General features: G+C 55.7%; 204 protein-coding genes, 6 pseudogenes and 1 riboswitch (2 of these 211 cut by a window edge). Of the genes and pseudogenes, 76 read left to right on the top strand and 134 right to left on the bottom strand.

Going from position 1 to position 230,686, the window contains the following annotated elements:
• The 10 genes from BJ917_RS01005 to BJ917_RS01050 all read right to left on the bottom strand — a co-directional run.
• A protein-coding gene (locus tag BJ917_RS01005) for an aconitase family protein (RefSeq protein ID WP_008018042.1) crosses the window boundary here: on the bottom strand, nucleotides 1–529 show its 5' portion. It extends 728 nt beyond the left edge of the window; 529 of the gene's 1,257 nt are visible here — the first part of the coding sequence; its start codon is at nucleotides 527–529; its stop codon lies off the left edge, out of view.
• A 190-nt stretch (nucleotides 530–719) separates the two neighbouring features.
• The gene (locus BJ917_RS01010; RefSeq protein ID WP_008018041.1) at nucleotides 720–2,027 is read right to left on the bottom strand and encodes an MFS transporter; all 1,308 of its coding nucleotides are present in this window, start codon (nucleotides 2,025–2,027) and stop codon (nucleotides 720–722) included.
• A gap of 230 nt (nucleotides 2,028–2,257) precedes the next feature.
• Nucleotides 2,258–3,019, bottom strand: coding sequence for an SDR family NAD(P)-dependent oxidoreductase (locus BJ917_RS01015; protein ID WP_121101109.1), 762 nt, complete (start codon nucleotides 3,017–3,019; stop codon nucleotides 2,258–2,260).
• Nucleotides 3,020–3,039: 20 nt separating this feature from the next.
• A complete protein-coding gene (locus tag BJ917_RS01020) occupies nucleotides 3,040–3,753 on the bottom strand; it encodes a nitroreductase (protein ID WP_008018039.1) in 714 nt (237 codons plus the stop codon).
• 7 nt (nucleotides 3,754–3,760) lie between these two features.
• Nucleotides 3,761–4,516: a FadR/GntR family transcriptional regulator gene (locus BJ917_RS01025; RefSeq protein WP_052037649.1), complete on the bottom strand. Its 756-nt coding sequence runs from the start codon at nucleotides 4,514–4,516 to the stop codon at nucleotides 3,761–3,763.
• Nucleotides 4,482–6,128 (bottom strand): acyl-CoA synthetase, encoded by a 1,647-nt coding sequence (locus BJ917_RS01030; RefSeq protein WP_121101112.1) that lies wholly within the window; start codon nucleotides 6,126–6,128, stop codon nucleotides 4,482–4,484. Before BJ917_RS01030 ends, BJ917_RS01025 begins: the two co-directional genes overlap by 35 nt.
• 53 nt (nucleotides 6,129–6,181) lie before the next feature.
• Nucleotides 6,182–7,369 carry a CaiB/BaiF CoA-transferase family protein gene (locus BJ917_RS01035; RefSeq protein WP_121101115.1) on the bottom strand — a complete coding sequence of 396 codons (1,188 nt, stop codon included), beginning with the start codon at nucleotides 7,367–7,369 and terminating at the stop codon, nucleotides 6,182–6,184.
• Between the two features lie 14 nt (nucleotides 7,370–7,383).
• Nucleotides 7,384–8,172, bottom strand: a complete 789-nt coding sequence (locus BJ917_RS01040) for an SDR family NAD(P)-dependent oxidoreductase (protein WP_008018033.1) — start codon at nucleotides 8,170–8,172, stop codon at nucleotides 7,384–7,386.
• A complete protein-coding gene (locus BJ917_RS01045; protein ID WP_008018032.1) occupies nucleotides 8,169–9,344 on the bottom strand; it encodes an acyl-CoA dehydrogenase family protein in 1,176 nt (391 codons plus the stop codon). The genes BJ917_RS01040 and BJ917_RS01045 overlap by 4 nt, the downstream gene beginning before the upstream one ends.
• A gap of 10 nt (nucleotides 9,345–9,354) precedes the next feature.
• Nucleotides 9,355–10,392 carry a phosphotransferase family protein gene (locus tag BJ917_RS01050; RefSeq protein WP_256658479.1) on the bottom strand — a complete coding sequence of 346 codons (1,038 nt, stop codon included), beginning with the start codon at nucleotides 10,390–10,392 and terminating at the stop codon, nucleotides 9,355–9,357.
• 216 nt (nucleotides 10,393–10,608) lie between these two features.
• Here BJ917_RS01050 and BJ917_RS01055 point away from each other — a divergent pair, with 216 nt between their 5' ends.
• The 3 genes from BJ917_RS01055 (at nucleotide 10,609) to BJ917_RS01065 (ending at nucleotide 14,020) form a co-directional block, all read left to right on the top strand.
• Nucleotides 10,609–11,778: an acetyl-CoA acetyltransferase gene (locus BJ917_RS01055; RefSeq protein ID WP_008018030.1), complete on the top strand. Its 1,170-nt coding sequence runs from the start codon at nucleotides 10,609–10,611 to the stop codon at nucleotides 11,776–11,778.
• Between the two features lie 37 nt (nucleotides 11,779–11,815).
• Nucleotides 11,816–12,610, top strand: coding sequence for an enoyl-CoA hydratase-related protein (locus tag BJ917_RS01060; protein ID WP_121101118.1), 795 nt, complete (start codon nucleotides 11,816–11,818; stop codon nucleotides 12,608–12,610).
• Nucleotides 12,611–12,742: 132 nt separating this feature from the next.
• A complete protein-coding gene (locus BJ917_RS01065; RefSeq protein ID WP_008018028.1) occupies nucleotides 12,743–14,020 on the top strand; it encodes an OprD family porin in 1,278 nt (425 codons plus the stop codon).
• A 62-nt stretch (nucleotides 14,021–14,082) separates the two neighbouring features.
• On the opposite strand, the gene BJ917_RS01070 is transcribed toward BJ917_RS01065, so the two are convergent.
• Together BJ917_RS01070 and BJ917_RS01075 are read right to left on the bottom strand one after the other, a co-directional pair.
• Nucleotides 14,083–14,979 carry an N-acyl homoserine lactonase family protein gene (locus BJ917_RS01070; RefSeq protein ID WP_121101121.1) on the bottom strand — a complete coding sequence of 299 codons (897 nt, stop codon included), beginning with the start codon at nucleotides 14,977–14,979 and terminating at the stop codon, nucleotides 14,083–14,085.
• 37 nt (nucleotides 14,980–15,016) lie between these two features.
• Nucleotides 15,017–15,526: a hypothetical protein gene (locus BJ917_RS01075; RefSeq protein ID WP_256658480.1), complete on the bottom strand. Its 510-nt coding sequence runs from the start codon at nucleotides 15,524–15,526 to the stop codon at nucleotides 15,017–15,019.
• A 324-nt stretch (nucleotides 15,527–15,850) separates the two neighbouring features.
• Here BJ917_RS01075 and BJ917_RS01080 point away from each other — a divergent pair, with 324 nt between their 5' ends.
• The 3 genes from BJ917_RS01080 (at nucleotide 15,851) to BJ917_RS01090 (ending at nucleotide 19,031) form a co-directional block, all read left to right on the top strand.
• Complete coding sequence (locus tag BJ917_RS01080; protein WP_077183555.1) at nucleotides 15,851–16,738, top strand: LysR family transcriptional regulator; 888 nt, start codon at nucleotides 15,851–15,853, stop codon at nucleotides 16,736–16,738.
• A 160-nt stretch (nucleotides 16,739–16,898) separates the two neighbouring features.
• Nucleotides 16,899–17,465 (top strand): 2,4'-dihydroxyacetophenone dioxygenase family protein, encoded by a 567-nt coding sequence (locus tag BJ917_RS01085; RefSeq protein ID WP_008018021.1) that lies wholly within the window; start codon nucleotides 16,899–16,901, stop codon nucleotides 17,463–17,465.
• Nucleotides 17,466–17,693: 228 nt separating this feature from the next.
• Nucleotides 17,694–19,031, top strand: a complete 1,338-nt coding sequence (locus BJ917_RS01090; protein ID WP_121101126.1) for an MFS transporter — start codon at nucleotides 17,694–17,696, stop codon at nucleotides 19,029–19,031.
• A gap of 188 nt (nucleotides 19,032–19,219) precedes the next feature.
• Here BJ917_RS01090 and BJ917_RS01095 read toward each other — a convergent pair whose 3' ends face one another.
• Both BJ917_RS01095 and BJ917_RS01100 read right to left on the bottom strand, forming a co-directional pair.
• Nucleotides 19,220–19,501, bottom strand: coding sequence for a DUF2790 domain-containing protein (locus tag BJ917_RS01095; protein ID WP_008018019.1), 282 nt, complete (start codon nucleotides 19,499–19,501; stop codon nucleotides 19,220–19,222).
• A gap of 69 nt (nucleotides 19,502–19,570) precedes the next feature.
• Nucleotides 19,571–19,984, bottom strand: coding sequence for an ester cyclase (locus tag BJ917_RS01100; protein ID WP_008018018.1), 414 nt, complete (start codon nucleotides 19,982–19,984; stop codon nucleotides 19,571–19,573).
• Nucleotides 19,985–20,146: 162 nt separating this feature from the next.
• On the opposite strand from BJ917_RS01100, the gene BJ917_RS01105 reads away from it, so the two are divergent.
• Nucleotides 20,147–21,025, top strand: coding sequence for a LysR substrate-binding domain-containing protein (locus BJ917_RS01105; protein ID WP_121101129.1), 879 nt, complete (start codon nucleotides 20,147–20,149; stop codon nucleotides 21,023–21,025).
• A gap of 45 nt (nucleotides 21,026–21,070) precedes the next feature.
• Here the strand turns inward: BJ917_RS01105 and BJ917_RS01110 are convergent, their stop codons facing one another.
• Entirely contained in the window at nucleotides 21,071–21,958 is an 888-nt protein-coding gene (locus tag BJ917_RS01110) for a LysR substrate-binding domain-containing protein (RefSeq protein WP_008018016.1), read from the bottom strand.
• Nucleotides 21,959–22,089: 131 nt separating this feature from the next.
• Between BJ917_RS01110 and BJ917_RS01115 the strand changes: the two genes are divergently transcribed.
• The 6 genes from BJ917_RS01115 to BJ917_RS01140 all read left to right on the top strand — a co-directional run bounded on the left by BJ917_RS01115 (nucleotide 22,090) and on the right by BJ917_RS01140 (nucleotide 28,211).
• Nucleotides 22,090–22,917, top strand: a complete 828-nt coding sequence (locus BJ917_RS01115) for a MaoC family dehydratase N-terminal domain-containing protein (RefSeq protein ID WP_121101132.1) — start codon at nucleotides 22,090–22,092, stop codon at nucleotides 22,915–22,917.
• Nucleotides 22,918–22,957: 40 nt separating this feature from the next.
• Nucleotides 22,958–24,118 carry an acyl-CoA dehydrogenase family protein gene (locus BJ917_RS01120; RefSeq protein WP_121101135.1) on the top strand — a complete coding sequence of 387 codons (1,161 nt, stop codon included), beginning with the start codon at nucleotides 22,958–22,960 and terminating at the stop codon, nucleotides 24,116–24,118.
• A gap of 12 nt (nucleotides 24,119–24,130) precedes the next feature.
• The gene (locus BJ917_RS01125) at nucleotides 24,131–25,483 is read left to right on the top strand and encodes an MmgE/PrpD family protein (protein ID WP_121101138.1); all 1,353 of its coding nucleotides are present in this window, start codon (nucleotides 24,131–24,133) and stop codon (nucleotides 25,481–25,483) included.
• Nucleotides 25,484–25,489: 6 nt separating this feature from the next.
• Nucleotides 25,490–26,695, top strand: a complete 1,206-nt coding sequence (locus BJ917_RS01130) for a CaiB/BaiF CoA-transferase family protein (RefSeq protein WP_008018011.1) — start codon at nucleotides 25,490–25,492, stop codon at nucleotides 26,693–26,695.
• Entirely contained in the window at nucleotides 26,692–27,513 is an 822-nt protein-coding gene (locus BJ917_RS01135; RefSeq protein WP_008018010.1) for a CoA ester lyase, read from the top strand. Before BJ917_RS01130 ends, BJ917_RS01135 begins: the two co-directional genes overlap by 4 nt.
• A gap of 104 nt (nucleotides 27,514–27,617) precedes the next feature.
• On the top strand, nucleotides 27,618–28,211 hold the full coding sequence (locus tag BJ917_RS01140) for a TetR/AcrR family transcriptional regulator (protein ID WP_121101141.1): 594 nt from the start codon (nucleotides 27,618–27,620) through the stop codon (nucleotides 28,209–28,211).
• Between the two features lie 76 nt (nucleotides 28,212–28,287).
• Here BJ917_RS01140 and BJ917_RS01145 read toward each other — a convergent pair whose 3' ends face one another.
• From BJ917_RS01145 to BJ917_RS01155, 3 genes are all read right to left on the bottom strand, one after another.
• Nucleotides 28,288–29,550 carry a cytochrome c gene (locus BJ917_RS01145; protein WP_121101144.1) on the bottom strand — a complete coding sequence of 421 codons (1,263 nt, stop codon included), beginning with the start codon at nucleotides 29,548–29,550 and terminating at the stop codon, nucleotides 28,288–28,290.
• 113 nt (nucleotides 29,551–29,663) lie between these two features.
• On the bottom strand, nucleotides 29,664–29,942 hold the full coding sequence (locus tag BJ917_RS01150) for a muconolactone Delta-isomerase (RefSeq protein ID WP_008018005.1): 279 nt from the start codon (nucleotides 29,940–29,942) through the stop codon (nucleotides 29,664–29,666).
• A gap of 44 nt (nucleotides 29,943–29,986) precedes the next feature.
• Nucleotides 29,987–31,423 (bottom strand): aldehyde dehydrogenase, encoded by a 1,437-nt coding sequence (locus BJ917_RS01155; RefSeq protein ID WP_008018004.1) that lies wholly within the window; start codon nucleotides 31,421–31,423, stop codon nucleotides 29,987–29,989.
• 439 nt (nucleotides 31,424–31,862) lie between these two features.
• Here BJ917_RS01155 and BJ917_RS01160 point away from each other — a divergent pair, with 439 nt between their 5' ends.
• From BJ917_RS01160 to BJ917_RS01175, 4 genes are all read left to right on the top strand, one after another.
• Nucleotides 31,863–33,044, top strand: coding sequence for an MFS transporter (locus tag BJ917_RS01160; RefSeq protein WP_008018003.1), 1,182 nt, complete (start codon nucleotides 31,863–31,865; stop codon nucleotides 33,042–33,044).
• 301 nt (nucleotides 33,045–33,345) lie between these two features.
• On the top strand, nucleotides 33,346–33,831 hold the full coding sequence (locus BJ917_RS01165; RefSeq protein ID WP_008018002.1) for a (2Fe-2S)-binding protein: 486 nt from the start codon (nucleotides 33,346–33,348) through the stop codon (nucleotides 33,829–33,831).
• A complete protein-coding gene (locus BJ917_RS01170; RefSeq protein WP_121101147.1) occupies nucleotides 33,824–36,052 on the top strand; it encodes a molybdopterin cofactor-binding domain-containing protein in 2,229 nt (742 codons plus the stop codon). The genes BJ917_RS01165 and BJ917_RS01170 overlap by 8 nt, the downstream gene beginning before the upstream one ends.
• Before the next feature lie 136 nt (nucleotides 36,053–36,188).
• A complete protein-coding gene (locus BJ917_RS01175) occupies nucleotides 36,189–37,199 on the top strand; it encodes an XdhC family protein (RefSeq protein ID WP_008018000.1) in 1,011 nt (336 codons plus the stop codon).
• Nucleotides 37,200–37,654: 455 nt separating this feature from the next.
• On the opposite strand, the gene BJ917_RS01180 is transcribed toward BJ917_RS01175, so the two are convergent.
• Entirely contained in the window at nucleotides 37,655–38,782 is a 1,128-nt protein-coding gene (locus BJ917_RS01180; protein WP_008017999.1) for an alkene reductase, read from the bottom strand.
• 93 nt (nucleotides 38,783–38,875) lie between these two features.
• On the opposite strand from BJ917_RS01180, the gene BJ917_RS01185 reads away from it, so the two are divergent.
• The 3 genes from BJ917_RS01185 to BJ917_RS01195 all read left to right on the top strand — a co-directional run bounded on the left by BJ917_RS01185 (nucleotide 38,876) and on the right by BJ917_RS01195 (nucleotide 40,429).
• Nucleotides 38,876–39,259: a helix-turn-helix domain-containing protein gene (locus BJ917_RS01185; RefSeq protein ID WP_043302331.1), complete on the top strand. Its 384-nt coding sequence runs from the start codon at nucleotides 38,876–38,878 to the stop codon at nucleotides 39,257–39,259.
• A 72-nt stretch (nucleotides 39,260–39,331) separates the two neighbouring features.
• Nucleotides 39,332–39,622 carry a muconolactone Delta-isomerase gene (catC, locus tag BJ917_RS01190; protein ID WP_121101150.1) on the top strand — a complete coding sequence of 97 codons (291 nt, stop codon included), beginning with the start codon at nucleotides 39,332–39,334 and terminating at the stop codon, nucleotides 39,620–39,622.
• Between the two features lie 51 nt (nucleotides 39,623–39,673).
• Entirely contained in the window at nucleotides 39,674–40,429 is a 756-nt protein-coding gene (locus BJ917_RS01195) for an SDR family oxidoreductase (RefSeq protein ID WP_008017997.1), read from the top strand.
• Between the two features lie 85 nt (nucleotides 40,430–40,514).
• Here the strand turns inward: BJ917_RS01195 and BJ917_RS01200 are convergent, their stop codons facing one another.
• Entirely contained in the window at nucleotides 40,515–41,690 is a 1,176-nt protein-coding gene (locus BJ917_RS01200; RefSeq protein WP_052037650.1) for an MFS transporter, read from the bottom strand.
• A gap of 544 nt (nucleotides 41,691–42,234) precedes the next feature.
• On the opposite strand from BJ917_RS01200, the gene BJ917_RS01205 reads away from it, so the two are divergent.
• Both BJ917_RS01205 and BJ917_RS01210 read left to right on the top strand, forming a co-directional pair.
• Nucleotides 42,235–43,908, top strand: coding sequence for a nitrite/sulfite reductase (locus BJ917_RS01205; RefSeq protein WP_121101153.1), 1,674 nt, complete (start codon nucleotides 42,235–42,237; stop codon nucleotides 43,906–43,908).
• Nucleotides 43,905–44,408 (top strand): DUF934 domain-containing protein, encoded by a 504-nt coding sequence (locus BJ917_RS01210; RefSeq protein WP_008017994.1) that lies wholly within the window; start codon nucleotides 43,905–43,907, stop codon nucleotides 44,406–44,408. The genes BJ917_RS01205 and BJ917_RS01210 overlap by 4 nt, the downstream gene beginning before the upstream one ends.
• 109 nt (nucleotides 44,409–44,517) lie before the next feature.
• On the opposite strand, the gene BJ917_RS01215 is transcribed toward BJ917_RS01210, so the two are convergent.
• The 10 genes from BJ917_RS01215 to gcvA all read right to left on the bottom strand — a co-directional run bounded on the left by BJ917_RS01215 (nucleotide 44,518) and on the right by gcvA (nucleotide 52,715).
• Nucleotides 44,518–44,865, bottom strand: a complete 348-nt coding sequence (locus BJ917_RS01215; protein WP_121101155.1) for a cobalamin B12-binding domain-containing protein — start codon at nucleotides 44,863–44,865, stop codon at nucleotides 44,518–44,520.
• A 100-nt stretch (nucleotides 44,866–44,965) separates the two neighbouring features.
• On the bottom strand, nucleotides 44,966–46,171 hold the full coding sequence (locus BJ917_RS01220) for a CaiB/BaiF CoA-transferase family protein (protein WP_008017992.1): 1,206 nt from the start codon (nucleotides 46,169–46,171) through the stop codon (nucleotides 44,966–44,968).
• On the bottom strand, nucleotides 46,161–46,571 hold the full coding sequence (locus BJ917_RS01225) for a PaaI family thioesterase (RefSeq protein ID WP_007980444.1): 411 nt from the start codon (nucleotides 46,569–46,571) through the stop codon (nucleotides 46,161–46,163). Before BJ917_RS01225 ends, BJ917_RS01220 begins: the two co-directional genes overlap by 11 nt.
• 18 nt (nucleotides 46,572–46,589) lie before the next feature.
• Nucleotides 46,590–47,396, bottom strand: a complete 807-nt coding sequence (locus BJ917_RS01230) for an enoyl-CoA hydratase/isomerase family protein (RefSeq protein WP_121101158.1) — start codon at nucleotides 47,394–47,396, stop codon at nucleotides 46,590–46,592.
• A gap of 10 nt (nucleotides 47,397–47,406) precedes the next feature.
• Complete coding sequence (locus BJ917_RS01235) at nucleotides 47,407–48,171, bottom strand: SDR family NAD(P)-dependent oxidoreductase (RefSeq protein WP_121101160.1); 765 nt, start codon at nucleotides 48,169–48,171, stop codon at nucleotides 47,407–47,409.
• 1 nt (nucleotide 48,172) lies between these two features.
• Nucleotides 48,173–49,318, bottom strand: a complete 1,146-nt coding sequence (locus BJ917_RS01240; protein ID WP_008017988.1) for a thiolase family protein — start codon at nucleotides 49,316–49,318, stop codon at nucleotides 48,173–48,175.
• Nucleotides 49,315–49,674: an OB-fold domain-containing protein gene (locus tag BJ917_RS01245; protein WP_008017987.1), complete on the bottom strand. Its 360-nt coding sequence runs from the start codon at nucleotides 49,672–49,674 to the stop codon at nucleotides 49,315–49,317. Before BJ917_RS01245 ends, BJ917_RS01240 begins: the two co-directional genes overlap by 4 nt.
• A 183-nt stretch (nucleotides 49,675–49,857) precedes the next feature.
• On the bottom strand, nucleotides 49,858–50,688 hold the full coding sequence (locus BJ917_RS01250) for an oxidoreductase (RefSeq protein WP_008017986.1): 831 nt from the start codon (nucleotides 50,686–50,688) through the stop codon (nucleotides 49,858–49,860).
• Between the two features lie 88 nt (nucleotides 50,689–50,776).
• Nucleotides 50,777–51,715, bottom strand: coding sequence for an NAD(P)-dependent oxidoreductase (locus BJ917_RS01255; RefSeq protein ID WP_008017985.1), 939 nt, complete (start codon nucleotides 51,713–51,715; stop codon nucleotides 50,777–50,779).
• A gap of 94 nt (nucleotides 51,716–51,809) precedes the next feature.
• On the bottom strand, nucleotides 51,810–52,715 hold the full coding sequence (gene gcvA, locus BJ917_RS01260; protein WP_008017984.1) for a transcriptional regulator GcvA: 906 nt from the start codon (nucleotides 52,713–52,715) through the stop codon (nucleotides 51,810–51,812).
• Between the two features lie 224 nt (nucleotides 52,716–52,939).
• On the opposite strand from gcvA, the gene BJ917_RS01265 reads away from it, so the two are divergent.
• Nucleotides 52,940–54,220: an OprD family porin gene (locus BJ917_RS01265; RefSeq protein ID WP_121101163.1), complete on the top strand. Its 1,281-nt coding sequence runs from the start codon at nucleotides 52,940–52,942 to the stop codon at nucleotides 54,218–54,220.
• Between the two features lie 57 nt (nucleotides 54,221–54,277).
• Here BJ917_RS01265 and BJ917_RS01270 read toward each other — a convergent pair whose 3' ends face one another.
• Nucleotides 54,278–55,711, bottom strand: coding sequence for an aldehyde dehydrogenase (locus tag BJ917_RS01270; protein ID WP_008017981.1), 1,434 nt, complete (start codon nucleotides 55,709–55,711; stop codon nucleotides 54,278–54,280).
• Between the two features lie 301 nt (nucleotides 55,712–56,012).
• Between BJ917_RS01270 and BJ917_RS01275 the strand changes: the two genes are divergently transcribed.
• Nucleotides 56,013–57,356 (top strand): MFS transporter, encoded by a 1,344-nt coding sequence (locus tag BJ917_RS01275; RefSeq protein ID WP_008017979.1) that lies wholly within the window; start codon nucleotides 56,013–56,015, stop codon nucleotides 57,354–57,356.
• Nucleotides 57,357–59,524: 2,168 nt separating this feature from the next.
• Nucleotides 59,525–60,229, top strand: coding sequence for a hypothetical protein (locus tag BJ917_RS31670; RefSeq protein ID WP_147432531.1), 705 nt, complete (start codon nucleotides 59,525–59,527; stop codon nucleotides 60,227–60,229).
• 115 nt (nucleotides 60,230–60,344) lie between these two features.
• Here the strand turns inward: BJ917_RS31670 and BJ917_RS32110 are convergent, their stop codons facing one another.
• The 4 genes from BJ917_RS32110 to BJ917_RS31845 form a co-directional block, all read right to left on the bottom strand.
• On the bottom strand, nucleotides 60,345–60,674 hold the full coding sequence (locus BJ917_RS32110) for a hypothetical protein (RefSeq protein WP_256658481.1): 330 nt from the start codon (nucleotides 60,672–60,674) through the stop codon (nucleotides 60,345–60,347).
• 146 nt (nucleotides 60,675–60,820) lie between these two features.
• Nucleotides 60,821–61,096, bottom strand: a complete 276-nt coding sequence (locus tag BJ917_RS32115; RefSeq protein WP_256658482.1) for a UvrD-helicase domain-containing protein — start codon at nucleotides 61,094–61,096, stop codon at nucleotides 60,821–60,823.
• 125 nt (nucleotides 61,097–61,221) lie between these two features.
• The gene (locus BJ917_RS01290; RefSeq protein WP_121101169.1) at nucleotides 61,222–61,725 is read right to left on the bottom strand and encodes a hypothetical protein; all 504 of its coding nucleotides are present in this window, start codon (nucleotides 61,723–61,725) and stop codon (nucleotides 61,222–61,224) included.
• A gap of 614 nt (nucleotides 61,726–62,339) precedes the next feature.
• Entirely contained in the window at nucleotides 62,340–63,488 is a 1,149-nt protein-coding gene (locus BJ917_RS31845) for a hypothetical protein (protein ID WP_158602459.1), read from the bottom strand.
• A 201-nt stretch (nucleotides 63,489–63,689) separates the two neighbouring features.
• Between BJ917_RS31845 and BJ917_RS01305 the strand changes: the two genes are divergently transcribed.
• Entirely contained in the window at nucleotides 63,690–64,433 is a 744-nt protein-coding gene (locus tag BJ917_RS01305; RefSeq protein ID WP_372237697.1) for an NAD-dependent deacetylase, read from the top strand.
• A gap of 940 nt (nucleotides 64,434–65,373) precedes the next feature.
• On the opposite strand, the gene BJ917_RS01310 is transcribed toward BJ917_RS01305, so the two are convergent.
• Nucleotides 65,374–66,444, bottom strand: a complete 1,071-nt coding sequence (locus tag BJ917_RS01310; RefSeq protein WP_121101177.1) for a DNA-binding protein — start codon at nucleotides 66,442–66,444, stop codon at nucleotides 65,374–65,376.
• Between the two features lie 196 nt (nucleotides 66,445–66,640).
• Between BJ917_RS01310 and BJ917_RS01315 the strand changes: the two genes are divergently transcribed.
• Nucleotides 66,641–67,597, top strand: coding sequence for a site-specific integrase (locus BJ917_RS01315; protein WP_121101180.1), 957 nt, complete (start codon nucleotides 66,641–66,643; stop codon nucleotides 67,595–67,597).
• A 599-nt stretch (nucleotides 67,598–68,196) separates the two neighbouring features.
• On the opposite strand, the gene BJ917_RS01325 is transcribed toward BJ917_RS01315, so the two are convergent.
• The gene (locus tag BJ917_RS01325) at nucleotides 68,197–72,072 is read right to left on the bottom strand and encodes a hypothetical protein (RefSeq protein ID WP_121101183.1); all 3,876 of its coding nucleotides are present in this window, start codon (nucleotides 72,070–72,072) and stop codon (nucleotides 68,197–68,199) included.
• 180 nt (nucleotides 72,073–72,252) lie between these two features.
• Here BJ917_RS01325 and BJ917_RS01330 point away from each other — a divergent pair, with 180 nt between their 5' ends.
• Together BJ917_RS01330 and BJ917_RS32120 are read left to right on the top strand one after the other, a co-directional pair.
• Nucleotides 72,253–72,552, top strand: a complete 300-nt coding sequence (locus BJ917_RS01330; RefSeq protein ID WP_121101186.1) for a lecithin retinol acyltransferase family protein — start codon at nucleotides 72,253–72,255, stop codon at nucleotides 72,550–72,552.
• Nucleotides 72,527–72,724, top strand: a pseudogene (locus BJ917_RS32120) (AbrB/MazE/SpoVT family DNA-binding domain-containing protein). The gene BJ917_RS01330 and the pseudogene BJ917_RS32120 overlap by 26 nt, the downstream one beginning before the upstream one ends.
• A 132-nt stretch (nucleotides 72,725–72,856) precedes the next feature.
• Here BJ917_RS32120 and BJ917_RS01340 read toward each other — a convergent pair.
• Nucleotides 72,857–73,087 carry an AbrB/MazE/SpoVT family DNA-binding domain-containing protein gene (locus BJ917_RS01340; RefSeq protein WP_121101188.1) on the bottom strand — a complete coding sequence of 77 codons (231 nt, stop codon included), beginning with the start codon at nucleotides 73,085–73,087 and terminating at the stop codon, nucleotides 72,857–72,859.
• Nucleotides 73,088–74,356: 1,269 nt separating this feature from the next.
• On the opposite strand from BJ917_RS01340, the gene BJ917_RS01350 reads away from it, so the two are divergent.
• A complete protein-coding gene (locus tag BJ917_RS01350) occupies nucleotides 74,357–74,812 on the top strand; it encodes a VOC family protein (RefSeq protein ID WP_121101191.1) in 456 nt (151 codons plus the stop codon).
• Between the two features lie 67 nt (nucleotides 74,813–74,879).
• Nucleotides 74,880–75,848 (top strand): endonuclease, encoded by a 969-nt coding sequence (locus tag BJ917_RS01355; protein ID WP_121101194.1) that lies wholly within the window; start codon nucleotides 74,880–74,882, stop codon nucleotides 75,846–75,848.
• Nucleotides 75,849–76,064: 216 nt separating this feature from the next.
• Here the strand turns inward: BJ917_RS01355 and BJ917_RS01360 are convergent, their stop codons facing one another.
• From BJ917_RS01360 to BJ917_RS01380, 4 genes are all read right to left on the bottom strand, one after another.
• Nucleotides 76,065–76,280, bottom strand: a complete 216-nt coding sequence (locus BJ917_RS01360) for a hypothetical protein (protein ID WP_121103067.1) — start codon at nucleotides 76,278–76,280, stop codon at nucleotides 76,065–76,067.
• A 517-nt stretch (nucleotides 76,281–76,797) separates the two neighbouring features.
• Nucleotides 76,798–78,381 (bottom strand): diguanylate cyclase, encoded by a 1,584-nt coding sequence (locus tag BJ917_RS01370; RefSeq protein WP_158602460.1) that lies wholly within the window; start codon nucleotides 78,379–78,381, stop codon nucleotides 76,798–76,800.
• A 461-nt stretch (nucleotides 78,382–78,842) separates the two neighbouring features.
• Nucleotides 78,843–79,124, bottom strand: coding sequence for a hypothetical protein (locus tag BJ917_RS01375; RefSeq protein WP_121101202.1), 282 nt, complete (start codon nucleotides 79,122–79,124; stop codon nucleotides 78,843–78,845).
• A gap of 107 nt (nucleotides 79,125–79,231) precedes the next feature.
• Nucleotides 79,232–79,477 (bottom strand): DUF1652 domain-containing protein, encoded by a 246-nt coding sequence (locus BJ917_RS01380; protein WP_121101205.1) that lies wholly within the window; start codon nucleotides 79,475–79,477, stop codon nucleotides 79,232–79,234.
• A gap of 264 nt (nucleotides 79,478–79,741) precedes the next feature.
• Between BJ917_RS01380 and BJ917_RS01385 the strand changes: the two genes are divergently transcribed.
• Complete coding sequence (locus BJ917_RS01385) at nucleotides 79,742–80,185, top strand: hypothetical protein (protein WP_256658483.1); 444 nt, start codon at nucleotides 79,742–79,744, stop codon at nucleotides 80,183–80,185.
• Between the two features lie 795 nt (nucleotides 80,186–80,980).
• Here the strand turns inward: BJ917_RS01385 and BJ917_RS01395 are convergent.
• Nucleotides 80,981–81,220: a hypothetical protein gene (locus BJ917_RS01395; RefSeq protein WP_121103069.1), complete on the bottom strand. Its 240-nt coding sequence runs from the start codon at nucleotides 81,218–81,220 to the stop codon at nucleotides 80,981–80,983.
• Nucleotides 81,221–81,442: 222 nt separating this feature from the next.
• On the opposite strand from BJ917_RS01395, the gene BJ917_RS32125 reads away from it, so the two are divergent.
• The gene (locus tag BJ917_RS32125; protein WP_121103070.1) at nucleotides 81,443–81,679 is read left to right on the top strand and encodes a hypothetical protein; all 237 of its coding nucleotides are present in this window, start codon (nucleotides 81,443–81,445) and stop codon (nucleotides 81,677–81,679) included.
• A 565-nt stretch (nucleotides 81,680–82,244) separates the two neighbouring features.
• On the opposite strand, the gene BJ917_RS01415 is transcribed toward BJ917_RS32125, so the two are convergent.
• The 3 genes from BJ917_RS01415 to BJ917_RS01425 all read right to left on the bottom strand — a co-directional run bounded on the left by BJ917_RS01415 (nucleotide 82,245) and on the right by BJ917_RS01425 (nucleotide 84,905).
• The gene (locus tag BJ917_RS01415) at nucleotides 82,245–82,556 is read right to left on the bottom strand and encodes a hypothetical protein (protein ID WP_121101211.1); all 312 of its coding nucleotides are present in this window, start codon (nucleotides 82,554–82,556) and stop codon (nucleotides 82,245–82,247) included.
• Nucleotides 82,557–82,606: 50 nt separating this feature from the next.
• Complete coding sequence (locus tag BJ917_RS01420) at nucleotides 82,607–83,038, bottom strand: DNA methylase (protein ID WP_121101213.1); 432 nt, start codon at nucleotides 83,036–83,038, stop codon at nucleotides 82,607–82,609.
• A 79-nt stretch (nucleotides 83,039–83,117) separates the two neighbouring features.
• On the bottom strand, nucleotides 83,118–84,905 hold the full coding sequence (locus BJ917_RS01425; RefSeq protein WP_121103071.1) for a thiamine pyrophosphate-requiring protein: 1,788 nt from the start codon (nucleotides 84,903–84,905) through the stop codon (nucleotides 83,118–83,120).
• A gap of 296 nt (nucleotides 84,906–85,201) precedes the next feature.
• Here BJ917_RS01425 and BJ917_RS01430 point away from each other — a divergent pair, with 296 nt between their 5' ends.
• Nucleotides 85,202–85,678, top strand: a complete 477-nt coding sequence (locus BJ917_RS01430; RefSeq protein ID WP_121101215.1) for a hemerythrin domain-containing protein — start codon at nucleotides 85,202–85,204, stop codon at nucleotides 85,676–85,678.
• Nucleotides 85,679–85,751: 73 nt separating this feature from the next.
• On the opposite strand, the gene cydB is transcribed toward BJ917_RS01430, so the two are convergent.
• From cydB to BJ917_RS32135, 12 genes and pseudogenes are all read right to left on the bottom strand, one after another.
• Nucleotides 85,752–86,753: a cytochrome d ubiquinol oxidase subunit II gene (gene cydB / locus BJ917_RS01435; RefSeq protein WP_121101218.1), complete on the bottom strand. Its 1,002-nt coding sequence runs from the start codon at nucleotides 86,751–86,753 to the stop codon at nucleotides 85,752–85,754.
• A 12-nt stretch (nucleotides 86,754–86,765) separates the two neighbouring features.
• The gene (locus BJ917_RS01440; protein ID WP_121101221.1) at nucleotides 86,766–88,142 is read right to left on the bottom strand and encodes a cytochrome ubiquinol oxidase subunit I; all 1,377 of its coding nucleotides are present in this window, start codon (nucleotides 88,140–88,142) and stop codon (nucleotides 86,766–86,768) included.
• Between the two features lie 2 nt (nucleotides 88,143–88,144).
• Nucleotides 88,145–88,591: a DUF421 domain-containing protein gene (locus tag BJ917_RS01445; RefSeq protein ID WP_121101224.1), complete on the bottom strand. Its 447-nt coding sequence runs from the start codon at nucleotides 88,589–88,591 to the stop codon at nucleotides 88,145–88,147.
• A gap of 7 nt (nucleotides 88,592–88,598) precedes the next feature.
• Entirely contained in the window at nucleotides 88,599–89,117 is a 519-nt protein-coding gene (locus BJ917_RS01450; RefSeq protein ID WP_121101227.1) for a hypothetical protein, read from the bottom strand.
• Nucleotides 89,118–89,125: 8 nt separating this feature from the next.
• Entirely contained in the window at nucleotides 89,126–89,626 is a 501-nt protein-coding gene (locus BJ917_RS01455) for a CinA family protein (RefSeq protein ID WP_121101228.1), read from the bottom strand.
• A 1,065-nt stretch (nucleotides 89,627–90,691) separates the two neighbouring features.
• The gene (locus tag BJ917_RS01465) at nucleotides 90,692–91,456 is read right to left on the bottom strand and encodes a DUF72 domain-containing protein (RefSeq protein ID WP_121101234.1); all 765 of its coding nucleotides are present in this window, start codon (nucleotides 91,454–91,456) and stop codon (nucleotides 90,692–90,694) included.
• 30 nt (nucleotides 91,457–91,486) lie between these two features.
• Nucleotides 91,487–92,728: a zinc-dependent alcohol dehydrogenase gene (locus tag BJ917_RS01470; protein ID WP_121101237.1), complete on the bottom strand. Its 1,242-nt coding sequence runs from the start codon at nucleotides 92,726–92,728 to the stop codon at nucleotides 91,487–91,489.
• A gap of 186 nt (nucleotides 92,729–92,914) precedes the next feature.
• Complete coding sequence (locus BJ917_RS01475) at nucleotides 92,915–93,739, bottom strand: DUF3618 domain-containing protein (protein ID WP_121101242.1); 825 nt, start codon at nucleotides 93,737–93,739, stop codon at nucleotides 92,915–92,917.
• Nucleotides 93,736–94,164: a phage holin family protein gene (locus tag BJ917_RS01480; protein ID WP_121101244.1), complete on the bottom strand. Its 429-nt coding sequence runs from the start codon at nucleotides 94,162–94,164 to the stop codon at nucleotides 93,736–93,738. Before BJ917_RS01480 ends, BJ917_RS01475 begins: the two co-directional genes overlap by 4 nt.
• Complete coding sequence (locus BJ917_RS01485; RefSeq protein ID WP_121101246.1) at nucleotides 94,164–94,811, bottom strand: hypothetical protein; 648 nt, start codon at nucleotides 94,809–94,811, stop codon at nucleotides 94,164–94,166. Before BJ917_RS01485 ends, BJ917_RS01480 begins: the two co-directional genes overlap by 1 nt.
• A gap of 201 nt (nucleotides 94,812–95,012) precedes the next feature.
• Nucleotides 95,013–96,131 (bottom strand): carboxylate-amine ligase, encoded by a 1,119-nt coding sequence (locus tag BJ917_RS01490; RefSeq protein ID WP_121101248.1) that lies wholly within the window; start codon nucleotides 96,129–96,131, stop codon nucleotides 95,013–95,015.
• 12 nt (nucleotides 96,132–96,143) lie between these two features.
• A pseudogene (locus BJ917_RS32135) lies at nucleotides 96,144–96,454 on the bottom strand (hypothetical protein).
• A 362-nt stretch (nucleotides 96,455–96,816) separates the two neighbouring features.
• Between BJ917_RS32135 and BJ917_RS01500 the strand changes: the two are divergent.
• From BJ917_RS01500 to BJ917_RS01510, 3 genes are all read left to right on the top strand, one after another.
• Entirely contained in the window at nucleotides 96,817–98,190 is a 1,374-nt protein-coding gene (locus tag BJ917_RS01500) for an iron-containing redox enzyme family protein (RefSeq protein ID WP_121101251.1), read from the top strand.
• 1 nt (nucleotide 98,191) lies between these two features.
• The gene (locus tag BJ917_RS01505; RefSeq protein ID WP_121101253.1) at nucleotides 98,192–99,157 is read left to right on the top strand and encodes a class I SAM-dependent methyltransferase; all 966 of its coding nucleotides are present in this window, start codon (nucleotides 98,192–98,194) and stop codon (nucleotides 99,155–99,157) included.
• Nucleotides 99,158–99,345: 188 nt separating this feature from the next.
• On the top strand, nucleotides 99,346–99,597 hold the full coding sequence (locus tag BJ917_RS01510; RefSeq protein WP_121101256.1) for a DUF6555 family protein: 252 nt from the start codon (nucleotides 99,346–99,348) through the stop codon (nucleotides 99,595–99,597).
• Between the two features lie 383 nt (nucleotides 99,598–99,980).
• Here the strand turns inward: BJ917_RS01510 and BJ917_RS01515 are convergent, their stop codons facing one another.
• Both BJ917_RS01515 and BJ917_RS01520 read right to left on the bottom strand, forming a co-directional pair.
• Nucleotides 99,981–101,144 (bottom strand): zinc-dependent alcohol dehydrogenase, encoded by a 1,164-nt coding sequence (locus tag BJ917_RS01515; protein WP_121101258.1) that lies wholly within the window; start codon nucleotides 101,142–101,144, stop codon nucleotides 99,981–99,983.
• Between the two features lie 219 nt (nucleotides 101,145–101,363).
• Entirely contained in the window at nucleotides 101,364–101,609 is a 246-nt protein-coding gene (locus tag BJ917_RS01520; protein ID WP_121101262.1) for a PLD nuclease N-terminal domain-containing protein, read from the bottom strand.
• A gap of 192 nt (nucleotides 101,610–101,801) precedes the next feature.
• Here BJ917_RS01520 and BJ917_RS01525 point away from each other — a divergent pair, with 192 nt between their 5' ends.
• Nucleotides 101,802–103,964: an ATP-binding protein gene (locus BJ917_RS01525; protein ID WP_121101265.1), complete on the top strand. Its 2,163-nt coding sequence runs from the start codon at nucleotides 101,802–101,804 to the stop codon at nucleotides 103,962–103,964.
• Between the two features lie 61 nt (nucleotides 103,965–104,025).
• On the opposite strand, the gene BJ917_RS01530 is transcribed toward BJ917_RS01525, so the two are convergent.
• Nucleotides 104,026–104,250 (bottom strand): hypothetical protein, encoded by a 225-nt coding sequence (locus BJ917_RS01530; protein ID WP_121101268.1) that lies wholly within the window; start codon nucleotides 104,248–104,250, stop codon nucleotides 104,026–104,028.
• Between the two features lie 1,739 nt (nucleotides 104,251–105,989).
• Here BJ917_RS01530 and BJ917_RS01540 point away from each other — a divergent pair.
• From BJ917_RS01540 to BJ917_RS01565, 4 genes are all read left to right on the top strand, one after another.
• Nucleotides 105,990–106,445 carry an Hsp20 family protein gene (locus BJ917_RS01540; RefSeq protein ID WP_121101273.1) on the top strand — a complete coding sequence of 152 codons (456 nt, stop codon included), beginning with the start codon at nucleotides 105,990–105,992 and terminating at the stop codon, nucleotides 106,443–106,445.
• Nucleotides 106,446–107,324: 879 nt separating this feature from the next.
• Entirely contained in the window at nucleotides 107,325–108,353 is a 1,029-nt protein-coding gene (locus tag BJ917_RS01545) for a glycosyltransferase family 4 protein (protein ID WP_121101276.1), read from the top strand.
• Nucleotides 108,354–108,437: 84 nt separating this feature from the next.
• On the top strand, nucleotides 108,438–110,546 hold the full coding sequence (locus BJ917_RS01550; protein WP_256658484.1) for an amylo-alpha-1,6-glucosidase: 2,109 nt from the start codon (nucleotides 108,438–108,440) through the stop codon (nucleotides 110,544–110,546).
• Between the two features lie 807 nt (nucleotides 110,547–111,353).
• On the top strand, nucleotides 111,354–111,788 hold the full coding sequence (locus tag BJ917_RS01565) for a PRC-barrel domain-containing protein (protein WP_121101282.1): 435 nt from the start codon (nucleotides 111,354–111,356) through the stop codon (nucleotides 111,786–111,788).
• Between the two features lie 339 nt (nucleotides 111,789–112,127).
• Here BJ917_RS01565 and crcB read toward each other — a convergent pair.
• Nucleotides 112,128–112,533: pseudogene (crcB, locus tag BJ917_RS32140) on the bottom strand (fluoride efflux transporter CrcB).
• A 66-nt stretch (nucleotides 112,534–112,599) separates the two neighbouring features.
• A riboswitch (Fluoride riboswitch) is annotated at nucleotides 112,600–112,662 on the bottom strand.
• A 202-nt stretch (nucleotides 112,663–112,864) separates the two neighbouring features.
• The gene (locus BJ917_RS01575) at nucleotides 112,865–113,833 is read right to left on the bottom strand and encodes an AraC family transcriptional regulator (protein ID WP_121101284.1); all 969 of its coding nucleotides are present in this window, start codon (nucleotides 113,831–113,833) and stop codon (nucleotides 112,865–112,867) included.
• Between the two features lie 165 nt (nucleotides 113,834–113,998).
• On the opposite strand from BJ917_RS01575, the gene BJ917_RS01580 reads away from it, so the two are divergent.
• From BJ917_RS01580 to BJ917_RS01595, 4 genes are all read left to right on the top strand, one after another.
• Nucleotides 113,999–115,048, top strand: coding sequence for an NAD(P)-dependent alcohol dehydrogenase (locus tag BJ917_RS01580; protein WP_121101287.1), 1,050 nt, complete (start codon nucleotides 113,999–114,001; stop codon nucleotides 115,046–115,048).
• A 53-nt stretch (nucleotides 115,049–115,101) separates the two neighbouring features.
• Nucleotides 115,102–116,124: an alpha/beta hydrolase gene (locus tag BJ917_RS01585; protein WP_121101290.1), complete on the top strand. Its 1,023-nt coding sequence runs from the start codon at nucleotides 115,102–115,104 to the stop codon at nucleotides 116,122–116,124.
• An 86-nt stretch (nucleotides 116,125–116,210) separates the two neighbouring features.
• Nucleotides 116,211–117,410, top strand: a complete 1,200-nt coding sequence (locus BJ917_RS01590) for an MFS transporter (protein ID WP_121101293.1) — start codon at nucleotides 116,211–116,213, stop codon at nucleotides 117,408–117,410.
• A gap of 362 nt (nucleotides 117,411–117,772) precedes the next feature.
• Nucleotides 117,773–118,444: an ABC transporter substrate-binding protein gene (locus BJ917_RS01595; protein WP_158602461.1), complete on the top strand. Its 672-nt coding sequence runs from the start codon at nucleotides 117,773–117,775 to the stop codon at nucleotides 118,442–118,444.
• 350 nt (nucleotides 118,445–118,794) lie between these two features.
• Here BJ917_RS01595 and BJ917_RS01605 read toward each other — a convergent pair whose 3' ends face one another.
• From BJ917_RS01605 to yddG, 7 genes are all read right to left on the bottom strand, one after another.
• Nucleotides 118,795–120,177, bottom strand: a complete 1,383-nt coding sequence (locus BJ917_RS01605) for an LLM class flavin-dependent oxidoreductase (RefSeq protein ID WP_121101299.1) — start codon at nucleotides 120,175–120,177, stop codon at nucleotides 118,795–118,797.
• A 35-nt stretch (nucleotides 120,178–120,212) separates the two neighbouring features.
• On the bottom strand, nucleotides 120,213–121,058 hold the full coding sequence (locus BJ917_RS01610; protein WP_121101302.1) for an amino acid ABC transporter permease: 846 nt from the start codon (nucleotides 121,056–121,058) through the stop codon (nucleotides 120,213–120,215).
• Nucleotides 121,055–121,876 carry a transporter substrate-binding domain-containing protein gene (locus BJ917_RS01615; protein WP_121101305.1) on the bottom strand — a complete coding sequence of 274 codons (822 nt, stop codon included), beginning with the start codon at nucleotides 121,874–121,876 and terminating at the stop codon, nucleotides 121,055–121,057. Before BJ917_RS01615 ends, BJ917_RS01610 begins: the two co-directional genes overlap by 4 nt.
• A 418-nt stretch (nucleotides 121,877–122,294) precedes the next feature.
• Nucleotides 122,295–123,239, bottom strand: a complete 945-nt coding sequence (locus BJ917_RS01620) for a GCN5 family acetyltransferase (protein ID WP_121101308.1) — start codon at nucleotides 123,237–123,239, stop codon at nucleotides 122,295–122,297.
• A gap of 190 nt (nucleotides 123,240–123,429) precedes the next feature.
• The gene (locus BJ917_RS01625; protein ID WP_121103072.1) at nucleotides 123,430–123,732 is read right to left on the bottom strand and encodes a Dabb family protein; all 303 of its coding nucleotides are present in this window, start codon (nucleotides 123,730–123,732) and stop codon (nucleotides 123,430–123,432) included.
• A 161-nt stretch (nucleotides 123,733–123,893) separates the two neighbouring features.
• The gene (locus BJ917_RS01630) at nucleotides 123,894–124,259 is read right to left on the bottom strand and encodes a histone-like nucleoid-structuring protein, MvaT/MvaU family (RefSeq protein WP_121101311.1); all 366 of its coding nucleotides are present in this window, start codon (nucleotides 124,257–124,259) and stop codon (nucleotides 123,894–123,896) included.
• Nucleotides 124,260–124,480: 221 nt separating this feature from the next.
• Nucleotides 124,481–125,380, bottom strand: coding sequence for an aromatic amino acid DMT transporter YddG (gene yddG, locus BJ917_RS01635; protein WP_121101313.1), 900 nt, complete (start codon nucleotides 125,378–125,380; stop codon nucleotides 124,481–124,483).
• A 254-nt stretch (nucleotides 125,381–125,634) separates the two neighbouring features.
• On the opposite strand from yddG, the gene ycaC reads away from it, so the two are divergent.
• A complete protein-coding gene (gene ycaC / locus BJ917_RS01640) occupies nucleotides 125,635–126,267 on the top strand; it encodes an isochorismate family cysteine hydrolase YcaC (RefSeq protein ID WP_121101317.1) in 633 nt (210 codons plus the stop codon).
• A gap of 97 nt (nucleotides 126,268–126,364) precedes the next feature.
• Here the strand turns inward: ycaC and umuC are convergent, their stop codons facing one another.
• Nucleotides 126,365–127,645 carry a translesion error-prone DNA polymerase V subunit UmuC gene (umuC, locus tag BJ917_RS01645; protein ID WP_121103073.1) on the bottom strand — a complete coding sequence of 427 codons (1,281 nt, stop codon included), beginning with the start codon at nucleotides 127,643–127,645 and terminating at the stop codon, nucleotides 126,365–126,367.
• Entirely contained in the window at nucleotides 127,632–128,066 is a 435-nt protein-coding gene (locus BJ917_RS01650) for a LexA family transcriptional regulator (protein WP_121101320.1), read from the bottom strand. Before BJ917_RS01650 ends, umuC begins: the two co-directional genes overlap by 14 nt.
• A gap of 581 nt (nucleotides 128,067–128,647) precedes the next feature.
• Here BJ917_RS01650 and BJ917_RS01655 point away from each other — a divergent pair.
• Both BJ917_RS01655 and BJ917_RS01660 read left to right on the top strand, forming a co-directional pair.
• Complete coding sequence (locus tag BJ917_RS01655; RefSeq protein ID WP_218570197.1) at nucleotides 128,648–129,520, top strand: TauD/TfdA family dioxygenase; 873 nt, start codon at nucleotides 128,648–128,650, stop codon at nucleotides 129,518–129,520.
• 108 nt (nucleotides 129,521–129,628) lie between these two features.
• On the top strand, nucleotides 129,629–130,108 hold the full coding sequence (locus BJ917_RS01660) for a 2,4'-dihydroxyacetophenone dioxygenase family protein (protein WP_121101326.1): 480 nt from the start codon (nucleotides 129,629–129,631) through the stop codon (nucleotides 130,106–130,108).
• A 139-nt stretch (nucleotides 130,109–130,247) separates the two neighbouring features.
• Here BJ917_RS01660 and BJ917_RS01665 read toward each other — a convergent pair whose 3' ends face one another.
• Complete coding sequence (locus tag BJ917_RS01665; protein WP_218570188.1) at nucleotides 130,248–131,291, bottom strand: alpha/beta fold hydrolase; 1,044 nt, start codon at nucleotides 131,289–131,291, stop codon at nucleotides 130,248–130,250.
• A 110-nt stretch (nucleotides 131,292–131,401) separates the two neighbouring features.
• Between BJ917_RS01665 and BJ917_RS01670 the strand changes: the two genes are divergently transcribed.
• A complete protein-coding gene (locus BJ917_RS01670) occupies nucleotides 131,402–132,427 on the top strand; it encodes an AraC family transcriptional regulator (RefSeq protein ID WP_121101329.1) in 1,026 nt (341 codons plus the stop codon).
• A gap of 355 nt (nucleotides 132,428–132,782) precedes the next feature.
• Nucleotides 132,783–133,640 (top strand): TauD/TfdA family dioxygenase, encoded by an 858-nt coding sequence (locus BJ917_RS01675; protein WP_121101331.1) that lies wholly within the window; start codon nucleotides 132,783–132,785, stop codon nucleotides 133,638–133,640.
• A 167-nt stretch (nucleotides 133,641–133,807) separates the two neighbouring features.
• On the opposite strand, the gene BJ917_RS01680 is transcribed toward BJ917_RS01675, so the two are convergent.
• The gene (locus tag BJ917_RS01680) at nucleotides 133,808–134,104 is read right to left on the bottom strand and encodes a hypothetical protein (RefSeq protein ID WP_121103075.1); all 297 of its coding nucleotides are present in this window, start codon (nucleotides 134,102–134,104) and stop codon (nucleotides 133,808–133,810) included.
• Nucleotides 134,105–134,303: 199 nt separating this feature from the next.
• Between BJ917_RS01680 and BJ917_RS01685 the strand changes: the two genes are divergently transcribed.
• Nucleotides 134,304–134,603: a hypothetical protein gene (locus BJ917_RS01685; RefSeq protein ID WP_121101334.1), complete on the top strand. Its 300-nt coding sequence runs from the start codon at nucleotides 134,304–134,306 to the stop codon at nucleotides 134,601–134,603.
• A 365-nt stretch (nucleotides 134,604–134,968) separates the two neighbouring features.
• On the opposite strand, the gene BJ917_RS01695 is transcribed toward BJ917_RS01685, so the two are convergent.
• The 4 genes from BJ917_RS01695 to BJ917_RS01710 form a co-directional block, all read right to left on the bottom strand.
• On the bottom strand, nucleotides 134,969–135,325 hold the full coding sequence (locus tag BJ917_RS01695) for a hypothetical protein (protein ID WP_121101340.1): 357 nt from the start codon (nucleotides 135,323–135,325) through the stop codon (nucleotides 134,969–134,971).
• Between the two features lie 49 nt (nucleotides 135,326–135,374).
• Nucleotides 135,375–135,779 (bottom strand): hypothetical protein, encoded by a 405-nt coding sequence (locus tag BJ917_RS01700; RefSeq protein ID WP_121101343.1) that lies wholly within the window; start codon nucleotides 135,777–135,779, stop codon nucleotides 135,375–135,377.
• A 67-nt stretch (nucleotides 135,780–135,846) separates the two neighbouring features.
• Nucleotides 135,847–136,575 carry a metallophosphoesterase family protein gene (locus BJ917_RS01705; protein WP_121101346.1) on the bottom strand — a complete coding sequence of 243 codons (729 nt, stop codon included), beginning with the start codon at nucleotides 136,573–136,575 and terminating at the stop codon, nucleotides 135,847–135,849.
• Between the two features lie 3 nt (nucleotides 136,576–136,578).
• Nucleotides 136,579–137,091 (bottom strand): hypothetical protein, encoded by a 513-nt coding sequence (locus tag BJ917_RS01710; protein ID WP_121101348.1) that lies wholly within the window; start codon nucleotides 137,089–137,091, stop codon nucleotides 136,579–136,581.
• A gap of 316 nt (nucleotides 137,092–137,407) precedes the next feature.
• On the opposite strand from BJ917_RS01710, the gene BJ917_RS01715 reads away from it, so the two are divergent.
• A complete protein-coding gene (locus tag BJ917_RS01715; protein WP_121101351.1) occupies nucleotides 137,408–137,866 on the top strand; it encodes a helix-turn-helix domain-containing protein in 459 nt (152 codons plus the stop codon).
• 1,107 nt (nucleotides 137,867–138,973) lie between these two features.
• On the opposite strand, the gene BJ917_RS32595 is transcribed toward BJ917_RS01715, so the two are convergent.
• The 7 genes and pseudogenes from BJ917_RS32595 to BJ917_RS01740 form a co-directional block, all read right to left on the bottom strand.
• The gene (locus BJ917_RS32595) at nucleotides 138,974–139,345 is read right to left on the bottom strand and encodes a hypothetical protein (protein WP_372237698.1); all 372 of its coding nucleotides are present in this window, start codon (nucleotides 139,343–139,345) and stop codon (nucleotides 138,974–138,976) included.
• A gap of 155 nt (nucleotides 139,346–139,500) precedes the next feature.
• Nucleotides 139,501–139,887 (bottom strand): hypothetical protein, encoded by a 387-nt coding sequence (locus tag BJ917_RS01720; RefSeq protein ID WP_121101354.1) that lies wholly within the window; start codon nucleotides 139,885–139,887, stop codon nucleotides 139,501–139,503.
• 237 nt (nucleotides 139,888–140,124) lie between these two features.
• Nucleotides 140,125–140,793 carry a hypothetical protein gene (locus BJ917_RS01725; RefSeq protein WP_256658485.1) on the bottom strand — a complete coding sequence of 223 codons (669 nt, stop codon included), beginning with the start codon at nucleotides 140,791–140,793 and terminating at the stop codon, nucleotides 140,125–140,127.
• Between the two features lie 9 nt (nucleotides 140,794–140,802).
• Nucleotides 140,803–140,985, bottom strand: a pseudogene (locus tag BJ917_RS32600) (hypothetical protein); the annotation flags it as partial.
• A 92-nt stretch (nucleotides 140,986–141,077) separates the two neighbouring features.
• A complete protein-coding gene (locus tag BJ917_RS01730) occupies nucleotides 141,078–142,094 on the bottom strand; it encodes a hypothetical protein (protein ID WP_147432532.1) in 1,017 nt (338 codons plus the stop codon).
• A 67-nt stretch (nucleotides 142,095–142,161) separates the two neighbouring features.
• Nucleotides 142,162–143,184, bottom strand: a complete 1,023-nt coding sequence (locus tag BJ917_RS01735; RefSeq protein WP_121101363.1) for a TniB family NTP-binding protein — start codon at nucleotides 143,182–143,184, stop codon at nucleotides 142,162–142,164.
• A complete protein-coding gene (locus tag BJ917_RS01740; protein ID WP_121101365.1) occupies nucleotides 143,185–145,005 on the bottom strand; it encodes a DDE-type integrase/transposase/recombinase in 1,821 nt (606 codons plus the stop codon).
• Between the two features lie 413 nt (nucleotides 145,006–145,418).
• Between BJ917_RS01740 and BJ917_RS32150 the strand changes: the two genes are divergently transcribed.
• Entirely contained in the window at nucleotides 145,419–145,613 is a 195-nt protein-coding gene (locus tag BJ917_RS32150) for a hypothetical protein (RefSeq protein WP_121101369.1), read from the top strand.
• A gap of 111 nt (nucleotides 145,614–145,724) precedes the next feature.
• Here the strand turns inward: BJ917_RS32150 and BJ917_RS01750 are convergent, their stop codons facing one another.
• The 5 genes from BJ917_RS01750 to BJ917_RS01770 all read right to left on the bottom strand — a co-directional run bounded on the left by BJ917_RS01750 (nucleotide 145,725) and on the right by BJ917_RS01770 (nucleotide 152,143).
• A complete protein-coding gene (locus BJ917_RS01750) occupies nucleotides 145,725–146,714 on the bottom strand; it encodes a zinc-dependent alcohol dehydrogenase family protein (protein ID WP_121101372.1) in 990 nt (329 codons plus the stop codon).
• Between the two features lie 105 nt (nucleotides 146,715–146,819).
• Entirely contained in the window at nucleotides 146,820–147,722 is a 903-nt protein-coding gene (locus tag BJ917_RS01755; RefSeq protein ID WP_121101375.1) for a LysR family transcriptional regulator, read from the bottom strand.
• Between the two features lie 159 nt (nucleotides 147,723–147,881).
• Nucleotides 147,882–149,300 (bottom strand): aldehyde dehydrogenase family protein, encoded by a 1,419-nt coding sequence (locus tag BJ917_RS01760; RefSeq protein ID WP_096511537.1) that lies wholly within the window; start codon nucleotides 149,298–149,300, stop codon nucleotides 147,882–147,884.
• A gap of 12 nt (nucleotides 149,301–149,312) precedes the next feature.
• Nucleotides 149,313–150,353 (bottom strand): homoserine dehydrogenase, encoded by a 1,041-nt coding sequence (locus BJ917_RS01765; protein ID WP_121101377.1) that lies wholly within the window; start codon nucleotides 150,351–150,353, stop codon nucleotides 149,313–149,315.
• A 416-nt stretch (nucleotides 150,354–150,769) separates the two neighbouring features.
• Nucleotides 150,770–152,143 carry a transposase gene (locus tag BJ917_RS01770; protein ID WP_121101380.1) on the bottom strand — a complete coding sequence of 458 codons (1,374 nt, stop codon included), beginning with the start codon at nucleotides 152,141–152,143 and terminating at the stop codon, nucleotides 150,770–150,772.
• A gap of 149 nt (nucleotides 152,144–152,292) precedes the next feature.
• On the opposite strand from BJ917_RS01770, the gene BJ917_RS01775 reads away from it, so the two are divergent.
• A complete protein-coding gene (locus BJ917_RS01775; RefSeq protein WP_256658486.1) occupies nucleotides 152,293–152,439 on the top strand; it encodes a hypothetical protein in 147 nt (48 codons plus the stop codon).
• Nucleotides 152,440–152,499: 60 nt separating this feature from the next.
• Here the strand turns inward: BJ917_RS01775 and BJ917_RS01780 are convergent, their stop codons facing one another.
• The 11 genes from BJ917_RS01780 to BJ917_RS01830 form a co-directional block, all read right to left on the bottom strand.
• Nucleotides 152,500–152,937, bottom strand: coding sequence for an Lrp/AsnC family transcriptional regulator (locus tag BJ917_RS01780; protein ID WP_018925939.1), 438 nt, complete (start codon nucleotides 152,935–152,937; stop codon nucleotides 152,500–152,502).
• Nucleotides 152,934–154,322, bottom strand: coding sequence for a threonine synthase (thrC, locus tag BJ917_RS01785; RefSeq protein WP_121101383.1), 1,389 nt, complete (start codon nucleotides 154,320–154,322; stop codon nucleotides 152,934–152,936). Before thrC ends, BJ917_RS01780 begins: the two co-directional genes overlap by 4 nt.
• An 18-nt stretch (nucleotides 154,323–154,340) precedes the next feature.
• A complete protein-coding gene (locus BJ917_RS01790; protein WP_121101387.1) occupies nucleotides 154,341–155,231 on the bottom strand; it encodes a LysR substrate-binding domain-containing protein in 891 nt (296 codons plus the stop codon).
• Between the two features lie 51 nt (nucleotides 155,232–155,282).
• On the bottom strand, nucleotides 155,283–156,719 hold the full coding sequence (locus BJ917_RS01795; RefSeq protein WP_121101390.1) for an amino acid permease: 1,437 nt from the start codon (nucleotides 156,717–156,719) through the stop codon (nucleotides 155,283–155,285).
• Between the two features lie 137 nt (nucleotides 156,720–156,856).
• Entirely contained in the window at nucleotides 156,857–158,125 is a 1,269-nt protein-coding gene (locus tag BJ917_RS01800; protein ID WP_121101393.1) for a cystathionine gamma-synthase family protein, read from the bottom strand.
• Between the two features lie 214 nt (nucleotides 158,126–158,339).
• The gene (locus BJ917_RS01805) at nucleotides 158,340–158,987 is read right to left on the bottom strand and encodes a dTMP kinase (protein ID WP_121101396.1); all 648 of its coding nucleotides are present in this window, start codon (nucleotides 158,985–158,987) and stop codon (nucleotides 158,340–158,342) included.
• Between the two features lie 220 nt (nucleotides 158,988–159,207).
• Nucleotides 159,208–159,423, bottom strand: a complete 216-nt coding sequence (locus tag BJ917_RS01810) for a hypothetical protein (RefSeq protein ID WP_121101399.1) — start codon at nucleotides 159,421–159,423, stop codon at nucleotides 159,208–159,210.
• 137 nt (nucleotides 159,424–159,560) lie between these two features.
• Nucleotides 159,561–160,946, bottom strand: coding sequence for an APC family permease (locus tag BJ917_RS01815; RefSeq protein ID WP_121101402.1), 1,386 nt, complete (start codon nucleotides 160,944–160,946; stop codon nucleotides 159,561–159,563).
• Between the two features lie 266 nt (nucleotides 160,947–161,212).
• Nucleotides 161,213–162,595: an aspartate aminotransferase family protein gene (locus BJ917_RS01820; protein ID WP_096511517.1), complete on the bottom strand. Its 1,383-nt coding sequence runs from the start codon at nucleotides 162,593–162,595 to the stop codon at nucleotides 161,213–161,215.
• A gap of 1 nt (nucleotide 162,596) precedes the next feature.
• Complete coding sequence (locus BJ917_RS01825; RefSeq protein ID WP_096515391.1) at nucleotides 162,597–163,445, bottom strand: response regulator transcription factor; 849 nt, start codon at nucleotides 163,443–163,445, stop codon at nucleotides 162,597–162,599.
• A gap of 209 nt (nucleotides 163,446–163,654) precedes the next feature.
• Nucleotides 163,655–165,157, bottom strand: a complete 1,503-nt coding sequence (locus tag BJ917_RS01830; protein ID WP_372237658.1) for an aldehyde dehydrogenase — start codon at nucleotides 165,155–165,157, stop codon at nucleotides 163,655–163,657.
• 298 nt (nucleotides 165,158–165,455) lie between these two features.
• On the opposite strand from BJ917_RS01830, the gene BJ917_RS32155 reads away from it, so the two are divergent.
• The 3 genes from BJ917_RS32155 (at nucleotide 165,456) to BJ917_RS01840 (ending at nucleotide 169,234) form a co-directional block, all read left to right on the top strand.
• Nucleotides 165,456–165,587: a helix-turn-helix transcriptional regulator gene (locus BJ917_RS32155; protein WP_256658487.1), complete on the top strand. Its 132-nt coding sequence runs from the start codon at nucleotides 165,456–165,458 to the stop codon at nucleotides 165,585–165,587.
• Nucleotides 165,588–166,018: 431 nt separating this feature from the next.
• Nucleotides 166,019–168,619, top strand: coding sequence for a bifunctional aconitate hydratase 2/2-methylisocitrate dehydratase (gene acnB, locus BJ917_RS01835; protein ID WP_121101405.1), 2,601 nt, complete (start codon nucleotides 166,019–166,021; stop codon nucleotides 168,617–168,619).
• Between the two features lie 258 nt (nucleotides 168,620–168,877).
• Nucleotides 168,878–169,234, top strand: a complete 357-nt coding sequence (locus tag BJ917_RS01840; protein WP_256658488.1) for a hypothetical protein — start codon at nucleotides 168,878–168,880, stop codon at nucleotides 169,232–169,234.
• Between the two features lie 152 nt (nucleotides 169,235–169,386).
• On the opposite strand, the gene BJ917_RS01845 is transcribed toward BJ917_RS01840, so the two are convergent.
• Complete coding sequence (locus tag BJ917_RS01845; RefSeq protein WP_121101408.1) at nucleotides 169,387–171,246, bottom strand: ABC transporter ATP-binding protein; 1,860 nt, start codon at nucleotides 171,244–171,246, stop codon at nucleotides 169,387–169,389.
• A gap of 188 nt (nucleotides 171,247–171,434) precedes the next feature.
• On the opposite strand from BJ917_RS01845, the gene BJ917_RS01850 reads away from it, so the two are divergent.
• From BJ917_RS01850 to BJ917_RS01860, 3 genes are all read left to right on the top strand, one after another.
• Nucleotides 171,435–172,301 (top strand): patatin-like phospholipase family protein, encoded by an 867-nt coding sequence (locus tag BJ917_RS01850; protein WP_096511511.1) that lies wholly within the window; start codon nucleotides 171,435–171,437, stop codon nucleotides 172,299–172,301.
• A gap of 127 nt (nucleotides 172,302–172,428) precedes the next feature.
• A complete protein-coding gene (locus BJ917_RS01855) occupies nucleotides 172,429–172,800 on the top strand; it encodes a hypothetical protein (protein WP_121101411.1) in 372 nt (123 codons plus the stop codon).
• 2 nt (nucleotides 172,801–172,802) lie between these two features.
• The gene (locus tag BJ917_RS01860) at nucleotides 172,803–172,982 is read left to right on the top strand and encodes a DUF1289 domain-containing protein (protein WP_096511483.1); all 180 of its coding nucleotides are present in this window, start codon (nucleotides 172,803–172,805) and stop codon (nucleotides 172,980–172,982) included.
• Nucleotides 172,983–173,002: 20 nt separating this feature from the next.
• Here BJ917_RS01860 and BJ917_RS01865 read toward each other — a convergent pair whose 3' ends face one another.
• Nucleotides 173,003–174,292, bottom strand: a complete 1,290-nt coding sequence (locus tag BJ917_RS01865; RefSeq protein ID WP_096511481.1) for an FAD-binding oxidoreductase — start codon at nucleotides 174,290–174,292, stop codon at nucleotides 173,003–173,005.
• An 87-nt stretch (nucleotides 174,293–174,379) separates the two neighbouring features.
• Nucleotides 174,380–175,219 (bottom strand): alpha/beta fold hydrolase, encoded by an 840-nt coding sequence (locus BJ917_RS01870; protein WP_121101414.1) that lies wholly within the window; start codon nucleotides 175,217–175,219, stop codon nucleotides 174,380–174,382.
• 107 nt (nucleotides 175,220–175,326) lie between these two features.
• Between BJ917_RS01870 and BJ917_RS01875 the strand changes: the two genes are divergently transcribed.
• Entirely contained in the window at nucleotides 175,327–175,947 is a 621-nt protein-coding gene (locus tag BJ917_RS01875) for a GntR family transcriptional regulator (RefSeq protein ID WP_246218899.1), read from the top strand.
• A 3-nt stretch (nucleotides 175,948–175,950) separates the two neighbouring features.
• On the opposite strand, the gene BJ917_RS01880 is transcribed toward BJ917_RS01875, so the two are convergent.
• The 5 genes from BJ917_RS01880 to BJ917_RS01900 form a co-directional block, all read right to left on the bottom strand.
• Nucleotides 175,951–177,504: an ABC transporter substrate-binding protein gene (locus tag BJ917_RS01880; RefSeq protein ID WP_121101420.1), complete on the bottom strand. Its 1,554-nt coding sequence runs from the start codon at nucleotides 177,502–177,504 to the stop codon at nucleotides 175,951–175,953.
• A 67-nt stretch (nucleotides 177,505–177,571) separates the two neighbouring features.
• Complete coding sequence (locus BJ917_RS01885; protein WP_121101423.1) at nucleotides 177,572–179,203, bottom strand: ABC transporter ATP-binding protein; 1,632 nt, start codon at nucleotides 179,201–179,203, stop codon at nucleotides 177,572–177,574.
• Nucleotides 179,203–180,075: an ABC transporter permease gene (locus BJ917_RS01890; protein ID WP_096511470.1), complete on the bottom strand. Its 873-nt coding sequence runs from the start codon at nucleotides 180,073–180,075 to the stop codon at nucleotides 179,203–179,205. Before BJ917_RS01890 ends, BJ917_RS01885 begins: the two co-directional genes overlap by 1 nt.
• A complete protein-coding gene (locus tag BJ917_RS01895; RefSeq protein ID WP_096511468.1) occupies nucleotides 180,072–181,013 on the bottom strand; it encodes an ABC transporter permease in 942 nt (313 codons plus the stop codon). Before BJ917_RS01895 ends, BJ917_RS01890 begins: the two co-directional genes overlap by 4 nt.
• 65 nt (nucleotides 181,014–181,078) lie before the next feature.
• Nucleotides 181,079–182,212 (bottom strand): C45 family peptidase, encoded by a 1,134-nt coding sequence (locus BJ917_RS01900; RefSeq protein WP_121101426.1) that lies wholly within the window; start codon nucleotides 182,210–182,212, stop codon nucleotides 181,079–181,081.
• Between the two features lie 307 nt (nucleotides 182,213–182,519).
• Here BJ917_RS01900 and BJ917_RS01905 point away from each other — a divergent pair, with 307 nt between their 5' ends.
• The gene (locus tag BJ917_RS01905; protein ID WP_121101429.1) at nucleotides 182,520–183,044 is read left to right on the top strand and encodes a cupin; all 525 of its coding nucleotides are present in this window, start codon (nucleotides 182,520–182,522) and stop codon (nucleotides 183,042–183,044) included.
• Nucleotides 183,045–183,068: 24 nt separating this feature from the next.
• On the opposite strand, the gene BJ917_RS01910 is transcribed toward BJ917_RS01905, so the two are convergent.
• Genes BJ917_RS01910 through BJ917_RS01925 form a run of 4 tightly spaced genes read right to left on the bottom strand, consistent with a single transcriptional unit; the run spans nucleotide 183,069 to nucleotide 187,062 of the window.
• Nucleotides 183,069–184,157 (bottom strand): ABC transporter ATP-binding protein, encoded by a 1,089-nt coding sequence (locus BJ917_RS01910; RefSeq protein WP_096511462.1) that lies wholly within the window; start codon nucleotides 184,155–184,157, stop codon nucleotides 183,069–183,071.
• 39 nt (nucleotides 184,158–184,196) lie between these two features.
• Entirely contained in the window at nucleotides 184,197–184,994 is a 798-nt protein-coding gene (locus tag BJ917_RS01915; protein ID WP_121101432.1) for an ABC transporter permease, read from the bottom strand.
• A complete protein-coding gene (locus tag BJ917_RS01920) occupies nucleotides 184,991–185,911 on the bottom strand; it encodes an ABC transporter permease (protein ID WP_177435558.1) in 921 nt (306 codons plus the stop codon). Before BJ917_RS01920 ends, BJ917_RS01915 begins: the two co-directional genes overlap by 4 nt.
• Nucleotides 185,912–185,934: 23 nt before the next feature.
• The gene (locus tag BJ917_RS01925) at nucleotides 185,935–187,062 is read right to left on the bottom strand and encodes an extracellular solute-binding protein (protein ID WP_121101435.1); all 1,128 of its coding nucleotides are present in this window, start codon (nucleotides 187,060–187,062) and stop codon (nucleotides 185,935–185,937) included.
• A gap of 352 nt (nucleotides 187,063–187,414) precedes the next feature.
• Between BJ917_RS01925 and BJ917_RS01930 the strand changes: the two are divergent.
• From BJ917_RS01930 to BJ917_RS01945, 3 genes and pseudogenes are all read left to right on the top strand, one after another.
• A pseudogene (locus BJ917_RS01930) lies at nucleotides 187,415–188,188 on the top strand (creatininase).
• A gap of 159 nt (nucleotides 188,189–188,347) precedes the next feature.
• Nucleotides 188,348–189,742 (top strand): GABA permease, encoded by a 1,395-nt coding sequence (gene gabP / locus BJ917_RS01935; protein WP_121101438.1) that lies wholly within the window; start codon nucleotides 188,348–188,350, stop codon nucleotides 189,740–189,742.
• A gap of 314 nt (nucleotides 189,743–190,056) precedes the next feature.
• Complete coding sequence (locus tag BJ917_RS01945) at nucleotides 190,057–191,073, top strand: GlxA family transcriptional regulator (protein WP_096511452.1); 1,017 nt, start codon at nucleotides 190,057–190,059, stop codon at nucleotides 191,071–191,073.
• A 138-nt stretch (nucleotides 191,074–191,211) separates the two neighbouring features.
• On the opposite strand, the gene BJ917_RS01950 is transcribed toward BJ917_RS01945, so the two are convergent.
• The 7 genes and pseudogenes from BJ917_RS01950 to BJ917_RS32160 all read right to left on the bottom strand — a co-directional run bounded on the left by BJ917_RS01950 (nucleotide 191,212) and on the right by BJ917_RS32160 (nucleotide 199,256).
• Complete coding sequence (locus tag BJ917_RS01950) at nucleotides 191,212–192,552, bottom strand: MFS transporter (protein WP_096511450.1); 1,341 nt, start codon at nucleotides 192,550–192,552, stop codon at nucleotides 191,212–191,214.
• A 162-nt stretch (nucleotides 192,553–192,714) separates the two neighbouring features.
• Nucleotides 192,715–193,926 (bottom strand): M24 family metallopeptidase, encoded by a 1,212-nt coding sequence (locus tag BJ917_RS01955; protein WP_096511448.1) that lies wholly within the window; start codon nucleotides 193,924–193,926, stop codon nucleotides 192,715–192,717.
• Nucleotides 193,927–194,221: 295 nt separating this feature from the next.
• Nucleotides 194,222–195,232 (bottom strand): GlxA family transcriptional regulator, encoded by a 1,011-nt coding sequence (locus tag BJ917_RS01960; protein WP_121101441.1) that lies wholly within the window; start codon nucleotides 195,230–195,232, stop codon nucleotides 194,222–194,224.
• Nucleotides 195,233–195,393: 161 nt separating this feature from the next.
• A complete protein-coding gene (locus tag BJ917_RS01965; RefSeq protein ID WP_121101444.1) occupies nucleotides 195,394–197,589 on the bottom strand; it encodes an OsmC domain/YcaO domain-containing protein in 2,196 nt (731 codons plus the stop codon).
• Nucleotides 197,590–197,696: 107 nt separating this feature from the next.
• Entirely contained in the window at nucleotides 197,697–198,533 is an 837-nt protein-coding gene (locus BJ917_RS01970; protein WP_372237699.1) for a GGDEF domain-containing protein, read from the bottom strand.
• A 207-nt stretch (nucleotides 198,534–198,740) separates the two neighbouring features.
• Nucleotides 198,741–198,944 (bottom strand): annotated as a pseudogene (locus BJ917_RS32605) (PDC sensor domain-containing protein); the annotation flags it as partial.
• Between the two features lie 21 nt (nucleotides 198,945–198,965).
• Nucleotides 198,966–199,256, bottom strand: coding sequence for a hypothetical protein (locus tag BJ917_RS32160; protein ID WP_256658490.1), 291 nt, complete (start codon nucleotides 199,254–199,256; stop codon nucleotides 198,966–198,968).
• Between the two features lie 176 nt (nucleotides 199,257–199,432).
• Between BJ917_RS32160 and BJ917_RS01975 the strand changes: the two genes are divergently transcribed.
• From BJ917_RS01975 to BJ917_RS01990, 4 genes are all read left to right on the top strand, one after another.
• The gene (locus tag BJ917_RS01975; protein ID WP_121101447.1) at nucleotides 199,433–201,187 is read left to right on the top strand and encodes a monovalent cation:proton antiporter-2 (CPA2) family protein; all 1,755 of its coding nucleotides are present in this window, start codon (nucleotides 199,433–199,435) and stop codon (nucleotides 201,185–201,187) included.
• 186 nt (nucleotides 201,188–201,373) lie between these two features.
• Nucleotides 201,374–202,594 carry an efflux RND transporter periplasmic adaptor subunit gene (locus BJ917_RS01980; protein WP_121101450.1) on the top strand — a complete coding sequence of 407 codons (1,221 nt, stop codon included), beginning with the start codon at nucleotides 201,374–201,376 and terminating at the stop codon, nucleotides 202,592–202,594.
• On the top strand, nucleotides 202,591–205,788 hold the full coding sequence (locus BJ917_RS01985; protein ID WP_096511436.1) for an efflux RND transporter permease subunit: 3,198 nt from the start codon (nucleotides 202,591–202,593) through the stop codon (nucleotides 205,786–205,788). Before BJ917_RS01980 ends, BJ917_RS01985 begins: the two co-directional genes overlap by 4 nt.
• Before the next feature lies 1 nt (nucleotide 205,789).
• A complete protein-coding gene (locus BJ917_RS01990) occupies nucleotides 205,790–207,220 on the top strand; it encodes an efflux transporter outer membrane subunit (RefSeq protein WP_096511434.1) in 1,431 nt (476 codons plus the stop codon).
• A gap of 199 nt (nucleotides 207,221–207,419) precedes the next feature.
• Here the strand turns inward: BJ917_RS01990 and BJ917_RS02000 are convergent, their stop codons facing one another.
• From BJ917_RS02000 to BJ917_RS02010, 3 genes are all read right to left on the bottom strand, one after another.
• A complete protein-coding gene (locus tag BJ917_RS02000) occupies nucleotides 207,420–209,201 on the bottom strand; it encodes a SulP family inorganic anion transporter (protein ID WP_121101452.1) in 1,782 nt (593 codons plus the stop codon).
• A 50-nt stretch (nucleotides 209,202–209,251) separates the two neighbouring features.
• Entirely contained in the window at nucleotides 209,252–210,073 is an 822-nt protein-coding gene (ppk2, locus tag BJ917_RS02005) for a polyphosphate kinase 2 (protein WP_096511430.1), read from the bottom strand.
• An 86-nt stretch (nucleotides 210,074–210,159) separates the two neighbouring features.
• Complete coding sequence (locus BJ917_RS02010; protein ID WP_121101454.1) at nucleotides 210,160–210,819, bottom strand: hypothetical protein; 660 nt, start codon at nucleotides 210,817–210,819, stop codon at nucleotides 210,160–210,162.
• Nucleotides 210,820–211,170: 351 nt separating this feature from the next.
• On the opposite strand from BJ917_RS02010, the gene BJ917_RS02015 reads away from it, so the two are divergent.
• Nucleotides 211,171–211,533 (top strand): DUF5064 family protein, encoded by a 363-nt coding sequence (locus BJ917_RS02015; protein ID WP_096511426.1) that lies wholly within the window; start codon nucleotides 211,171–211,173, stop codon nucleotides 211,531–211,533.
• Nucleotides 211,534–211,639: 106 nt separating this feature from the next.
• Here the strand turns inward: BJ917_RS02015 and BJ917_RS02020 are convergent, their stop codons facing one another.
• The 7 genes from BJ917_RS02020 to BJ917_RS02050 form a co-directional block, all read right to left on the bottom strand.
• Nucleotides 211,640–213,286 carry a fatty acid--CoA ligase gene (locus BJ917_RS02020; RefSeq protein ID WP_121101456.1) on the bottom strand — a complete coding sequence of 549 codons (1,647 nt, stop codon included), beginning with the start codon at nucleotides 213,284–213,286 and terminating at the stop codon, nucleotides 211,640–211,642.
• A gap of 28 nt (nucleotides 213,287–213,314) precedes the next feature.
• Nucleotides 213,315–215,093 (bottom strand): acyl-CoA dehydrogenase C-terminal domain-containing protein, encoded by a 1,779-nt coding sequence (locus tag BJ917_RS02025; protein ID WP_121101458.1) that lies wholly within the window; start codon nucleotides 215,091–215,093, stop codon nucleotides 213,315–213,317.
• A gap of 63 nt (nucleotides 215,094–215,156) precedes the next feature.
• On the bottom strand, nucleotides 215,157–217,640 hold the full coding sequence (locus BJ917_RS02030) for an RND family transporter (RefSeq protein ID WP_096511422.1): 2,484 nt from the start codon (nucleotides 217,638–217,640) through the stop codon (nucleotides 215,157–215,159).
• Nucleotides 217,641–217,671: 31 nt separating this feature from the next.
• Nucleotides 217,672–218,745: a YCF48-related protein gene (locus BJ917_RS02035; RefSeq protein WP_121101460.1), complete on the bottom strand. Its 1,074-nt coding sequence runs from the start codon at nucleotides 218,743–218,745 to the stop codon at nucleotides 217,672–217,674.
• Nucleotides 218,746–218,807: 62 nt separating this feature from the next.
• Nucleotides 218,808–220,166 carry a DUF1329 domain-containing protein gene (locus BJ917_RS02040; RefSeq protein ID WP_096511418.1) on the bottom strand — a complete coding sequence of 453 codons (1,359 nt, stop codon included), beginning with the start codon at nucleotides 220,164–220,166 and terminating at the stop codon, nucleotides 218,808–218,810.
• Nucleotides 220,167–220,204: 38 nt separating this feature from the next.
• Nucleotides 220,205–222,220 (bottom strand): DUF1302 domain-containing protein, encoded by a 2,016-nt coding sequence (locus tag BJ917_RS02045; RefSeq protein ID WP_121101462.1) that lies wholly within the window; start codon nucleotides 222,218–222,220, stop codon nucleotides 220,205–220,207.
• Between the two features lie 110 nt (nucleotides 222,221–222,330).
• Nucleotides 222,331–222,897 carry an alpha/beta hydrolase gene (locus tag BJ917_RS02050; protein WP_121101465.1) on the bottom strand — a complete coding sequence of 189 codons (567 nt, stop codon included), beginning with the start codon at nucleotides 222,895–222,897 and terminating at the stop codon, nucleotides 222,331–222,333.
• Between the two features lie 255 nt (nucleotides 222,898–223,152).
• Between BJ917_RS02050 and BJ917_RS02055 the strand changes: the two genes are divergently transcribed.
• From BJ917_RS02055 to BJ917_RS02075, 5 genes are all read left to right on the top strand, one after another.
• Nucleotides 223,153–224,223: an AraC family transcriptional regulator gene (locus BJ917_RS02055; protein WP_121101469.1), complete on the top strand. Its 1,071-nt coding sequence runs from the start codon at nucleotides 223,153–223,155 to the stop codon at nucleotides 224,221–224,223.
• Nucleotides 224,224–224,760: 537 nt separating this feature from the next.
• Nucleotides 224,761–226,374, top strand: a complete 1,614-nt coding sequence (locus tag BJ917_RS02060; RefSeq protein ID WP_121101472.1) for a DUF2235 domain-containing protein — start codon at nucleotides 224,761–224,763, stop codon at nucleotides 226,372–226,374.
• 2 nt (nucleotides 226,375–226,376) lie between these two features.
• Nucleotides 226,377–227,030, top strand: a complete 654-nt coding sequence (locus BJ917_RS02065) for a DUF2931 family protein (protein WP_121103077.1) — start codon at nucleotides 226,377–226,379, stop codon at nucleotides 227,028–227,030.
• Nucleotides 227,031–227,066: 36 nt separating this feature from the next.
• Entirely contained in the window at nucleotides 227,067–227,720 is a 654-nt protein-coding gene (locus BJ917_RS02070; protein ID WP_121103078.1) for a DUF2931 family protein, read from the top strand.
• A 36-nt stretch (nucleotides 227,721–227,756) separates the two neighbouring features.
• Nucleotides 227,757–228,410 (top strand): DUF2931 family protein, encoded by a 654-nt coding sequence (locus BJ917_RS02075; RefSeq protein ID WP_121101475.1) that lies wholly within the window; start codon nucleotides 227,757–227,759, stop codon nucleotides 228,408–228,410.
• 159 nt (nucleotides 228,411–228,569) lie between these two features.
• On the opposite strand, the gene BJ917_RS02080 is transcribed toward BJ917_RS02075, so the two are convergent.
• The 4 genes in view from BJ917_RS02080 to BJ917_RS02095 are tightly spaced (each overlapping or abutting the next) and all read right to left on the bottom strand, a layout consistent with a single transcriptional unit that may run on beyond the window.
• Nucleotides 228,570–229,580, bottom strand: a complete 1,011-nt coding sequence (locus tag BJ917_RS02080; RefSeq protein WP_096511404.1) for a YeiH family protein — start codon at nucleotides 229,578–229,580, stop codon at nucleotides 228,570–228,572.
• Nucleotides 229,577–229,903, bottom strand: coding sequence for a Rieske 2Fe-2S domain-containing protein (locus tag BJ917_RS02085; RefSeq protein ID WP_096511403.1), 327 nt, complete (start codon nucleotides 229,901–229,903; stop codon nucleotides 229,577–229,579). Before BJ917_RS02085 ends, BJ917_RS02080 begins: the two co-directional genes overlap by 4 nt.
• Entirely contained in the window at nucleotides 229,900–230,562 is a 663-nt protein-coding gene (locus tag BJ917_RS02090; RefSeq protein WP_121101478.1) for a DsbA family oxidoreductase, read from the bottom strand. The genes BJ917_RS02085 and BJ917_RS02090 overlap by 4 nt, the downstream gene beginning before the upstream one ends.
• Nucleotides 230,559–230,686, bottom strand: partial view of an MFS transporter gene (locus tag BJ917_RS02095; protein WP_121101481.1) — the 3' end only. The gene runs 1,195 nt beyond the window's last position; only the last 128 of its 1,323 coding nucleotides appear in the window; the start codon falls outside the window, past its right edge; its stop codon occupies nucleotides 230,559–230,561. The genes BJ917_RS02090 and BJ917_RS02095 overlap by 4 nt, the downstream gene beginning before the upstream one ends.

A 230,686-nucleotide genomic window follows, 5' to 3' on the forward strand; every position in this document is an offset into this window, starting at 1 on the left:
CATCGCGAGCCATCACGCCTGCCTGCAATTGGCCATTGAAGTCGATACGTACCGTCTCGGGCACACGCAGGGAAACGGTGTCCTGAACATAGGCTTCCAGCATGTTGCGGTGAATACCCAGGGCGAGTGTGCCGAAGGTGCCCAGTTGTGAAATATGCGGGTCGAAATGCACCGCCAATGCGCCCGGTACGGCATAGCCGACTTCCGCCGCGACCTGATGGCCGATACCCCGACGCTCGAACACTTCAACTCCATTACGAGTCGCCCAGTCGCGGGTTTCTTTGTGGAATTGTTCTTCGCCCGGCGTAATAGCGGGAATCATATGGTCGATAAAAACACCAAAGCGCGCAGGTTCTTTTACTTGTATGACCTGGAACTCGCTTTCCATTTCCTTGAAGTAGCGATCAGTGTAACCCGGGAAGTCGTATGCCAGTACGAAGTCTGGTTTTACTTGAACTTCATCACCAGCATTGACTGTTGCCAGGCCCGCAGTTCGGGCCAGTATTTTCTCTGTCATGGTGTAGCCCATCGGAATACTCCTGCACGAGCATAAAATATAAGGGATTAAATGAAGTATTTGATTTTTGGCCCGGGCAGACAAACGCATAATTCTTATTGCAGCTAGTCACCGGGCTGATTGATAAATTAAAGACCGGAGTTTAAACGTGACAACTGCATCCTTCGATGCAGTTGTCTTTTCGCAGAATTCAGCGAAGTTCTCAGGCCACCACGGCGGTGATCCGCGGTTCAAGACGTACAAAACCCACCAATAACACGGCGCCAATCAGGAGCATCGCAGCGATGACGAACAGACCGTTATCCAGGCTGCCGGTGTTGGTTTTGATCAGGCCAAGCATGTACGGACTCACCACGCCGCCGAGCAGGCCGATGGTGTTGACGAATGCGATGCCGCCCGGCGCAGCTTTGCTGGATAAATAGCACATGGGCATTGCCAATGTGATCGGCATGGCCGAAAACACCGCGGTGCTGGCGAGGGTCAACGACAACATCGTCAACAGAAAGCTGCCATGGACGATTGGCAATAGAGCCAGCCCTACTGCTCCTAACAAAGCGCAGGCAGCCGCATGCCAACGACGCTCCATGGTTTTGTCCGAGTGTCGCGAAACGAGCACCATGCCGATGGCCGTAGCTCCGTAAGGAATGATCGACCACAGTCCGATTTCGGTTGAGGTCTTGATACCGGCGTCCTGCATGAGCATCGGCATCCAGAACGACACCGAATAAATCCCGCAGATAACGGTAAACCACGCGATAGCGATGTAATAGATCACGGGATCGCGAAGCGCGTCGATGAAGTCGTGGCTCGCTTTCGATGTCGGCGTAGCAAGCCTGGCGGTAACCTGAGCTTTTTCTTCATGCGAGAGCCAGGTTGCGGCCGAAGGACGATCAGGTAACAACAACAGTGCCAACGCACCGAGCAGCACCGAAGGCACGCCTTCCATCATGAACAGCCATTGCCAGCCGTGCAGGCCGCCGGCTTCGTCCATCGCGTCGAGGATCCATCCGGAAATCGGTGCCCCAACAACGCCTGCAATGGCGGCGCCGCTGAGGAAAATAGCAGCCATTTGCGCCCGGCGGGCAGGCGGATACCAGAGCGTCAGATACAGCAGGACCCCTGGCGCGAACCCGGCCTCGAAGATCCCGAGTAGCAATCGCACCAGGTAAAACGATGTCGAACTGGTCACCAGCATTGTGCAGCAGGACACCAGTCCCCAACAGATCATGATTCGGGCAATGGTCAAACGTGCGCCTATTTTGTTCATCAACAGATTACTGGGTATCTCACACATGAAATAACCGACGAAGAACATTCCCGCGCCCAAGCCATATACCGCATCCGAGAAGTTAAGGTCGGCCTTCATCTGTACGGCGGCGAATCCTATATTGACCCGGTCAAGGTAGGCAAATACGTAGCTGACAAACAGATAGGGAAGTAAGCGCCAGGTTATTTTTCGATAAGTGGCATCTAGTAGGTCGGCGTGTCCGATGGCGTTTTCAGGGTGCATTAGTTTGTCTCCGACAATTATTATTGGAAGAACGAGAGAGCATTAACGCTGGTTTAATAATGATTTAAATCAATGGCTGCTTTTTTCGGGTGTACGAACTCCTTCGCTAGTTAAAGCGTCAAACTCTCAAGTTCACGGCCTTGTGAGTATTTAAAGGTGTCTATCGAATAACTGATTAATGCGATGTTTAAGCGCCATCCGAATCGGGTGATGACGTTGCGTGCGAGGGCTTACTGCGCTTGCATGCGCAATGCCGCATCCAGCCGTATCACCGAGCCGTTCAGCATCGGATTTTCGATAATTGCCTGTACCATCGCGGAGTATTCGGTGGGCTTTCCGAAGCGATGAGGAAACGGAATGTCAGCGATGAGTCGATCTTTGATTTCTTCATCAATCGATTCAAGCATCGCCGTGCCAAACAAACCTGGGGCAATGGCAGTTACCCGAATGCCATATCGGGCGAGCTCCCTGGCCGCCGGGAGGGTCAGGGACACCACACCTCCTTTGGATGCGGCGTAAGCACTTTGGCCGATCTGGCCTTCGTAGGCAGCAATCGAGGCGGTATTGATGATGACGCCGCGTGCGCCGTCAGAGTCGGGGATGTTGTCTTTCATCGCATCCGCCGCCAGACGTAACCAGTTAAAGGTGCCCAGGAGGTTAATGCGGATGACGCGCTCGAAATCACTCAACGATGCCGGACCTTTTTTGGAGATGATCCGCGCAGACGGCGCAACACCCGCGCAATTGACCAGCACCGCGGGCAGTCCCACCGTATCTATGATTCGTTGCATGGCGGCACGGGAAGCGTCGTCATCGGCCACATCACAAGCGACCGCCATGCCATCGACGGCGTGAGCCACTTGGTTTACGGCTTGTTCGTTGAGGTCCACGATCACCACTTTGGCTCCACGTTCGGCCAAGTCCATGGACGTGGCTTGGCCAAGGCCTGAGCCGCCACCCGCGACAATCACTACTTTATTGACGATATCCATCCACTCGCTCCCGGGTTGGTTTAGTACAAGGTGTCGACGAATTGCGTGAATGCCTGCAACGGTGCACGCTCGGCAACAAATGTGTTTTCCGCGGCAGTCAAATCGCCGTAGCCGAGCGCCATGCCGCAGACCAGTTTCTGACTGTCGGCGAGGCCCAGGCGACGGGCGATAACGGCCTCGTATTTTACAAAGGCCTGCTGGGCGCAGGTGTCCAGCCCGTAGGCTTTTGCCGCGAGCATGATGTTCTGTAAAAACATGCCGTAATCGAGCCAGCGGTTGCTATCTAGGTCTCGATCAATGGTGAAAAACAGACCGACCGGGGCGTCGAAAAAAATGAAATTTCGCGACGTTTGCCTGAGCATTCCCTGTGTGTCATCTCGGGTGATGTCGAGTGATTCGTACAGATCCCGCGCGACTTTTCGCCGCCGGGAGCGATAGGGCTCACGGACGTGATGGGTTTGTGGTTGTTCCTTTTGATCGGAGCTGCCGGCAAGTGCCAACGCCTGTAGCTCAAGACCGAGATTGATCAACGGCGCATCGGTCAGCACCCACACCTGCCACGGCTGGACGTTCGAACCACTCGGTGCGCGCGCGGCGAGTTCCAGCACCTGCTCGACTGTTTCCCGTCGTACCGGGGTTCGCAAAAACGCGCGCACGGAGCGACGGGACGTAATGACCTGCCGGGCACTGAGTTCCGCGTCGTGCGCCTTCAGGGGCGGCTGCTTTGTATCCATGGTGACCTCATCGTTCTGGCATCAGCACCGGGCTGGCCATGTTCAGATTCGCCAGTTCGTACCCACGCTCGAAATCCTGGATATGCTTTTCCATCCACTCCCGGGCGTTCGCTGCGTCATGGGCACGAATCGCCTTGTATATCTGCTCATGTGCGGTCAAAAGCCGCTGGCCCGCATTAAGACGTGACATCACCGCGTAAAAAGGCGGATAGAACAGTGTGCTCAACGGTGCACGGGCCATTTGAATGGCACGATTGCGAGTGGCCGTGGCGACCAATTCGTGAAACTCGATGTCCAACTCCACCAGGCTGGCGCTGTCCTCCAACGCCTGGCGTGTCGCGGCGAGATTGGCTTCGATGGCGGCGAAGTCCTCGTCGTTGCCGCGTACCGCCGCGGCGGCTGCGGCGGCAGGCTCCAGGGCGTACATCGCTTCCCACAATTCCTCAAACGTCACCTGGTTCAGCACCATGGTCGCGGTGAGGCGCTGGGAAATATCTCCCGAATGGGGAATCGAGGTAATCAGCTTGCGTCGTCCCGGTTCCCTTTTGACGAACCCGTTCTGTTCCAGCACGCGGATGGCTTCGCGAATGGTCGAACGATTGACGCCCAGCTGTTCCGCAAGCCTGGATTCTGCCGGCAGGATGTCCCCGGGCGTAATTTCCCCGGAGATAATCCGCTGCTCGATCGTTCGAGCCACCATGCGGAAGCTGGACTCTGTCGGGTCGCTATTAACTGGACGTGCCATGGATGGACTGTTCTTCAAGGGTGAGTCTCTTTTTTTCAAGTGCCCTGAGTGCGCTGCGCTGGATCTTGCCTGTCTGGGTCTTGGGCAGCGCGTCGACGAACTCAATGGCGCGTGGATATTTATAGGGAGCGGTCATCTGTTTGACGTGTTCTTTCAGATGTCGGACCAGTTCCTCACTCGGCTTTGTACCCGGACGCAGTATTACGAAAGCCTTGACGATTTCACCCCGTTCCACATGTGGCGTTCCAATGACCGCACATTCAAGGACACTCAGGTGAGAGAGCAGGGCATTTTCAACTTCGGTTGGGCCGATGCGGTAACCCGCTGAATTGATGACATCATCGCGCCGGCCACTGTAGAAGAAGTATCCGTCCGCGTCTCGGCTTCCGATGTCTCCCGTGATAAACCAACGCTCGCCGTCCGCCTCGATATACGACTCGCGGGTACGCGCTTCGTCCTTGTAATAGCCAAGCATCAGCAGCGGATTGGGGACGCGCACCGCGATATCGCCTTCACTGCCCCGAGGCAGTCGTCGCCCTTGCGCGTCAATGATATCGACATCGCTGCCCGGCAAAGGCAAGCCCATCGAACCTTCACGGGTCGGAATGCAGGCATAGTTAGCCAGGGTCATGAGCGTTTCGGTCTGGCCGAACGCTTCCATGACTTGGATGCCGGTTTTTTTGTGCCACTTTTCGGCCACAAAGGCGTTGAGTCGCTCGCCGGCCGATACGGTGTGGCGCAGCCGCGATAGGTCGAAGCTAGCCACATCTTCATCCACCACCCGAAACAGCTCGGTGCCGGGCGCGCAATAGACGCTGACGTTGTACTTGGCCAGTAACGCCAGGCGCTGCGCGGGATCAAACGGGCCGTCGTAGAAAAAGGTGCAGGCCCCGGCGCTCCATGGGCCGAACAGGATAGACGTACCGGCCTTGCTCCAACCGACGTCGGCGGTGCACCAGATCACATCGCTGCGATCCAGGTCGAGCCAGTATTTCGCAGCTTCGCGCCAGGCATACAGACTGCGCGCGGGGTGCAATACGCCTTTGGGCTCTCCGGTGGAGCCACTGGTGTAATACAGAATGGCAGGATCGTCCAAAGACAACGCGGCGGGTTCGAAGGCGCCGTCGGCTTCGATCATCGCGTTCTCACAGGATTCGAAACCTGCGGCGATTCCCAGCGATAACCTGACCGGTACTTCATTCAGCACATCGACGAACTTTTCCGCATGTTCGGCCCGGACCACCACGGCGCGCACCTCGGCGTGACGGACGCGGTAATTGATGTCCTTGCGGGTGAGCATTTCAACGGAAGGGATCGGGATCGCGCCCAACTTCAGGCAGCCGACCATCGCCACCTGCCAGTCCGGAATGCGCGGGAGCATGATCAACACCCGATCGCCTCGGCGTATGCCGCGTTTGGCCAGCACCGAAGCGAACCTGTCGGTGAGGCGTGACATGTCGGAATAGGAGAGGTGGATTTCCTCGCCTGCAGCATTCGCCCAGATCAGTGCGGGACCATCGGCTTCACGCGCGTAGCGGTCGACAACGTCTGTGCCGAAGTTAAAAGTCGACGGCAGCGCCCATTGAAAGTCCCGGTAGGTCTGGGTGTAATGAACCATATTGCGGGCCATGATTGTTCTCCTCGAGCTTCATTATTCTTGTTCTTCAGCATCATTGAGCGGGATCAGATCACCTGCGTTCGTCGCCACTCATCAAGTTGCGCGCTGCTGTAGCCAAGCGCACCAAGTACCCGTTCATTGTGTTCACCGAGCAGTGGCGGCGGACTCCTCAGGGAGCAGGGTGTCATCGAGTACTTGACCGGAAATCCCAGCTGCGGGATCAAGCCTTCTACAGGGTGTTCAATGTGCTGAAGCATGTGTCTATGACGTGCCTGCGGTGCGTCGAGGGCTTCGGCGACATCGAGCACCGGCCCGACAGGCAGGTCGATACCCTTGAAAGTGTCTACCCAGGCATCACGAGACCGGGTGGCGAACAAAGTGGCCAGTACTTGCTTTTGCAACAAGCAGCGGTCGCCGGTTGGCCATTGTTCATCCTTGAGTTGATCCAGTTGCAGATGCTCGCAAAAACGCAGCCAGAAATGCTGCTCTATCAGCCCCAGCGCGAGATACTTGCCATCGGCACAGAGGTAGACGTTGTAGCAAGGGGCCTGGCCGATAAAAGGGCGCTCGCCACCTCTGGGTTCGATGTCAGCGAACAATAGGTCGGCCGCATGCAGGGCCAGCCAGGAAATCGCCCCGTCATGCATCGACACATCCACCATTTGGCCCTTCCCTGTACGGTGACGGGCGTGCAGTGCCGCAAGAATGCCAGTGGTGGCCATCAGTGAACCGCCGCCTACATCAGCGATCGACAACCCTGGCACAATGGGCCCTTCACCGGCCCTACCGAATAGCTGCAATGCACCGGCCTCAGCCATGTAGTTGAGATCATGCCCGGCTTTCAGATGGTCGGGACCATCCTGGCCGTAGCCGGAAATGGCGCAATAGACCAGACGTGGATTGATCTCACTTAATGTCTCGTAGGACAGTCCCAGGCGTCGCATCACCCCGGGACGGAAACCCTCGATCAAAACGTCCGACTCACGCACCAGGTCGAGGAGGATCTGTTTGCCCGGTTCGCTTTTCAAGTTGAGCGTGACGCTTAGCTTGTTGCGGTTGAGCAGCAGAAAGGAACCGGATTCCACTTTGTTCAGTGGCGTAAACGCACGGTTGTAGTCCCCGGTCAGCGGCTGTTCGACCTTGATCACATCGGCGCCAAGATCGGCCAGCATCTGCGTGCAGAACGCTCCCGGCAACAAACGGGTCAGGTCCAGAATCTTCAACCCTTCAAGGGCCATACCTTCAGGTTTCATCGTCGATTCCTCGCTCAGCACGCCGTCCAGCCGCCATCAACGGCCAGTGAATGACCGGTGACATAGGCGGCTGCCGAAGAGGCCAGAAACAGACTGGCGCCCACAATTTCCTGTGGCTCGCCGAAACGTCCCATGGGGGTGCGATCCAACACCCGGCGCCCAAGCACCGGATGGGTGCGCAGGCCTTCAGTCAGGTCAGTGGCGAAATAGCCGGGTGCAACGGCATTCACTCGTATGCCTTTAGGTGCCCACTCTAGGGCCAATTGGCGGGTCAACATTTCGACGCCGCCCTTGGCAGCGCAATAGGCGGTGGTTTTAGCCAAGCCGACACGACCCGCCACTGAGGTGATGTTTATGATCGAACCCTGGCCTGCGTCGAGCATGAATTGCCCGACGTGCTTGCACGTAAGAAACACACCCGTGAGGTTGACGTCGAGAATCTGTCGCCACTCCTGCAGGGTGGTTTTTTCTGCAGACTTGTACCAAGGGTTGATACCCGCGTTGTTCACCAGAACGTCGATCCTGCCGTAGGTTTCATGCACTGATTTGCTCAGGGTCGACACGCTGTCTTCATCGGCGATGTCAGCCACAAAAGCAACGGCTTTGCCACCGGCCTCAACAATTTCGCTGGCGGCGATATTCAATTGCTCGAGATTGCGACCCACCAGAATCACGGTGGCACCCTGCTTCGCGAACCCATCGGCAATTGAGCGCCCCAGTCCGCGGCCACCGCCGGTGACGATCACCACTTTATCCGCGAGGTCTGTGAACACGGTCGCAGGGGTAAGAAGGGCCTGGTTCATTGGGCAGTCCTCCCCAGACGACGAGCGATACTCCAGCGATGCACCTCGGACGGACCGTCATAGATCCGGAATGCGCGGACATCACGAAAGATCCGCTCAACTTCGGTATCGGCGGTGACACCCATACCGCCGAGCACTTGTACGCAACGATCGACGATTCGCCAGATGGCCTCCGAAGCATGCACTTTGACCATGCTGCTTTGCGCGCTGGCGCGTTCGCCGGTATCGAGTAACCAGGCTGTGTGCCAGATGCTCAAGCGGGTGGTGTGCAAGTCGATCTCGTTATCGGCCAGCATGAAGCCGATACCCTCGTGAGCGACGATAGGATGACCAAAGGCCTCGCGTTTCTGCGCATAGGCCACAGCGATATCGTGGGCCCTTTGCGCAGCTCCCAGCCAACGCATGCAGTGGGTCAGGCGCGCCGGAACGAGGCGTACCTGTGCGTAGCGAAACCCTTCACCGATTTCGCCAAGCACGTCCGCTTTGGACACCCGCATGTTCTCCAGCCTGACTTCAGCGTGGCCGCCGGTGAACGATGAATCGAGCGTGTCCAGCGCGCGTTCGATGCGAAAACCCGGATTGGGCAGGTCAGCCAGGAACATGGTGGCACCGACATCCACGTCGTCCACGATCGTGCGGGCCATGATGATGGTGAACGCCGCACCGTCCGCACCGGTGATCAGCCATTTACGACCATTGATGACGAAATCGTCGCCGTCGTTGATTGCCGTGGTCTTGAGCAGTGTCGGATCAGAGCCAGCCCCCGGTGAAGGTTCGGTCATACAAAAGCAAGAACGTGTTTTGCCTTCTGCCAAAGGCTTTAGCCAGCGCTCCTTTTGCTCAGTGGATGCGACCGCTTGCATCAAATGCATGTTGCCCTCATCGGGCGCGGCACAGTTCAACGCCACGGGCCCCAGCATCGAGTAACCCGCCGCTTCGAAAATCACGGCGCGGCCAATGTGCGGCAAACCAAGGCCACCCAAAGAAGTGTCAACATGGGGGCTCAGCAAGCCTGTTTCGCGGGCATGCGCGATCAGCTCACTGCGCAACTCGTCGCTGGGCCCATGGGCAGTGCGCCGCGGGTCTTTCTCGTAGGGGATGACCACCTCTCGAATGAAAGTGAGGGTCTTGTCTCGCAACTGTACGAGTGAGTCGGGCAGCGTGAAGTCCATAGCAACGTCCTCAGAGAATTTTATCGTTAGCGATAGTAAGGGTGAATTCGAAGAGGTCTTCGGCCAGTTGGCCGAAGTCGGCGTAACGCGGATCTTTGGTTTCACCGAGCAGGTGGCGGCGGTGCAATTGTTGAAACACTACGGCCAGTTTGAACATCGTCAGGACCCGGTAGGGCTTCAAGTCTTCCAGGCCGCGTCCGGTCAGCGCGCTGTAGGTATTAGCGACTGCTTCGCGATTGGCAAAGCCCGGTTGCAGCGTCGGCATTTGCGCCAGACGGTGCATGCAGGAAGGATCGTCCGGTTCGCTCCAATAGCTCAGGAGCGTGGCCAGGTCGAACAACGCATCGCCCTGGGTGCCCATGTCCCAGTCAACGATGGCGCGGGGTTGCAGGGTTTGCGGGTCAATCAGAATGTTGTCCAGCTTGAAATCGTTGTGCAGCAAAACCGGTTTGCCCGCTGCAGGGTCGGGGACATCGGTCAGCCATTGAGCGAGGGTTTGGGCAGGGCAGCTCAAGCTGCCATTGGCAATCAATTGCGCGCGCTTGATCCAGCCAAGTGTATTACGCCTGAAGAAGCCTTGCGGGTGACCGAGCGCTTCCAGCCCAACACTGGCGAGGTCGACCGCATGCAATTGCGCGAGCGTTTCCACCAGCATATTTGACAGTTGATGGCCTGTGTTTTCGGTCGCAGGCAGTGGCTGGATGCTGTCCCCGCGCAAAGAAAGTCCGGCGCGATAGTCGATCAAAAGAAACGGCGCACCGGCGATGGCGGCATCAGAACAGAAGTGATGGCTGCGCGGAGCCAATGCGAATGTTCTCCAGAGTCGAAAAAGGATCCGGTGCTCACGCTGCATGTCGTTAGCGCCCGGCGGTAACGGACCGGCTGGAGGGCGACGCAGCACCATCCAGTTGTGGTTGATGCGTACCAGGAAATTCAGGTTCGCCAGGCCGCCCGACAATTGTCGAGGGGCGACCCCGGGATCCATCTGCAAACGATGGCCAGCGAGATAACGCTCTATGGTTGGCCAGTCCAGCGCCTGGCTTGCCAACTCTGACCTCAGTGCAACGCCCTCGGGATATTGACGCCGGACAGTGGGAGTAAATCCGATCTCGACCATAACTGCTGTCTTCCAGATGTTGAGCTTTGGAGGATTATTGTCGGACCGAAAAATGATCGTCAAGCGATATAATCACCTGTTGCGCATATTCACGATACCGATTAAGAATATTGTCGGACTGAAATGACGATTGACGGAGAACCTGAAATGGTTGGCAATATCATAGGTTGGGCTCACACCCCCTTCGGCAAGCTAGCGAATGACACGCTTGAATCGCTGATTACGCGGGTTACTGTGGACGCTTTGGCACATGCGGGTCTTGAAGCTCTGGATGTGGATGAGATTGTCATCGGGCACTTCAACCAGGGGCTGGATCCTCAGGGATCTCCGGCGTCCCTGGTTCTGCAGGCCGACCCCGGCTTGCGCTACAAGCCTTCGACACGAGTGGAAAATGCCTGCGCCACGGGTTCCGCAGCGGTAAGACAGGCATCCAGCCTGATCATGTCCGGCCAGGCGAAGGTGGTTCTGGTGGTTGGCGTCGAGAAAATGACTGCGGTCGCTGAAGACGTCGTGCGCAAGGCGCTGGTTTCGGCCAGTTACGTAGCCCAGGAGGGCGGCCCCGAGGCATCGTTCGTCGGGTTGTTCGCGGGTATCGCCCAGCAGTATTTCGCCCGCTATGGCAATCAATCCCTGGCACTTGCCCACATCGCGGCAAAAAACCATCGCAATGGCAGTCTCAATCCATTGGCTCACTTGCGTAAAAACCTGGACGTGGATTTCTGTCACCAGGTGTCCACCGGCAACCCTTATGTCGTTGCTCCGTTGCGTCGCACGGACTGCTCGCTTGTGTCTGACGGGGCTGCGGCGTTGGTGCTCGTCAGCGACGACATGGCGGCACGAACAGAGCGGGTGATCAGCATTCGTGCGCTGGCACAAGTCAATGATTACCTGCCGATCAGTCGCCGAGACATTACCCGCTTCGAGGGTGCTGCCAAGGCCTGGCAAGCTGCGCTGGGCATGGCCGGGCTGGCACTCGACGACCTCGATTTCGTTGAAACCCATGACTGTTTCACGATTGCCGAACTGATCGAATATGAGGCGATGGGGCTCACCCCTCCAGGTCAGGGCGCCCGGGCCATTCTGGAAGGATGGACAGAGCCGGGTGGGCGATTACCGGTGAATCTGTCCGGTGGCTTGAAAGCCAAAGGGCATCCGATCGGCGCGACCGGGGTGTCCATGCACGTCATGACCGCCATGCAGCTGGCCGGCGAATCACCGGGCCTGCAACTGGCCGATACACCGCGGCTGGGCGGAATTTTCAACATGGGCGGAGCCGCCGTGGTCAATTACGTCAGCATTCTCGAACGTACCCGATAAGCACGGCTGACGCAGCCGATCAACGCAGGAGACTGGAATGGGAGACATGGCGGCCTTAGGCCTTTTGAATTACGTGCGCGTAAAACGGAGCGAACGGGTCGGATGGATCACGTTCGACCGTCCCGAGGCAATGAATGCATTGAACACCCAGATGATTCTGGAAATTTCCCAGGCGCTGGATTGTTTTGAAGAAGACGAAAGCATCGGCTGCATTGTCTTGACCGGCAGCAACAAGGCTTTCGCTGCGGGGGCAGATATTCTGGAAGCGCTCGATCAGGAATTCCCGCAAACCAGCGTCAATAATTTTCTCGGCGAATGGGACCGAATTGCCCGCTGCCGTAAGCCCATGATCGCTGCGGTGGCCGGTTATGCGCTGGGCGGAGGCTGCGAAGTGGCGATGATGTGCGACTTGATCGTGGCCGCAGACAACGCCAGTTTCGCGTTGCCGGAGATATCTCTGGGGTTGATACCCGGTGCGGGCGGAACTCAGCGTCTATCGCGCTGGGTCGGTAAAGCAAAAGCCATGGATCTGTGCCTGACGGGCCGTCGGATCGGTGCCGAAGAAGCCGAGGCTATCGGACTGGTATCGAGAGTGGTGCCCACGGGGCAGTTGCTGGACGAAGTCAGTGCGATTGCGAAGAAAATTGCCGAGCGTTCATTACCGAGTTTGTTGCTCCTTAAAGAGTGTGTGAATCGAGCGTATGAAACCGGATTGAGCGAAGGGCTCGGTTTCGAACGTCGCACGTTTCACTCGTTGTTCGCGACCCAGGATCAGAAAGAGGGTGCCCGCGCATTCGTTGAGAAACGATTGCCAGTCTTTCGGCATCGCTGATAGGCAATAAGACCTCTGTTAAAGCGAACAGGCCGGATCTTCAGATCTGGCCTGACGGTTTCGCACGTCTGAAAACCGAGTGTGTTTATTCATATACGACGTACCCATAACAATAAAACAGGTATACAAAACATGACTCCGAGAATGAATGTTGTCTGCTTGACGGGCATAGTGGCCGCGGTTCCGGCCCTGGCCCAAGCCGACTTTCTCAAAGACAGCCGCTTGAATTTCAGTACCAAAAACTACTATTTCAATCGCGATTACCGAGACGGCACTGGGCCCTCCAAGGCCGAGGAGTGGGCACAAGGTTTTGTTATGAAATACCAATCCGGTTATACCGATGGGCCGCTCGGGTTCGGACTGGACGCAATCGGCATGCTCGGCATCAAGCTTGACTCTGCGCCTGAGCGTTCGGGTACCGGCATACTGGCGCGCCAGGCTGTGTCCGATGATCCAGGTAAGCCCTACGCCAAACGCGCTGCTGATGACTACTCGAAGTTGGGATTGACGGCCAAGGCGCGCCTCTTTGACAGCAACGAACTATTCGTCGGTAGCCTCCAACCCGCAGGCATCGCGGTGATACAGCCAAACATCAGTCGTCTATTCCCCCAGACTTTTGAAGGCCAGCAACTGACCAGCAAGGCCATCGGAAACCTGACGTTGAACCTGGGCCATATCAGTCAAGTGAAGCAACGCGACTCTACCGATTTTGAAAAAATGGGAATCACCAGCCAATCCGGACAGTACTCCAGCGCGGCGCGCTCTGACGATTTCAAGTTTGCCGCGGCCGACTATCAAATCACCCGGGATCTGCTGGCGAGTTTGCATTTCGGCCGACTCCAGGACATCTACCAACAAGGTTTCGTGGGCCTCAAATACAACACGCCATTGGGCCCTGGTCGTCTATTGGGAGAGCTACGCTACTTTGATGGCAGCGACGCTGGTGCGGCACTGGGAGGCCATGTAGATAACCAGGCGCTCAGCACCAATATCGGGTATTCCATCGACGGTCATACCGTCAGTGGCGGGTATCAGAAACAGTGGGGCGATACAGCCTATCCGTTGATTGACGGCACGGTCAGTTACCTGTTCACCGAGTTGCAGGTCAGTAACTTCTCCCGCGCCAGGGAACGCTCCTGGCGCGCGCGTTATGACTACAACTTTGCCGCTGCGGGAATGCCTGGGCTGACGTTCACCACGGTCTATGTGCAGGGTGACCAAGCCAGGGTGGTGAACATGAATCAGGAAGGCCAGGAGTGGGAACGCGACACCTACATAACCTATGTCGTGCAGGACGGTCCGCTGAAGAATGTCGGAGTGCAATGGCTGAACGCGACTCAGCGCTCCAATTACACGCGCAACACCGATGAAAATCGCTTGATTTTCAGCTACAGCCTGGCGTTGAAATAGCGCTACACACATAAAAAAGCCGTCTTTTTAGACGGCTTTTGTCTGTAATGAGGCCGGCGTGATCAGACGCGAGATTGTTCACCCTCTGCCAGACAGACTTGCATGATCCGCAGGTTTTTGTCCGTCACGCGGGTAGGGAAAACCTCACTCAAACGGTCTTCGTGTACAGGGATGACTCGCTTGACTTCATAGTCGACCGCTTTGAGCATTTCCTCGGTCGCCAGCACCAAGTTGGTGTTGCTGTTTTGCGCCAGGCCAACGGGACGGTAGTCTAGCGTTCCAGTGATATCACTGTTGATGATCTGCGGATTGGCCACCATGTTGTCGTAGACGTACACAAGGTCTCCGGCCAACACCCAGCTGTTATGAGCGACCGTTGCCAGATCGTTGCGCACATGTACCCACATGCAGCCGAAGGTGTGGCTGTCGAACGCAACGCGTAGATCAATGCCAGGCGCTACATCTTCCATTTCGCCATCTACGCAAATCAGCCGTCCTTGGCGGGCCAGTTCCACTGCACGGAGAATGTCCGAGGGATCAAGCCCCGTGCGCGTCCAGCTCAGTCGATCCGGCAGGGCCATGGCCCAGATCCATTTCGACAGTTCTCGTTCCTGAAGGTAGAACCGCGCATTGGGGAAAGCATCGGTGTTACCGAAATGGTCAAAGTGAGCGTGTGTGACAAACACGGTATCGATGTCTTCGGGGGTCACATCGCACTGAGCCAGAACCTCTCGCGCGGAATGCCAGTTAGTCACGCCAAACTGCCCAGCCAGGGCCTGGCCATAGTCACGATGGTTGTAACCGACGTCCACCATAATGGTCCGGCCATTTCCCTTTATCAGCACGTAGCAGTACGGCAACTTTCGAACACCTTCGTTATGGATGCCGTATTTGATACCGCTGACTGGAAAGTCAGGGATGTGGGCGTATTCGAGAATCCAGATCGAGTAGGGGGACATGACAGCCTCTTTTATTGGTCTTTGATTGACTGTGGTTTCACTGCTGGGAACAACAAAAACAGGTGTTTTGCAGGTCCACCGGCATAAGCCCTGAGTGCGGGATGGCGATGCAGCGCAAGAGTGCGTTGGCCTTGTTGAGTTCGCTCAGCCATCCGGGGGCGCGCGTTTTGAAAACAGCAGCGTTATTGATGTTGCGATGCAAGGCCCGAGAGAGGTCAAGCAGGTTTCTGGCCGCGAGTGAAAGGTGTTTGAAATGCGTTAACCCCATAGGCGGAACCTTGAGTTGGCTCAGCAAATCCAGGGTCTCGATCAGCGCCTGTTCCGGGGTTTTGGCTAATTGCGCGTAGGTGGAAAAGCCATTGCGGGCATGCCCGAGAATTAGCAAGCCAGCCATTTGCGCAATGACCCGATTGAGCTGCCCATAAGGATGTTCGATCAAGGCGACGTAACGATTGAGCTCATCGGTGACATGCACCAACGAGCGGTCTGACGGGACGGGTATAGGCTGAACCGCTTCATCGCCGAAGGGGGCCAGGCGACCCTCCATACAGTCCTGACTGAACGACAATGAGTAAGGCGAGTCTTGCGAACGCATAGCATCAAACATGTGGGGGCTCTCTTATTGTAATCCGCTTGAGTATTTGAGCGGCCCGGCCCCTTGGCAAACGCATAAAACTGATCACAGCTAATCGACTGGCTGATGGATATCCCTGGGTTTTTCCTGTGAACAAAATTCACATCCGGTGTGAATAACCGGGCGTATCCACGGATTCAGAGATGTAATAGTTTAAGCCCATGTGCTCCCAAAGCCGCCGGCACCGCCGTCGAAACTAATAAGAGAAGGAGGAGAGATCTGGACAACTATTCCCAAATGCTCGCCTTCATCCGAGCGGCCGAACATGGCAGTTTTTCCGCGGCGGCCCGTGCCGGCCATCTGACCCCCTCGGCCGTCAGCAAGCTGATTTCACGACTGGAAGATCGCTTGCAGGTGCGATTGTTTGTGCGAAGTTCTCGGGCACTGCTGCTGACGGAGGAGGGCGCGGCGTACCTCAAAAGCGCACTGGCCGTCGTCGATGCCATGAGCGAGGCGGACTCACTGGCCGAGCGATTGCCCACCAGGGTCAGTGGCATGCTGCGCGTGCATACGATGACCACGTTCGCCAAGCATCAGATAATGCCGTGGCTACCTGAATTTCTCGCCACTTACCCGCTCCTTGATCTCGACATTCAGCTGGGGCCGCAATACATCGATCTGTTCGAGCAAGGGGTGGATGTGGCGATTCACAGCGGGTTCTTGCCTGACTCTTCGCGGGTGGCGCAACGTCTGAATGACAATGAATGGATTGTGTGCGCTTCACCCGAATACCTGGCCCGTCAGGCGCCTCTGCTCCATCCGCAGGACTTGCTGGAGCATCAGTGCTTCGGGTTCAGTTTCGATAGTCAGTGGAGCGCCTGGTCGTTTCGGGAAAACGGTCGCTTGATCAAGGTGCCGTTCCGCAGTCGCACGTCATTCAGCCAGGGTGACCTGTTGCGAGATCTGGCGCTGCAAGGGGCGGGCGTCGTCAAATTAGCCGGGTTTCATATTGGCGAGGATATTCGTCAAGGTCGTCTCGTCCCTGTGCTGTCCGAGTTTTATACCGGAACAAAAGAATCAGTCAGTCTGATTTACGCGAACCGTAAATACTTAAGTCCGCGAATCAAAGTATTTAATGACTTCCTCAGCAGCCGCGTCAAAGGCTTGTGCTGGACGATTACATAACACATTTTAGCAAGACCCTCTTTCTTGCCCTGTTGCTTGAGTTGCATTGATTGAAAGTGCGCTCAATCGTTATCAAGTTGCACGTTTGCTGCCGACTTGATGGTGTCTGCGATAGCGATATCGCAATCTGGTAAATGTCTGACCGTGAGGTTGAATAAAAATGACTGTACAAGAACAAAGTTTGGCAAGGCCTGTGATGACTTCTCATCGTGGTGATCGATCCAAGGTGCCCTATCAATTCGACCAGCCGGCCGGTATGCCAGCCGACTTTTTGCTGGCGGGTGCGCTTAATCTCGACTGTGATGAACGCGAGTGGGTACCCCAGGCTGAAGGTGTCTGGTTTCGGCCATTGATACTGAGCCTGAGTGGCGGCTACTTCGTCAATCTCACCCGGGTGCGGCGCTCAGGTGTGCTGTCCCGCCACCGCCATGGTGGGCCGGTGCACGCGTTTACTTTGCGGGGCCACTGGCATTACCTCGAACACGAATGGGTGGCCACCGAAGGGAGCTACGCGTTTGAACCACCTGGAGAAACCCATACGCTGGTAGTGCCCGAAGAGGTCAGCGAAATGATTACCTTGTTTCATGTGACCGGCAACTATGTCTATGTAGATCCCTACGGTAATGCACTGGATTACGAAGACGTTTATACGAAACTGGAAAGTGCCCGTCAGCATTATGAAAGTGTCGGGTTAGGCGCTGACTATGCCGATCGTTTCATTCGTTGACACCTGACCCGTATCAACTGTACGCCGCGAACTCTAAATGAATTTACGAATTCGCATTGTTCGCGGATACCAGTTTTTCTAGCTTGCGTGAATTTTTATGCTGCTTGCGCAGCAAGCAATACTTTTTGAAATCCATGTCGCGGGGTATTAAAAGCGCGGCCCCGAGTTTGACTCGATGAAATCTTTCTTGCGCACTTCCAATAACAATATTTGCAGGAGATTCGATCCATGCAACTCCAATCCTCCGTCGCTCAAGGCGCCATGGCGTTGATCGATGACAACGATCCTGTTTACCGAAAAATTGCCTGGCGGCTCATGCCGTTTCTGTTCGTCTGTTACGTGTTCGCCTATCTGGACAGAGTGAACGTCGGGTTTGCCGCATTACATATGAAAGCCGACCTGAGTTTCTCCGACGCCGTCTACGGCTTGGGGGCGGGTATCTTTTTCTTCGGTTACGTGTGCTGCGAGATACCCAGTAATTTGTTGATGAAACGTCTGGGTGCCCGGGTCACTATCGCCCGAATCATGATCGGCTGGGGCTTTGTGTCGTGTTGCACCATGCTCGTTCATAGTCCCACCTCGTTCTATCTCATGCGCCTGTTGCTCGGCGCTTTTGAGGCCGGCTTCGCTCCGGGGGTATTGCTGTACTTGACGTTCTGGTTTCCACCGGCCCGACGGGCTCAAATGGCCGCGATTTTTCTCTGCGGGTCGGCTATCGCTGGCGTGGCAGGGGCGCCGGTGTCAGGGGTCATTCTGGATGCGTTCCATGGGATTGCCGGGCTGCAAGGCTGGCAATGGCTGTTTGTCATAGAAGGAGTTCCGTCCATCGTGCTGGGCCTCATCGCACTGGCGTTGCTCTCTGATGGCCCGAGTACCTGCAAGTGGCTCAGACCCGACGAAAAGGCCAAAGTAATACGGCATTTGGCGAGTTTCCAGCCGGCAGTCGATAGAGGTTTCCTGGCCGCTCTGCGAGAACCTCCGATCCACTTGATCGCCTTGACTTGGTTCACCATCGTTTGTGGCCACAACGCCGTCAACTTCTGGATGCCTATGATGTTGCGGGAAGCAGGCTTGACCACCGCGACGCAGATCGGCATGTGGGCCGTCGTGCCTTACGCCTTCACCACGATCGGAATGATCCTGATCTCACGACATTCCGATCAGCGACTCGAGCGGCGTATTCATATTTCTGCGTGTTCATTGCTGGCGGCGGTAGGTTTTGGGATGTTGCCATTTGTTCAGGGCCATTTTGGCCTGAGTATTTTCGGGCTGACACTGGCAGCGCTCGGTGTGTTCTCTGCAATGCCGATCATCCTCGCAATGCCAATGAGCTATCTGCCGGCCGGCGCCACCGCCGGGGGGATCGCTTATGTGAACACGATCGGGATGCTGGGTGGTTTTGTCGGGCCTTACATGATGGGCGCGATCAAGACGGCTACGGGCAGTTTTGCGAACGGGTTGTTCGCCGTTACCGGACTGTTGTTGATCGGAATATTGATCATGACCTTGATGGTACGAACTCCTCGCCTGGAACCTGTGCTGGATGCGCGAGTACCTGCCGCATAAAGCGAAGAAAATAGTGTGTGACATTGCCTGCTCGCGATGTGATTCGTTAGATAATTCGTCGAGTGATTACTCGGCGATTTAACTATTTCGTTTGTACTCGCAGGGGCGGAGAGGGGCTTGCTCTTGTTTTTATAATGCAAGCGGTGAGGCGTAAGGAGCCGTAGTCGTTTGATGCGCGGGTTTAACCGTTAACCGCCGAAGGTGTCGCAATCTGTTGACAACGAAAGGTATTCAAGCCCTTTGATGTGTCCACTGGAGTCGCGGTAGATCATGGTCACGGGAGCGGCATTGCACTTATCCGCTGGGGTCGTAATCGAAATCACACTGGCGATGTCCAGGTGCATTGCGTAGCGATACGGTTCAATTTCTACATGGCGTTCATCTGTTGACTGACCTGCCATGACTGTGGAACAGAACACCAGAACTGCCAATGGAAGCAGGTTTTTCATTGCAATAACCTCGTTGATCAAGACTCCCTCCGTACGTTGCGTGGACGAAACCGAGGGAGGTAAGCCGGGTGTTGAGGCAGCGATTCGACCTTAGAGACCGATAACGTCGCGATGAACCTCAAGCGAATTGCGCTCTACCCAGTTGTGCGCCAGCAGACCGTCTGGGCGTACTTCCCAAACCGCAGTACCGAGCATTTCGAAAGGCGTGCTACACGAGCGAGCACCTATGAAGCCCTTGTTCTTGCCGGTGAGTTTCCACCGTGAGGCCACGCGAGTACCTTCTTTGTTCTGGAAGGTCTCGATGCTGCCAAATGTGAAATCTTCGATCTTCGACAGAAAGACGCCGATCCACTCAATAAAAGCTTCACGGCCGACGACATCGACCCCGCCAGAGGTAATGACAAAGTCTTCAGCAACAAAGCGCGCGGCGGCCTGGGGATCTTTCGCCTGCCAGACTTCGCGCCAGAAGCGTTCAACAATTTCTACAGCTTTATTGTCAGGCATTTTCTATCTCCTGGAATTTGGGCTCCGCGTCCCATTCAGTGGTGACGCCGGATTAATCGGTGAACGTCCCTGGGGGATGATCACAAGCACGATGTTCGGAGTTTGCTATCTATAATTCAAACGCATAAAGTTAATGGCATCTAGTTGATAGGCGAATTCATCATGCAAGCGGGCGACGTTGATATCGATTTGCTTCGGGCGTTTATCGCAGTCGCAGAAACGGGAAGCTTCACGGCGGCGGCTGAGGTGATTGCACGATCGCAATCAGCGGTGAGTCAGAAAATCATCCGGTTGGAAGAAGTACTTGGCATGCGCGTTTTCGAGCGTACCAGTCGTGCATTGACCCTGACCCCAGAGGGCGAACGTCTTCTGGTTGGCGCACGCAAAATGATGGTGCACTTTGACAATTTCGTCCGTGAAATCAGGGAGCCGGAGGGGGTGAATGTCCTGCGTCTGGGCATCTCTGAGAACCTGGTGCCTACCCAGTTGCCTCGACTGCTCTCCCGCTTCAGCAAGCTCTATCCGGATATCCAGCTGGAACTCACCACTGGCCTCAGCAACGACTTGTTGGCGGACCACGAAGCAGGACGGCTGGACGTGGTGATCGCTAAACGCAAGATCAGCGCCACGGCCCAGCGAGGCAGAATCATCTGGCGTGAACCACTGGTCTGGATTGCCACAAAGGATTATGAAATTGAAGCATCGCGGCCGGTGCGCCTGGTGATGATGCGACCTCCATGCGCGTACCGCGCGATCATGATCGAGGCGATGGCTTCGGTAAGGCGCGAGTGGACTTCGGCCTGTCTGGCCAGCAATCTGATTGGCGTTCAAGCAGCCGTAGCAGGCGGATTGGGTATCACCGCCCTTGGCACTTCATTTCTGCAAGAAGGCATGAAAATCGTCGAGCCCTCGGAAAAATTGCCAACGCTGCCCACCACTGAAGTGGCGGTGATCGGAGATGATGTTCGCACTCAGCATTTAGTCCAGCCTTTGGTGTCGTTGCTGACTGAAGGACTAATGTCTGGCACTAGCCTGACCTGACATTCCAGATTTCATCCTTCTTGATCGCGTCTGCGAAGGGCGCCTTCAATGCTGATCTTGCAATAGCGCGATCAACGCCTTCACACAGCCGGGCAATGCTTCTATGTCACGAACCAGGATGCTGCGTTCGCGAACGACCCAAGGCTCGTCCAACGATAATATGGCCAGATTCATGGTTTTACTGTTACGGATGGCGGCCGACTCCGGTATGACGCCAATGCCGACACCCGCCTCAACCATTCGGCAAACGGCCTCGAAGCTCGACAACTGAATTCGCCATACCAGGGTTTCACCCAACAACTCGGCCTGGTCACGGACAAACGCCTGGAGCGTGCTGCCTTCTTGCAAGCCGACGTGATGGAACGCCACAGTGTCACGCAATTTTATGTGCTTGCGTTGTGTCAGCTCGTGCTCTTTGGGTACCACAAGCACCAGTCGGTCTGTACTGAAGTGCAACACTTGAAGGTTTTTCGCCGCAACAGGGCCGGCAATGATGCCGATATCCGTTGAGCCATCAAGTACCCCTCGAATGATGTCGCGCGATAGGCGCTCCCGTAAATCAACCGTCACACCAGGGCGTGCGGCGAGGAATCCTGCCAGCAGTTCCGGAAGGAACTCAGTGACAGCAGTTGTATTGGCGAAAATGCGAATGTGTCCGGAAGAATCGGTGCCGAATTCGGCGAACTCGGTTTTCAAGTAACCGACCTGACGCATGATCAATCGGGCATGCTGCAAAAGCTTCTTCCCGGCGTCCGTCAGATCGACACCCTTGCTGTCGCGATACAACAAGTGGCTGTTCAACTGCGCTTCCAGCGCCTTGATCCGCACGCTTGCAGCGGCAGGCGAGATGAAGGCTCGTCGCGCCCCCTGAGTCAGACTGGAGGCTTCTGCGATGTGTATGAACAACCGCAGATCGGTCAAATCAAAGTGCATCGGCAAAGCCCTTTTCCTACTAGCTGAAGCGTTAATATTGTATTAACGCCGGGTTAAATAAAAGTAGATTCACAGAACGCTAGGCCACTCGCATTATCGGCCTCGACCGAATAATCGAGGACGCACATTTCATGAGTAATCAGGACCTGAGCGCTTGGCTTGGCAAGACTGAACAGGCGGTGGATGATCTGGGATCAGGACAAATCAAGCGCGTAGCGGCAACTTTTGGTGCGCAGCCGATAATGCCCGGCGCGCCGCTTCCAGCGTTGTGGCACTGGTGCTTTTTTCAGGACCCCGTGGCCGAGTCTGGCCTGGGGGCAGACGGACATCCAGCCCGCGGCGGTTTCCTGCCTCCTGCCGACAATCGCAATCGAATGTGGGCCGGCAGCCGCGTCGAATTCTTTCAATCGCTACTTGCCGGTATTGAGGCGTCCCGCCTCTCGACCGTCACGCATATCGAAGAAAAAGTCGGGCGCAGCGGCCAGTTGTTGTTCGTGACGGTAAGGCACGAGTTTTTCCAAAACGGACACCTGTGCATTCGCGAAGAACAGGACATTGTGTATCGCGAGGCCAGCGCACCGAATCTGGCACCCGGCAATGCAGTGCCGGCAGCTCAGTGGAATGAATCCGTTTCTCCTACCGCCGTACTGTTGTTCCGTTATTCGGCCATCACGTTTAACGCGCACCGTATTCATTACGACGTTCCCTATGTCGTGGACGTTGAAGGCTATCCCGAAAAAGTCGTCCACGGCCCACTCATAGCCACACTGAATCTGCATGCATTTTTACGCGCCCATCCCACTGCACAACTGCGCACCTTCAGCTTTCGTGGCGTACGCCCATTGATCGCTCCCCAACTCTTTGAAGTTGGAGGAACACTAGTTGAATCCAACCACGCGCATTTATGGGCGAGCAACGAAGGCGGGATCGCGCAGGTCGCGGATCTGATTTTTGACTGAGTGAGCCAACACACTTGCTGGCATTTTGAGAGTGATTGCAATGCAAAACAAAAATGAAGAACTCAACGCAATTCGGGAAGGTGTACAGGCATTGTGCGCGGAGTTCGACGGCGCTTACTGGCGTGAGGTCGATGAGCGCAAGGGCTTCCCGGAAGCGTTTGTCAAAGCACTGACTGACGCCGGATGGTTGGCCGCAATGATTCCTTTGGAATATGGCGGATCTGGCCTGGGGTTGGCCGAAGCCTCGGTGATTCTCGAGGAGGTCAACCGTTGTGGCGGTAACTCCGGCACCGTGCACGGGCAGATGTACAACATGTTTACGCTCCTGCGTCACGGTAGCGAAGAGCAGAAAAGTTACTACCTCCCCAAAATCGCTGCAGGTGAACTGCGGCTGCAATCCATGGGGGTCACTGAGCCCTCTACGGGGACAGACACCACGAAGATCAAAACGACGGCCGTTCGCAAGGGCGACAAGTATGTAATCAATGGGCAGAAAGTCTGGATCTCGCGCATCCAGCATTCCGACCTGATGATCCTGCTAGCGCGGACCACGCCCCTGGCGGAAGTGAAAAAGAAGTCGGAAGGCATGTCGATCTTCCTGGTCGATCTGCGCGAAGCCATCGGAAACGGCCTGACTGTCCAGCCGATTGCAAACATGGTCAATCATGAAACCAATGAGTTGTTTTTTGACAATCTGGAATTGCCGCTCGACAGCTTGATTGGGGAGGAGGGCAAAGGATTCAGGTACATCCTTGACGGCCTGAATGCCGAACGGACGTTGATCGCCGCAGAGTGCATTGGTGACGGCCGCTGGTTTATTGAAAAAGCCAGTGCCTATGCCCGGGATCGCGTCGTTTTTGGGCGCCCGATCGGACAAAACCAAGGTGTCCAGTTTCCAATTGCCGAAGCGCATATCGAAATCGAAGCGGCCGATCTCATGCGCTGGCGTGCTTGTGAAGAGTACGACAGCGGCATTAACGCCGGTGCCAGTGCCAACATGGCCAAGTACCTCGCTGCAAAAGCTTCATGGGAAGCCGCCAATGCCTGCTTACAGACCCACGGAGGCTTCGGTTTTGCCTGTGAGTATGACGTTGAACGCAAGTTCCGCGAAACACGCCTTTATCAGGTCGCCCCGATTTCCACCAACTTGATCTTGTCGTACGTAGCCGAGCACTTGCTCGAGCTGCCTCGCAGTTTTTAAGGGAGTCAGCCCATGAGCCATACACAACAATTAGTGAGTTTTCTCGCTGATCTTAATTATTCCCACATCCCCGACAACGTGTTGAGCCGCACAGAGGAACTGTTTCTTGACTGGCTCGGCAGTGCGTTTGCGAGCCAGGGCGCGCACCCGATCCCGTTGTTTGAACGTTACGCAGAAACAATGGGACCGACGCAAGGCAAGGCCATAATCGTCGTCAACGGTCGCAGCACTTCCGCGTACTTTGCGGCTTTGGTCAATGGCGCTTCGTCGCATCTGGTTGAGCAGGACGATTTACACAACAGTTCGGTACTGCACCCTGCAACCGTCGTATTTCCGGCGGTGTTAGCCGCCGCGCAAGAGCATGGGAAGTCGGGCCGTGACTTGCTTTTAGCGTCGATTGCGGGCTATGAGGCAGGCATCCGCATTGGTGAGTTTCTAGGGCGTTCGCATTATCGTATTTTCCACACTACAGCGACTGTCGGGACCTTGGCGTCGGCGGTTGGGGTGGGCAAGTTGCTTGGATTCGACCAGGAGCAATTTATAAATCTTCTGGGTACCGCCGGTACTCAAGCGGCCGGGCTTTGGGAGTTTTTGCGCGATGCCGCCGACTCCAAGCAATTGCACACGGCTAAGGCTGCCGCAGATGGTTTGCTCGCGGCCTATTTAACTCAAGACGGGCTTACCGGAGCGCGCAATATTCTGGAAGGCGATCAAGGCTTGGCTGCTGGAATGTCCAGTGATGCCGATCCAGGCAAATTGTCGAACGGCCTTGGCAGCCGATGGGCATTGCTTGAGACCTCTTTCAAATTCCACGCCTCATGTCGGCACACCCATCCTGCTGCTGACGCACTGCAGAACGTGATGCGCGAACACGAGCTTACCCATAAAAACATTTCCAAGGTGGTCACCCACGTCCATCAGGCGGCCATTGATGTGCTGGGGCGCGTAGTAGTGCCCAAGACTGTCCATCAGGCGAAATTTTCCATGGGAACGGTCTTGGGTTTAATCGCCGTTCACGCAAAGGCAGGGTTAATCGAGTTCGATCGTCTAGCGCTGACCGATCTGGATGTCGCGAGTTTTGCAAATAACGTCAGCATGGAACTGGATCTGGTAGTCGATCGCGCTTACCCGCAGCAGTGGCTCGGTCGAGTACAAGTCACCACAACAGATGGCCGGGTGTTTCTCGGCAAATGCGATGAGCCTAAAGGTGATCCGGGAAACACGCTGTCTCGCCTCGAACTGGAAGAAAAATTCCGTAGATTGCTGAGCTTTTCTGAAGCACGAACACCCGACCAGATCAATCAGATGATCGAACGTATCTGGGCGCTCCAGTACACCGACAACCTGTCGACACTGTTGGAGTAGTCGTTAATGAATCAAAACAATAACGCAACGCGTCCGTTGGACGGGATCACGGTTGTCAGTCTTGAACACGCTATTGCAGCGCCATTCTGTACGCGCCAACTGGCGGATATGGGCGCGCGAGTGATCAAAATTGAAAGACCCGATGTTGGCGATTTTGCTCGCGGGTATGACACTCGAACCAACGGTTTGGCATCACATTTTGTGTGGAGCAATCGCTCGAAGGAAAGCCTCGCGTTGGACGTCAAGGCAGAAGGGGCGGACCGTGTACTCGACGCTTTACTTGCCAAGGCCGACGTCCTGGTGCAAAACCTGGCACCCGGTGCGGCTGCGCGAATGGGGTTGTCGTTTGAAGCGCTGCGCGACAGGTATCCGCGGCTTATCGTCTGCGACATCTCGGGGTACGGGGAGGGCGGGCCTTACTCGGACAAGAAAGCGTATGACTTGTTGATTCAAAGCGAGAGCGGCTTCTTGTCAGTCACAGGGGGGGCAGGCGAGGATGAGATGGCCAAGGCCGGGTGTTCGATCGCCGACATCGCGGCCGGTATGTATGCCTACAGCGGCATATTGTCCGCGTTGCTGTTGCGCGGGCGCACCGGGCTTGGCAGTCGGGTCGATGTCAGCATGCTTGAAAGTCTTGCTGAATGGATGGGCTTTCCAATGTATTACGCCTACGACGGTGCTCAGCCGCCACCGCGTGCCGGCGCCTCTCACGCCACCATTTACCCCTACGGACCGTTCCCGGCTGGCGACGGGGGAGCGGTGATGCTCGGTCTGCAAAATGAGCGCGAATGGGCAACTTTCTGCGACCAGGTGTTGCTGATGCCTTACCTGAAACTCGACGAGCGTTTTTCCGCCAACGTTCAGCGATCCGCCAACCGCAAGGTTTTACGGCAGATCATCGTAGATACCTTTGCCGATCTGAAGGCAGCGGAAATTGTCGAAAGGCTGGACCGCGCGCAGATTGCCAGCGCCAACGTCAACGATATGGCCGGATTGTGGAACCATCCACAACTAAAAGCGCGCAAACGCTGGGTACAGATTGACAGCCCCGCAGGGTTGCTTCCAGCAATGCTGCCTCCAGGCATTAACAGTGCGTTCGCTCCTCGCATGGACCCTGTCCCCGCGCTGGGCGAGCACAGTGAAGCCATTCTTGAAGAGCTCGGTTATACGGCCGAATCTATTGCGCAAATGAAGCGGGGGGCAGTGATATGAGTGGACGAAACTTACCGTCGGTGATCACTGCGTTGTTTGTTCCAGGGAGTCGACCGGACCGGTTTTCAAAGGCGCTGGCTTATGGCGCAGACCGGGTAATTGTCGATTTTGAAGACGCCGTTGAGGAGTCTCTCAAACAACAGGCACGCCACAATCTGGCAGCGTTTCTGCGTAGTCATCCGAAAGCGCAAGTCATGGTGCGCATTAATGCGCCCGATCATTGTGAGCACGCCGCCGATATTGACTTCTGCGCGGCGCACCCAGGTGTTATCGGCGTGATCTTACCCAAAGCCGAGTCGGTTGCTCAGGTCGAGGCACTCCTGCGTTGTGGCAAACCCGTATGGCCGCTGATTGAAAGTGCCAGGGGCCTGCTTGCGCTGCAGAGCATCGCAACGGCCAAAGGTGTTGAGCGCTTGAGTTTCGGGGGCCTGGACCTGGCTCTGGACTTGGGTATGAAGGGCGCTGAAGAAAGCGCAACGATCATGGATCAGGCTCGTTTTCAACTGCTGTTGCACAGCGTGAGCGCGGGTCTGGCGCCGCCGATCGACACCGTGTTTGCCAATATCAGTGATTTGCACGGGTTGTCTCTGGCAGCACATCGCGCACGGGGTATGGGGTTTGATGGTTTGCTGTGCATACATCCTGCTCAGCTGACAGTGGTCGCAACGGTGTACGCCCCTGCGGCGCGTGAGGTGGAGTGGGCACGTAACGTCCTTGCTGCGGCTGAAAAGGAAGGGGGAGCGTTTCGCTTCGATGGACAGATGGTTGACGCGCCAGTGCTACAGCGCGCTCGTCAGGTACTGGCTCATGCAAATTAACCGGAGCATTTGCTTCAGATGCCGAAGGCTCTTGCGCAAGGTGCTTTTCGGATTGAGCAAGTTGCCTGCCTATGCATAGCGAGTGGGCATGGGCGGTGTGACGAATGAATTCGCTCCTTAAAGAACGGCCGGTGTTGTGCGACTCGGCAATCGTGCGAGTCGCCACCCAATTGATGCTCGAACAAGGCTACAGCGCCATGTCCATGCGCACATTGGCCAGAACGCTCGGGGTGCATGCAGGTAGCCTTTACTACCATTTCCCCGGAAAGCGGGAGTTGCTTGAACAGGTGCTGACGTCGGTGTTGCAGGAGCGGCTCGACGCCTGGCAAGCCTTCAAACCTGCACTTGGAGGCGTTCTGGACCAGTTCGATGCATTTGTACTGTTTCATCTGCGCCGCAGTATTGAGTTCGGAGGTGAAGAGCGTTTGGTTGAGCGGGACATGCGCCATATCGATGAAGCATCACAGTGTCAACTGATCAAGCTTCACGCACGTTATGTGGGCGAACTCCGTGAGATTATTACTCACGGCATTGAGCAGGAACTGTTTCAAGTGTGCAATATCGACCTGCTCGCGCAGTGCATGCTGTCGATGCTTTCAGGGGTCATCATTGCGATGGGTAGTGAGGCGGTGACGGTTCGATCCCTCACCGATCCCGTGGCGATGCTCTGTCGAAAACTGGTTCAGGTTAGGCATTAGCCTTGGCTGCGGCAAAACACTCGCTAGAGGCAGTCGCGCGTCTTGCTCGCGTGAGCCGCAGTAGGCTGGATCGCGATCAATGTACCCCTTGCGTCACGTCCCTGATTTTTTTCACCTGTTCAGCCGTCACGCTCGAACCCTCCTTGTGCCACGCGGTGCGCAGATAAGTCACCACGTCGGCCACGTCTTGATTGTTCAGCGCGGCGTGGAAACCGGGCATGGGGAAGGGGGAGGGGATGCCATGGAGCACGATGAAGGGGGTGCCATTAAGGGTGACGTTGATCAACGATGATGGATCCGGCTCCAGCACATTGGGGTTCCCCGCTAACGGCGCCAGCCAAGGCGCTCGACCTTGGCCGTTGCTACCGTGACATTGAAGGCAATGGTTGGCGTAGAGCAGGCGGCCACGATTGCCACTGAGGCTGGTTGCCAGGCCCGCTCCCGGTTGATAGGGTGCTCCATCATCGTCACGGGCTCCGGGCAGGGATTTCAGGTACACCGCGACGGCACGCAAATCCTGTTCAGTCAGGTGTTGGCTGCTATTGTTGACCACCTCGGTCATTGAGCCGAACGAGGTCGCGTGCCGATTAGCGCCGCTGCGCAGGAAGTTTTCAATGTCCTGGATGTCCCAGCGACCTAGCCCCGTGTTGTGATTGCCGGTCAGATTGGAAGCGAACCAATGGTCGACCTGTGCACCGCTCAGGTAGCGAGGGCTGTTTTGATCCAGACCCAGTTCCTGAAAACCGATTCCTCTCGGCGTGTGACAGGCACCGCAATGCCCTAGGGACTGGACCAGATAAGCGCCGCGGTTCCATTCTGAAGACTGCTGCGGGACGGCGGTGTAGCGTTCATCCTCTAGAAACGTCCAACTCCAGAACATCAATGGCCAGCGAATGCTAAGCGGCCAGGGAATGTCCGACGCTGTATTGGCCTGGGCGACGGGGGGGACTTCCTGCATGAACCAGGTATAGAGCGTATGCATGTCCTCATCGCTGATTTTCGCATAGGAAGGAAATGGCATGGCCGGATAAAGGCGATGGCCGTCCTGGGCTACGCCTTCGCGAACCGCTCGTATGAATTCGGCCTCGCTGTAGCGACCAATGCCGGATTCACGATCAGGGGTAATGTTGGTGGAGTAAATGGCGCCCATGGGCGTCACCATTTTAAGCCCGCCGGCAAATGGCTTGCCTCCGGGAACAGTGTGGCAGGCGGCGCAATCTCCGGCCCTCGCCAGGTATTCGCCGGTACTGGCGAACGTACTGTCGGTGGCTGCGAATGCAGGCACAATTACTGCACTCAGCCAGACAAGGCAAAGGGCAGGAATCAGGTTCTTTTTCATGATCAGGTTCCTTATCTGGCGTTGACAAGGTCTATCTTGCGGAGGTGCGCTTTGCCTGGAAATTCGGCACGGCTGCTTATCACCTCAGCAAAAATTCCCAATGAGGTTTTGCCTCACCCTATGGCCGCAGGGTGTTTGCACAACGGTGTTATGTCGAGCGCCATGAAGGGGAACAGCGGCAGAGCGCTCAGGATTGCGTGAAGCTCGTCGATACTTTCGACATCGAAAACACTGACGTTTGCCCATTTTCCAGCCACCCGCCATAGATGTAGCCACTTCCCTTGATGCTGAAGTTCTTGCGCTTGCTTGACCTCCAGGGCGCTGAGGTTTCGAATTTTTTCCTGGTCCGCGTCATGCGGAATGTTGATCTGGATGTGTACGTGAAACAGCATGGGAATCTCCTGTCTGTCTGAGGGCGAATAAGCGACCTCCGTTCTTACAAACGGATAATCACTGATTTCAATTGCGTGTAATGAGACAGGGCATCAACACCTTGTTCGCGTCCATATCCGCTTTGTTTGAAGCCACCGCAGGGCGTCTGCACGAAGCCGCCGCTGTATTCGTTGACCACGATTCGCCCGGCCTCCAGTCTGCCTGCAACGCGATGGATGCGTCCGATGTCCCGACTCCATATCCCGGCCCCCAATCCAAACTCACTATCATTGGCAATGCGCAAGGCGTCGGCTTCATCCTTGAACGGTATGACACACACGATCGGTCCGAAGATCTCTTCCCGAGCCAGCGTCATATCGTTAGTGACGTGGGTGTAGACCGTAGGTTCGATGTACCACCCCTCATCCAGTCCTGGCCGGGATAGCACCTTGCCCCCGATAGCAAGCGTCATACCTTCGCGTTCGGCGATGGCGAAATAGCTTTTTATTTTTTCGAATTGCGCCTGAGTTGTGATGGGGCCTGAAGTGGCGTCATCTTCCGGGCCGACGCGCAGCGCTGCGACTTCGGCGACTAGCTTTTCCACAAAACGATCGTAGATATTTTCCTGAACCAGCAGGCGCGTGCCGGCCGCGCACCATTGACCACTGTTCCATGTGAAGGCAGTGGTCGAACCCCTTGCCGCAGCATCGAGGTCAGCATCGTCAAAGACGATATTGGCTGACTTGCCGCCCAATTCCAGGGTCAGTGGGAGAATGCGCTCTGCGGCGATATGTCCCAGTTCCTGACCTGCTCGCAACCCACCGGTGAAGGAGATCTTGCGAATATCAGGATGACGGGCCATGACCGGCCCTATAACGCTGCCTTTTCCAACGATGACGTTGAAAACGCCAGCGGGTATGCCGGCTTCTTCCACGGCAATGCGCGCCAACTCTACCAATGATGCGGAGGTATGCTCGGATGGTTTCGCAACGACGACATTGCCGGTGGCCAACGCTGGCGCGATTGCTCGTGCAGCTTGGTGGAGCGGGGCATTCCACGGCAAAATTACGCCGATAACGCCGAATGGATCGCGCCGAGTGTAAACATGGTAATTCGGGCCTTGGTTGATCACTTCGCCATCCATCACATTCACGATGCCGCCATAGAACTCGAAGTATTGGGCGGTGAGATCCATTAGCGTTGACATCTCACTGCGCGGCTTGCCAGTGTCTGCACTCTCCAGCGCGCCCAAGGTGCTTTCACTGCGCCGAATGATGCGAGCCAGGTCGTTGAGTAGACGTCCACGGTCAGCTGGGCGCATATCGCGCCACGCCTGCAATGCGCTGGATGCCGATTCGATAGCGAGCTCAACATCGCGTGCTTCACTGTTGGCGACTTCACTGAGTTTGAGCCCGCTGCGCGGATCGATTTTGTCCACATACGCGCCTTCCACCGGCTCCGAATATCTCCCGTGGATGTAACTCTTCACTTTTTCAAACATGGTCATTTCTCTCTGAATGAAATCTCGCAATTCGAGGCGACAAGCGAGCAGTGTCGGGTCAACCTTTATCGTCGGTACGCGGCAGACGATGCAGGCAGGGTGAATTTCATTACAGAAGCAAGCAGAGGGTTGTTCAACTGATTTTATGGCGTTGGAAGATTGAGAAAAAACCAATCGTCAGTGGATTACGGAACGAAAAAGAGCCTGGAAAAGAGCGGGGATAAGCATCTGAAACCACAACCGCGACATTATTGCCGGGGTTTTTCTTTGGGAAATCATTTAGTAGATCCACTCGCTTGGCCTCGCTGAGGTTCGTTATCAACCTCAACGCTCACGCTTGTGAAAATTTGCACATGAACTCCGCGCGCGTGGGCATATGTAAGTCAAAGAGCACTGTTTATGCTCCCTCCACTACGGGAATTTATGCGGAGTGTTAACGATGAATATCGAAGTGAAAGCTGACAACACACTGGGCGTCATGCGGGCCGCCTGGGTAATCACGGCAATATTTATACTTTCCAATGCTGCAACACCGTTATATGGAATATGGCAGGATGAATTAGGATTTGCTTCGGGAATACTGACTGTTATTTTCGGATGTTACATTCTCGGGTTGTTAATGACGTTAATTGTTGCTGGGCAACTTTCGGATCACTATGGGCGCAAAGCAATGTTGCTGCCATGCATTGTGATAGCCATCGCAGCCGCAGTGTTATTTGAGGCGGCTCAAAGCGTCTTCGTCCTGATGCTTGCGCGCTTCCTGACAGGCGTATCAGTGGGTATTGTCGTCTCTGCGGGTATGGCCAATGTAGTTGAACAGACCTCGTCCCATCGTAAGCATTTCGCGTCGTTAATGGCCTCTGTTGCCATGGTCGCGGGTGCGGGCTCGGGACCTTTGTTAGCGGGGGTAATAGCCCACTACTGCGCGGATCCGATTCGCCTGGTCTTCAGCACTGAAATCCTGCTGTTGTTGCTCGCGCTGATCGCCGTTCTTCGCCAACCCCATCGGAAGTTGGGTACCGGAACGTTCCGTCCCAAGCTTCCCTCTATACCAAAGCAGAGCATCGGCATTGTCTTGCTGGGAGTGACCTTTTTCGGGCCCGGGATCACAGCTACGTCTTTTGTGCTTTCGTTGGGACCGAAGATGCTCGCGACATTTTTACATACCAATCAACCCCTCCTGAGTGGTGTGATGGCGTTTTTCATGTTTCTTACCGCGGTGCTCGTGCAATTTGCGATGAAGCCATTCGGCGTTAAAAAAATGTTTTTGCTCAGCGGCCTCTCGACGATTTTAAGCATGCTGGGTCTGTGGTTTGCACTGCACTTTGGCTCTGCGGCGTGGCTTCTGGTAGGCGCTTTGTTTGCCGGAGCGGGTCAAGGTCTGGGGCAATTGGGCGGGTTGACGCTGATTGCCGATAATGTGTCGGCCAATCGCCGAGCTGAGGCGAATGCGATATTCAATATCGGCGGTTACATACCAGCCGGCATCATTCCAGTGGCCACGGGTTATCTCATTGAATTTTTCGGTTTGGAAATGGGAGTGACTGCCTTGGCCGGTTTTATTGCCAGCAGTGCTCTGCTGGCGCTGGCCGGCTTGGCAAAGTCTGCGAGGATCGCTTGATCCAGTGATGTTTATTCCCACAAAAAAAGGCGCGAGGCAACTCCTGCCTTTTTTCATCCGCCTCAGTATTGAGTTGATATTTTGTCAACTGACTCCTTTCTTCATATCGTTTGAGCGGTCACGCTTGATGTACGACCATTCCTGAAACGATCTGCTGCTGGCGGATACAACAGGAGGTCAAATGAACAAATCATCGCAACTTAATCGGTTTCAGCTGAAACACAAGTTGTGAACAGTTGGGTGGGTGAGGCGTATATTGAGCGCACGTCACCAGGCATTTTCTTGCAGAGAGGCGAGCACCATGAGTCAGTCACTATCGCTGGTTGTGAATCAAAAAACAGTTACAGTCGAAGTTGATGATCCAAATATGCCACTCCTATATGCTCTTCGCGATGAGCTTGGATTTCATGGTCCCAAGTTCGGCTGTGGCTTGGGCCAGTGTGGTGCTTGCACGGTATTGCTCAATGGAGAGGCGTTGCGGTCTTGCCTGATGCCCGTATCCGCCGTAGTAGGTTCTAGCGTCACCACGCTTGAAGGTTTGGCCGAAGGCGACACCTTGCATCCTCTGCAACAAGCGTTCATCGATGAACAAGCAGTGCAGTGCGGCTACTGCATCAACGGCATGATCATGCAGTCGGCGGCGTTGCTGCATCGCAACCCGACACCGAGCGACGAGCAAATCCGCCAGGAACTGGCCAATAACTTATGCAAGTGCGGCACTCATGTGCGGATCTTGCGCGCGGTAAAACGCGCCTCCGAATCGATGCAGGGAGGCCAACATGTTTGATATCTCAAGCAGTCGACGAGGGTTTCTCAAGGGTGGGGCGGTTGTGGTCGGCTTCAGCCTGCTACCTCAAGCCGCTCAGTTGCTTGCTCAAACAGGTACTCAGGAGAAAAGCGTCGACATCGATCAAGTCGACGCTTTTCTAGCTATCGATAAAACCGGTCAGGTCACGGTGTTCTCCGGCAAAGTTGATCTGGGTACCGGGGTTGAGACCGCGCTGGCGCAAATGGCCGCCGAAGAACTCGATGTAGCAATTGAACGGATCACGATCGTCCAGGGTGATACAGCATTGACCCCGGATCAAGGCACCACATACGGCAGCATGTCGATCACCAATGGCGGGTTGCAGATTCGCCAGGCTGCGGCGACTGCCCGTCAGGCATTGATAGCTAAAGCCGCCGTGCGCTTAAAGGTCGGAATTGATCGCTTGCAAGTCACTAACGGCGTGATCTCCACCGCACCTGGGGCACCTGGCCTCAGCTATGGCGAACTGGTTGGCGGCGATCAGTTGAACTTGCCCATCGCGACGACAGTGGTGCTCAAAGATGCCACGCAATACCGGAGCATCGGTAAGTCCGCGGCGCGTCGTGATATTCCACCAAAAGTCACCGGCGACTTTACCTACATGCAGGATTTCAAGGTGCCGGAGATGCTCCATGCCCGGGTCATTCGGCCACCAGCGATGGGGGCAACGCTAGTCAGCGTTGATGAGGCGTCGGTCAAGGACATTCCTGGTCTATTGAAAGTCGTGCGCGAAGGAAACTTCCTGGCAGTGGTGGGCAAGACGGAATGGTCAGTGATCCAGGCGATGAGAACCCTCAGCGCTTCGTGGACGAACTGGACGGGACTGCCTGAGCAGGAAAAGCTTTGGGAGCATGTGCGTGCTACACCCGTGACGAATACCGAAGTCTCCAGCAAGTTGGGCGATACCGGTGCGGCTTTGGGCAGCGCACATCGCACGTTGAAATCCACCTACGACTTCGCCATTCATACCCATGGCTCCATCGGCCCATCGTGTGCCATCGCTCAGTTCAAGGACGGTGATCTGACCTGCTGGACTGCATCCCAGGGCACCCACGCCTTGCGTCGGCAGTTGGCGGTGATGTTCAAGCTTGATCCAAAAAACGTACGCGCGATTTACCTGGAGGGCGCCGGTTGTTATGGCCGCAACGGTCATGAGGACGCAGCGGCAGATGCAGCTTTGTTGGCGAAGATCATGAACAAGCCGGTGCGCGTGCAATGGATGCGTGCCGATGAACACGGGTGGGACCCGAAGGGGCCTCCGACGCTCATCGATATGCAGGCCGGTTTCGACGCTGACAACCATTTGATCGCATGGCAAAGCGACTTCTTTGTGCCGGATGGCAAACCGGGTACGGTGGCGCTGATCGCCGCCGACCTGAGCGGCATGCCCCATGAAGACTTCATCTCGCCGGGCGGCGTGATGGGTAATTCAGGCATTCCTTATCGGTTTGCCAATATTCTCACTCAAGGTCATCGCTTGGCCAATACGCCGTTTCGTCCTGCATGGATTCGCTCCCCGGGGCGGATGCAGAACACTTTTGCCAACGAAAGTTTTCTTGACGAAATTGCAGCAGTTGAAGGAATTGATCCGATGACGATCCGCCTCGAAAGCATCGATCCCACCGACTTGCGTGGTGCCGAGGTGTTGCAACGGCTGGCAACGATCTCGAAGTGGCAGGCAGGGGCTTATCCTCGCCCGGCCGGTACCGACGAGACGGTAAGGGGGAGGGGACTGGCCTACGTCAAATACGACTTGTCGAAAACTTACGTGGCCATGGTGGCGGACGTTGAGGTAAACCGAAAAACCGGCAAGATCCTTGCGCGCAAGTTCTACGTCACTCATGACTGTGGGCTTGTCATCAATCCCGACGGGACCCGCAACCAGATCGAAGGCTGCATCGTGCAAACCCTCAGCCGGACCTTGCGCGAAGAACTCAAGTTCGATCAGGCGACCGTGACCAGCCGCGACTGGGCGTCCTATCCGATCCTCACCTTCCCGGAAGTTCCGGAGATCGAAATTGAGTTGATCGAACGTCCCACGGAACCTCCGCTGGGCGTAGGTGAAATTGCCGCGGCCGTGGTGTGTGCGGCGGTCGGTAACGCGGTATTCGACGCCACGGGAGTGCGTCTGCGGTCAATACCTTTCACCGAGGCCAAAGTGTTGGCCGCGTTGGGGCATACCGCAAGCACCAGTGTTTGACTGCCCGCAATAGCGGCAAAACTACCCGCTGCTGTGATGCAGTAGTGAGTGTTTTTTCTGGCTGCTCAGCGTGGGTTTTCAGCCACATTCCCACCCTGAATTAAGTCTCTATCCTTCAAGTATGTCCGGAGGCCCCATGGACAGCGTCGATCTCAACGTCTTGAAAAACGTCCTGCAATGGCGCCGCGACGGACATCTTGTCTGGCTCTATACGGTCATCCAGACATGGGGAAGTGCACCCCGTCCACCAGGCGCGATGTTAGCCTTGCGCGAAGATGGCATGGTGATCGGGTCAGTGTCGGGAGGGTGCATTGAAGATGATCTGATCGCTCGTCGTCAGTCAGAACGGGATCAAGATGTGCTCAATCTTCCCGTACAACTGATCACCTACGGATTGAGCAGAGAAGAAGCGGCCCGTTTTGGACTGCCCTGCGGAGGCACGTTACGGTTAACCGAAGAACGGATAACTGATTCGTCCTGGGTCGAAGAACTGTTGGCATGCTGCGAAAACCACGAAATTGTGAGTCGTGAACTGTCGTTAAGCACAGGTCAGTCGAAACTGGGTGCTGCGACGTGCGATGATCTCCTTGAGTTCGACGGAAAACGACTGAAGACTGTTTATGGGCCGCGCTGGCGTCTGCTGTTGATTGGCGCTGGACAACTGTCCCGCTACGTGGCGTCTATGGCTCGAATGCTGGATTTCGACGTCCTTATCTGCGATCCGCGAGAAGAGTTCGCCTATGGCTGGGAGGACGAAGGAGCCCGCTTTGTTCCAGGAATGCCCGACGATGCCGTGCAAGCGATCGTCCCTGATGCGCATACTGCCATCGTCGCGCTCACCCATGATCCAAGGTTGGATGACATGGCACTATTGACCGCACTGAAGTCCGATGCTTTCTATATCGGCGCGCTTGGCTCTCGAGTTAACACACTCAAACGTCGAGAAAACCTCCTGTTGCTTGGGTTGGCGGAGGACGAAATTGCTCGATTGTATGGGCCTGTTGGTTTACATATTGGTAGTCATACTCCGCCGGAAATAGCCTTGTCGCTGATGGCCGAAATCGTCTCGATCAAGAATGGAGTCCAAGCGGTGCAAAAGAAGTCCTTTGTTGAGCCGAATCTGTTATCGCTGATCGCAAGCGCCTGAATCTCTGTGATCTAACACCGACTGAACCAAAGCAGTGATTTATACCTTTGCTCGTTACCGTGCCCAAGCTCCCTAGAATCCCCCGTGGATGCAAAAGCTGTGGTCTCTACCTGCTTTGCAAAGAGGACACTATCTCTAGCCTTTTTAAGCGGACATCTATGCGACAAGTGCGCCGTCATCTCGCTCAAGGCATCTCTATCATGCCAATGGATAGTCGGTAAGTGGCTGCTGGGATCACTGATGCGGCCCCAACAGCTCTATGAGCCTTACTTTCTACTACCGATTTCGCAGCCAATCCAAAAAAATTCCAGCATTGAAAGTATTCAGTGTTTGTTCACCCTGAACCCAGAATGTGTGAAACCGCTTTTGGTCTTCATTGTCTTGCAGCGACGTTCATTGGCTGAGAGATTGCTCGGTTATTCACGCAAGGTGTGATTTGGCGGACGCGTAACGTCTTATTCGAAATATGGAAAGTCGGTATAGCCCTTCTCACCGTCGCGTGTATAGAAGGTGGAATGAGGAGCCTCAGCAAGCGGCCAATTGTTTCTCAAACGATCCACCAAGTCAGGATTGGCAATGAAAGGTCTGCCGAAAGCTATCAGGTCTGCCCAACCGTCATCCATTGCCGCCTGAGCCGCTTGTTGGTCAAATCCTCCACACCAGATCAATGTTCCCTGAAAGGCGTTACGGACCTCGCGCACTAAGTCGTCACTGAGATTATTTTCGTTGAACTCGCTGTCCACAGTGTTGCCTGCTGGTAACGGTTGGTAGACGACATGCAGATAGGCAATTTCACGGCGATTCAACTCGCTGCACAGGTAAAGCAAAGTTTCTTCTGCGAATGGATCAGAGGGCATGCTATTGAATTTTCCGAATGGGGAGACACGAACGCCGACCTTATCGGCCCCTAGTTCCTGAATCGCAATGTCGACCACATCCAGCAGCAGACGCGTTCGCGTTTGGGGTGTCTGCCCCCCGAATTGATCAGTACGCGTGTTTAGGCTCGAGTTCATGAACTGATCGAACAGATAACCATTGGCGCCGTGAATTTCCACACCATCAAACTCGGCAGCTTTCGCATTTCTGAAGGCGAGCGTGAACTCATCGAGCAGTCCTGCGACCTCGTCGGTCTCAATCTTGCGCGGAGTATCCGCGGGAACGAAAACCGCAGTACCTGTGCTGTCGTAGATAAATACATCGGATTGTGCTGCCCGCTCATCGGTCGCACCACGCGGTGCCTCTCCGTTAGGTAGCATTGTGTGGTGGGCCATTCTGCCGACGTGCCAGATTTGCAGAAAAATCGTACCGCCGTGGAGATGGACTCGGTCGGTTACCAGGCGCCAACCTTGAGTCTGCTCCGCTGTATAAATGCCTGGGGTGCAAGCGTAACCCTTGCTATACGCCGACACATCGGTAGCTTCCGTAATGATCAGGCCAGCACTCACTCGTTGCGCATAATAGGCCGCCATAAGCGCATTGGGGACGTCCCCGGTGGAGGTGCGTGATCTGGTCATCGGGGCCATGACGATGCGGTTTTGCAGCTTGCGGGTGCCTAGTGCATAGGCCTTGAACAAGGAGGACATCTGAATTATCTCCAAAGTGGACTGGAGAACCAGATTAGTTAGAGCTTATTCTCCTATCTACACACCCTTTGGTATGCAAGATTAAATCGCCCTATGACCCTTACAAAATTGCTTCCCCGGCTACCCATCGAACGAACCCTTGGAATCATTTCAGGACGCTGGAAAGCAGTCATCATCCATGTATTGCTGGAGGGTCCCAAGCGAACGTGTGAGATAGAGGCTCAAATTAGCGGCATCTCGCAGAAAGTCCTGATCCAGCAGCTCAAGGCGCTAGAAGAACACGGTATTGTTTGGCGAAAAACTTCTCTTGAAGAGCCGCAACGCGTCGATTACTCATTGACGCCATTGGGATTGAGTCTTGAACCTCTGATTTCGTCGCTCCAGGATTGGGGCCAGCAACATGCGCAAGAACTGGGGGACGCCCATCGACTGATATCGTGCGACGCGGTCGTGCGTTCACTTGATGGCCAGCGCTAGTGTGAGTCAAACAGCGTTCTAAAGGAAGAAAGCAGCTAGCCACTACCGTTCATCAAACCTGAGGAGAGCATCATGCTGTTCCATGTGAAAATGACCGTGAATTTGCCAGTCGACATGAACCCAGCACTCGCCGCCCAGCTCAAGGCCGATGAGGTGGCCTTGGCGCAGCGTCTGCAGCAGCAAGGGAAGTGGCGCCACCTATGGCGCATCGCCGGGCACTACGCCAATTACAGCGTCTTTGACGTCGACAGCGTTCAGGAATTGCACGACCTGTTGATGCAATTACCGCTACATCCCTACATGGCAATTGAGGTAGAAGCGATGTGCCAGCATCCAGCCTCCATTCATGAGGATAATCGCTAGGCCAACGTTGTTCCGTTTTGCATGCTAATCAATGCACGATGAGGATCCATCATGACCAAGATTGCTATCGTTACCGGTGCAAGCCGGGGGCTCGGCCGAAGCACTGCACTGAGCATCGCTCGCCACGGCAGTGACGTCATTGTTACTTATCAGAGCCGTGGTGAAGACGCTGAGGCTGTCGTCGCAGAAATCAACGCCTTGGGGCGCAAGGCGATCGCCTTGCAACTCGATACCGGAAAAATTGCTGGTTTCGCGCCATTCGCTGGGCAGCTTCAGAAGGCATTACGCGAGATCTGGCAGCGCGAAACATTCGATCATTTGGTGAATAACGCCGGTCACGGTGATTACGCTCTGATCGAACAGACCACTGAGGAGCAGTTCGACGGGCTGGTCAACGTCCATTTCAAGGGTGTTTTCTTTTTGACTCAGACGCTGCTGCCATTGATCGCCAATGGCGGCCGTATCATTAACCTATCCTCCGGGTTGACGCGGGTTTCCTTTCCTGGCTATGCCGCTTATGCAGCAGTCAAGGGGGCGGTCGAGATACTTTCCGTGTACATGGCCAAGGAACTGGGTGGCCGAGGTATTGCGGTCAACACTGTGGCGCCGGGCGCAATCGAAACTGACTTTGGCGGCGGCGCCGTCCGCGACAATTCTGAGGTCAACAAATTGTTCGCGGATATGACCGCGCTCGGCCGCACCGGGCTACCGGACGATATTGGACCGATGATCGCGAGTTTGTTGTCTGAGGACAATCGCTGGGTCAACGCTCAGCGGATTGAAGTGTCCGGAGGCCAAGGCATATAAGCGGGATGATGATCGCGCTTCCCATGAGTGGGCCATCAAGGTTCATGGGTTGCGAAGCGGACAACCCCATGGACCACGCCACCCGTCAATCAGGCGCTGTATTCGCAGCGCTGGTTTCGTTCGACTTCGGCACTTTGCGAACCTCAATCAACAACATCAGCACGAGAACGACATTGATTAGCGCGAGGCCACCGAGGACCATCATGGTTACCGTTGCGCCGTAGCGCTCCTGCAAGTACCCCCCAGCCAAAGGTGTCAATGCTTGCGCAATCAATGTGGGACGAGCAATTCGGCCCAGTATGATCGGGTAGATACGTGTACCGAACAGCGCCAGGGGCAAGGTGCCGCGAACGATGGAACGAATGCCACTGCCAGCGCCGTAAAGCACGATGCCCAATGCTGCCATCCTGGGTGACAGGATCACGCACCCCAGACCAAGCGCGACGAGAACCGAAGAGCCTAACGCGCTCCAGATCGGGTGAGTTTGCCTGCCGATAAATATATCGATAGCGCGGGCACCCACTTGGCTGGGTCCGAGCAGTGCGGCAATACCCAGGGCTGCAGCGAGCGAGATGCCTTGCGCTTGTAGCACGGCGATCAGTTGTACCGAAATCGCGGTCATGATCACGGAGGCCAGGATGAAACCCGCCGTCAGTAGCTTGAACATCCTTTCTTGCGCCACGTTCGATAGAGCTTGTTCGATGCGTGGGTGAGCCGTTGTTGTTTGTGTTGCGGGGACGTGTTTGGGAAACACACACAGGTAGATCGGCAGTACTAGCAGCGCAAGTCCGGTGCTGTACACCAAACAGGTTTCACGCCAGCCGAAGCGCTCGATGAGGATGGCAATCAGCGGCCAGACTATGGTGGTACAGAACCCCGAAATCAGCGTGATACGGGTGATCGCGCTGCGAGCGTTGTCTCCATAGAGTTGTCCCAGAGCGGCAAACAAAGGGTCGTAGAGTCCGACAGCCATTCCGACACCGATCACCACCCAGGCCAGAACAAAACAGGGCAGGTTGGGTGCGCTGGCGAGCAAGACCAGGCCCAGCGCGATGATGAGGCCACTGCTTGCGAGGATCAGGCGACCACCGGTCCTGGCGACCCCGCGGCCGACCATCGGCGCCAGCAGCCCTGAGATCAGAATCCCTAGCGAAAGTGAACCGTACACCCATTGCTGCGACCAGCCCGTGTCCTTGACCACCGGCCCTGCCAGCATCGCCATTAAAAAGAATGAACCACCCCAGACCATAATCTGTGCGATGGCCAAAAAAACGGAAACAGCCACTGTTGGTTTTGGGTGCTGGTCTGTCACTGACATACTCGAAGGGCATAAAAAGAGTGATCGGGCATTCGACACCCCATTTTTGTCGCAAGACGTGCCCGCTCGCTAGCCAGAAAAAGTGCGGACGCCATCCGTAAAAATGCACATCCTTTACTGTGTAACGACTCAGTTTTCAACGCATGAAACGAGGAAACTCATCACCGCCTGGACGGCCTGGGATTACGAATTTTCGTATATCTACGGGAGTGCACGGTTCATTGATGGCATCAGGTAAGCAATTAAAGGCCATCTCATATTGATTTGAGTATTGGAGGGGGATGTGGCGGTTGCTCCGCGTCAAAACAGACACACCAAACTTTAAAAAAACAATATCAGATATGCCACGAGTACTGGATGGATTGCGCCAGATCTGATCCGGTTTTTTATGCATGACCTGATTCTGTAATGAGTATCAGCGCAAGCGCATATTGGCCCCATCGAAGTTGCCCCGTGTCAGAGGGCAAACACTGATGAGGACCCGAGCATGTATCAATACGACGACTACGACCGTGCACTGGTGCAGGAGCGCGTAGAACAGTTTCGCGATCAGGTCGAACGCTATCAGGCGGGCGAGTTGAGCGAAGAAGAGTTTCTGCCGCTGCGTCTGCAGAATGGTCTGTATATGCAGAAGCATGCCTATATGCTACGGGTCGCAATTCCCTACGGTACTTTGTCGGCGCGGCAGTTGCGCACTCTGGCGCGAATCGCTCGCGACTATGATCGTGGCTACGGGCATTTCACCACCCGGCAAAACCTGCAGTACAACTGGATCGAGCTGCATCAGGTGCCTGAGATTCTGCAGCATCTGGCGGAAGTGGATATGCATGCTATCCAGACCTCAGGTAATTGCGTGCGCAATATCACCACCGAAGCCTTTGCCGGCGTCGCCGCCGATGAATTGATGGATCCTCGACCTTTGGCAGAAATCCTGCGCCAGTGGTCAACGATTAACCCGGAGTTTCTATATCTGCCGCGCAAATTTAAGATTGCCATCTGTTCTGCAAAACAGGATCGTGCGGCGATCATGATGCACGACATCGGCCTGTACCTGTATGCCGACGAAGCAGGCCTTATGCGCTTGCGGGTAATGGTCGGCGGTGGATTGGGACGAACTCCGATCTTGTCGCAGCAGATTCGGGAAGACCTGCCCTGGGAGCATTTGCTGTCTTATGTCGAAGCGGTACTGCGGGTCTACAACCGCCACGGACGGCGTGACAACAAGTACAAGGCCCGAATCAAGATCCTGGTCAAGTCGCTGGGCATCGAAGCTTTCGCTGCTGAAGTCGAACAGGAATGGCAGCAAATCAAAGATGGTCCGGCGCAACTGACCGAAGTCGAATACCAACGTGTTGCCCGTGCTTTTGTCGCGCCCGCGTATCAATCCCTGAGTGATACCACGCTGAGTTTTGGCAGTGAGCTTATGGCTTCTCCTAACTTTGCACGGTGGGTCTCGCGTAATACCCAGGCGCATAAAGTCCCCGGCTACGTGAGTGTCGTACTGTCGACAAAACCCGGTGCGGATACTCCACCTGGTGACTTGACAGCAGTACAGATGGAGGCAGTAGCTGGCTGGTCGGAGCTTTTCGGTTTCGGTGAGATACGTATCGCTCATGAGCAGAACCTGATTTTACCGGACGTGCGCAAAAGCGATTTGCTCGCGTTGTGGATGCTGGCCTGCGATCACGGGCTGGGGGTGGCCAATGCTGGCTTGTTGACTGACATCATTGCCTGCCCCGGTGGCGATTTTTGCGCCTTGGCCAATGCTCGCTCGCTACCCATTACCGCTGCGATCCAGGCGCGGTTCAATGACCTGGACTTCCTGCATGATCTGGGTGATTTCAGCTTGAATATTTCGGGCTGCATGAATGCTTGCGGTCATCACCACATCGGCAATATAGGCATCCTTGGGGTCGATAAAAACGGCATGGAGTGGTACCAGATCACTCTGGGTGGCGCGCAGGGCAAAGCTGCGGCATTGGGCAAAGTGATCGGTCCGTCGTTCAGCGCCGAGCAAATACCGGATGTTATCGAGCGCATCGTCGACACCTTCGTCGACTATCGCGAAGTCGATGAAAACTTCATCGATACGTTCTCCCGCATCGGTATCGAGCCGTTCAAGGAACGGGTTTACCCAAAATACGCGGAGGCCGTGGCATGAACAACTTGCTGATGTTGTGCGAAGGCGGTGCTCGCCATGTTCTGGATGACCAGTGGACCCTGATCCGCGACATCGATGGCGAACTCCCGGCCGGCCCGCTGATCCTGCCACTCGCGCGTTGGCGCCAGAGACAGGAGAAGGGCACGCTGCAGGCAATCAGTGTGGATGGCGTTTGGCTTGGCCCCGATGACGATTTGGAAAGCCTTGAAATGTGGCTGGATGTATTGCCGCTTATCGCCCTGGATTTCCCCAGCTTTCGCGACGGACGCGGCTACAGCCAGGCGTATCTGCTGCGCACGAGGCTGGGCTGGGAGGGCGAGTTGCGCGCAATCGGCGATGTGCTGCGCGATCAGCTCAGCCACATGCGCCAGTGCGGTTTCACCAGCTTTGCCGTGCGTGAAGACAAATCCTCTGAAGATGCCCTTAAAGGACTGGCTGGTATGAGCGTGCTGTATGGGCGTTCGGTGATTGAGCCGCGGCCGTTGTTTCGGCGTCGTTGATCCTTTTCGCATTCGGTTCGCTGGCTTGAACTGATTGTTGCTCGACAAGGCTCATCAACGGTTAGGCAGCACATCGACCCCTGGACCGAAGACGGCACTGACACCCTGCTTAGTGAGTGAGGCGATGTCCCGATTGCGCAATGATCCCGCTCAGCACCACGGGGACGTCGATGCGCCGCCGACACAGATGTTCGAGCAGATCGTAGAGTATTTCGTTGTGCATGCCCGCCAAGCTGGAAAACCCGATCAGTTCGATCGGCCCGGCGCCGTCCTTGGACGCCAGCAATTCAGTGGGGCTCTGAAACAGTGGCAGCATCGTGACCCGAAATCCTGCTTCGACGAGTACTGAGTTGATCAAGCGGATCCTGCGATCATGGCCATCCAGGCCCAGCTTTCCGAGCAGTACTTGTGGCGGTCGGCCATGATGCATCGTAAACCGTGAAGAAGCCCGCGACATGTGCAGCGAGTTTCAATAACGGAGTGTTTTGCAGAAAAGAAAACCCCCGGGCCCTTTCAGCGCATCGCGAAGAAAGGGCCCGGGGTTTAGCCACTGGCGATCAGAGGGGTTCGCTACAGTGCAACGCCTGCGATGCCTCCAGCGCGGCGATCTGCGCTTCGGAAAACGCAAAGTCGCGCAGCACCGAGCGAGAATGTTCACCGTTTTGCGGGGCTGGCGCATAGGGCGTTTGCGCAGCCTGAACGCTGTTGATGGGAAACCCCGGGACGCGCACGGCGCCATGTACAGGATGGTTGAGCTCAACCAGCATGCCATTGCTGGCGAGCTGCGGATGCTTCATCAGATCGCTGTAGTCGGCCACCTTCGAGCAGAGAATGTCCGCTTCATGCAATACCTGCAGCCAATGAGCCGTTGGCTTGCTCATGAACACGTCCGTCAATGCTGCGCACATTTCGGCGCGGTGGATGACCCGTTGCGCGGAGCTGACGTAGCGTGGGTCGGTAATCCATTCTTCGTGGTTCAGCACCTTGCACAATGTCGGCCAGCGGTTGCCGTTGTAGGCCGCAACCATCAGCCAGCCATCCTCGGTCTGGAAGGCTTCGTTGGGAGCCGAGTAGGGTGCGCCGCTGCCGATGCGAGTCGGCAACTTACCATCGCTCAGATAACTGGTGATGGACGACTGTTGCAGTGCCAGCGCCGAGTTCATCAGGCTGACATCCAGATGGCCGCCCAGCCCATCGTGCTGACGGGCGTGTAGCTTGGCCAATACGGCCATGCAGGCCATGTAGCCGGTGACTACGTCCACCACTGGAGCCTGCACTTTGCAGGGGGCCGAGCCTGGCGTGCCAATCAGGCTCATCAGTCCGGAATCCGCTTGTAGAATCCCGTCGACACCCGCCCTGTCCGAATAGGGACCTTCCTGGCCGTAGGCCGAGATTGAGCAATAGATCAGGTCAGGCTTGAGCGCGGCCAGGGTTTCATAACCCAGGCCCAGCCGGGTCATCACGCCCGGGCGCATGCTTTCGATCAGCACGTCGGCTTGCAGTACCAGCCGTTTGATGACCTCGATGCTGTCGGGATGCTTTAGGTCCAGGCCGATGCATTGCTTGCCACGGTTGAAAGCGTGGTAAAGCGCGCTGTCTTCGCCCACCCAGGCCGGCCCTAGGGTGCGCCCCAACTCTCCTTCGCGGGGTTCGACCTTGATCACCCGCGCCCCCATGTCGGCCAGCAGCATGGTCGCCGTAGGGCCTGCGGCGATCTGGGTGAAATCGAGGACGGTGAGGCCGTCCAGTGCGTTACGTAACATGATTACCTCCGCGGATCGACGCCCGGGGTTTCTTGAAGGTCCCTTGGGCGGTGGCCAGAAGTACGCCGGTGTCGGACAGCAGCTCGGCTTCGGCAAAGTAGAGGCTCCTGCCGGCGCGGCGAACCCGGCCCAATGCGCTAACGCTCCCCTCGAATGCCGGTTGCAGGTAGGCAATGTTCAACATCGCGGTGAGTCCATGAATCTCTGCTTCGCCTTCGCCAGTGTGCAGGCCGGCATAGCCGCAAGCCGCGTCCATCAACGTGGCGATCATCCCGCCGTGCAAGGCGCCCTGGCGGTTGAGATGTTGCTCGGAGATGTGCAACTGGAATTCAGCCTCTCCCGGCACCCAGCGGACCAACGTGACGCCCAGACCCTGAAGAAAGGGGTTGTGCAATTGCATGATCGCTCCTCGGGCCATCTAGCGGCCCTTGTAGTGAGGTACACGTTTCTCGGCAAAGGCTTGACGCCCCTCGATACGATCTTCGGTATCGCGCAGTACCCCCCAATACAACTCGGTCAAACGCTGGGCATCGCGGTCGCTGAGGTGCGCTGTGCTGCGTGACAGGGTTTGCAGTGCCTGTATGGCCAAGGGCGCCTGCTGTGCAATACGTTCGGCGAGCTCCATGGCGCGCGCCAGCAATGCCTCGTGGCTGTCCAGCCGCTCGGAGATCAGCCCGACACTCAGTGCCTGATGTGCATCGATGCGTTGCCCAGTCAAGGCCATCTGCATGGCAGGGGCCGCCGGTATCGCCCGCATCAGTCGATGCAAACCACTGACTGCGGGGATAGAGCCCACGGCAGCCTCGGGCAGCCCGAAGGAGGCGCTGCTGCTGGCGATGCGCAGGTCGCATTGCAGCGCAAGCTCCAGGCCACCGCCCAGGCAGTGACCGTTCACAGCGGCAATCAACGGCTTGTGCAGGTCGAGGTCGGTGAGGTCCATCAAGCGGATGTACAGTCCGGCATCCGCCGCAGGTTCATTCGCCAGGAACAGCGCCTGGGCATATGAGGCGGACGAAGAACGGGTGTTTTTAAGGTCTGCGCCGACGCAGAACGCCCTCTCGCCGGCGCCGGTGATGACGGCGACCCGCAACGCGGGGTTATCGCGCACATACACCAGGTGTTCGCGAAGGGCCTGGAGCGAATCCAGGTCTAGGGCATTCAAGGCCTGCGGGCGATCAAGGGTGATCAGTGCAATCGCACCCTGTATTTGCATTGAGACTGACATGGCGCTCACCTCAGACACTGGCCGACGACAGACTGCGTCCGCCGCAGACATACAAGGTTTGTCCGGTTACATAGGAACTGTCTGGGTCGAGGAAAAACTCCACGGCGTTGGCGATGTCATTGGGGGTGCCAATGCGTTTTACCGGCACGGTTTCCTTGAGTTTTGCCTGAACCTCAGGAGCGAAGCTCTGGAACAGCGGGGTATCGACAATGCCGGGCGCGATGGCGTTGACAGTAATGCCCTTGGCGGCGAACTCGATGGCCAGGCTGCGGGTTAAGCTCACCACGCCGCCCTTGGCCGCCGAGTAGTTGGCCTGGCCGAAACCGCCGAGCCAGGCCCTGGAGGACATGTTGACGATACGGCCGAAGCCTTTTTCCAGCATCAACGGCAGAGCGGCCTTGCAGCACAGAAATTGGGCACGCAGGTTGGTATCGACGACCAGGTCCCAGTCCTGCTCGGTCATGCTCAGGAAACGCTTGTCCCTGACCACACCGGCGTTATTAACCAGAAAGTCGAGCGACCCGTGGGCTTCGTGGATCCGTGCAAACGCCGCAGTGACAGCCTCACCTTCGGTCAAGTCCAGCGCAATGCCAGCGACCTTCAAACCATGCCCCGTCAAGGCCTCAACGCTTGCGGCGAGTGCTGTTTCGTCGCGGTCCAACAGATAGACAAATACGCCTTGGCGCGCCAGTCGTTCGGCGATAGCCAGGCCGATGCCGCGAGCGGCGCCGGTGATCGCGGCGACCTGTGTGGCAGTGAAATTTCGAGTGCTCATCTCAAACTCCCAGAATGTGGACGGCAGAAGCGGCGTGATCGACGCCAGCAATACCGCCACCGGTGCATTGCGCCAGGCCCAGCTTCGGTGTACCGGCCTGGCGGCTGCCGGCACGCCCCTGCAATTGCCAGGTCAGCTCGACCATTTGTGCGACGCCGGTGGCGCCCAGTGGATGGCCCTTGGCAAGTAGGCCACCGCTGGGGTTGACCGGTACGCGGCCGCCAAGGGCGGTGGCACCCGAGTGCAACAACGACACTGCTTCGCCCGGTGCCGCCAGACCGAGGGCTTCGTAATAGAGCAATTCGGCGATAGTGAAGGCGTCATGCAGTTCGACCACGCCGATGTCAGTGGGCGCCACGCCGGCTTGCTCATAGGCCATTCGTGCCGCCCGCGCGGTGATTTCGGCATCGAGAATGTCGTCATCTCCGGTTTCTCGCATGCCCGAGACAACGATCGACCCCAGCACCTTGACGGCTTTGGCCTGTGGTCCCGGCTGCGTTCCGAGCACCATTGCAGCAGCGCCGTCGACTTGCGACGGGCAGCACTGCAACAAGGTCAGCGGGTCGGCGATCATCCGCGAACTCAGCACCTGTTCCAGGGTGACTTCGGTACGCTGCTGCGCATACTCATTGAGCGTACCATGGTGGCGGTTTTTCACGGCGATAGCCGCGAGGTCGGCTGGTTTGGCATCGCGCTCATGGATAAAGCGGGTGGCACGCATGGCGTACACCGCAGGCAGCACCATACCGGCGGTTGCGTACAGGTCGGTCATGCGATCGTTGCGCTGCATGGGGATGGTACCGCCGCCCAGCGCGGTCAATTGCTCGATGCCAAACACCAGTACCCGCTCGTATTGCCCGGCCAGCAGTGCATGCCGAGCCAGGTGGACCGCCGTGGCGCCGCTAGCGCAGGCGTTTTCGATGTTGTAGACCGGAATGCCCTTGAGGCCCAGGTCACGCAGGATCACCTGGCCGAGAATCATCCCGCCCAACACATTGGCGCAATAAACCGCCTGGATGTCGGCCAAGGCAATGCCGGCGTCGGCCACCGCGTCAAGAATCGCTCGCTGGGCAAGCTCCGGTGCCATGACACCAACGTGGCGGCCAAATGGCGTCATCGCGGCGCCCATTACATGCATCTGGGTCATGGACGTACCTCCAGGGATTCGAATACGTAGCCAAAAGTCTCGTCGGCAATCACACGGCATTTTTCGCCAATGAACGGACGGCCGCTGTTGCCATTGAGGCGGCCGAACAGGCGGACCGGACCGGGCAGGTCGACGTAGGCCAGAACGAAGGGGTTGAGCCCGCTCTTGGGGCTGGGGTGCATGATGGTGAAGCTGTACACGCGGCCTTCCACGCTCAGGGTGGTGTCCTGGAACTGATCGGCCAGGGGCGAATCGGCAGGTACCGCGGGAAAGAAGATTTCGTCAGTGCCAAGATGTCGCGAGGCAGCAAGACCGGGCGGTGTGGTGGATGCCCAGATAGGTGACGGACTGTTCATGTGACCTCCTGTTTTTATTGACGCTCGATAGCGAACGTCTGGAGGTATGTTCGGGCACGCCTCAATGGGCGACAAACGATATAAAAACGCTGTTGAATTGAGAAAAAATCAAACCAACAGGGGCAAAGGGGCTCATTGAGTGACGTAGATGCAGGCGGGCCTTAGCGGCCCGCCTGGTTTATTTTACGCCTTGAAATCAGTGGACAAAGACAACTCACGCCACTGCTCCAGCTCAGAGGCAACGGCCGCGTTCTTTTGTGTAATCCGTTCTATGGCGTCACTGCCCAAAGGTAAACGCAAGGGTGGGTTGGGCGCGTCGACCAATGCCAGGATGGCCCCTGCAAGCTTCTCGGGATCACCGGGCTGACCATGATTGGCCGTTTCGGCAAACCGGCGCATGGCACCGACAGTGGCGTCGTAGTCCGCGATCACCAGGGGGGATGTGACAAGCGACTGCTCATCGAGAAAGTCGGTGCGGAAAAAACCCGGTTCAACCACCGTAGCCTTTACACCCAGTGGCGCCAGTTCCTGCGCCAAGGCTTCGGTCAAGCCCTCGACCGCGAACTTGGTCGCGCCATAAACCCCCCAACCGACGTAGGCCTGGTAACCACCGAGAGAGGAAAAGTTGATAATGTGCCCCGAGCGCTGCTTGCGCATATGCGGTAGCACGGCCCGCGTGACGTTAAGCAAACCGAAGACGTTGGTGCTGAAAATGTTGTGCACCTCAGTAGTGCTTGCTTCCTCGACCGCCCCCAGCAAGCCATAACCTGCGTTGTTGACCAGAATATCGATCCGGCCAAAGCGCTGGATACCTTCCGCAATTGCTTCATGGGCATCGCTCTCGCGCGTCACGTCCAGTTTCGCCACGAACAACCGCGGATGCTCGCCGAACCTGGCCGTCACATCGGCCGGCTTTCTTGCGGTGGCGATAACGTTGTCGCCAGCCTCCAGCGCCCGCTGCGTGAGCAAGGCACCAAAACCACGGGATGAACCGGTAATCAACCAAGTACGCATGACAGTGTCTCCACGTATCGAACGAATTGAATCGAAAAATCCTTCGTCGGTAACTTGCTTGCATCCATGGAAAAAGAGGAGGGTGAGGCTATGGGGATGTATGCCCGTCGATGGTCGCACCGGCCATTTTCTCGAGCACCTTGACCACATGGGTCATATCGCGCGCCGGGTCGCCTTCGCTCATGGCCTGATCGAAGAACTGTTTGACCACGGCGCTGGTGAAAGCCGGTGTGCCGATGTTTTCCGCCTCGGCCAGGAACAGCCGTACATCCTTGCGCATCAGGTCCAGGCGAAAGCCGAAGTCGAATTGGCGCTGCAGGACGGTACCGGCCAGTATGTGCTCGCTGCTGAAACTGCGCGCGGTACTTGCGTTGAGCATTTCCAGCATTTGTCCGGGTTCGAGCCCGGACTTGATCCCGAACAGCAGCGCTTCGCTGGTGGCCACCAGGGTTGCACCAACGACCATGTTGTTGACCAGTTTCAAGGTCTGGCCCAGGCCCGGCGTTGTGCCAATATGTTCGACTTTTTTGCCAAAACAGGCGAACACCGGCTCGCACTGTTGATAAGCGCTCTTGTCCCCCCCCACCATCACCGAAAGGGTGCCATTGAGTGCGCCTGCTACGCCTCCAGCCAAGGGCGCGTCCAAGGCCTGGATGCCGCGTTCGCGTAGCGCCTGCTCCACACGCCTGGCCATACTCGGGCCGGTGGTCGAGTGGTCCACCAGGATTTTCACCTGTTCACCGTGGATGATCCCATCGTCGCCCAGCACCACGAGTTCGACGATATCCGGGGTCGGCACGCAAATCAGCACGATCCGGGCGTGATCGGCGACATCGCGGGGGCTGCCATGGTTGTGCGCTCCGCGGGCGAGCAAGGGAGCCAATACCTGCGGATTGGGGTCGTAGAGGCTCAGGACATACCCATTGTCGAGCAGGTGGTGGGCCATTTTCTGACCCATGGCGCCCAACCCGATAAAACCGATGGTTTCGTTCGATGCAGAGGCTAAATGCGCAGGAAGTGGGCTCATGGCGTGTCGTCCTTATTATTGGAAAGACATCATCCTAGGTGCGGCGATTACCTTGCGACAAAGGAGTTATTGGCTCGTTTTGGTTGACAAAAACTCAAGCGCCTTCGCGGGTCAAACGTGCCTGTTCGAGGATCCACTCGCGAAAAACCCGCGTGTCATCGCTTTCTTCGCGGTGCTTGGGTGTGAGCAGATAATAGGTGTACACGCCCATGTCGACGATTTGCTCGAAAGGCCTGATCAGGGTGCCGTCCCGCAGCTCTTTCTCGACCAGGAACAACTGCGCCATGGCAATACCCTGGCCACCGGCTGCAGCGGCATAGACCATCGAAGAACTCTGATATGACATGCCGGCAAGCGCATCGACGTCTCGGCTCACACCACTTGCCTCCAGCCAGTAGCGCCAGTCCTCGGGTCTGGCGATCGAATGCAGCATGGTGTACTGCGCGATGTCGGCGGGTGTGTTCAGGCCCGGGCCGTGTTGCAAAAGCGAAGGGCTGCAGACTGGTGCAAGGCGGTTGTCGCTCAACACGTAACAATTGCAATTGGGCCATTCTCCAGAACCAAGACGGATCGCGGCATCGATGTCTTCCTTGTAAAAGTCGACCGGCTCAAGCGATGCGGTCAGCAACACCTCGATCTTGGGATGTTCGGCGTGAAAGCTGGCCAGCCTGGGTATCAACCATTGCATGGCAAACGTGGTGTAGGCACGCACCTTGATTTGCCGACGCAAGGGCGGCGACATGAGTTTCTTCGTGGCGCCGCGCAAGTCTTCGATCATCCTGGCCACCGCACGGAAATATTGTTCGCCGGAATGGGTCAAGGTGATTTGCCGGTGCCCCCGGACAAACAGGTCGAGTCCGAGAAACTCCTCGAGCGCGCGAATCTGCCGACTGACCGCACCCGGCGTGACATTCAACTCATCGGCGGCATGGGTGATGCTCAAATGACGCGCTACGGACTCAAACGCGCGGATGGCATTCAGTGGCGGCAGTCGGTCCATGGAAGTCATCTCTTGTTGTTGGAAGTTACTGTATTGGAAAAAACGAAGACGCGGAGTGTATTTAATTGCCCGGTGCATCCCAACAATAAAGTGAACGATTGATAAAAGCTCAAGGTGGGCGCTCGTTTTAATCGATTGTCGTCCGGGGTCTGCGATTTCTACGATCGGCGCGCACGCGCCATCTGGTCGTGTTGCAGCTCCCGACAACAATAAGAGATCCATCTATGAAGATCGCTAGAACGCGCCATAGCAAGCATATTCAACGAGCCTCAGGACTGGCATTGTGCGGCGCAGTCAGCACTGTGCATTCGCCGGTTTATGCGGACTTCATCACCGATAGCAAAGCCAGCATGGATTTACGCAACTACTACTTCAATCGCGACTTTCGCCAATCAGGTGTGGCGCAAAGCAAGGCAGAAGAGTGGGCCCAAGGTTTTGTCCTGCGCTATGAATCCGGCTTTACCCCCGGAGCGATCGGCGTTGGCCTGGATGCATTGGGCATGCTCGGCATCAAGTTGGACTCGGGCCTATCACGGACCGGCACAGGGCTGCTCGTTACCGACCGTGATGGCCGCGTCCAGGATGAATACAGCAAGCTTGGGCTGACCGCCAAGATACGCATGGCGCAAAGCACGTTGAAAGCCGGCACCCTGATGCCAAAACTGCCCGTGGCGGTGTACAACGACACGCGCTTGTTGCCACAGACTTTTCGGGGTGCCTGGCTCAACAGTGCTGACCTGAGCAATACAACCTTCGATCTCGGGCGATTCGACCGCATCAATCTTCGCAACTCAACCGACAATGAGTCCATGACGGTTTCCAACGCCGCTGCACGCAATATCCAGTTTGGCCGGAAGACAAGCAGTGAGCGCTTCGATTTCGCAGGGGTGACCTATCGTTGGACGCCGGCATTGAGTACGGCCTACCACTACGGCGCTCTGGATGGCATCTACCAGCAGCATTACCTGACGTTAAACCACAAGCTGGCGCTTACCGAGCGACAATCGCTCACGTCCGATATCCGCTGGGCGCGTAGCCTTGATGAGGGCGGCAGCAACGTCGAAAACTCCGCCCTTGGCGCGATGTTCACCTACAGCGCGATCGGACATTCAGTGGGCCTGGGGTATCAACGTATGAGCGGCGCTACCGGCTTCGCCAACCTCTATGGCACCGATGCTTATTTGATCAACCTGGTGCAAATCAATGATTTCGGCAATCAGGATGAGCGTTCCTGGCAACTGCGCTACGACTGCAACTTCACGGCGCTTGGCATTCCTGGCCTTACCTTCATGACCCGCTACCTGTCGGGCGACGAGGTGAGTGTGCGCAACCGGACTCAGGCTGGAAAGGAGTGGGAACGGGACACAGAACTGGCGTACGTCATTCAGAGTGGTGCGTTGAAAAACCTTGCCCTGAAATGGAAGAACGCCAGCACACGCAGCAACTTTGCCAGCGATATCGACGAGAACAGGTTGATTCTCAGCTACTCCCTGCCGATCTGGTAAGCAGTTAGCGAAAAGGGCACAGCCAATGGCTACGCCCTTTTTTTGTGTGAAAAGGACTTAAAGGCGAATAATCACGGACTTGAGTTGGGTGTAGTGGGAGAGGGCGTCGATGCCTTGCTCGCGACCGTAGCCACTTTGCTTGAAACCACCGCAAGGCGTCTGGACGAAACCGCCACTGTACTCGTTGACGACAATCCGACCGGCCTCCAGTTGCGCGGCAACCCGATGGACCCGGCCGATGTCACGGCTCCAGATGCCGGCACCAAGGCCGAATTCGCTGTCGTTGGCGATCCGCAACGCATCGGCTTCGTCCTTGAAGGGAATGACGCAGACGATAGGCCCGAAGATCTCCTCGCGCGCCAGAGTCATATCGTTGGTCACACCGGTGTATACCGTCGGCTCGATGTACCAGCCATCTTCATAGCCCGCGTGTACGGCCACCTTGCCGCCGATTGCAGGTTTGAGCCCCTCGCGTTCGGCGATGGCGAAGTAGCTCTGGATCTTCTCGAACTGCGCATGAGTGGTAATCGGCCCGGACGTCGAGTCATCCTCCGGGCCGACGCGCAGGGCACCCACCTCGGCAACCAGCTTGTCAACGAAGCGGTCATGGATGTTCTCCTGGACCAGCAACCGCGTGCCTGCCGCGCACCATTGACCGCTGTTCCAAGTAAATGCCTTGGTCGAGCCTTTGGCGGCCGCATCGAGGTCGGCGTCGTCGAACACGATGTTGGCGGACTTGCCGCCCAGTTCAAGGGTCAGTGGCAGGATGCGTTCAGCGGCGATGTGTCCCAATTCCTGCCCCGCACGCAGGCCGCCGGTAAAGGAAATCTTGCGGATATGCGGGTTGTGCGCCATGGCGGGGCCGATCACGCTGCCTTTACCCACGATGACGTTGAACACGCCGGCAGGCACTCCGGCTTGCACGGCAATGCGCGCCAGTTCCACCAGCGAGGCAGAGGTGTGTTCGGAGGGTTTGGCCACCACGGTATTGCCGGTAGCGAGGGCTGGCGCAATAGCGCGCGCTGCCTGGTGGAGCGGGGCGTTCCAAGGCAGAATGACGCCAATCACGCCAAAGGGATCACGGCGTGTATAGATGTGATAGTCAGGGCCTTGGTTGATCACATCCCCGTCCATAACGTTGACGATGCCACCATAAAACTCGAAGTACTGGGCGGTCAGGTCCATCAGCGCTGCCATCTCGCTGCCGGGTTTACCGGTATCGGCCTTTTCCAGCGCGCCCAGCGTTTTTTCGCTTTGACGGATGATGCGCCCGAATTCATTGAGGATGCGCCCACGTTCGGCCGGGCGCATGTCGCGCCAGCCTTGCAGCGCCGAGGCTGCCGACTCGATTGCCAGAGCCACATCCTTCGGCCCGCTGCTGGCGACCTCACTGATCTTGGCACCGGTGCGCGGATCGATCTTGTCGACATACTGCCCGTCAGCCGGCTCCAGGGAACGGCCATTGACGAAGCTGTTAACTTTTACAAACATTGTGTGTCTCCTCTGAAACTGCAGTGAGGCTCGTCTTTTTTATTTCAAACTCCATTACGAATACCTATTACAACCAGTGGCCTCATATTGCTCAACTGAGTTTTGTGGGGTGGGCAGTTGAGCAAGTGTCAATCGACTGCAAATCATCTGAAATATTCAATAGACGCCTATGCATTGAGATTTAGTCAACGATATAGAGCGTAAAACTCGATTCACTTGGGGAAGTGTAAATAGCAGTATTAACCCGTAACAAGGCCGTGACTAAAGGTCAATAATAATAGCGCCCGCGGGAGCCGTAGAAATGAATAACGACAATAGTTTAATGAGTGCACTGACGCCGCAGCCAGCATCAGGCGCCACTGGGAATGCTCAAGGCCGACAACTGACCCATGGCGAAAAAAAAGCCATTGTCGCCGCAACGCTTGGCACCATCGTCGAATACACCGACTGGGTTATATACGCCACGTTTTCTTCCATTCTTGCCCGCCAGTTCTTCCCGGCGGGGGACGGTCTTACCAGCTTGCTGTCGGTGTTGGCGATCTTTGCCGTCGGCTTCATCATGCGGCCTATTGGTGGTGCGGTTCTCGGCCAGGTAGCCGACCGCTACGGTCGCAAGAAAGGTTTGACGCTTTCTATCCTGCTGATGTCGCTGGCCTCGCTGGTCATCGGCCTTTGCCCCAACTACGACAGCATTGGAATTGCCGCACCGATCATTCTGGTCTTCGCGCGCTTGGTTCAAGGGTTTTCCGCTGGAGGTGAATTCGGTTCCGCTTCGGCGTTCCTGATCGAGTCGGCACCTGCACACCGCCGCGCATTTGCCGGCTCCTGGCAATGGTTTGCGATCAATGCCGGGACCATGGTTTCGTTCCTGCTGGGCTTTGGTCTGGCATCACTGGGCAGTGACGCTGCGTTGAACGACTGGGGTTGGCGCGTTGCTTTTATCATTGCCGCCCTGATGGGACTGATCGCACTGTGGATCCGTCTGTCGGTGCGCGAGACTGAAATCTTTAAGGCACGCGCCGCGAGCAACGTGAAGAAACGACCTCTGCGTGATCTTTTTTTCAGCCACAGAAAAGATGCGATGCGAGTGATCGGCATCGCCATGGCTGGCAATTTGCTGAACTATGTATGGATGGTGAGCTATCCCTCGCAGGTACACCTGATCACCGGTATGTCGATCCGTGACACATTGCTTGCAGGCGTGATCTCGGTAGGGGTGTCACTGGTACTGCTGCCCTTTGCCGGGAAACTTGCCGACCGTGTCGGTCGCCGGCCGGTACTGATTGCATTCGCCGTCGCATCGGTGTTGTGGGCGTGGCCAAGCTTCGGTCTGTTGCATGCAGGCATCAGCCTGACGGAAGTGACCATCCTGCAAACCATCTCCATGGTCATCATGACAGGCTTCGGTGCAGCCTCTGCAGTAACCATGGCGGAACAATTTCCAGCTGAAGTTCGCGTGACCGGTATCGCTTTGCCGTACGCGTTGTCTGTGACGTTGTTTGGTGGAACCGCGCCATATCTCATGGCCGCGATGGCCGGTTGGGGCTATGGACACCTGTTCTGGATTTACCTGGCGGTGATCAGTGCCATAAGTGCAGTTGTCTATCTGCGCATGCCAGAAACCAAGGGACTGCCGCTGCGCTGATTATTTAGTATTACATCGGTTTAAACCAAACGCCCGATGCACCGCATCGGGCGTTTGGTATTTGAGTGATGAATATGGAGGGTGAGGGCGGTTTTGGGTGTTGCACAATGCTTTAATGCGATTAGAACCAGTCCAAACTTAGCTCAACTAAATAGATGTTTAGTTGAGTTGCATGATGTTCTCCATATAGAAACTGTTAAGGTGACTCTGGCGGTCGGTGGTGCTTAGACTATGCTCAAACGCACAAATCACTTGTCAGACATGACGTTTCATGACGTTCTGATGAGCTCCAACCCAATCTAACAGGGTGCCAAGCAATGGAAAAGCCTGTTGAAATTTGCACGTTTGAGTTCGACGTTATATCGGTAGATAAGGCGGGAAAACGCCTACCGAACCCGATGCTTACGGTCGCTGTTGACCGTGAAACGCAAGTGATAATAGAGGTATGCATTTCGACTAGCAAACCCCGGAGTTCGAGCAGCAGAACGGAGCTTTAAATTCCCAGGCGCGCCAGGAGAATCAAGGGTTAACACGCAGGTTCAGTATTACCCCGTAAACTCGTTTTTTGACTTGTTAACCACCGTAGTTAACAAGTCAAAATTGTAGTTAACAACGGTACCGGACGAGCATTTTACAGAGCTTTTCATCTAGCCAAATTCTGGCGAGCTTCCAGGGTATTTGGTGGGAGGAAAACTCCACAGGCTTCAATCGCAAGGTGGCACCGCCTAATCTGCAGCATCTGCATAAATCAGCCGGCGTTTGTCTTTACCACGCATGGCAGCCCTTGAAATCTGGGTACCAACTCCACGCGGAACGCCGCAGATTTCACACAGCGACGTGCATGCACGTGGACCTGTGGCGTAAGCAGTGCCGTAAACGAACAAGCTGTTACCAAAAAGACCTTTTATATCAAACGAACAGACGAACTCGCATACGACGCACGATCACGCGAATCTAGGGCGATTTCCTGCGTTTTCTTCTGAGATCTGCGGGCTCCGACGACAGGCATGCTCACGTGAGGCCACGAAGAGCTAAAATGTCAGATGGAAGTAGTCCCTGGGTTAAGTCCAATGCATGTAGTCGAGGCGCTTAACGTTGGGTTGAAGCGCACGCGTATTTAAGCGAGTAGACGTCGACGCAGTCTTGATCTCCAGCACAAGTGTTTTTGCGTAACTGTCTGATTTTTTGACTTTCCTCATATTTAGCTGTTTTTTCGCATATTTCAGAAATCTCGACATTGAAATCTGGCCACCAGACGCACCCACGTCCGTATATGGCGGTACGCATAATGTATATTATGTTAAATCATGTGTATGTCAGATACGTTCATGAGTGTCAGCGTTTCCTAAATATTGGACGGAAATTTTATGAATCTGGACGCCTTGAACTGCAGGATTTTCAAAGGCTTGTCCCTGCTCGATCGACTCCGTGTCCCTTAGATAATTTTTTGGTGATGGACGCTGCTTGCTCGGAAGCTTCAAAACTCAGAACCTCCATTCGATTAATCATAAACCTTCTCTTGGCCTGTCATACATCCTCCCATCGGCGGATCGCAAGCAGACGACAAACGTCTTCATGGATTCACGTGAATACCTACAAACCACTCAGCAACAATTACAGCGCATACTATGTGCCGGACACATTAGGTTCCCGGACTACACTGATCCTGAGCTAATAAACGTGCTATTCCCATGAGCTGCATGTCAAACCCATTCCCAATTTTTCCGAGCATGTCGGCGTTCGTCCGCTGTTTAAACGAAGGCATGGACTTTCCTGCAAACGTCCATGTCCTTCGACGGTTATCCGATGTCGACCCATCATGCCTCCCATTCGAAATGTGCCGCCACGCTGCGGATTTCATCCTTGAATTAATGCAGACCAAGCAAACACCATGGGCTAGTCGATACTTGGACTACACGTCTGTGTTGCAGATGGCGCTGAACTGGAGTTTCCTGGTTGACCGGCGACCCATGACGGAATGGGATAGTGAGAGCTTTACGCGATTTTTGCACTTCATAAAGCAGCCTGACGAGAATTGGGTATCTCAGCGTACCGCTGGATGTCGCTTCCTGTTCAGTGGCCATACTGTTCTCACAAAGCAGCCAATAAATCCGGCTTGGCGCCCATGCTATCGACCGGCCCCCGAGAACCCGATCGTGAGCACAGTCATGCGCAAAGTGCACGGTATTACTTTCCATTTCCTCAATTATTTGTGGCGTGCAGGGGTTCGGGGGCAACCGGCACCGGTCATGGCCAAGCCCCCGGAAACCCCACCAAATAAGGGGCTGGACGCTGCAAATCTTTCGCCCCTCGAACTAGATTGGCTATTCGCACATCTTGAGAACTGGCGTTTCAGCAACCCCGAATACGAGCTTTGTCGATTCATGTTAGGTGTGGCGAGATTCACGACTATTCCGCTGGCTGGCTTATCTCAGGGCGGCCCGCACGTGGGGTTGCTAAGCCAGTTTTTGATTTATCCGCGCCCGCCCAAGCCAGGTGATGCGTCTCGCAGCCGCCGCTGCGTATTCATTGATAACCCAGGGGCACCTCTGGAAACTGAGCGCCCGCTATGTAATGAATTCATTCTGATTTTGAAGGACTACGTTGAATCTCGAGGGCTGCCGACCAGATCTGCGCTTCCTGATGTCTGTACATTAACAGATAGTCGGAGGTTGAAAGGCATGGCTACCTGCAGTGTCCAGGACGTAATCCGGCGGCATCGGGCCGCTATTGCCGATGCAGCAAGGAATGATGAGACGCTACTAGGTGCAACAGAAACTGCGGCAAAACTCGCCCAGTTGACGTTCAGCCAGGTACGGCGTTCGGCGCGCGCAAACCGGCAACTCGTGTGTAAGAAAAACCAAAATTCCTAGATGATCTCAAATTCTGCTTGTCGCTTCATATGACTTGCCCAGGCTGCCTACTAGCACTGCTAGGTCGTTGCCTAGAACTACGGTTTGCCCCGCGCGAGCGCCCTGCTCCTCTCAACTACGGCACCCAAACTGGCAGTTTGAAGCTACCAGTTTTGTCGATGATGATCGCCAGGCTTTGCTTGGCCCGCGTAGCATCAACATAAAAGGCAGTCGTGGACGTTGATTCCAGAAAAGTCTGCTTCTGGATAAAGGCCTTGATCGGCGCGGTGGGTACGATCAGAACGCACTCGAATGTGGCGCCTTTCGACACTTTTAAATTCATGAAATCCAAAGCGAATTCCTTACCAGTAGTTATGGTGCTGCGCAGGCACTGAGGACGGTACCGCTCGACGTATTGCTCGACATGCTTGGAATGCACCAAGTTTACGCCATCATGTTCAGACACCGCGTGGTTCTCTGACGTTGTTCCTGAAAAGCCCCAAGACGCATCAAAAATGGAGTCAGAGAATGTCCTGATCTCAGTTCGGCAGCGATTGCCGTAGTCGCATAGTCAATGCTCAGTAGCCCTTCCTTTTTCCATGCAAGAACCACTCAAGCGCACCTGCATATCCTACTGTCTATTTTTCTGTCCCCTCGGTTGGTCGAAAGCACCGCTTGGCGCACGTCAACAACCATGCGGACGTCGATCCGCGACTCAAGCAATTCATGGACGATTTCCCAGTCGTAACCACTGAGATCTTGCGCCTCGTCGATCAGAATTTCGTCATAAAGAGATTCAAGTCTTCGTAACAACACCAGGGTGGCAGCCATCTGTTCCCGCGCGAGGCGGCTAATCTCACATGCGTAAATCTGGTTGCTACCATCCATAAATCTCTGCTTCCCGTTCGTGTGAGCAATTTATTCATGGCGATTATCCTCTGGGATAAGCTACACATGCTCAGCCTTTACTGCTTGGAATGCTGAGCACACGAGCATCTTCAATAGAATCGATACTAATTCCGCGGGAAGCGGTGGCCGCGCTGACGCCACAGTTCACCAAACGGAGGATTTTTAGGCGATGGTCGGGGTTGTCCGCGGAGGCGCAGTGATAAGGTCACAAATACGTCTGCCAGAATGTGATCGATTTCGATCCTTCTAACTACTGTATTATCACTGGCTAGCTTTGGTTGCAAAGCAAACTTTTTCACTGCTTTGTCATAGATAGCATTACAGAACTCGGTCGAACCGTCATCAATGACGTAGCCAGGGATATCAGCAAAGTGGTGTGCGATTGAATTCCGAGCACAGTTGATAGGCGTGGCTATCAGTTGACGAATATGAGCCTGAACGTTTTTCGCGACATGTGCTTCCTGAATTGAGAAACCAATAATACTTTTAGTTAATTTATCGACCGCGACTGTGATAATCGGTTTGTACGGGAGTTGATTGAGCTTATACGGGATTTTGTGTAGGTGTTTGCCACCGTTTAGTGAGGGAACTTCATTTTTCTCGTTCATTTTTGAATTTCCTCTAGTGTTCGAATTGAATTTTCTTACTCGAGGTCACTAGCCTAGAATTTTTTCCTGAGGAGTCAAGTTGCAGATCTTAGCTTCATGAGCTTAGTAGAGGTGCGAAAAAAATAAATTACGTTTCCAGCGCGCAACAGGGGCGATTTCGCCCGTCCGTAGTTTTTTCAATCGGCGTGCTGTCAATTTACATTAATTGTTTTTAAGGATGAGAGCTAGTTGAGGAAAATCAATAGGTTAGATGGTGAGATGGCCTATAGTTCTAGCTGTTAATTTTAATCAAATGCCAATTTGGCAATATTTGCAATTGTAATTTTGCTTTGAGGCCTCAAACAATAAAGTTGTATTGTCTGAAATCCTCACCTGGTTGTGAGAATTTAATTATTGCAGGTATGGTTTGTTATGGCATTTTAATATGTGTGATTCGTCGTCTGACCTTGATGCCCTCAACATCAGGAAACCTGGGAGCTATAGTCAGCCAATTTTCCTGCAGTTCGGAAAGTACGGTATCACTAGCGCACGAATGGTCACTGAAAAAGGAGGGTATGCGCCCTCCTCCTTTACTCTTGCCCAAAGCACATAGACACATGTGTTAACCGGAACATCTAAGGCATCGTAGTCAATGCCGCTGCCGTAATTGGCGTATTTCGACCATAGATGGATGTGGCGCGCCTGCAGCTAGTTTGGAATAGCTTCGTGAACTCATTCACCGTAAGCGGCACGGGATTCGAGGTTCGCTCCACGCCGTTTAACTCCGGCAGCGTTAGGTCTACTGATCTCAGAATCCTTTGAAGGATCGCTTCAGCCTGCCCCATTGGGTTGCGGCGATAAATGACCTTGATCCCTGCATGCAAAGCCATCTTGAATAATAGTGGAGACCTAAGGGAGCGATCCATCTGAAGCTTGCTGATGTGGTAAGCCAAGCATTCATTTCGCCCTTCGACTTCCTCAGACTTATTCGAATGTAGGGCATTGGCTAAAGCTTTGGCCTCTAGAGTATTCAGATTTTCGCCCAGGGAGACAGCGCTTCCAAGGACAGTTCCTGACGGGGCATGCAGGACGATGGCTACCCAAGGGCGAACAACTGAACCGTCATCCCTTTGAACCAACTGATCCACAATCGTGGTGCCAATCACCGCTGAAATAGTTGTGTCGAGGTTCGCCCTACTCAATATCAACCCAGCGCGACCTGCTTTGGCGTAATTGAGCCACACCTTGATTGCTTGGTGCTCACCCTCAGGCGCATCGCTCTCCAAGGTGGTTTCGCCGCGCACGTTCCATACAGTTCGCGCCTCCCAAACCGGTTGGTCGAAGTAAAATCGCCCAGTCTCTTTCAGTTTGTAGTGCACCCTCCGATCCGTGGCGAGCTGCAACGTGTTGCCCTTGCAGTTTGCCAAAGCCGCAGCCACCGCCTTCATTCCATAAATCTCGAAGAACGCGTCCACACTTGGGAGAACCTTAACGGGCAGGTACTCCTGCAACGCCACGATGCACTGGGATGTGACCTCATTCGCGCTTTTGCAGATTTCGGCAGCACGGGTCTCGCCGAGATCTTGGTTCAGAATGATGAACTCTGCATCGGTCAGATGATGCTCAAACTCCTGGTCATCCTGTTCGTGCTTAAACGCACGGTAGGTATGGTAGCCAAGAAATCCAGCCAGGATTTCCTGCAGGACGCAATGCTTCACTTCAATGCCTGCAGCTTGGAGTGCTGCCTTTGCATGTCGAGTAGCATGGGTGAGTATGTTGGCCATCTCATGATCCTCAAATGCCGTCTGTGCTGCTGGTCGTTTTGTTCTTCGCAAGACAGCTGAGTCATAAGATGCTGGATGGTGGGATATTTTCGGGACAACCTCTTTAAGTCGACCAGAGCTTAGGTGAGGCAACCTCCGTTCACTCTAGTTGAGACGCCGCACATTGACCATGTGCTATACGCAGGAAGCAAGTCCATGTCCATGAAGCTCATTGCGAAGCGGTTGCAGGAAGCAAAACACGTAGTTGTATTCACCGGCGCCGGCGTATCATCAGAGAGTGGCATTCCCACCTTCCGAGATGCGTTAACGGGTCTTTGGGAGAGATTCGATCCTGCTCAGTTGGCAACTCCGGAAGCGTTCCGAGCAGATCCAAGCCTCTGCTGGGGTTGGTACGAATGGCGTAGACAGAAGGTTCTCCAAGCGCAACCGAATGAAGTACACCTCGCGATAGCAGAACTAGCCAAGCACGTTTCTAAATTAACCGTCGTCACTCAGAACGTTGATGATCTGCATGAACGTGCTGGCAAAGGAGTGATTCATCTGCACGGCAGCCTCCACTCTCCGAGGTGCATTGACTGTGGTAATGCGCATGAAGCTGCCCTTCCCTCTGGTGATTTGTCCAAACATGGATGCCGTCTCGAACCTCCACGGTGCAATTCATGCGAGGGGTATATCAGGCCAGGAGTCGTATGGTTCGGGGAGATGCTTCCTGATGCACCATGGACTGCCGGCCTTACGGCTGCAGATAGTTGTGATCTGTTCTTCTTAATCGGTACTTCGGGGGTCGTGTATCCAGCTGCAGAGCTTCCTCTCCGCGCTTTAGGCACGGGTGCGACGGTCGTACATATAAACCCGGTGCGTTTCGAAATCAGTAGCCAGGAATACTTCCTGCAGGGGCCTGCCTCCGCCATGCAAGCGCTGACCCTGGAGGCTTTCGGAAGGTGATCTTGCTAGATGTTTACCATCACTCTCCATGCCCGCTAATAGCAGCAAACACATCAAACTCTTAGGCCGAGACCTGTGATGTACTTGCCCATGTGGTTATGGATCAACATACGGCTACGACATATGCTTCCTTAGGGTAAAGGAATGAGACCAAGTCCTCCAAATCGGCACCAGGCTCTCTGCGTCCTTCTAGTGCGGCTACGGTATGGCGAATCGCTGCAAGCACCATCCAGCCATGCCGTGCGTGCATCTGAAGCAACTCTGCACGCGCCAAATCGAGGTAATGGATACTAGCCTTTCACTTAGGGTTCGCCACTCCACCCATCAACCGAGGCTCAACACGGCCGCCCTCCAAAAATACAATATAGTCACCCGCGATGCCCTTCAGGCCCGCTATTTAATGCGCAAACTGCAGAATGATGGGATCGAAGCACGCATATGGTCACTTGTTCCCCCCCTGATGGAGTGACCGCGCCGGAGACGCCGTGACCTGGCAGGAGTCATGCGATGGTGAGCGAGTAGCTATACCCTGAGGATTGCGCCTGGGCTCCACGGGCGTGATCGCCTCCGTAACTCAAACCTATCCATCACGAGGCCATGGATGATGTATGTTCTAAGGTGCTAACGGGCCCGCTGTCGTACTGCTCGCACAACCCACAGAGAGTTGAGACCTTATTCAGACCCGCTAGGTGCTCAGGACACCATCCAAACTGATCTAGGAGATCATGCTCTTTCAACCTCTTCCGGCTCTTGGATATGCCGATGGGACGGACATCCGTTGATACATTGTGCCGGCAGCATCTAGCTTCATAATCGGAGTCAGGGAGCCGAACGGTTCGCCCCTTTCTATGAGCATTTGGGATAGGCGCTGATGAGCGTATTTCCAACCTGATGTGCTTTCATCATGGCTACGTGGATTCCCTGTAAATTGATACATGCTTCATCTCCTAGGTCGTTTCGAAGGCTTGGCGTGCCCGGCAATTTGCTTATCCTCTACCCCTGAGACTACATCGCCACCCTCCTCCAAGCTCGGCTCATCGATCCTAGCCTGCCGCAGTTGCTCATTCTCTTTCTGTACAGCCGCCAACAGCACCGCGGTTTCTTGCTCACGCAGCTCGGCTATTGCTGCGGTCTGGTGGAGAGCCTTGACCTCTTCGCGCAGAACCGAAATCTGCTCCGTGAGGTGCTCAGTCACTCCAGCTGACTTGGCCTCACCCTGACGTAGTACCTGAATTTGAGTGTTGAGAGACTGAGTTAAGGCCTCCTGAGTGTGCAAGGTTTTGGTTTGCTGCCTGGCTTCACCGAGCAGTCTTTCGTTGTCGCGATTGAGTCGCGTCAAATCGTCCTGTTTCACGGCGATGGTCTCCCGCAACTTGCGCTGCTCAACTTGCATTTCATGCAGTTGAGACTCGTGCTTACGTTGATCCTGATCTCGCTGTTCCTTCGCCGCTTCCCGATAGTGCTCAAGCGCCCCACGGGCTTGAACGTGCTTCTCCTCCAGCGATTGGATGTGCTTGTCCTTTTCAGCAACCAAAGACTCAAGGTTGGTACAGCGGTTATTAAGGCCTGCGTTGCGGGTCAGCTCCGCCTGAAGCGAGGACTGGGTGGTCACAAGTTCAGCGCTCTGCGCCTCTATCGCGGTCTGTTGGGTGGCCGAATTACTTTGAGCGGTAGCCAGCTCCGATCTGAGCTCGATGAGCTGATTTTCCAGCGCGGCCCGCTGCACGTTAAAAGCCGCGGTCGCCTGGGAGATTACTTCCTGGCCCTCCTCCATAAGCTGATCTAGCAGCGTTTGCACCATGCCGTTGAGCATGTCGCTCATACGTTCCCGTGATGCAACGGGCTCTGGACTTGAGGGCTCAAGCTCTTTCAGATACCGAGAAATCGTTGTCTTGGAGCCCGTATTTCCGAGTTCTACGCGCACTGCATCGATGCTGGGATTGGCTCCCCTAGCCAGTAGCGCCTGACGTGCTTCTTGCACAACAGCTTTATTGATTCCACCTCGAGCCATGGGGTCTCCTACGATTTCGTACTGTGTTACATGTCATGTAGATACATAACACTTTATAGAGATTTTACGCCGTTTGATCTTGATTTACTAGAAGACCATAATAGTGCTTTATGGCTTCTTGACCCTCTATGGCACCCAGAAAGCCTCCGCGAAGCGCAGGAAGGCAGAAAGGCCCCGATTTTGAAGGCAAAGTACGATGGAAAAGGCAGATCGGTACCTCAGCGCCGGCACCAGGGAGAACACCCGCAAAAGCTACCGGGCGGCGATCGAACACTTCGAAGTGACTTGGGGCGGATACCTGCCCACAACCGGCGTGGGTGTCGTGCGCTACCTGGCGGAATACGCCGACAAGCTTTCCATCAACACACTGAAGCAGCGCCTAGCAGCCCTTGCGCAATGGCACATCACTCAGGGTTTCCCTGATCCGACCAAGACGCCTGACGTCCGCCAGATGATCAAAGGCATCAGGGTCGTGCACCCAACACAGATTAAACAGGCCGCCCCACTGCTGCTGAAGCACCTGGAGCAAGCGGTCACATGGCTTGAAGGGGAAGCTGCAGCTGCGATTGAACGGGGAGATTACAAGTCTCTGGTGCGTCATCGTCGCTCGGTGGCGATGATTTTGATTGGGTTCTGGCGAGGCTTTAGAGGCGACGAGTTGGCCAGGCTGACGGTGGAGGACACTCAAGCCATAAGCGGTGAAGGTATTACCTTTTTCCTGCCCTACACCAAGGGTGATCGCCAGCACGAGGGCACAACCTTCCAAACGCCGGCATTGACGATGCTCTGCCCCGTAGAGGCCTACATCAACTGGATAACAGTTGCCGGGATAGCGAAAGGCCCTGTATTCCAGCGGATTGATCGGTGGGGTAATCTGTCAGGCCAAGCAATGCAGCCACATAGCCTAATCCCCGTGCTGCGCCGTATCTTCAAAGAGGCAGGATTGCCAGCGGAGCTGTACAGCAGTCACTCGATGCGGCGAGGCTTTGCGACTTGGGCGTCGGCTAATGGGTGGGACATCAAAGGGCTGATGAGCTATGTGGGCTGGAAGGATATGAAGTCGGCGTTGCGCTACGTCGATTCCAGCGTTTCGTTCGGTGGGCTATCGGTGCCAGCAGCGAGGAAGGCAGCTGAAAACCGACAACTAGTTTGATCGCCCTGTTCAACTGCGTTTTGCCAAAAACTGTATATATATACAGTTTGTTTCCAGTAGCCGTAAAAACGTCACCCACATTATCGAAGGTGCCAACAAGGCTAATGACGAGCGTCACTCAGGCCTACAACGGCCATGGTTCGGGGCTTTCAGCCATTTTTATCAAGTCGGCGTTAGTGACCGGCTCCCCTAAGAAGTGGTGTGATTGTTAACTCAAACCCGGGATTAGATCATTTACTGTATATATATACAGCAATCAATCCTGTCGTACCTCACCTCTATAACCAACCGTTTTTGGAAAGGATCAGAGGTCTGCCGAGAGGAGCCTACTCAAAGAAATCCTTTGGCAGGGCCAGATAGAGTGGAAACACCGTCGGGTGTGGCGGTCTTTCCGAAAGAACTACCCATGCCACCACGCAGCTGGGTTGAACGCGTGCTCGATGTCCAACGTTGGGAAAACATGGTGCGCGGAGGTCATTTCGCAGCATTAGAGCAGCCCGAAATTCTCGCTGATGAGATCCGAGCATTCTTTAAGCCATTGCGGAGCTAGATGAATCGCAACGGCATCGTCCTTACAGTAGCAATGAGCGAGCGGCAGGTTAGATCATGCCTTTAGGCTTGGCGGTAGCGCTGATGACAGTGTCTTCCTCCGTTACGGTCTGAACGAAGCCTTTCGTTTTAAGAGCGTTGACCAGCCTCATGTTGAGATCGGTGTTTGGTACCTCGATTTTTTTGACATTCCGTGAAAGCTTTGTGAAACCGACATCACTCAACATGCCAAGAACGGTGGCTGCCTCTGCCCAGTTATACGATGGCAAGCATTGGATCAGCACTTCAGAACGCTGAGCTGAAGTCAGGCCCTCCCCAGCTGCGAACTTCTTGAGCGCGGGGATGAACGCCGGCGGAAAGCTTGTCGAGTGTCGATTAGCGACGCGGCAGGTTTCAGCGACCTCTTTGACGGCCTCGTTGTTGGTGTCGAAGGCTTCAATCGGCAACGCCGTCCACATCTGAATCTTTTCATTCAGCTCAAGCGCACCGCTTTTACTGAGTGGTAACGCCATGTCGATCGGCAGCTGAAATAAATCAATCTGTTCGCGCGCCTGTACCCAATGTGCCGCGAGATACGGAGCTTCCAGTTCTGCACTGAATGTCCTGATGCTCTCGCGGATTTCAGGGCTGTACGCCAGAAACGGCGCGCCTGCGAGCATCTCCCAACGCTCCCTGGATTGCAGTCCCTTAAGAATTGCGGGATCGCTCAAGACTATATTCGCGAAGAGCACTTCAAGTGTTTCGTTAGATAGCCCTGATGAGGCGATTAGGTACCTCTGCAGCTCTTGATGCATGGAGGTATTGAAGTCCCAGAGATCATCTCCTAGCTCCTTAGCATGGCGCTGGATAAAGCTTGTGAAAGCCTCCATGTCCGAGGTTTGCCCTGAACCCGGTACGCGTGTGTCCTGGAAGAATGTCCACACAGCAACAGCCTTCAAATTCACCCGATCAGACAGCAACATTTTCGCCCACAACGATGGGGTCGTGTCTTCAAGCCGCTCGAAGGTGCATGTCGTTCGATCAAACAATTGATCCACGGCATCTGAATCGTCCGACTCTTCAAGGATGGCCCATAGCAGCTCTGTAAAGGAGGTCGCGGACTCGTCCAGCGTGCCAACTTGGGCTAAAAGCGTGTTTGCAAACTCCTCCGCAGACTCAAGCAGGAGTTCATTCAGGCCATCAATCTCAAGGGCCTGCAGTCGACGATAGGAAATGATGCTTTCACTGTGATCAGCTTTACTTGCGTGAACCGATTCGGCTTTTTGGCAAATCAGCGTGAGAATATTCAGGTTTACCTCAACGCAACCCCACTTGATCAGCTTCTTGAGGTCGTCCAGGACGATGGCGCCATTTAACGCTGAGAAGCGCACCGGTAACCCTTTCATCCAAGACCAGCCTTTAGCTCCAGCTTCAAGTTCAGGCATCAAGCGCGAGACGTCTTCAAAACTCGCAATGGCATCATAGATTTTCATGTCCGGCGCAGAATCAAGCTTGCGAAGCTGGGCCGCCTCCAACCCATCCATGACTGCAGTGATCAGTACTTGCCTCAATGCCGCTGATTCGAATCGCTCAGCGTTCAACAATGCTTGGAACAACCGAGGCTCCAAGGCATAAACGGCGTGAATGAACTTAGGCGACGCCGCACCTGATATCAAAATCTCGGTCGCCTGCGCCATCCTGTCTAGGTGTCCATTAAGCCCGCTCTTAAGAATAGTCATGAGCTTACTGCACTCATGACTCATGCCAGGATCGTTGTACGGACAGCTAGAAAGGTACTCGAGCAGCGCGACGATAATGCCCCTGCCATCGCTCAGATCATCAGTATCCAGCTTTTCCACGGCCTTTTTCGGGGCAGTGATCACAGTCGTGACGTCCACGGAGACACCACGTCTCAGTTCCAGGATCAGGTTTTTGTCCTCGGATGTGAGGGATCCTTCGTAGAAGTAGCCGAAGTAGTCTGTGTAATCGGTGTCGAAGTATCCGTGGCGCATCAGGTAAATGACAACGTCCAAGCCGTTCAGTTTCTGAGTGATGACATCGCCGTAGGTTTTTTTGGCAGCGGCCCGGAAGGTTTGGTGATTAATTCGGCCTGCCTCGATTCGGTGTTCGGCCATTTCATCATCAATATCAACAAGCGTTCTCTGGAGCCGGTCATACCTTTTCTGGTATGACGTCGACGCTAGAAGTTCCTTAGCGCCCACAGCCTCTGACGTCTGCAACAGCCGCCTTTGCACGTCGGCATGGATCATCTGCAATCGAGTCGAATGATTGACAACCTCGTCAAAAACTTGATCAGTCACAAAATCGAGCATCGAAAACATGTTGCCCTGTACCACCTGGACATAGTTCGCACCTGGTAAATTTGAAGCCTTCTTAAGCTCAAACCAAACGTACGCCCGCAGCTCTGCCACACTCTCAGCGATTTCCTGTACCCGCTTTTCCCGCTTCTCCCGCAACGCCTGGTAGGCATCTTCAGCCTGCTTGGACTGCTGGAATCGCCACTCACTGAAACCTTGGATGGTCTCGTAAATGGCCCCACGTCGTTTTACCAGGTGGGCGTATTCATCAGGATGCAGATTGCGAATCGCGATGATCGAAAACAGCTTGTTAGGATCAAGCTTCAGGCCGGAGCCACCGCTGAGAATGCTGGAGAACATGTCGAATTCATTGACGATATTCTTGATCAACCGCATGTCATCGATGAGGTAACAAACGGTTTCGACCAACGTCTCATTAAGCCCAACGTCCAACGCTGCCCCATTGAACTGTCGCTCACGAAGCATCTTGAACATTTGCTCGCGAGAGTTCTCGGAGTTGACCACGGGGATAATCGGGATGATCAGGTCGAAAAATTTCGTTTTTTCACCGACTGCGAACAGCTCATCCCGAAGCGCATAGATGAAGTAAACCGGTCTTTTGATCTGCGGGGACTGCTTGATGATGAAATTGATTTCCCGCAGCCGTGTGAAGACGTCATGAATACCAAATCTGTCGAGATCCTCGATCACCACGATGTCGATTTTGCTGCGCTCAAAGCAGTAGACGATTTCATCAACATTCTTGTGCAACACGGAGCCGTGGTGGGTCGTTTCCAGTTTTCCGCCCTTGATCGTGAAGCCGTCAATGCTGAACAGGGACAGCAGCTTCAGCGCCGAGAACATCATGTAGATGCCACCACCCCCCAGCATTACGACGGCCATCCATCCCGGGATCAATAGAAGCCATTCGACCAACCAAGATGGGTCAATTTTCGGCAGTTTCTCGACTGTCGGGATGTAAAGCCTCAGTACGCTTACGATCATCAGCACGTAGAAAATTGTACGCACCCAGATGCTGGACGAAGACGCCTGGATGATTCGCTTCAATCGACTCTTCGGCAGTTCATCTGACGGCACCGCGTACAGCAGTTGCTGAACGATGGTTTCCTCGATGCGCGTCAAAATATCCGACTCGGTTTTTTTCTCTGCACCTTTGGGATCGGTGGTGTTTGAGTTGGAATCAGCGGGAGCGACTGGAGTATCGGTCGAGGTCGACTTCCCTGCCCCACCGTTGTTTAGATCTTTGCCGAAGGCGGCCAGCGATACAAATGCATAGGTGAGTTCAGGGTGACGATCGACAAACGTACGGATAACGCTGCTCTTGCCAGCGCCATACTCACCAGTAATCGCGATATTGCGAATCTGATCGTTGCTCAGTGCGCTCAGCAGCTCACTCTCGTAACGCTGTGATCGATCCATCTCCAAAAGTACAGGCGTTAGCGGCTCGAAGACATTTGTACCGCTGGGCACAGCCAGGTATTCACGTGCGGCGGCCGCGGCTTTGTCGGCAGCTTTTCTGTAGCGTTTGTACTGTCCCATCGCATGATTCACGAGCGAGCTGACGTAGTCGCACTTCGAAGTAAGCACCTGAGCTATACGACGGAACATCCCTGTCTCCTATGCCGCTGAAAGGCTGTCCGGGGGAACCGCCCATAATGGTCTTTACTTGATACCCAGAGTCACTGCGGTACGTGTTTGTAGAAGCGTTACCGATGATAGCGCACCGCCATCCCGGAATGTGACGAACTCGCTGCTGCTTCCCTAAAGCACATCTTCTGGAGACCTCGCATGCCTACATTGCTCGCTGGATCCCACCTCATTGTCGGCCGCGGTCTGTACACCCACCACGGTATCTATGTCGGGCACGATCAGGTGATCCATTACTCTGGTATTGCTTCTGGAATTAACGAGGGGGGCGTCGAATTAACCTCGCTGGAGGTTTTCGCACGAGGCAGGTCGATCAAGGTCACGACGTACCGAAAAAGCCCTTTCACCGGCCCTCAGATTTGTGAGCGGGCGAAATCCAAACTCGGTGAGAGCAAGTACAACATCCTGATTAACAATTGTGAACACTTCGCCACCCGATGAGGCATTGCAAGAGCTGGAGCTTGATGTCGGCGACTCGCTATATTTGATAGAGGAATTTGTCGGCAATACGTGCTGACTCGTCCTATCGAAAAAGCCGTAAATTGCGGATCGAATATACGTGCTCACTGAAGCCTGTAGTAGCGGACAGCCAGGCAACGCCGAGATGAAATAAAGCAGTCACTCGACGAGGCGGGCCTCAGGCCCGAAAACGCGATAGCAACATCCCACCTCAGAAGCTGCCTTGGAACGAAGCTCGAGACAAACCTTAGCAAGCGTCTTCTTGGGAAACGCTATCGACGAGCATTTACTCCTTCAGCGCAAAAACTGCGTTCATGTCATCAATGCTCACGATGACCTTCGGCTTGCGAATCATGCCCTTCATTCGCTTAACGGAGTAACTCACAGCCACGATGGCGAACTGACCATTCTCGAGGTCGACGAATTCGATTTCATCCCCTGGTCGTAGGCCAAGAGTAGCCCGTACCTGGAAAGGGATGGTGATTTGGCCTTTAGCGTTCACAGTGACAGTAGCCATGATGGATACCTACGCGATTAAGCACTTACATGATAGTCGAGCTGTACGGTAGGCCACATAACGTCAAGACATGGGGGCGAGCCGGGCTTTGGCCCGAAGAAGCGACAACCAAAGGAGCCTCTTTCGAAATCCACACTCGGCGCATGACAAGCGCTTCAAGCGCGGATAATGTCAGTTCCATGAACGACTCAAATCCTGCTTCATCCGTATCCACGATCCTTTCTCGCAGTGAGACGGATGGCACAGAAACCTCAAAGAATGATCGGGAGCTTTGCGAGGTTCTGACGCTGTGAGATGACTACATCCTGAGTACACCTGGGGAACTGATCGCCCTCGATTCAACGCTCCTGGCTCGCCTCAATTCTTTGATCGGCGGTATCGATGTTGACATTAACTCTCCGCTCTCAGCGGATGATGAATAAATGCTCGGCGCTGGCGCACTGGACGGCGCCTGCAGTCAGTGATGGAGTGAGAACTGCGTCGATCAACCGTGCGTTAGGCACCGCTCTGCGCACGTCCTCTATGGCGCCCTCTACTGCGTCAGGAACGTTGCATCCATCATCAAGGACGATGCTCGGCTGATTAGGTGAGCCGGGGCCATTGGCCCGAAGGAGCGACTTCCCATTTAGATCATCACGCAGCTAAGCTATGGGTATGCGATGACTCGCACACAGAATGATTTGAACGCAACCTCTCCTCTCCACGCCCACGAGGTCTGCAAGGTACTAACGGACGTCGCACTCGGCAAACGCATCATGAGACGGAGCTCGATCCAGTCATGGGGGGAGATCTATCACGGGCTAATGAGCGTGGAGATTGATGGATGGCTACTCACACTCTTCAACGACTGTGACACCTTGGATTACTGCGAGTACTGCAGGTCGCCTGATGGCCGAGTCGGGACACTTGAGCTCTGGCAACGCGACGGAGCTGATCCTGTCGATCTGTTGAGTGCATGGGAGTGCAAACAGCTCGAACGTTTGCTCGCCGCGCTCTGAGCCTGCACGTACAAGCACGTAACCATTGCCGGTGCAGTAGCAATGGAAATCGTACGTGAAAAAGCCACAGAGTAGAAAAACAAAGCCCCGGAGGTTCGCGGCTCCAGGGCTTCTATTTTCGCCTCCATCCCTTAATGGTTTGACGAACGTGGCCAGAACATTACCAGCGCCGTTTTGATATTTCACTACGACTTTGGAAAAAAAAGTGTTCGATCAGCGAAGCATCGATGTCGTGTTTACCATGGACGCCGTTTCAACAGGAGGACTGCAAATGGATCTGAAATTCAGTCACGTAGATGTACTGGTCAAGAATCTCGACGAAGCCTGTGCTTACTACGCGCAGATACTTAACGCCAGGATCTCCAAAACGCTCGTATGGGCACGAGGTGGTCTGCATGTGCGCTACGCGATTGCGCTGATGGGCCAAGAGCGTTTCATGTTGGTACAGCCGTTGGCGGGGAACCTGAAAGAGCTATTGGATACGTCGGGTGAAGGGATGATTTACCGCCACTGCTACTCGACACCGGACATCGAGAAAGCCTATGACGAATTGATGGCCTCAGGTGTTCAGCCAGAAGACGAAAATGGAAAGCCATTGGCTCGTGCGAACCTGCAATCCCCGTCTGGGGCACGCATCATTTGGTTGCCCAAACGCTTCGGGCACTTCTCTATTGAGATACTGGAAGACAAGGAGCTGGAGGCATTTATCGAGGCTGCGTTTTCCTGAGAAAACTATGCAGTGGGCGTGGGCGTCGTGAGTACAATGCGCGCCCTTAATTGGCTAATGTTTTCCAATGAAAAAACTGCTTTCCGTAGTAGCGCTACTGACCTTCTCAGTAATCACCCCCGCCTTCTCAAGCCCTCCCTCGACCTTTTCCGAAGCCAAGGTCATCGCGAAGCAGAAGATCTATCTCGACCAGGCGAACAGCTCCATGGGCGAGTTGTATTGCGGCTGCAAATGGACGTGGGTTGGCAAATCAGGTGGTCGTATCGACGCTGAGTCGTGCGGACTTAAAGCCAGAAAGCAAGAGAATCGTGCAGAGCGTACTGAGTGGGAGCACATAGTTCCAGCCTGGACATTCGGCAACCAACGCCAATGCTGGAAGAACGGTGGACGCGAGCACTGTGTGGACGATGACCCCGTATTCCGAGCGATGGAAGCTGATCTGTTCAACCTCTATCCATCAGTTGGTGAGGTGAACGGCGACCGTAGTAATTTCAACTACGGCATGACCTCCGGGGTAGCGCCGCAGTATGGACAGTGCAAGACGCGTGTTGATTTTGAGCAACGAGCTGCGGAACCGCGTGACGAAGTCAAAGGGTTGGTCGCGAGGACAACCTTTTACATGTTCGACAGATACAACCTGAGCATGTCACGTCAGCAACAACAGCTACTGATGGCCTGGGACAAGCAGTACCCGGTTTCGTCTTGGGAGAAAGAACGGGATCGCCGCATTGCAGCAATCATGGGGCACTCCAATCCATTCGTAACTGGCGAGCGTCTATGGTCGCAAGGATACAAGGCAGTTGGTGACGGTGTGGTTAGCGCCGTTCCAGTTAATCCTCCGCGAGCACCAGCCCATCCATCCCTTGCGAGCGCAACCGGACTAGATTCAATAATCGGTAATCGAAAAAGCCAGATCTACCACCTCTCGATGGGGTGCCCTGGTTATGGTCAGGTGTCAGCTAAAAACCAAATTTCTTTCAATTCTGAGTCCGAAGCTCAGGCGGCGGGATATCGCAAAGCCGGCAACTGCAAATAGCTGCCTCTCGTGTAAGGCCGGCCTCGCGAAACCGAGGCCGTATTCAATTAGTACCGATGACCCTGATCCACCGAAGTTATGGCCCTTGGGAGTTTCGCTGATCCTTCGTGATCGCCTGAGGGAGTGACATGCCAAATGCACATTACGTGATGAGTGAGAATCAGAAGACGAGCCGGGCTTACGCCCGAAGGAGCGATAGCACCCGTCTAAACCCCATCACGCGAGCTTTATGGCTCTGCCTTGAATTTCGTCACGCGCCATTCGCAAATCATGGGCGTCCTGGTTGAGCCGGTGAATCATGTTGAGCAACCGTTGACGAAGCACTTCATCTTGTAGCTGCTCTGCTGCGCGCATCACGTCCAGCGCCGCAGCCTCGCTGTTAGTGGCGACGGAATCGAGCAGTTTGCGCATGCTTCTTGATGGCCGATTCATCTGCACCCCCTAGATTTCAGTGACGCGAATCATATGGCTGGAATGTTTCGACTGTGTTTCAGCTGGGAAATGTGAGTCACGGCGCGCCGTCACAAATTGTCGCAGCTCAGTCCTGCAAAATTGTTGAAATCATGGAGTCTTACCGGTACTCCTAGAGCACCAGTTTTCGGCAGGGAGCACATTATGAATTCAAGATTCAGGGGCATCGAGACCACCAGACTTGAAGATGGCATCAAGCAATATAGAGTCGTAGATCTCGTCGAAGGAGGCTCTGCTAGCAAGCACGGTGTGTTCAAGGCCAAGGTCGAGGCAGAGGCTGTTTGTTCGCTCCTAAATGGCGAGCATCCACGTCAGCATGCTGTAGATCGTACGTCCTTGAGTCTTTAATCCGCTCGTTTCGGAACACCAAGCGCCAATAGCTATTCTGGATTTGGCGAGTGCCTATAACAAAGTCATGGACTGCCCGGTCTTTAACTTCACCTCTGTAAAAACCCAGGAACGCTACAGCCGTTAGCATTCAGATGCAGGTTTGAATGCGTATTGGGCACCCATCACAATGAAGAGCCTGCTTACGACGAAGCTGCTTATTGGCGTACATCGCGGCATCGGCACCTGCGAGCAGCTCACCCAGAGGCTTCAGCTCCTTTGGCGAACAACGAACAACGCCGATGCTTAAGCCGACAGGATAACGGCAGCGATCACTACCATTGAACTCATCGACCAGTGTTTGCACACGAGCAGAGAGAGCATCGACCGACTCCCTCACATCGACAGCCAAGACTACAAACTCATCCCCTCCGATCCTAGCAACAACATCGCTAACTCTAAACGCTGCCTTAAGCACCTGCGCCGCAGCCATGATCGCCAAGTCGCCCGCCTCATGGCCGTGGACATCATTAAGTTTTTTCAGGCCGTCGAGATCAATAAAAAATAGCGCGCAGGGTTGATCATTACGGCGAGCTGAATGCAATAGCTGGTCAGCCAAAAGGAAAAAACTGCGGCGATTGTTCAAGCCAGTCAGTTCATCCGTCAGCGACAGTTGGCGCACATCGTCTTCGACCTTTTGTCGCTGCAATATTTCGTCCATTAGTTTGCTATTCACCGCTTCGAGTGCACTGGTTCTTTCGACCACTCGCAATTCAAGGGCTGCATTCAGGGCCGCCAGTTCCGCTTGGGCATCGCCTCTGGACTTATCGATCTTATGGAGATGCCTTGCAGTTCTGAGGATTACCGCAACGAGCATGGCAATGCTCAGCGTCGCCATCAAAGCTAAGCTGAACCGCTTATCGTAGTAGCCCAGCTTTTCTCCGACTAGCAGGGCACCTCCGATGCTAAGAATTACTACCGGGATACTAGCCAGCAAGCTTCTCGCTACCTCGCCACCCGCTGTATCGCTTATCAGCAACTCGACGAATTCCGAACGCTCCTGGATAACCAGCAGTCCAGTATTGAACAGGATCAACGCAATAGCCGTATGGATGGCCATAGAGCTATAGAGACCCACCGAGTGGAGCGCGCTGACGCTGAACAAATAACCAACAAGTGCCATCAGGCTTATAAATAGCGCTGACGACGCAAAAAATTGCGGCAGTAACGACCTGCCTTTAAGCAGCAGGCCAAAGCCAGAAAGCAGAAGGCACAGTGCCGTTGCAGGAGCCATTCGTCCTGGAAAAGCAGCGGATTGGATGTGTTGAAGCTCGAAAGGAAGTAGCAAATCAATCGCTAGATCAACCGACAGGACATACTCAACGAGGGTCAACCCACCAACCAGTATCACCAAGACAGCGCCAAGCCGTCTTATCAAGCATCCGGTCTGGGACGTTCTGAACGTAGCGCACCACAGCCCTACTCCGAGGACAGTGAACATACTGGCGGTATTGACCACCATCGCAGTCCAGCCAGGAAGCACAGTTCTTAGCACGGGCACATCAAGCAGCCAGCCCGCCAGCACACCTATACCGACTGCCATCACAGTGGAGGCGGCCAATCGGGCATAGATTATGAACTGACGCAGCCTTTTTACCTGGCTGACTTCGAGCTCTACCCTCATCGTCGTCTCCGTTAATGCGTTGTTAAACGCCGTCATTATGATGGCGCGCATTGAGTCCCGCCAATGGGATGAGGCTGTTGACATTGACGCCGAATTGACCGCGCACTGACGCAAGACTGACCCAGCTTCAAATCGAAACAAGTTCAGCAAAGGAAATGGTTCACGAGGAACAGGGGTCAGTGACATCCTGGTAACCGCATCAATTTGGCGTCGGCGCCTACACTGCCGTATCAGCGGTGCCGGCCTGACTTACGCAAGGGTGAGTCGGGCGTATGCTGACCTTTAGGCCAGGCCTATAGCCGAAAGCGTTTAACCAAACCATCAAGCTCATGACCTAAGCGGGCCATCTCCACCGGATAGAAATGGACAGGGACGGGCAGTAAATTTTCTAATGAAATGTCAAGGTGCGGACACAACGACAGGCGTTAGGCAGCGCGGTGTCATCAAGCGCTCGCCTTACCAGCTACTTCAGTTTCGGTCTAAAAGGTACCAATGACCAGCAAGCCGAACATCTAGGCAGCAGGTCTATCCATTGCCTTTGTTAGATCGAACTGTTCAGCCTCAGTATAGGGGCTCAAATCGTTGAATCCATCGACAGCTCCCATTTTTGGGACTATGGGGCTATCAAGTATCCAATGAACGATTTGATATGCCTTGCGCTCCCGTTCAATTGCAGCGTGCCACGCAGCACCAAATGCCTTGCCCGCGTTGACCAGTTCCATAACCTGGGTGGTGGCGGCGTCGAGTTCCAGACACGTCTGACCAAGGTCGCTTTTGAACTTCTCAGTATTCACCCCAGCCCTCCTGGATGAATCGCCGTTAACTGATTACCCAAGGCAGTGACCGATCGGATGCGCAGCGACTCGCCTCTGACTGAGGTCATCCGGATTCGAGCCCGTTGTCAGCCCTCGGCGATCATCGTACTTCTATTGGCCATTTCAGTGCGTAATTCCCCGATCAGGTTCGCTATTGCACGACTGGAGGTTAGCGTTTCTGTCGTGACAGCTGTGACCAGCAGTTCAACCTGGCCGCTCGAAGGATCGAACACTCTGATCATGAGCGATCCATCAGGATTTGTAGTGCAGGTGCAGGAAAGAGGCAGAAAGCCGCTCTCGATAATATGACGAAGCTCAAGCATGGAAATCATGACTTACGTCCTCAAAGTCACTGTCGTATGAAGCCCGCTTATAAATATAGGCGAGCTGAGCAATGCCCGGCAAATTACGATCTCAAACGTTTAGCAACTTTGATCGGCCTTACCGATATTCCCACCGATCGACTCATGTTTTCAGATGTGACTGTCCCTGGCCTGCCATTTATGGAGCAGTCTTCCCTACGCGTCCTAGGCTAGTCTTATAACTCTCAGATCAACAATCATTTTTCTTTCATTGCCTTTTGAAGGTACGTGAATGTGAAAGGCAAATTAATTGCTACCGCTGTAGTCGTGACCTCCGTGGCTGCCGTGATGTACGGGTTTAGCACTTGGGACGTGGGCAAAAATCTGCGACAGGATGAACTGTGCAACGTAGCGCTGGAGCATCAGAAGGCCGTCGAAATCCGAGCACGCGCCATGGCTACCGGTCTGTCTGTCGAAGGCTACGCCGAAGCGGAAAAAGCCGAGGTGGGCAAGCTTATCAACGCGCTGGATACTGCTACAACCAAGGAAGAGGCGGAAGCAGTAATTATGGAGCACTCCGCAAATGTCGAGGCAAAGGTCGCCGCAACAGATGCGGAAGTGAAGTCGCGAGGCGATCAACCCTTCCTGGTACAACAGCTCAAGGAGCAACGGATAACAATTGATGTAAAGCAGGAAATTCAACGCGCCGAGAAGGCAGTCAGCACTGCGTGTGAGTGAGGTTGACCCAACATGAAATTCCGACCTAGACAAACAAGAGACTTTTTTGATTGAAGCTTGCGCATAGAACGAAAGTCTCCGTGGTTCAAGTCACCCGGGGTGCTGAAATCGACTTCTCGATGAAGCACATTATGATCGATAAGTGGTCATGCGAGGAAACGCCATGTCCGGTCGAAAATTGGGTGCCCTTTTCGCGCTTTCTAATCGGCTCAGCCGCCATTTACCCCGCGCATTTCGTTGGAGTGCAGATAGCCACCTGCATGAAAAACTCCCTCCTCCTGCGGTACAGCTGAAGCTCACCCCGGATTGACCAGGGGCAACACTCGGACTTCCCGCGTTTGGCGATCAGCCTATAGACAATATCCAGAATGACACACACCAACCGAAGTTCTGGATTCTTAATCTGGGAGTCGTTCGCCATCTATCACGATATTTTCACATCAGATGGATGTAGCTCCTTTTTTGATTCCCAGCCCGCTTCCCCATCGCGGGCTTTTTGGCGTGTGCAGTAAATCGCAACGTGGCTTCATTATTCGTCAGCGCGCCTTCAGCTTGGCAGGTCATATTTTTTCAACCGCCGCTCGTAAGCGATTGAGGTGCTGCGCACGAGAATCATCGAGTGCTGATGAGCTGGAAACTTGTCGACCTAAATGATCGAACGAAGATTCGCAGCGGTGACGCTTTCAGGACAGATAGGTCGTATCGACAGCCCAATCTGGCTACATTTGATTTGTCGTAGCGCGTGAAATACAGTTCGAGGATGCTAGGGCGTAAAGCCCTAGCAGATTGCGGATCTCACTTTTTCTTTTTCGCCGGGTTTTCTGCCTTCTCTGATTTCTTCGCCTTTTCTGCCTTGCTATCAACCTTTTTTGCAGATTTCTTAGGCTCGGCATCTTTTTTCTTGTCCTTGGCTTCAAAAGATTTCGAATGAGCCGAGGCCGCAGCTGATTTCTTTGCAGGTGATGACTTTTTGCCTTTCAATTCCTTACTGTCTTTTGAAGACTCACCTTTGCTTTTCTTCGCGTCTTTAGCCATTTGACCACCTCTCGGATCGTGCCTGTACAAACACATTGCCTGAAGGATTTCCCACAGGCTAATCATTAGGCGAGCGCGTACAACAGCGGTTCATTTTTTCTGACGCGGGCTTCGGGTGATGCCCCGATATCATCAACTACGCTTTGCTGCAGGAACAGCATGGGCTCGTTCTGTCCCTGCTCAGTGACCCTCAAGAATGTAGCCAAGAAGGAGGTAAGGCAGTTGGCCTATCTCGATTGGGTTCAATGGCCGGCGATGTTTGTCACCGTGCTTGCCGCTTGGCTGATCGGATCTCAGCAACCAAAAAGGCGAATGAGCGGCTTCATATGTTTCAGTTTCAGCAATGTGCTATGGGTGGCTTGGAGCGTGTATGCGCACGCCTATGCGCTAATTCTCTTGCAAATTTGCCTCTTCCTTATGAACCTTCGAGGGTTCAACAAGAATTACAAAGGCCGGTAAAACTAGAGACCTTAGGACAATCGGGAGCCCTTGAGGTTTTCTGAAACCTCGGGAGGTCATGCCCGGAAGGACACACTCAAGGACGATCAACGCATAGGCGTCCGAGTGAAATCCCCAAACAACCCACATAGCATTACTTTCGATGAAGCCCCCAAAAGCAATCATCCGCCGACGTGCTCGTTGCGAACCGATGAACCAAGAGGAGTTCGCCGTCACTACCATAGCGGGCCACTGCACAAAATCGATGTTTTCCAAGCTCCCGCCGCTATTCGCCCCTATCGAGAAGGAATTCCAACATTTAGTCATAGGCTGAACGTGGGCATCCTGACGTCACACAGGTAGATACGACCTAACTGCATGATGCAATACATCAAATGTCCAGGGGTTAAGCAAAAACATCGCGTGTGAAGGCAGCACCCTGACGGGTATGGTTCTATTGCCTGATCTGAGGATTACGGGCAGTAAGGCCAACGCACCCAAATTACCTGGGCGAATTCCAGTCCGTCGGTAGTGCCGGGCATGCAGATGTCAGTCATCACCAGGACTATCGATGACGCTCCTATAATTAGCGAACGAGACTCACGGCAGTGACACGGATCAGGATTTCTTTTTGCTGAAAACGCTCTTCAAGATCCCGCTTGTAGCGTTGCCACCAATGTCGATCAACAGCTTCAACCATGACCTCATAAACGATGATGTCATCCTCTGACTTTCCACTGTGTTCCTGCTGTGATATGCCTTTCGCAGGATTGCGAGTGAAAGCCGTCACACCTCCGAAGTGATCGGCCAACTGCTCACGCACACAACGAAAATGCTCGAAAGGCTGAGGTGCCCCATCATTGAGATTGAGCGGCAGAAAAATCTCGATCAGGTGCATTGGAATAACCTCGAAATTTAAAATGTCGCTAAAAAGAGGTTAATGTTTTTTCACAGAATCACTCGTGCAGCTTCCCGCATGAAAATCTCTACCGTCTTGGGGCCAATCCCTTCGAAAGCAGTAAGCCGGTGTTCAAAATCCTTACGATCAGTACTGGCGCTCACCATACCCAACACCTTCCCCCCATATTCATTATTGAGTCTGTCCGCCAAAGCCAAAAGCCGCGCTGCAGTGGTTTCGTCATAGCGAACGTAATGCGCTTCACCGAGCATCGCCACAAGTTCACGGTGTGTGCTGTTCGCAAGCTTGCATGAGGTATCTCGTTGATGCTCGTCGACTATTACTCGATAAGCTTGGGCGGCAATTTCAGCTCGAATCCTCTTTCCCATCAAAAAGCTCGCTATCAGCCATTTGAACAAGCCCTCCTCGTTCGGGCCTTCCAAGTCAATCTGTAAGTCTTGAGCACTGATGTTTTTGCGCATGGAAAATCTTCCTGTGACCTAGAGTCGAACACTTCGCCAACCTCAATCTGGCTTACCTGAACTCATTGGCGGGAGGCTCTTACTTCTTGCGTGGAATTACGACCCCCAATACCTGCTTGGCGGTTTGCACGATCACTCCCGCCTCGTTAGGGTCACCCTTAAGCAGAGTCGTGGCGAACTTTTTCGCCTGTTCAAGCTTGATGTGCGGTGGCAGCGGCGGGACATTCGGGTCGGTCTTAAACTCGATTAGCACGGGAACATCGCTGGCCAACGCTTGCTCCCAAGCAGCAGCCACGTCTTCCTCGCGTGACACGAAAATGCCCCTCAATCCGATGGAAATGGCGAAAAGATGGTACGGGACATCAGGAATGTCCTGCGACGCCTCGAACTTCGGATCGCCCTCCATTACCCGTTGCTCCCAGGTGACTTGATTCAAATCTTCGTTATTGAAAACTGCGCAAATCCATTTGGGACTTTTCCATTGCCGCCAATATTTGGCGACGGTGATCAGCTCAGCCATGTTGTTCATCTGCATGGCCCCGTCGCCTACCAACGCAATGACCGGCCGTTCCGGATAAGCGAACTTGGCGGCAATGGCATAGGGCACGGCGGCACCCATCGAAGCCAATCCGCCGGACAACGAACACTTCATACCGCGTCGGATCTTCAGGTCGCGGGCGTACCAGTTGGCGCATGAACCGGAATCGCTGGTGATGATCGACAGTTCCGGAAGACGCCGCGACAGTTCAAAGACCACCCGTTGCGGATTGATCGGTTTGGCTTTTGCTAACGCGCGTTTTTCCAGAGTTTTGTCCCACGTAGTACGCCAGCCTTCTACCTTTTTGCGCCACTTGCGCGAGGTCTTCTGTTCAAGCATTGGCAACAACGCCGCCAGCGATTCACCAGCATCGCCGACCAGATTAACCTCCATGGGATAACGCAAACTGAGCATGCCGGGTTGCAAGTCGATCTGCACACCGCGTGCCTGGCCTTCCTTGGTAAGAAACTCGGAATAGGGGAATCCCGATCCAATCATCAACAAGGTGTCGCACTCGCTCATCAACTTGTAGCTTGGTTCGGTGCCAAGTAGTCCGATACTGCCAGTGACCCAGAGTAATTCATCAGGCAACACGGCTTTGCCCAGTAAAGCCTTGGCCACGCCGGCACCGAGTTTTTCCGCCACGGCGATTACTTGATCCGTCGCCTGCTGTGCGCCTGCCCCGACCAGGATCGCGACCTTTTCACCGGCGTTCAACAACTCGGCAGCGCGCTGCAGATCCACTTCATAGGGAAGGACTTTAGGTTTCGTATAACCGACACCGGAATGGACGGTGCCATGCGCCCTGCCCGGTGCCTCGTACTCAGCGTCCTGCAGATCATTTGGAAAAATGAGCGCAGTAACTCGACGCTCGCCCAGTGCAATGCGCACCGCACGGTCAACCAGATGCCGGACTTGTGCAGGAACCGAGGCCTGCTGTACATAGGCGCCTGCAACGTCCTTGAACATCGACAACAGATCCAGCTCTTGCTGATAGTGACCACCGAGCGCCGCTCGTGCCTGCTGGCCGACAATCGCCAGTACTGGCATGTGATCCATTTGCGCATCGTAAAGACCGGTGATCAGGTGCGAGGCTCCCGGGCCCGAGGTCGCGATGCATACACCCAGTTCGCCGGTAAACTTGGCGTGCGCCGACGCCATGAACGCGGCCATTTCCTCGTGCCTTACCTGAATGAATTCGATGTTGCCGTTGGCCCGGCTCAAGGCTCCGAATACGCCATTGATGCCGTCACCGGGGTAACCAAAAATCCGTGTCACACCCCATTGGCTGAGCCGTACAACCAGAAAGTCTCCCACTGTCATCGTCATGCCGTCCTCGTCCATCACGCATTGGGTGTAAAGGTCTGGACACTGAGTAACGGAGCGAAGTTCTAAGCAATGCCCTCGGCACCGGGCTAATGGTATTAGTTGGCAATCTGCAATGCTCGGCTCAACGTTTTGTGCACTTTGCACGGCGCCGGCAAGGACACCTCTCTCTACAACCCTTGCTCTGTCAGCCTTTTCAGAAAAGGTGCTGCTGGCATGCTAAATGCGATTGCACCCGGGTATCCCCAGGCAACGCCGACCTATCGGGGGGCGCCCTTTTGACAGCGCAGAGGTTCACCATGAACGCTATTGATCTTTTGAAAGCCGATCACGAAAAAGTGAAATCGATTCTTGCCCAGCTGAGTGAGTCCACTGAACGGGCAACCAAGAAACGCACTGAGTTGCTCGGAAAACTCGAACTGGAGATTGCGATCCACACCAAGCTGGAAGAACAAATTCTCTACCCTGCATTCAAGGCAGCGGGTGCCAAAGAACAAGACATCATGTACTTCGAAGCCAAGGAAGAGCACCGCACCGTGGACTCGCTGGTATTGCCGGATCTCAAACAGACCGATCCTGGTTCGACGGAATTTGCAGGAAGGGTGAAGGTGGTCAAAGAGCTCCTGGAGCACCATATCGAAGAAGAAGAAACCGAACTGTTTCCTCAAGCGAAGAAGCTCCTTGGAAAGGCCACGCTCGATGACCTCGGAGAACAAATGGAAGTGATGAAAGCCAGCTACAAAAAGGATTGGGCTGCGGGCAACGTTGCAGCCTGATCCCGACGGCACATAGCCCGGCCATTCGCCGGGCTTTGCTCAATAAAGAACTGTCAGCATTGAACCGTCACTGTCATTTGAGAGTAGGACTCACCTTCCCGCTGAAGACACTGAAGCCGAAGGTGTTGTAGATCAGCGTGACCGGGATCAGCACCGCGAATCCGACCAACATGAATACTTGGCTGTGGGAACTTGAGGCCGCAGCCTGCAAGGTTAAGTCCGGCGGAACGATAAGGGGAAAGAGCGCCACAATCATCAAGGCGAACGCCAATACAAAGACGCCCAACGCAGCGAACAGCGGCAAGGCATGCCAACGGCTGCGAAACCCCAACGCAAAACCGGCCAGCAAAGCAACCAGCAAGCTCATCGCCGGCATCCACACCCGCCAATCCGAAAGCCGTTGCGCATAGCGGGCGTCCAGTGTCGACGTCCACACGACTAACACGATCAACAGCGCCACGGTCACGATCGCCAAGGCCTTCGCCTGAAATCCGGAGCGTCGCTGGAGCTCACCGACAGTGCGCCAATACAACCAGCAAGCCCCCAGCCACGTGTAACCCACGACGAGCACAGCACCACAGAACAGCGGAAACAGGTTGAGCCACTCGATGCCGTCTCCGTTGTACTGCCCCGTTTCATGAGGTACGCCTTGCACGAGCGTGCCTAGCACGATTCCCTGCGTTGCGCCGACAAGCACCGAGCCACACAGCAGCAAGCCATCGACCCCGCGCTTGATGCCATCGCTGGGTGCGTAATCACGGAACTCCAAGGCGACCGCTCGCAAAATCAACGCCAAAAACATCAGGATAAAAGGCAGGTAAAGCGCCGGCAGCAGAATGGAATAGGCCGAGGGGAACAGGGCAAGTAGACCGCCACCTCCCAGCACCAGCCACGTTTCATTGGCGTCCCAGATGGGCAAAATCGTCACAGCCATGGCCCGCCGATCCTTGGCGCAGTGTGTCAAGCCCATCAATACCCCAACGCCCAGATCAGTACCATCGAGCAGCACATAGTTCATTACCGAGAACGCCAGGGCTCCAGCAGAAAGCAGAACAATCCAGTCAGTGTCCAACATGGGTTCAACTCCTCAGGATTGCCCTGTCTCGTCCGCCAGCGTCGGTTGTGGCCCGGGCTCGTCCTCGTGCGGTGGCTCGCGCAGTAGTCGCAGGAGTACCCACAGCCCAATGCCGAAGATCAGCAGGTAAAACACCAGAATCATCCAGATTGAACCCATCACCTGCTGGCGCGACACGGATGACAGGCTGTCAGTGGTGCGCAGCAATCCATAGACGGTGAACGGCTGGCGCCCCACCTCGGTCACCACCCAGCCACTGAGCATCGCCAGCAACCCGGCGGGAGTCAGCAGCACACAGCTGTGGAGCATCCAACGCGCGGCGTACAACCGTTGTCGCCAGCGCAACACCAGACTGGTCAGTCCCTGCCCCAGCATCAACAGGCCCAGGCCGACCATGACTCGAAAAGCGAAGAACACTGCGGGCACTGGGGGGATGTCTTCGGCAGGGAACTCATCCAGTGCGGCAATAGTGCCGGACAGGTCATGCCGCAGGTACAAAGAACCGATGCGCGGGATCGCCACTTCCCAGTGATTGCGGTGTTCGGCCATGTCGGGAATGGCAAACAGGCGCAGCGGTTCCCCCGCGCCTTCGGGCGGGCGCGTCCACGACCCTTCGATGGCGGCAACCTTTTGTGGCTGAACCTTGAGACTGTGCTGGCCATGCAGATCGCCTACGACGATTTGCAGGGGCGTCAGCACGGCAATCATCCACAGCGCCATGGAAAATTGCAGGCGCGCTCGCGGGTTTTGCGGCTGGTGCATGAGCTGCCAGGCGGTGACACCGGCCACCAGAGTGGCGGTACCCAGAAATGCCGCCAGCGTCATGTGGGCCAACCGAAAAGGAAACGACGGATTGAAAATGATCGCCCACCAATTCTCGGCAATGAAGCGGCCATCGGCGCCCACGGTATAACCGGCGGGTGTCTGCATCCAGGAATTGGCCGACAGGATCCAGAACGCACTGATCAACGAGCCTATGGCGACCGCGCAGGTGGCGAAGAAATGCAGACGCGGGCCGACCTTCTTCATGCCAAACAACATGATGCCGAGGAAGCCCGCCTCCAGAAAAAAAGCGGCGAGCACCTCGTAGAACATCAACGGGCCGAGGATATCGCCTGCCTGGGTCGACAGCCGCGACCAGTTGAGCCCGAACTGGTACTCCAGAATCAGCCCCGACGCCGTGCCTACCACCACATTGAGGGCGAACACCTTGAGCCAGTAACGATAAACATCCAGATAGATTTTGCTGCCACGCCAGAGCCAGAGCCCTTCCAGCACCAGCAGAAAATTGGCCAGCCCAACGGTAAGCGCGGCCAGCACGATATGAAAGCTGATGGTAATCGCAAACTGCGCGCGCGCGACCATCAGCACCGAATCAACGGCGTCCATGCTCACGACTCACGAGGGATCACCGAAATTTTTCCGTTGCGCTCGAGGATCGCAAACTTGATCTGATCCAGGTTTTCGATGCCTTGGCTCGACCGTGCCGCTTCCATGACATCGGCTTCCCCTACTCGCGCATGGCGCAAACGCCCGTGCAACAGCTTTCCGTTTTCAACGATAATCGTTGGCTCACCGGAAATCAGGCGCGACACCCAGTTCGAATGCTGTTTGAGCAGCGACAGTCCAACGTCAATGGCGATCAAGGTCACAATGACGATCAACGAATTGGTCAGTGAAAAGTCATCACCCAAGAGTGCCTGTTGTGTCGCCTCGCCGATCATCATCAGCAGCACGAAGTCGAAGGTGGTCAATTCGGATAGCGAACGTCGACCGGCAATCTTGAACAGCACCATGAGTGCCATGTACATCGCGGCGGCGCGCAATACCGAGTCCATAAATCACCTATGGGAGGATGTACTGATTGAAGTTCACTGCTTCTGCGCCAGGTAACTGCAGGCGTGTGCTGAACAATCCCGGCCCATCAGCCAGTAACGTCAGGTAAACGCTGGCATGACCTTGAGCGTCGGTTTGCAACCACAGTTTGAGACCTTGTCCTCCACTGCTGGCGCGCACAGGCTCAGGTTGCATTGTCTCGATACTGAAACCGTCCATTAGGTTGCCAGTGAGTTCAAGCTCAGCCGTGGAGTTCGAGATGCCCACGACGCTGATTTTCATAGCATTGGTGGAACCATTGCGGTGAAACAGTTCATATTCGACGCTGATTTTTCTATCGCTGCCATGGGCCTCCCGAGTACTCAAAGGCCCGTGCGAAAACAAACCAGCCAACGCCAGTAAAACCACCAGCACCATCCCATACCACCCCCATCGTTCGAATCGCCAAACCTTGACCTGATAGACCATATCCTCTCGGATAGGGTAGTCGCGGCTATTGAGATCGGATTGACGGACATCCTCAGACATGAGTGTGCCTATTTCCGGTCGTCGGCCAACGCGCGTTGATGAAAATGCGGTAGCAGCTGTAATGAGTGGTCTGCCGCCAAAAGCTGCACCTGACAGCGAGATCCAGTGAAACGATGCTCGTGGCTGAACACGCTCACACCCGACTCAGTTTGGTAGGCCCAGGCGAAGCAGATGGTACCGGCGGGTATCCCATCGACATCCTCAGGCCCGAGAATCCCTGTCGTCGCCACGGCTACATTGGCGGTGCTGTCATGCAAAGCACCCACTGCCATTTCCTGTGCGACTTCACAGCTGGTCAGATTGTAGGTTTCGATGGTGTAAGGGTTGACTCTCAATAACCGTTGCTTTGCCTCGGGTGAGTAGACAACGTAGCCACTCTCAATCAGCTCTCCACTGCCTTCCACTTCGGAGAGCAGCGTAATGATTTTTCCTGCCGTACAGGACTCTGCCGTAGTCAGCAGCAATGAATGTTCGCGCAGGTACTGAATAGTGTCGCCGGCGATAGACATGACAATTGTCCGCAAGGGTTATAGGCATTGACCCTTGCGACAACGGATCATTCCGTGAATCCTATCGTTTTTGCACGGACGAACGTTTGGATTCTTAGTCGACAAAAGGAGGTTGTGCAGAAGAATTTCAATAAGAGCCGAGGGTCTATCCCTATACCCGCCGGGCCAACATTCCGACATCTGTCGCCAAGCACCGAGTCCGGAATAGCTGCCTAGCTCTATGAAGCTGCCGTGTCCCGAGCTAGACCTGGCTCAGGGTTTGCACGGAGCAATAAGCCGAAATTGGAAGTAAATGTAATCGCATCGAAGATAGAAGAATGGTTCTTACACGGTGTAAAGGGAGGTCTTTTATGCCAGTCCATGTACGCATGAATTACATGAATGACACCTTTTTTGGGCCGATTTCCAAGAGTATTGACTGCGAGATTACCATCATCCCCATTACGCCCGGCGCCTTCCAGGTGCGGATGTTTCCTCCTGTACCCGATGATCTTCACAAGGCCCATACAGTTACGATAATGCGCTCTTCACAGCCACCATTGACTGGCACAGTAGTTGATGCACGCAGAATGGATAACGGAGAGCTCGAATTACAGATTGACGTTTGAGAAGCCCGCGACAGCACCTATGCATTCATTGCAGCCACTTGCTGCTTACGCCGGTCGACATCGAAAGGGTTACATAGTGACTCGCTGCGCTATGGAGATCCTCAAATGATCGGAGTCATCGTGCCGGTGCACAACGAAGAATTGTTGCTCAAAAAGGCATCGAATCGCTCCAGGCGGCATCTATCCTTCATCAATGAGCTCCAGGATCGGCTGTGGCAGTGCGTCTTTCGATGCCGAGATCACGGGGCGGGCCGCAAATTTTTCAGTAGGTTTTCAAGAACTGCAAAGCGGCTCGTGACCCCTACTCCCTGGTGGAGGACTCAATATCGAATTTCATGAGCAACTGACTCGGTACGCGGATAGCACTTGCAGCAGGCTGCTCTCATGTTCAGAGGCAGGCCAGATGCAGGAGTTCATTGAAATAAAACCCTTAATCACGAGGCCAGCCAATGACTAACTAACGCTGATCTGCAGACCGGATAACAGCATCACCCGCTTTCGAAATTAGCGCCGACAGATCCAAAGCATTGCGCAATGCCGCACCGCTGGCGGTGTTGTCGAAAATGCACCACGTCGTCGCACCTTCGACGGCCGAGATTTGAAGTTGGCTCGCGAGCTTTTCTAGGAACGGCCGGTCATAGGCGCTGTAGTAAATGCGAGGGGATCCATGCAATCGCCAATACTGCACTTCCCGCGCGCCTACCGGCGAAAAGTCAGTACTCAACCGTGACGGATCGGCAACCGCCTGGGATATCTGACAAGTCATCAACAAAGCCTTGGCGTCGACCCATGATTCGTGCCGGGGTTCCAATATGACCGGCCCGTCGTAGTGTTCTCTAAGGGTGTTGAAAAAACCTTCTGCTACCTTTTCATCAAAGGCCAATGAAGGTGGCAGTTGTACCAGCAAGCATCCCAAATGCGCTCCCAGCCCGGCACATTGTTCAAGGAATTGTTCCAGTGGCTGCTCAGTATTGGTCAAACGCAATTCATGGGTCATTCGCTTGGGCACTTTGACGCAAAAGCGAAATGCCTCAGGCACTGACTCGGCCCAACGCGCGTAGGTCTTCCGATGATGTGGGCGGTAGAACGAGCTATTGATTTCAACGCTATTCAAGTGCGAGGCGTATCGTTGCAAATGCGTACCGTTGTCCGGAAATGCTGCCGCGTGTTCGCGCCCCACGCTCCAACCCGCACACCCGATGAAAATCGTTTGACGGTTCAAAGGATCACCTACCGGCTTTCCGCGCCCAGCCTACAAGCTCGGAACTCCACGATTAGCGAAGTTCACTCCTGGCTCAATTGACTCGGTCAGAGGTTTCACGGGGGCCCCTGGGATCAGAATGACCTTGCGGCAATCCTCCTGGCGCTTATCAAAAATTTCGTAACCTTCGGCCACCTGCTCCAGCGACATGCGGTGAGTAATGATTTCCTCGGGATGCAGATGGCCCAGTTCAATATGTTCAAGCAGCTCGGGCAAATAGCGTTGAACGTGAGTTTGTCCCATCTTGAAGGTCAACCCCTTGTCAAATGCATCGCCAAATAGAAAACCGTGGATGAAGCCCGCATAAACCCCTGGTACGCTCACTACACCGCCGCGCCTCACGGCGGCGATGCACTGACGCAACGCCTTACCGCTACTGCCTTCCAGTTTCAGGGTTGCCAACACAGTTTCGGTGGTACTGCCCTTGGCCTCGAACCCCACGGCATCAATGACTGCATCCACCCCGCGCAGGCCGTGAGTCTGACGAATCAAGGTGTCAGCCGGATCGTCATCGTCATCGAAGTTGATGGGGATAACTCCGTAGGCCTTCTCGGCATAGGCCAAACGATAAGCATGGTGATCAATCATGAACACCTGCTCGGCGCCAAGCATGCGTGCACAGGCTGCGCTCAATAATCCGACTGGCCCAGCACCAAAAATCGCCAGGCTCGATCCTTTACCGACTTGTGCATTGATCACCGCCTGCCAGGCGGTGGGCAGAATGTCGGAGAGAAAGAGCACTCGCTCGTCCGGTAGCGTACCGGGCACCTTGAACGGGCCTGTGTTGGCCTTCGGTACCCGTACCAATTCGGCTTGACCACCAGGTACGCCTCCGTACAAACGGCTATAGCCGAACAAGGCAGCGCCGGGAGGGATGGCTTTCTTATTGAGATTGGCGCCGCGTCCGTCATTAGTGGTTTCGCAGGCCGCATACAGTTGCTGTTGGCAGAAAAAACAGTCGCCGCACGCGATGACGAATGGAATGACAACGCGATCACCGCGTTGCACCTGATTAACTGTTTTACCGGCGTCTTCAACGATCCCCATGAATTCGTGACCGAAAATATCGCCGTGCTCGACGGTGGGTATCTTGCCACGATATAGGTGCAGGTCGGAGCCGCAAATTGCCGTGGCGGTCACACGCAGGATGATGTCGTCAGGCTGCTCGATGACCGGGTCGGGGACAGTTTCAATCTTGACCTTGTGGGCGCCGTGATAAGTCATTGCTCGCATGGATAAGTGCTCCTTCGCCTGGTAGAACCTCAGCTGCTCCAATTAAGGAAGTTCAGACTCAGTGCGAGTTCAGCATGGATTGGCAGGATCGACTCAGTGTCGCATCCGCTGGGTGACACAAAAAAGTTCGGCAAATCTGCCCCCCATTCGGAAGGCCACTTGCGAGCCCTCCGTGGGAGCCAAACTTCATGAAGTCCCTAACCCTTTGGAAAGATCCGCAGAGGCGTTGGCTGCAGGGGGTGAGCCAGATTCCATTCTTGTCCGATCATTCACATGCTCAGTCGTCTTGGTGACGGTATCGCGCACCGCCTCGTAGCCTTCTTGCGCCTGCTGCTTCACCTTGTTCACCAAACCAGCACTTTTGCGCCCGAGATAGCGCTGCTCAGTCGTGGTCGTTGGCAACGCAGCCCCCAGCAACGCCCCTAAAGCGATTCCCGCTGCGGCCACCATCAGTGGTTGCTCCTTCAGCAAGTGATTGAGCTGCTGACCCAGCGCCTGGCTTTTGTGTGCGAACCGGTCACCCGTATCATGCGCAACGTGGCTGATGCTTTCGGCGGCAGTGCCGACGTTTTCGCCGACTGTGGAGACCTTGTCTCGAAGCGACTGAAAGCCACTCTTCAAGACGTCGGTTGTCTGATGCAGATGGTCGCGTGCGGTGTTAATGCCGTCTGCCAACTCATCGGCCCACTCTCCTACCCTGCCCTGATCAGGCCCAAAGCGATACGCGGGAATGGCCATTGAAGGCCGATTTTGCCCCATGATCAGCCACAGCAATCCAACCGAAGTCAGCACTGCGGGAACAGGGTTGTTGCGCACGCTAGTGCCGAGATTGCTCAGGAAAGTAGTGCCATTGTTCTGTATCATGCCCCAGGCTTGGTCGAACATTTGCCCAGGCGTGAATTTGCTTTCCAACGCATCAACGATGTTGCCAATGCTGGCCCGCTGTGCATCGATCTCACGTTCGATCTGTTCGGGGCTTTTTTCCGATTCGATGTCCAATTCGCTTTTCATGTAACTTTCCTCCTTAGCGCTTCCTGATCTTTATTCAAAGCGTCCAGCGTACGGTCAGGCTTGAAGTGGGACGGCTCGAATTGTTTTTTGCCGGATTGCAGCATGGCGAAACCGACGATCACTACCACCACACCGACAATCAGCGCGGCCAGCCAAGGCGCCATGACGGTACTCAGCCCATAAACCGCTGACATCAGCAGAATGATGAAACCCGCCAATAGCACGATTGCACCTCCGGCCACTGCAGCGATCCCCGCCTTCAGGGTGTTCAGGCTGGCCTGCAATTCTGCCTTGGCCAGCGCCAACTCCTTGGTAAACAGAGCAGGCACCTCTCGGGACAACTGGCGCAACAAGCCGACCATCGAAGCATCATCAGGCGTCGAAACCGGTCTTGAGCGCGGCAGTTCTGTATCTTCTCTGTTCATCACAGGTCTCCTTTCAGGTTTGACGAACCCGCTGACACTGAGGAGATGTAGTCCGAACGGTGATCCTCCTCGTTCGGTGACGCGGGTGTGATGCCGGTGGCCAAACCGGAATTCGAATCAGTGTGTGGGGTTATGGGTGAGTGATATGGACGTTGGGCACCAAAACCGCCCGAGGGAGGTATCGAGCGGCTCGCGGTTGAATCGCCTGCAGCGTCAAGAGTCGCAGTCGACGTGCCTGCCTTCAAAAATCGCGACAGGCCAAAGCCCAGGGCGATGCTCCCGGCTATGAACAGCGTCGGGTTGCTGCGTGCCAGATCAGCGGCGTCATGGAGGAGCTGTTCGGCGCTCTTGCCGCGTAAATTTCCGGCGAGCCCACTCATAGACTCCGCCATGTCACTGAGGTAGTCGGACATACCCAGCGTGTCCTTTTCTTCAAGTTCGGAAACAAAGGACTTCGCCCCTTTTGCCAAGGCATCAATCTGATCGGCGGCGGTGTCGCGGTATTCACCGAACTGAGTATCAGCCTGCTGGCGAACACCGCCCAACGCCTCGGTGACATTCTCTTTGAGATCCTGAAAAGCGTGCTCTGGATTGCCTGGGTCAGGGCTATTGGCCTGCGCTCCCGCGCTGTTATCTGAAGTATTCATATCATCCCTCGCCTTCTGGTTGAAAAGCGTTGCGGGAGTTCGTAGCAAAATGCCCTGAGCCCCCTCATAACAGAGGACGGAACGCCTTAATTCGGAGTTCAAAACGAATGATGAACGTTAAGTGTTATTCGTCGAACAAAGGCGTGCCGACGGCCCTTACTGAGAGTTCGGTGGTGATCGGCCATGGATGATGCAGAGTGCTCACTTGGTTTCCAGAAGCAATTGATCAACCACTTCTGAGAGTGCTGCAGGGACACTGAGGCCGCTGTTAATAGCATTTTCGAAGACAGATCGCTGTCGCCCTGCGCTGGTGTCGCAATGGATTATTTGCCGAGCCTTCGCAAAGACGTTCTCGACACCGAGCCATCGAGCGGTATTTCCCAAGATTTGCTCGGCCCTCAAAAGCCATTGATCAATCGTGAAAGGCCGTTCGTAACCTTCAACGAGAAAAGCTGCGTGGATACCAAACCTTTTCGCTCTCCAGCGATTTTCCATCAGTATCCACCTGGATTGCTGCGAGTAAGCCGCCCCTGGGTCGGGGTGCTCAATAGCGTAGGCAATCAACAACCGGAAGAAGCTGGCAATAGTCAGCGCATCATCTAAACGCGGGCATGCGTCTGTCATTCGTAATTCCAGCGTCGGGAATCTGACCGAGGGTCGTACTCCCCACCAGCACTCACCTGGATTTCTCACCGAGCAGGTTGAAATCAAAAAAGCAACGTAGGCTTCATAGGCAGGTTCATCCACAAAGTATTCCGGAATACCCATCCGAGGCCATTCATCACAAGCTGTCTGACGGTAACTGGCAAATCCACTATCAAAACCTTCCCAAAAGGGAGAGGAGCTACTCAAAGCCAGTAGTAAGGGTGTCCATGGAAGTACCTCGTTCATAACCCGAACTCGATCCAGGTGAGTCGGAATTTCTACATGCACGTGCAGACCAGACAGCAAACTGCGTCGAGCTACCTGTTGATAATCTTTGAACAGCTGCTGGAAATGATCCTCGTCTGTTGGTTGCTGCGCACACCAGTTACCCAAGGGATGACTACCGGCGCAAAGCAGCCCTAAGTCGAAGGATTGAAGGGTACGATTCAATGCACCTCGGGCATGAGCGAGAAAATCCGCCGCCTGCGCTAGGTCAGTAAACACAGGCGACGCCACTTCGATTTGTGCCTGAAACATTTCATATGCAAAGCTTTGACCCAGTGCAGTCTTGCATTTGTCACTCACTACGACGGGAAGCTTTCTTGGCATCTGGTTTGTGACCAGATCAGTAATGAAATACTCCTCTTCAATACCGAACCTCAGTTGACGGTACATTGCTTCCACTCCCTAAATGGAATCCTGGTAAGCCGACGATATTGACGCTCCACACATTCCCTTATGTGAATAAACCGGGTGATAGTCCTCACCTGCTACTGCACGCAAGTAAGCAAGATCAGCTTCGAGCGTAAGTCCCTCCACTCCTCCCAAATGACGATACCCAGACGATCCAACTCAACCGCTTGGCGAAGCAGCTCCTCATGATAGGCGTCCGGGCGTTCCCTACGCAGAGCGCTGTCCCCGAACACGCGATGCCAAGATTCCAGGCCAATGAGCCTTCGTTCCTGAACGGGAGTCAGTTGGTTTTCAAAGGCTTTCATATTCGCCTCATCGTGCCAGTGTTTTTAAATGGATGCGGAGTATTGGCACCCCGTTCGTGCCGGCCGACCAGAGGTGGTAAGTCGGTAGATCAAGGCAGATTGCCGGGACTGATAAAAGATCTTGAGCTCGCTTGCACCACGCTTGGTTAGGCAGGCACTCAAGGGCATCCAAACTCATGGAATTTTCGAGAAATGGCACACCCGTCGACTTCCCTAGACTTCCCTAAATCACGCGCTGGAGGCACATCCTGCTCGAGCGCTCTAGCAAATTGTGTCGGCTATCGGTAGGCGCTCAACTCTTTTGAATTATCGTGGAGAGGATCTCTCTGACTTAAATACTGAGAAAAGTCAGCAGGCCTCCCATGACATCATTACAGCATCTACCCGAGCCCGCGCCTGAGGCGCCCACCCCCTCAGGTACTCATTTTTCGCTCTACACTCGACTGATTCGAACGTCTGCTGACGTCGATCAGGACAGCGTGCGCCATTACCTCCAAAATCAACTGGAGGCTGCGAGAACTCTCCCGAGTAATCTTCCTACCGACGTTACTGAAATTTCGGGCTGGGTTACCGGCAACAGCCAATCCGTGGCCAAGCTTTACAGTAAATATCTGGAAGGTCGACGAGCCGGAGGCAACAGGAAATATTTCACAAATAAGGCTCATGCCCTGTTTTTTCTTCAGCATGTCGCGCCGAGCAAACTGGTTGACGGCGCATGGTTGTACGGAAGTGTCAGACATGCCGATGACTGGCGATTTCGCGGCCTGATCCGCACGTATTTAGAGGAACTGGGCGATGGCGATCCAACTCTCAATCATGTCCTACTCTACCGCAACCTTCTCAATGAACACGACTGCGCGCCGGTCGCCCCGCTTGATGACATTCTGTATTTGCAGGGCACGACACAGCTAGCCCTCGGAAGGCTTGCAGACGAGTTCCTGCCGGAGATGCTCGGCTACAACCTCGGGTACGAACAGTTGCCTCTGCATCTTCTGATCACTGCTTTTGAGCTCAATGAGCTTGGCATCGATCCACATTACTTTAGGCTCCATGTCACCATCGACAATGCCAGTTCGGGACATGCACTCAAGGCCGTCGAGGCCGTTATGAATTTGCTTCCAAGTGACGAAACGAAAGAGGTATTTCTGGAGCGCTTGCGCGCTGGTTACCTGCTCAATGATCTTGGGACAAATTCCACTGAAGTGATTCGCTCGTTTGACCTGGAGCAGGAAGTCATCGCTATGCTAGAGAACAAGGCGATCTTCGGCCAGCACATGCATTCAGACTACTGCCGGTTGGAAGGACACACTATCAATCAGTGGCTTGCCACCCCAGGTCAGTGCATGCCACTGCTTATGGCCCTTCAATCCAAAGGCTGGATCAAGCGACATCAAGACCCAAAGTACAGCCGCTTCTGGCAACTGATTGATGGCCCAGGTGCAGTGATGTTCGGCGTCTTCAATGGCTATGAAAAACAACTGTTGAACGATTGGATTTCAGGCAATTGGCAAGCACCTGCAGCGAAACCAGCCGATCCATTTCGAAACCATTTCCGTCGTCGCAGTGCTCAACGCCCGGCTAAGGAACTGTTCACATTGCCCGGATCTCAATCCGTTGAAAATCTCATAGCGCTAATGACCCCGGACTTACACCCAACACCGGAAGGATTAGCCGCAACTAGGATCTTTTCTCAACGTAATTCTCGGGGGGCCTCATATTATGAATCACCACGATAGGATGACCTTAGATCCGGAAAAGTTTGAATCGGACAATGAGAGTCATGACGCCCTGCTGCAATTGGGGCAACGCCTGCTATCGGAGCACTATCGATTCGTGACAGTCACGCCATTGACTCATCAACGGGTCAATGATCGGACAGCAAATTGCGAGGCACGCAGCCTGAGAGATGTATTTGGCTGGAGCCGCCCTTTTGCGGCCGGCTTGCTTACAGAGCAGGAGCACAAGGCGTTGCTTGATACCGGCGTTCTGCGCGCCGACGGTAACATGTGGATGAGTAACGTACGTTGGTCAAGCCTCGATCACTCGCTCTTCGTCCATTCCAGCTTTCCTACTTTGGCCAACGATTCGGTATTTTTCGGCCCGGACACTTATCGATTCGCTCAGGCAATCGAGGATTTTCTTCGTACTTCCGTGCATCCGATACAAACTGCTGTGGATATTGGCTGCGGGAGCGGAGTCGGTGCCATTCTGATTGCCCGGGCGAGACGAAGCTCGCGAGTACTCGCGCTGGACATCAACCCCACCGCGCTGAAATACACTGACGTCAATGCCTCTCTGGCCGGCGTCGACAATGTATATGTCTGCCACAGCGATATCCTTGCAGGCACATCAGAGAATTTCGATTTGATCGTTGCCAATCCGCCGTACATGCAAGATACAGAGCAGCGCGCTTACCGGCATGGCGGCGAGCACCTGGGATCGGAGCTGTCAGTGCGAATCCTCAAACAATCGATAGAGCATTTATCACCGGGTGGCAGCTTGGTTCTCTATACCGGTGCTTCCTTTGTTGATGGCGTGGATTTATTTCTTGAGCAGTCACTCTCCTTGATCAACAGATCGGATCTAGCCTGGATTTATCGAGAGATTGATCCTGACGTTTTTGGTGAAGAACTGGAGACAGAAACGTACCATGAGGCCGAACGAATCGCTGCGGTCGTTCTCACGGTCACCCGGAAGGAGTGAATTCCAATCATGATGTTTTGGCTCGTTGAATCAACCAGCGATTATGGTCAGTGACCCGATGGATTGGCTCCTGACGCCAACTGCCCCATATCGAGAAACCACCGTTCAGCTCTCTCTTTTCTCCTGCTGAATCTTTGAATTTTTTCGTCGCCAGCTAATCCTTTGGCTATGAGCGTGAGGAGGAACTCATGGGTCGCACAGATATTTTCATCATTGAATACAAACTTCATGGACAGCCGAAATCTTTCATCATCCGCGCCAAGATCATGCGCAATGAAGATGCGTGGCATTGGGCAAGCTGCGATGCCGGCATAGCGCCTATACCTAAACCAGGAAAGCCGCCGCTAAAGGTTGTCACTAAACCTCAAGCTGAAAAATACGGGATCACGGATGTTAAATGGCGTGAAACCGCCGCTTTGGATTGGAATGATAGTTATTAAATCCGATGAGTAGCCATTCCATTGGGGTGCAGCAGGCAGTCGGCCTGCAGACGATGCATGCCAGCAGGCCGAGCAAATTTATCATTGTTCGCCTCGCGTATCTCCGTGACTGTGTTGGCCACCAATTCGAGCCTTCTCAGTCTTGTCAGTTGCCACGTTGGCATTTGGTACACCGTCAAGTCCGGGATCTTTGACTTTCAGAGGTCGGAAAAGCCGTGATGCGGTTTCTGTTTTTTGGTGATGTCCATTCACTCTTGAGCAAAACAGATGTCATCTTTATGGGTATCTCGCGCCTAATCGTTGTCTTCTTTTTAAAGACCGATGGGTTACTCGTCGCTAATGCGTAAAATACGCAGCACAGATTGAAGCACGGTAGCTCTAGCTCATGTCTGTCCTCCTAAAGTGGCAGTCGGGTCGAGTTTGACTTTGATCCAACCTGTCTGATGTTTATCGAACGATTTGAAAGCGGAAATTGCATCGGTCAACGGTTCGATCTGAGTGAGAATTTTTGAAGGGTCAACCCGTCCTGCTAGGGTCATTTCGATGAGCCCGGGAATGTATTTTCGGTGGTGACAATTGCCCATATTGATCCGAAGATTCTTGTTCATAGCGGCGCCAATCGGGAAATTGTCGAATCCTGCCGGATACACGCCGATGATGGAAATCGTCCCTGCCTTCGCCACTGTTTCTACTGCCCATTGCAATACCTGGGAGGGTTCATCCCCTGCTTGCCACTGCGCTTGCTCATGAGTCTCACCATGATGCACGTGATTGGCGTCGATACCCACGGCATCAACTGCCCGATCCACCCCTATGTCTCCTGTTAGCCGAGCGATGGTTTCTACTGGGTCTTCATCTTCGAAGTTGATGCACTCAGCGCCTAAAGCTTTGGCGCGGGCCAGCCTGTCGTCCAAACCATCGATGGCGAAAACTCTGGCAGCCCCCATCAATTTGGCACTGACAATGGCGAACAGTCCCACGGGGCCACAGCCAAACACAGCAACAGTATCGCCATCCTTGATCTCGGCCATTTCAGCTCCAAACCAGGCTGTCGGAAAAATATCTGACATGGCGATGGCTTGGTCATCGGTGATTTCCTCGGGAAGTTTGATCAGACCAATGTTAGCAAACGGGATGCGCGCTTTTTCGGCCTGGAGTCCATTGAACGGGCCGGTGGTTTTCGGGCCGCCAAAGAACGCCGTGCCCGCTGTACTTCCATTGGGATTGGCCACGTCGCACTGGGAAAAATACCCAGCGCGACAGTAGGAGCAGTTACCGCAGGCGATAGTGGAAGGAATCACTACCCGATCACCGACCTTAAGATTGCGCACGTCGTCGCCGACTTCCTCAATGATGCCCACGCCCTCATGACCAAGAATGGTGCCGGCTTGCATGTCTGGGGCGCTGCCACGGATAAAATGCAGATCCGTTCCGCAAATAGCCGAGGCTGTGAGTCTGACGATGGCATCGGTGGATGATTGAATGGTTGGATCGGGAACATCGTCCAGTCTGATGTCGCCCACGCCATGAAATACGACTGCTTTCATTTGTTCATCTCCGCGACTTTGTGAAGTCCGTAGAGGGTTGAGAAAGCAGTGAAGACAAGGTTTCATCAAAAACAGAGGCTGCCTGATAAACGGTGTCATCAAGAAACCTCGGAATCAAAAGGCAAGGCGGCGATCCGGAGAGTAAGGGTGCTCACAGTGAAGATGAAGATCCGGCCATGTATACCCCTGGCTCGATTGCAGAACTTGGCAGCGATGGATTCAACGGGTTGGATTAGTTCCGCCTTTGCTGTGTTCAGATGATATCGGCCCTTCCTTGATGGCTCGTGGGCCAGCAACACCCCATGCGATCAATCCAAGTACAGGGAACACGAACAGTCCAATGGCCCAGGCGGCTTTTATCCCCACTGCTTTATCGCTACGAAATACGCTGACGATAGCCCAAAGATCCACAAGCAGGATAACCACCGCCATGGCGATCGCGAAGTAACTGGTCACTTCAGACATAGCCCAAACCTCCCGAGGTTGAAATGCTTAGGCAACTGGAGATTTTAAGTGTTCAAAGCAAACTCGCCTACGCCTGGGTAGAGCTAGGAAAGGCCTGGGATGAACGGCATGAGATCCACCGACGCTCGGTCAAGCTGATTGAACCTAGGTTGAGCACGCCCATCGAACAATAAAGTCTACTTTGGTGAAGCCATGACCAACGAGGACACCCTGCTGCGCCAACGCAAAGTACTGGCCGAGTTTGGCGAGTTAGCCCTTGCTTCAGACGATCTTGAGCACATCCTCGATGAGGCATGTCGATTGGTGGGTGAAGCGCTCGAAACAAACCTGGCCAAGTTCATGCTGCTACAAGAAGACGGGGTTACCTTCCTGGTCAGCAATGGCGTAGGCTGGAAAGCAGATGTGGTTGGGAAAGTTCAAGTACAGGCGTGCGAAGGAAGCCCGGAACTGTATTCACTTAAGACAAACGCCCCGGTCATTTCGACTGACATTTCTACCGAGTCACGATTCCGCTATCACGAATTCCAAGTAAAAAATGGAGTGAAGGCTTTTGTGAATGTGCTGGTTCGCGGCGCTAACGAGGAACGCCCCTTCGGGATTTTTGAGGTGGATAGTCGACGTCCGCGTAAGTTTAGAGAAAGTGATATCGATTTTCTCAGGGTATACAGCAACCTCTTAGGGGCGGTTTTAAAACGCTCAAAAACCCTTCAAATCATGCGGTGCACCGAAAATAAACTCCGTGAAAGTGAACGGCATAACCGTATAGCGGCCGAAATGAATCTGCTCTGGCCTTGGACAGCAGACAAGGCAGGTGATCTGATTTCAATAGATTCGCGCTGGTATGAATATACCGGCTTAGCGTCCACAAGTACTTTAGGACGAGGATGGGTCGATGCCATTCACCCAGAGGATCGCGGATCGATTGCCAAGCTATGGGATCAATCAATATCCACATTGCAACCTTTCGATTTACCTATCCGGTTAAAAAAACGTAGTGGTGAGTATCGCTGGTTCAGAATGCGCGCCCTTTGTAGTTTTGACCCCGTTGAACAAAGTGAGCAATGGTACGGCACTGTGGAAGATGTAGATGATCGAGTTCAGCTGGAGAATGCACTTCGGGATTGGAACGATTTACTCGAGGATCGAATCGCTAAACGTACTCGGCAGCTTGAGGCCGAGCAACATGAACGCGCGATAGCAGAATCCAAGCTTCGACAAAGTCAAAAAATGGAAGCAGTGGGCCAGCTTACGGGCGGGATAGCTCATGACTTCAATAACTTATTGGCTGGCATTATCGGTAGTCTGGAACTAATGCAACGCCGCATCGACGCTGGCCGTCTCAGCGACTTGGGCCGCTACAACTCCGTCGCTATGACTTCTGCATCGCGGGCGGCTGCGTTAACGCAACGCCTTTTGGCATTTTCCAGGCAGCAGTCACTCGAGCCAGAGCTTCTGGATCCTAGAAAAGTAGTGGCGGGCCTGGAAGAAATGATCCGGCGATCGGTCGGCCCAAGCATCATTGTCGAATGCTCATTCAAAGCTAATGATCGCATTCGTTGTGACCTTAATCAGCTAGAGAATGCGCTGCTCAATCTCGCCATCAATGCGCGAGATGCTATGCCGGATGGAGGAAAGCTCGCACTTGAGGTTGACCGATGCATTATCGATCAAACGGAATCCATCGAGAAAATGATGCCTCCTGGAACATATGCCAGCATCGCAGTGACGGACACTGGTACAGGCATCAGTCCTGACAACTTGTCGCGTATTTTCGACCCGTTTTTCACCACCAAAAAGATTGGGGAAGGAACCGGTTTAGGCCTTTCCATGATTTACGGTTTTACCCAGCAATCTGGTGGACAGATCAGGGTTCACAGCACCCAGGATGTTGGCACCACAGTAACTCTATATTTTCCAATCGAAAGCTCGCAGCCAAATGAAACCAAGCCAATCTCCGGCGAAACTCAACGAGTGGAATCAAACGGCCATAACGAAACCATTTTGCTGGTGGATGATGAAGCGGCTATACGGCAAATGGTGTCCGAGTTTTTGACCGAAACGGGCTATCGCGTTATCGAAGCAGTAGATAGCGTATCTGCCATCAAACAAGCTGAAAAACTGGAACAGCTGGATTTACTGCTCACGGATATCGGCTTGCCCGGATTGATGAACGGCATCAATTTGGATGCTGAACTCAAAGCGAAATATCCGCAACTAAAGACGCTTTTCATCACCGGCTTCGCTGGTGGCGCCAAGTTGGTTCCGTCCAACGCCGCCACACAGCTACTGACCAAGCCTTTCAGTCTCAATGAGCTGGGTTCGCGAGTGCATTCGTTGATTAATGGGAATCAATAGATCGGCTCGTCAAAGGCCTGAAAAAATAACAGAGCCCTGTTAGCGCAGGGCTCCAGAGTTATTATCCGGAGTCAATAGCATTATCCGTCTCCTCTCGCACCCGGTCAGGGTCTAGCCCGGCATCGTCATCATCAAGCGGACGCGTCCCTTCGTTATCCGGCAGGTCGCCAATCCCCTCCTCTCTCATTGGGTCAACTTCAGTGCGGCCAAGACTCAATGGATCAGGTGATGATGGCATCGGGTCGTCCTCCCCCATACCGCCTTGCAGGCTCGGATCGTTGTTCATACGATCCAAATTTCGTTGTGCAGGCAATGGAAGCCCAGCACCACAATGGGAAGCGCTGCCACCATGGTTCCCATATCACAATTCCTGACACCGGGTTTCCCCGTCACTCGGGTGGTTGACTCGGTTGAGTCTGAAACGTAGTCCGAATTCGGCGACGTCATCCAGTAACCTCTTCGAGCCACTCACCGGCCAACGTTATGTCTATGGCTGCTGGCGCAATGCTGAGAGCAAGCGTTCATTGCTGGTTGAAGTATGCGCATCGGTATTGCTGGCTGGATGCCAATACGCGATCAATCGTCGTGTAGGGCGAGGGTGATACCGTTAGCGGCTGAGATCACTTCGAACGATACCTTTCCGAGCTCTGAGCACTGGCTTTGTTAGCTCGGAACGCACAATAACTGCGATAGAAGTCTTCTGCTGATTCGATAGGTCGTCAGTTTCGGTTGGATGGCTTGGTGTACCCGTCAGACACGCGTCATCGCATGGCACTGCAGGGCACTGCAGGGCATGAAAATTATATTGCGCTCGCCAAAAGCTATACAGAAACCTATAGTTGTACAAATTGTGTCGAGCTTTAGATTATTATGTCTCCTTCGGAAAGACTTATCGCCTGGCACGAAACGTGGAGCCTTTCGCGGGCCACCCTCATTTGCAAATCATGTCTGGCGACGCAATCTGAACTCGATAGGGAAAACGACTTTCCCCATCACTCCACGTGTTCGAAATCGACTTACTCGAGGCAGCGTCCCTGGGACGAACTCGATGCAATTCAACATGCCCTCCCTCCTTACAAATGATCAATTACCCAGACCAAAATTGAGGAAAATCACCGCCGTGTCAGGCGACAGGATCACTTAAGTAGAGGTAGAGCCGCTCGACTTGCTTGGCAAGGTACCTATTACCGAGGAATCGACGAAACCAGGAACGTTCCATCCATCATCAAGGAGATGCTCGACTGATTAGGTGAGCCGGGGGCCATTAGCCCGAACGAGCGAGCTCTCCATTTACGTCACCTCGCAGCTTAGCTATGGGCATAGCTCACAATGATTTGAACACAACCTCCCCCTACCTCCCGCCAAGTCTATGTCCTCATGCAGAGATTCAAAAAACGTTGGAAACAATGTCTGGAACCAAAGCTCGTACAAGCTAAAACAGACGCGCACGCAAAACCCTCCTGGAGAACGGATTCGGGCGAATGGAGCTTTCCGCCTATCGTAAACTCGATTATTCAAAGCACTCAGTCGATCATTGAAACGCGTTCCTATCGGATGCCCGATGACGAAATGCTGCAAGATGACCAAGGCGCTCTCCCTGAGTTCTACCGCTGATGAAGGCTATACTACAATCGGCGTAAGTCTCCTTCGCAACGAACCCATCGCCTGTTATCTCACACGCTACTATGCGGTTCTGCTCGAGGAACTGGTGTCCACCATGGAGGTAGTAAACTCCGATCGATAAGGTCACGCAAATGGGTAGCGCGATCAGCCAAAAAATCATCCCGGTCAACCTGTCAACCGCAATAAACCAGCGCAGTCATCACGTTGGGTGGATATCGACCGACGCTTTTGAGCGATACATAGACGATATAAATGACGTCTTTAACGCGGTTGGCGTTTGAGAACAAAAAATTATTTCTACCCTGCTTGAATCGTTTTTCTGACGTCGCTATATATTTTGTACGCGATGCCGAAACCGGGTCGCGTTATAAATCACTTGGAGAAAACTCAGGAGATTTAGCTATGGCCACTACCTTTTCGTTAGCCCCCCTGTTCCGTCAGTCGGTAGGCTTCGATCGTTTCAACGACCTTTTTGAATCCGCGCTTCGCAGCGAGGCGGCCTCGACTACCTATCCACCTCATAACGTCGAAAAGCATGGCGACGATCACTATCGAATCGTCATAGCGGCGGCGGGTTTGACTGAGGATGATCTGGACATTCAAGTTGAGAAAGAGGTTTTGACCATCGCCGGCGGCAAGCGAGAAAACGATAAGGAGGCGATTTACCTACACCAAGGTATCGCACAACGGGCATTTCGACTGTCTTTCCGTTTAGCGGATCACATTGAGGTTCAAAATGCTTCGCTGGAAAATGGTCTATTGAGCATTGACCTGCTGCGGGTTGTTCCAGAGGAAGCTAAACCTAAGCGCATCAATATAGATGGCCCGGGGAAGTCTGATCTGAAACAGCTCAACTAACAGCTACATACGAGGCGCTCTTCGGAGCGCCTTTTTTACCGACCAAGCTTCTTTTTCCGGTGCGTGATGCCAGGCATCAAAGGCGTGCAGTCTCATCTCCTGAACCGGTGAAATCCGTCTGCGGGCATTCATACATACTCGAATCCGAATATTTCTTAGTGGAGCGGTCAACAAAAGAATAGGTTCACAACGGTGATGACGTTCAGGGCGGTGGCCCGTATCAAAATCTCCTGTTGGCGAAATCGCGTCTCGAGTTCACGTTTGTAGTCTGGCCAACAAAGCTTCTCAATCCCTTTACCCGCTTCATAAACATAATCTCGTCTTCTGCCCTTTCATTTCAGTTTTGCAAAAGCACACCTCTTGCAGACACGCCCCCAGCGCTCAAACAATTGCTTTTGCCCACGCCTGAACTCATCCGATGGTTAAAGAGTTCCATCACTCAAATTGAGTGACAAAAAAATCTGATCCAGTGTATGACCGTATCTCCAGAGCCTGGTTAAAAACACCGGTGCTGGTTCCGGCCCTACTTCTAAAGTATTCATGTAATTCCTCGCCTTCTGGTTGGAAACGCACCTAGAACTGCGAACCTGGATTGCCCTTAGCTCCTCACAGCAAAAGACGAAGACGCCCAGTTTGGAGCTCAAAGCAGATTTTCAGGAAGCAGCCAGCTCCAACAAATGATCCACGGCGAAATGAATCACGAGTAGCCGATGTGCCATGGCCTGAAGCCAATTAATAAAGACTATTATGTCTGCAAATATTCATTATCCTCCCTATTATCGGTGCCGTTTGTCATCGCCGTAAAACTTAACCCGGCAGTGGATTGGTCGAACTATTACGGTGAAAGAAGGTTGTGAACCAAACAGTAGGACGCTCATTATGAAAATAGCGCAAATTGCCCCTTTATATGAGTCCGTTCCACCCTCGCTGTATGGAGGTACCGAAAGGGTAGTTGCACATTTGACAGATGCATTGGTAGAGCTAGGAAATGAAGTAACCTTATTTGCCGCCAATGGGTCACACACAGCTGGCGTCTTGGTAACGGGTCGAGATCAAGCGCTGAGATTGGATAAAACACCGCTAAAGTCTGAACTTGCCAGTCATTTAAGCTTGCTTTCAGAGGTACAGCGTCGAGCTGGCGAGTTCGATGTTTTGCATTTTCACATTGACCTATTGCACTTTCCTTTTTTTGAAGATATTTCGAATAAAGTATTGACCACCCTTCATGGCAGACTGGATATGAAAGATCTTGATGGTGCTTATGCGCGATGGCATCGCTATCCTCTGGTATCCATCTCTCAGCATCAACGTACGCCACTGCCAGATGCAAACTGGATCGACACAATCTATCACGGCTTATCACATACCAGCTTAAGCCTGCATCAAAGTGCAGGCCATTATTTAGCGTTTCTCGGAAGAATATCGCCTGAAAAACGCCCTGATCGCGCAATTAGCATCGCCCGCGCTGCCGGCTTGCCATTAAAGATCGCCGCAAAAATTGATGCCGCTGATCATGAATATTTCGAACAGCACATATGCCCTTTACTCGCGTTACCGGGCGTTGAATATATCGGAGAGATAGGAGATCATGAAAAATCCGACTTCCTGGGAAACGCCATAGCCTTATTATTTCCCATAGATTGGCCCGAACCATTCGGTTTAGTCATGATCGAAGCCATGGCCTGTGGTACACCGGTCATCGCCTGGAATTGTGGTTCCGTCCCCGAAGTGGTTGATCATGGGGTAACAGGCTTCATAATCGATAGTGAAGAAGAGGCTGTGGTCGCTACCCGTCAGGTACTTGAACTTGATCGACAGGTAATACGTGACGTATTCGTCAGACGTTTTTCTGCCAGGGTGATGGCTCAGCGGTATGTCGACCTCTATCGAATTCTTACCGGAGGTTGATTCTCGTGATGCTTTCGAGCTAATCCCATGACAAACACATCTTGCACTCCCGATTCTCCCGAATCTCCCGAACAAGTTCCACTCGTGAATGAACCGAGCGCTCAAAACCTGTTTGTGCTGATGAACCACAATACCTACCTGGTGGCCAACGCATTCGGTGATATCGAACCTGGCGCCGTAGGGTTATTCCATCACGACACTCGACTCTTGTCTGTCTACCAGTTAAATGTTGCTGGACACCGCCCTTCCCTACTGTCTGCCTCAGTTAGCCAGGACAATGTCTATTTTCTCTCTCATTTAACCAATCATCCCCTACCCCTGTTAGGCGAAGAAATCACACCACAAGGCGTTATTCATATCGAACGCAAGCGTTTTCTTTGGGAGGAACGCATGTTCGAGTGCATCAACCTGTTCAATTACAGTGATCAACCAAGTCTGTTGCCGATCAATTTACGTTTCGCTGGCGACTTCCTGGATATGTTCGAGGTTCGCGGACAAAGCCGGCCTCTGCGCGGCACGCTCACCGCGCCGCAGGTATTCAAACAAGGGGTCGTCTTGTGCTACGAGGGCTTGGACAAACAGCCGCGCAGCATGGCGATCAGCTTTTCCGGTGAGCCAGCGCAGATCAATGCCGACAATGCCAGCTTTCGAATCGAAATAGGCGCTCATAAAAGCCATGAGCTTTATATTGAGGTTGGCTCAAGCATCATGCAGCCAGGGCGTCAACGGTATCGATCCGCTGCCGCTCAAGCTTGCCGTGCAATGCGCAAGAAAGACCAACGAGGCGCGCGCATCAAAGCTTCAGGCCGTTTGTTCCAGGCCTGGCTCAACAAATCACGTGCCGACCTGGCTTTACTGACGGCAGACCTTCCGACTGGCCCCTATCCGTATGCCGGCGTTCCTTGGTATTCCACGCCGTTCGGACGTGACGCTATCATCACGGCCTATCAATCCTTGTGGCTTAACCCCTCCCTGGCGCGAGGAGTACTCGCCTACCTAGCCGCTCATCAAGCCACCGAAACCTCGACATTCCGTGATGCTGAACCAGGAAAAATCATGCATGAGACTCGGCAGGGAGAAATGTCGAGACTCAACGAATTACCCTTTGCTCGCTATTACGGAGGCGTCGATACAACGCCTTTGTTCCTGATGTTGGCCGGCGCCTATGTACAACGGACTGATGATCTGGCGCTCATTGAGGTGCTATGGCCGGCACTTAAGCTGGCAGCGTCATGGATGGAAAACAACGCATCAAGGAATGCCGAAGGTTTTATCACTTACCAGCGAGGGGAAATCACCGGTCTGGCCAATCAGGGCTGGAAAGACAGTCACGATTCTATTTTCCACAAGGATGGTCGCTCGCCGGAAGGGCCTATCGCGCTGGTAGAAGTGCAAGGCTACGCTTGGCGCGCTTATTTGGGTATGAGTGCGTTGGCCAAACGCCGAGGCGATAACCAGGCAGCCGAACACTGGCAAACCTGTGCAAAAAAATTGCGTGAGTCGGTGGAACGCTGCTTTTGGATGAAGGATCAGCAATTTTATGGACTTGCCCTTGACGGAAACGGCGAGCGTTGCGAAGTAAGGGCCTCGAATGTCGGTCATCTGCTGTTTACCGGCCTACCTTCGGCCGAGCGAGGCAAGGCCGTTGCGCAACAACTTCTCACTAACGCCTTCTACAATGGCTGGGGCATCAGAACGCTTGAAACGGGGGCTATCCGTTTCAACCCTATGTCTTATCACAATGGTTCGGTCTGGCCTCACGATGTCGCTCTTTGTGCAGCAGGTATCAGTCGATACGGCGAACACATTGGCGCTGTCCGATTGCTAAGCGGAATGTTCGAAGCGGCTACGTTCTTCGGAATGCGATTACCGGAGTTGTTTTGCGGATTCAAGCGCAGCCCCGGTGAGACACCGGTAGCATATCCAGTAGCCTGTTTACCACAGGCTTGGGCAGCTGGCTCAGTGTTCATGCTCTTACACGCCTGTCTGGGCATTACTGTTGATGCCGAAGACTGTCGTGTGGTCATTCGACAACCTCATCTTCCCATTGGCATTGATCGCCTTGAAGTGCGGAAGCTGAGAATCAATGAACATAGCGTCGACCTTGGTTTCCAAAGAATCGGTGATCGCGTCGTTGCCTATATTGAACGGCAGCAAGGGCCCAAATTGATTCGTCTGGATGTCAAACTTTAAAATGCTACACAACTTCGATTGGCTTTTTGCAGAGCCCTACAGGATACAGGGCTAGTATAAAATGCTTTAGCGGGGGTCTTGCTGTCTATCCATTACCGCGTTATCCGTTTCTTCACATACCCGGCTAAGATCGAGCCCAGTATCGTCATCATTAAGCGCATACTCACCTTCGTAATCCGGAAGCTCGTCATCCCTGACTCTTTCATTGGATCAACTTCAGCACGCCCAGAATTCAATGGATAAGGTGACGTAGGCATCGGGTCAATGGCGTAGAACCAGCCTAATACAATTAGTGGAAAAGACATGATTGCTCTATCCTTAGATAAAAAACATGCTCAATTTCATGCGTCAGGTGGGGTTCGAAGTAACGCGTCCTGGAATTGCTACAATCGATTTGACTGACAGGCTTGCCGAACTCGGCAGCTTTACCAAAGCAGCCAAATCGTTAGACATCGGCGACCTCAGGTCACTCGGTATATCCAGGAGTTGGAGACGTCATTGGGCATGCCTGTTTCAGCGCACCATGAGAAAGGTGGCACTCACCGCAGCCTCCATAAAAGAAACTACTTCATTCAGGAGTGCGATCTCGACGGCAGTGAACGACTATATATAAAACCGCACAGAACATCCCGAATGAACAACAATCCAATTGAAAGCTGATAAATTATTTTCCTTTTAAAATCGCCATTCGTCGTCTTATCAAAAAAAATTCGACTTTTTCAAAAATGTAGGAATCCCACTAATACACCCCTATAATCGGTGTGTATCGTTTTTTGATTGATTGGCGATTTCTGATAGGAGAAAGTAATGAACTACGTAGATCGAGATACCTATGGTATCTACAAAACCAACCTCCTGCGAGATACCAGCTCCGAAGAACAAGGGCCTGGCCCCGACCTAATGGGGGCAGACACATTAATCGGAAATGATGTTTATAACCATAATGAAGAAGACTTGGGGGATATTAAAGAAATCATGCTAGATGTACGTAGCGGAAGAGTAAGTTATGCCGTACTCTCATTTGGTGGATTTCTTGGTATGGGAGAAAAACTGTTTGCGGTACCGTGGAATGCATTAACACTGGATACAGTAAACAAACGCTTTGTACTTAACGTAGAGAAAGAACGCTTGGAAAATGCACCCGGCTTTGACAAGGACAGCTGGCCTAATATGGCTGACGAATCTTGGGCCACAAAAATCCATTCTTTCTATGGAACTAAGCCCCTCGATTACAATGTCTAGTTTATCCATATACGAAGCGAGAATGATGCACGCCCAGTGGTTGTTGGGGGTCAACCACTAGGCTCATTGCGTTGAGGAAAAGGTTCTATTAGTAGCAATAAGAGTTGAAAATTAATTCTATAGAAGGCTTGAATCTAAGGCTAGGTTCCAACCATACCGTACACGCAGTGCGGCCTCTGAATTCGCTCGTATCGGAATAACTGAACTGAGTTTCAGTGAAAGCAGAAGGCCGACTCCCGGTTAGGATAACAGCTGTAACTGGCCGTTTTTCTCCTCTCGCAAGGGCAGAAAGCGGCCAAGTGAAGAAAATGGCCGAAAGCGCCCTTCTCCATATCCGCATTATTCGTCGACAAAGAGGGGGCTTCCGCGACCTTCAGTCCAAGTATTTGCAACCGTGCAGCCAGCGAAGATCATGAGAGGTGAGCCGCTGACATGCGTGAATATCGTAGCCGCCCAGCCCAATCCTCCTTCTTACATCATGAAAACAACTTCAACAGAAAATGCCGAGAATGCTGTGAGCCCGCCGAAGAAACCAGTGGTAACGAACAATCTCCAGGTAGGGTCAGGGTTGGGCATTGTCGTAAAGATCCATTGCGCTACCAATGATGAAACCGCCTACGAGATTTACTAGCAGAATGCCGAGAGGCAAATTGTTAAAAAATCCATTCAGCTTTAACCCGAGCACCCAACGAAGCTTGCAGCCCAAGCTACCGCCGATGATTACTGGAGGAAGGGATGTGTATATACGTGTATTCCAAAGGGATTGAAGGCCCTATGGAAAGACAGGCACGCACCCACGACTCTTCCACAGGGTAGCGTAGGCATCATCAGCCGAGAGGCGGTTTTGAAGAGGAATGTCGTCTCCAGGGCAAATTTTAAACAAGCCTTTTATGCTATCAATACTGTTCGCGGTGATCGGCAAAAAAAGGGCCCTCAAGACCCTTCGTACGCCACCCAAGATCACTTGTTCAGTCAAGACTTAGCGGTCGTGGGGCCTTGTTCAGATTCCGACACCACCTTCACAGTCCTCCGTCGTCACAATACGGACGAAGAATGTTCAAATCAGGTGAACCGGCTTACCGCAACGCTCTTGTCGTCCAATGGCCACTCATACGCGCATTGGTGTTGCTACCCTGCCCTCGCAACACCGCAATATCCCGCTTGGGGGGTACGCCAAACAACCGGCTGTACTCGCGGCTGAACTGCGATGGGCTTTCATAGCCGACCTTGAAAGCCGCACTGGATACGTCCTGGTGTTCATTGAGCATCAATCGCCTCGCCTCATTCAATCGCAGCCATTTCTGGTACTGCAAGGGACTCATTGCTGTGAGTTGGCGGAAGTGGTGGTGAAAAGTCGGTGTGCTCATCTGCACTCGGGCCGCCAGTTCATCGACGCGAAGCGCCAAGGTGTAATTCAACTTCAGCCAATCGATGGCTTTGGCGATCCGGTAACCCTGGCCATCGACGGATGTGATTTGTCGTAGTCTGCCCGCCTGATCACTCTGCAAGAGACGGTAGTGAATCTCGCGCTGGATCAAGGGTGCGAGAACAGGGATGGACTCCGGCTCATCGAGCAGTGCCAATAAGCGCTCGAATGACGCCAGCATTGCCAGGGTCACTGAACCAATTCCTACCCCTTTCGCAACTGATCGATCCCGGATTGGCGGCAGGTCACTTTGCGCTATCAGTTCAGCCAGCATGCGCAGATCGAGTTTCAAAGTCAGCCCCAGGCATGGCTTTTCCGGGCTTGCAGCAAGCACCTCGGAATTGGCTGGCAAGTCCAATGACGTGACCAGGAATCGCGACGTGTCATACGGATAACCTTCGCCACCAACCCACAGCTGCTTCTCGCCCTGAGCGACAAGAATGATGCTCGGCTCGACCATGCAAACGACGGGGGGAGAAGGATGCTCACGCCGATAAAAGCCCAGGCCAGCAATCGAAGTAGCGCAGTCACCGGGCTTTGCGATTCGAGCACCAATGGTATGCGCAAGCGCTTCTTGGGGGGATGTGTATGCAGCGGCGGTTTCGTGTTTGATCGTCATGTTCGTCTTGTACCTCTTCGCTGAACTCTAACTCGCCAGCTGGCGACCGTCCCGCAAAAAAGCCAAGACTCATAGGATCAGGCAAGTAATCAAGCGGAATGCTCTACAGAGTCTCTGGGCAGAGCCGGACAATGATCATCCGCCCCCCCCATTCAGGACTTTCCCATGCTTGTAAAAGCCTATGGTGCTCACGTGGGCGACAAACCGCTTGAGCCGTTGCAGATCAGCCGCCGTGCACCTGCTGCCCATGACGTACAGATCGATATCGCCTTTTGTGGTATCTGCCATTCGGATCTGCATCAGGTGCGTGCCGAGTGGGCAGGCACGCAATTCCCCTGCGTACCAGGGCATGAAATTGTTGGCCGCGTATCAGCAGTGGGTGCGCATGTTTCGGACTTCACCGTCGGTGATCTCGTCGGGGTCGGTTGCATCGTCGACAGCTGCAAACACTGTGACGACTGTGCCACGGGCCTGGAAAATTACTGCGACGACATGGTCGGCACCTACAACTTCCCGACCCTGGATTTACCCGGCTGGACACTCGGCGGCTACTCGCAAAACATCGTGGTGCATGAACGTTACGTACTGCGCATCCGCCATCCCGAAGACCAATTGGCTGCCGTTGCACCGCTGTTGTGTGCGGGCATCACCACCTACTCCCCACTCCGTCACTGGAACGCCGGGCCGGGTAAGAAAGTTGGCGTGGTCGGCATCGGTGGCCTAGGTCACATGGGCATTAAGCTGGCCCACGCGATGGGCGCCCATGTAGTGGCGTTCACCACCTCGGAGTCCAAGCGCGAGGCGGCGAAGCAATTGGGTGCCGACGAGGTTGTCGTGTCGCGCAATGCCGAAGAAATGACCGCGCATGCCAAGAGCTTTGACTTCATTCTCAACACCGTCGCAGCCCCGCACGATCTCGATGCTTTCCTGGTGCTGCTCAAGCGCGATGGCGCGCTGACTCTCGTCGGTGCGCCCGCATCGCCACATCCGTCGCCGAACGTATTCAACCTGATCATGAAGCGCCGAACGATTGTCGGCTCGATGATCGGCGGTATTCCCGAGACCCAGGAGATGCTGGATTTCTGTGCCGAGCACGGCATCGTCGCCGACATCGAACTGGTTCGAGCCAATCAGATAAACGAGTCCTATGAGCGAATGCTCAAGGGTGACGTCAAGTATCGCTTCGTAATCGACAACGCCACGTTGGCTGAATAAACGCCTGAGTCAAAAACTCCAGCGAACAACCATGCAATCGAAAGGAATATCCAGTGAAAGGAATTTTGCTAGCCCTGGGGCTGCTCGTTACCTCTTTTTCTTCAATGGGAGCCGATATGTCGAACGGCGCGGACAACTTCTACAAAAGCGAGAAAGTGACCGTTGAAAAGGTCACTTTCAAGAATCAATACGGTATGAAGGTGGCGGGCAACCTGTTCACCCTGAAGGATCTCAACCCCAAAGCAAAAAATGCCGCCATCATCGTCGGCCACCCCATGGGTGCGGTGAAGGAGCAGAGCGCGAACCTGTACGCCACCAAAATGGCCGAGCAGGGCTTTGTCACGCTGTCGCTGGACTTGTCCTTCTGGGGCGCGAGCGAAGGCATACCTCGCCAAGCAGTCTCGCCAGATATCTACGCAGAAGACTTCAGTGCCGCCGTAGATTTTCTCGGCACTCGACCCATAGTCGACCGTGAGCGTATTGGCGTCATCGGCATCTGCGGCAGTGGCAGTTTCGCCATCAGCGCGGCCAAGATCGATCCACGCCTGAAGGCAATCGCCACCGTCAGCATGTACGACATGGGTGCGGCCAACCGTAACGGACTCAAACACGCCGTGACTGTCGAACAACGCCAGCAGATCATTCGCGAAGCGTCCGAGCAACGCTATGCGGAATTCCAGGGTGGCGAAATCCGCTACACCGGCGGCACACCGCTCAAACTGACTGGCAACGAAGTAGGCGACGAGTTCTTCGACTTCTACCGCACCCCACGAGGTGAGGTCACTCCGGCAGGCGCAACGCCGCAGACAACCACCATGCCGACGCTGACCAGCAACGTGAAGTTCATGAACTTCTACCCGTTCAATGACATCGAGACCATCTCCCCGCGCCCATTGCTGATCATTGCTGGTGCCCAAGCCCACTCACGCGAGTTCAGTGAGGATGCCTACCAGCGGGCTGCTGAGCCTAAAGAGCTGCTCATTATTCCAGATGCCGGACACGTGGATCTTTACGACCGGGTCAGCCTCATTCCATTCGCCAAGTTGACCACGTTCTTCAAAAGCAACCTGAAGTAGCCCGGTCGGTGCCCTAGCCGGGCATCGGTTCTCTCATAGCCTCGCCCTCGGGGCTACGACGCTTCGCGCAATACAGGATTCAAGCAATGACTGATCACCTCCTCCCAGTGCCCCATAAATCGTGGAGCGCCGTATTCGCCATGGCGCTCGCCGCCTTCGTGCTCGTGGCATCGGAGTTCATGCCCGTCAGCCTGCTGACACCAATTGCCGCAGATCTGCATATCACCGAGGGGCAAGCCGGTCAGGGGATCTCCGCTTCGGGGCTGTTTGCCTTGTTCACCAGCCTGCTTATCCCGCCGGTGGCGGCGCGGGTTGACCGTAAACCGCTACTTCTTTCACTGACACTGATGGTGATCCTATCCGGAACAGTGGTCGCGTTCGCACCGAACTACTGGGTGTTCATGGTCGGGCGAGCACTGATCGGAGTGGCAATCGGTGGATTCTGGTCATTATCGGCGGCAACGGCCATGCGTCTGGTACCTGATAATCAGGTCACACGGGCCATGGCAATCGTCAACGGCGGCAACGCTTTGGCGACGGTAATTGCAGCGCCATTGGGCAGTTTTCTCGGTGCATTGATTGGCTGGCGCGGTGCATTCTTGTGCGTCATCCCAGTCGCGATAGTCGCCGGTGTCTGGCTCTTACTAAGCCTTCCAGCGATGAAATCGCACAGCGGCTCAGGCACTGGAAACGTCTTCAGATTGATGAAAAGCCTACCGGTCGCTTTAGGCATGCTGGCGGTCAGTGTCTTTTTCATGGGCCAGTTTATGCTGTTTACCTATTTGCGCCCATTTCTTGAAACGGTCACGCAGGTCAATGTTTCCATGCTCTCGCTGATGTTGCTCGGCCTGGGCCTGGCGGGCCTCGCGGGAACTTTCCTGATTGAAGCATTCTTGAAAAACGGACTGCAGCGTACCCTTATCGTTATCCCGATCTTGATGGCGGTGATTGCACTGGCGCTGGTTTCATTCGGTAGCTCAGCGGCCACCACGACCGTCCTGCTTGGCCTATGGGGACTGGTTGCGACCGCAGCGCCCGTAGGATGGTGGACATGGCTGGCGAGAACGTTGCCAGAGGCTGCTGAAGCAGGAGGCGGCTTAATGGTGGCGATCATCCAACTAGCAATCGCGTCTGGCGCAATCGTTGGTGGGCTGGTCTTTGACTTGAGCGGCTATCGAGCGACCTTCGAGTTAAGCGCCACCTTGCTGGGCGCGGCGGCCGTTCTTGCCTTCCTGGCTGCACGCGCAGCATCGCGAGAGTCTCTTGCGGTGGCGAACAACGCTTGAAATAACCACAAGCCACCGCAATGCATATCTTGTGGCTCGGTTGTGCGACACGGCTGAGATGCTTCCTCTCCCGAGTTGGAATATTGCGTATGCCTCTCTTCAGCTACTCTGAGGCCGTAAGATGCGCGTATGCGAGCCGCAACTTTTGACTATCCTTTTACAGGAGCCAGACAACCTCGCCGACACTTGAATATCTATCCGCACGCGTTCGTTTCAAACTCAATGAAGCGTCCATGGGAAAAAGGATTTAACGCAGAATGTGGCCACTTGCTTCGCCTACTCTTCTAACTTGCCTTCTAAATCTAGTTGTTGCGTGCGCGACCGCCAGCGCCGTACTCGAGCCAAATGAAACGCTGACGATCATGGTGGAAGATGCCGCCGCACCTTGGTCGAAAAGCGACGGCACAGGTTACGCCAACGATGTAGTCAGAGCCGCCTTCAAAGAGATGGCGGTAGAGATACAGTTAAAAGTCGTGCCGTATTCACGCTGTAAGTACATGGTGCTCACTGGTCAAGTGGCCGCGTGCTTCAACATGAGCTGGCAGCCCGAATTTGAGGGCAAGATCAAGCTGGCGGCGCGACCGATCTTTAAAGTCAGCAACGATATCTTCGAACCTATCAAAGCCCCCTTGCCACTGCCCCTAGACGGTAAATGTGTTTTGCCTGCTGGTACAATCGTTGGCATCACCAGAGATTACGAATACTCAGCCCAGGTGATGGCACTGCAAGCCTCAGGGGTAGTATTCGAGAATTCCCTCTCGGACTTAACAAGCCTGCAAAAACTCGCCGTTCGGCGCTTTCAGGCGGCAGTGATTATGAGCAATGATCTTGAGGTCAGGAACCAGAAGGCCAAACAGTCGGGCACAGAAGATACGGTGCGCTTCGCCTTCAATTGCGGAGTAGAAAACTCAACGATTGGCTTCAGCTTAATGCATCCAGACGGATTGCGAGCTTTGGAGATATATGATGAAGGCTATAGGCGTGTCGAAGCCAACGGCGTGCTAGAGGAGATACATAAACGCTGGTTCCCTTAGCCATCGCTAAAAACAGAACACCGGCCCAAGTAGCTCTGGCATGATTGCTTGCACAAAAGCCATGGGTCGTCCCAATTCCAGGCACCCGCAGGGTAGATCATCTGACAGAAAACCTGGGGACTTTGGACATTCAGCTCACTCGCGAGCATTTACTGATGTTGGCACCGATGCCGAATTGACCTAGTTGCCGATATGTCACTGACCCAGTCTGCTCCTCTCGAACCATTTACTATGCGGGATTTGTGCAGAATTATAGGTGGGGCAGTCTTGCTTCAGTTCGTAGGTCAATTCAGCGCCGGCGTCAACAGATGGAGATCAAATAGGCCGTATGGGCGACTCGCCCCTTCTTTCTAACGATCCTTATCGATACGGAATGAGGCCCCATAGGCCGACATGGGCAAGAGATTTGAACCATCGGCCCGTAACCGCGAACGGAAGGTACCGCTTTGCGGTTGAGTACGGTACAGCCCACGCTTTTGCAGTTCGGGAATAACCAGCTCGACGAAGTCCTCAAGGCTTCCGGGGCTAATCAGCGGATTGATCATGTAGCCACTGGTACCGGAGATTCGTGCATGCTCCTCAATGCGCACGGCCACCTGTTGCGGGGTGCCCACCAGAATCAGATCGCTGCCTCGGGTGACGTTGGCAAACCGTTGTTTGACGTCGCCAGCGGTCAATGGTTTGCCACTGCCATCGGGACGCATCACGTAAGAGGTCATGCCTTCGGTGTGTGTAGAAAGCGCATCACTGTCGGCGTAGCGGCTGATATCGATGCCGGTATCACCCGCATAACTGACCAATTGTGCCTGCAAGTGATAGTTGCTTTGCAGTTCATCATATTTGCGCTGAGCTTCGATCTCGGTCTTGGCCGTGACGATACGCAGCACCGTCAGGGATTTTACATCTTCACGCTGACGACCGCGTTCTTGGGCCTTGGCCCAGATCTCTTCCAGTCCCTGACGAATTTCCTGCGGGTTGGACTTGGCAATGAAGATCAGCTCGGCGTGCTTGGCCGCAAACTCACGTCCGCGCCCCGACCAGCCGGCCTGAATCAACAACGGCGTGCGCTGTGGCGATGGCGAGGTCAAGTGCGGCCCGGCCACCCGGTAGTGCTCACCGACGTGGTTGATCGGCCGCACTCGATCACCCCGGGCGTAGAGTTGGCGCGCCTTGTCCGCGACCACAGCGTCATCGGCCCAACTGCCTTCCCAGAGCTTGTAGACCACATCGAGAAACTCTTCGGCGCGCTCATAGCGGTCATCGTGCTTGATCATCTGCTCCAGGCCGAAGTTGCGGGCGGCACTGGACAAGTAAGACGTGACGATGTTCCAGCCGACCCGGCCATTGGTGAGGTGATCCAGCGTGCTGAAGCGTCGGGCATGGGTAAACGGATGTTCGTAGCTGGTGGTGACGGTGACGCCAAAGGCCAGGTTTTCCGTCACGGCAGCCAAAGCCGAGATGATCATCAAAGGATCGTTCGCCGGTGCTTCAACCGCCCATTTCATGGCCGCATCGGCATTGCCGCCAAATACATCGTAGAAACCCAGCACATCACCAAAAAACAGCATGTCGAGGTGAGCCTGGTCGGCAATGCGTGCCAGGTTCGACCAGTAGCCAAGAGAGTTGATGGTCAGTCGTTCGTCAGCCGGGTGCGTCCACAGGCTTGGTGCACCGCCGCAACCGACACTGGCCTGCTCGTATAGTGCAAACAGCAGAGGTTTTGGATCGGACATAGTGGCTCCTGAAATAAATGATTAAACGGGGCGGGTCACCGCTGATTCTTGAATCCTTTGCCGTAGTGGCGTTCGAGGCGGTGCTGTATCAACTCGAGCCCGATGGACAGCAGCCAATAGATGACGGCTGCGGTGGTGAGCATCTCGATGTAGCGATAAGAAGACCGCCCATAGGACTGCGCCAGGAACATCACTTCCCAGACGCCCATCACCGAGATCAGCGATGAGTCCTTGAGCATTGAAATGAACTGGCTGGTGGTCGGAGGAATGATCGTGCGCATGGCTTGCGGCAGGACGATGTGCAGAAACGTCGCCGTCGGCCTGAGACCCAGCGCCATCGCCGCTTCGCGCTGCCCAGGCGCTACGGCCAGGATGCCGGCACGAAAGATCTCGCTGAGGTAGGCCCCATAATTGAGCGAGAGCGCAATGATACCGGCGCTGATGGCACCGGGAACAACCCCCAGCTGCGGTAAACCCAGGTAGATCAGGAGAATTTGAATCAGCAGCGGAGTACCGCGAAAAAAAGAGGCGTAAAAGCTCGCGATACCGAAAGCCACGGCACTGCGTGACAGACGCGCCAGCGCCGTCACGAACCCCAGGAGCAGGGACAGCCAGATCGAGCAGAAGCACAGAAACAACGTCAGTGCGGCACCCTGCAGGAAACCGTTGGGCCCCAGATGCAGGCCGACCAGATTCGGCCACTTTTCCAGAATGATCGAGAACTTCAGATCGAAGCTCATGAAAAACATGACGCACAAGCCGAACAGCGCCGCCCACGTCAGATACAGACGAGTGCGAAAGCCAAAGAACTGGCTCAAGCAGCGCGGCTCGCTTTGGGGTGCGACAGTCGCCTTGGCCGAGTATGGATTGCGGGCTGTCATTGGCTGATATCGGCACCGATCCATTTCTGCGAAATCTTGCTTAGAGTGCCATCAGTCTTGAGTTGGGTGATGACCTCGGTGACCTTCGTATTCCATTGCGGATCGCCCTTTTCAATCGCCACGACGTTTGGTTCGGCGTATAGCGCATCGCCGGCAATTTTGAAGCGAGAATCCTGAGCAATCCGCTCACGCGCGGTGATGAGGTTGGTGACCATGGCATCCAGACGCACGCCAGTACCCAGTGCCAGATCCTGGAAGGCTACTGTCTCATTGTCGTAAGGAGCCACCTGAACATGATCGAATGGATAGCTTAATGGCTTGTCTTCGGCGCCCTCGATCACAAGATCTTTGTTCAAGTAGGCTTCGTAAGTCGACGCGCTGATCACGCCGACTTTTTTGCCGGACAAGTCTTTACCTGAAGTGACGTCTTTGTCCTTGGCATTCACCACGATCACCGCTGGTGACTGGTAATACTCGACCGGGAATTCGAACACTTCGGCGCGGGCTTTACTCGGAGTCATCGAGCAGACGCAGATGTCATAACGCCCGCTCCAGTGGCCAGCAGCGATCACATCCCAGGATGGGGTCTCCAATTTGAGTTTGACGCCAAGGCGTTGGGCAACCGCCTTGGCGACATCCACGTCAAACCCGTCCAACTGGTTTTGCTCATTGAGGAAAGAAAACGGCGGATAACTCTCCATCAGGACGCCGGTCAACTCACCTTTCTCCGTCACACGATCGAGGATGGGGCCTGCAAAAGCTGCAGAGCAATTAGCGGCTAATGCCAGGCCCAAGGAGAACAATGCCGTGGTTTTCAAGTACGTAGCTCCAATCAGTTGAAAGATTTGATTAGATTAAAACGCAATATAAAAATCACTTGTACATGTTTGTTGGAATATCAAGCTAGTTTCAGGCTATATCGAGCCTTATGGGTTCAGGCGCTGGCTCCACTGTTCCCTCTTTGTAGATGAGTCAGAACCTTGCCACGATCGTGCCCGCCTATCCTGCAGCCATGCAGGAGCTTATGCACCTTCAATGTCGGACGTGAAAAAGTTACTCAGCACCGTTCGCGAGTCCGACGAAATGGAGTGCTGAGACGACTGCCCAAAAAATCGTCAAAATGAAAAGGGCCCTCGAAGGGCCCTTTCTTGTACTCCAACCAAGATCACTTGGTCAGCCAAGACTCAACGGTTGCGGCACCGTGCTGTGCAATTGATTCGCTAAAAGGAGCGCTCATTAATCGTCCCTAAAGGCGAGGCGCCTGGCTGTGATTTTCTCTGGGTTGCCCAAGATCTGAAGAACAACATTGTTTGTTGAATTGATAATTGCATCGCCGAAAATGTGCACAAATTTCGTATGACTGAATTCCATGCTTGGCAGCTTTATGTCGGCGCAAAGTCCAGCTAAGTAGTCTGGAAGCCTGACGTGCTCCGCATAATCTGTTTTACCGTCCATATACGGGTAGGCAAACAAAAACTGGGGTTTGTTAGGGTCTTTCACAGTGCCTGCCTGGAGGCGAAAAAGGAGAAACAATATGTATGCGATATCAAAAGCGACCTCGTTGTACCTCTCGAAAGTTGCATCGCGATCAGTCACCCAACGGAGGTACGCCGGGGCCTTGAGCTGATTCAGAGTCAAGAATAGGAATGCCGCAAAGGTAGATGTCAGCAGTACCTGCCTAGCAAGTTTGGCATTGAATTTCTTCCGCTTAACATCAAATGCAAACTCTCCAAGGGCTTTGTCGATTCGCTGCCAGTATTCTCTATCTGCTCCAGGCTCAGCCGACCACAACGCAATCAGCTCACGCAGCCCTAAGCAAAAACCATGAATATTGTCGTCAGTTATGAAATCTCTGAGCAGCTTTGAATCCCGCTCAACGATGAACGAGACGCTGAACGCCACAGGGCAATTGAGGTAGGAGATCAGCCCCTCCGAAGCCTGGCGGGTTTTCTTCAGATCCTTGGGGGCTACGTTCGCAATGTATTCTGAGAAATTCTTATCAGTGTCATGGTTGAGTGTGATGACGAACGAGAAACTGTCGTTGGCCTTATCAGTGTTGCCCACGCAATAATCTGAATAGACATTCCACGCTGCATCTGCTGGAAACTTTTCAAACCAGGCCAGCATGTCTCGAGTGAGCGATGGGCTGTTGTCGGTGAGCAGCTTGAGTAAATCGAACATGCGCAACCCTGCTGGCGATGTGAGAGTGCCATCCTACCAGTCGTATCAGGGAAACCTTCAGCTAGCTAAGCGCGGTACGCGAAAAATCCCGAAAACGCTCGATGCTTGTCTTACTGTTATGACTCCAGTCACCTCGCTCCACCTTCAGGCCGAACGAATTTAGATCTCAGAGAGTTTTGCCCTATCACCTTCAATCGACGTGGTAATCGACCTGATGGCGAGTGATACGAACCCCAAGCAGAAGGTCTCGCACGCGCAGATGCTCTGGGTGCGTGGCGTAAGCACTCAGCGCAGCCTCCGATTCAAATTCTGAGTAGAGCACCGCCTGAGAGCTGTGCTCGAAGTGGCAGTAATCAATGCCTATCTCAATATGCAGCATCCCTGGGATACGACCACGCAGCTCCTCGAACAGTTTTTTCACCAACTGAGCAGCCGAGGTGCGCTCAGCCTCATCGGCACCAGCTACCCTCCTCATGACAATGTGCTTGATCAATTTCCCGCATCCTAGAAGAGTTAAAAACTGACTCATTTAGCATGGAGCGATCAAGCGAAGTCTCCTTCCATTGGATAGTGGGCCTGTCCTGTTTTTCATGGCCATAGCCTCATCCAAAAAAAAGGGCCCTCGAAAGGCCCTTTCTTGTACTCAATCTGAGATCAGTTGGTCAGCCAGGACTCAACGGTCGCGGCGCCGTGCAGTGCTTTCCATTCCTTCAGCGTTTTGTGATTGCCGCCTTTGGTTTCGACGAGTTCACCGGTGTGCGGGTTCTTGTAGACCTTCACTTGACGCGGTTTGCGGCTGCCAACTTTAGACTCAGCTACTGGAGCACGACGGCCCGCCTGTGGATCAAGCAAGTTGATCACGTCTTTCAGGCTATATCCGTACTCACCCAGCAAAGCGCGCAGCTTGCTCTCAAATTCCATTTCTTTTTTCAGGCCAGAATCGCTTTTCATCGACTCGAGCTCTGCAAGCTGCGCAGCTAGTTGCTGCTCTAGTTTGCGATATTCAGCCAGACGGGACATACGATCCTCTCCTATTAGAAATGATGAAAAATATAAATCCCATGCTAAGCGATGGGCTGTTAATCGTCACCAAAGATCTATCCAAACAGCTTCAGATGTCCTCTTTTCCCTGTAAGTAGAGCAACATCGACTTACCCACACACCATATGCGGTTTGGTACTGTTCCCTAAGCGTGGAAGCCAGGGGCCGAAACCCTGGTATGTAACGCCTAACCCCGGTAGTTACACGGAATCACTTCGCTGCCGGGTCGCTTGCCAGCAAATGAGCGAGCCTACAGTAACCAGAGCTGCCCCCTGCCAAAACTGCATTTTCAACATAGCACCCAGCCAAACTGCAGCGAACGCTGACGACAGCACTGGCGCAAAGTAGGAAGCGGTAGCAAGCAAGGTAAGATTTCCGCGCAAGATGCCAATGTTCCAGAGGGCATACCCACCAGCCATTCCCACAGCGGCGGCGGCAAGTTGCAGGCTGCTACCCAGGGTCAACGCTGGAATCACTTCGCTGCTGAAGAAGTATTTCGACCAAAGCACAATCGCCGTTAGGACGAAGAACAACACCACAAGATTTTTCCCGTCCGCGTACCGGCGAGTAACGTTGCAATATAAAGCGAATGTGATTCCGCAAGCGAGAGCGAGACTGTAGCTGAGCGGATTGGATTCCACGTTGGCAACGATGCCTGGCAGTGACAAGCCATCCCCACTCACTACCCACAAAATACCAAAGAGGGCGAGTGCCGTACCTGGGATGATGATCCACCGCGTCTTTTGCCCATTCATGATGATGGCTAGAACGACGGTAAGGCACGGCCATAGGTAATTTACCACACCCAGTTCGATTGCCTGATTACGGTTGCTGGCAAACCCTAAAGCCAAGGATAAGCAGACCTCATAAGCGACAAACAGGGCACTGCCCAAGACGAGATAGAGTTTAGGTGCGGAGCGCAGGCGAGGTTTCCCCAGTAAGCACACAAGCAGGATCGCGCCCAATGTATAGATCATGGCTGCGCCACCCAGTGGGCCGAAGACTTCACTCACGCTCCTGATTAGACCTGAGGCGGTGCTCCACAGAAGAATCGCCACTAATCCACAAGCTGTGGCGGCACGCTCACCCCTAATCCGCATCTTCCCCTCTCGCCCAAAAAGTCGGCGAGTCTACAGGAACGGGATAAACCCCAGCATTGAGATCAAAGTCTCAGAAGCCTGATACCCACGCCACGATAATGTCCCCTACTGAGCTCAAAGGCAGGAGTCTATCCAGCATTGTCTCCTCTGGATTGATAGTTAAACCGTTTTCAACGCCTTTTTCTGACCGTTCCCAATCCCTAATCTGTGCCATGTTGAACGACGCCAATCACTTAACTCGAAAGGATTTCATCATGAGCCACCCTACCTACAACCGCCTGAACAAAGATGACGCCGTAGTTCTGCTGGTTGACCACCAGACCGGTCTCATTTCCCTGGTTCAGGACTTCTCACCTAACGAATTCAAAAACAACGTGTTGGCTCTGGCGGACGTGGCAAAGTTCTTCGAGCTGCCGACCATTCTCACTACCAGCTTTGAACAAGGCCCCAATGGCCCACTGGTTCCAGAACTTAAAGAGATGTTCCCAGACGCGCCTTACATCGCAAGACCTGGACAGATCAATGCTTGGGACAACGAAGACTTCGTGAAGGCAATCAAGGCGACCGGTCGCAAGCAATTGATCATCGCCGGCGTGGTGACTGACGTCTGTGTGGCATTCCCGACTTTGTCGGCGTTGGCTGAAGGTTTTGAGGTGTTCGTGGTAACCGACTCTTCCGGCACCTTTAACACCACCGTGCAACAGGCAGCCTGGAACCGCATGACGCAGGCAGGCGCTCAGATGATGAACTGGTTTTCGGTAGCCTGTGAGTTGCAGCGCGACTGGCGCTACGACATCGAAGGCTTGGGTAATCTGCTCTCACAACGTATTCCGAACTACCGCAACCTGATGAACAGTTACTCGGCGCTGACTGCACGCCAAGCGTAAGTCTGTCAGCTAATGTAGAGCCCGCATTCGCGGGCTTTTCATATTGTTCTGGTCGAGTTGGCTGCGTTCAGCGAAGAGCTCTAGCAGACGATAAGAGCTACCGACAGTACACAGTCCAAAGCTGATCAACCCTCGTTGTGAAACTCTGACTCATCATCTCCCTCCGCATACCCCAATCTGGATCGGTTGGGACACTAGCGAGACGCATCGTGCCCCTGCCCCATCGACCATTGATGGCATCCAATACCCCCATTACCTTTTCGGTTGCAGCCGGTTGGGAGATCGCAAAGAGGTCGTCTGTGTATTCGCCTTTTTGGCAAAGGCTAACCAGAAGCACCTCAGCTTTGCTGTACTTGAAGCCTGGTCGGAAGACTTGATCCACCGCTTCCACGGCAGCTTTTGTCATCAAACGCAGATCGTCCGTTGGATAGGGCAATTCCACTAGGACACCATTGGCGTACTTTGCCTCTTCTGGATTAAACATGCCGGTGCGAATGCTCACCCGAATTTTCTTGCACAGTGATTGCTGGGCTCGGAGCTTCTCCGTGGCTCGCATCATATAGGTCGCTACGGCCTCTTTGATCGGTGCAATCTCGGTGAGACGCTTGCCGAACATGCGGCTGCAGCAGATCTCCTGCTTCCGCGGGTCAGGCTCATCGAGTTCCAGGCATGGCGTGCCGGCAAGCTCGCGCGCCGTTTTTTCTATCACCACGCTGAATTTTTTGCGCAACATCCAGGGATCGGTTTTGGAGAGATCCCAAGCTGTCTTGATGCCCATCCCTTCTAGGTGCAAGGTCATCTTCCGTCCTACTCCCCAGACATCAGAGACCGAGCATTTTTTCAGCACCCAATCGCGCTTGGTTTGATCACGGAGATCCACCACTCCGCCACTCTGCGCTTGCCACTTTTTGGCCGCGTGATTGGCGAGTTTGCTGAGTGTTTTCGTGCCGGCAATACCTACCCCGACCGGGATACCAGTGCTTCTGTAAACTTGGGCACGTATCCGTCGTCCGAGTGCTTCGAGATCACCAGGAACGCCAGCTAGATCCGCGAAGGCCTCATCGATGCTGTAGACCTCGACAGCAGGTACAAGCGACTCGATCACGCTCATCACGCGCTCGCTCATGTCGCCATACAGCGCGTAGTTCGACGAGAACGCGACGATGCCGTGCTGCTTGAGTTTGTGCTTGATCTGGAAGTACGGCTCACCCATTTTCACGAACGGCTTGCTGTCCGCGCTGCGAGCGATCACGCAGCCGTCGTTGTTCGACAGCACCACGATGGGTGTCTTGGCCAAGTCAGGGCGGAACACGCGTTCACAGCTCGCATAGAAGCTATTGCAGTCGATCAGCGCGAAGACAGGATCAGGCTTTTGGATCATGAGCACGCACGCTGAAAGTCACCACACCCCAGATGATGAGCTCGTCGCCCTCGAGAATGTAGCGCGGCGGATAACCTGGGTTTTCGGACATCAAGATGATATTGGGCCCACGCTTACAAAGGCGCTTGCACACGGGCTCCGAATTCACTGCGGCGATCACGATGTGTCCGTGCTCAGCAGTAATCGAGCGATCCACCACTGCCATATCACCATCGAAGATCCCGGCGCCTTCCATGCTGTGCCCTTCGATGCGCACCAGGTAGATATGCGGCGCACGGATGTCCAACAACTCGTCGATGGAGATGTGCTGCTCGAGATGATCTGCAGCCGGCGATGGGAATCCCGCAGGGACTTTGAACGAGTAGAAGGGAAGCTGAACTCCCCCTTCCGCCAACGGGCCGAGGATGGTGACGCTCATGAGGCATGCCTTAACCAAAACTGTATATACATACAGTTAACGTCGAAGACGGCTTGCGGTCAATCTCGGGCTAAGAAAATTGCGACCGATGGGTTTTCTTGGAGGAATGTTTGGAGGTTGGCCAGGAGTCATGAGAGCTGAAACCTGACCGAACGTCGATGTGCCGTCCGAGGTTGCGAACTGCATTCCACTGCCAACCGGTTTGCATTCAACCCACCAATCGCATTGGTTTTTCCCTAAACCAAACTGGGCAAGGAACAAGGCATGCAACAGGCAGGAATCAGCCAAAAGCAGACACCCGACTGACATCAAAACACAGTCCGTTCACCTCAATTTCTTGTCCCAAAACGCGAAGAAACTGTCCTGTCGCGCCAATAGCATTGCACCCAAGATACCTACTATAGGAGCGCCCCTGTTCAATCAACCGAGGGCGCTACCTATAGCGGATGCCCCTATTGCGCACCGCTGAACAGCACGTATTGGAGATAATAATGACAGCAGTCGCCGCAGACCAAGACACTCCTTCACCTATCACCCCCTCGGCATCCGCCATAATCCGGCCGTCAGTCCGACAGCATTCAATCAAGGTGGAGATTTGTTCCCCAGCCATCGGCGCCGAACTCAGCAACATCAATATAGCCGATGCGACCCAGGACTCCGACCTGATCGCGGAAATCAGGGCGCTCTGGTTGAAACACAAAGTGCTGTTCTTCCGAGATCAGAACATCAGCCCCTTGGAGCAACAGATGTTCGCCGCTCAATTCGGCAGGCTGGAAGGTCATCCCCTGGCGCCGAGCCATCCGGAAGCAGACAAACTGTTGATGTTGTACCGCAATCTCGACCCAAGTAAACCCAAGAGCTTTGTCGAGAAGGCCAGTCGCGAAAACCTTTGGCATACCGATGTCACCTTCAAACCGGCACCACCTCGCGGAGCGATATTGCGCTGCGAGCAGGGCCCTGAATCCGGGGGCGACACTCTGTTCTCAAACATGGTGATGGCTTACGAGAATTTGCCGGAAGCCATCAAACAACGGATCGATGGTCTATACGCCAAGCACAGTGCCGAGCACTCCTTTGGTGCCCAGTTGCCACGTGAAGAACGTCACGCAATGGCTGCGAAAAACCCTGCCGCCGAGCACCCGGTGGTGCTGATTCATCCAGAAACAGGCGAAAAGGTGCTATTCGTCAACTCCGCGTTCACCACGCACTTCTCGAATTTCTTCAACTTCGAGGATATCCGCTACGGACAGGACTTCATGCCGGAGGCTCATCATTTGATGAACTACCTGACGTCTCAGGCCGCGATCCCGGAGTACCAGGTACGCTTGAAATGGCGAACCAACACGATTGCCATGTGGGACAACTTGCAAGTCCAGCACTACGCGGTGGCTGACTACGGCAATGCACCACGAAAGATGCTGCGCGCCACTCTCGCGGGCACCCCGCTCACCTGATCCCGAATCCTCGGTGGAGCCTCCAAGCCCCCCCCGGCCATCACCGATGGTCGGGCGATCCTGGCTGCCAACAAATACTCGATTTGAACTGCGTCAAAGGAGAGACCCATGCTCTACGAACACGTCGACACTGCCGTCATCGATGGTGAAACATTGCCGTGGGTGCCGTTCACACCCTATGCGGAAAACGTCCTGCTCAAGTACTTCAAGCTCGACCCGATCCATGGTGAATGGATCGTCATGATGAAGGCGCCGATAGACATGCAACTCCCCAAGCACCATCACACTGGAACGGTGATGGTCTACACAATCGAAGGCCGGTGGAAATACAAGGAGCATGACTGGATCGCCGGCCCTGGCAGCATCGTCTATGAGACTGCCGCATCGACTCACACCCCCGAAGTCGTCAACACGGGAAGCGCCGACGGGTATGTGCTGACGCTGGTTCACGTAACCGGTGATCTCGCGTTCCTGGACGGGAACGACAACATCGTTGCGCTCGAAAACTGGAAATCCGGATTGCATCGCTACCTTGCCTATTGCGAGCAACACGACATCACGCCGAAAGATCTGACGGCGTTCAACTGATCCGGATGGCATGAGAAGTACCGGCATCCCCGGTGTTTAGGGGTGCCGGTTGTGCGTCATATCGAATAACCCCTTAGCCGCTCGAATGTCACGATGCACCGTGCGTGAGCGCCACCACCTACAGTGCAGAACGCAGGCCCTAGCGTTCCAACTGCTCAAGAAACTCCAGCAGCAATTCGTTGACTTGGTCGGCACGCTCTTCCGCCGCGCTATGGCCTACACCGGCAAGCAGCACCTTTTTCCGCAATCCAGGCAACCAGGTGTCGAGTTGCTCGTAAAGGCCACGTATTTCGGCGGGTTCAAGTGACGGATCAGCAGCACCACCGATGAACATGCTTGGCTGGCGAATGACCGCCCCGTCGAGAAACGCTGTGATTTCCCAATTCCGGTCGCGACAGCGGTAGTAATTCAACGCACCGGTAAACCCTGTACGTGTGTACTCCGCGACGTAGTAGTCGAGCGACCGCGCGCTCAACCATGACGGGAACTCCCCCTTGGGCTCCGTGAAAGCATTAAGAATGGGCTCCCCAGGCTCGACGAACAAGCGCCAGCGTTCTGCTCCGACTGCATTGCCGGAGATCGAGTAGAAGACACTGCGCAACGTCTTGCGCGGATCATTCGCTAACTCGCGATCCGGCTTATCGAGCTGCTGGAAATACAGATGGTGGTACACCCTGCCCTTTGCCATTGCCTGTAAAGCTACGGTTGGTTTGATCTTGCCCCGTGGGGGCACGGGCGTATTGAGCATCACCAGGCTGCGGAACAGATCCGGGCGCAGCATGGCCGACGCTTGGGCCACCCAAGCGCCCAAGTCATGCCCAATGATCACCGCAGATGTTTCGCCCACTGCCGCCATCAAACCAACCATATCGCCGACGGCCTGGCTCATGTCATAGGCTTCGATGGCGTCAGGTCGATCTGTCTGCCCAAATCCCCGTTGATCAGGGACGACGACCCGATAACCAGCCTCGGCCAACGCCAGGATCTGGCGCCGCCACATGTACCAGAGATAAGGAAACCCATGCAGCAGAATGACGAGTGGGCCCTGCCCTTCGTCGACGTAATGCATGCGAATGCCGTTGATTTCAGCAAAGCAGTGGTTGAATGCGTCTGGGTCGTCGGCATCCACTTGCCCCATTGCGGCGAGCGACTGCCCCATGCGCATTGCAGCGGGCGTATCCATTTACTACCTCCATTTTTTTGTCGTTGTCGGAGTTGAAGGTAGCCCTGACAAGGTGTTTCGCACTAAGCTTCTTAGGACACAAAATTGGGAATCTGGGACACGAGGAAAACATGTATAGCCTCACGCGAAGCGCTAGCCTTACCGGCTATGAGCCGGTTGCCCGTTCAGTGGGGCTCGATCCTTTTCGTATGCTGCGACTGACCAAACTGCCGGCCAGCATCCTCGACGATCCGAATATCATGATCAGTAGCGACTCAGTGGGATGGCTTCTGGAGGAGTCCGCGCGTCTGTCCGGGCAAGTGGCTTTTGGGCTGTTAATGGCAGAGCACAGACTCCTTTCCAACTTTGGCATGTTGGCGTTGCTAATCCGCGAAGAACCAACACTTCGGGCAGCGCTGCAATCTTGCTTCCGCTATATGCGCCTGCATAACGCCGGTGTGCAATTGCGGCTTGAAGATGCGGGCGATCTGACCTTGCTGCATGTGGGCGTGAACATGCAGGGTCATCATGGTGTCTGGCGTCAGGCTATCGAACAGTCGACCGGGATCATGCTGCGTACGTTGAGTATTCTGAGCGGCAATACCTTCCGCCCGATAAGGGTCTGCTTCACCCATGAATGCCCTTCCAACCTGGAAATCCATCACCGCGTATTAGGGCCCGCTATCGAGTTTTCACAGGAACTCAATGCCATCATTTGCCGCGGGCGCGATCTGGACATGCCCATTCCTGCGGCTGACCCCGCGTTGAATCGGGAGGTCAAGCGATCACTGGACATGCAGCTGGCTAATCTGCAAGACGAGCCGACTCAGCGAGTACGTCAGATCGTCAAGATGCTGCTGCCAAGCGGGCTGTGTTCTGTCGATGGCATTGCCCAACACCTTGGCATGCATCGACGCACACTTAACCGTCACCTGGCGAGTGAAAGACAGAGCGTGACAACGATCATCAACGCTGTTCGTGCTGAACTCGCCGAAGAGTATTTAGCCAATAGCAAGCGCCGACTGTATGAAGTTGCCGAACTTCTCGGATTTTCTTCTGCGGGAGACTTTTCACGCTGGTTCCGCAGCCAGTTCGGCAAGACGCCTTCGGCTTGGGCCACATCCTACCGAGAGAGCAAAGCAACACCCCCGATCTAAATCACTTCAGAAGATAGGTTCAGAGGCGACTCACACGCCTAGCGGTCATCCAAGTCGACTGAACCAACGCATCCTCGACGCTTTTAACTCCACCCTCAGGCATCGACTCATTTTCGTCGTCCCAAAAAGCGAAGAAATTGTCCTGCAATGCCCACATCCTGACTCTCCTGTTACCTACTATAAGGCCGCGACCCGGCTCTGCTCACAAGAGCCCGCAAAACCTGCCGGATACCCATATCCCGCTTCGTCGCACTCCCACAGATTGGCCCAACAATAACAAACGCCGCCGTGAACCAAGGCATGACTTCACTGCAAAGACCACGGCCTGGCAATTAACAATTGAAATGGAGACGCAATGCGAGTCGAACAACTGACCTGTGCCATTGGTGCAGAACTGCACGATGTAAACCTCGGTGACGCAGTGCGCGATGATGGCTTGTTCAATGACATTTACGCGGCGCTTTTGAAGTTCAAAGTGCTGTTCCTGCGCGACCAGGATTTTGAGAAGTTCTCACGCAAAGACCACATGGCCTTCGCGATGCGCATGGGCCAACTCGAAACCCACCCGATGGTTCCCAGCCACCCGGAGGCCCCAGGCCTGGTGCAAATCTACAAGACTCCGGAGAAACCGGCGGATCGCTACGAAAACTCCTGGCATTGCGATACGACCTTTCGTGAAGCGCCCCCGATGGGCGCGGTACTGCGTTGCATCGAATGCCCACCGGTCGGCGGCGATACCATGTGGGCGAACATGGTCTTGGCTTATGAAAAACTGCCGGAATCCGTCAAGCAGGAAATCGAGGGCCTGATCGCCAGCCACAGCTTCAACGCTTCTTTCGCGGCTGCCATGCCGCAGGAAAAGCGCTTGGCGATGAAGGAGCAATACCCGGATGCCGAACACCCGGTAGTGCGCACCCATCCCGAAACCGGCGAGAAAGTGTTGTTCGTCAACGCATTCACGACCCACTTCGTGAATTACCACCGCGAGGGACGTGTCCGCTTCGGCCAGGACTACAACAAGGGCGGTTCCGACCTGATGCAGTACCTGATCAGCCAGGCCTACAATCCCGAGTACCAAGTGCGTTGGCGCTGGAAGCCCTATAACGTGGCGATCTGGGACAACCGTTGCACCCAGCATTATGCGGTGATGGACTATCCGCCCTGCCATCGCAAAATGGAGCGCGCGGCCATCGTTGGCGACAAACCCTACTGATAAATAAACGACCCTGAATTCAGAGGCGCTTGCGAGTGTCTCTGGGATCGGTTACCGGCCTTTGCGTCAAGCTACTTTTGCCATTTGCAGTCGCTATCGAACGACTTCAATGGGTCGATAAGCGACCCTGAGGCGCTGCATTTGTGATTGGCCATGGGGGCTGCTAGTCATCTCCCCCAGGGATCGAATTTGTCCCCATACCTAGCGTGTAAGGCGCGATTGCGTTCGATCCGCCTAATCCACGGATCGTAGTCCTCGGGCAGCTCGGCGAGCTTAGCGCTGATGATCATTTGTATCGCTTCGTCACGCAGTAACCTGCTGGTCAGCTCGCGGCATTCACCACGCGTAACCACACCATAAATGGCGTGATTATCTTTTACATAGAGGTCGGTCATTCCCACCCGCATATGGCCATACTTTTGTACGTCATCGGGGTAGATATCCTCTAGGCTGAGGTATCCCATATCGATCTCCGGGCTAAAAATGTGCTCGCTGAATAGCACTGTTTGCACGCTCCACAATGTTCGAAGACGCCCCCGAAAGCGTGCACCATCATTGAAATCGTTCCTTCGCGCCAGCGCCTACAAAAGCCAGCCAACAGCAGGTGATTTAGTGTGCGCATGATAGCCTCCGGCACAGACGTAACTGTTGCGAGAGTCCGCTTTGAACACACCTACCGCGCATGCCGATTTCAACACCCTGATCAACGCACCGAAATTCTCCGACGACCCCGTTGGGCACTGGCAGAAAAAGCGGTGGCAGCTCATCGCTGAAGACATCATCAAAAGCACATCCAAAGAGGCGTTGCTTGAAGCAAGAGGCCGAGCCGAAGGCTACATCCATGGTCTTGTGGACGCGGGACATTTGTCGACGGGAGATACCGAGCGCGACTATCTTGTCTTAAGCATCGTCCAACGGCGTCGTGAGTTTTTGCAGAGGCTGCTGAACGAGTACGGTTACTGAGTCAAGGCGAGCTGTGAATCCGTCCGACGGCAAAATGAGCATCTCAGGATAGAGGCAGTTTGAAGCGCTCCGCACGGCCAACTCGGAGCGCTGACGATTAAAAGCGTAGGAGGCCTAGTAAGCGATTTTTCAGAGGTTTGACGGAACGCTGGGCATGACTTTGTCCTGGATGGCGTTCCACTCTTCGATCGAGATCAACACAGCGCTCCTTCGCTCACCATCGATGAAAATCGGTTTACTAGTCCTGATCATCTGATCGAGCAACTCGTCAAAGTGGGTTGCTGCTTGAGCAACTGACCATCGTTCTTCCGCCATGTGACTGGTTGGCCCTTTTTCGAGAGGAAAAGCGGACGTCGCACCATCATTTAGAAATGGTCGGCGGATTCGAGAAGCTTCAGTAAACTCGCTCTGCCGAGGCCCCGCTTGAAGCTAGCGATGACGTAATTACCGTCTTGAGTTTCGAGCAGCCAAAACCGCTCCTCTTTCCTCGTTGACTGAATTTTACCTGTGCGGAGAATGGAACCATCCGCTCTGTGGTAGGCATCATCCTTATCAGAGTGATCGAATGAAACCCCGACGCATGTGTCATCCGAAATAAAAGCGTCGCTGATGAATGCCGTGACAGGCACCGTGTATTTGCGAAGGCTTGCTCGCACCAAACGGCTCAGCTGAAAATCGCTGAAATCTTTACTATGAAACTCCAGCTCAATTACTTCAGGCATCCAATCCAAGCTCCAAAACGACTCTGTATAAATTGTCGGCGAGCATCGCTCACCCTACTTTCATCGAAAAAGCAGCACCAATGCTAGCCTCTTTTCTCTGTCCTGCCCCGAGAAGGAGGTAGACCGTACTGTTGGTTTCAAACATGCAGCCTTCTGCGAAGGATTTTCCGAAGTTACTGCGTACCCACATGCCCGCCTGAAATCGATTTCGACTATCAAAAACAACTTCGTGCGCGAACAGAGTCGCGGGCAGTAGACCGAGCCCGGTGAGCTTTTCTTTCTCATCAGGGTTAACCGTAAGGTCGATCAAATTCCACTGCCGAACAACGCAGAATGCTTTGCCTGGGAATGACTTTGCTGCTAAATAGATCAGGTCTTCCTCAGACCCCAACCAGCCAGCCATCTCCGCGCCTGCGCCGTAAAGTAGCTGCGAGATTTCTTCTAACGTGACCATGTAATTTTCTCGAATTCGTACGCAGCGAAATTCAGTTCGCTAAGGTTCATAACTGAGAGACGGCTCATCAAATCTCGATCAGAAAGTCCTGATCGAAACCGCTCTCTTCGGTCGGGTATCCGCGAGGATTTGACACTACTCGGCATCCTCCTTTATCGAAATCCGCAGCGATGTGGGTATGTCCATACACCCAAAGATCGGCCTTCCCCAGAAGCTCAGGCCAATTGTTTGCGTACGCAGCACTAAGGTGTGCAGGAAAATCCCCACTCACGTATTCCGACGTAGGAGCATGGTGCGTGACGACAACAGTTTTACCGGCGAAGGGCTTGTCCAGTTCCCCAGTAAGCCAGGCGTACGCCGCCTGTGATTTTGCGATCAAGTCATCAGGACGCAAACGTCGGAAATTTTCATCGGTTCTGATCACGGTGAAATCGTTCATCCAGTCCCAAGCGACTCGTTTCGCGGCAACGACATCTCCGGTCGACGAGTAATCTGTCCATGCAGTCGTGACCAAAAAGCGTGTTTGGTTCAGGATCAAAATTTCATTTTCAAGGACGTGGACATGTGGCGCTGCGGCGTCCTTCATTTTTCGAAGCGTGCGATCGATGTGGCCGCCGTAATACTCGTGATTGCCGCACACATAGATCACTGGGCAGTGGAATGTGTCATTTGCCCACGAGACTCCACGCAATTTGATATCAATATCACCAGCGAGAATGACTACGTCCGCGGCGCTTGGGGCGGGCTCGAATCGAGCGAAGCCGAGGTGCAGATCTGAATAAATTTGGATTTTCATGGATTATTCTGCTGCCGTTGTAGTGGCAGAACGATTCGGGGTTTGACAGTTGGTGCAATGGAAATGCTTTCCGGCGGCAGTCGTGGCGTCGTAAAACATTCGAAATTTGCTGAACGAGCCTGCGTCGGTCACACCGGGAGAGCTAGTGTAGATTGCTCCGCTATCGACTTTATGGAGCAGTACGCACTCACCGTTTTTGTCGTAGCCGACGATCGCACTGATCAACTTTTCCATGCGTTCTAAGGAACTCCCATTCATGCAAGGGGGAGTCACAACCTGAACCGCCTCAATCATTTGCTCTGTGCTTCGCTGAGAGAGCAGGTGGGCCAGCATCGAAGGGTCTGATGGCATCAATTTTTTGAACCGAGCCCTAGCTCCTTCAAAAATGCGGAAGCGAACGTGATACCAGAAATCCTCGGGGTCTCGCTCGACCATCCGCCAGGCCGAGCGGCCAGGGCCTGGGAAGCCAGGTAGGCCAACCAAACAAGAGTCATCTGAAATAAACATGATGGTCATATCCGTGCATCAATTTTTCGGTTTGAGTGCTCTTAAGGCGTGACTGACACGATGCGCCATTCACGCTCAGAGGCGCTTCCTCTGCATTCAACGAGCCTGGGAATGTGGCTTTCGGTCAGAAAGGAATGAGTCCTTTCCGGCTTTTGGCGTCCATTCGGCAGGTGTCAATTTATGCCTAATGTTTTTTGTTGCATCCTTCTTGGATGTGTGCTTAAGACAAGAAGGCGATCACGATATCAGACCCATTAGCTCTATGTACAGAGTAGCTGGGTCAAAAATTTGCTGGCCTTATCCTCCGTTTTGAGGACAAGTCGTCATGCTGACTCAGAGTCTCGCGGTGGTGCTTCGCGCGCTACGAAAAACTAGAGAGCTCACTCAGGAACGACTCCCCTCTAGTAGGAGCTACGCCTTTGCCCTAGAGGCAGGCACGCCGAAAAATATATCGCTAGGCAAGCTACAGGAGCTTTCAAAGAGCCTTGAGATCACACCCCTGGCGCTTTTGGTGTTGTGCGAGTCTATCGAGAGAGGACAGGACTCTTTGGAAGTCATAGGCAAGCTGAAGGAGGAGCTTCGTCATCTCCGCTCGATCGGCCTAGATGAGGAAATACGCGAGGAGCAGCTAAGCTCCAGCCTCGTATCAAAAGCTAAGGCTCGCGAAATTGCTGACAGCAAGAGACTCGCTGTTAAGCGTCTCAAAGAGGAAGGTAAATCAAGAAAGGAAGTCGCCGAAGCGCTAGGTATTTCAAAGTCATCAGTCCAGAGATTTTGGGTTTGATTGGTTCCAGCAACTCACCTGGCCTCAAGTCATCGCTGGCTAGATTCGCTTTGTTGAAACCAGTAGCGGACAAAAAAGCGATTGTCTCTGGGATGAAGGAAGATGCTAAAAATACGGGTGTGTCAAAGAGCATAGTTGCCATTTTGCCAATCATTGTCGGAAGCCAGCTAACGCTGGCCTCCGATCCCACGCAGTTGCGGGTTCTCTCGCAGCAGTCCTGAGCTTCGCGCGGGCCAATCGCTGGATGTCCCGCGATCATCTGTACGGCAAGATCAAGCCCCGCCATCCTCAGTGGCTGAAAAACGCCGCAACTGTCGTGACGGCGGAGATGCTGGATGCTGGGCAGCATCGCTGATGGTCGCCTCAGGCTACGAAGCACAGTCATCTATGGGGGGAGTATCATGCGGAATTTGAGAGAAAAACTCAAAAGCTGGATGCTCTAGGAGTTGTTGCGGACAGGCTCAAACAATTCACGCGGGTAGGCAAACTAATTGGGGAAAAGACGGGATGGAGTCTTCCTGATGAATTTAGTTCAAGTCGCGTTACTCTGATGCGATCAGGGTTTCAAGTTAAAGTGAGACTGCGAAAAAGCTTGAAATACACCAAGCGACTATTGGTAGAAAATGGCGTAAGAGTAAAGCCTTATGACGAATATTGAAATTACGATATATTTTAGGAGCTAGGCACTCTGGCTCGCCTCACGCATGCCTTCAGCCGTTTAAACCACAGTCTAGAACTTCTGTGCGGTGACCTTTCAGGAATATGCCAGAAAAATCCTTGTGTCATTTCGTCGCCTCGTCCTCCCTCAGATGCAACCATCGAAATGGTTGCAGTCGAGCGCAAAAATTCTAATTGAGACATATTCCTGACGGGCAATTAAAGGCAATTCATTAAATGATTATACAGGTATTGCCACCCCCTAGAACTCTTATGAATATCAACAACTTACATCAAGCCATGGCAATACATTATGATTCTTTACCTCTACACCTATAAGCCAGATTACTCCATCGACGTGTTGATATTTCGAAGTGATCTAAAAAACATTTCAGCACCCAAATATAAAACATAGAAATTGCCAGCAGGCGGCAATAGTCCGATTAATAGTCATATGTTACACCTCCACTGTTCAACGGCTTCAACCCCATACGTCTCCTGCCAAAGCTTCAGAACCTTATTCTTACTGCTTCGTAACGAGATGGTCTCTCCAGTGTGAGGGTTCCGATAGCTCTTCTCTCTGCGAGTCGCCGCTTTCACGGAACTGATGGTTTGTGAGCCCGAGCGTATCGAAACGCCATTTTTTCCGCGACCTTTGGATGTGCGGTATTGAGCAGACGGAGGAGATGGCAACTCTCCATTTAGAATCTTGCGTATGTCCTCCAACGAATAATCGTAAGCCGTCAGCAGATGAGAGACTTCACTAAGGAACAAGTATCTGTAACCAGCCTGCAGAGCTACCGCAGATCCATCCATGACCATCTTAAGCCCTTCAAGATACTCTTTAGTCTTGGGTCGTAAAATCACAGATGTCACTTTACCCTCCTCTCATTACCAACCTTTACATTGACTTCCCACTAAAACCAGGAGCCCGCTAAAGCTATCACTGAGTATCGCAGCCAAGTAATTACAAGCTTCTAGGCGCTCTCCTCCACCTCGCGATTGTGCTTGGCCAAACCAGCGTCCAAGACTTTACGTAGTGCAGCTTGTCCTATTTCGTTAGTGCACGCGAATTTGAACAGATCTTCCAGCGAATTGGATAGCGACTCTGAAACTTGTTTTTGACGAGCATCCCATTGCTCATCAGAAATTTGAGCACTATCACTTAATACTATTGCGCGCGCTTCTTCGGCACTAAACCCATATCGATCAGCAATCGCGTAAAACTTCTCAAAGAAATCTCTTGCTCTCGCAAACTCCATACGCTCCCGCAGAGAGTCAAGCTCCTCGCTCTGCTGAGCGAGCCTCTGTTTCGCCTCGGCCAGCTCTCGCTCTAAATCCTTACGAGTCAATAGCTTAGTCATGGCAATCAAACCTCGCACCGTAACCTACGATGTCAGTATAGCTGACCTTTTTTCTCAATAAAGGTCTGAGCCCACACATTATCCGGTTCAGTCGCGGCATCACAAAGAGCTAAATGCCAATTAAAAAATGTTCATCAATGAGCAGGAAGTGTTCGGCTTTTAACTTTTAATGTATGCGCAAAGCACCCTAAAATATGGCGCAACAGCCGGATTGCACATACATAATATTGCTCTAGATCATTTACGACTCGGCCTGTATCCAAAAACCCAACCGATCTGTAATAGATCGTCGAAGGGTACATCCCGCTGCGCCGTACATTTGATGCTTGCCCAATGCTCGGGCAAGAACATTGTGGTCGCAGCGTATGAAATTTCGGAACGGCAGGTTGGGAACGCTCCCCGGGCGGCACCCAATACACTGTGGAGAAACGCTGCTTCCGGTTGCTTGATCACGTCATAAGCGATACCGATCAGGAGGTAGGCTGTCAGGGTCTGCCGGGGGCTTGCGGTCAGATAGTGTCCATGAAGATCACCTAGACTCCGATTGCTGGTGTAGAACACATGAATCAGATCTCGCGAGTCGAAATACGCCCTAGCGAATCCACCCGGCGATCTTTTGTGAATTGGCTCGTGCAACAAGACGTTCAGTAAAAACCGTGCTCCGGCGGGCGAAAGATTGGGGCAGACGCCCCTGAGAACCTCGTTAATCATCCAACTCTGAACCCGCAGGATCAGTAATCCTACCTTGCGTTCTTGCACCAACAGTTTTCCATCAGAAAGCGTGCCGCTTACCAGCCTTCGTTTAAGCCTGAAAAGTGGCGACTGGACGTATTCACTAAAAGCCTCCCAAGCCTTAAAGAAAGGATCCGGATTTGGATGCTGCAGAACAGAGAGTGTTACGGGCATCTCGTGCTTATCACACACGCAATATCCGTACTGCCGCCATGCCTTGCGCCATGAAGGGAGTCGCCCATGTGCCACGTCATCAGCCAGGCATTGCGGGCAATATGCTAGTAGGTAATGGCTCGGAAGTATCCCGGTATCTTGCAGTAGAAACGTTCTGGCGAGAGTCGGAATACGGAGTGCTTTCGGCAACACCTTACCTGCCGCTACTAAGTCTGAAACGCGATCTACGTCCCTCGCCCCGCGACATTTCGCCGCTTGCCGGCAGCTATCCAATTCTGTACCGGTTACCCACCAGACGCGGTTAACGCGTTCCGCATGAGCCAAGAGGAAAAGGTCTCATCATCGGCGGGCCGACAGAAGCCGCGAAACCAAGTCATTTTCCGAGGCGTATGGGAGCGTGTCGTTTCAGAACGGGGGTTTACCAAGCACCGTATATGGCGAATGGTCACGCCTACCAAACCATCTGAGAGCTGGTACAGCTCCAACGGCAGGGACTCGGGGATCTCAGGGGATCCGGTCAGCCTTTCAATGGTGTCGGTGACAAAACCTATGTAAGAAGCACCAAATGGCATTCTCTTGACTTGTATCCTCGAGAAAGAGATCTCTTCAATCTGAAGGCCCTCAGCCAAGGCGTCGCTGCATTGGGTTGTGGCGCACAAGAAAACAAATTTTGAAGTTCCGGAATGAATGAACCCGGCGATTTTCGCAACCACGGGTGATGCACTGCTGTAGGGGCGCCTCATGTACGATTGCACTTCATTCACGACGGTCACCTGAATACGACGTAACTTGAACGTGGCGCTGTAGACGGACTCAATTTGGGACTTCTGACCCGCCATCATCTGAGGTGGCAGCCCCAGAGCTTCGACAAGCCCATCGATCAACGTTGGGTTTGGCTGAGCAGGTACTTCCGGCAGCTCCAACACATTGATGCATTGTCGACAGAGCCTTCTGCATAGCTGATGAATTAACGCGCTCATACCACAACCAGCATCGCCAGAAAGCAAGATCACCTGCGTGTCAGCATGAGACTCTGAGGCTTCGTTCGCGGGCTGGTACGGCGGTGGTTGCATCGCTGCAGCATGCTGTTCTGAGGCATGACTGTTTACTGCAAGATGGGTTGCCGATTGCGCGAGAGAATTTCGGACTATCTCCAAGCACTGTTGAAGTACCGATTCATTGCCTGAGGAACTTATCCACCGCGGAAATCGCCCCATTTTGCCTCCAGGCACGCGTTTTAACGCGAAATGCAGATCGGCCTTGGCCCCAACCTGCAGAGTGGGAGAGAAACGATCAAGCAATGCCTCTGAGCGCCTTCTATCCATAGTGTTGTTCGGGCGCAGCGGGCTATCTTTGGTCGTCGACGTCTTAGGAGCTGATGTCTGAAGAAGTATCCTGAGCTGCGGGGATATTGGCGGCCTTCGGGGAGCGCTTGCGTTTCCCGGATTTAGCGCGACGTTGCTTCAGGGCGGCTTGAGTGCTTTGTGCTGGCCCACCCCCTGTATCCGACTCCAGCATGATGTCGTCCTCGCTCAACGCACCGAGGAGCGCAGCGTGCATAGTTTCAAACAACTTCAACGTGATGCACTCCTGGCCGTTGCGTATGGCCTCGATCGCGCAAGCGCGAAGTAAATCCGTGATCGCCCTGGTGTTACCCCGCAGCCTAACGACTGAAGCCATGAAGTCCACACCATCGACGATGGACTCTTTTTTGAGCGGAAGATGGCTGACGAAACCCGTCAGAAAGTTTGCTAACAATTCACTATCTGATTTCCATTCCTCAATCGTCACCCTACGGATCGTGTAGCGGCTTGTGAGCTGCGTATCTGGGGCGAGCACCTCGTAGAGTTTTTGGATGCCAATTATGATCATCGTGAGCCCGTAATCGCTGTTGGAAAACGACCTTAGGGCTGTGAGATTTGCATTGCCACGCCTGGCACTGACTGCACGCCCAAGATCGTGCGTCTCATCCAGCACTACACCACGAATGTTTTTCTCCCTGATCAAACGCCACGCTTCATGGACGTTATCGTAGGTGGCATAGGGATTTCGGGGTGTTTTGACCACCCCCAGCGCACGGTGCAAAATGGCCCGAAGATCCATGTCCTCCGCGTAGTTGGCCAGGTCGATATACAGGACTTTGCCATGCGGCGAGTCCTCGAAAACCTCTGCGATCTTTTTGCCTAAGGTCGTCTTGCCAGCACCGGGTGGGCCCACGATAACGAGACCGATGTTGCTGTCTAATCGCTCGGCGGCTAGAAGGTCGGAAACCATGTCGTAGGTCTTCATGAACTCAGGCATGACCATGAAAATCTTTCGACGACACGCCTGGATGCGCTCCTCGTCAGATTTGTCCATAAACTTGCGTGCGGCCTCACTGAGATGGTTCATCTAGCTCTCCCCGAGCATCGCTGATGCCCGCTGTGTGAAATCACGCTTCATATGGGTGGTCGGGGTCTTCGGCTTCCGCTCGCTACGGGAGTGATACTGCTTGTCGATGAGGCCGGCCTCCAAGGCGCGCCGGTGCTTCGCTTCGTTCTGGGCATGGCCTTCGTTGAGCAGTTGTGTGGCTTTGATGCCTTCTGGGCTTAGATGACCTCGTTGATCGAGAAGTTTTCGCTGGAGCAAGAACTCCATCATCGTGCGCGGGAGTATGTCTTTGTCGATTGCGTCAAGTTCGATCCATTCATTCTTGGCCGACAAATAAGCCCAGATCGTATGAATATTAAGCGCATCTGGTTTAATAAGAAGTTTCCGGCGAGTATGATCCTTGGCGGCTCGAATATCATATTGGATGCCGCGATACTCCGCGTAGCAATTGGTGCACGTGATTGAGCGCTCTGGCAATATTTCAAGCGCAAAGCGTTTCGGGTTGAGAATCGCTTCAGGTAGCAGCATTCGCCCATTTGCGTCGGTATAGTATTCTTTCCAGCGTCGAGCTGGAGATTTGCCGGAGAAATCTGCGGTTTCGTTGTACTGGCAAATCGCCTTGGTTAGCTCGATCAGAAACTCCCGGTAAGTCATTACCGAGTCTTTGGCTGGATCAAAGTCGCGAGTACGCAGTGGGCGTGAACAAGTCGTACCACGCTGCAGGTGGATAAACTTTGTGTTCAATGTCCCGAAAGTTCTTTCGACTTTTCCGCCCGCCTGTTTCGATTGACGGAACCTCACCTTCATGCCCCATTTTTCGCATGCACGACGGAAGGATTTGGAGCGAAACTCTTTCGCGTTGTCAGTAAAAATGACCTCAGGCTTCCCATAGTAGGGATACGAGAGGCCTCCAAGGCCGAGTCCCTCCATGAATTCGGTTTTGGGCATCAGCGCGTGTAGCATCAGATTCGAAACAGTTCTGCAACTTGGTGCATCGAAGGTAAGATGAAAGCCTACAATCACTCCCGTGTATGGACAGACAGCGAGTGAAAGATAGGGCCTTCCGATTGGCTTATCATCTGTTTCAGAGCGCAAGAATATATCGGCAAGCGTGTGATCGAGCTGAAGTTCCTGCAGGGCTCGCGAGAGCCGGCGAGTTTTCCGATTTGCATACTTGTCTTTTGCTGTGGGATCGCCTTTCTTCTTGGCCTCCCTGTCCTCGGCAGGTATGAGCATTATCCGCTTACGCATGACCGACAGCGATGGGTATGGTATCTCGCGTTTGTGGCATTCTGCTTGGAGCTTTGAGTGGAGGTAATTATACGTCCAGCCTTTGACAGCATAAGTGTTGTAGCAGTAGATGATGGCGTCTTCTTGATCTGCGCTTAGCAGCGTGCTGCCCTTCTTGCGTCCCTTGGCATTCACAATCATAGATGCGATGCCGATCTCTTCATCAAACTGATCGTATAACGTGTAGAAGGTGCTACGGCTGATTTTTAGCTCAGCCATGACATCTTCTTTGGTTTTGAGATCAACATCTCCATCGATGAACTTTTTGAATGCGTTATAGCGATCCTGCGCCAGAGCCCACTGTTCTTCTGTTATTGGGTCAGCCGCTACGTCGTTATTGGCATCCTCGGCGCGCACCTTGATGCTCTCCTGCATTTTCACGAGGTCGCTAAGGTTCAACTTGATAAGGTTGTTTATATCTACATCCATCGTGGCATCAGTGCTTACGCAGCGAATCCTCACCAATTGCCGTTCGCGATCGACTACCTCCTCGACTTTGTAGAGCTGGCTGTCGGGCCCTTTCTGGATGACCAGGCTTCCTGTCTCGATCATTTCAGCGCGCTCCTAGGGGGAGCATGTGGCATCTGAACGATGGCCAAGGGGTAATCAGACAGGCGCTCAGCCATTTCGGAGATCGGATATTCCGCGGTGGAATGGCTCACCACGGCCAAGGTATCGAGGGTTGAGGGTGCTTTGGATTTCATGACTGTTCTCATGAACCATGAAAATCGAAGGTATAGCCCTCCTCAGGAGTAAAATCAAAATTATCGAAATAAAATTTTTCTATCTTCATGATTTTAAAAAATATTTTTTTAATGTTGGAAATTTTTTAATGCTGGATTTTTCCACTGAATATCCAGCGTAAGAAAATTTTTTCGGCGAAAGTTTAGGGGCGTCAAAGAGTTGAGGGGTGTCCGTTAATTTGGAAACGCTGACAATGAGCCTCCTAAGGCACTAACACAGACCTGCTCCCTTCCCTACTTTTCAAGATCAACCAAAATCAACTCGCCCTTGAGGCTGCCATCATGGAGCTCACGCTTTGGGTCGAACAGCGTGGATCGGGTGACGTTGCCGAAAACGTTCGAGGTGCTCTGCAGGCCATCAACAGGGACGAAGAGTTCATCAATATAACTCTCGCGATGCTTATGGCGCCGGAGTAACCAAGGCTCGACTTTGGTAACTTAAAAGCCTCCTTCGTTTTTCGCTAGGTACGTCGACAATACAACGGGGGCCAAAGTTACTGGCCCCCGTCGCAATACCGACTTGATGAGTCAAACTTCTATAACGATTTTGCCGATCTGAGCGTTGGACTCCATGTACTGATGAGCCTCAACAATCTGGGCTAGCGGGAACGTTTTGGCGATCAGCGGATTCAACGCACCAGCCTCAAGCCCCTTGGTGATGAAGGCTTTGGCCAGACTCAGGCGCTCAGGCTCTTGGGTGATCTCAAATAGCTGATATCCGCGAATAGTCAGGTTCTTGCCGAGTACTTCCCATACCGGAATGCTCATATCACCGGTTTCGAGAGCGCCGTACTGGAAGAAAATACCCCGGGTAGACAGCGAGCGAAGAATGTTTGCAACCTCAGCTCCTCCGACCGGGTCGAACGCCATACGAGCGCCCTTTCCGTCAGTAATGCGGTTGATCTCACTGACCAGATCCTGCTCTTCAGTTGCGATCACGTAGGCAGCCCCGGCATCCAGAAGAGCTTGTCGTTTCTCACTTGTACGGGTGAGCGCAACAGGCACCGCACCCACCAAATTTGCGATTTGAATGGCAGCTAAACCGACGCTACTGGAGGCTGCGCGAATCAGTACAGTTTCGCCTTTTTGGAGTTTTCCAATATCGATAAGGGCCCCGTATGCAGTAACAAACTGCATCCAGGTTGCCGCTCCCTCCACTGCCGTCATACCAGCAGGCTGCATTACAACGGCGTGTAGCGGAGCGATGACCAGTTCTCCATACATTCCGTAATCAGCGAAGGAAAACGCAGGGATGACGTTGACCTCATCGCCAACATCGTACTCTGTTACACCGTCACCGATGCTTTCGATGGTGCCAGCTGCTTCATAACCCAAGATGGCAGGCATTTCAGGAACGAACCCGTATTGGCCGGAACGGTACATCGCCTCGGCGCGGTTCAGCCCCAAAGCTTTCACCTTGATTCGAACCTCTCCGGCGTCGGGTTCACGTACATCGACTTCATCGATCTGGAGCACTTCTGGGCCACCAATACGGTGGAAACGGACGACTTTTGACATGGGTAAACTCCCGGTATCTGGAAAGCGTCAAAGGTAATCCGTCACTGCACTGCCCAGAAGTCCGGACAGAGATACAGACTGTTATCCAAAAAATAACAATCCGGTCTAGGTCAGATTATGTGTGGCCATCAAAGCCTTCAGCCATTGCACAAAGGCTTCGACCTTTGGCGGCAATAGATCTCGGTGGGGGTAGAGGATAGAAATCCGCTTGGAAGGTACCGGGTAACCGTCCAGTACTCGAACAAGCGAACCGTCTTTCAGATGCTCTCGCACTGTTAACTCAAGCCCTTGAATCAGTCCAAACCCGGCTAGTGCCGACGTAACGAACGCTTCGCTATCATTCACGTTGATTCCCGAATCAAGGCGCATAGTCTTCACCTGCCCGTCCACGACGAAGATCCATTCGATTGGCCGTGGATTGGTACCGGAGAAATAATTGACTGCTCGATGGGTGTCCAGGTCAGCTAAAGTGCGGGGCTCTCCAAAGCGCTCAAGGTAGGCCGGCGCAGCACATGTCACCATCGGTAGAAAACCTACGCCGGTAGCGACCATGCTCGAGTCTTCGAGGGCCCCCAACCGCACCACACAATCCACTCCCTCTGCGATCATGTCGATAGGCTTGTCACTCGCACCAAGGGTCAATTCGATACCTGGATACTGGCTTTGGAACTCCATCAGGGACGGGATGATAAGCATCTTCCCCAAGGCTACAGGCAGATCTACGCGCAGCTTTCCAGTGAGACGTGCTGGACGATTACCCAATGACGCCATGGTCTCATCGACCTCGGCCAAGATGGCTTTGCACCGTTTGTAGAACACTTCACCCTCAGGAGTGAAGCTCACCTGGCGAGTTGTTCGATTAAGCAATCGCCCACCCAGTTGCAGCTCCAAAAGTTGAATCGTTTTTGAAACAGCAGGTCGATGAAGGTGTAAGGCCTGCGCTGCCTTGGTAAAACTGCCGGTTTCCATGACGCTGACGAAAACCTGCATCGAGTGAACGATGTCCATTAAAACGCACCTGACGAAGGATCATCACAGCTTACTCCCCTCGTCTCTGCCAACAACGGCAAGTTCGTGCGATCCACGTCCACTTTTAACTCTGGGGACATCGGGCGTCAGATAAAAGCGTCCACCCGATGTGAACCGATGGCAATTTACTTCGTAGGTTTAATCCACCTCGCTGATGCAAACGACTTTAGGCTGCGTCATGTCCTCATACGCAAATCGAACACCTTCGCGCCCCAAACTTCCGTACTTAAAACCACCGAAAGGCATGGCATCGAAACGATAATCGGAAGAGTCATTGATCATCACGCCACCCGCTTCAATCTGACGCGCTAGTTTCAAAGCTTTGGAAATATCACGTGTGAAAAGACCTGCATGCAAGCTGTACTCTGTTGCGTTGGCCAGAGCAATTGCGTCTTCCAGATGGTCAAAAGGCTCCAGGATAACCACAGGCGCGAAGACTTCCTGCTGCCAAATCGTACAGCTATGCCTCACATGCTCAAGCACGGTCGGCGCATAGCTTCCCACCTGGCGATGGTGCCCACACAGAAGTACGGCCCCCTCGGCCAGTGCTTCGCTTACCAATTGTTCGGTACGACGGGCCGCCTGTTCCGTAATCATCGGGCCTATATCCGTTGTCCGCTGGTCAGGATCACCCACTACTAAGGCGCGCGTTTGGCTGACAAAACGCTCACGGAAGTCCTCATAAATTGAACGATGTATAAGGATGCGTTGAGTGCCGATGCAATTCTGCCCTGCTGCCCAAAAGGCACCAGACACACAGGACTCCACGGTCGGTTCGATATCACAATCTTCAAGCACAAGTACTGGGGCATTTCCTCCCAGATCCATTGCCAGCTTCTTCAACCCTGCACTACGAGCAATGGCCTCACCCGTGGCAAAACCACCCGTAAAGGAAATCATCCGAACTTCGCGAACCTCCACCAATGCTTTACCCAAGTCGACGCCACCAGTCGCCGGGGTAATCACAGAGGGTGGAAGACCCGCTTTTACCAAGCACTCAACGAGCTTGAGTGCAGACAACGGCGCGAGTTCCGAGGGTTTCAAAATCACGGCATTGCCACCGGCGATTGCCGGGCCGAGTTTATGGGCGACCAAGTTCAGTGGATCGTTGTAGGGAGTGATCGCGACGATAAGCCCCAACGGTTCCCGCGTGAACCAACCTTGACGCGACTCCGATCCTTCATAAGCCCCAAATGGAATCACTTCCCCGGCGTTACGACGAGCCTCTTCCGCCGATAGCTTCAGCGTGTTCACACAACGCTTCACTTCCTTCTCTGCTTGTCGCAGCGTCTTCCCCGCCTCTGCAACAATGAGTTTGGCAAACGCTTCAGCCTCAAGTTCTACATGCCGGGCCGCCTCCTCAAGAATGCGCGCACGCAAGTGACGAGGCATTGCCGCACTCTCGCGCACGCCGATTCGCGCGCGTTCCAACAAGCCAGGAACTGCGGCGGCATCGAGGCAAGGGACGCTCCCTACCAGGCGACCATCGAATGGACTGAACACATCAATCTGTTTGGCTTCAACAAGCTGGATACTGGCCATGCTGGATACGCTCATGACGATCTCCTGTTATTTGCCGTGGGCGGTGTGGATGGCGACGATGTCCGACAGCAATGCGAAGGCCGTCTCGATACGCCCTGCCCCAGGCCCGGACACGGTGACAGCTCCCAGCAGTTCGGTATTGAATGACACTGCATTCGTAGCACCGCTGATTCCGGCAAGAGGATGTGAGTTCGACAGTAACCGAGCTTCGACACTCGCTCGAACCGAGCCATCTGCTTCACGAACGGCTGAGCCAATCAGTTTCCAGCTCGCGCCATTGGCACTTGCCTGGGCAATATCTTGCGCGCTGATACTGCTGATGCCCGAGCACGCAACATCGCTGACGTTCAGTCGTGCATTGAGCAGCTCGTTGGCCAGGATCACCACCTTGAGGCGTACGTCAAACCCTTCCACATCAGCGGTTGGATCAGCCTCGGCGTAGCCGAGCTGTTGCGCTTGTAAGACGGCATCGTTGAACGTCAGGCCGTCTTTCATCTGGGTGAGCACGTAGTTGGAAGTACCGTTCAGAATGCCTTCGAAGCCTTGTACGTTGGCACCCGCCAAGGCCTGCTTGGCCAGACGAATTACGGGGGTGCCACTCATCACCGACCCCTCGTATTCGAAAGCGACCTGGTTGCGACGGGCCAACGCGTTGAGCTCGGCACCGTGCAGCGCAATAGGCCCCTTATTGGTGGTCACTACATGAATGCCGTTTTCCAAAGCCCAGCGGCAAAAGGTAGTTGCAGGCTCGCCATCCACCGGATTGGTAAAAGTGGCCTCAGCGATGATGTCTGCACCGGAATGCTTGATCACGGTTTCGTTGAAGGCCTCAGCATTGCCGCCGGGCAGTTGAGCGAATGCGCCTTTCTCAACCGGCAGCGCAACCAACTGCTTTGCATCCAGACCGTCTTTAGCAACGATGGAGCCCAGGAACAGGTCGGTGACACCGACAATTTTAATAGTGAAACCCAGGGCCTCTTTCCACTCGGCATTACGATCGGCGACCAATTGGGCGAAGCCACGGTTCACGCCACCAAATCCTACCAAGGCAATTTTGTACTCAGTCATTTGCGCTGTTCCTATTGATGTTGTTCGATAGGAACATGCTAAGAGCCTGGCTTTGGCAGTTGAATATGGCAAAGTGCTGTATTAACTGGGCGTTTTGCCCAAGCGCGATGTTGTCTCCGAAATTGCACTTCACATGATCAACTGCTTGCACTCGAACTGACCATCGATTGCTTCGGATTTGATAAGCACTCATCGAAACCATGATCGGCAAAGAGTTGCCCGTTGCCGCCGGTAGCGGCGACAGGCAGAAAGAGGCCGATTCTGTTGAAAAAGTCGGATTTTCATCTGGCCTGAACTCGGGCAAGACCACCATTGGAGAACCTACTCACCACGTTGAGTGGTTTTTCGGCCCTTCGTTGAGCTTTGCAGCTCGGTTATTGGATTGGTTTGAGGGGTTTCGCTTCGTGCAGACGCACCTATCCTGTGATAGGTGGCCCTTGCGAGGTAAATTTGGCCAGCCGTCGCAGATTCTGCACCGCAGCGGCCAGCGTGAACTCATCGGTCGCGCCTCTCATGCCACGTAGTCGCAGGCGATCCAATTTCAGGATGCGCTTGAGATGGGCAAACAACATTTCGACCTTTTTACGTTCGTGGCGAGAGCGCACGTACGCAGGTGTCGCTGCGATTCGCCGAGCCACATCGCGCACGGCTTCATGGACGCTGCGAGCGATCTTGCGGAACGCAGTATTTGGGCAGCACTTGGCTTTCATCGGACAGGCCACGCAGTCGGTCTGCCGGGATCGGAAGATGATGGTGTTGGCTTTGGTGACGTGTGAACGCTCGTTCTTGAAGGCTCGCCATTCGCTACGTAATGCATTGCCGGCCGGACAGAGGTATTCCTCAGCCTCTTCATTCCAGTGGAAATCGTTGCTCGAAAAACTGTCGTTCTTACGCTCGGTTTTGTCCCACACCGGCACATGCGGCTCGATGTCCTTTTCCTCCACCATCCAGGCCAGCATCGGCGCCGTACCGTAAGCGGTGTCGCCGATGAGGCGTTCCGGCTTGATGTCGAACTGCGCTTCGACCCGCTCGATCATGGTCTTGGTGCTCTCGACCTCGGCCGTGCGATGAGCCGGTGTAGGTTCCACATCCACGATGACACCGTGCTCGGTATCGATCAGATAATTCGTGGAGTAAGCGTAGAACGCTGGGCCACCTGGAGCAGCGGTCCAGCGGGCCTGAGGATCAGTCAGCGATAGGCGTTTCGGTAGCGTTTCGGCCAGAGCCTCTTCATCGAGTGCTTCAAGGTATTCACGTACGGCGCGGGTGCTTAGGGACGGATCGCTCCAGTTGACCTGTTCATCACCCGGCACGCCGCGCTGCCGACTTGCATCCGCTTTGATGATGCTGGCGTCCACGGCAAAGCCTTCGCCCTTGACCAAACCCGCATCCATGCAGCGACGTAGCACCTCATTGAACAACCAGCGAAACAGATCGCTGTCCCGAAAACGGCCGTGTCGGTTCTTGGAAAAGGTCGAGTGATTGGGGACTTCATCTTCAAGACTCAAGCGGCAGAACCAGCGATACGCCAGGTTCAAATGAGCCTCTTCGCACAGTCGCCGCTCGGAGCGAATGCCGTAGCAATAGCCCACAATCAGCATGCGAATCATCAATTCAGGATCAATCGAAGGACGCCCAATCGGGCTATAGAAATCGGCGAGGTGATGGCGCAGATCGCTCAAATCGAGACATTGATCAATGCTGCGCAGAAGGTGATTGGCGGGGATGTGATCTTCAAGGTTGAACGAGTAAAAGAGGCGTTCCTGCCCACTCGATAACTGTCCCATCATGCTGTGTGCTTCCCTGCTGGCCAATACTGAGATTCTGCTGGAGCTCAGACAGGGAAGCTACTTTTTCAACAGAATCGGCCAATAAGAGACAGTGGACATTACCCACACCAAGGCGCTAGCGTCAGCCCCTTCAATGTGAGGGCTACACCATGGATGCTATTGCCGACTACTCAAATGAACACCATCGCCGTTGCGTCGTGGATCTCTGGGAAACCGTTTTCGGCTACGAAACCGCGCATAACACCCCCAGCCTTGCTATCGACAAAAAACTAGCCGTTAAGGACGGTCAAGACTAGGAAGCGTGCTGGTCAAATCCGATGCAAATGGCTGCTCAGGTCAATGCAGTTGCTCGGTTGTCAAAACACCGCTGAAAGGACGAACGATGTCACGGTGTTTTCCACCCCTGGCATGGCCGCGATTTCCTTCCACACGAGATGGACACGTTCAGGTGTGGCGGCATTCACACGCAGCATTAAATCGAACTCACCACTGAGTACTTCACACTGCACGACCTCGGGAATGGAGCGCAGCGCGGTCAGGACTTCTTCGCCACGCATGCGGTCGTAGCGGTAGACAAAGATCACCGCGCTGATAAGCGACGTAGGCCGCCGCGACTCACCGAGAAGTACCGTATAGCCCTGGATCGCACCGTCGCGCTCAAGACGCTCGATGCGCTGGCGCACCGCATTGCGCGACAAGTTGATCTTGGCACCCAATTCGATATGGGCTATTCGCGCATTGGCAGTAAGTTCGGCCAGTATGCGTTCGTCCAACGGATCGAGAATGCGCTTCATGCAGGCCTCGGCTGTGCCTGACGAAGAGCCTGGCACAGACCGTCCAGATCGCCCTTGGCCAGGTACGGTGGTTGCGCGCGCACCTCGACACTGCTCGGAACGCATGCTTGCCAAACGCCCAATTCGGTCAACAGCGCCGCTGACTTGGCCGGCGCAATTTGCCCGAAGGTGACCATCGGAGCGCCCAGGCTGCGTCGATGAAGCCTGCCGGCCAGTACACCGACAGCGGTGTGAGGATCAATGGCCGAGCCTGTCTCTCGGAACAGCTCGACTACTTCATCGCGCACCTGGGATTCGTGTACGGCATAGGAATCGAAGAGCACTCGAGCACGCAGCCATTGCTGGTTGCCGATGCTCATCTCTCCGCAACTTTCAAAATGCTCCATCAGCGCATTTGTTGAGCAACCATCGTGCTCGTAAATCTCCCAGATAAACCGTTCAAGGTTGGAAAACAACGAGAAGTCCATCGCCGGCGACACTGTTCGATTAGTCATCCGGGTGGAGTAGCGATTGCAATGAAAAAACTGGTGCAAGGCATCATTGCTGTTGGTGGAAATGATCACCTGATTGATGGGTAGTCCCATTTTCTGCGCAATATAACCGGCGTAGATCTCGGCCGAGCTGGCAGCTGGGACACTAAAGCCAACGGGACGCGTGCCACCGCCCAGTTGCAAGGCCGCGTGGAAGTAAAAAACGATCTGGGCCAGGACGCCGACCCAATTGGTCGAGTTGAAACAGACCGGCAACACTCCGTCCAATGGCCACTCACGCAAGAGCCGAGAGACCAGCGTCTGGCAATCATCGAAATTTCCGTCAACCGGAAACAGCTGAACCCGCTGCGGGTCGGCTGCCTGCAAGGCACTGAGTTGCTCAGGCGCAAGCCCGTCGCGCGGATACAGTATCGCCATGCGGGCGGCCGGGCAGTTAGCAAAGGCTTCAAGCGCCGCGACGCCGGTATCACCGTTAGTTGCACCGACCACCAACGCTTCTTTACCGACCTCCTCCAGAAAATGCTCGACCAGGCGCGACTGCAATTGCGCCGCGAAATCCTTGGAAGAACCGGTCGGGCCATGAAACAGCTGGAGTATCCACTCGTTATGCCCGATCTGTTCAAGTGGCGTAATAGCGCGGTGCTTGAATTCTTGATAGCTGTCACTGAGCAAGGCACGTAGAGTGCTTTCGTCTATGGAAGAGCCAACAAAAGGCGAAACCACTCGCCAAACCAACTCATCAAACGGCAGCCACGACCAGCTGGCAATCTGTTTCTCGGTGAAGACAGGCAAACTGGCCGGGACATAGAGACCACCATTTTCGGCGAGCCCCGACAGAACCACACTGCGAAAATCAGCATGCATGTCACCGCCGCGAGTGCTTACGTAATGCATGTCTACTCCAATTCAGGTCTACAAAAGGCGATGGGCTTGAGCCACCAGCCAGGTTGAAAAGTGGGTGGCATCCGGAGATAGAGCTTTGCTCTGCTCGTGCACCAGATAAAAAGATTCGCTTGCTTCGATCCGATGATTGAATGGCGCAACCAATTGCCCATTCTTAAGTAAATCCTCAACCACGGAGGAGCGCGCCAGTGCAACGCCCTGCCCCAACTCCGCCATGCGAATCGTGGAAATCAACGTGTCAAACTGGAGGCCGCGGGAGTAGTCGACATCGTCTGCGCCCACACGTTTTAACCAGTAACCCCAACCCTCTTCGTACCCCAGCACATGAAGAAGAGAATGGTTCACCAAGTCGCAAGGCTCATGTATGGGAGCCCTGGCCATGAGCTCCGGGGAGCAAACAGGCTGAAGGATGTCCCAAGTCAATCGCTGAGCGTGCAAACCCGACCACTCACCGCATCCCCAGCGAATCTCCAGGTCATCCTCGCCGTCCGGCTCTTTCACCCAAACATTGCTGATATATCGAATATCAATCTGGGGATACTCCCGACAGAAATCTGCAAGTCGAGGAGCCAACCAGTAGTGCAGAAAAGAAAGGCTGCCGCGCACCTTCACGTGCCGTCGATTGCGTTGGCCGAAAATCTCGTTTGTGCCAACTGCCAGGCGACTGATTGCGTCTTGTACGACAGGCAGGTACGACTGCCCTTCCTCGGTCAAATCAAGCCCTCGAGGTAAGCGCTTGAACAGCGCCACGCCGAGGTGGCTTTCCAGCTGGCGGATCTGCTGACTCACAGCCCCTTGAGTCAAGTGGAGCTCCTCCGCCGCGTGGGTAAAGTTTAAATAACGCGCCGATACTTCAAATGCCCTCAACCAATTTAAGGGGGGTAGTGACTTTTGACTCATCGGCGCAACCTCATCAGGACTTTATCAATGCTCAATCATTGCCTGAGATGTTCACGCGGTGCCAGAGGAATGAACCGCTGCTGCTATAGCCAACCGCTCCGCTCTCTTGTTCCGAGTGATCCAGTAAACGAAATAGCACCACGCGATAAAGGGCAGGCCGAAATAAAGCGCCACTCGCTGCTCAGGATCAAATGCAATACCGACGCAGGCCAGGAGGCAGCACAACATTGCACCGATAGGCACCCACGGATAACCACGCACACGGAAATGCAGGTCTTCAACTCGGCCGCCATTAGCGACGTACTGCCGACGGAACGCGATCTGACTTGCTGCGATGCTCATCCAGACGACTACAACAGCCAGACCGGAAATGGACACCAAGGCCAGGTAAACCGTATCAGGGGCAAGCACACTGCTGAGCAGAGAAGCCACTGCCCCCGCCATACTGAGAACAATGGCATTCACCGGTGTGCCGCGGCTGGAGAGCCTGGCGTAGCACTTAGGCATATGACCTTGATCGCTCAATGTCCACAGCATGCGCGATGCGGCATACAGACCAGAGTTAGCGGCGGAAATCAGTGCCGTGAGAATGACGAAGTTCATAATGTCGGCGGAGTATGGGATGCCAATCAGCTCAAACACCATGACGAAAGGACTTTCTACGAGCCCCGCTTGCTCCCGTGGCAATAACGTTGCGAGGACGAAAATTGTTCCGACGAAGAACAGAGCCAAACGTACTACTGTCGTGCGGATTGCCTTGGGCACGCTAGTTTGTGGATCGTGCGCCTCACCTGCCGCAATTCCGATCAGCTCAGTACCGGAAAATGCGAAAGAAACAGCCAAGAGAGTCATTGCAATAGGTAAGAATCCGGTGGGGAAAAGCCCCTCACGGGTGAAGTTGGATAATCCCGCGCCCTGCAAATTCTGCGTGTGAACAAGACCGATAATTGCCGCTCCACCGATCACAATGAACGTGATAACCGTTAGAACCTTAATCAGCGAAAGCCAAAATTCAGTCTCCGCAAACAGCCGGACAGAGACGACATTACTTACAAAAACTGCAATGGCAAACAGCGCACTCCAAATCCAGACCGGTGTGTCGGGAAACCACCGAACCATCAGGATGCCCGCAGCAGTAAACTCTGAACCTATCGCTACTGCCCAAGTGAGCCAGTAAAGCCAGGCCACTGTATAGCCTGTGCCTGGGCCCAGGTATCGCGTTGCGTAACTACTGAACGATCCGGTTTCCGGCATCTGTACAGCCAATTCACCGAGACAGACCATGACTAAATACACCATCACTGCACCAATGATGTAAGCGATCACTGCGCCGAGCGGCCCTGCTTGATTGACCGTGTAGCCAGAGGTCAGAAACAACCCCGTACCGATCACACCTCCCAACGCCAACATAACAATGTGTCGAGTTTGCATTTCTTTTTTGAAATGCGAGTTTGGATCGGATCGATTAGTGTCTAACTGTATGGTCATAATCGTTTTCTCATGAAAGGTGCGAACAAGCGTTTTCGTAACTGGCTTTAGGGCAGTACAATTTTGTTGTCGCTAAATTTTATTATTTTCATTCTTCATGAATGGCTTGAGCTGAATATCGAAAGCCCCATCGGTATTTAAACGCTGACCTCACTGAAACGCTGTGAACTGTCAGTGAGAGGACTTGCATCACTTTGTCTGCTTCGGACAAGAGTGAAGGCTTGTTCTAGGTCAGCCAATAAATCTGCTGGATCTTCAATACCGACGGACACTCGAACCAAACCTTCGGAGATTCCAAGTGCCTGACGCTCTTCCAAGGTATTTTCCACGTGACTGGTCGTTCTAGCAGGCCCATAGATGGTCTCGACAGCACCCAAATTACCCGCCCGATGCGCATACTTGAGCAGCGGCAGCAAGCGAGTCACTGTGTCCATGCCTCCTCTGAGCACGAAGCTGACAATGGCTCCAAATCCGTTCATTTGCGAACGAGCGATGTCATGACCTGGATGTTGAGGCAACCCCGGATAGTTCACCGACTCGACCAGAGACTCGGTACAGAGGTACTCGGCCAAAAGCTTCGCACTCGCCTGTTGCTGGCGAAGACGCAGAGCCAGAGTCTTGATGCCTCGGATGATTAGATACGCCGAGAAAGGATCCAGGGAGGCACCATTGATTTCCCGGTAATGGCGAACTTTAGACATCAAATGCTCGGCGCCGCAAACCAGGCCGCCGAGTACATCCCCATGACCGGACAGGAATTTGGTCGCGCTGTGCACAACCACATCAACGCCTAACGCCAGCGGATTCTGATTCAGAGGCGTTGCGAATGTATTGTCCGCAACAACCAAAGCACCCACTCGCTTCGCCGCTGCCACAAGGCGCCGAATATCAACGATTTTCAGTGTTGGGTTCGTGGGTGTTTCCAGGTACAGGACGCTGCAGCTTTTCGCGATCTCTTGCTCGATAGACTCTGTGTCGTGGGTCTCGCAAAGCGTGACCTCGACTCCCATGCGCGGAAGAAACTCGTCAAAGATCTTGTTTGTGCCACCGTAACTATCCCGGGTAGAAACCACACGCTGCCCATAGGATAGGAAGGTGTGTAGTACACCGCTGATTGCGGCCATTCCAGTACTGAAAGCTACAGCAGATTCTGCGTTTTCGAGCTCACAAAGTTTCTCTTCCAAGACAGAGACGGTGGGATTGCTCATCCGGCTGTAAATGAAGCCGGGTTCCCTTCCCAATGCTACGTCATACCACTTATCGATATCGTCATAGCCATAGGCGGCACTGACCACAATGGGTGTCTGGGTCGCATTGTAGGGGTGTTGAATTTGCTCTCCTCCCCATACGACTCGAGTCCCCATCCCTACCTCTGAAGCTTGGATGGCGCGTTTCTTATTTTCCATAAAGTTCTCGCATCAAGGGAAACACAACCGTGTTTCAAGTGGGCATGGGAGGGACTATATGGAAGGCTCATGCTTTTGAAAAATCATGATATATGGGAGTAAGGGGTGCTTTTTTTAATGGCTGGATGCGGCTTACCGAGCGTCTAACCATTACTAGCAGAGACGTCGTCATCAACATTCAGCTGCGAGACATGACGAACTTGGGGGTTCCGCACTAAAGCACCCTGGGTGAAACGGCGCCTTGCATATGACTAGAGAGGACTCCATAGATCTCGGAAATCACCTGCATCGTTGCGTCTTCGATCGCTCCTTCATTACGGCATAAAACCCAGCCGTTATCTGCAATCGCTCCCTCGAACGCCTTGGTACAAGCGACATGTTCTTCCAGCTTATGGATCACAGTACTGCTCAGCCCACGGCGTCGTGCCGCTGCCCTCGCCCATGAAATATCAGGGGCGGTAACAACCCCGACATGCAGGTCTGGCACTCGCACGTTTCGATTAATGTTCAACTGGAGAATCTCTGCAAACGGGACTATCCGGCGAAATGCGGCTTCAGACGGGTACCAGCGATCGATCAGGATGATGCTGCCTGGTGGCTGTTTAGCCAGGACATGCTGGGAAATCCAGGTACGGCTATCAGCAAAGCGCTCACAAACCTCCAACTCCAAATCCCGGGAGGGATTTCTGACGAGTTTGTTAACGAGCGTCATTGTTTCGCCCCTATAGGGATCGCTTTTACTCTCGCAAAGTCGGATCACCTTTTTGTTGTCTGCCCTCAATACTTTAGTAACGGCCTCCAACAGTGTGGTTTTTCCGCCACCCTTGGGCCCATCTAGAGAAACAAACAGCGGACGATTCATTTTTCACATAACGATTAATATTCGGTTTTTTTGCCCGGTTCGTTCGCTGGGACCGCTTGTGGCGACTACGCGAATCGTGTGGGGGGCTTAGGAACAGACAATGATGAAGACTCTAACCTGGTTTCTGGCTAAAGGGTCTCGAAATCAGGGTAACAGGCGCTTATGAACATCGGGGCCTCAGTGGCCCGAAGGAGCAGCTAAGAAACGCCTCCGAGACCGTTCACGCGAGCTTTATGGCGCCGCCTTGGATTTCGTCACGCGCCATTCGCAAATCATAGGCGTCCTGGTTGAGCCTGTGAATCATGTTGAGCAACCGTTGACGAAGCACCTCGTCCTGGAGCTGTTCTGCTGCGCGCATCACATCGAGTGCTGCGGTCTCGTTGTTAGTGGCGACTGAGTCGAGCAGTTTGCGAATGCTTCTTGATTGCCGATTCATCTCCACCTCCCCTGGATTTCAGTGACGCGAATCATATGGCTGGAATGTTTCGTCCGTGTTTCAGCTGCAAGAATTGATGTTGATTCACAGGCTGAAGCTGATGAGAGGCTGAAGCAGCACCTCTCACCACTCAAATATCATTCGGCCATTTGCAACTCTGGCAATTTTACCCTGAACATTCTGGTCAGGCAGATCAGGCATATGATCCCAACAGCCATCCAGCTCAAGCCGATCAAAAATGACATGTGTGACAGGCTTGTCCAAAGCCATAGGGTGGAGAGAAATCCTAGCGCTGGAATAAATCCGTAGAGCAGATAGTTTTTAGTGCCTACTTTGTTTTCATCGATCAAATAGTGCTTTATCACTGCCAGGTTCACCGCAGAAAACGCAAATAAGGCGCCGAAGCTAATCATGTTTGCAACGGCATCCAGTGTGATGAACAACGCAATCAGCGATAGAGCGCTGACAACAATGATCGCCGCCGCTGGAACTCGCTTTTTGGTATGCAGGACGCCAAAGACTCGAGGTAGCGCTCCATCTCTGCCCATGGCGAAAAGCACCCGGGAAACGCTGGCTTGAGAAACCATCGCAGAGGCAAAACAGCCCGCGACATAGGTAGCAGTAAACGCGGTCACCAGCATTTCACCACCGGCGCGGCGCATGACATCGACAGAGGCTGAGTCTGCATCTGCAAAAGTCTTCCACTCAGGGAAAATCAGATGCGCACAATACGACACAACCAGGAACAAAACGCCGCCTATCAATGTTACGGCCATAATAGCTACCGGGATGCGGAAGCGAGGGTTTCGAGTTTCTTCAGCCATCGTTGATACAGCGTCAAAGCCAAGAAACGAAAGACATAGAACAGCCGCACCAGAAAAAACAAGCGGCAAACTAAATTCAGAGTTGTGGAACGGAAGCATCAAAGATACCTCGCTCGCCTGGCCACTAAGCTTACTTACGGAAAGCGCTACGAAAACAACGATGAACACCAACTGCGCAACAACAAGAACGAGATTTACGCGATTAACAGATTCTATTCCGACAAGATTTAGCCCGGTGACCAGCACAATAGAGCCCAAAGCCCACACCGCAGCAGGGACCGCTGGAAAATACTCTGACATGTATATCCCAATGAGCAGGTAACTTAACAAAGGGAGAAAAATATAATCGAGTAATAGAGTCCAGCCTGCAATGAACCCAAAATGAGCGCCAAATGCCTTCCGAGTGTAAGTGTAAACCGAACCTGAGTACGGGTGAGCTTGAACCATTCTGCCGTAACTGTAGGCGGTCAACAGCATAGCGACTAACGTGAACAAATACGCGGTGGGCATGTTGCCCTTGGTCATTTGCGTGACAAGCCCATAGGTTGTAAATACAGCAAGGGGAACCATGTATGCCAATCCGAAAAGTACCAGTGCGGGTATGCCCAAGGACTTTCTGAATGTTGCGGAAGAGCCGGAGTATTCTGTTTTCTCGCCAGCATGGCCAGAAGAGTCGGGTACGCTTATTTTTGTAGTCATTGCGAACTCCTTAATCATGAGAGTACTTTATTGCCTGTTTTTCAGGCTGAAAGGAAACGCGTCGCCGAATATCTCCGGCAACTGAAAAAATCAAGATTCACTCAAAAGGCGGTTTCAACCTTCAGAATAAAATTCTATCTCTGCCCTCCCCGCTGGCAGCGCGCACGTAACCGATGCAGTCACGAACGACTCCAGCGAAAGGCAAATGTTTTGGGGGGGAGAGAGCGTCGACGAAAAGTTTGTCGACGCTCCGGGCCTTGGAATGTTTAAAGCCGGCCGATGAGCTTCGCGGTGCGGTCTACAGCCTTGCGAGTTTTATCAACCAACTCGTCAATTTCCGTGTGCCCTGCTACCAGCGCCGGGGCCATAATCATGCGGCCAAGTGTCGAGCGGATAATAACGCCCTCTTCGAACCCGAAAGTACGGCACTGCCAGGCAAGATCATTCTCATTTTCAAAGCGTTTGCGAGTGTTTTTATCATCAACGAACTGCAGCGCAGCAACCAGACCGGTTCCTTGAATATCACCAATCAGAGGATGGTCACCAAAGGCTTCACGCAGGCACTTTTGCAAATAGGGCCCTGAATCATTCTTCACCCGAGTGACAATGCCTTCATCACGCAACGCCTTCAGGTTCGCCACCGCGACCGCGGCTGCAACGGGGTGACCGGAGTAGGTCAGGCCGTGTGCGAACACTCCGCCCTGCTCTACCAACGCTTCTGCGATGCGTTTCGACAGTACAAGCCCACCCATGGGTACATAACCACTGGTCAGGCCTTTGGCGATCGACAGCGTATCGGGTTCAAATCCGAAGTACTCGTGAGCGAACCATTCACCGGTACGCCCGAACCCGCCGATCACTTCGTCCGCGCAAAGCAGGACGTCGTATTGACGGCAGATCCGCTGGATTTCCGGCCAGTAGCTTTCAGGCGGGAAGATCATGCCGCCGGCACCCTGGAACGGCTCTGCGATGAACCCTGCGACATTCTCGGCGCCCAGTTCCAGAATTTTTTCTTCAAGTTGAAGCGCGCATTTACGACCGAATTCAGCCGGTGTAAGGTCGCCGCCCTGTGCATACCAGTACGGCTCATCAATGTGCGCGATGTCCGGGATCATGCCACCCATTTCATGCATGAACTTCATACCGCCGAGCGCAGTGGCCGCCAGTGTCGAGCCGTGGTAACCGTTCCAGCGACCGATCATGATTTTCTTCTCAGGCTTGCCGACAACTTGCCAGTAGCGGCGCACGGTGCGGATCAACACCTCGTTTGCTTCTGAACCTGAGTTTGTATAAATCGCGTGGCTGTAGTGCTTGGGCAGCAGGCTGAACAGCAGTTCCGACAGTTCGATAACGGCCGGGTGCGTGGTATGGAAAAACATATTGTAGTAAGCCAATTGGTTCATCTGCGCACTGGCTGCCGCAGTGAGGTCGGTACGACCGTAACCCAACTGGGTGCACCATAGACCCGACATACCATCAAGATAGCGATTACCATCATTGTCCCAGAGGTAGAGGCCCTCACCTCGCACCATCACTCGTGGCCCTTCCACATTCAACGCTTTTTGATCAAGGAAAGCGTGAATGTGGTGTGCCGCGTCCGAGGCCTGGTAATCTTCAGTCGCCCGACCTGGCTTGAATGGTAAATTCATTTCAATCACCTTCTTGTTTTTGGATTGATGGCGGGGACGGATTGTTGTCTGCGCCCCTATAGTTTTCTAACGGATCCTTGAAAAAAACATCCTGAGCTTGCGCGAGAGAATGGATAAACAAGGAAAATAATTCCGATTGCGAGGCAATGTTCAGCTTGCTATACGCATGTTTACGATGAGTTTTAACGGTATCCTCAGATATGGCTAAACGCTCAGCAAGGGAGCGGGTTGAATGCCCTTTCAATATCAGTTGCGCAATTTTGCATTCACGCTGAGACAGAACCGAGCTACCGAAATTGTTTAACGCAGTATGTATTTTTCGGGCGAATTGATTTTCAAACATACCATTAAGCGTATCGGCGCCTAACCCTTCCCAATGTCTACTGAGTACCGCCAGCACCCATGGACTTATCATCTTGAATTGCTGCAGTTGTTGCTCGTTTAATTTGCTGGCACTGGCCAGGGATACCGCAATTGTATAGCCAGGCGAAATCTGAAGAATGTAATTAAGCTCATCCTCAATATGGGCATGCTGATAAAAGGCCACATAGTACTCACTTCGCTCAAAATGGTCGGGAGCGACATCCGCCAAGTGATAACAACCTGAACCGACACTCTCGACAGAAACACTGTAAAACGGATCAAGCAAATAAAAGCCCGAGAGATATTGTTTTACGTTTCCTTCCGGTAACCACGGCCCCTCGTCGTCGCGTTCAAACAAGGCCTTGGGCAGACCGTCGTGCGGATAGAGGTAAACTGTCGTAGCCTGGAGTGGCGCAAGTACGCTAAAGGCTCTAACTAGCGTACTCACAAACTCAGGTCGACCCACAGCGAGAACCACTTTTGCCATCTGTTGATACCACTGCACTGATGCAAGTTGTTCACTGTCCACCACACGCCACCTGTGCTTGTAGGCGCCTCGGGATTCCTTTCCTGAGGCGTCCAAATGTATCGCTTGCTTGCTTGTTGTGATTATCCCACGAGCAATACGTAACCGATATCACCCTATAGTGGGAATTAGCGCGCCCTGACAGCCGATTATTATCAGCCCTCTCAGAATCAACGTAGCTGGAACCAGGTCGTTTTCAGCTGGGTATATTTGTCAAAAGAATGAAGAGACAAGTCCCGCCCAAAACCCGACTGCTTACCGCCGCCGAAAGGCACGCTGACGTCAAGCGCATCCACTGTGTTTACTGAAACAGTGCCCACGTTAAGCGCTCGAGCTACACGGTGAGCTCGATTGAGATCATCACTCCAGACAGACGCGGCCAGTCCATAGAGGCTGTCGTTAGCCATCGAAAGTGCCTGCTCCTCAGTGTCAAATGCCGTGACAGCCAATACTGGCCCGAAGACCTCGTCTCTACTCAGCGCCATGTCTTGCTGAACATCCGCAAAAATGGTGGGCTCGATGAAGTTGTTTGAGCCATTGAAGGTCAGGCGATTGCCCCCGCACACAAGCCGGGCTCCTTGCGACGAAGCCTGCTCGATTGCAGACGAGATTCGATCCGCTTGCTGGGTGTCTACGATCGCCCCTGCACGACTTGCCGGGTTCAGAGGATCGCCCGGCATCCATTGGCTTGCCTTGGCGATCAAGCGTTCCATGAACTCGTCTCGAATCGAGCGTTGTACGTAGAGACGGGAGTTGGCGGAACAGACCTCACCCTGATTGAAGAAGATGCCGAAGGCAGCCTTTTCAGCGGCCAGGTCAAGGTCTTGGCAATCCTCAAATACCAGGCTTGGGCTTTTTCCGCCGCACTCCAGCCACACCTGCTTGAGGTTCGACTGTGCGGAATACTGCATGAAATATTTGCCCACCTGAGTGGAGCCGGTGAACACAAGGCAATCCACATCAGGGTGCAGGCCCAATGCCCGGCCAGCGACCTCCCCCAAGCCAGGAACCACATTGAAGACGCCGTCAGGAATGCCCGCTTCCTGAGCCAACTCGGCCAACCTCAAAGCGGTAGCCGGAGATTGCTCGGCAGGCTTGAGAACCACGCTGTTCCCTGCAGCCAACGCGGGCGCCAGTTTCCAGGCAGCCATATCCAAAGGGAAGTTCCAAGGGACGACCGCGGCGACCACGCCGAGTGCTTCCCTGGTCACGGTTGCCAATGCGGATCGCGCGGTTGGCGCGACTTGGTCATAGATCTTGTCCACTGCCTCGCCGTACCAGGCGAATACGTTTGCCGCGCCAGGCACGTCAATGTTGTACGCGTCCATCACCGGCTTGCCCATGTTGAGTGATTCAAGCAGCGCGAGCTCCTCGCGATGGGCCAGCAGCAACTCGGCCAGGCGCAGCAGGACTTTCTTGCGTTCAGCCGGAGCCATACGAACCCATGGCCCTTGGTTGAAAGAACGCCGCGCTGCCCTTACTGCCAGGTCAACCTCGACATCGCCGCAGGCAGCTATATTCGCAAGAAGTTTATTAGTCGCGGGGTTTATGGAATTGAAATTTGCCCCGGATTGAGCTGCGACCCAGCGACCGTCAATCCAGGCCTTATCGGCAAAATTCTGTTTGGCAGCCCGCTGCTGCCAGTAGCTAAAGTCGTGCACGCTCTGCTCCATGATTTGTTATGAGTCAAGATCATGATGTTGCGGCACTCGGCGATTTAGGAAAACGAGCAAAAATATGGCTTATCAAAACAAAAAAACTAATCAGATATCTACCAGCTCGACCGCGTCCATATACGACAATGAATGTTGAATTCACATATATAAGCGGTTCTACGCAGCCAAAACTTTAGCCAGAAGAAAAAATAACCTTTTCAAACTCTACCGGTGACAGCTGATTGTTGAAACTATGACGTCGTGTGATGTGACGCAGTTTGAGCAGCAACACAAAAGACCCGGTCCGTCAGGACTTATGCTTCCTGATTACTGGTTTCTCTCCCAGCTCACCTTGAAATCACACCTGCGCAAGATCAATACCAAACTCGGTGCCGGTGGCCGTACCGAAGCGGTCGCAATCGCCCGGACACTCGGGTTGCTGGACTGAGAATCGATCCCTGTAGGAGCAAAGCTTGCTCGCGATGGCGGCGTATCAGGCGGTCCATGATTGACTGACCTGGCGCCATCGCGAGCAAGCTTTGCTCCTACACCGATCCAGACGTCTATCTCGCCATTATCAATACCTTCTCGAGGGGAGCTCGTCAGGTGCTCCTCCGAATTCCAATGAACAAAAAACAACGATGTGTCGACAATCCTGTTGCATTTGCCGATTTATCCTTTTAGATTTCGCCTCGAAACAACAATGTGTCAACAATAAAAGATTCTTACAGGTTTGCAGGAGCAGGTTCTTTTCGGTGATACCACGGGTGGTCACCCTCGGAAACCGAAACCCTGCTCCTGCTTTTTCCTGGTAACGAACTGTCCCGCTACCCCAATTCGCGTGCCTATTACCCAGCGCACTACCCGCAGGAGATCGCCGTGCTCCAAGCCTATGCCCAACACGTCCACGAGCGCGCCGAGGAAGGCCTGCCGCCCCTCGCGCTGAACGCCGAACAAACCGCAGGCCTGGTCGAGCTGCTGAAAAATCCCCCGGCTGGCGAAGAAGCACTTCTCGTCGACCTGATTACCCATCGCGTTCCGCCAGGTGTGGACGAAGCGGCCTATGTCAAGGCCGGCTTCCTGTCTGCTATCGCCAAAGGCGAAGCCAAATCCTCCTTGATCGACAAGCAGCGCGCTGTAGAGCTGTTGGGCACCATGCAAGGCGGCTATAACATCGCCACCCTGGTTGAGCTGCTGGACGACGCCGAACTGGCCGCCGTTGCCGCCGAACAACTCAAACACACCCTGCTGATGTTCGATGCCTTCCACGACGTGGCTGAAAAAGCCAGGAACGGCAACGCTCACGCCAAAGGCGTACTGCAATCCTGGGCTGACGGCGAGTGGTTCACCGCCCGCCCGGCTATCGAAGAAAAGTACAGCCTGAGCGTGTTCAAGGTGCCAGGCGAAACCAACACCGACGACCTGTCCCCTGCCCCGGACGCCTGGTCGCGCCCGGACATCCCGCTGCACGCCCTGGCCATGCTGAAAATGGCCCGTGACGGCATCCTGCCTGAGCAACCTGGCGCCATTGGCCCGCTCAAGCAGATCGAAAAAGTCAAAGCCCAAGGCTTCCCGGTGGCCTACGTTGGCGACGTGGTCGGTACCGGTTCGTCGCGTAAATCGGCGACCAACTCGGTGCTGTGGTTCTTCGGCGACGACATCCCGTACGTACCGAACAAACGCGCCGGCGGTTTCTGTTTCGGCAACAAGATTGCCCCGATCTTCTACAACACCATGGAAGACGCCGGCGCACTGCCCATCGAGTTCGACGTCTCGAACCTGCACATGGGCGACGTGATCGACGTCTATCCGCACGCCGGCAAAGTCTGCAAGCACGGCACCGACGAAGTCCTGACCACCTTCGAAATGAAGACCCCGGTCCTGCTGGACGAAGTGCGTGCTGGCGGCCGTATTCCGCTGATCATCGGCCGTGGCCTGACCGAGAAGGCCCGTGCCGAACTGGGTCTGGCGCCTTCGGACCTGTTCAAGAAGCCTGAAGCACCGGCTCAAAGCACCAAGGGTTTCACCTTGGCGCAGAAAATGGTCGGCAAGGCTTGCGGCGTGACCGGCGTTCGTCCGGGCACCTACTGCGAACCGAAGATGACCACCGTCGGCTCCCAGGACACCACCGGGCCGATGACCCGTGACGAACTCAAGGATCTGGCGTGCCTGGGATTCTCTGCCGAATTGGTGATGCAGTCCTTCTGCCACACCGCGGCCTATCCGAAACCGGTGGATGTAAAAACCCATCACACCCTGCCGGACTTCATGCGCAACCGCGGCGGCGTTTCGTTGAAGGTTGGCGACGGCATCATCCACTCGTGGCTCAACCGCATGCTGCTGCCGGACACCGTCGGTACCGGTGGTGACTCCCACACCCGTTTTCCGATCGGTATCTCGTTCCCGGCCGGTTCCGGCCTGGTTGCGTTCGCCGCCGCCACCGGTGTCATGCCGCTGGACATGCCGGAATCGGTGCTGGTGCGCTTCAAGGGTAAGCTGCAACCGGGTATCACCCTGCGCGACCTGGTGCATGCCATCCCTTACTACGCGATCCAGCAAGGCCTGCTGACCGTCGAAAAGAAAGGCAAGATCAACGCCTTCTCCGGGCGCATCCTGGAAATCGAAGGCCTGGACGACCTGACCGTCGAACAAGCCTTCGAACTGTCCGACGCCTCGGCCGAACGCTCCGCAGCGGGCTGCACCATCAAGCTTCCGGAAAAGGCCATTGCCGAATACTTGCGCTCGAACATCACCCTGCTGCGCTGGATGATCAGCGAAGGCTACGGCGATGCCCGCACCCTGGAACGTCGCGCTCAAGCGATGGAAGCCTGGCTGGCCAACCCTGAACTGCTGGAAGCGGACAAAGACGCCGAATACGCCGAGATCATCGAGATCGACCTGGCCGAGATCAAGGAACCTGTGCTCTGCGCGCCAAACGACCCGGACGACGCGCGCCTGCTGTCGACCGTTCAAGGCCAGAGCATCGACGAAGTGTTCATCGGTTCGTGCATGACCAACATCGGTCATTTCCGCGCCGCCGGCAAGTTGCTGGATCAGGTCAAGGGTGAGCTGCCAACCCGTCTGTGGCTGGCCCCGCCAACCAAGATGGACGCTCACCAGCTGACCGAAGAAGGCTACTACGGCATCTACGACAAGGCCGGTGCGCGCATGGAAATGCCAGGCTGCTCGCTGTGCATGGGTAACCAGGCACGTGTGCAGACCGGTTCGACCGTGGTCTCGACCTCGACCCGTAACTTCCCGAACCGTCTGGGCGACGCCACTAACGTCTACCTGGCCTCGGCCGAGCTGGCATCCGTGGCCTCCATCCTGGGTCGCCTGCCGACCGTCGAGGAGTACATGGAATACGCTGGCAAGATCGACAGCATGGCGGCCGATGTCTACCGCTACCTGTCTTTCGACCAGATCGCCGAGTTCCGTGAAGCGGCGGCGAACGCCAACATCCCGGTGGTTCAAGCGTAAGGCGTAAAACGCAGAGCGCCGACACCAAAGTCGGCGCTCTGCCCTTGCTTTTTACTCGTTTGAAAATGAAACAAACAGTTCAAAAAAATGGATTTTTTGGGCTTGCACCCCCTCACAAACAATCGATTTTTTGAACAAAAATTCTTTGATATGCCTCAGCGCGCAGGCGGTCCTACCTCTATCACGAGATCAACAATCTCCGGCGGCCTACCTCACCCGAGGCTCGGCATGGTTGTTCGATTGAATTCGGAGGTGACCATGTACTCCCAGCACACCACTACCCACCTCATGGCTTGCCGCCGTTTGGCGATGGAGCAGAATGAAAAACTGTTCGAAGCCGCGAATACCCTCAATCGATCAGCCATCGACTTGCTGGATCGACCCGATCTCGACAGCGAAATGTTCCTTCACTACTTACAACTTCGAGGGAAGGCAGAAGCCCTGTTTCGTGAAGCACTGGATCATCTCTCCTTGATCAATGAGCAGTTCCCTATCCCCCAGAAACGCTCCCCGGTTTGGAGCAGATCGCATTCACCTCATCAACCGTCCAGGGGCGATCTGATTGGGCTGCGTCCGGCGAGGCGACTATGGCACCTGCTTCCCTGCCCGGGATGAGGCCGGAAGACTATTGACCGCCCATTGCATTCTCTTATGGGCCGGAAGGGGCCTCTCACACCGTAAGTCACCGATAAGCGGCGCGATCGCTTGGCTGGATGTCAGCTTCTCTATGGTGAGTGCCACTGCCCCCTCCTGCACACCCTTCACGCTCACACCTGATCCATAGCCTCGACCACGCCCTGGTCCTCACCCAGGAACCCGCCGCTTTGATGCTGCCACAGCCGCGCATAGATGCCGTTCTTCGCGAGCAATTCAGAGTGCGTACCCTGTTCGATGATGCGTCCGTCATCCATGACGATGAGCCGGTCCATCGCCGCAATCGTGGACAAACGATGGGCGATGGCGATCACCGTCTTGCCCTGCATCATTTCATCGAGGCTTTCCTGAATGGCCACTTCGACTTCCGAATCCAGCGCGCTGGTGGCCTCGTCAAGCAGCAGGATCGGGGCGTTCTTGAGCATCACCCGGGCAATCGCGACGCGTTGGCGCTGGCCGCCCGACAGCTTGATACCGCGCTCGCCCACCAGGGTGTCGTAGCCGGTGTGGCCTTGCCGGTCGCTCAGTTGGCTGATGAACTCATCGGCCTGGGCATTGGCCGCGGCGCTGCGGATTTGCGCGTCGGTCGCATCGGGACGGCCGTAGGCGATGTTGTCGCGAATGGAGCGGTGCAGCAGGGAGGTATCCTGCGTGACCATGCCGATGGCGCCGCGCAGGCTGTCTTGCGTCACGTGTGCGATGTTTTGGCCGTCGATGCGAATCTCCCCGCTGTCGACGTCATAAAAGCGCAGCAGCAAGTTGATCAGCGTGGATTTGCCGGCGCCGGAGCGGCCAACCAGGCCGATTTTTTCGCCCGGACGAATGCTCAGGCTCAGGCCATCGAGCACCTGGCGTTCGCCATTGTAGTTGAAGCGCACCTTATCGAAGGTTACGGCGCCGCCGGAGGTCACCAGGACGCCCGCGTCCGGCGCATCCTGCACCTTTGGGCCGCGGGTAAGCGTTGCCATGCCATCCTGCACGGTGCCGATGCTCTCGAACAGCGAGGTCATTTGCCACATGATCCAGTGCGACATGCCATTGATACGCAGCGCCATGGCGGTGATGGCCGCCACGGCACCTGCGCCGACCTCACCCTGGTGCCATAGCCACAGGGCATAGCCCCCTGCTGCCATGATCAACGCCACCACCAACGCCTGGTTCACGATCTCGAACTGGCTGACCAGGCGCATCTGGCGAAAGCCGGTTTGCTTGAAGTCCTCCATCGCCGCACGCGCGAAGTGCGCTTCACGATTGGAGTGGGAGAACAGTTTCACCGTCGTGATGTTGGTGTAGGCGTCCGAGATACGTCCGGTCATCATCGACCGCGCATTGGCCTGTTCCTGCCCGACTTTCCCCAGGCGGGGCACGAAGTACCACATGGCCAGCCCGAACAACACAACCCAGGCAACGAAAGGCAGCATCAGTTTCAAGGCGAAGCCGCCGGCCAGTGCGATGATCGCAATGAAATACACCCCGATACCGGGTGCGATCTCGATCAGGGTGAATAGCAGGTCGCGCACCGCTAGCGCCGTCTGCATCACCTTGGTAGTGACCCGGCCGGAAAATTCATCGGAAAAAAACGAAAGGCTTTGCCGCAGCATCAGGCGATGGAAATCCCAGCGCAGACGCAACGGCAAGTTAATCGCCAATATCTGGTGCTGCACCATGGTGCGCAACGCCACCAGACCGACGCTGGTCACCATGATGATGCCCATCCCCCACAACACGCGACTTTCCTGGGCGGCCGCTTCACCGCCCGCCTGCCAGGTCGAGAGCAGGTCCACGACCTGGCCGAGGAAGGAAAACAGCCAGGCTTCGTAAATCGACACACTGGCACTGAGCAGCGCAAAAGCAAGAATGTAACCGCGAGCGCCCCGCGTACAGGCCCACAGGAATCGAGCCAGGCCGTTGGGTGGCGGTGGTCCCTCGTCGGGAGGAAAGGGGTCGAGTCTTCGTTCAAACGCACGAAGCATGGTGTTCTCCAAAACGATCAAATTGAGGCGATTCTGCCATTGAACGATGCTTTGAGGGGTTTGAAAAATTGAGGTGTGGCGCCAGGAACCATCAGAAACGCCTGGCATGAATGCACAAGAGCCCTGGTAAATGACGTTAATCCGTCAACTACACTGATGCGACGCATGGCTGCACAGAGACTTCGAGCATGGTGACCAAAACTGCAATCGTATTCGCAGGCGGCGGCAGTTTGGGTGCTGTCCAGGTGGGCATGTTGCGGGCCCTGGTCGAGGCCAATGTGCGGTTCGATATGGTGGTTGGCGCTTCGGTAGGCGCTATCAACGGAGCCTACTTTGCCGCGAGGCCCGATGCCGATGGCGTCGAGGCGCTCGCCGGATTCTGGCGTGGGCTGAGTAAAACTGACATCTTCCCCCTGTCCTGGCTTGATACCTGTAGAGGACTGATCAAACGGCGTGGCTTTCTGTTGCAGCCGGCGGCCTTGAACCGATTGCTGGGTCGGGCACTGCCCATTCATCGCATCGAGGATGCGGTGCTGCCCCTGTACATCGTCACCACCGACCTGCTCAGTGGTGCCGAGACCGTTCTGTCCAGTGGTGAACTCGGCCAGGCGCTTCTGGCCAGCGCAGCCATCCCGTTGGTATTCCCCAGCGTACAAATTGCCGATCAGTTCCTGATTGACGGTGGTGTGGCAAGCAATACACCCATTTCAACGGCCGTTGCCCTGGGCGCCACCAACGTCGTGGTCGTCCCCACTGGAATGAGTTGTGCCCTATCACAACCGCCCCGCGGCCTGATCGCCCTGGCCCTGCATACCGTCAACCTGATGAGCATGCGCCAACTGGTGAGCGACATCGAACACTTCCGCACGCTCACTAGCCTGCATATCGTCCCGCCCTTGTGCCCGGTGGATGTCTCGGTGTTCAACTTTGACCAGACCGAATCTTTGCTGCAGCGTGCCTATGAGCAGACCCTCCGGTGGCTGGCCCGTGGGGGGCTTGAACGCACCAAGGTACCGGGGGCCCTGACGATCCATTCACATGCCCATGAGCATTGAGTGTCCGCAGCCACGCAAACACACGAGCATGGGTGATTTCCGGGAAAAATCGCTCATTGACGTCTTTTGCTGCTTTCTCCCTGCAGACAGTGCAAAGTACCTCCCTTTTTTTCCAAAGGAGCCGGCCATGCCTCTGGGCAAACGTGAACTCGCGCGGATCGAGCGCCGTTTAGTGACAACACTCACCGATGCCTGCGAGTCGGCAAAAGGCGAAATCAAAGGCTTTGCCTGGCTCACCCACACCGCTGACTTGAGCGCCCTGGCGCAAACGCTGAAAGTGACTTGGGTATTCGAAACGTTGACCGATAAACAGCTCGCCCAGTCCAGTGCGAAAGCGCGAATTTTCGAGCTGACGGCTATCGCGCTGATCGAGGCAAACATCGATGTGAAGCCTTCGGATCTCACTGTCCGATTCGACTCTGAAGAGGAGTGCCAGCGCACCCATGGTGGCGATTGGCAAAGGCGTCTTGCGCAATCACGCGTGACCAAGGGTTTTTGAAGATGGCCAAAGAAATCGAAAATCCATGCATTTCGGTTTGCCAGTTGAGCGGCGATCTGTGCGTGAGCTGCGGACGCAGCAAAGAAGACATCAGGAAGTGGAAACGCATGAAGCGGCCCGAAAAAATGGCCGCTGTGCAAAGGGCGAATGTGCGTTTGAAAGGCCTGAAGAAAGCACACTGACCAATGCGCTCTCGTTGCCCTTACTTGTTAAGGCGCAGCGCGTCGAAAGCATCTCGCGCCTGGCAGGCGGTATAGGTCATTTGCGCGGCGACCAGACCGGCCAGGCCAAAAGTGCGGGTCAACCCGAACTGGCGGAAACCGTCGGGAATCGGAATCGACTTGGCGATAGCGTCAGCCAGAACCTCGCCCGCCACGGTCGTGGGCGCCATGCCATGACCACCAAAACCAACGGCGTGCCAGACGCCGGCTTCATCCTGGCCGATCTGGGCCATTTGATGCCGGCCATAACTCATCAACCCGCCCCAGGAATATTGGATGTCTACACCGTCGAGCTGGGGAAAAACGTTTAAAAGATCTGCCTTGAGCAGGCTGGCGATCGCCTCCGGGCTGCGATTGAGCACCGAAATCCGCCCTCCCCATAGAATCCTGCTGTCGCGCAGCGGGCGGTAGTAATCAAACGCGAACCGCGTGTCGTAGATGGCGGATTCACAATCGATCGCTTCTTTGAGGCGAGCCCCGAGAGGTTCGGTTGCAACCACATAAGTGGCAATGGGCAACACGGCACGTTCGACAGGACGATAGACGCCGCGCGCGTATCCGCCACAGGAAAAGATGACATGCTCGGCATGCACTTCCCCGCCCTCGGTTTTCACCACATATTTATTTCCACGCTTCTCGATGACCAGGGCCGATGATTGCTCGTGGATACGCACACCCAATCCCGCCACAGTGCGAGCAATGCCGTACACGTACTTGAGCGGATGAAAGTGGAAAGCGTTGCGCTCCAGCAGGCCGCCGAAATAACGCTCAGTCTTGAGTCGCTCTTTCAGCTGGCCTGGCGGCATGTATGCCCAATCTACCCCGTAGACCTCGCGCATAAGTTTTTGCGGTGCTTCAAGTCTTGACGGGTCGTTGAACCAGTTGGCGAGAATCACCCCCTTGTCAACCAGGTCACAATCGATCCCGTACTGTTTGACCCGATGACGGATTAACTCAACGGCATCCAGCGTCAGCCGGTAAAGGCGTTGCGCCTCTTGAGCGCCAAGGGTGGCGAGAAGGTCAGCGTTTCCCAGGCTGTAGCCGCCGAACACGAAGCCGCCATTACGACCCGAGGCACCATGACCGATACGATGGGACTCCAGAACAACAACGTCATTGATGCCACGCTCGGCCAACCCGAGTGCGGTCGACAGGCCCGCCAGGCCGCCGCCGAGAATACACACTTGAGCATCCACACGACCCGATTGGGCAGGATAGGTTGTGATGTCGGCCGTGGTTTCATAATAGGTTTGCTGGTAATCCGTGGTCATGAGCTTATCCTTCGCGAAACCAATAGTCGCTTGTCTGAGAATCCAGACAAAACGCCGTCGAGATCGTCGCCTCGACGGCGTTTTGATTCAATCGCCCAGTTGCAATAAAAAGTCCTGGACATAGGGCACAACCGATAGTCCGGCGTGGGCGGTGTTGGGCACAATGTCTTGCTGAACACGTATGTCATAGGCCTCAAGGTTACGCGCCAGTGTGGTATTGCGCTCCACCCGGGTGCGGCCGGCGTCGTTGATGCCTTCCTTGTATTGCACTGAACCGGGCTCGTAGTGAATCTCCCAGGTTTCCAGGTCGGCGGCCCCCACTAACAGTTGAACATCGACTTCACGCAGCGCATCGAGATTCAGGCGTTTACCGAAAATCGCCTCGATGCCTCCGGTACCCACCCACCAATCGCGCCCCTCATCGATCAAGGTCACCGACCCTGGTGCACCGATAGACACGGAGCGTAGACGTTCGGGGTGCAGGTAGTAAAATCGGTTGGCAAAGTGGCCACCACCCGAATAACCAAACAATGAAAACCGCTGGAACGACGTGTTGAGTGCCTCGGATACTTCATCCACCATGGCCAGCAGGACTTCGTCATACCGGATGTCCCCTTCCTTGAGGTATTTGAAACCATGCGGGTTGCCATCGCCCAGTGGACCTACCGGAAACAGCGGCGCGAGAATGATGTAGCGGTTGAAGCGGCCGAACTCGGCAAATGCGTCCCGATACTCGACCATCGTGCGCCCGGTACCATGGACCGCGACCAGCAAACGATGGCCTTCAGGCGATTGATCAAAGGTTTGCGGAACATAAAGACAATAGGCAAAACGCGGATCCTTGCGGCACGAAAAAATGGTCGTGCTACCTCGGTAGTACATCTGGCGACGCCGCGCTTCGGGGGTGTCTTGAGGGTTGCTCAACATTGTGAAACCTCGTTGATAATTGTGCCATTATTGGTAGATACAGCGGGCCAGGGTCATGCACGGTTGCGACTCGAACACCCACTTTCCAGGTTTTGTGGAAGTCACCCTTGAACAAAAAAACGACTGATCGCAGCCAATTGGTGCTGCTGATTTCAAATGACATCAATGCCGGTATTCTTCCGACCGGCAGCTGGCTCAAGCAGATCGATCTCGAACACCGCTACGGCTGTACCCGACTGGACATCCGTCGTGCGCTGGACCAGTTGGTCCTCAAAAACATGGTCGAACACATCCCCAATCGGGGTTATTACGTCCACACGCCTGACTTGACCCAGGTGTCGGATACCCGCGAAGTTCGCATCGCACTCGAATGTGCAGCGGTCGATCAAATGGTCGTCACCGAAGAACGTCTGCAGGCGCTGGACGTCATCGCGCAACGCTTCAGCCGCCTGGTCAACGAAGGCACGATGCAAGAGTGCTACAGCGCCAATCTCGAATTTCATCGCGGGATCTATGACATGTGCACCAACCGGGTCATGATCGAGTTCATTGAAGAAATTCGCAGCCGTCCCCCATCGTCTCCCGGTGGCACCTGGCGTACGCATCTGCGCGCCGAGCAGTCGAGCCGCGAACATTTCCAGATCCTTGAGCTCCTGCGTAACGGTGACCGCGAACAACTCAAGCGACTGATCGCGGCGCACATCCGTCAAACCCCACTGGAGCCCTGAGTTTCAAGGCTTGATGCTGACGCCCCACAGACGTGGCTTCTGCCCGATCCAGGCGTCGTAGCCTTCTACGTTCTGATTCAGTGCAACGATGTCCAGGCCGTTGTACATGACGATCATCGGCACTTGATCGATGAAGCGCTCATGCAGTTGATCGAAGATTGACTGGCGCTTGGCGACGTCACCTTCCTTCTGTGCCTGGGCCAGCAGCTCCATCGCCACAGGGTCTTCCCAGACCTTGCGCGACTCCTTGTCCTTGTTACCCGTCACCTGCTCAAAACTCAGCGCCGGATCGAAGCGTGCAGAATAGGTAAAGGACATCGCTTGATAACGTCCGGCCTGGTAACGCTCAAGCTGGGTCCCCCACTCCATGACCTCGACCTGCGCGTTGATACCGACCGCTTGCAGCATCGCCTGGGCAATGATTGCCAGGTCATAACTGGGCACCATCGAACGCTTGTTGGCGACGATCGTCAGGGGCTGACCGCGATAGCCCGCCTCCTGGAGCAGTCGCGTTGCCTTCTGCGGGTCGTAGGTGAAGCCGCGTTGTTCGCTCGGGCCGTAATAGTTGGAGGCCACGCTGATGATCGAGTTATTGGGCACACCGAAGCCATTGCTCGTCGTCGCGACCAGTTGCTTGACATCGATGGCGGCGGCAATGGCCTGACGGATTCGCTTGTCCTTGAGCAACGGATCCCGGGTTTGGAACATCAGCACGTTCATGGTCGCGCTGGGATCTGTCGAAACCTTGAGCGATGCGTGGGTCTTGATTTCGGGCAGGTCGGTTTCGGTGACTTCAGCCAGGTCCAGGTCGCCCGAAAAGAGCGCCGCCTTGACTGTTGCCTGATCGGGAATAATCACAAACCGTACTTCATGGGTCAGCGCATTCTTGCCGCCGGTATAGCCGTCGCGCGGGCCGGGCAAGGATTGATAATCAGCGAATTTGCTCAGCGTGACGTACTGCCCACGCTTCCACTCGCTCAACTGATAAGGACCCGTGCCGATCGGTGCCAGGAACTCACCCTGGGCATTGACCGAGGCTTTGTTCAGTACCGCGGTGCCGCCGCAGTCGGTCCGCGCCAGCGTGGCGAGGAACATGCCGCTGGGCTTTTCCAGTTCCATCACCACGGTATGGTCATCCGGTGCCGTTACCCTGGTCACCTTGGTCAAGCCGCTGCCATCAAACTCCGGAAGGCAACGCCACTGTGTCTTGGGGTCCATGTCCCGGTTCCAGCTCCAGAGCACGTCGGCGGCGGTCATTAGCTCACCGTTATGGAACTTCACACCCTGGCGTAAGGTGAATGTGTAGGTCAGGCCATCCGCAGAAACATCGATCTTCTGTGCCAGCAATGGTTTGACTTCGCCCTTCTCCCCATAGGCCACCAACCCTTCGGTCATGTGCAGCACCACCGCATCGGAACGGTCGTCACGATTGACCCCCGGGTCCAGGCTGCGAATATCGGAGTTCATCGCCAGACGCAGGGTTTGCGCCTGGGCGATACCGCAACCGACCATGGTCATCATGCTCAGCGTCAAAGCGTTTACTAAAAAGCGATTCATAAGCGAGTCCTTGATAGAGCTGCAACGGGTTGATACCGCCACCGGTGTGGCGGCTTTAAAAAATCCTTCACACCGCAGCACTGCTGCGTAATTGATAACGCCCATCGGCCAGCCGCACCAACGGATTGGCGGCAGCCAGCAGTCGATGAGTGAAGGCGTGTTGCGGGTGGTCGAACACTTGGGCGGTGGTGCCAATCTCGACCACTCGACCTTGCTGCATGACCGCCACGCGATGGGCAATTCGCTCCACCGCTGCCAGGTCATGGGAGATGAACAGACAGGCAAAGCCGTACTGCTTTTGCAGCCGCTCGAACAACGCCAGGATTTGCTTTTGAATGGTCATGTCGAGGGCGGAAATCGGTTCGTCGGCGATGACCAGCTTGGGGTGACGAATCAGCGCCCGGCCAATCGCCACCCGTTGCCGTTGACCACCGGAAAGCTGATGGGGGAAGCGGTCGGCGAAGAGCGGGTCCAGCCCGACATCCTGCAAAATGGTGCGCACCCGTTCGGCCCGCTGTTCGCGACTGAGGCCCGGTACATGGCGCAGCGGTTCAGCGAGGATTTCCGAAATTCGGGCACGCGGATCGAGGGACGATACCGGGTCCTGAAAGATCATCTGGCATTGCAATCGATGCTCGCGGTTGGCGCTCTTGAGGATGTCGACGCCATCGAAAAAGATCTCGCCGGCAATCGGATTGACCAACCCGACAACCGAACGGCCAAGGGTGGTTTTACCCGAACCGCTGCCACCGACCAGCGCCAGGGTTTCACCCGCGGCGATCTGCAGACTGACCCCATCCACCGCACGTTTGGCTTTACCGCGCCACAGGAACCCCTGGCGCCCCGGGTGTTCGATGGTGATGTTACGCATGTCGACCAAAGGCGCGGCCAACGATGCGCTGTCCAGGTTGCCTCGTGTAGGCAGGGCTTCGAGCAGTTGCCGGGTATATTCAGCCTTGGGGCCCAGCAGGATCTGTTCGGTCGGGCCGCTTTCGATCGCCTTGCCGCTGCGCATCACCACGACTTTATGGGCATGGCGCACCACCAGCGATAAGTCATGACTGATGAACAGGATCGCGGTGCCCTCCTCCCTCGTCAGTTCGAGCATCAGTTCGATGACGTCAGCCTGGGCCAGGGTGTCGAGGGCCGTGGTTGGCTCGTCGGCGATCAACAGCGCCGGGCGCAACAACATGACCGAAGCCAGCATGATGCGCTGTCGCATGCCACCGGAGAACTCGTGAGGAAAAGCGTTCAAACAACGTTGCGGATCATCCATGCCGATCCGGCGCAGCATCTCCAACGAACGGGCAAGAATGGTTTTTTCATCCAGGTCGGTGTGCAGGCGCAACCCTTCCGCCATCTGTTGGCCGATGGTCAATGTCGGGTTGAGCGAGACCATCGGCTCCTGAAACACCATCCCGATCTTCGCGCCGCGGACATCACGCAACTGATCGTAAGGCAAGGTGCACAGGTCGGTATCGGCAAACTCGATACGACCGGATGCGACGCGCATCGGCGGCGGCAACAGCCCGATGACAGCACGTGCCGCCATGGTCTTTCCGCTGCCGGACTCACCCACCAGCGCCACGATCTCGCCGGGTGCCATGTCGAAGCTGAGGTGGTCAACCGCAAGCGAACCCTCGGTTCCCACTTGAATGCAAAGATTACTGACGCGAAGCAAAGGCTTGACGGTATCCATTAGCGACTCATCCGAGGGTCAAGGCGATCACGCAGGGCGTCACCGAAAAGATTGATGCCGATCAGGGCAATGGAAATCATCAGGCCAGGGAAGAAACCCAACCAGGGTGCCGTGACCAGATGCGGCCGGCTGGAGGCCAGCATGTTTCCCCAGGTGGCGGCAGGCGGAGGAACGCCCAACCCGAGAAAGCTCAAGGCGCTCTCCGACAGAATCGCCCAGCCAAACATGCTGGTGGCGAGGACAATCAACGGTGCCACGCAGTTCGGCGCGATATGCCGCCACATGGTGTACAGCTCACCATTGCCAATGACCCTGGAGGCTTCGATGAACTCTCGTTCACGCAAGGACAACACCGTGCTGCGCACCACCCGAACCACGGTGGGGATGTAGGCCAGGCCCAGCGCCAGCACGATGCCGTACTGACTGGCGCCCACAATGGCGAGCAACCCCAGGGCCAGCAACATCCCGGGGAATGCCAGCAACGCATCGTTCACCATCATCAACAGGCGGTCCGTCCAGCCACGCAGGTAACCGGCGAGCAGACCGAACAGTGTGCCGATGCTGATGGCCAGGATCACCGTCAGCAGGCTGATCCACAGGCTGGTGCGGGCACCGATGATGATGCGGCTGAAGACATCGCGGCCGAACTCATCAGTGCCCAGAAGGTGTGGCCAGGACGGCGCCATGAATCGGTTGGCCAGGTCCAGGCGCAGCGGGTCATACGGCGTCCAGACGATACCGGCCACCGCGAGCAGCACCAGCACCCCCAGCAGGCTGCCACCGATCAGCGCGTTGAACGCGAGCGGACGCTTGTGCCCCGTAGCCTTCGATACAGCGCCTGGCGGTGCGGCAATTTCGCTTAATGTCTTCATGCTTTCACCCGAGGATCGAACAGCGGATACATCAAATCTACGAGCAGGTTGACCAACACGTAGACGAACGTAATGAGCAACAGGCAGCCCTGCAGTACGGGGTAATCACGGGCATAAATGGAGTCGACCATCAGGCGCCCGATGCCGGGAATGGTGAACACCGTCTCGATGACAGCGATCCCGCCCAGCAAGTTGCCGAGGATCAGGCCGATCAGTGTCCAGGTGGGTGCAAAGGCATTGCGCAATGTATGGCGCCAAAGCACCGCGCGCTCCGACAACCCCTTGGCCCGTGCATGCGCGATGTAGTCCAGGCGCAGGACTTCGATCGAGCTGGCCCTCTGCATCCGGATAATCACGCCGCTTTCATGCAACACCAGCGTTGCCACGGGCAAGATGATGTAGGCCAGCGCTTTGCCAAAATCCGCCGAAAACGGTACATACCCCACCACCGGCAACCAGCCCAGTTCCAGGCCAAACACATACAGCAGCAACAGGCCCATCCAGAAACCGGGGATCGACAGTAGCAACGTCGCGGTCGTCACCAGTCCCAAATCAACCAGCGTGTCCTGTTTCCACGCCGCCAGCATGCCGAGAGGCACAGCAATCACCGCCGCCAGCGCGACCGCCGTCAAAACGATGGTCACACTGACGCTGAAGCGCTCAAGTACCAGCGGCAAAACGGCCTCATGACTGGTGATCGAAAAGCCCAGATCACCCTGGAACACTGCCTTGAGCCAGATCAGGTACTGCGCGATCACCGGTTGATCCAGCCCGAGGGACTGCCGCATCTTGACCAGACTGGCGGGGTCAGCCATGTCGCCCAGCATCAGGAGCGCCGGGTCACCGGGTATCAACCGGATCATTGCGAAGACTGCAATGGATATCAGCAATAACGTCGGGACCGCCATGGCCAGACGCTGAATGATCAAACGAAACATGTGGGCTCCTCGATGTTGATACGGCCCTCAATCGAGCAGGGCTCAGGCTGGCAACCGATCAATGTTTACCAGGTGGCATACCGTGCGTAATCGGATTCCATCTCGAGACGGTACTGCCCGAATGTACGGTTGATTGCCGGCAAGGAGGCAATTTCCATGAAGCCACTGGCCGGCCGCATCAATATCATCGCCACGGTAGCGGACAGATTGTCCTCGCCACTCGAGCTCGGACGGGGTGGCCGGCAGACGGCAAATGGCTTGCCGAAATCATCGAAGAACGCGCTTTTGAGGTGTTCCAGCGTCAAGCTGCCATGAAATGACTTGAGCAGTTTCTCGACACGGATATCGCGATAAAAGCTTTCGGGTGCACCACCGATGCCGGTGTTCTTCAATTTGATCTGCGCCACTGCGCTGCGCCAATGGTTGGCGTGCACCAGTAGATCGTCGACTTCGAACAGCGGAAACACTTCATCAGGTGCGCATTCGTAGTTGATGGCAAACCCGGCGGCATGACTGAGCATCATGTTGTTCGAACCGGATTTTGGTGTCACCGCCACCGCTTTCATCGATAGGGCGAAATGGTTGGCGTCCAGCGCCTTGCGGCGGATAAGCGGCAATGGCACGCCAAGCACTTGATAGTCGCGATCCGATTCCAGGTTGTTACCCGTGATCGCCGTGCCGATGGAGTTCATGCCTGCGCGGGCCAGCCCACCGGCTTCGGTGAATGTCAGCACATCCGGGCCGTCATCACGACGGATGTGCAGGACCACGCCCGTCTCCGCACACTCCATGCGCCAGTCCCAGTTCTGGCCGTGCAGGACTTCATTGTTCGCGGTGGCGCCTGGAAGGACGATGGCGCCGGTGCAGCCATCCAGTTCCGGTTTGTCCTGCATCGAGCGCCGCCCCAGATGAATGATCTCGGTACGGGCATTGATCATCACAATGGCCTCGAAGTCGTGACCGGAGCCTTCGGCGATGCCCCGCATCTCTTCCAGGTACTGTGGCTCGAACGCTTCGATATTGGGAATGAATTGATTGACCAATCGCTTGATACCGGCCCAGTCATAACCCATGTCCAGCAGTTGCTGACCGTAGATTTCAATGCTGCGAGCAATGATTTGTGGGCAGGCTTTGCCGTATTGCACGCCTCGGGCAAATGGCCCGCCACTCAGTTCGATACACGGGAAATGCTGACTCATGCCCTGCCCTCAAATAGGTTGAGCAAGACACAGAGCAAGGATCAGACCAATTTCACAAAAACCCAATCAATATTGGCGCCAATTTGGATTCCAATAAAGTGTTCGCTCAAAAACGCACCGTTTTCGGCCAGGAAACTGGGTAGTAAATTCACAAACGTGTAAAAACGTGGCACTCCTGATTGAGCTCCAGCCACCCGGAAAAGTAACGGACATTCTCCTGAACGACTGAGCGACATCGAATGTCCACTCTGGGTGACGCTTTCATAACGCTGCCTTCAAGGCGATGCTCGATAACGGAGGATTTTTCATGGTCAGGTCGCAAGCTGTGGATGCTCCCGTGCAAACCCTGCTGCTCGAACGCAACGGATGGGTGCCCAATAACCCGCGCTTACCGGTGCTCATTTACATCAAGGCCATTGCCGTTCAACAGAACGACCCGGCGGACCTGATCGAGAAAACCTTCACCGACAATGGCTGGCCGCCGCAATGGCGTTACGGGGTTTACGACTACCACCATTATCACACCCATGGCCATGAAGTGCTGGGCGTGGCCAGCGGCTTCGCTCGCGTGATGCTGGGAGGCCCGGATGGCCGGGTGTTGGAAGTCAGCGCTGGCGATGTCTTGCTGTTACCCGCGGGCACGGGTCACTGCAATGTGGAATCCAGCGATGACTTTCTGGTTGTGGGTGCTTACCCGCCGGGCCAGCATCCCGACATCTGTCGCAAGGCACCCAGTCCAGAGCAACTGGCGAATATTCTCAAGCTGCCGTTTCCCGAGCATGACCCCGTCCAGGGTTTGCATGGCGCGGTCAGTCGGTATTGGAGTGACTGATCAACGGAAGTCGATTCGACAAGGTCAGTCCCCGCGCAAAATCAGCGCATGCGCACCGTCCCACTCGGCGAAGATCTGTTGCCCGCAGTGCACGCCAAGCAACTGGTAGTCGGCCTGCAGTTTCTGCACCTGCAGCTCGAGCCCATCTTTGGTTTCGAGATAGAGGTTAACCATCGAGCCGATGAACTCTTCACCCACGACCGTGCAGCTCAACCGGTTGCGTCGCACAGGCTGCGCGGTCAGCTCGATATGCTCGGCGCTGATACAGACTGTCACTCGTTCGGCGGGGACCACCGTTTTACCCTCCGGCAGTCGCGCCAGGAATCCGCCATGCGGCGAATCGATGCGAACCAGTCCTCCATCGTCAAAGCCCACGACCGTGCCGCTCAGGATGTTCTTGCCGCCCACGAACTCCGCGACGAAGCGGTTGTGCGGTTCGAGGAACACCGCTTGCGGCGAGCCAATCTGCTCGACCCGGCCTCGGCTCATGATCACCACACGATCGGCCATGGCAAAGGCTTCGGATTGACTGTGGGTGACGTAGACAAAGGTGATGCCCAGGTCTTTTTGCAGACCGGTCAGCACGCCTTGCATGCGCACGCTCAGGTGCGCATCGAGCGCGCTCAGAGGTTCGTCGAGCAACAGGATCGGCGGTTCGGTGACCAATGAGCGCGCCAACGCCACACGTTGGCGCTGACCGCCGGAGAGCAGGCTGATATCGCGTGTGGCGAACTCCTCCAGCCCCAGTCGCTCAAGCCACTCAAGCGCCTTCTTGCGACGCTCGGCCTTGGCCATCCCCCTCATGCGCAGGCCGAATTCGACGTTTTCCAGTACGTTCAAAAACGGAAACAGTGCCAGGTTCTGCCAGACCAGCGGCGTGTCCCGTTCCCAGGAGCGCAGGTCATTAATGCGCTCACCGTTAAGACGAATTTCCCCTTCGCTGGGTTTATCCAGCCCCGCGAGCATGCGCAGCGTCGTGGTTTTGCCGCAGCCGCTCGATCCCATGATCGCGACGAACTCGCCTTTGTAGATCTCCAGGTTCATACGCTCGACGGCCTGGTAACTGCCGAAATGCTTGACCACGTTATCGAATACCACCAGTGGTTGAGTCATGGCTGAATCCTTTGTGTCTGGGTGATGGTCAGGGTGGTATCAGGTGTTTGCGGGCTTGCGCCGCCGCATCAGCAGCAGTTGCGCGAGGATCACCAGCGTCATGGTCGTGATAAATACGATCGTGCCGATGGCGTTGATGGTCGGGCTCACCTGCCCTTGCAAGGTATTGAGGATCCGCACGGGCACCGTCTCGTTCAGTCCCGACACGAACCAGGCGACGGCGAATTCATCGAAGGACACGGCCATGGTCACGAACAGCGCGGCGAAAATGCTGGGTGCCGTAAAGGGCAGGATCACATGACGCATGGCTTTCCATTGATCAGCCCCCAGGTTCCAGGCGGCGGCCTCGATGTTCGGGTCCATCTGCGCCAGGCGCATCCGGATGACCGCCATGGCGAACGGTGCGCACATCACGATGTGGCTGATCATCACGGCATATATTTCGCCGGAAAGCCCGACCCGCGACAGGAACGCCAGCATGGCCAGCCCCATGATCACCACGGGAATGGTGGGCGGCAGTAGCGCGAGCGCCATGTAGATCGACTTGCCGAAGAACTGATACCGGAAGTCCGTATAGGCGGCAGTAAACCCGAGCAGGGTCGAGACCAGCGACACGACCAGGCCCACCGTAAGGCTGTTGCGGAAGGCCTGCCAGACCGCCGGGTCGGCGGCAATCGTCTCGTACCAGTGCAGGCTGAAACCGCCCAGGGGCAAGGACGGGAAACGGTCGATGTTGAACGAGAACACGAAGCTGCCGGCAATGGGCATGAAGATGAAGATGAACACCAGGACGACAAAGCTGCGCAGCAGGAAATTGATCAACCGATGCTCGTTCATGCGCGCCTCCGGTAAGCGAAGCGCACCGCGCCAAAGGCACCGATGAGCAACGTCACAATCATCATCGTGGCGATCACCGCCGCCCGTGGCCACTGCTGGCCGGATTTGGTGGTGTCCGTGATCAACGTACTCAAGGTCGGCGGCTGGCCACCGCCCAGATAGAGCGGGCTGACAAAGTCGCCGAACGTCAGGATGAAGCAGAACAGTGCCGCGACCACGATGCCGATCCGTGCCGACGGCACCACCACGCTAAATACCGTTCGCAGCCGACCACAGCCGAGGTTGTGTGCGGCTTCGATCAACGAGCGATCGATGTACATCAGGCTGAACAGTTGCAACAACACCACCAAGGGCAGGCACAGCGTGAAGTAGCCGACATAGGTGCCGAACGCCGTGTTCAGCATGGTAAACGGCTCCAGGCCGACCAGGCCCAGCGCGGCATTGAAGATGCCGTTGTCGCTGAGGAAAACCTGCCATGAATAGGTACGCACCAGGTAGCTGGTGAAGAACGGTGTGACCAGCAGCAACACCAGCAACTGCCTGGTCGAGTCACGGAACTTGAAGGCGATCGTATAAGCGCAGGGAAAGGCCACCAGGCTGACCAGCACCGTGGCGCCCGCCGCCATGGCCAGGGTATGGACATAGGCATCCCAAAAGAAGCCCCGGCTGAACATGTAGCTCCAGTTCTGCCACTCCAACGCCGGCACCATCCGGAAGTTGCGTACCAGCCAAAAACTGATGGCCACCAGAAACACCAGTGGCAATACGAAGAAAATCAACTGCCAGGCCAGGATCGGCATCGAGACACAGAGGCCAAACCCGGGCAAGCGCCATCCCCTCCGGATACCGCGCGGCGTTTTGGCACCGGCGTTATCGGAAAGTACCGACGGTGAAGTCTTCAACTTGTCTGAAATCATGGCGACCCCCTCCGCGCGTTCCATCAGGCACCCTTGTATTGCGACCAGAAGTCGTTCCACTCATCCAGGCTCTGGCGGACCGGCAGTTCGCGGTATTTGATCCGGCCATCGCGGATGTCGTCCATGACGTTGCGCTGCCCAAGTACCATGCCCTGGCGCTGTGCTTCGGCGGGGTCTGTACGGTTGAGCAGTTCCCAGCCTTTCTTGTTGGGAATGAGCGCTGGATACGCAGCCATCTTCGCCGACTTGACCTGGCCCTCCGGCGAAGTGATGTATTGGATGAACTTCTTCGCCAGCTCCGGGCTGTGCGCTTTACGGGCGATGCAGTAAGACTCTGTCCATTGCAACCCGCCCTCCTTCGGCAACACGGTTTTCACCGGTGCGCCGGCGCGTTGCAAGACACCGGTGATCCAGTCGCCGATGCCGCACATGGCATGGATCTGACCGTTCTTGAGCGAAGAAAAGGTGCCACCGTAATCGAAGAAACCGCCGATCTGCGGGCGCAGGCTCATCATCTTCTGCTGCACCGCTTGCCAGTGCGCGGCATCGATGTCATAGGGACGCGCATTGCCGTTCATCAAACTGATCTGACCGAGGTTCGGCAGGTGCCAGTCGAAGTGTCCTACCTTGCCCTTGAGGCTCTCGTCCCAGAACACGTCATAGCTTTGCACCTTGGCTTGGGGAACCAGTTGGGTGTTGTAGGCGATGCCGAGGAAGCCAAAGCGGATCAGCACCGAATAGAGCTTGTCGCCCTGCCAGTGGCCAGGGAAATGCTGGAACTCCGGGTAGAAGTCATCGAAGGGGTAGTCCGCGGGGTCGAGTGGCTCGATGTATTCGGCGGCATTGAGTTGCTGGACATACTCGGCGTCGGACAGGATCAGGTCGAAGGTGCCGGGCGGCGACTGCGAGATCAGCCCCAGCATGTTGTCCCCTCCGGTGTAGTACTTGGCCCGGACCTTGACCCCGTACTGACGCTCGAAATCGGCAACGATGTCCGGTTCTGCGTGCCCGGCCCAGGCGAGGATGACCAGTTCCTTTTCCGCGGCGGCAAAGCTTCTCGAAGGTAGCAAGCCGGAAAGTGCGGCGGTGCCAGCCAGGATGCCGGTGGTCTTGAGGAAGGTACGGCGTGAAAGGTCGATGCGATTTTTCATTATTGTCTCGCCCTGGGTGATGAAAGTGTCCCCTGCCTGCGTTGGCTGCCAACCACACACAACATTCGCTGGCTGAATGCATTGCAGCAGTTCGCCATCACCCGTTTTTGTGCGCGCCCGACCTGGACTTTGTCAGAACCGACCCTCTCCCCCATCAAAAGCGGCATACCCATATCCGATAATCGGACATATATGACAAAACAGAGGGTGATTTGTCATTTACGGGTCGGATTTAGACAAGTTGGAGCCCTCCCCCTCTGATCGAATTGCTCCATGCGGCGCCTTTGATTCCTGTAATCCGGGGCGGCGGCCAAAACCACCAAGCGATCAATCACTTTCCAAGGGTCTGTAGATGAACAGCAGCGTCGTAATTGGAGAACTCACCTGGCCGGAGTACGCAGAGAAGGTCGCCACTGGCTGCCCTGTCTTCCTGCCCGTGGGAGCACTGGAGCAGCATTGACATCACATGTGCATGGAGGTCGATGTCCTGCTGCCCACCGCGATCTGCAAGGCAGTCGCGCAACAGGTCAGCGGCCTGGTGTTGCCTGCCCTGGCCTATGGCTACAAGTCGCAGCAGAAATCAGGCGGCGGCAATCACTTTCCTGGCACCACCAGCCTCGATGGCGCCACGCTGACCCGGACCGTGCAGGACATCATCCGGGAACTTGCACGCCATGGCGCCCGCAAACTGGTGATGATGAACGGTCACTTTGAAAACTCGATGTTCATTGTCGAGGGCATCGACCTGGCCCTTCGGGAGCTTCGCTACGGTGGCATCACTGACTTCAAGGTCGTCGTGCTGTCCTATTGGGACTTCGTCAACGATCCGGCCGTCATTGCAAAGCTGTACCCCGACGGTTTCCTCGGCTGGGACATCGAACACGGCGGTATTTTCGAAACGTCACTGATGTTGGCCCTGCACCCCGACAAGGTCGATCTGAGCCGTGCCGTTGACCACCCACCCGCCACCTTCCCGCCCTACGACGTGTTCCCGATCATCCCGGAGCGCACGCCGGCCTGCGGAACACTGTCATCCCCCAAAGGCTCCAGTCGCGAAAAAGGCGAGCTGATTCTCGAGGTGTGTGTCTCGGGCATCAGCGCCGCCGTGCGCGAGGCTTTTGATTGAGTACCCCTGTGGGAGCGAGCCTGCTCGCGATGGACGTCAACGATAACGCGGGGAATCAGACAGCCCGTGTCGTCCATAAGTCCATCGCGAGCAAGCTCGCTCCTACAACGTGCATGACCCGCCGTAACCCTCCCAAGTAAAATAATAAGGGTAAGTCTCATGTCCAGCAGCTCAACCTTGGCCCCAGGCCTCAAGCAGCGTCACGTCACCATGTTGTCCATTGCCGGTGCCATTGGCGCCGGCTTGTTCATCGGTTCAGGCCACGCCATTGCTTCGGCGGGACCCGCCGCCATCCTGGCGTACATTTTTTCCGGCACGTTGGTGGTGCTGGTCATGCGCATGCTGGGAGAGATGGCCGTAGCATCGCCGGACACGGGATCCTTTTCGACCTACGCCGAGCGGGCGATGGGGCGCAGCGCCGGATTTACCATCGGCTGGCTGTACTGGTGGTTCTGGGTGCTGGTCATTCCCATTGAAGCCATCGCCGCTGCCGCCATCCTGCACGCCTGGTTTCCCGCCATTCAAACCTGGGAGTTTGCGATAGCGGTCACCGGTCTGCTGACATTGACCAACCTGTTCAGTGTCGCCCGCTACGGCGAGTTCGAATTCTGGTTCGCCATGCTCAAGGTCATCGCGGTACTGGGGTTCATCGCCCTGGGTGCGCTGGCACTGGCGGGCGCACTGCCGCAGACGACGGTGAGCGGGGTCGTTCAATTGAGCCATGAGTTCGGTGGCTTCATGCCCAACGGCATGAGTGCCGTCATCGGTGCGATGCTCACCACGGTGTTCAGCTTCATGGGCACGGAAATCGTCACCATCGCCGCAGCCGAATCGCAGAATCCATCCAAACAGATCACCCGCGCCACCAACTCCGTGGTCTGGCGAATGGGCATTTTCTATATCGTCTCGGTGTTCCTCATCATCTCCATCGTGCCCTGGAACGACCCCATGCTCATGGAAGTCGGCTCCTACCAGAGAGCGCTTGAGTTGATGAACATCCCGCACGCCAAAATGATCGTGGATATCGTCGTGCTGATTGCGGTCGCCAGTTGCCTCAACTCAGCCATCTATACGGCGTCGCGCATGGTCTACTCCTTGAGCAAGCGCGGGGATGGCCCTCGACTGCTCCAGAAAACCTCATCTTCAGGGGTGCCTTATGTTGCGGTGATGGCCAGTACAGCGGTCGGCTTCCTGACCACGGCACTCAATTACTTTGCGCCCAATGAAGTGTTCTCCTTCCTGCTGGCCAGCTCCGGGGCCGTTGCGCTGCTGGTCTATCTGGTGATTGCCGTTTCGCAACTGGTACTGCGCAAGAAGATGAATGCTTCGGGACAACCGATCGCCTTCAAGATGTGGCTGTTCCCCTGGCTGAGCTACCTGGTGATTGCCTGCATCCTGAGCATCCTGGTAGTCATGCTGATTTTGCCGCAGCACCGCATGGAGGTGATTGCGACGGGGGCGCTGACCCTGTCGATCGTCTGTATCGGCGCCCTCTTCAACGCCAGGAAGCCGACGGCTCGAACCGTTGGAATGGCTCAAACCGAAAACGCTTGAAAACACGATCCCTGTAGGAGCGAGCTTGCTCGCGAAAAAACCAAGGACACCGTTGGTTATATGGTTTTACGCGTTATCGTTCATGACCATCGCGAGCAAGCTCGCTCCTACAGGGTTTCACCATCCCGATCACCTCTTTCCGGCCACTCTGCACCACGGAGCTGGCCGGTTTTTTTGTTAATCCCTCCCTGGACACAGGGTGTAAAATCCAGAACCTCCCGAACAGGGCTGACAATCACAAAAACGAGATGACGTTGTCCCTGTCGGCAGCTCGCCGCAGCGCACGTCACTGATGCAGTTGAGGAGCGGTAACCATGGCGAAACTCCAGGTGGCGAAACCCGCCGCAGGACGTTCGGCGAATGAACAACGGCCGGTGAAAACCGTGGGTTTCCTGGTCATCCCCAACTTCACCACCATCGGTTTCGCCTCCGCGGTGGAAACGCTGCGCATGGCCAATCTGGCCGCGCGCAAACCGATATTCCGCACGGTCATCATTGCCGCCAGCCTGGACCCGGTCACGGCCAGCAACGGCATGCGCATCCTGCCCGACCACAGCATCACCGATGCACCGAAGCTCGACATGCTGTTCGTTGTCGGCTCAAACCCGATCGTCTCCAATCACAGCACTCGACCATTGCTCAATTGGCTACGCAAACTGGCACACGATCAGGTGCCGTTGGGCGGGATCTGCACCGGCAGCCACTTATTGGCCCGCGCCGACCTGCTCAAGGGCTATCGCTGCACGATTCACTGGGAAGACATCGAGGCCCTGAAGGAACGGTTCCCGGGGATCATCATTTCCAACCAGCTGTTCGAGCTGGACCGTGATCGCTACACCTGTTCCGGTGGCGTGGCGTCCATGGACATGACCTTGCAGTTGATCGCACGCGAACCCGGTGGCCGGGACATCGCCGCCCACACGGCCGAGTTGCTGTTGTGTGATCGAATCCGGGGGGCGCAGGAGCAACAGCGTGTGCCATTGCGGCAAAAGCTGGGCACCTCGCAGCCCAAGCTCAGCCAGATGGTGGCGATCATGGAAGCCAATCTCGAGGAGCCGGTGGGCCTTGAGGAACTCGCGCGGTTGAACGAGGTGTCGGTACGTCAACTGGAGCGCCTGTTTCACAAGCACCTGCAGCGCACGCCGAGTCAGTACTACCTGGAATTGCGCCTTGCGCGGGCGCGACAATTGTTACTGCGCAGCGAATCGCAGGTGCGTGATATCGCCCTCGCCTGCGGCTTCGTTTCCCCGGCGCACTTCTCCAAATGCTACAGCCGCTTCTTTGGTGTATCGCCCATGGGGGAGCGCAAGCAGGTGGCTGCCATACATTGATTCAATATTGATGTTGGCCGGACTGGCCTCTTCGCGAGCAGGCTCGCTCCCACATTGAACCGCGTCCGCATGGACAACTCGGCCAACTGTGGGAGCGAGCCTGCTCGCGAAGGCGTCCGTGAAATCACCGAAAGAAGGTCAGTCCTGCAATGCCTTATGCGCCGTCTCCCGACTCGCCAGCATGGCAACCAGCGCCACCGCCGCGGCCGCCAACAGATACCAGGCCGGGGCCATTTTGTTGCCGGTCAGTTGAATCAGCCAGGTGGCAATAAACGGTGCGGTGCCACCGAACACTGCGTTGGCAATGTTGAAGCTGAAGGCAAAGCCACTGAAGCGCACGCGGGTGGGGAATATCTCGGCAAGGAAGCATGGCAAGGTGCCGTCGTTCATCGCCAAAATGGCGCCGAACGCGATCTGGATCATCAGAATCACGATCAGCGGCTGGTTCTCCAGCATCCCGAACAAGGGAAAGGTCAGCGCCAGGAACAAGACCGAAGCGATCACCAGCATGGTCTTGCGCCCAAAGCGGTCCGACAGTTTGCCCATCAGGAAAATCAGCCCGATGTAGGTCGCCAGCGACACCGTCGACGCCAGGAACGAATCACGCTCGTTCATGCCCATTTCGGTGGACAGGTAGGTCGGCATGTAGCTGAGCAACAGGTAAAACGCCACGGCATTCAAGCAGGTCGCACCGATCCCGATCATCACGCTGCGTCGGTGCACGGTCAGCAGTTCGCGAACCGGAGCGTGGCTTGCGCACTCCTTCGCCTCAAGGCGTTTTTCCATCTCCAGGAACTTGGGCGTGTCTTGCAGACTCATGCGGATATAACGCCCCACCAGCCCGAACGGTGCCGCCAGCAGAAAGGGTAACCGCCAGCCCCAACTGTGCAGGTCCTCGACACTCATCCAGGCGTGCAGCCCGGCGACAAACACCGCGCCGAACAGCAAGCCTGCCGCCGTGCTCGCCGGGACAATGCTGGTGTACAAACCGCGTTTGCCCTCGGGAGCGTACTCGGCGAGAAAGGCCGATGCGCCGGCGTACTCCCCTGAAGCAGAGAAGCCCTGGAACAGGCGGATCAGCAGCAACAAGGCGGGTGCCCACAGGCCGATATGGTTGTAGGTCGGCAGGACACCGATACAAAAGGTCGAGACCGACATGATCAGAATCGACCAGGACAGCGCACTGCGCCGCCCGTACTTGTCACCGAAGTGCCCCCAGACCAGTCCCCCCAGCGGGCGGACGATAAACGACAGCGCGAACACGGCAAAGGTCGCCAGCAGCGCAGTTGCCTTGTCGGTTTGCGGAAAGAACGTCAACGCGATCACGGTTGCCAGGTAGCCGTAGGCTGCATAGTCGAACCACTCGACGAAATTGCCCATGAAGCTGGCACTGGCTGCGCGCCGAAGGGCCTTGCGCTCGGCGGTCTGTTCGAGTTTCTGCGCCAGGGTCGGCGTCAGGCTTGCGCTTTGGGTGCTCATTGGGCACCTCCGGTGTGAGAGGTGCGGTTGGCGAAATGAAAAGTCAGGACGTAGAACATGACAAAACCCTCTATTGTTTTACTTGGCAGGGTTAAGGTTCAGTAGATGCTGCGCGCTTTGTGGCGAGGGAGCGAGCTCCCTCGCCACAAAAGCGCTACTGCCTTACTTTTTGATGATGTTGTGTTCCGGGCCGTACGGGAACTTCGTGATGTTTTCCCCGCCCTGTTCGTTGACGATCAGGATGTCGTGCTCACGATACCCGCCCGCACCCGGAAGGCCTTCGGGCAGCATGATCATCGGTTCGATCGACACCACCATCCCCGGTTCCAGCACGGTGTCGATGTCTTCGCGCAGTTCCAGCCCGGCTTCGCGACCGTAGTAATGGCTCAGCGTCCCAAACGAGTGGCCGTAGCCGAAGGTGCGGTATTGCAGCAGATCGTGTTCCAGGAAAATCTCGTTCAGTTGCAGCGCGATATCGCAGCAGCGCATGCCCGGCTTGATCAGTTTCAGGCCGGCCTCGTGCACTTTGACGTTCACTTCCCACAGGCGCAGATGTTCATCGGAGCAGTGGTCCAGGAACAACGTACGTTCCAGTGCTGTGTAGTAACCGGCGATCATCGGGAAGCAATTGAGGCTGAGGATGTCGCCCTTGTTGACCTTGCGCGAGGTCACCGGGTTATGTGCACCGTCGGTGTTGATACCGGACTGGAACCAGGTCCAGGTATCCATCAGTTCGGAATCCGGGAAGGTGCGGGCAATTTCGCGCACCATGGCCTGGGTGGCGTGCAGGGCCACTTCGTATTCCGGCACCTGATCGCGCAAGGCTTCGACGACGGCTGCGCCGCCGATGTCCGCTATCCGTGCACCCTGGCGAATGATCGCGTGCTCCTCGGCGGACTTGATCATGCGCATGCGCATGCACGGTGCGGCGATGTCCACCAGATCCACCTGCGGATAGCGGCTGGCAAGCTTGTCGCGATTGAGCAGATTCAGATGATCGAACTCGATGCCGATGCGTCCGGCCTTGGGCAAGGCCTGCTGGATCGCGACGAAATAGTTGTCGCGCTGCCAGTCGGTGTAGACGATGTTTTCCGTGCCGACCGTGCGGCGCCAAGGCTGACCGCCATCGATGTTGGCGCTGATGGTCACGGCGCTGTCCTGGGTCACGACCAGCGCATACTGGCGCCCGAAAGAGCAGTACAGGAAATCGCTGTAGTAGTTGATGTTGTGATAGGACGTGAAGACGGCCGCGTCGATATTGTTCTGCGCCAGATAAGCCCGCAACTTGGCCTGGCGGTTGGCATATTCCTGGGCCGAGAACGTCGGGTTGGTTCTCTCGCCGTTCTTGATCTGGATGGTTTTCGGCATTTGCATGTCATTTATCCTTGTCATTGTTTGAGCTACAGATGGCGCCCATCTGGCGGGCCGCTGAAGATCATTCGAACAGATGCCCAGTGTGGTTTTTTGTGCGAATCCGACCTGTAGTTGGTCACATCCGCTGTTTGCGAAAGTGCTCCCCACGCCCCCGCCAGAAACAAAAATGCCCCCGGCTTGGCGGAGGCATTGGTAATAAAACTCAGTATTGATGTTGGCTGTGATGGCCTCATCGCGAGCAGGCTCGCTCCCACAGGGGATCTTCAGTGGCCCCGGCCTTTGTGTAGTCCTGGATTCAGTGTGGGAGTGAGCCTGCTCGCGATGAGGCAGGTGCGTTCAACAGGGATGCCCGCTGACTCTGTGCCTGCGCGCCCATATGTTCGCGAGGGTGTTCGCCGAAGTACTGGCGATAGCAGCGAAAGAAATGTTGCAGCGAGACGAATCCGCACGCCGTCGCGACATCCGACAGCGACTGTCCACCGGCCCGCAACAACTGGCGTGCCCGTTGCAGCCGCAAGTCCAGATAGTGCCTGGACGGCGAACAACCCAGGCTGCGTTTGAACAGGCGCTCCAGATGCCGGCGTGAAATGCCCATGGACCCGGCCAGCTCGTCGATGCCCAGCGTCCGGCGCAGATGCTCATTCATCAATGCCAGGGTTGCTTGAAGTTTTGCCGGAGCGTCGTTCAGGGGGAGTAGCGGCCGGGCCTGGCGTGCCGCATGTTTTTCCATTCGCAGTATCAGACCACGGCCGTGGGTCCGGGCGAGAAGTTCGTGCATCAATCCCTGAACGGCCTGCGGGCCGACGCAGGTCAGGCGTTGGCGGTCGACGCAGAACGGCGCAGCCACCGGCGTCAACTCGCTCAAAGCAGCAGACGTCAGCGCTGTGGCGGGCTCCGGCAAGCTGCAGCGCACACCCTCCAGGGCGCCAATTTGCGCCAGCAGCCAGCCGGCTTCGCCCAATGCGCCCAGGCAGATCGGTTGGGTTGCCCAGTGATTGAGCTGCGCACGCAAGTCTGGGTGCAAATGCAGGCTGTCGCCACCGCAGAGGATCAGTACATCGAAGGTTTGTGCCTGATCCAATCGCGCAGTGGCGGTTGCGATGCCGTTGCTGGCGCTCAGTGACTGCCCGCCCAGGCTCAGCATTTGCCACTGGCAGACACTGCGCCCGGCCATCTGGTTGGCCAGGCGCAGTGGCTCCAGCGCGTTGGCCAGGGCATACAGATCGAAGGCTTCCATCAACCAGAAACCAATACGCAGCACCGGCGGTAGTGGCCGGTCAGACACGTCAGGAACACTGCTAGCCATCGTCGATCTCCGCGCCGCTTCAAAGGTGTCAGGAACTCACCCGATTATCGGCGTCAGTGATCTTCACGGTTTGTCAGGAATCGACCCCCAAGTGCTTCTGATCCCCGTAGGCGCCGGCTTGCCGGCGAAAGCAGTGTGTCGGTTCCAACAGGTCCAGGGGATCAACCCGTCACATGGGCCCGCGCCGCGTGCAGCTTTTTGTAGCTGTCGATCAGGCGCAGGTGCCTGTCGAGCCCTTCCAGTTTCATGCTCGTAGGCGTCAAGCCGAAGAAACGCACGCTGCCGTTCACCGAGCCGATCGCCGCGTCCATGCGTTCGTTGCCAAACATCCGGCGGAAATTGGCTTCGTAGTCCGCCAGTTCCAGATCCTCGTCCAGTTCCATCTCCAGCACCGCATTCACCGCCTGGTAAAACAACCCGCGCTCGACCGTGTTGTCGTTGTACTGCAAGAACATTTCCACCGCCTCTTTCGCCTCTTCATATTGCTGCAAGGCGAGCCAGATCAGCAGCTTCAACTCAAGGATGGTCAATTGACCCCAGGCCGTGTTGTCATCGAATTCGATGCCGATCAAGGTGGTGATGTCGGTGTAATCATCCAGTTCACTTTCTACCAGACGCTCGACCAGCGCCTTCAGGCCGGCTTCGTCCAGGCGATGCAGGTTCAGGATATCTTCGCGGAAGAACAGTGCCTTGTTGGTGTTGTCCCAGATCAGGTCGTCCACCGGATAGATTTCCGAGTAGTCCGGCACGAGGATGCGGCAGGCGGTTGCGCCGATGTGTTCATACACCGCCATGTACACTTCCTTGCCCATGCCTTCGAGAATGCCGAACAGGGTCGCGGCTTCTTCGGCATTGGAGTTTTCACCCTGGCCCGAGAAGTCCCATTCAACGAATTCGTAATCCGATTTGGAGCTGAAGAAGCGCCACGACACCACACCGCTGGAGTCGATAAAGTGCTCGACGAAGTTATTCGGCTCGGTGACCGCGTGACCTTCAAAGGTCGGCTGGGGCAAATCGTTCAGGCCTTCAAAACTGCGCCCCTGCAACAATTCGGTGAGGCTGCGCTCCAGCGCCACTTCAAGGCTTGGGTGCGCGCCGAACGAGGCAAATACACCGCCGGTGCGCGGGTTCATCAAGGTCACGCACATCACCGGGAACTCACCGCCCAGGGACGCATCCTTGACCAGCACCGGGAAGCCCTGCGCTTCCAGCGCCTGGATACCCGCCAGAATCGCGGGGTATTTCGCCAGCACTTCGGCCGGTACATCCGGCAATGCGAACTCACCTTCGATGATTTCGCGCTTCACCGCACGCTCGAAGATTTCCGACAGGCACTGCACCTGGGCTTCGGCCAGCGTGTTGCCGGCACTCATGCCATTGCTGAGGTAAAGGTTTTCGATCAGGTTGGACGGGAAGTACACCACTTCGCCGTCCGACTGACGCACAAACGGCAGCGAAACGATGCCGCGCTCTTCATTGCCGGAGTTGGTGTCGAACAAATGCGAGCCACGCAGTTCGCCATCGCGGTTGTAGATCTTCAGGCAGTAGGCGTCGAGAATTTCCGCCGGCAGCTCATCTTTGCGGCCAGGCTGGAACCAGCGCTCGTCCGGGTAATGCACGAACGGCGCGTTGGCGATGTCTTCGCCCCAGAACTGATCGTTGTAGAAGAAGTTGCAATTGAGCCGTTCGATAAACTCGCCCAGGGCCGAGGCCAACGCGCTTTCCTTGGTCGCGCCCTTGCCGTTGGTAAAACACATCGGCGAGTGCGCATCGCGGATATGCAGCGACCAGACATTGGGCACAATATTGCGCCACGACGCGATTTCAATCTTCATGCCCAGGCGCGAGAGAATGCCCGACATATTGGCGATGGTCTGCTCCAGCGGCAGGTCCTTGCCCACGATATAGGTGCTCGCCTCTGCCGCCTCACCCGGCATCAACAGCGCCTGGGCATCGGCATCGAGGTTTTCCACCTCTTCGATCACGAACTCCGGACCGGCTTGCACCACCTTCTTCACCGTGCAACGGTCGATGGAACGCAAAATGCCCTGGCGGTCCTTGTCGGAGATATCGGCAGGCAACTCGACCTGAATCTTGAAAATCTGGTTGTAGCGGTTTTCCGGATCGACAATGTTGTTCTGGGACAGACGAATGTTATCGGTCGGAATGTTGCGGGTTTCGCAGTACAACTTCACAAAGTAAGCCGCACACAAGGCCGACGAAGCCAGGAAGTAATCGAACGGCCCCGGTGCCGAGCCATCGCCCTTATAGCGGATGGGTTGATCGGCGATCACCGTGAAGTCGTCGAACTTGGCTTCAAGTCGAAGGTTGTCGAGAAAATTGACCTTGATTTCCATGCGGGATTACCAGAATAGCGAGCTAAACAAATTGGCCGCCATTATCCGGCTTTTCAGCCGGAAGTCTTGTGTTTTGGCGCCCTTACAAGGGTTGCCCATCGACAAACTCAAGCCTCTACCCGGTTTCTTCCCTTTTTCTTGGCCTCATAAAGAAGCTCGTCTGCTTGCTTCAGTACAACGGATACAGGTGGACCCTGCGCGATCCAACTGGCCACGCCTATGGATATCGTGACGCTTCCCACCTGGTCGATCCGGGTGTTTTCCACCATGGCGCGTAATCGCTCGGCAACGTCGATCGCACTGGCTTTTGGCATGTTCGGCAGCAACAGCGTGAACTCCTCCCCGCCAGTACGGCATGGGAGGTCGCCGTCCCGCGAACATCGCTTGAGTACATCGGCGATGGCTTGAAGCGCGACATCCCCGGCGTCATGTCCAAAGGTGTCATTGACCTTCTTGAAATGATCGATATCCAGCGCCATCGCGCAGAACGGGGTGCCCGTTTGCTGTAGCACGCGCAGAGCCTCATCCATCGCCCGGCGATTGGCCAGGCCGGTCATCGGGTCACTTTGCGCCTGGCGGTTGAGGCGGCCGAGCTTTTCCTGCATCAGCACCACCCCCATCGACAGGGCGCGGCGGATGTGCGCGGCCTCGATGTACCAGGCGCGCACCGAATTGATTTGTTCGGGGCTGTCGGCGGCATCTAGTTGACTCGCCGCAGCCGCGAGTTGCCGCAATGGCCGGGTGATCAGCTGCGTCACCCAGCAGATGATCGTGAAACCGATCAGACAAACGGGAAAGATCGCCATGGCCGTCTTTCCCATGAGGGCACCGAGTGATTCAAGGGTTGCGGCACGCGATTGTGCGCAAATCACGCCCCAGCGACTGTCGGGCACATAGGCGTAGCCGGACAGCATGGCGGTACCCTCGGCATCGACGCTCTCCATGGCTCCCCTGCCCCCGCCCAGGACCGCGTCTACCGCTGTATCCGGGCCCAGCACCTGGCCAATGCGATTGTGGTCGGCGTGATACAGCAGCCGCCGACTGCTGTCCACCACGTACACCTGAACACTGACGTCGTTGAAGTGACTGCTGATCAGCGTGTGCAGGACGCTTTGCTTCTGCAGGTAAACGGAACCACCCACGGCACCCACGTACTGCCCGCCCTTGTCGACAATCGGCTGTGAAATGAAGATCACCAGATTGCCGATCTCGGAAACGAATGCCGAGCTGACCATCGGTTGATGTCCATGCAAAGCCTGGACGATGCCCTCGGTGTGGAAGATTCGCCCCTTGATTTGCAGGTTTTGCGGGGAGGCTTCCAGGACTTTCCCGGTGGCATCGAAAATCGCAACCGAGTTGAAGCTCGAATCCTGGCCCTAGAGACGAATCGCCTCGCTCTTCAAAAACCCTTCGTTTTGCAGTTGCCCGGCCAGGAGGTCGGCGCTGTAGGCCAGGTGCTCATGGCTGTTGCGCAGAAACTCACCGATGCTGGATGCCACTTTGGTGGCGTAGGCACGGTTGGACTGCAGGGCCGAGTCGATCAACTCCCGTTTCTGCACCCGATACACGACATACAGGCTGCTCACCAGTGTGATCAGCGCCGTAAGCAGCGTAAACAACAGGATCAGGCGCCGCAGGTCGATCCTGGTCAATGACCTCACGCTCATGATCGACGGGTCCGAAGTACCGGGTAGACACAAAGTGTAGCAACCGGGTGGCGTCTGCCCTGTGTCGGTGGAAATTCGGTGAAATGCGCCAATGACTATACTGCGCTCGCGCCCCGGTCCGATTGTTCCTGTCGCCATGACCCCCGCGATGGCGCAGACAGCAAGGAGGAGCGCAGATGTCACACGATGGAAACCTGCTTCAGGCAACCGTCATCTTCCTCTTGGCGGTGGTGCTGCTGGTGCCGCTCGCCCAGCGCGTCAAACTGGGCGCGGTTCCCGGTTACCTGCTGGTGGGCGTGCTGATCGGCCCTTCGGTGCTGGGCTTGATCGACAACTCCGAGAATGTCAGCCGGCTCTCGGAAATGGGCGTGGTACTGCTGCTGTTCATCATTGGCCTGGAGCTATCGCCACGCAAACTCTGGATGATGCGGCGCCTGCTGTTCGGCGGGCTGATTCAAGTGCTGCTCACCGGGGCGATATTTGCGGTGATTGCGTACTTCGTGTTCGCCCAGCCGCTGCGGGCAGCCATCGTGCTGGGTCTGGCGCTAGCCCTGTCCTCCACCGCCTTCGGTTTGCAGATCCTCGCCGAGCGCAAGGAACTGGGCCGCCCCCACGGTCGCATGGCCGTGGCCATTCTGCTGTTTCAGGACATTGCAGCCATTCCCTTGATTGCCGTGATACCGCTGCTCGGAGGTGCCGACGCTGACCAGGTGCAAGGCGGCGAGTTGCGTGAACTGCTGGCGGTCCTGGGCGGCATCGGCGCGATCATTGTCGGCGGACGTTTTCTGTTGCGCCCGGTATTTGGCTGGGCAGTGATTCCGGGCCTGCGCGAGTTGTCCACTGCCACTGCATTATTGTGCGTGCTCGGCACCGCCTGGCTGATGGAGCATGTCGGCGTGTCCATGGCGTTGGGTGCCTTTCTCGCCGGATTGCTGATGGCGGAGTCGCCGTTTCGCCACGAGCTGGAGTCGCAGATCGAACCGTTCAAGGGGTTGCTGCTCGGGCTGTTTTTTGTCGGCGTTGGCATGACCGCGGATTTGCGCCTGCTGTTTGGCTCGCCTTGGGTGGTATTGGGTCTGACGCTGTTGCTGGTGGGCCTGAAACTGCCGCTTTTATACGGGCTCGGGCGATTGACCGGTGGATTGAATCGAGCCGATGCCATCGGCCTTGGCGTGGTCCTCGCCTCCGGTGGCGAGTTCGCCTTCGTGGTCTTCAAACTGGCGCTGGGCCACCGCTTGCTCGATCAATCTGTCCATGACTTGCTGGTGCTCGTCATCACACTGTCCATGGCTGTGATTCCCCTGGTGATGTTCGCTCTGTCGCCAGTGATGCGTACGGTCCCTGCTACGCCGGACACACCCAGGGGGCCACCAGAACTTAACGGTGCGCCTAAAGTGGTGATTGCCGGCACGGGTCGAATGGGCCGTGTCATCGCGCACATGCTGCAAACCCGGGGAATCCCCCTGGTTGCCCTGGACACCTCGGTACAGGCACTCGACCAGCAGGGCGCGCCCGGGCGCCTGCCTGTCTACTACGGTGACCCGACCCGCCCCGACATTCTCCACGCGGCCAAGGTGGGCACGGCTGAGCTGGTGATCGTCACCACCGACGATCCACACATCAACCTGGAAACGGCAAGGACCCTTGCGCGGCTCTACCCTGGGGTCAAGGTGATCGCGCGGGCCCGCGACCGGCAAGAGGCGCTGAAGTTGATGGACGCAGGGGCACAGCCAATACGCGAAACCTTCCATTCCAGCCTGGAGATATCCCGGCGCGCGCTGCTGGTGCTGGGCGAAAGCGAGGAGCAGGCCGATTCGTGGACCCGGCACTATCAGAAACAGGACGAGGACGAGCTGGCCCTTCGGCACCACGATGCGGCTGACGGGGAGACTCGATCGAAGCCTGCCGGCGACGCATCAAATAAAGAATGAGCGCCAAGGGCGATTGGCACAGGGGTTAAACCGAGTCATTTCCAATACCCCGCGTGCATTCATGAATGCTGCCGACCGCTCTGACTGGCGATGTCTTCGCATTTTTGAAACAGATCTGAGTTCGACCACTGGTTTCTGAAGCAATGCTAGCTACGCTTGCTTCATCGACCTTGATGGAGCACGGGTATGGGCGGCGTAAAACTTTCCAGTGGTAACGGCCTGTCAATTGCCTGCCTGCTGGGGATTGCCATCCTGCTGGCCGGCTGCGGCAAAGAACCGGTTGCTCCGGGGCGAAAACCGCCTGATGTGACGGTCATGACAGTCACCGCCCGCGATACCCCGGTGACCTTCGAATTCGTTGCCCAGACCCAGAGCTCCCGCGAAGTGGAAATCCGCGCCCGTGTCGCCGGTTTTCTGGAAAAGCGGCTGTACACCGAAGGCGATCTGGTGAAAGCCGGGCAGACGCTGTTCCAGATGGACAGTAAGCCCTTCGACGCCGCGCTGCTGTCAGCCAAAGGACAACTGGCCCAGCAACAGGCTCGCTGGGAAGTGGCCAAGGCGACGCTGGCCCGTGTCCGCCCATTGGCCGCACAGAATGCAGTCAGCAAGATGGACCTGGACAATGCCAACGGCCAGGAGCGTGAGACCCATGCCGCCGTACTGGCCGCCGAGGGGGTTGTGCGCAACGCCCAGCTGAATCTGAGCTATACCACCATCACCTCTCCCCTGACCGGCCTTTCCAGCTACGCAAAAAAACAGGACGGCAGTTACGTCACGCCGGGCGAGTCGGGGCTGCTGACCTCCGTTTCGCAGATGGATCCGATGTACGTCAATTTCAGCCTTTCGGAAAACGAATCGTTGAAATACCGCGACGAAATCAGCACTGGACGGCTCAAAATTCCGCCCAGCAGCGATTTTGTCGTCGAAGTGGTGCTGGCCGACGGTACCGTGGTACCTGACCGCGGCAGGGTTAATTTCCTCGCACCATCGTTCAGCTCGGAAACCGGCACCTTCCTGGTGCGGGCGGTGCTGGCCAACCCCAAAGGGCTGCTCAAGCCCGGTCAGTTCGTTAAGGCACTGGCCAAGGGCGCTACCCGGCCCAATGCCATTTTGGTGCCGCAGAAAGCCGTGCTCGAGGGGGCCAAGAGCCATTTCGTCTGGGTGCTCAATGCCGAGGGCAAACCCGAGCAACGAGTGGTCGAAGTGGGTGAATGGCAAGGCGATAACTGGTTCATTAGCCAGGGGCTTCATGCCGGTGAGCGCATCGTGGTCGAGGGTGCGATCAGGGTCACACCCGGGGGACCGCTGAACATTGTCGATGCCGCCGGCACTACGCCGGCCCCCGCGGAGACAGGTGAAACAGTGAAAGCGGGGACGACCGGTGCAACCGGCGGGAAAGCGCCATGAGCATTTCCCACTATTGCATCGACCGGCCGATTTTTGCTTCGGTGATCTCCATCATCATCACCCTGGCGGGCGCGGTGGCCATGCTTGCACTGCCCGTCGCCCAATACCCGGATATCACACCACCGCAAATCACCGTGGCAGCCACCTACCCCGGCGCCGATGCGCAGGTCGTGGCCAATAACGTGGCAGCGCCCATCGAGCAGCAGGTCAACGGCGCTGACAACATGATCTACATGAACTCGTCGAGCTCCGCGACGGGCAACATGACCCTTAACGTGTTCTTCGAAATCGGCACCGACCCGTCCCTCGCCCAGGTGGACGTGCAGAACCGGGTCAACCTGGCCCTGCCGCAACTGCCCTCCGCCGTCCAGAGCCAGGGCATCCAGGTGCAGAAAAAATCGTCGGCGTTCATGATGATCCTTTCCGTGTACTCCGCCGGCGACCGCTATGACAGCACCTACGTCGCCAACTACGCCAACCTCTATATTCTGGATGCGATCAAACGCATTCCGGGTGCCAACCAGGCCGCCATTTTCGGCACGCCGGACTACGCCATGCGCATCTGGCTCAAGCCTGATCGCATGGCCCAGCTGGGTATCACTGCCGCGGATGTGCAAAGAGCGGTGGCCAACCAGAACCAGCAGTTTGCAGTAGGTCGCGTCGGGCAATCCCCCACGGGGCAAGCCGTGGAGCAATCGTTCGCCGTGACCACCAAGGGCCGCCTGACCGAGCCTGCGGAGTTCGAGAACATCATCTTGCGTGCCAGCAACAACGGCGCCGCCATCGTGCGCCTCAAGGATGTAGGGCGTGCCGAACTCGGGCAAAAAGACTACTCGTTGCGCAGCACCTATCAGGGTAAGCCGGCGACGCTGATTGCCGTGTATCAACAACCCGGCGCCAACGCCCTCGACGTCTCGGCGGCGGTCACCAAGACCCTGGCAGACATGAAGGCAACCTTTCCCGAGGGCATCGAATACAAGATCGTGATGGACACCACGGCCTTTACCCGCGCGTCGATTTCCGAGGTGATCCACACCTTCTTCGAAGCCCTGGTGCTGGTGGTCGTGGTGGTTTACATCTTCCTGCAGAGCCTGCGTGCCACGCTGATCCCCGTGCTGGCGGTACCGGTGTCGATTGTCGGTACCTTTATCGGTATGTCTGCCCTTGGGTTTTCGGTGAACATGCTGACACTCTTCGGCATGGTGCTGGCCATCGGTATCGTGGTGGACGACGCGATCGTGGTGATCGAAAACGTCGAGCGAAACATGCAAGTGCACAAGATGCCACCCAAGGAGGCGGCCAAGCGCGCGATGGACGAAGTGGCAGGTCCCGTGGTGGCCATCGTGCTGGTGTTGTGTGCGGTGTTCATCCCGGTGGCATTCATGGGCGGCATCACTGGCCAGCTGTATAAACAGTTCGCGATCACCATCGCCATTTCCGTGGTGATCTCCGGCCTGGTCGCCCTGACCCTGTCGCCCGCCTTGGCGGCGCTGTTGCTCAAGCCTCAGCACGGCGACAAGAACGCCTTTTTCCGCTGGTTCGAACGCAGCTTCGAGCGCATGACCGAGGGTTACTCCAACGCGGTGGCCTTCATGATTAAGCGCTTTGTAGTGGCGCTGTTGCTGTTTGCCGGCATGATCGTGTTGATCCTGCTGATGGGCCAGCGCATTCCCAGCGCCTTTCTGCCGCCGGAAGACCAGGGTTACTTGCTGGGGGCCATTATCATGCCCGATGCGGCGAGCCTTGATCGCACCGGCGAGGTCGGCAAGGTCGCCAGTGACTTCTTCATGAACGATGCGTCGGTGGAGGGCGTGGCTATCGTCAACGGCTATAGCCTGCTGGACGGCCAGAACAAGAACAACGCCGGTACCCTCTTCGTCGGATTCAAGGATTTCGAGGGACGCTACAAGGATAAGGAAACCATCAAGGAACAGAGCGCCCCTGCGGTCATCCAGAAAGCCGCACGTGCTTTCTCCACGATTCAGGAGGGGATCATTCTGCCGGTCAACCCGCCGTCCATTCCCGGCCTGGGCACCACCGGTGGCATGGAAGTCTGGGTGCAGAGCAAGGGTGACGCCGGCGTCGACCAACTGGCGGAAGTGGTTGGCGAGCTGGTGGCGAAGGCCAGGCAGCGCCCGGAACTCGGCGCGATCACCTCGACCTTCAACGTGCATTCCAGGCAGCTGATGGTCGACGTGGACCGGGAAAAAGCCGAAAGCCTGGGCGTGCCGGTAGAAGATGTCTACAGCGCCATGCAGACCATGTTCGGCTCGCTGTACGTCTCGCAATTCAACAAGTTCAGTCGCCTGTGGCAGGTCATTCTGCAGGCAGAGCCGTCGTATCGGCTCAAGGCCGAGGACCTGCAACAGATCTACGTGCGCAGCAAGAATACGGAGATGGTGCCACTCAAATCGGTGTTGACTACCCGCTACGTCACCGGCCCCGACCTGCTGACCCGCTTCAACAACTTCCCGGCGGTGAAACTCACCGCCAACGCGGCCCCCGGCTACAGTTCCGGCCAGGCGCTGGCGGCCCTGGAAGAAATCAGCGCCGAAATCATGACCAACGACTATGCGTTGGCGTTGAGCGGCGAAGCGTTCGAGGAGAAAAAGAGCGGCGGTGCTTCTTCGCAGGTGTTCATTTTCGGCCTGGTGATGGTGTTCCTGATCCTCGCCGCGCAGTACGAAAAATGGTCCCTGCCGGTTGGCGTGCTGATGGCGGTGCCGTTTGCGTTGTTCGGTGCCCTGCTGGCGGTGCTGATCCGGGGCTTGAGCAATGACGTGTATTTCCAGATCGGCCTGACCATGCTGGTGGCACTGGCGGCCAAGAACGCCATCCTGATTTTCGAGTTCGCGGTATTGAACCGGGAAAACGGCATGTCGGCCTACGACGCGGCGATGACGGCCGCGAGGGAACGCCTGCGGCCGATCGTGATGACGTCCCTGGCGTTCATCCTCGGTTGTGTGCCGCTGGCCATTGCCGTCGGTGCCTCCGAGAACAGTCGCCACTCCATCGGTACCGGGGTGATCGGCGGGATGCTGGCGGCGACCGTCATCGCGATTTTCTTCATTCCCTTGTTCTATTACCTGGTGGAGCGGATGTTCGCGAAAAAGGATGAACCGCAGCCGTCCGTACAGACGCCGTCCGCGCAGCTCCCCGACGGCGCGGCGCAAAACCGGCATGAGGGGGATTGATATGCGCAAGCCCCCTCTCCCGCTGTTGTTGTGCCTGGGCCTGTTCGGCTGCATGGTGGGACCCGACTACCAGCCCCCGGAAATCGACACCCCCGCGGCGTATCGCTATGCCGACAAGGAAGCCAGGGATCTGTCCAATACCCTGTGGTGGGAGCAGTTCCAGGACCCGGTCCTCAATGACCTGATCCGCACGGCATTGCAGGAAAACAAAGACATCAAGATCGCCGCCGCACGGGTGGAGCAATTCCAGGGCCGTTACGGCGAAACCCGCTCCCTGTTGTTTCCGCAGGTCGGGCTCGATGCACAAGGTCAACGGTCCCGGTCGCCCCGGGACAATGGTCCGGTGCCACTGGACCCCTCCGTCGACCCGGTGTTCAACAACTATCAGGCCCTTCTCAGTGTGAACTGGGAGCTGGATGTCTGGGGCCGTTTGCGCCGCCTGAGCGAATCGGCCCGCGCCGATCTGCTGGCTTCGGAGGAAGGTCGGCGTAGCGTCATTTTGAGCCTGGTGTCGTCGGTGGCGACGAGTTACGTGACGCTGCGCGATCTTGACCGCGAGCTGGAAATCTCACGCACCACCGCCAAGGCGCGGGGCGACTCCTACGAGATATTCAAACTTCGCTTTGGTGCCGGCGTCATCTCCGAAATGGAACTGGCCCAGAACCAGTCCGAATACGAGCGGACCCTGGCGTCGGTCGCACAATTCGAACCCCTGGTCGCGCAACAGGAAAACGCACTGGCCGTGTTGCTTGGCCGCAACCCGGGGCCGATCCTGCGAGGGCGTGATTTGGGACAACTGGCGCTGCCCTCGGTGCCTGCCGGCCTGCCTTCGGACTTGCTGCAAAGACGGCCCGATCTGCACCAGGCCGAGTTGAACCTGATCTCGGCCAATGCCCAGATCGGCGCCGCCAAGGCCCAGTATTTCCCGACGATTTCCCTGACCGGGCTGCTGGGTTCGGTCAGCAACCAGCTGTCGAACCTGTTCACCGGCCCCGCCGCCACCTGGTCCTATGGCGTCGCCGCCAGTATGCCGATCTTCACTGCCGGCGGCATCGCCGGCCAGGTGCAACAGGCAGAAGCATTCCAGCAACAAACCTTGCTGACGTACCAGCAGGCGATCCAATCGGCCTTCAGGGACGTGGAAAATGCGTTGATCGCCTCGACTAAGTCTCGCGAGCAAATGGCCTACCAGGACCGCCAGGTCGAGGCGCTGCGCACCTATGCACACTACGCGCGACTGCGCTACGACAACGGTTACACCAGCTACATCGAGGTGCTGGACGCCGAGCGCAGTCTGTTCGATGCCGAGTTGAACTACACCCGAACCCGGGCCACGGTGTTCACTTCGATGATTGATTTGTACAAGGCCACCGGCGGCGGCTGGGTGACCAAGGCTGACGAGCTGACGGTGTCGGGGCAGCAACATCAGTGACGTCTGACAAACCGCTTTCGCAGGCAAGCCAGCTCCTACAAAAGCAATGCATACAAGCCCAAGAAAAACACCCGCCCCTCTGTAGGAGCGAGCTTGCTCGCGAAAAACCCGAAAGCGCCGTTGGGCATCTGGTTTTACGCATTATCGTTCACGACCTTCGCGAGCAAGCTCGCTCCTACAGGTGGAGATTGCGCGCAGCCTACTCGCGATCTTCTTGCTCCCATTCCACCGGATGGATTTCGAGATAACGGCTGACAGCCGCGCCCAGGGTCGCAAAGAACGCTTCTTCGCCAAACCGCGTGAACAACCCGAAACGCTTCAGTTTGTCCTTGACCGGGTCTTTCATTTCGGCCACGCACAATTCGATGCCGGCTGCGTGCAGGGTTTCGTCCAGCTCGGCCAGCATGTCGGCGGCGGTCACGTCGACGCTGGTGACAGGTTCCGCCGCGACGACCAGCCAGCGCACGGGCGTCGGCGATGCCGCCACGGCATCCAGCACCCGGTCATGGAACAGCTCGGCGTTGGCGAAAAACAACGGCGCATCCCAGCGAAACAACACCAGGCCGGGGATCAGGCGTGCATCGGGATAACGCTTGAGGTCGTGATAGCCCTGCACGCCTTCGGCACGCCCCAGCACGGCCGAGTACGGACGCCAGGCATCCCACAGGAATTCGATGACCGCGATGACAATCGCCAGGCCGATGCCCTCGATCGCCCCCAGCACGGCCACGCCCACCGTACAGACAATCGACAACCAGAACTCCCAGCGCTGTATGCGATAGATACGTCGCAGGTCGCTGACTTCGATCAGGCCGATGGCCGAGGCGATCACCACCGCCGCCAGGGCGCTGGTGGGCAGGTTCTGCAGCAGGTTCGGTGCCACCATCAGCAGCAGGGCCACCGCCAGTGCACCGACGACGCCGGCCAGTTGGGTCTGGGCGCCCGCCGCCTCGGCCACGGGGGTGCGTGACGAGCTGCTGCTGATCGGGAAGCCCTGGAACAGGCCGCCGGCCAGATTGGCGACGCCGAGCCCGACCATTTCCTGGCTCGGGTCGACATAGGTCCGGGTGCGCGCCGCGTAGACGCGAGACAGCACACTGGTGTCGGCAAACGAGACGAGGGCGACGGCGCAACCGCCGATCAACACCGGGACGATATCGGCCTGGGTGATCCAGGGGATGGCGAAGGCAGGCAAGCCTTGTGGCAACGAGCCCAGAACCGCCACACCTTTGGCCGCGAGATCCAGCACACCCACGGCGATGGTGGCCGCCACCACGGCGATCAGGATGCCCGGCACGCGTTTTTTATCCTTGAGCAGCAGGATTACCGCCAGGGTCGCCACGCCGACAATGAAGGTGACCCAATTGGTCTTGCCCGCCATCACCGCCGAAGTGATGGCCCACAGGTTGCGAAGTGGCCCGTGGGACTCGATGGAAAAGCCGAACAGCTTGGGCAGTTGGCTGATCAGTACCGTCAGCGCGATCCCGTTCATATAGCCATAGCGGATCGGTTTGGACAGCAGTTCGGTGATGAAGCCCAGACGCGCCAGCCCGGCCAGGATGCACACCACCCCGGAAACGATCGCCATCATGCCCGCCAGGGCGACCGCGCGATGCGGGTCGCCGCCGGACAGTGGCAGGATCACGGCGAGGATCACCGCTGCCAACGAGGAGTCCGGCCCCAGCACCAGAATCCGGCTGGGGCCGAACAGCGCATAGGCGAACAATGGCACGATGGTCGCGTAGAGCCCATAGATACCGGGAACGCCCGAAGCCACGGCGTAGGCGATACCGACCGGTACCAGCATGGTGGTCAGCACCAGCCCGGCAACGATATCGCGCGGCAACCACGCCACTTTATAACTGCGCAGGGTTCTCAGCCCCGGCAACCAGCGCAGCCAGCCGGCCTGATCGGCGCCCGCCTCCTTGCGCGCGATCCGGCCCGGCTCCGGGAGTGGTGGCGCAGCATCTGTTTGGCTCATGGCACTTCAGCCCTCCCTTGGTAAAGCGCAGATTTGCTTGAACGGACCGCTCAGAATTTTTCCGGGATGCGCCGGAACGGATAATCCGGCTCGCGATAGCTGCCTGGTTTCTGCCGCTTGGGCAACTTCACCTGCTCGCGCTGCACATTTTTGTAGGGAATGCGGCTGAGCAGGTCGCTGATGATGTTCAGGCGCGCCCGGCGTTTGTCGTTCGAGTCGGCCACCAGCCATGGCCCATAATCGGTGTCGGTCGCCTGGAACATATCGTCACGGGCGCGGGAGTACTCGTACCAGCGGCTGTAGGACTTCAGGTCCATCGGTGACAGTTTCCAGATCTTGCGCCCGTCCTTAATGCGCGCCTCGAGCCGACGGGTCTGTTCTTCCTCGCTGACTTCCAGCCAGTATTTGAGCAGGATCACTCCAGACTCGACGATGGCGCGCTCCACCAGCGGGACAGATTTCAGGAACTTGTCCAATTGCTCGTCGGTGCAAAAGCCCATCACGCGCTCGACGCCCGCGCGGTTGTACCAACTGCGGTCGAAGATCACCACTTCACCGGCTGCGGGCAGGTGCGGCAGGTAGCGCTGCATGTACATCTGGCTCTTCTCGCGCTCGGACGGCGCCGGCAACGCCACCACGCGGAAGATCCGCGGGCTGACGCGCTCGGTCAGCGCCTTGATCGTCCCGCCCTTGCCGGCCCCGTCACGCCCCTCGAAGACCACGCAGACCTTGATGCCCTCTTGTGTGACCCACTCTTGCAACTTGACCAGTTCGACGTGCAGTCGGCGCAACTGCTCCAGGTAGTCCTTGTTCTTCAGTTTCGGGGTTTGCGCAGACGGTTTCTTCTGCGCGTCCTTTTTAACTTTTGCCATGTTCAATACCTCACGGATGCAGGTCACTGACAACTGACAGGTCGACTCTATGGTGTTGTTACAGGTACTTGATGAAGGAAGACTGTTCAACCGCCGAGCGCGATGATCGCGACGATCAGCAGTGACCCGGCGATGGCCAGCGTAAATCCGCCCAGCCAGGGTTTTACGCCGGCATAGCGCGAAAGAATCCAGCCGGCCACGAATAACATCCCGACGCCCACCAGGTTGGATACGCGCACGGCCAGCATCGTCTGGTCCAACAGCATGAAAGGCACCACGAGCGGGAACGTCGAGAGTACGACCAGCAGGAAAACGCCCAAGGCGCCTTTGAAATCATCTGCGCCCAGGCGCGGCACCGAGACGGCGGGCGCGTCGGCCAAACGCTGGCGCAGCATTTCCAGTCCGTCAGTACCAGCCGCTGTCGCGATACGTGGAGGCAACGCATCAGCAACCAGCGCCTGGCCGGTGGACGCATCCAAGCCACCGCGCAGGCTGCTAAGCAGCGTGCGGTTGCGGCTGCGCTCGATCAGCACCCGCAGCAGATACATGGCCGCGTCGGCGAGGCCCCACGCAAGGTTGCAGCCGAGCGCGGCGATCATCATGACCCGTTCGGCTTCCTGATCCGTTGTGACGACACTGATTGTTCCGGTGAAGGTCATCGCCATGAGCAAGCCGAAGATCACTTCCGAGACGCGATCGATCGGATCGAGCACAGGTGCCCGCTTTTTTTCCGCAACGCTTTGCATGCGTCCAACCTTGGCAGATCCCTGGCCCTTGGAATGTTTTTAGGGGTGGGCTCAAGGCCCTGAGCCTAACCGGTTCACGGGGTGGTTTTTCCCGGCCCCACTTCAGTGTAGTTTGAAACGCTCGCACTGCCGCCCAAGGTTCAGGCCTTCCGCGAGTTTGCCTGCCATACTGGAAAAGATGCGGTGATTGGCCCGCCTCCGATGATCCAAACGCTCATCCAGGATCAGCCCTGCGCCAGCGTCATCGCGTATCGGCCAAGCACTAACGGATATAAAAGTTATTCAGAAAAGAAACTCCCGGGGTAGACCCAGAGTCTGCCCTACTCCAATGCCTTCAAAGGAGAGACAACAATGGCTACGTTCGAGCCCGGTCATTTGCACATCGAGCGGCATGCGCTGAACAAGAACGATGTCAGCTACAACATTCATATTGATTACGAGGTCGTGCAGGATCCCAAGGAAGGCAAAGGCATGCTGTTCAAGATGCATGGCACGATTGAGGGCAAAACGGTCGATGACCCGTTCTTCCTGCCCAAGGATCAGGCCTACAACTTTGCCAGCAATGTGACGAAAATCGCCGAAAAGTACGGTATTCCAAAAGCGCAGAGCAGTATCGGCTCGATCCACAAGCACTACGACGCGATGTTCGAGGATGTACGGGTGCAACTGAACATGAAATCCGGCGACCCGGTAAAACCCGAACACCTGGAATAACCCACGCCCTTCTGTGGGAGCGAGCCTGCTCGCGAAAGCGGTGTATCAATCAACCATAGTGTTGAATGAGACGCCGCCTTCGCGAGCAGGCTCGCTCCCACAGTGTTTATAGGCTCATTTCCTGCTCGCGAATCAGCTTCTTGTTGATTTTCCCGACACTGGTCTTGGGAATGTCAGCCACGATTCGGATCTGCCTCGGGATCGCCCACTTGTTGATACGGCCACTCTCGACATATTGATGCAGATGGGCCTCCAGCATTTGCGCGTTGATGCTTTGGCCGGGCACGCAAACGGCCAGGGCCACGGGACGCTCGCCCCACTGTGCATCAGGGATGCCGACGACCGCCACCGACGCGACGGCGGGATGCTCGCTGATCAGGCTTTCCAGTTCCAGCGAACTGATCCACTCCCCGCCCGTCTTGATCACGTCCTTGATCCGGTCCTTGATCTCCACGACACCCATGGCATCGATAGACGCGATGTCACCGGTATGCATCCAGCCGTTTTCCCAGAGTTGTGCGCCTTGCTCGGGCGCCTTCAGATAGCCCTGGGTCAGCCAAGGTGCACGGACCACAATCTCGCCCATCGCCTCGCCATCGTGTACCACTTCGTTGCCGCTGGCATCGATGATCCTCAAGTCCACCATCGGCACCGCTACGCCGGTCTTGATCCGCGCGGCGACCTGCTCGTGGGCCGGCTGATCGAGCTCCGCGTCGCTCAAGTGTGCCAGGCACAACAACGGACAGGTTTCGGACATCCCGTATCCACTGTACACATGCATACCCCGCTCGGTCGCCAGGTCAGCCAGACCATGGGTCAAGGCACTGCCGCCCAGGAGCATTTTCCAGCCTTTGAAGTCAGTCCGGGAGGCTTCGTCGCAGCTCAGGATCATTTGCAAAATCGTTGGCACGCAATGGGAGAAGCTCACCTTCTCTTCGCGAAACAACCTGACCAGGGCATTGGGTTCATAACGACCGGGGTACACCTGCTTGATGCCCATTAAGGTCGCGACATAGGGCACGCCCCAGGCATGGACGTGAAACATCGGGGTGATGGGCATGTACACATCGTCGGAGCGCAGCAGCGGCCGACCTTGATACACACCGAGCGTGCCCACGGCATTCAGCGTATGCAGCACCAACTGGCGATGAGTGAAGTAAACGCCCTTCGGGTCGCCGGTGGTGCCTGTGGTATAGAACAGGGTGGCAACTGACTGCTCGTCGAAGTCCGGGAAGTCGTAATGCGGCTCGGCGCTGGCCAGCAGGTGTTCGTAGTCACCCAGCACCGGCAGCGTGGTCGAAGCCGCTTCGTCGTCGCTGAGCTGGATGAAGCCTTTGACGGTGGTCAACTGATCCTTGATCTGCTCGACCAGGGGCAGGAAATCGTCGTGCACCAACACCAGGTCATCCTCGGCGTGGTTCATGGTGTACAAGACCTGCTCCGCCGAGAGCCGAATGTTCACCGTGTGCAATACGGCTCCAATCATCGGCACGGCAAAAAAACACTCCAGATAACGATGGCTGTCCCAATCCAGCAACGCCACGGTGTCCCCTGCCTTGACGCCAGCGCTCGTCAGCGCGTTGGCCAGGCGTTTTATGCGCTCGTTCAACGTTTGGTAGCTATAACGCAGCTTGTCCGCGTAGACGATTTCCTGATTGGGTGCGTAGCGCTTGCCCGAGAGCAACAGGCTCTTGATCAACAAGGGATAGCTGTAGGCGCCTTGCGCAGGCGCGATTATTTTTGTGGTCACCACAGTGAAATCTTCCTGATGCTGTTGGTTGTTAGAACTGCGCTGCGTCGAGCAGAAACAGCGAGTCGCTTCCGGCTTTGACCGATGCGCTCAGCGAGTGAATCCGCGGCAACAGGCGGGCGAAATAGAACCGCGCCGTGCCCAGTTTGCTGGCGTAGAAATCGTCCTGCGCTTCCTTGCCCAAAGCCGCCTTGGCCATCAGCGCCCACATGTAGGCGTAGGCCACGTAACCGAAGGTTTGCAGGTACTCGACCGACGCCGCGCCGATCTCCTGCGGGTTGGTCTTGCAACGGTCCAGTACCCAGGCGGTCAACTCGTCGAGGATATCCACGGCATCGTTGAGCGGCTTGGTGAACTCCGCCAGTTCAGCGCTGGCGGTCGCGGTGAAGTGTCGAATCTCGTCGGCGAACAGCTTGTAGAACGCCCCGTCGCTGCCGACGATCTTGCGCCCCACCAGGTCCAGGGCCTGAATGCCGTTGGTGCCTTCGTAGATCTGGGTGATGCGCACGTCGCGCACCAGTTGTTCCTGGCCCCATTCACGGATGTAGCCGTGACCGCCGAATACCTGTTGGCCGTGGATCGTGGTTTCCAGGCCGAGGTCGGTCAGGAACGCTTTGGCCAACGGGGTCAACAGCGCCACCAGGTCTTCGGCGCGTTTGCGCGTCGCGGTGTCTTCGCTGAACTTGGCGGTGTCCAGTTGCATGGCAACGTATGTCGAGAACGCCCGGCCGCCTTCGTTCGAGGCCTTCATGGTGAGCAGCATGCGACGCACGTCCGGATGGACGATGATCGGGTCGGCCACTTTGTCCTTGTTCTGCGCGCCGGTCGGCGAACGGCTTTGCAGGCGATCACGGGCGTATTCGACGGCGTTCTGGTAAGAGCGCTCGCCAGTGGCCAGGCCCTGGATACCGACGCCCAGACGCTCGTAGTTCATCATGGTGAACATCGCCGCCAGGCCCTTGTTCGGTTCGCCGACCAGGTAACCCACGGCATCGTCGAAGTTCATCACGCAGGTGGCGGAGGCCTTGATGCCCATCTTGTGTTCAATCGAACCGCAATTCACCGGGTTGCGCGCGCCCAGGCTGCCATCGGCATTGACCAGGTACTTGGGCACCAGGAACAGCGAAATGCCTTTCGGTCCCGCCGGGGCGTCCGGCAGTTTGGCCAGCACCAGGTGAATGATGTTTTCGGTCAGGTTGTGCTCGCCAGCGGTGATGAAAATCTTGGTACCGCTGACCTTGTAGGAACCGTCGGCCTGAGGTTCGGCCTTGGTGCGGATGATGCCCAGGTCGGTGCCGGCGTGCGGCTCGGTCAGGCACATGGAGCCGGTCCAGATGCCGGCGTACATGTTCGGCAGGTACGCCGCTTTCAGTTCTTCGCTGGCGTGGGCGTTGAGCGCAAGGCAAGCGCCGGCGGTCAGCATCGGGTACAGGCCGAACGAAAGATTGGCGCCGTTGACCATCTCCTCAACCTGGGCGCCGATGACCTTGGGCATGCCCATGCCGCCGTACGCCGGGTTACCGCCCACGCCGGCCCAACCACCCTCGGCAAAGGCACGGTAGGCATCGGCAAAGCCCGCAGGCGTCGTGACTTCACCGTCGTGCCACGAACAACCTTGCTCGTCGCCACTGCGATTGAGCGGTGCAATCAGTTCTGCGGAGATCTTGCCAGCCTCTTCGAGGATCGCATTGGCGGTGTCTTGATCCACCACCGCGGCCAGCGCCGGCATGGCGGCCCACAGCTCGGAAACGTTGAAAACTTCGTTGAGTACGAATCGAATGTCGCGCAGGGGCGCTTTGTAATCAGACATGTTTGAAAGACTCAGGCAATGTCAGGGCCTTTGAACAGGCCCTGGTCAATGGAAGTGCCACCCTCAGGAGTGGACGCCAACACGCTCCACCACGGGTTCGGTGGATTTCGCTGCAGCCGGTGTGACTTTTCGCAGCAGGAAAAAGGACAGCGCCGGGATCAGGATCAGTGCACCGAGCATGTTCCACAGGAACATGAAGGTCAGCAGGATGCCCATGTCGGCCTGGAACTTGATGGGCGACCAGGCCCAGCACACCACGCCCGCGGCCAGGGTAATGCCCACCAGCCCCACGACCCGCCCGGTGAACGACACCGCGTTGCGGTAGGCCTGCGCCAACGGCATGCCCTGGCGTTGGTATTGCAGTTGCACGCTGAGCAGGTACAGCGCGTAATCCACGCCAATCCCGACCCCCAGCGCGATCACCGGCAGCGTGGCCACTTTCACGCCAATGCCCATGACCACCATCAGCGCTTCGCACAGGATCGACGTCAGGACCAGCGGCAGCAGCGCCACAACGGTTGCACGCCAGCTACGGAAGGTGATCAGGCAGAACAGGGTCACCGCCGCGTACACGTACAACAGCATGGTGTGGTTGGCTTCGCGCACCACGATGTTGGTGGCGGCTTCGATCCCGGCGCTGCCGGCGGCCAGCAGGAACTGGCGATCGGCGCTGCTGTTTTCCTTGGCGAATCGATCGGCAACGGCCACCACGGCATCAAGGGTTTGCGCCTTGTGGTCCTTGAGGAAGGCGATCACCGGCATCAGTGAGCAATCGGTATTGAACAACTCCGGGGCGTTGACCGAGGCCTGTTGCGCGGCATAGTTCAATACGTTCTGGTTGCGCTGGATGCTGTTGAGCTTGGGGTTGCCCTCGAAGGTACCGGCAGTGATCTGGCGCACCGCGTTGACCAGCGATGACGTGGCCTGCACGCCCGGCAACTGCTGCAACTCCCACGCCAGGCGGTCGGCCTGGACCAGTGTCTGATAGTTCAGGCAACCCTCGGGGGCAGTCTTGATCATCACCGCGAACAGATCGCTGGACAGCGCATAGTGACTGGTGATGTAGGCGTTATCGCGGTTGTAGCGCGAGTCGGCGCGAAGCTCCGGCGCACCACTGTCGAGGTCGCCGATCTGCAGGTTCAGGCTGACCATGAAGCCGGCAATGCCCAGCACCAGGGCGGCCAACACAGTGCCCATCGCCCACTTGGGGGTGGTGAAACGGTCGAGCATGTCCCACAGCTTGCCAAACCCGCGATGCTCGGCGGCCCGGGTGTCGATTTTCAACGCACGGGTGGCGGCCTTGCTGCCGACGCCGACGTACGACAGTGCCACCGGCATCAACAACAGCGAAGTAAAGATCAGCACCGCGACACCGATGCTGGCGGTGATGGCCAGGTCCTGAATCACCGGAATGTCGATCAGCATCAGTACCGCGAAGCCCACGGCATCGGCCAGCAGCGCGGTGACGCCGGCGATGAACAGGCGACGGAAGGTGTAACGCGCGGCCACCAGCTTGTGGGTACCACGGGCGATGTCCTGCATGATGCCGTTCATTTTCTGCGCGGCGTGGGACACGCCGATGGCGAAAATCAGGAATGGCACCAGCACCGAGTAAGGATCGATGGCATAACCCAGCCAGGCGACGATGCCCAATTGCCAGACCACGGCGATCAACGAACAGCCGACCACCAACAAGGTACTGCGCACACAACGGGTGTAGAGGTAAATGATGACCAGCGAGGTGATCACCGCCAGGCCGAAAAACATCATGACCTGGATCAGCCCGTCGATCAGGTCGCCCACCAGTTTGGCGAAGCCGATCACCCGGACCTTGTAATGGCCCTTGCCCTCTTCCCCGGCCTTGTGCCCGGAGCCTGCGTACTCGATTTTGTCGCGCAGGCGCTCTTCGAGCATCCGCGAAAACGTGTGATAGTCGATGCCATGGCCGGTGGCCGAGGCCTTGTCCAGCAGCGGCACGATCAACATGGTTGACTTGAAGTCGCTGGCCACCAGGCTGCCGACAATGCCGGCGCGGTTGATGTTCTGCCGCAACTGCTCGATGTCCTTGGGGGTGCCCGTGTAGGCATCGGGCATCACCGGGCCGCCCTGGAAACCCTCTTCAGTGGCTTCGGTCCAGCGCACCGCCGGGCTCCACAGCGACTTCATCCAGGCGCGGTCGACGCCTTCGGCGAGGAACAATTCATCATTGACCTGCTTGAGTACGTTCAGGTACTCGGGGTCGAAAATATCACCCTGGGTGTTCTCCACCACGACCCGTACCGAACTCCCCAGGCCGCGCAGCGATTGGCGGTTCTCGAGGAAGTTCTTAATGTACGGCTGACTCTGCGGGATCATCTTCTCGAAACTCGGGCGCAACTCCAGGCGGGTTGCCATCATGTAGCCCAGTAACAGGGTGATCATCGCCATCAGCAGCATGAACAGCGGACGGTGGTTGAACACCCACCGTTCCAGGCGGTTGCCGGAACGGTGATCGAAGTCGCGCAAGTCGCCAATCACCGGCATGGTGTCTTGCTGAATATTGCCCATAGGAGGGTACCCGCTCTGATTTTATCGGTTCTTATTCTTTGGAAAGCGACCGCGCACCACGACTGCCCACCACGATCAGCGAGCCATCGGCAGCCTGCACGGCACCCGCGACGGGGGACTGGTTTTGCTGGGCGATCAGTTGCAGTCGAGTCTCGGCAGACTGGCTGAGCAATTCGTGCCCGGCCTGGGTGAACAGCCGGAAGCGGCCGTCATCACCCTGCGCCGCGGCAGTGATGCTGACTTGCAGGCCGGTCTCCAGAAGCGTCCAGTTGGCACCGCCATCGGTGCTGCGCAACACATGCCCGCGCAACCCGTAGACCAGCACTTCGCCGGGTTTGCCGATCACCCCGAAAAAACTGCCCTGGTAGGGGGTCTGCAAGGCCACGAAACGCTGCCCGGCGTCATCCCATTTCAGCAGCAGGCCTTGTTCGCCTGCGATGTAGAGCCCATCACCGGTGGAGGCAATGGCATTGAGGTGAAAGCCCTGGGGGTTTTCGGTACGGTCCTGGAACGGTGTCCAGTGCTTGCCACCGTCTTCGGTGCGCAAGATCAGGTTGAAGACACCGACCACGTAGCCGATGTTGTCGTCGGCGAACCAGACATCCAGCAGGGGCTTGTCAGCGCCCTCCTCGACCAGTCGCTGACCTTCGGCGGCCAATACTGGCCATTGCTCGTTGCCCGGCTCGGCCTGGGCCAATGCCGAGTAATGCTTGACCAGCAAGTCACCGATCTGGCGCCCATCGAGTTGTTTGTTCCAGGTCTCGCCGCCATCGCTGCTGTGCAGCACCACACCATCGCCGCCGACGGCCCAGCCGTTCCTCGGCGAGGGAAAGTACACGGCATTGAGGTCGGCACTGACCGGCACGGTGGCCTGGCGCCATTGCTGGCCGGCGTCATCGGAAAAAAGAATGTGGCCTCGCTGGCCCACGGCAACCAATCGGTCACCGGCACGGGTCGCGTCCAGCAAGGGGCTGCGCACGGCCAGAACACTGGGCTTGGCGGGCAGATCAAGCACGTCGACGTAGGCGGCAGCCTGAGCGAATCCTTGCGACAGAGCCAGCGCGGCGCCCATCAGCAGCGGCACGCACTTCTTGAACGAATACATACGGCGTCCTCATGAGAAAACTGCGCCGGGTGCCCGCAGGCGACCCGGCGTTGAAACCCGACTCAGCGAATACCTGCGCCCGCCAGGGACTCCGGCGACCACTGCGCCTTGGACAGCGAGTCGATGTAGCGGATGCCGCCGTACGGGCCTACCACACCGTTGATGTTGTAGGAGCCGCCGACCAGGTCATAGATCATGAACGGCGTGGAATCCGGCACCTGCTTGTCGTAGCTCTGGCTGAGGAAGGCAAAGGAACCGCGATAGAGCTGACCGCGTGCGTCGTACTGGTCGGACGCCAGAGCGGCCCAGCTGTCTTCATCCAGGTAGAAGCGACGCTTCTGGTACACGTGGCGCGCGCCAGCCTTGAGGTTGCCCTCCACTACCCACACGCGGTGTTTTTCCCAGCGCACGAAGTCCGGTGCGATGTGATTGGCGGTGGTAATGCTTTTCGGGTCCTGGACGTAGGTCAGCTTGTAGGTGTTGTACGGCACGATCATTTCCTGCTTGCCGACCAGTTTCCAGTCGTAGCGATCCAGCGCACCGTTGAACACGAACACGTCGTCGTAGGTGCCGGCGCCGGCCGTACCCGGGTTTGGCGTGTCGTAGGCCAGGTTCGGTGCCAGTTTGACCCGACGCTGACCCGGCAGGTATTGCCAGGCGCGGCGCGGCTGTTCCAGCGGGTTGGCGGCGTCCTTGAGCATGATCGACTCGCCGGCCCGGCGCGCGGGGCCGGTGTAGTACAACTTCATCTGGTAGTACACGTCGGAGCTGGTGATCGGCTGCGACATGTTCTCGTAGATCGGATAGGTGATGAACGCCTGCCCGGTAGTGGCAAGGCTGGGCACACCGGCCGAGTCGACGTTCCAGGAGTCGTACTTGGAATTGATGTTGACCCCCTGGTAACGCAGCAGGAAGTTCCACATCGCCTCGCTGCCCGATTGCGGAATCGGGAACGGCACGCCGGGCAAGACGTTGTCGATGGCCAGGCCACCTTCCAGTGACTTGGCGCCGGTGGCGTTTTTCACGCTGTTGTCCAGCACGGTCTGCGGCAGTGCCACGGTGCGGTGGGTCGGGTAGACATCGACGCGAAAGCTCGGGAAGCGCTTGGCCAGCTCAACGGTGGTGGCCGAGAGCAGGGCTTTGTATTGATCGACGTTTTTGCCATCGATCACCAGCACCGGTTTTTCGCTGGCAAACGGGTCCGGGCGCATGCTGTCGCCGGCCTTGAAGCTGGCCGGGGCGGTGGTCAGGCCACCGGCATAGGCCGGAATGGAGCCATCGGCGCTGGCGGCTTTTTCGGCACCTACCAGAGTCAGACTGCTGCCGAGCTTGCCGGCTTCTTGAGTCGATACGGCGGCCTGCGCATGGGCCGCGAGGGTCATGGCCAGTGATGCGGCCAACAAGGTTTTCACGAATTTCATGGTTTCTACTCCTGCCTGGTGGCTGGGTATTGGATGAATCAAAAGGTGGTTTTCAGCGTCAGGTACAGCGCGCCACGGTCTTCGGTGGTCGCACCGCCGCCCGAGAAGGCTGAGTAGCCACCGGCGAAGCACGCATAGTTTTCGTTACCGCTGAAGGCGTTCGGCGTGGAGCCGTCGCCGCTTCCGGCGTTCGCTGCGCCGGTGCTGTTGCCGCTGACGTTGCACTTGTCAGCCTTGCCGAAGGAATCGACGTACTTGAGGTCGACGAAGTACTTGTTGTAAACGATGGCGCCGACGCCGACGGCATAGTTGCCGGTGTCCTTGGCACCGCCGCCGGAGACCGGCGAAACACCGTCGAGGCCGACGTTGACCGACATCGGCAGGTTCATGTCCACGCCGGGGAACACCTGGTACCAGGTCGGGGTGAAGTTGACCGCGATGCCCCAGTTGTCTCGGGTCGGCGCATCGACGCCACGGTAAGTGCTCTTGCCCTTGTAGAGCGCCTCGTTTTTGCTATCGAGCTTGAGCAGGTTGCTGTAGTACAGCTCGGTGAGCAGCACGGCGGAATCGAACACTGGCGTCTTGGGCAGGGTCATCAGCCCGTTGAGGGTCCAGTGCAAGGTGTCGCCGGTGGCGCTCATGCTGTCGCCATCATGCGGGGTGTCATAGATCACGCCGGTGGCTGCTGTACGTGGCGGCAACAAACCAAGACCTTGACCGAGCCCCAGGGGGCTGGTCGTGCTGACGATCGCCGGGATGCTGGCCAGCGGCATGTTGTGGCGGATGTTCAGGTCACTGCCGACGCTGATGCCACCGACATCCTTGGACAGGCTGAGGCCAAAAATGTCGATCTTGTCGGAGTAAGCCAGTTGGTAAGTGGCGGTGCTCAACGAGTTCAAGGTGTTGACCACGGCCGGCACCTGGCCCGCTGGCCGCGTACCGTTAGGATTGGCCGAGCTCAAACCGCGGGCATCGAGCCAGGCTTGGGGCAGGATGTCTGAAGTCTGGCGGTAGTAGACGCCGAGCGTGCCGTCCAGCCAGGCAGGCGACCACTTGGCCATGACGCCCCAATCACCTGAGTTGCGCGGCGTCAGGTCATCGCCACGACGCACGTTGGTCAGTGCGTTGCAGGGTGCCAGGCCACAGCCGAGCGGGCTGCCGGGGGTGATGGAGTTGGTGTTGCCCAACAGGAACGACTGCGCGCCGAAGCCCACCAGATCGGAACCGCCATAGTAAGTGCCCGCCTCAGGCAGGCGCGCCGCATCCCAATCGAGGAAATACTGGGCGCCCACGGTCAACTCGGGGTTGAGGGTGAACGTCATCGAGATCTGGTTACGCGGAACGAACAGTTCCTTGGCCTCGGTACCCGGCGATGCCGCCAGCTTGGCCAGGTCCAGTCCGGACTGCCCGTAACTGATCGAATGCACCGGGTTGAGGATGGTTTCACCCCAGAACACGTTGTGCTGCCCGGCCTTGATGCTGAACATCGACTCTTCGCCCACTTCGGTGCTGTAGAACACGAAGGCGTCGAGGATCTCGCCGGACGGACCGGTGTAGTAGCGCTGGGCATAGTTGCTCAGGTGCGGGCTGCCGAAACCGACGTTGTCATTGGTCACGCCAGCCAGGCGCGGGTCGTTGGCGACCAGGCCCGAGGTACCTTTATTGCCGTTGACGAACGGGTTGGAATTGGAGCCGGTGTTTTCATAGGCCTTGTCGTACCAGCTCGCGGCGCTGACGCGAAAACCCATGTTTTGCTGGTAGACCACATCCATCTCGGTCAACAGGTCGACACGGTTGGTGATGTTGGTCCCGGCCCTGCGGAAGTTGTAGTCGCCGTCGTTGTTGTTGGGCGTACCCAACATGCGTTTGTCGGCGTTTTCGGTACGCACGCCGTAGTTGTACTTCACGGTGTTATCGAAGCGCACGTTCCAGTCGGGATTGCCGGTCTCCACCTCCATCGCGTATGCGGTCGGCATGGAAGCCGCCAGGATGGCCAGGGCCAGCAGACTGCGACGCGAAGGGAGTGTGTAGCTGTGACTCTTATTGTTATGCATTGCGTTGGCTCCGCTTTTTGTATTTGTTTTAAGCGCAGGGGTCCCCTGCCGACTCTTGGTGAGAGAGCCAGTGCCTGTATGGCGTGAGGACGTTTACCGGGTGGTCGACCCTAGCGATCGAGGTCCAGAATCAGTGCTTCTGCCTGGGGCCACGGGCCGTAGCCTGAGGCCGGATTGAGGTGGCCGACATCACCGAGGTTGATCAGCTCTGCCTCCCAGTCCTGGGCCAGGCGCTTGGCCGCGTCGAAGCTGGCGAGGTGGTCGTCGGTGCTGGCGGCGACGATGCTGCGAAACGGCAGCGCGCCTTTGGGCAGCGGGTCCCAGCCATGGGTGCGAAGGGTTTGCGGGCTCGGGTAGTTTTGCGGCCACTGGGCAGCCAGATCCGGTGGCGCGGCCAGCAGGGCGCCCTTGATCGGGTGGCTATGCGTGGCGGCCCAATGTGCGACCATCAGCACGCCGGCACTGTGGGCGACGAGAATCACCGGCCCATCGATTTGCTCCAGCTCATGCTGGATTGCCCGGACACGGGCAGCGCAGTCGAGCTTGTCGGTCTCAAGTGGGGGAACGCTACGGACTTTGCTCAAACGGGCCTCAAGCAACGTTTGCCAATGTTCGGCAACGTGCTCACGCAGGCCCGGGACGATCAGAACGGTGGCGGCGGTTTGCAGTTTGTCCACTTGGATAACCTCGGCTTCTCAGTCTCGACTGGCTGTTTCGCCAGAATCTTTTTGTTGGACTGACATTAAAGAGCCGGGATGGGCCGCGCTTTTCATTTGACGACAGCGGCTTTTCTTTTGATGACAGCCTGATGGCCCCTGTCTGATGGTCGCGCGGAAGCTGTTAACGTGACTTCGAAAGTTGTTCAATTGCCGACGTGCTGACTATATTCACCACGTCCACTTCCATCGGAATCCCTGCAGGAACGCCTCTGCATGACAAAGCTCGTTCGCGCCGCTGTCCTGACCAACTACCTGGACGTTGCTCATTACCTTGGGTTCAATCCACACGATTTGCTGGCGAGCGTCGGCCTGAGCAAGGCCCGGCTGCAAACGCCCGAGCATCGAATTCCGATCGATTCGGCTGTTCGACTGCTGGAGGAATCGGCGGTTGCCAGCGGTTGCCAGAGCTTCGGCCTGAGCATGGCCGAATCGCGCCAGCTCTCGGATTTCGGTGTCGTCAGCCTGCTGCTGAGTCATCAGCGAACGCTGCGTGATGCGTTGCAGGTAGTGGTGCACTACCGGCACCTGATGAACGATTCGCTGGCCATCTACATTGAAGAGGCCGGCAAGATGGTGATCATTCGCGAGGAAGTGATCACCGATTCGCCCATGCCCTGCCGGCAGGCCAATGAACTGGCCATCGGTGTGATGTTCCGGCTGTGCTCCGCCCTGCTCGGTGCCCACTGGCAGCCCTACAGTGTCAACTTCACGCACCAGCCGCCCGACAACCTGCACCTGCATCGGCGCCTGTTTGGCTGCAACCTGGAGTTCGGCAGTGAGTTCAATGGCATCGTCTGCCCCGATGCCAGCCTCGACATGACCAATCCCCATGCCGACCCCGCCATGGCCCGATACGCCCAGCGCTACCTTGACTCGCTACAGAGCCACGAAGGGCCGTCGATTCTGTTCGAAGTGCGCAAGGCCATTTACCTGTTGTTGCCGATGGGACGTGCCACCATCGAGCAGATCGCCCAGACCCAGGGCATGAATGTGCGGACCCTGCAACGTCGCCTGAAAGACGACGGCTGTGCCTTCAACGACCTGATCAACGACGTGCGGCGCGACCTGGTGCTGCGTTATCTGGAAAACCCGAACTATTCGCTGGGGCGCATCGCCGACATGCTCGGTTACTCCATGGCGAGTTCGTTCACGCGCTGGTTCATCAGCCAGTTCGGCATGCCGCCTGCTTCGTGGCGGAGTGCGCAAAAGCTCGGTACCGCGAAAGCGCCAATGGACACAACCACCCTGCCCGATCGAGAAAATCCTGGCCCCGGCAACTTGTAGGAGCGAGGCTTGCCCGCGAAGGCGGCGTGTCAGGCGACTTACTTTTTATGGTGTACATATCCATTGCTGCGGTAACGGCTGCTGGCGGTTTCGCCCTTACGGCGAGTCACTTGGAAGAACGGAACGCCGCCCGGCCCTAAGTAACCAAGGGCTCTTGCCCCACCACTCGGTGCCTCGCTCAGGCTCGGCATGCCCTCTCTCCGGCCAGCGTGGTTTAACGGGGCGCCCAGATCAAAAGCAATGCGAGGCGGCCTGACAGCCGACCTGTTTGGGAGTCCGTACGCATTTCCCCTGTAGGAGCCGGCTTGCCGGCGAAGACGGCAGTCCAGTCAACAAAGCAGTCCGCCAATACCCCCGCCTTCATTGACTGAAGGCTTTTCTGTCAGCCCCCGGCTTCAACCATCCCATCCCGATCCTACACGCAAATAAGCCACGACCGGCTGCATGAACCCTCTCCGAGGGTGCAACGTAGGGCCTGGAAATCGATCAATGTTTTTTGGCGCCCAAGGACGGGCTTTGCGTAAAAAAGGATGTGCGATGGAAAAGGATTTGGGCGGGTACCACTGCGCTGTCTGTCGCGACGAGGCCATGGCAGCCCGCGCTCGACAGCGCGTGCAGCAGCCGAGCGCGGCGGAACTACAACGCCGACACGGTGAAATGATGGCTCGTCAGCGGGCACGGGAAGAGCAACTCATCGCTGAACGGGAGGCCAGGGAACAGCGTGAGGAAGCTGCACTCGTGAAAGTCACCCTGCGGATCGGGGTGTTTTTTGATGGTACGGGCAATAACCCGTTCAATGTGGAGATGGGGCGTAAGTGTGGTGCCCATCATCCGGTGTCGACGCAGGATATGGAGTCGAGTTGCAAGCCGTATATGCGGGATCCTGAGAGCAGTTACGGGGGGGAAGTGAGCAATGTTAAGCGACTGTATGATTTGTATACGCAGTCATATGACGCGGAAAGAATAATCCAGCAAAAACGCGCATTCGATAAAGTCTATGTCGAAGGAATCGGTACGAGCGCTGGCGCGCAAGACAGCCTTTTAGGCATGGCTATGGGCCGGGGTGAAACCGGGGTTGAAGCGCGGGTACATTACGCTTTTGGCCAGGTCAAAAGCCGTCTGCACAACTTTCTTGATCGTTTCCCGAATATCCAGATCAGCGCCCTGATCTTCGACATTTTCGGCTTTAGTCGTGGAGCGGCCGCTGCCCGGCACTTCGCCTGCCTGTGCCTGAACAGAACCGACAGTTCGCTCAGAGAAACACTGAGCTTGCCGGATCGCCTGTTCGCCCGCACCTTCAGCAAGGTCTTTGGCGAAGGGGTCAGCACCGGTTTCATCGGCCTGTTCGACACCGTCGCTTCCGTGGGTGGCCTGAGCAACCTGGGCTACATACGCAGCCCGGCGACTCCCGGGGTCAAGTTGTACCTGATGCCGAAGTTTTTCCCCAATGTGCTGCAATTGGTGGCGCGGGACGAATACCGCGCCAACTTCGCGCTCAACAGTGTTGCCCCGGATCATCCGCAAATCAGCTTGCCCGGCGTTCACTCGGATATCGGCGGCGGATACCGCGATGACATCGAAGAATGCGTACTGCTCAGCCCCATGCAGGCCCTTGAGGTGGGTGAGTTCACCGACGTCAAAACCACCTCGATCTATCGCGAGGCCCAACAGGAACGGGCGAAATGGAACGCCAAGGGCTGGCCACTGGAGATGCTGGAACTGATCACGCCTGATCCGGTCATGCTTGCGCCCGAACTCAGAGAGCGCAACGCGCCGAAACGAAAGCGGGTTTTTGCTGGGTTGCAACTCCGACGCAAGATCGGTGCGGGACTGTCGTTGGTGTATTTGCGGGTGATGTATGAGTCAGCCAAAAAGCATGGAGTTGAGTTTGACGATATCAAACAACGAGTTGCATTGACCCCTCCAGCGGCACTTCAACCCATGTGTGAGCGATTTATTGCTGCTGAGTACAGCCTTACTCCCGCCGAGGAGCAAATGCTCAAGCTGCATTACATCCACCAGTCGGCGCATTGGAACCCGACTTTTCTCTCTGGACCTCGCACCACACGATTCGAACTGGCCTATGCCCATGTCCCAACAGCTGATTCCGTACGAGTCCACCACCCACATGTTCCGGAATGGACGCTATGACCATGAAACCACTGTTTGCGTTACTCGTGATGTTGTCGGTGTGTGGCTGCCAACCCGTCGATCCGCTATCTGCCAAAAACGATTACAGAACCTCCACGTGGTACATCGGCTTCAACGAGCCCGCGCACATGAACGTCTGGGTCGAGACCTCCGCTGTCGAGGACATCAAGGGCCGAATAATTTTTGACATCGCGGCAGGCGCAGCCGCTAGAAGTGACAATGAAAACGGTACTGAAAATGCCCGGGGCTGGGTGGGCGTAGGCAGTTCCGGCATGCCCGTAACGGGTGCCGACCTGCCCAAACGCCTCTTTGTGCGCTGGCAATCAACTGTCGAGCGCAAGACCTACGCAGGCTGGATCGATATTTCCGAATCGACCCGCGAAATCATGCGCAATTCGAACGCCCGGCGTTGCCACGAGACCCCTCAGTTCACCGCCAACCCGAGTGCCGCCCTGAATCTGGGACTGGCGCCGGGGGGCGTCATTCAAGTTTGGGTCTGGGACGACTGTTTCCGCGCTCACAAAGTTGACCGAGGGCAAGTCGGTATAGAACCGCTGGGGCCTGATCAAGGCAAGTACAACGGCGTCTATGGCGAGATCAAAGCCTCTTCCCAACGCTATATCGACCGTTTCGGCATTCCCTATGGCAGTTGGTGATGACGTGTCTTTGATTCCAGAATGGACGCTACGACCATGAAAATACTGATTGCGTTACTCGCCATGTTGTCGGCGAGTGCCTGCCAACCCGTTGATCCGCTATCAGCCAAAAACGACTACAGAACCGCTTGGTGGTACATCGGCTTCACCGAGCCCGCGCACATGAAGGTATGGGTCGAGACCTCCGCTGTCGAGGACATCAAAGGCCGAATAATTTATGACGTAGCGGCAGGCGCAGCCGGTGGCAGTGATTATGAAAATGGAACTGAAAATGCACGGGGCTGGGTGGGTATAGCCACTGCTAGCATGCCCGTCACAGGTGCCGACCTGCCCAAACGCCTCTTTGTGCGCTGGCAATCAACTGTCGAGCGCAAGACCTACGCAGGCTGGATCGATATTTCCGAATCGACCCGTGAAATCATGCGCAACTCGAACGCCCGGCGTTGCCACGAGCCCCCTCAGTTCACTGCTAATTCGAGTGCTGCCCTGAGTCTGGGACTGGCGCCGGGGGGCATCATTCAGGTCTGGGTCTGGGACGATTGTTTCCGCGCCCACAAAGTGGACCGAGGGCAAGTTGGTATAGAACCGCTGGGGCCTGATCAAGGCAAGTACAACGGCGTCTATGGCGAGATCAAAGCCTCTTCCCAACGCTACATCGACCGTTTCGGCATTCCTTATGGCAGCTGGTGATGACCTGTCTTTGTTTCCAGAATGGACGCTACAACCATGAAAATACTGTTTACATTGCTCGCCATGTTGTCGTTGAGTGCCTGCCAACCCGTCGATCCGCTATCAGCCAAAAACGATTACAGAAGCCCTTGGTGGTACATCGGCTTCATTGAGCCCGTTCACATGAACGTATGGGTCGAGACCTCTGCTGTCGAGGACATCAAGGGCCGGATAATTTATGACATTGCGGCAGGCGTAGCCGCCAGTAGTGATAATGAAAATGGAACTGAAAATGCACGGGGCTGGGTGGGCGTAGGCAGTTCCGGCATGCCCGTGACGGGTGCCGACCTGCCCAAGCGCCTCTTCGTGCGCTGGCAATCGACTGTCGAACGCAAGACCTATGCGGGCTGGATCGATATTTCCGAATCGACCCGCGAGATGATGCGCAACTCGACGGCCCGGCGTTGCCACAAGACTCCCGAGTTCACCGCCAACCCGAGTGCCGCACTGAATCTGGGCCTGGCGCCGGGGGGCATCATTCAGGTCTGGGTCTGGGACGATTGTTTCCGCGCCCACAAAGTGGACCGAGGGCAAGTCGGCATAGAGCCGCTGGGGCCTGATCAAGGCAAGTACAACGGCGTCTATGGCGAGATCAAAGCCTCTTCCCAACGCTACATCGACCGCTTCGGCATTCCCTATGGCAGCTGGTGATGACGTGTCTCCATGCTTGAACCGATCAAAAAAAAACGGCGACCGCTGGGTCGGTCGCCGCTAAAAAACCGGTGTTTTTAACGCCGGTGGAGTGCCGCACTGCGTTGGAGTGAACGCAATGCAACGCCGCTCGTAAGAAGGGACCGCGTGATGCCGGGTTTACATGCCCCAGTGCAGCAATAGCAGCACAAGCACCGCGAGGAATACGGTTTCCCCCACCATCAGCAGAATGGGTTTGATGCCGACGGCGGCCAGTTCCTTGAGTTGGGTTTTCATGCCCAGGGCGCTGATGGAAATCACCAGGCACCACCGCGACAACTCATTGACCGAGCCCTGTATCACCGGCGCGACCCATCCCGTGCTGTTGAGGCATGCGAGGGCCAGGAAACCGACGGCAAACCACGGCAATAGCGGTGGTCGTTTGCCCGTCGGGTCGGCACCTTGCATGCGGGTGATCATGGCGGCAGTGACAATCACCGGCAGCAGCATGGCGACCCGCATCAGCTTGACCACCGTGGCCGTGTCGCCCGTTTCGGTGGACATGCTGTATCCGGCGCCGACCACTTGGGCGACATCATGGATGGTGGCGCCGAGGAAGACCCCGGCCACCTGCGGCGAGAGCGACAGCCAATTGGCAATCATCGGATAAACGATCATCGCCGTCGTGGACAGTGCCGAGACACCAATCACGGTGAATAGCGTGGCCCGCTCTTTCTGCGGATGGTTAGGCAAGGCCGCCGCCAGCGCCAGCGCTGCCGAGGCACCGCAGATCGCGGTGGCGCCACCGGTGAGCATGCCGAACAAACGCTGGAAACCCAGCGCCTTGGCTGCCAGGACCGAAACGCCGATGGTCACCACCACCAGGATCACCACCAGTGCAAACGGCTTCCAGCCCAGCCCGGCGATCTGCTCAAGGGTGATGCGCATGCCCAGCAGCGCCACGCCGATGCGCAATACGCTGCGCGCGGTGAATTCGATGCCGGCCTTGCAGGGTCCTTCTCCGGCGAGGAAGTTCAGGGCCATGCCGAGTAACAAGGCGAACAGCATGACTGGTGCACCGTAGTGCTCCGAAAGGAAAGACGCGGCGGCCGCGACGATCAGGCTGACGATAAATCCCGGCGCCAGTTCGCGGGTACGGCTATTGATGCGGGTCAGAGCAATGGCGCTCATGGCGCGGACTCCTCGGTAACGATGACAATGAACGCCTCGCCGTCGACTATTTCGACCGGGTAGTTGGCGACCTTGAGCTTGTTGGAATTGAGCAAGTAGCCACTGGCCAGATCGAATCGCAGCCCATGGGCACAGCATTGAATCACCCGACCGTCCAGTCGCCCGCCACACAGCGAGGCACCCTGGTGCGGGCAGCTGTCGTCGATGGCGAACAGCTCACCGCCGACGTTGAACAGTGCGAGGCTTTTGCCATCGAACTCGAAGAGCGACCGGCCCCCTGCCTGCGGGAATTTTCCGGCGGGCACACGTACACGCAGGCTCATGAGGGTTGTAACTCGCCGGAACGTTCGAGCAAGGCTTCGTACATGACGCCAAACAGTTTTTCGGCAGGATGTGCGCCGACCACCGTCACGCGCCGGTCAAACTGAAAACAGGGCACGCCACCGGTTGCCCCGGGGTTGCCGACAAAAGGCTCACCGTTGCCGTACAAGCAGTCAGCCACAAAGCCCGCCTCGAAGCCGCAGGACTGGGCGATGGCGATCAATGTCTCGCGATTGCCCAGATCCTCGCCGTAATGGAAGTACGCGGCGAACAAGCGTTCGAGCAATGCGTCACGCTGACGGGAATTACCCAGCACACTGACCCGCTCCAGCAGGCGATGGGCATCGGCCGTATTGGGCATCGTGGCAATGCGGCTGAAGTCGATGGTCTCCCCCACTGCCTGCGCGGCCTGTTGCACCTGGGCCTGGCGCATCTGCACGGCGTCGGCATTGCCCAGGCGCTTGCGATAAAACTCGGCAAAGGGTTCACCCTGTGCCGGCAGGTGTGGCAGCAGCTGCACGCCGTGCCAGACCGTGGTGAACGCCACGTCCGGCTGCCGGGCACGCAGCAACTCCTGGGCCTGCTCCAGCTGGCGCTTGCCGATCAGGCACCAGGGACAGATGAAATCGAAAAACACATCAATACGTAAACGGCCACTCACAACTTCACCTCTAACCCTGGCGCATTGACTGCGTCAGGCACTTTCTGCCCCTTAATCCGGGCAATATCTTTGTGGTAATGGCACATGGCGTAAAAAAACACCGCCGCCGCCGCGACACTGACAA

The sequence above is a fragment of the Pseudomonas sp. WPR_5_2 genome (assembly GCF_003634475.1).
GTDB classification, from domain to species: domain Bacteria; phylum Pseudomonadota; class Gammaproteobacteria; order Pseudomonadales; family Pseudomonadaceae; genus Aquipseudomonas; species Aquipseudomonas izuensis.

Coding starts and splice junctions, on each gene's coding strand:
- BJ917_RS01380 (WP_121101205.1), bottom strand. CDS start 79,477: ATGATTTCCATGCTTGAGCTTCGTCATATTATCGAGAGCGGCTTTCTG.
- BJ917_RS01425 (WP_121103071.1), bottom strand. CDS start 84,905: ATGACGATGACAGTGGGAGACTTTCTGGTTGTACGGCTCAGCCAATGG.
- BJ917_RS01010 (WP_008018041.1), bottom strand. CDS start 2,027: ATGCACCCTGAAAACGCCATCGGACACGCCGACCTACTAGATGCCACT.
- BJ917_RS02060 (WP_121101472.1), top strand. CDS start 224,761: ATGGAAAAGGATTTGGGCGGGTACCACTGCGCTGTCTGTCGCGACGAG.
- BJ917_RS01575 (WP_121101284.1), bottom strand. CDS start 113,833: ATGACGATCAAACACGAAACCGCCGCTGCATACACATCCCCCCAAGAA.
- BJ917_RS01895 (WP_096511468.1), bottom strand. CDS start 181,013: ATGTTTCGTTTGATCATTCAGCGTCTGGCCATGGCGGTCCCGACGTTA.
- BJ917_RS01505 (WP_121101253.1), top strand. CDS start 98,192: ATGACCTTAGATCCGGAAAAGTTTGAATCGGACAATGAGAGTCATGAC.
- BJ917_RS02045 (WP_121101462.1), bottom strand. CDS start 222,220: ATGCATAACAATAAGAGTCACAGCTACACACTCCCTTCGCGTCGCAGT.
- BJ917_RS01430 (WP_121101215.1), top strand. CDS start 85,202: ATGAACGCTATTGATCTTTTGAAAGCCGATCACGAAAAAGTGAAATCG.
- BJ917_RS01740 (WP_121101365.1), bottom strand. CDS start 145,005: ATGATCGAGACAGGAAGCCTGGTCATCCAGAAAGGGCCCGACAGCCAG.
- BJ917_RS01735 (WP_121101363.1), bottom strand. CDS start 143,184: ATGAACCATCTCAGTGAGGCCGCACGCAAGTTTATGGACAAATCTGAC.
- BJ917_RS01125 (WP_121101138.1), top strand. CDS start 24,131: ATGAGCCATACACAACAATTAGTGAGTTTTCTCGCTGATCTTAATTAT.
- BJ917_RS01420 (WP_121101213.1), bottom strand. CDS start 83,038: ATGCGCAAAAACATCAGTGCTCAAGACTTACAGATTGACTTGGAAGGC.
- BJ917_RS01540 (WP_121101273.1), top strand. CDS start 105,990: ATGGCCACTACCTTTTCGTTAGCCCCCCTGTTCCGTCAGTCGGTAGGC.
- BJ917_RS01165 (WP_008018002.1), top strand. CDS start 33,346: ATGAGTCAGTCACTATCGCTGGTTGTGAATCAAAAAACAGTTACAGTC.
- BJ917_RS31670 (WP_147432531.1), top strand. CDS start 59,525: ATGCGCAAAGTGCACGGTATTACTTTCCATTTCCTCAATTATTTGTGG.
- BJ917_RS01040 (WP_008018033.1), bottom strand. CDS start 8,172: ATGAACCAGGCCCTTCTTACCCCTGCGACCGTGTTCACAGACCTCGCG.
- BJ917_RS01765 (WP_121101377.1), bottom strand. CDS start 150,353: ATGACTGAGTACAAAATTGCCTTGGTAGGATTTGGTGGCGTGAACCGT.
- BJ917_RS01660 (WP_121101326.1), top strand. CDS start 129,629: ATGCTCTACGAACACGTCGACACTGCCGTCATCGATGGTGAAACATTG.
- BJ917_RS01500 (WP_121101251.1), top strand. CDS start 96,817: ATGACATCATTACAGCATCTACCCGAGCCCGCGCCTGAGGCGCCCACC.
- BJ917_RS01665 (WP_218570188.1), bottom strand. CDS start 131,291: ATGGATACGCCCGCTGCAATGCGCATGGGGCAGTCGCTCGCCGCAATG.
- yddG (WP_121101313.1), bottom strand. CDS start 125,380: ATGCGGATTAGGGGTGAGCGTGCCGCCACAGCTTGTGGATTAGTGGCG.
- BJ917_RS01855 (WP_121101411.1), top strand. CDS start 172,429: ATGCCTCTGGGCAAACGTGAACTCGCGCGGATCGAGCGCCGTTTAGTG.
- BJ917_RS01135 (WP_008018010.1), top strand. CDS start 26,692: ATGAGTGGACGAAACTTACCGTCGGTGATCACTGCGTTGTTTGTTCCA.
- BJ917_RS01800 (WP_121101393.1), bottom strand. CDS start 158,125: ATGGAAAATAAGAAACGCGCCATCCAAGCTTCAGAGGTAGGGATGGGG.
- BJ917_RS01205 (WP_121101153.1), top strand. CDS start 42,235: ATGTATCAATACGACGACTACGACCGTGCACTGGTGCAGGAGCGCGTA.
- BJ917_RS01610 (WP_121101302.1), bottom strand. CDS start 121,058: ATGACAGCCCGCAATCCATACTCGGCCAAGGCGACTGTCGCACCCCAA.
- BJ917_RS01565 (WP_121101282.1), top strand. CDS start 111,354: ATGAACTACGTAGATCGAGATACCTATGGTATCTACAAAACCAACCTC.
- BJ917_RS01760 (WP_096511537.1), bottom strand. CDS start 149,300: ATGAGCGTATCCAGCATGGCCAGTATCCAGCTTGTTGAAGCCAAACAG.
- BJ917_RS32115 (WP_256658482.1), bottom strand. CDS start 61,096: ATGGATGGTAGCAACCAGATTTACGCATGTGAGATTAGCCGCCTCGCG.
- BJ917_RS32155 (WP_256658487.1), top strand. CDS start 165,456: ATGCTTCCTGATTACTGGTTTCTCTCCCAGCTCACCTTGAAATCACAC.
- BJ917_RS01890 (WP_096511470.1), bottom strand. CDS start 180,075: ATGAAGACATTAAGCGAAATTGCCGCACCGCCAGGCGCTGTATCGAAG.
- BJ917_RS01340 (WP_121101188.1), bottom strand. CDS start 73,087: ATGGCTACTGTCACTGTGAACGCTAAAGGCCAAATCACCATCCCTTTC.
- gabP (WP_121101438.1), top strand. CDS start 188,348: ATGTCCAGCAGCTCAACCTTGGCCCCAGGCCTCAAGCAGCGTCACGTC.
- BJ917_RS01795 (WP_121101390.1), bottom strand. CDS start 156,719: ATGACCATACAGTTAGACACTAATCGATCCGATCCAAACTCGCATTTC.
- BJ917_RS01695 (WP_121101340.1), bottom strand. CDS start 135,325: ATGCCTGAAGTAATTGAGCTGGAGTTTCATAGTAAAGATTTCAGCGAT.
- BJ917_RS01235 (WP_121101160.1), bottom strand. CDS start 48,171: ATGAGCACTCGAAATTTCACTGCCACACAGGTCGCCGCGATCACCGGC.
- BJ917_RS01910 (WP_096511462.1), bottom strand. CDS start 184,157: ATGACTCAACCACTGGTGGTATTCGATAACGTGGTCAAGCATTTCGGC.
- BJ917_RS01100 (WP_008018018.1), bottom strand. CDS start 19,984: ATGCCTGACAATAAAGCTGTAGAAATTGTTGAACGCTTCTGGCGCGAA.
- BJ917_RS01055 (WP_008018030.1), top strand. CDS start 10,609: ATGGTTGGCAATATCATAGGTTGGGCTCACACCCCCTTCGGCAAGCTA.
- BJ917_RS32160 (WP_256658490.1), bottom strand. CDS start 199,256: ATGAGCGTGAGGTCATTGACCAGGATCGACCTGCGGCGCCTGATCCTG.
- BJ917_RS02000 (WP_121101452.1), bottom strand. CDS start 209,201: ATGAGCCAAACAGATGCTGCGCCACCACTCCCGGAGCCGGGCCGGATC.
- BJ917_RS01175 (WP_008018000.1), top strand. CDS start 36,189: ATGGACAGCGTCGATCTCAACGTCTTGAAAAACGTCCTGCAATGGCGC.
- BJ917_RS01215 (WP_121101155.1), bottom strand. CDS start 44,865: ATGTCGCGGGCTTCTTCACGGTTTACGATGCATCATGGCCGACCGCCA.
- BJ917_RS01805 (WP_121101396.1), bottom strand. CDS start 158,987: ATGAATCGTCCGCTGTTTGTTTCTCTAGATGGGCCCAAGGGTGGCGGA.
- BJ917_RS01080 (WP_077183555.1), top strand. CDS start 15,851: ATGCTCGCCTTCATCCGAGCGGCCGAACATGGCAGTTTTTCCGCGGCG.
- BJ917_RS01470 (WP_121101237.1), bottom strand. CDS start 92,728: ATGCGAGCAATGACTTATCACGGCGCCCACAAGGTCAAGATTGAAACT.
- BJ917_RS01115 (WP_121101132.1), top strand. CDS start 22,090: ATGAGTAATCAGGACCTGAGCGCTTGGCTTGGCAAGACTGAACAGGCG.
- BJ917_RS01970 (WP_372237699.1), bottom strand. CDS start 198,533: ATGGAGAGCGTCGATGCCGAGGGTACCGCCATGCTGTCCGGCTACGCC.
- BJ917_RS01325 (WP_121101183.1), bottom strand. CDS start 72,072: ATGTTCCGTCGTATAGCTCAGGTGCTTACTTCGAAGTGCGACTACGTC.
- BJ917_RS01915 (WP_121101432.1), bottom strand. CDS start 184,994: ATGAACGAGCATCGGTTGATCAATTTCCTGCTGCGCAGCTTTGTCGTC.
- BJ917_RS02070 (WP_121103078.1), top strand. CDS start 227,067: ATGAAAATACTGATTGCGTTACTCGCCATGTTGTCGGCGAGTGCCTGC.
- BJ917_RS01950 (WP_096511450.1), bottom strand. CDS start 192,552: ATGAGCACCCAAAGCGCAAGCCTGACGCCGACCCTGGCGCAGAAACTC.
- BJ917_RS01595 (WP_158602461.1), top strand. CDS start 117,773: ATGGTGGAAGATGCCGCCGCACCTTGGTCGAAAAGCGACGGCACAGGT.
- BJ917_RS02065 (WP_121103077.1), top strand. CDS start 226,377: ATGAAACCACTGTTTGCGTTACTCGTGATGTTGTCGGTGTGTGGCTGC.
- BJ917_RS01960 (WP_121101441.1), bottom strand. CDS start 195,232: ATGGCTAGCAGTGTTCCTGACGTGTCTGACCGGCCACTACCGCCGGTG.
- BJ917_RS01440 (WP_121101221.1), bottom strand. CDS start 88,142: ATGGACGCCGTTGATTCGGTGCTGATGGTCGCGCGCGCGCAGTTTGCG.
- BJ917_RS01680 (WP_121103075.1), bottom strand. CDS start 134,104: ATGGGATACCTCAGCCTAGAGGATATCTACCCCGATGACGTACAAAAG.
- gcvA (WP_008017984.1), bottom strand. CDS start 52,715: ATGGACCGACTGCCGCCACTGAATGCCATCCGCGCGTTTGAGTCCGTA.
- BJ917_RS01770 (WP_121101380.1), bottom strand. CDS start 152,143: ATGATGGGACAGTTATCGAGTGGGCAGGAACGCCTCTTTTACTCGTTC.
- BJ917_RS01630 (WP_121101311.1), bottom strand. CDS start 124,259: ATGTCCCGTCTGGCTGAATATCGCAAACTAGAGCAGCAACTAGCTGCG.
- BJ917_RS01530 (WP_121101268.1), bottom strand. CDS start 104,250: ATGAACAACGATCCGAGCCTGCAAGGCGGTATGGGGGAGGACGACCCG.
- BJ917_RS01030 (WP_121101112.1), bottom strand. CDS start 6,128: ATGGCCCGCAATATGGTTCATTACACCCAGACCTACCGGGACTTTCAA.
- BJ917_RS02030 (WP_096511422.1), bottom strand. CDS start 217,640: ATGGGCAATATTCAGCAAGACACCATGCCGGTGATTGGCGACTTGCGC.
- BJ917_RS01675 (WP_121101331.1), top strand. CDS start 132,783: ATGCGAGTCGAACAACTGACCTGTGCCATTGGTGCAGAACTGCACGAT.
- BJ917_RS01510 (WP_121101256.1), top strand. CDS start 99,346: ATGGGTCGCACAGATATTTTCATCATTGAATACAAACTTCATGGACAG.
- BJ917_RS01230 (WP_121101158.1), bottom strand. CDS start 47,396: ATGTCAGTCTCAATGCAAATACAGGGTGCGATTGCACTGATCACCCTT.
- BJ917_RS01210 (WP_008017994.1), top strand. CDS start 43,905: ATGAACAACTTGCTGATGTTGTGCGAAGGCGGTGCTCGCCATGTTCTG.
- BJ917_RS01775 (WP_256658486.1), top strand. CDS start 152,293: ATGGATGCTATTGCCGACTACTCAAATGAACACCATCGCCGTTGCGTC.
- BJ917_RS01395 (WP_121103069.1), bottom strand. CDS start 81,220: ATGGCTAAAGACGCGAAGAAAAGCAAAGGTGAGTCTTCAAAAGACAGT.
- BJ917_RS01475 (WP_121101242.1), bottom strand. CDS start 93,739: ATGAAAAGCGAATTGGACATCGAATCGGAAAAAAGCCCCGAACAGATC.
- BJ917_RS01490 (WP_121101248.1), bottom strand. CDS start 96,131: ATGTACCGTCAACTGAGGTTCGGTATTGAAGAGGAGTATTTCATTACT.
- BJ917_RS01350 (WP_121101191.1), top strand. CDS start 74,357: ATGGATCTGAAATTCAGTCACGTAGATGTACTGGTCAAGAATCTCGAC.
- BJ917_RS01720 (WP_121101354.1), bottom strand. CDS start 139,887: ATGACTAAGCTATTGACTCGTAAGGATTTAGAGCGAGAGCTGGCCGAG.
- BJ917_RS01355 (WP_121101194.1), top strand. CDS start 74,880: ATGAAAAAACTGCTTTCCGTAGTAGCGCTACTGACCTTCTCAGTAATC.
- BJ917_RS01370 (WP_158602460.1), bottom strand. CDS start 78,381: ATGCGCGCCATCATAATGACGGCGTTTAACAACGCATTAACGGAGACG.
- BJ917_RS01870 (WP_121101414.1), bottom strand. CDS start 175,219: ATGTTGAGCAACCCTCAAGACACCCCCGAAGCGCGGCGTCGCCAGATG.
- BJ917_RS01825 (WP_096515391.1), bottom strand. CDS start 163,445: ATGGCAAAAGTGGTTCTCGCTGTGGGTCGACCTGAGTTTGTGAGTACG.
- BJ917_RS01980 (WP_121101450.1), top strand. CDS start 201,374: ATGGGCGGCGTAAAACTTTCCAGTGGTAACGGCCTGTCAATTGCCTGC.
- BJ917_RS02040 (WP_096511418.1), bottom strand. CDS start 220,166: ATGAAATTCGTGAAAACCTTGTTGGCCGCATCACTGGCCATGACCCTC.
- BJ917_RS01035 (WP_121101115.1), bottom strand. CDS start 7,369: ATGAAACCTGAAGGTATGGCCCTTGAAGGGTTGAAGATTCTGGACCTG.
- BJ917_RS01965 (WP_121101444.1), bottom strand. CDS start 197,589: ATGGAAATCAAGGTCAATTTTCTCGACAACCTTCGACTTGAAGCCAAG.
- BJ917_RS01885 (WP_121101423.1), bottom strand. CDS start 179,203: ATGGATACCGTCAAGCCTTTGCTTCGCGTCAGTAATCTTTGCATTCAA.
- BJ917_RS01880 (WP_121101420.1), bottom strand. CDS start 177,504: ATGAATCGCTTTTTAGTAAACGCTTTGACGCTGAGCATGATGACCATG.
- BJ917_RS01480 (WP_121101244.1), bottom strand. CDS start 94,164: ATGAACAGAGAAGATACAGAACTGCCGCGCTCAAGACCGGTTTCGACG.
- catC (WP_121101150.1), top strand. CDS start 39,332: ATGCTGTTCCATGTGAAAATGACCGTGAATTTGCCAGTCGACATGAAC.
- BJ917_RS01710 (WP_121101348.1), bottom strand. CDS start 137,091: ATGACCATCATGTTTATTTCAGATGACTCTTGTTTGGTTGGCCTACCT.
- BJ917_RS02075 (WP_121101475.1), top strand. CDS start 227,757: ATGAAAATACTGTTTACATTGCTCGCCATGTTGTCGTTGAGTGCCTGC.
- BJ917_RS01315 (WP_121101180.1), top strand. CDS start 66,641: ATGGAAAAGGCAGATCGGTACCTCAGCGCCGGCACCAGGGAGAACACC.
- BJ917_RS02080 (WP_096511404.1), bottom strand. CDS start 229,580: ATGAGCGCCATTGCTCTGACCCGCATCAATAGCCGTACCCGCGAACTG.
- BJ917_RS01450 (WP_121101227.1), bottom strand. CDS start 89,117: ATGTCTGAGGATGTCCGTCAATCCGATCTCAATAGCCGCGACTACCCT.
- BJ917_RS01670 (WP_121101329.1), top strand. CDS start 131,402: ATGTATAGCCTCACGCGAAGCGCTAGCCTTACCGGCTATGAGCCGGTT.
- BJ917_RS01700 (WP_121101343.1), bottom strand. CDS start 135,779: ATGGTCACGTTAGAAGAAATCTCGCAGCTACTTTACGGCGCAGGCGCG.
- BJ917_RS01985 (WP_096511436.1), top strand. CDS start 202,591: ATGAGCATTTCCCACTATTGCATCGACCGGCCGATTTTTGCTTCGGTG.
- ycaC (WP_121101317.1), top strand. CDS start 125,635: ATGAGCCACCCTACCTACAACCGCCTGAACAAAGATGACGCCGTAGTT.
- BJ917_RS01815 (WP_121101402.1), bottom strand. CDS start 160,946: ATGACTACAAAAATAAGCGTACCCGACTCTTCTGGCCATGCTGGCGAG.
- BJ917_RS31845 (WP_158602459.1), bottom strand. CDS start 63,488: ATGGCCAACATACTCACCCATGCTACTCGACATGCAAAGGCAGCACTC.
- BJ917_RS01840 (WP_256658488.1), top strand. CDS start 168,878: ATGTACTCCCAGCACACCACTACCCACCTCATGGCTTGCCGCCGTTTG.
- BJ917_RS01845 (WP_121101408.1), bottom strand. CDS start 171,246: ATGCTTCGTGCGTTTGAACGAAGACTCGACCCCTTTCCTCCCGACGAG.
- BJ917_RS02055 (WP_121101469.1), top strand. CDS start 223,153: ATGACAAAGCTCGTTCGCGCCGCTGTCCTGACCAACTACCTGGACGTT.
- BJ917_RS01900 (WP_121101426.1), bottom strand. CDS start 182,212: ATGAGTCAGCATTTCCCGTGTATCGAACTGAGTGGCGGGCCATTTGCC.
- BJ917_RS01650 (WP_121101320.1), bottom strand. CDS start 128,066: ATGAGCGTCACCATCCTCGGCCCGTTGGCGGAAGGGGGAGTTCAGCTT.
- BJ917_RS01705 (WP_121101346.1), bottom strand. CDS start 136,575: ATGAAAATCCAAATTTATTCAGATCTGCACCTCGGCTTCGCTCGATTC.
- BJ917_RS01790 (WP_121101387.1), bottom strand. CDS start 155,231: ATGAGTCAAAAGTCACTACCCCCCTTAAATTGGTTGAGGGCATTTGAA.
- BJ917_RS02010 (WP_121101454.1), bottom strand. CDS start 210,819: ATGCAAAGCGTTGCGGAAAAAAAGCGGGCACCTGTGCTCGATCCGATC.
- BJ917_RS01085 (WP_008018021.1), top strand. CDS start 16,899: ATGACTGTACAAGAACAAAGTTTGGCAAGGCCTGTGATGACTTCTCAT.
- BJ917_RS01065 (WP_008018028.1), top strand. CDS start 12,743: ATGACTCCGAGAATGAATGTTGTCTGCTTGACGGGCATAGTGGCCGCG.
- BJ917_RS01160 (WP_008018003.1), top strand. CDS start 31,863: ATGAATATCGAAGTGAAAGCTGACAACACACTGGGCGTCATGCGGGCC.
- BJ917_RS01195 (WP_008017997.1), top strand. CDS start 39,674: ATGACCAAGATTGCTATCGTTACCGGTGCAAGCCGGGGGCTCGGCCGA.
- BJ917_RS01310 (WP_121101177.1), bottom strand. CDS start 66,444: ATGGCTCGAGGTGGAATCAATAAAGCTGTTGTGCAAGAAGCACGTCAG.
- BJ917_RS01145 (WP_121101144.1), bottom strand. CDS start 29,550: ATGAAAAAGAACCTGATTCCTGCCCTTTGCCTTGTCTGGCTGAGTGCA.
- BJ917_RS01830 (WP_372237658.1), bottom strand. CDS start 165,157: ATGGAGCAGAGCGTGCACGACTTTAGCTACTGGCAGCAGCGGGCTGCC.
- BJ917_RS01945 (WP_096511452.1), top strand. CDS start 190,057: ATGGCGAAACTCCAGGTGGCGAAACCCGCCGCAGGACGTTCGGCGAAT.
- BJ917_RS01225 (WP_007980444.1), bottom strand. CDS start 46,571: ATGCAATTGCACAACCCCTTTCTTCAGGGTCTGGGCGTCACGTTGGTC.
- BJ917_RS01360 (WP_121103067.1), bottom strand. CDS start 76,280: ATGAATCGGCCATCAAGAAGCATGCGCAAACTGCTCGATTCCGTCGCC.
- BJ917_RS01245 (WP_008017987.1), bottom strand. CDS start 49,674: ATGAACAGTCCGTCACCTATCTGGGCATCCACCACACCGCCCGGTCTT.
- BJ917_RS01590 (WP_121101293.1), top strand. CDS start 116,211: ATGACTGATCACCTCCTCCCAGTGCCCCATAAATCGTGGAGCGCCGTA.
- BJ917_RS01290 (WP_121101169.1), bottom strand. CDS start 61,725: ATGAACGAGAAAAATGAAGTTCCCTCACTAAACGGTGGCAAACACCTA.
- BJ917_RS01150 (WP_008018005.1), bottom strand. CDS start 29,942: ATGCTGTTTCACGTACACATCCAGATCAACATTCCGCATGACGCGGAC.
- BJ917_RS01240 (WP_008017988.1), bottom strand. CDS start 49,318: ATGACCCAGATGCATGTAATGGGCGCCGCGATGACGCCATTTGGCCGC.
- BJ917_RS01725 (WP_256658485.1), bottom strand. CDS start 140,793: ATGCCCGTAACACTCTCTGTTCTGCAGCATCCAAATCCGGATCCTTTC.
- BJ917_RS01155 (WP_008018004.1), bottom strand. CDS start 31,423: ATGTTTGAAAAAGTGAAGAGTTACATCCACGGGAGATATTCGGAGCCG.
- BJ917_RS01920 (WP_177435558.1), bottom strand. CDS start 185,911: ATGATTTCAGACAAGTTGAAGACTTCACCGTCGGTACTTTCCGATAAC.
- BJ917_RS01250 (WP_008017986.1), bottom strand. CDS start 50,688: ATGCGTACTTGGTTGATTACCGGTTCATCCCGTGGTTTTGGTGCCTTG.
- BJ917_RS01110 (WP_008018016.1), bottom strand. CDS start 21,958: ATGCACTTTGATTTGACCGATCTGCGGTTGTTCATACACATCGCAGAA.
- BJ917_RS01865 (WP_096511481.1), bottom strand. CDS start 174,292: ATGACCACGGATTACCAGCAAACCTATTATGAAACCACGGCCGACATC.
- BJ917_RS01130 (WP_008018011.1), top strand. CDS start 25,490: ATGAATCAAAACAATAACGCAACGCGTCCGTTGGACGGGATCACGGTT.
- BJ917_RS01990 (WP_096511434.1), top strand. CDS start 205,790: ATGCGCAAGCCCCCTCTCCCGCTGTTGTTGTGCCTGGGCCTGTTCGGC.
- BJ917_RS01270 (WP_008017981.1), bottom strand. CDS start 55,711: ATGTTTGTAAAAGTTAACAGCTTCGTCAATGGCCGTTCCCTGGAGCCG.
- BJ917_RS01445 (WP_121101224.1), bottom strand. CDS start 88,591: ATGGACTCGGTATTGCGCGCCGCCGCGATGTACATGGCACTCATGGTG.
- BJ917_RS01180 (WP_008017999.1), bottom strand. CDS start 38,782: ATGTCCTCCTTGTTCAAGGCCTATGCACTAGGCACCCGCAAGCTGCAA.
- BJ917_RS01220 (WP_008017992.1), bottom strand. CDS start 46,171: ATGTTACGTAACGCACTGGACGGCCTCACCGTCCTCGATTTCACCCAG.
- BJ917_RS01955 (WP_096511448.1), bottom strand. CDS start 193,926: ATGCAAATGCCGAAAACCATCCAGATCAAGAACGGCGAGAGAACCAAC.
- BJ917_RS01255 (WP_008017985.1), bottom strand. CDS start 51,715: ATGAGCCCACTTCCTGCGCATTTAGCCTCTGCATCGAACGAAACCATC.
- BJ917_RS02085 (WP_096511403.1), bottom strand. CDS start 229,903: ATGAGCCTGCGTGTACGTGTGCCCGCCGGAAAATTCCCGCAGGCAGGG.
- BJ917_RS01415 (WP_121101211.1), bottom strand. CDS start 82,556: ATGCACCTGATCGAGATTTTTCTGCCGCTCAATCTCAATGATGGGGCA.
- BJ917_RS01305 (WP_372237697.1), top strand. CDS start 63,690: ATGAAGCTCATTGCGAAGCGGTTGCAGGAAGCAAAACACGTAGTTGTA.
- BJ917_RS01605 (WP_121101299.1), bottom strand. CDS start 120,177: ATGTCCGATCCAAAACCTCTGCTGTTTGCACTATACGAGCAGGCCAGT.
- BJ917_RS01090 (WP_121101126.1), top strand. CDS start 17,694: ATGCAACTCCAATCCTCCGTCGCTCAAGGCGCCATGGCGTTGATCGAT.
- BJ917_RS01975 (WP_121101447.1), top strand. CDS start 199,433: ATGTCACACGATGGAAACCTGCTTCAGGCAACCGTCATCTTCCTCTTG.
- BJ917_RS01820 (WP_096511517.1), bottom strand. CDS start 162,595: ATGAATTTACCATTCAAGCCAGGTCGGGCGACTGAAGATTACCAGGCC.
- cydB (WP_121101218.1), bottom strand. CDS start 86,753: ATGTTGGACACTGACTGGATTGTTCTGCTTTCTGCTGGAGCCCTGGCG.
- BJ917_RS01075 (WP_256658480.1), bottom strand. CDS start 15,526: ATGGAGGGTCGCCTGGCCCCCTTCGGCGATGAAGCGGTTCAGCCTATA.
- BJ917_RS01120 (WP_121101135.1), top strand. CDS start 22,958: ATGCAAAACAAAAATGAAGAACTCAACGCAATTCGGGAAGGTGTACAG.
- BJ917_RS01015 (WP_121101109.1), bottom strand. CDS start 3,019: ATGGATATCGTCAATAAAGTAGTGATTGTCGCGGGTGGCGGCTCAGGC.
- BJ917_RS01545 (WP_121101276.1), top strand. CDS start 107,325: ATGAAAATAGCGCAAATTGCCCCTTTATATGAGTCCGTTCCACCCTCG.
- thrC (WP_121101383.1), bottom strand. CDS start 154,322: ATGCATTACGTAAGCACTCGCGGCGGTGACATGCATGCTGATTTTCGC.
- BJ917_RS01580 (WP_121101287.1), top strand. CDS start 113,999: ATGCTTGTAAAAGCCTATGGTGCTCACGTGGGCGACAAACCGCTTGAG.
- BJ917_RS01715 (WP_121101351.1), top strand. CDS start 137,408: ATGCTGACTCAGAGTCTCGCGGTGGTGCTTCGCGCGCTACGAAAAACT.
- BJ917_RS01170 (WP_121101147.1), top strand. CDS start 33,824: ATGTTTGATATCTCAAGCAGTCGACGAGGGTTTCTCAAGGGTGGGGCG.
- BJ917_RS01185 (WP_043302331.1), top strand. CDS start 38,876: ATGACCCTTACAAAATTGCTTCCCCGGCTACCCATCGAACGAACCCTT.
- BJ917_RS01070 (WP_121101121.1), bottom strand. CDS start 14,979: ATGTCCCCCTACTCGATCTGGATTCTCGAATACGCCCACATCCCTGAC.
- BJ917_RS01905 (WP_121101429.1), top strand. CDS start 182,520: ATGGTCAGGTCGCAAGCTGTGGATGCTCCCGTGCAAACCCTGCTGCTC.
- BJ917_RS01850 (WP_096511511.1), top strand. CDS start 171,435: ATGGTGACCAAAACTGCAATCGTATTCGCAGGCGGCGGCAGTTTGGGT.
- BJ917_RS01780 (WP_018925939.1), bottom strand. CDS start 152,937: ATGAAGCGCATTCTCGATCCGTTGGACGAACGCATACTGGCCGAACTT.
- ppk2 (WP_096511430.1), bottom strand. CDS start 210,073: ATGGCAAAAGTTAAAAAGGACGCGCAGAAGAAACCGTCTGCGCAAACC.
- BJ917_RS01105 (WP_121101129.1), top strand. CDS start 20,147: ATGCAAGCGGGCGACGTTGATATCGATTTGCTTCGGGCGTTTATCGCA.
- BJ917_RS01925 (WP_121101435.1), bottom strand. CDS start 187,062: ATGAAAAATCGCATCGACCTTTCACGCCGTACCTTCCTCAAGACCACC.
- BJ917_RS01045 (WP_008018032.1), bottom strand. CDS start 9,344: ATGGACTTCACGCTGCCCGACTCACTCGTACAGTTGCGAGACAAGACC.
- BJ917_RS01020 (WP_008018039.1), bottom strand. CDS start 3,753: ATGGATACAAAGCAGCCGCCCCTGAAGGCGCACGACGCGGAACTCAGT.
- BJ917_RS01455 (WP_121101228.1), bottom strand. CDS start 89,626: ATGTCTATCGCCGGCGACACTATTCAGTACCTGCGCGAACATTCATTG.
- BJ917_RS01750 (WP_121101372.1), bottom strand. CDS start 146,714: ATGTCAAAAGTCGTCCGTTTCCACCGTATTGGTGGCCCAGAAGTGCTC.
- BJ917_RS01620 (WP_121101308.1), bottom strand. CDS start 123,239: ATGTTCGATTTACTCAAGCTGCTCACCGACAACAGCCCATCGCTCACT.
- BJ917_RS32595 (WP_372237698.1), bottom strand. CDS start 139,345: ATGGTCATGGATGGATCTGCGGTAGCTCTGCAGGCTGGTTACAGATAC.
- BJ917_RS01810 (WP_121101399.1), bottom strand. CDS start 159,423: ATGAATCGGCAATCAAGAAGCATTCGCAAACTGCTCGACTCAGTCGCC.
- BJ917_RS01275 (WP_008017979.1), top strand. CDS start 56,013: ATGAATAACGACAATAGTTTAATGAGTGCACTGACGCCGCAGCCAGCA.
- BJ917_RS01515 (WP_121101258.1), bottom strand. CDS start 101,144: ATGAAAGCAGTCGTATTTCATGGCGTGGGCGACATCAGACTGGACGAT.
- BJ917_RS01140 (WP_121101141.1), top strand. CDS start 27,618: ATGAATTCGCTCCTTAAAGAACGGCCGGTGTTGTGCGACTCGGCAATC.
- BJ917_RS01520 (WP_121101262.1), bottom strand. CDS start 101,609: ATGTCTGAAGTGACCAGTTACTTCGCGATCGCCATGGCGGTGGTTATC.
- BJ917_RS02025 (WP_121101458.1), bottom strand. CDS start 215,093: ATGTCTGATTACAAAGCGCCCCTGCGCGACATTCGATTCGTACTCAAC.
- BJ917_RS01755 (WP_121101375.1), bottom strand. CDS start 147,722: ATGGACATCGTTCACTCGATGCAGGTTTTCGTCAGCGTCATGGAAACC.
- BJ917_RS02035 (WP_121101460.1), bottom strand. CDS start 218,745: ATGTATTCGTTCAAGAAGTGCGTGCCGCTGCTGATGGGCGCCGCGCTG.
- BJ917_RS01060 (WP_121101118.1), top strand. CDS start 11,816: ATGGGAGACATGGCGGCCTTAGGCCTTTTGAATTACGTGCGCGTAAAA.
- BJ917_RS01330 (WP_121101186.1), top strand. CDS start 72,253: ATGCCTACATTGCTCGCTGGATCCCACCTCATTGTCGGCCGCGGTCTG.
- BJ917_RS01485 (WP_121101246.1), bottom strand. CDS start 94,811: ATGAATACTTCAGATAACAGCGCGGGAGCGCAGGCCAATAGCCCTGAC.
- BJ917_RS02015 (WP_096511426.1), top strand. CDS start 211,171: ATGGCTACGTTCGAGCCCGGTCATTTGCACATCGAGCGGCATGCGCTG.
- BJ917_RS01525 (WP_121101265.1), top strand. CDS start 101,802: ATGACCAACGAGGACACCCTGCTGCGCCAACGCAAAGTACTGGCCGAG.
- BJ917_RS01860 (WP_096511483.1), top strand. CDS start 172,803: ATGGCCAAAGAAATCGAAAATCCATGCATTTCGGTTTGCCAGTTGAGC.
- BJ917_RS01265 (WP_121101163.1), top strand. CDS start 52,940: ATGAAGATCGCTAGAACGCGCCATAGCAAGCATATTCAACGAGCCTCA.